Source organism: Herminiimonas sp. GW821-FHT09C12, from assembly GCF_059416385.1.
In genome coordinates this window covers 1,095,759-1,326,444 of sequence record NZ_JBWKPC010000001.1, presented here as the reverse complement: position 1 = coordinate 1,326,444, position 230,686 = coordinate 1,095,759, and the positions used below count along the sequence as shown (strand labels likewise).

The following is a 230,686-nucleotide window of genomic DNA, read 5'->3' as shown; positions in this document are numbered from 1 at the left end:
TGGCGCGCAATCTGGCCAGCCAGAACGGCTTTTTCCATTTCATTGCGAGTGTCCGACGATGTACCAAGCGATGCCGCCGACAAGCCGTCGATCAACTTCAAACCCAGCGCCAAATGGCCGATAGTTTCCGTGCCCAATACGATCACTGCTTTTGAAACCGTGTTGATGCCCTGGCCAAATGCTGAATACATGGCGCTGTTCGCCAAGCGCAGCACACGCTGCGTCAATGCCGGATCGGACAAGACCGTTTTGGTCATATTGAATTCACGATCATCTTCGCCTTGCATGGCGCCGACTATCGCTGTTACGACCTTGGAGAAACCAGGTAAATCACCGCGTTGCCGGACACGCGTCCATAGCAAATCCAATGTTTTCTCAGGATTAATCGATGGGCTAATTTGTTTCATCATGAATCAGTATCTTGTGTCTTGGCGGGTTAATTTTGCAGAGCCAAGGCATCTGCTTTCAGAATATCGATCAAGGCATCCGGCAATAATGGATAGCCGGTATGGAAACCTTGAATCAGAGAACAACCCTGTGCAGATAAAAATTCCATTTGTCGCTCGTTCTCTACGCCTTCCGCCACCGTCAACAGACTCAGGTGATTGGCAAGACTGAGAACAACATTACAGATCGCTGCATCCTTGATGGAGTCAGGCAAATCCTTGATAAAAGCACGATCTATCTTGAGCGCCGCAATCGGGAATCGCTTCAAATAAACCAGCGACGAATAACCGGTACCGAAATCATCAATCGCAATACGCACGCCGCGCGATGCAATTTTCGTCAGCAAGGCTTCTGCATGCTCCGGATCCGACATCAGAATGCCTTCGGTGATTTCCAGCAGCAGTTGACTGCCTTCCAGGCCTGACAATTTGATCGCATCATCCATCATGCTGAGAAATTGGTCGCTGCGGAATTGGCGCGGGCTGACATTGACCGATACATAGAGTTTCCGGCCGGCGGCTTCTTCAAATCGTTTTAATTGCACGCATGCCGATTTCAGCGCCCATGCACCGAGCAAGTTGATCAAGCCATTGTTTTCCGCCATGGGAATGAATTGATTCGGCGGAACCAGGCCGACATCAGGGCGCATCCAGCGCATCAAGGCCTCAAAACCCATGATTTGGCGCGTGCGTGCATCGACGATGGGTTGATAGTGCAGCAGGAATTCGCCATTTCTGACGGCTTCAAACATCGCCGCTTCCATCGTCACATCATGCTCAACCTGATTGAAATTCAGGTGGTTATAGATAATGCAGCGTGCCTTGCCGGTTTCCTTCGCGCGATACATTGCCGTATCGGCGTGCGCCAGCAGCTTGACCTCTGTCTCGCCGTGTGCGGGATAAATCGCGACGCCTATGGATGTACTGACATACAGCGCGTTGCCATCGATTTCAAACGGCAACTGCATCGCGGCAATCATGCGGCGCGCCACGTTCTGGATTTCCACTTCATCCACAGCGCCGTGCAGCACTGCGACAAATTCATCGCCACCAACGCGCGCCAAGGTATCGACATCGCGCAAGGTCTCGCGCAAACGAACCGCGGCGACACGCAACAGAGCATCACCAACCGGATGCCCTAAGGCATCGTTCACCTTCTTGAAGCCATCAAGATCCAGCGCAACGACCGCGAAACCACGTTCAGTGCGACGCGACTGCGCAATCGCCATGCGCAAACGGTCCGCCAATAAAGAGCGATTCGGTAAACCGGTTAATTCGTCGTGCGTGGCCATGTGGCGCAAACGTTCTTCGGTCGCTTGTTGGCCAGAAATATCGTGACCGACAACCAGCACTTCTATGCCGTCATCGCCTTCATAGGCACTCAATTGCAGCTCAAACCAACGCAACACCGCGCGCGTTGCCATTTGGACGCTGACACGTGTCACTTCAAGGGAGGCGATAGCTTGCCGCAACGAAGCTTCGATCGCGTGGCGATCGGATAAACGCACTAACTCAAACAGCTTCATGCCTACCATCGACGAGCCATGACCGAACACATCGTTGGTACGCTTACTGACGTGCAGGATCTTGCCGGCAGTGTTGAGTCGCAACACGAGCTCACCAGCAATTTCCATCAAGCTAGACAACTGGTTATCGGATGAATCGTTACGCTTTAAGGGCATGCTTAAACGGCTAGAGTATTAATCGGATCGAGGCAACCGGCTTGTGCAGCCATTCGCCAGTTATTTTTATGACAAGAGTACAGCAAGCCATGCCAGAGCAAATGATAAATCTCAAGCATGGAAATGTAAAAATATGAAAACGTAACTCTCAAATCTTAATGCACGCAAAACGAAAAGAATAGAAAAGATTGCACCATAAAAACAAAATCCCGCATTTAACGGATTTCTGAAGTTCCTGTGCTTGTTTTAAGTTAAACAAAAGACAAAGAAAAAATTTCTCACAGCACTGAAAACGCTGATTTGCCGCTCTTTTACATGCAATTAGCGAACACATCGCACAAATAGAAAAGTGTGTCACTCAATACTACGCAGTACCTGCCTGACAACACTTTCGGCCTTGGCCATCAAACACAAGCTCATTTCTGCTGACAGATTGATCCGGCAATCACATCAGTCTTCGTTTAATGCTTGAAAATGCTCTGCGAGATGATCTATCAATGCCCGAACCGATGGCAACACACCGCGTCGTGAAGGAAACACTGCATGAACAATCTCACGTCGCGGCGCCCAGCCCGGCAACAAAGGGATTAACTTACCCAAGGCCAGCTGCTCTCTAATCATCATCGTCGGCAATTGCACGATGCCAACACCAGACAAAGCAGCATCACTCAACGCCATCATGTCACCAGTCACAAAGCGCGGACTGTGATGCAACGAAGCATGCGCACCATCAGGCCCGAATAAATTCCAGACATGACTTTGCTGCGGCGTACCCAAAGCCAAACTCGGCCAATCAGCCAAATCAGCAGGAACTGCTGGAATCACACGCCCATCAAAGAGCGATGGACTTGCAACCAGACACTGGCTACGTTCTGCCAGCACACGCATGACCAAATCACTGTCTTGAATGGGTGGCGGTCGAACCCGAATCGCAATATCAATCGCCTCTGCCACCAAATCAACACGCCGATTCGTCGCCTCCAACTGCACCGTCACATGCGGATGACGTACCATGAAGTCAGCCAGCATCGCGCTTACATGCGCGTGCAACAAGGCAATCGGACAAGACAATCGCACAACGCCACGTGGTTCGGCGCGCGTCGCTTCAATCGCATCTTGTGCCGCCTCAGCTTCTATCAACATTGCTTTGCAATGCTCGTAATAAGTCTGCCCAACTTCCGTCACCGAAAACTGCCGCGTCGTACGTTGGATCAAGCGCACGCCAAGTCGCTCTTCCAACAAGGCAATCCGGCGACTGAGCTTGGATTTAGGTACGCCCAATGCACGTCCTGCTGGCGCAAAACCGCCGTGATCCACAACCTGGACAAAGTAATAAAGATCGTTCAAATCCTGCATCACAGCCTCATCGCTCCGCTTTATCGTTCACCAAATAGAACACTCATGGCCGATTTTACCCTCTACCCAGCTCATCGTCCCTGCTCTATCCTTAATCATGTTACATACATTGTTATTCCCGAAAGGAAACAAGCATGAAAAAGATTATTGGTGTCTATAGCGCTCCTCGCCCACATTGGGTGGGTGATGGTTTTCCCGTACGCTCGATGTTTTCCTATCAGAGCCACGGCAAACAACTGAGCCCATTCTTGCTGCTGGATTACGCCGGCCCGGCTGAATTCAGCCCGGCATCACGTCCTCCTGGCGTTGGTTCGCACCCGCATCGCGGCTTCGAAACCGTCACCATTGTTTATAAAGGTGAGGTTGAGCATCGCGATTCCACTGGCCAAGGCGGCGTGATTGGTCCCGGCGATGTTCAATGGATGACGGCCGGTGCCGGCATTCTGCATGAGGAATTTCATTCCGAAGCCTTCACCCGTTCCGGCGGTACGCTGGAAATGGTGCAACTGTGGGTCAACCTGCCAGCCAAGGACAAGATGACGGCGCCTGGTTATCAAGCCATCGTCGATCGCGACATCCCAACCGTCGCGTTACCAAATGACGCCGGCTCGATACGCGTCATTGCAGGTGACTATCAGGGCAATGCCGGACCGGCGCGCACCTTTACGCCTATGCAGGTGTGGGATATGCGTCTGAATCAAGGCAGCGTCAGCGAATTGAATCTGCCTGAAGGCTGGAATTCGGCATTGATCGTGTTACGCGGTACCGTTCTGGTTAATGGTGATGCGGTTGCACGTGAAGCACAAATGGTTTTGCTGGATCGTACTGGCAGCAGCATTTCCATCGAAGCCAACAGCGATGCTGTCGTGTTACTGATCAGCGGCGAACCTATCGATGAACCTATCGTGGGTCACGGTCCGTTTGTAATGAATAGTCAGGAAGAAATCATCCAAGCCATAGACGACTTCAACAGTGGACGCTTCGCGCAAATACCGCGCTAAACAAAAGCCACATTAAAAAGCCATGTCGGTTCGCCGACATGGCTTTTTTTCAAGGCTCTACTTCGCCAGGCTCCGGATCACCATCAATGATCTGGAATTTACGCATTTTTTCCCACAGCACCTTGCGACTCATTTTCAAATGGTTCGCCGTATCTTGCCTGCGCCAGTTATGCGCATCCAGCGCCTCAATAATACGATTGCGATCAGCGGCATCCCATTTTTTTCGCGTACCAGCCTGATCTTCGTTATCGCATTCCACCTTCAATTCCTGCAAGGCCAAAAACACGCGATCAATCGCAGCTCTATCCCAATCACCAAGCTGACGATGAATAATCGTGATGCGCTCTGCAATATTGCGCAACTCCCTGACATTGCCGCGGAAACGCGTGTTGGCAACCATGCGCAACAACCAATCCGGAATCTCCGGCAACGGTGAAGAATCACGCGCACCATTTTTAAATATCTGCATCACGATGCCGCGGAAGATAGCGATCTTGTCGATCTCACCGCGCTCTTCCAAACTAGGTACACGCAATTCGATCACGGCCATGCGGTAATATAAATCCGAGCGAAACATTTCTTGCCTGACCAATTCGCGTAAATTCCGATTGGTTGCCGCCACTAATCGGAACTCAATATCGATCTCCGTCGTCGAACCTAAGCGCGTTACCTTGCTCTGTTCCAGCACACGCAACAATTTGACTTGCTGATACAAAGGAAGATCGCCGATCTCATCCAGAAAAAGTGTGCCGTTGTCAGCTTGTTCGAAATAGCCTTTATGCGCCAGCATCGCACCGGTAAATGCGCCCTTCGCATGACCGAAAAAATGCGACTCAAACAAACCATCGGGAATCGCACCGCAGTTGACCGCAACAAAGGGACCATTTCCATAGCGACTATGATTCTCGTGTAGCAGTCGCGCGATACGTTCCTTACCCACACCGGTTTCACCCGCGATCAACACATTCGAATCACAATCAGCAAAGGCCGTCGTCTCTTTCAACAAAGTACGCATGATTTCTGATTCTGCAATCAGTGGATCGCGCTCCTGCGCCGCCTTCGTATTGCTATGCAATTCACCCGCCAAACCAAACACCAAACGACGCAATTCCGCGCACGTAAAATCCAGCATCAAAATATGCGAATACTCCGGCGGATAAACACGTGAATCATAAGCACGTGGTGCTTCTGCTACCCAGATCACCGGCATGCCATGCGCCTTTTGCCAATCATCAGCATTGAAGCGCCCGCCATCAATCATCGTGACAGAAATAATCGCAATGGATGGCGACACCTTCGCCTGATCCTGTACCAGATCCATGCTGTCTGCCCGAATAACATCCACCTCGGAGCTAATCAGGCAGCGAACGATGCGATCGAAAATATCGGATTTACCTTCCCACACATAAATGTCGATATTTTCTTGAGGCGATTTGTTTTTTAGCATTCTGTTTGTACAAAGCTTCCGTCAGTCGTTTTTCAAAACACGCACGCTTGGTATTTTTTGATAAGCATCCACCCTTGCCTGTCGATGCGATAACAGGTTACGAATCTCCACCAGTCTTGCGTAAATATTGAACGCAAGGATTAGCATCTCGCACAGCAAGCGCCAGATCAATAGAGACAGCACCGTCGCACCTATCGCCAGCAGCACGCCAGAGATACCCTTATCAGGCATTTCAAAAGTCGCGAAGAAGCCGCCTATGCCCGCACTCAAAATAAGGATCACCCCGCCCCAATAAATCACTTTGATCAAGAGCGGCGCAATCAAATGATCGAAGCCGAGATAGCCAAACCATTTACTAAAGGATGTTTTGTTTTTCATGGGCAAATGTCGAGAGTCGTTATAGGACATTTTTAATAAACCAATCTGACGTTGTCACCGCCACCACATTTCAAGTCGATCAAAGTCACGTCGACTTGCCCCAAACTTATGCCAAGTAAATTATTAAGCTGTGTTGCTAAGGCCTGACCCAAACTATCTAAAAGCGGTTCCAAAAGTTGAGTTACCAAACCCAAAATAGTCAGCAATACTTTACTGATTGAGGCGGAACCATTCGTTTGGTTTCCCTCTAATTGCATCGCCAAATTGCATTGATTTATTTTTTCAGGTGTAAATAGATTTGTGGCTGCACATAGCGTCTGTCCAAGCAAGTTACCCACGACATTAAGCAAGCCGCCTACCAAATTACCAATAGAACTTAATAAGTTCATCAACAAAGCTCCAAGAGACGCGACGAGATCTGGATTTGCATTTACACTATTAACAAATGTTTTGAGCGCTCCCAATGCCCCCTCCACCGTATTCAATGCTGTGTTTAGTACATTACCCGTTGCACCCAGAAGCGCGCCTGCAAGCGTACTATTGGTGATAGTCCCTTGCCCATTCCCTGCCCCACCCACAATCGCATTTAATAGTTTGGCGAGTAAACCATCTACCAAATTCGATACCAGCGTACCGAGTGGCAAACTATTGCCGGGGAATGTATATGCTTCCCCCTTAACAAAAGTGTGGCTACCTGTGTTTGCCAATCCCGAGATGGCGAGACTTGTATTAATCACCGCCCCTCCTTTAAGCACGTCGAGAAGAGGGTAAGGCGGCAAGCTCGCATCACATGCTGGCGCTGCTGTTGAAAAAGCATTAGCAGCGGTCAGCGCACCAACACAAAGTTGAAGAATCGGAGCGCTGATTGAAATTGTCGCCGTATCTTTCCCGTTACTTTTCACCTGACACATCGCATCAATATTTGCCCACCCATTGACCACATCAATGGCTATCGGCAAATCAGCACTAAGTACATTCAAGCCCAAAAGATTGCTTTTTATATGAGTAAATATTCTGACCTGCGAAGTATAAGCCTTCGTATTTACACCACCGATACCGATTGACGGCGGCTCAACAATACCGACTTTTGTTTCTGATTGAAGAATGCCTGCGGGAAGATTCGCCCCCAAATTCAACTCAGCAGCATTGTGGCCATTTGCAACACCAATCGCGGTTGTTATCAAATCCAAAGCATTGATGTCCGTACTTAAGGCTGAATTCCCATTTGCAGCATCGACCAATGCAAATATGCCGCCACGTCCATTCGCATTAGAAAAAATTTGAACCGGCAGTTTAAGTTGTGCGGTGCTAATTCCCAGAAGGCTAATGAAATCTTGCTGGCCTACCACAGTTGTCATTGCCCCTAACAAGGTTTCCAAGGTACATACACCGTTACTACAGCCGGCTGTATTCAAATCCAAAACACTTTTTTTGATAGTCCCCACATCAGCATTAAGAGGTATCTGGGCGCCTAGAGCCCTCAACAAACCACTAGACTTTATCGATACATTTGCCAAACCATTGTAGGACGCAATATCAACGCCATTCATTCCCACGCCCAGTTTGGTTAAGAGCCCAGGAACAACACCACCGTTAATTCTCAATAGCCTAGAGCCGACTGAAAAAACAGCAATCGGCGCATCCGCCGTAGCAATCGCAACTGCACTCACAGCCCTACTCGCCCAAGCACCAAAAAAACTAGAAAATGACTTACTCACCAATACGCTAACGGCATTCGGTGTCGCCCCATTTAGATCCACCGAGTAGTGTGGCGCTGTCTTCACAACCGCAGGGTCCCATCTTCCGCAAGTTACAGTAGGTGCCTCAGTAAAACCCTGTGCATTCGCATTAGCCGCAGCGATAGAAGGCACTGAGAGACATGGATCGTTAGATGCCAACGATCGTCCCAATTGCTGCGCACCAGCCAGCGCCGCCAGATCTGCCACTTTCTGCAATTCACGCTTCTGAAAAAACAGATAACCAATATCTATCGACGCCAACAAGATCACCATCGTTGAAATGCCGATTGCAGCCATCACAACAATCGAACCACGCTGACGCGAGCTCACCCACATGCAATGCAATGCATGTGTATAGGCGATGCTGGAGCCGAACATGATTTTCATATTCAATCGTCAGTTGAATTATTATTGCCCGTCGCTCTTCCTGATAGCGCGTTCAAAATTTTCAGGGATTTTGTATTTAAAACTATCCTTATAGCGCTCCCAACTCAGCGCGCTTGTTGCACCTAGCATGGGCAATCCAGGCCCCGCAGCACTGCCATTTACCTGCATAGTTAACAAGGCCGAAGTGACTTCACCGATCTGGCGTGCCTTGGGTTTGCTCTTCACAAACGACGTATCGGATTCGCCATCAACTGCTTGTGCATTACAAATCGGAATAGCCCCAAATAACAATGCAGCACATCCGCAGATCGATACTAAAGATGCACGCAGCGATATTGCGTGACGCTTGGATGAAATGAATTGCGACATAAGTCCCCCTGATATCCGGATAAAAGTACGCATGTGACGCAGCTATTCGCTACGGCTGCGCGGTATTACATTCGGCTGTAACAATTGCAGTTGCAGTTGTAATTGCATGCCGTTACCACTGGCAATAGTTGGCAAGGTACGATTCTGGATATCAGCATCGCTAACGATCTTCGCCGTTGGCTGCGTACCTCGCGCTGTGATGGCATCCTTGCGCTTGCGAATTTCGGCCCTTACATCAGGTGGGATGTTCGCATCCTTCATCAGGGATTCTGCTTTCTCTTTTTCATCTGAAAGTAAAAAGAACAGAGCTAGATTACTGATGACCTTACGATTGTCCGGAGCCAATTCAACCGCCTGCATTAAAGGCGAACGTGCAGCAGCGCGATCACCGTCATACAGCAAGGCATAACTTAAGTCGCTCAACACCATCGCATTAGTTGGATCACGTCGATTGGATTCGCGTAGATGCGCAATTGCATTGCTAGAATCACCTCTTTGTGCCGCCAGCAAACCCAGGCCATGCCAAGCAGCGGCCGCCTCTGTTGTTGCCAGCAATTGTCGGTATTGTTTTTCTGCGGCTTCTTGCTGCCCGGTTGCACGTAAAGCATCGGCATACAAGCGCTGTATTTCCGGCGATGATCCATAATTTTTTTGATACGCATCGATGTGTGCAATCGAAGCAAAATACAAGGAGCGATCCTGCATCTTCTTGATCATATCCAGATATACCTGCTTATTATCCAAAGCAGGCTTATCCAGCTCGGCCTGCTGACGTTGCAATGCCGCCTCACTTCGAGCCGCATAATCACTCGCCGAAGAATTGAAGTTGGCGCAACCACTACAGAGTGCAAGAATCGAGAATGCTGTAATAACATTGCTCTTGGTATGTGCTTGCATGGTCAGCCCTCTATAACTTAGAAAGTGCTCGGATAATTGCCAGGAAGCCAGCACCACCCGTGATAATCAACAAAGCCGGCAGCAACGCCAAGACCATGACACCTGTCATCTTGACTGTGAGTTTCCCAACCTTTGCCTTCATGTCCAACTTGCGCTGCTCGCGCACACGGTCACTGAACTGTTGCAGTGGCTGCTGCACTGCACCACCGTAATGATCGACTTGCACAATCAGGCGAGCAATAGCACTCATGTCTTCATTGTCGAAGACGGTGGAAAAACGTCGCAACGATTGCTCACGAGTACGCCCATTCAAATATTGTTGTGCCGCAATCTGCAATTCCTTGCTCAGGATGGGCAAGGAACTAGAGAATTCGTTTTCCACAACATTCAGACTTTGGTCAATTGACAGGCCGACACCTTGCAGCAAACGCAAGAGATCAATCAGCAATGGCAATTCTTCAGCAGCTTGACGGCGACGCTCTTTGGCCTTGATCTGCATCACCCATTTCGGTGCCATGTAGCCGATCGAGAAACCAAAAAATCCTATGATCAACAAAACAAGCAACGATCGATCTGGCGTCATGCCCCATGCCAATACAGGCAAGCCAATACCAAGTAATACGCGCGTGGCAAAGAACAGTGTTTTTCCTCGAATATCATTCACACCACATTGATCGAGCAATACTCGATCTTCTTCAGCGACCAATTGTTTCCCAAGCGGTGTATCAACCCAGTGCGCCATATACGCGATAAAACTATCCAGCCCTCGACGCCACAAAGGTCCTTGTGCCCGCACTACTTCTTCGACCGGATGTTCTTGTGTATCAATGCGACGATTTAATATTTTTTCACTGCGCATGAATTGCCACGCCTGGCGTAACAAACCGCTGCCAAGTACCAGTGCAGCAGCAGCCAGCAGTAGTATTGAAAAAACAAGCAAGATATGTGGCGTCATATCGTCCTCACAGCGATTTGGCCATGCGATATAAGAAGTAAGCGCCGACAACCTCCAGCACGGCAGCAGCAATCAACAAGTTTTTCCCGATTGGATCTTCCAGCATCGTGACAAACATGTTGTTATTGAAAATGATCATGAAAATACCCATACCGATAGGCAACATACCCAGAATCCATGCCGACAATCTGGTTTCTGCAGACAAGGCACTCAATTCATTTTGTGCGTGTTCATGATCGCGCATGAAGGCCGCCATACGTTCCAACACGGTGTCAGCACGACCACCAAAACGCAGAGCAACGCCAATGACGGCAGCGATCAACTCCAATTCCACCAAATGAAAAACACGCGCTTGCTGAAGCAGTGCATGTTCAAGATCCATGCCTGCCTGCACCAGACGATTACTGCGCTCCAGTACATCGCGCATCGGCTCTTCTGTCGTCAACACGGCAACCTGAAATGCAGACTCCAGACTGTTGCCAACGATGGTCAAACGGACCATCGTATCGAGGAAGGCAGGCAACTGACGCACCATCTTTTGGTGCCGGCGCGTGGCTTTCCACCACAAACGGAAATACAGCAACGTCACATACAGGAACAAGGTACCGATGACAGACAAGACGCCACCGAATATCGCTGCCAATAAGGTGAACAACAAACCAGGAATGATCAGGAACGCATAGAAAATCGGCGTCGGAACAATGCCCGCGCGCAAATAGAAGCGCCTCCAGATATTTGATTCAAGTCGTGGCTGCGACAAGATGCCCTGTTCAAACTCATCGCCTGTCGCCAGATTCTGTGTAGACACCGCACTGCGGATTTGCTTATCAACAAAAACTGAAGTTGCATATTGCCGCAAATGAAGTTGCGCGTTTTGCCACAACAGGATGCCGCATGCGAGCAGCAAGATCGCACCGGACGTCAACCATAATGTCAGCGCTGTCATCAGTTTCTCTTTTGTGGATTACCGCCATTAGGCTGCACTTGCCGTTTTTTCAATTTTGGCGAATGCGGTTGAATACCGAGCGATACCCAGCGATCTTTTTCCTCACCGTCAGGGCCGCTGAAACTTTCGTGGCGATAGAGTTCCTGCGTTGTAATGATGTTATCGCCAACGCCGGTAATTTCAGTGATTGATACGATACGTCGTCGCCCATTGGACAATCGTCCGATCTGAACGATGAAATCCAACGCACCCGCAATCTGGCGACGCAGACTAGACTCGCTTCCCTGGAAGCCCGCAAAGCCAGCCAACATCTCGATCCGATGCAAACATTCACGCGGCGTATTGGCATGAATAGTCGCCATTGAGCCATCGTGACCTGTATTCATCGCTTGCAACATTTCCAGTACTTCCGCACCGCGCACTTCCCCGACGATGATGCGATCTGGCCGCATACGTAAGCTATTTCGTATCAGATCCCGAATCGTGACAACGCCTGTTCCTTCGAAGCTACCAACACGTGACTCAAGACGCACAACATGTGGATGATTTAATGACAGTTCTGCCGTATCTTCGACAGTAACCACGCGTTCATTTTCCGGAAGGAAGAAAGCCAACGCATTGAGTAACGAGGTTTTTCCGGAACTGGTACCACCGGAAATCAAGATATTGCAACGCGCCTTTACCGCACTTTCCAGCAAAGAAAATAACTCGTCATTAAGTGTTCCCAGTTGCTGCAGATCACTAGGTTTAAGCGGATCTTTACGAAATTTTCGGATCGAGACCATCGGCCCATCGACTGCCAGCGGCTCAATCACGACATTCAAGCGACCACCATCTGGCAAGCGCGCATCGACCATCGGATTTGACTCATCCAGTCGACGTCCGAGCGGCGCAAGTATGCGTCGCACTATGCGCAACAAATGATTGTTATCAGTAAAGCGCAAAGTCTCACGTTGCAACACACCATGACGTGAAACAAATACATCGTTGTAACCGTTGATCAGAATATCTTCCACATCGCCATCGGCCAGCAGATCTTCCAACGGCCCCAATCCGGCCAGCTCCTTGGTCAATGCATCGGCAATCAGACGCACTTCATTTTCATTCAGAGGGATACGACGCAAGCGCACAAAACCATCAACATCTAGATTGACGAACTGTTGTATTGCCGACCGCGACCAGCGACCAAACTCAGCACCCAACTCCTCAATACGCGTCAAAAGATTGTCGTATGCAGCAGTTTTTATGTCCTGAAATCTTTGTGTATTCACAAAGATTTCATCTTCTTTTGTAAGTACTATTTGATCGTTCATCTCGCCTGCCTTTATCTCGGCCCTTGCCGTCGTTTATCGTTATGGCTTGAGAAAACTTGGGACCCAGCTCGATAGCTTGCTGGCATGCTTGTCCGAATGCGGATTCAATAATTTTTCTGCTAAATCGTGAACCGCTCGCACGTATGGATCGTGCTTGGCGATTTCATGTAACAACTTCCCCTGATTGGCACTACTCATCAAGCGCAATGTACATTCCGGCATGACTGCTGCCAGCGGCAAACTAAAACGTTCTGCAATCTGTTGTGCACTCATACCGTATCGAATGTCATAACGATTGACGACTAACTGCAAGCGACTGGCATCACCACCATGTTTCTCACACTCTTTCAACATGCTTGAAAGCGAAACCAGCGAGCCCGGACTTTGATCGGTCACCAGCAATGTCTGGTCTGATGCATTGACCATGCTTTCAACAAACGGCATATCGGAGAAACCGCCCAAATCCATAATCAATACATCGAAGTAAAGGCGCAGCTGTGACAACAAAGAACGCACATCTGTACTGGATATATCTGCGATTTCTGCCAATGAACGCGGCAAAGAAATCACTTTGATGCCACTATGACTCGTCGCCAAAGCAGTTTGGATCAAGGTCCGGTCGAGGCGATGCCGATTACGCACCGTATCGCTGAAATTGAAATTCCCTGTGACGTTGAGATAAAGCTGCCCATCACAAGCAGGCAAACCAAGATCAAGCAGTCCTATTTGATAATCTTTGTGCTGAACCGATTTTTCTTGTTGCAGGATATCGGCCAGATGAACAGCCAATGTCGTTGTACCGACACCAGCGCGCGCGCCAAGCAAGGTAATCAATGCTCCTTCAACCGATACGGTGGGGCTGGATACGGCAGAAACCAATTTGTAGATAACGTCGTGTGCCTCATCCACCGGTGCCGTCATGTCGATGAAATGATGAACTCCAGCACGTAGTGCCGCAACAGCTCCTTCTGGATAATCCATGGTACCGACAGCAACCACCGGCACATCCGGTAGCTTGCCCTTCATCATCTGCGCTAACGCGATCATGTCTGCAGTACAGTTTGCCGTGCTGTCGCCGCAATTACCGGAAAAATCGAGCAATATCAGTCTGGGTCTACACTCCGCAACACGTGAAATAAGGAGAGCGGTCGCAGCCAGCTCCTGCTGTATCACATGCCACTCGCTTAGCGCATGAGCGAGCCAACGCAGATGCGCCCCATTAGACGAGCAAAAGACGAATCGATTGCTGTCATTGGGGGCAATTTCGCGCTGCCGACCTTTTTCCATGAGCTGTTCCAACGGTTTTTTCTCCACTTTGTTTATTTGGAAAATCCAGGTAGATCATCGCGTCCAGCAACACCCATGATGTAGCTACCCCATGCATTCCCCGGTGTATCACGTCTTTCCTTATCACCACCTGGCAAGGCTAGCTCCACACCTTTTGCTATTGGCTTTACCAAATGTGGGGTCACGATGATGACCAATTCTTTTTCATCCTGGCTGTATTTCATGCTGCGAAAGAATGGCCCGAGAATAGGTAGGTCACCTAAAAAAGGAATTTTGTCGATGCTAGATTTCGTAGTGCGCGATACCAGTCCACCAATGACAAAACTTTCTCCATCGCCTAGTTCCAACGTGGTTTCTGTACGTCGAGTGGAAATCGCCGGGATCGTCAAACCAGCGGCAACAATCGCGTTTGCATAATCGAGATCACTGGCCTCTGGTGCCACTTTGAGTGCGATACGGTTGGCTGCCAAAACGGTAGGTGTCACCGTTAAGCCGATACCGAAAGGTTTGAAAACAATAGTCGTGGTTCCTAACCCCCCCGCTTGAGGAACAGGCAATTCACCTCCGGCAAGAAAGCTGGCACTTTGTCCTGACAAAGCAATTAATGATGGCTGTGCCAAGACGCGCGCCAATCCATTCTGCTCTATCAGTTTTACACGAGTATTGACACTACCACTACCAGCGCCAAGCAAGTTGAAAGCTTGTGATATCGGCGTTTGCGATTGTGCCGATAAAATGCTGGAAAAATTATTCAAACCAAAACTGAACGTTGCTCCTCTGCTTTGATTGAACAAGAAATCGAAACCGGCTTCTTTGAGAATATTTCTACTGAACTCAACTATCTTCACATCAATCTGCACTACACCACTAGTTGCTATAGTCGATTTATCCAGTACTTTTTCCTGTCCGACGGCCAGCACGGCCAATGCATTGGTATTAGTATGCGAAAGCAAGGACGGTGCTTGACCACGTATGCTGGCGCTGTCGCTATTGATCTGTAAATCGGCTCCCTCTTCTGACAGTTGACCTTGCAACTGACTTTGCACCTTGACGTTCCACACCTTGGTGGCACCATTGCGCGGCCATGCAGTCACCACCGTAGTGCCCGGCTTCTTGCCGACCAGAAGGACGCTGCCTTCGCGCTTGTTCGAACCGCGCAATACCACTACATCTGCAACTTCAGGATCCTCTACCGCAATCCGTTCCAGATTGATTGGTGTCTTCAGCGTACGTTGCTCGCGCACATTCAAAGTCAAAGTAGACTCATCTGCTGTTACCGGCATCGCAAGCAACAATCCCATCATCATCGCTGTAGCATTGAGTATTTTCATTTTTCAGATATCCGCTTCAGATAATCGATAAAGAAATGTCGGCATTTAAAAACTGACGTTTTCCCGCTGCGTTCCTTTGATGACTTCCAATGTGTTCGATGCTTTTGTTGATGATCTGGATATTGTCTTGTTCGCTGTATTAGTCTTGCCACTCGCCCAACTGGAAAAATCTACGCCGGAATACGCTTGGTTATCGCCTGTTTTCAAGGCGACCTTGTCTTCCGTTGATAAGCCGGATTTTTCTTTCAACACGCGATTGGGCTCAGGGAACAAAGCAATGTCAGCGGCGCTGGCATCTCCAGGATGACGCAATACCAGCGTCAACTTCCCATTCTGGGCTGCCAGTAAAAGTTGATTGACCTGATCAACAGGCGTAGCGAGTACCGCTGTGCGCGCTTGTACAGGCTGGGAATTCTGATTATTTGCAGCCTGAGTGGGCGCTGGCGATGCTTCGCCCAGCGTGTTTGCACCATAAGTCAGCACACGTTGACGCGATGCCAGCAAGCGCGATTGACTGACATCTATATCATTCCCTTTTTTTAAAGTGAAAAACACATCGACATAATCACCAGCCACTATCCGATTACCGACACCAACCACTTCATCCACAGGGATTGCCACTGCACGTTCGCCATCAGCCAACTTCAATGCCAAGCCTCGCACCAATTGATCTTCTGTGATCATCTTGTCAGCCGCAATATCACTTGCTGGAATCTTGCCTATGACTTCCGTTGAGTCGACATACGTACCGTTTGTGATCATCGGCAAATTAATCAACTTCACACCATCCGCAGTGATCGCCTTACCTTTCTCTAGATTTTTGGCAGCCACCACAACTGAATACGTTACCTTGGCTGGCATGGCGACACTTACGCCAGGAGCTGGAACAGGCGCTTGATGCCCCATCCACCATGCGAGCGCAGCCAGACACACTGCCAGCAATACCAGAATCACAGCGATGATTTTTGTCAGTTTATTCATGGCGTCATCATTTTTCTAAAGTAGTAATGCATGGTCAATCAAGCTGAATAATTGCCCTACTTGATAATTGCGCTGGCACTACCACACCCATCAAGGGGCCGAGTATCAATGGCGTCAACGGGTTCTGCGAATAATTAGGATAGGTAACTGTGACTTGATAACAGCGGATTCCCGATGTCCCGTACGGGCAGCTCGCAAGCAAAGTGCCATTAAAAGTAATGCGTGTCCCCAACCAGGCGGCTGCGCTACTAGTGCCGACGGAAGCCGCGCGGGCATTGGATTCACGAATAGTATCGGTAGCTGCGTAACGCAAAGCTGCGCGCGCACCTTCTGCCGCAGCCAAAGTAATCGATTGCTGCGCGACGAAAATCAAACCGTAAGTGATGATCCCGTAAAAAATAAGGAAAAAAATCGGGAAGACAAAAGCGAATTCAATCGCAGAAGCACCATGCTGTTTTTGAGATGCTTGCGCAATATTTTTTCTGATCACAGGTCGTGACTTCATTTTGCATAAACATAATTTCTGTAATAACGAAAATGATTCCACCTTGGCATGGCATTGAATTGAATTTTTCATTGCCCCCTCCATGTCGTCACCAAAAAATAAATAGCTGCAACTGCCAAATACGCTGCGTAGGGAATACCTTTTCTTCCTTCTCTCGCATTCAACATTCGCTGGTACATGGCGTTACCTGTCATCTGTTGCATCACGCGAAGCACACTTGGCGGCATCGATACGTCCCATGTTTGCGACCAGTAAAAGATAACTGCATGCATACCAGCCAAAAGACTACCGACCAACCACGCCACTACTAATCCCTTCAATCCCAATACCGCACCCAGCACGACTAGAAACTTGACATCACCCGCGCCCATCACGCGCCATGCATACAAGGGAATAAATACGATCAATGCAAGCACGCCGCTGCTGAATGATTGCCATGCATCGATTCCAGCAATACCACCCCCTGTTGCTATCAAGTACCCGGTATGTACCAACAGCGCCAACAACAAAACGCCATTTGGCACACGCCGGAACAAGACGTCGTAGGCCACAACTACGATACAAAGACAAAAAAACAGAATTTCCATTAATTTTTCAATACATAAAAACAAATCGGAAACACTCTGCCTCCATATGTACGATTTTCTGGTTCATGCACATCCAATTTCCTACACGACCGTGGCAAGTTTGGTCACAATCAAGTTGAAAATACGACTTAAATCAGTGCCAATAGAAGTAACGGCGACCAGAATCGCAATGCTGATTAAACCTGCAATCAATCCGTACTCAATCGCCGTAGCACCTTCTTCATCTTTGATAAAACGGTTAATTTGGCTTTTCATTTTTAACTCCTGTTTTACTAGCCAGACCAACTTGCCCAATGTGTACCAACAGCACTAACAACTATCTGCATTTGGCACACATCTAGGCAAGATGTCATGGGAAGCAATGGCAATACACAAACAGGAAAACAAAGGAGCTATTAGTTTCTTAATTCACAAACATTAGAAACCTTCAGCCTCTATGTTTACCTTCTTGATGTATTCACCACATCCAATTTCCTACACGACCGTAGCAAGTTTGGTCACAATCAAGTTGAAAATACGACTTAGATTGCTACCAATAGAAGTAACCGCAACCAGAATGGCAATGCTGATCAAACCGGCAATCAAGCCGTACTCAATCGCTGTTGCACCTTCTTCGTCTTTGATAAAACGGATAATTTGGCTTTTCATTTTGTGCTCCTGTTTCTCTATCAATATAAATTTTTACTATTCAGGCGGCGCTCATTACTGGCGACCAACCCTGTCTTTTTAGTCATGTCGTTGATTCGTTCTCGATGTCGTACTCCTTTCTTCAAACGCAGCCTGTACAGTTAAAAAGGAAATCTCCCCATGCGACCATTTCGATTCTTTTAATGGTCTTTCTTGTTCTTTCAATCCATCTGGAATGAATACGCAAAATTCAATCGTGGTGCGCGTCGGCTGGCATTGATGGGTATTTCGCCAACTGGTTGCGCGATGGATAAATCCAGTGAGTAATAACGTTGATCGGTAAAGCGTACGCCAAAACCGGCGGATGCAATTTGACTGTGAGTCAACGTGCCTGAGTTTGAATACACTCTCGCAGAGTCAGCCAAGATGTAAGGTTGAATTCTTTTGAGGTAGGTGCCGTTATAGGGAAATGCCCGATTGAATTCGAGTGAGAGCCCCCAGCCTTGATCGCCTGCGATTTCACCTGCTGGATAGGCAAGGCCAAATAGTCTTGCGCCGAAACCAATCTGCTCTGATAGCGGAAGAATGCTGTTGCTGTATTGCCCGCTGCCGCTGAACGTAGCACCATATCCATCAGAGAACTGTCTGCTGTGTGAGAAGCCACCTTTGATGCGCAGGAAATCGAGATCGATATTGCCGTTGATCTGATCTGCACCCAATGCGTTGAGGCCTTGATACACACCCAGCGACCATTGTGTGCTGCTTCTGTCTGACAGTTCCGCCGAAGACAGCTCCAAACTCAGCGCGCGAATGTCGGAACTCAATTCAATACTTGGCGCTGGTGCTGCCACATTCAACGTGTAACGCGTGGCATTCTTAACGGCGTAGATGCCGCCAGAAATGGTCAGATTACGGCTAGGCTTCAAGATCAGCGGATAGCTGACGTTGGCACTTACACGTTGCGTCTTTGTTTCATAAGTTGATTGCAATTGCTGTGCAAGCAAAGCCTGATTCTGCGGTTGTCCCTTGTAGTCCGACAGCGTGACCTGCAGCAACATGCCTTGATGACGTATCGGTTGCGTGTAGTTCACGCCGACATATTTTTCATGCAGTGGCCCAGGCGGTGCGAGTGCACTCACCGTGAGTTGCTCACCTAATGGCGTCAATCCGTTTGTCGTTGCACTGAATATGCCGCGCAGATGCGAGGTTGCAGTATCCAGACTGAATGCGGTCGTGATCGGTTTGCGACTCACGTTCAATATCATTTCTGCCGCACCATCCGTATTCACAGGTGGGCTCACTGTCGCCTTGATGCTCATGCCGGGTTGCAAACCAAGTACGCCGGTGATGCGTTCGAAAGTTGCGCGACGGAGTGGGCGATCTTCCTTGAGTTGTTCGGCAATCTCTTTCAGGCGTTCTTCTGATGCGCCGGGATTACCTTCGATCTTGACCGTACTGACATAACCTTCCACCACATTGATGACGACAATATTGTTTTTGAAGTCTTGGGCGGGAACAAAAGCGAATGAGAGTGGATAGCCTGCTTGTTGATATAGCTGCGTAACTTTTTGTGCCGCTTGCAGCAACTCGGCAACGGTTACTTCGCGATTGGTGAGTGGGGCGAATTCCGCGGCAACAAGCTCAAAGGGAAGTGTTTCTACACCAGCGATCTGGAAGCGCGATGGCACGATGCGGCTGGCAAGCAAACGCTGCATCGCTGGATCTTGTGCTTGCGGTTGAATATCAACGCTGACTGGCTGAGCTGGACTCTGCTCCAGTTTAGGCAAGCTATCGAGAGGATTACCCAAGCCCGGGCTGCGTGCATCCGCGGCACTGGCACATGGCATCAAAGCCAATTGCCCCAGTGCGCTCGTCAGGCAGACGGCAACCACTCTTTCTATGAATCTTTGCATACAGTCCCTTTTGTCAGCATGTTGCTTACATGCCTCCTTCCAGTACTACATATCCCGATGTCACAGCGCCTTATACACAAAGTGCATATGGGGCTTTAACCTTAGTTGATTTTTGGCAAGAGTCAAATTACCAATTTATGCTGACATCTTTTGTAAGTGCTTACTGACGGCCTTGCACTTTAAACAAGTGACCTTCGAGCAATGTCAATAAAAGACGCGCAAATTGTTAATCAAGTGAAGTTGCTTCAAAGAATGAGCTTGTCAGGCCAGTCTGAACATCCCATAAATGCGGTATTTTTGGATAAAAACGACAAACAATGTTTCTAAGAATCAATAATTTAGAATTCGAAGCTGATAACTTGGACAAGCTTTGTTTACGCTTGTGAAAATCACATTACTAAGAATTCATATTTATCTAAAACCGACATGCATTATTGACATCTTTGTTCTTGGTGCACTGTTTGTCAGCCTAGTACGCACTTATGTAGAAGACATTGGATGACAACCCAACTTCTACTATTGCCATTGCTCGAAAATCTCTTCGGTACTACATGCCATCAACTGCTCGTCCATTCGTACAAAATCCCGACCGTGAAGATCGGGATTTTGCTGATGGAAAGAATGACGCTCTTATTTTTTACCGAGCAATCCGTTCACCAAAGCGCTAACGGTATTGGTCACAGGCGACAGAACATTGTTAGTGCCATTAGTGCTTCCACTGTTACCGCTAGCCGTATTACCAGCGATTAATGGAGCAACGATAGGGTTGATGATATTGGTGACTGGCGACAACAAGTTTGTCGTACCGGCACCGCTAGCCAAACCGCCGCCAAGCAATGGATTAATGATGTTCGTCACTGGTGTCAACAAGTTCGTTGTCCCTGTGCCGCCAGCTAAACCACCACCGAGCAATGGATTGAGCAAACCTGTAACAGGTGCCAACAAGTTACCTGTACCGCTACCACCGGCCAGACCACCGCCAAGCAATGGGTTGATGATATTGGTCACTGGCGACAACAAGTTCGTGGTACCGGCACCACCAGCCAAGCCACCACCAAGCAATGGATTGAGCAAGCCTGTAATCGGTGTCAACAGATTGCCGACATTGCCGCTACCTGGTGTGCCGCCCAAGCTGCCACCCAACAACGGATCCAGGATGGCGACTACTGGTGTCAAGATATTGGTGGTACCACCAGTACCGCCACCTATGCCACCCACACCACCAAGCAGTGGATTCACGATGTTGAAAACTGGCGACAAGATGTTGGTCGTACCACCAGTACCACCCAAGCCGCCAAGCAATGGATCGACGATGTTGAAGACTGGAGCGAGGATGTTGGTCGTACCGCCAATTCCACCGATACCGCCCAAACCGCCACCCAACAATGGATTCACGATGGCGATGACTGGCGACAGGATATTAGTCGTGCCACCGATTCCGCCTATACCACCGATGCCACCCAAGCCACCACCGAACAGTGGATTAACGATAGGCGACAACAACGCGAGCAAGTCACCACTTCCAGAAACATTAGAAGGGTTCGCAAGGTTACCCAGATTCGTGAACAAGATGCCCAATCCAAGCGATTGTGAATCTTTTTCGTGAACCAGAATGCCAGTCGATGTCACCACATTGCCGAGCGCAACGACTACGCCACCCAGATTATTGACGACAGGTACGCCGCTTTTTGTCAGAGTGCCGCCGACGTTACCGAGAACGTTGCCGCCCACAGTGCCGACGATGTTATTGACTGGCACACCAAGGCCGGTCGTTTTACCCACAGCTTGCGTCAAGGTTGTGACGTTGTTAGTGAGTGGGACGATGGTATGGCTGAGCGTCTGTGTAATTCTTTCGACAGGGCCGGTAGCAAGCAAGGTTGTCAACGGTACAGAAATATTGGAAACAGTCTGACCGACATTGGTGACCAAGCCACCGACAGGTGTAGTCACAGGCTCCAGCACAGCCAGTTCACCATGACCAAGATTCGTCACCAAATTACCTGCGCTGCGCACAGTCACCCCGGTTTGATCAACGACATTGCCGGTATTGGTCAACGTCACGCCGACTGGATTGTCGATCAAGCCCATCTGACCCAGACCACTGCTGATGCCATTGCCGAGTACGGTAACGATGCCACCGCCGTCAACGACCACCTTGCCCAAATCTGTTTGCGTTTGTTTGGGAACAATTGGCAGATTCAAGTTTCCAACTGTTGTACCGACGCCGGATACGGCACCGCCGACAGCCGAAACCAGATTGCCGGTCTTGTCGACGATAGTCCCTGTTGTCGTTACTTTGGCAGGTGTGCTGTTATCACCTGCACTGGTAGAGCCGCTACCAACCGTTTTAGTGGTGGTGCAACCGCTCATCAACACAATGGCTGAAAGGAGCGCGGTGCTCATCATTGTTTTCTGTAAGTTGTTCATCCTCGTTCCCCTCGTTTTAATTCAAATATGAAGACCCGTACTTTCCAAGTGGCAAATTGCATGCCAATCGGGAAAACGCGTTTTACATTTTTTTTGTTTTTAAAAAACCACTTAAAAATCAAATACTTGAATTGAAAATTAGAGGAATGTCATCGCTATTCTTAGGGGCTTAAATAGCGTGTTCCGTGTTACTTGTAACGTAACGTTCGGAACAAAATGTTCTGTATTTCAAGATTTATGCTGTCTTGAACTTTCTTTGGAAAAGAACTGTCACCTGTAATTGGTACTTATTTTTTTGTAGCCGCTGCATTCAAAAATCAGACAGCTATGCATGACGTGTTGAAGCACATCACGCCAGATTTTCCGCAACACGCGCTGAAGAAATCACGACAATGACGAACTACGTATTAGTAGAAAAGGAATAGAGCGAAGGAGGTATTGGACGGAGAAGCAAACGTTGAGTGATGGAGGTGAATGACTATCGAGACTCACATAGATGCGCGCATGGACGCATTAAGAAGCATGGAACATTCAGGCGATAAGCCCTGCTCTCAACACTGCAGAACAAAAGTCCGTTACACACAAATCATGCAACGGACTCAGTAATTAGATTTTCATTTCAAAATAAGTGTAGAGGTAATTCGAACCACCATTGACGCTACCAAGCAAGCGGGATGAACCGAAGATACCTGATCGATGCGACACGCCGACGCCAACATACGCATCTTTCAATGCTCGTGAGCCGATCAAGTCACCCAGACTTACATCTATCGTCGGGTCCAGATAATTCAACAAGCGCGATGTAGGTCGATCACGCGCGGCCTGACTACTCGCTTCGGTGTACGGCACACGATTAGCGAATGAAGCGCCTAATCCAAAACCGAGACGTGTCTTGACTCTATCGTTCCACGGCAAGCCGTAGTAATAGGCCTTCATGAATAGATCGACCTGCACGCCATTCGCCTGCAAGTTTCTATCGTCGTGATACACCACACCGGCATAACCGACAAAATCAAGCGGCCAGCCATTGAGTTTTTCGATAAACGGTTTACCGATGTGCACACCCATGATGCTGGTTGGATTCGTCTTATCCAAGTCGGCGCATTTGAAGGTCAGGATTTTCGCCAAGTGGCAGCTATCGGCTCCAGCTCGGCCATACAGGACACGCACATACGTCGGCGTTTTCTCATCTGCCCACAATTTCTTGTAGCTACCAAAATCGTAAGCAGCACCGATGAAGAATGATGGTTGCAGACCTTTGCGCACAATTGGACTATCTTTTATATCGCTGCTTAATGATGTAAGCGACACACCTGCCAACAAACGCCAGCGTTCGGTCACATCGTAAGAGCTATACAAATTCAGCGAAACATTGGTGCCCGCACCCGACTTATAAGCGGGCCTGCTGGCAGTCGCTTCACTCGCTAGCACACCGTAGTAATAGTTATTGAGCTTGGAGTCGCGCATGGAAATACCAATGCTAGGGCGCAAGGTCAATCGACCCGAACGCCAATCGTAAGCATATTCAAGCTCCAGTTCAGTACCATTCGAAGTGCCACTGACATCATGCAAGAGAGACGCATAGAGCGTCCCCCACGGTTGTTGATAACGATAAGTAAATCCCAGATCAACGCCGGTGCTACGCGCCGCCATCCCGCTCAAGACAGGGATTTTTCCATCTTCAGGAAATCCTTCCAGACGCCGGCGAAAGAAAACGTCAAAGCGCTGTTCTGCATCTGGAACGTATTTGATACCGATGCGATTAGCCTGTACGGAAACATGCTCACCCTCATATAGATAAAGCGGCAGCAAGTCTCGTCGCACGCCACCACCGATATAAGGAGATTTTTCCATGCGCATGACAGCGCCCAGTCCAGCACCACCAGGCTCTGTAATCAAATCACTGAAAGGACTGGATGCCGTCTGCGCATGTGCCGTCACTGCAGTAGACAATGCAAAAACCGACAGTGCGATTTTGCGAGTGACTTTATTACGTTGAAATAAGGATATTGCCATCAAGAGTTCTCTTTTTTAAATTGTTCTTATAGGAAGACTGAAGCGTCTTGTTTGGACACCGGATAAAGAATCATGCACGCATTACTAGCTCATGGCAATTTTGCATCAACATAGCTGACTTAATCTGTGCGGTAACAAACATGCGAGCACCTATTTATTGCCGTGCAATCTCGCCTTACTCAAAGTTATCCACGACATTGCCAAGGCCACCAATGAACAAACTGCGATACCCACCACCATAGGCCTAGCGCTACCGTCTACGAATAAACCAACGAATGCCATAACCAAGGCACCGGTCACGAATTGCAGCGTGCCCATCAGCGCCGAAGCCGTGCCTGCGATGGCACCGTGCTCCTCCAATGCAAGTACCGATGTTGTTGGCACCACCAAGCCAAGGAAACCATAACCGACAAATAGCATCACCAGCATCACATCCAAACGATCTATGCCTATCAGATTGATTGCCAGAAGCAAGCTCATCACCAACGCATAGCCGACCACCGCTACCTTTACCACCGGCACCAAGCCAAAGCGCGCACTTAGTCGCCCGGTAAATTGCGACACACCGATAAAGGCCGCGGCATTGGCAGCAAAGGCAATGCTGTATTGCCGTGGCGTCAGGCCATAGTGATCAATCAATACAAACGATGAATTGGCCAGATAAGCAAAGAAGCTGGAAATGCCAAAAGCACCGATGAATACCAAACCCAAAAAGTGGCGATCACGCAGTAGCAAGCCATAACCCTGAATCGCGCTACGCACACTGCTATCTACACGCTCCTCGGGTGGGCGCGTCTCTTCTTGACTGGTGGCGAGCAAAACCAAGGCCATCACAGCAGCCACCGTCACAGCCCAAAACACACTACGCCAACCAGCCCATTCAATCAAAAAACTACCGGCGAGCGGCGCAAGAATAGGCGACACGCTAAACACCAGCATCAACAACGACATTAATCGCGCCGCATCATGACCCGTATGTAAATCACGCACTACCGCACGCGGAATCACCATGCCCGCACTCGCGCCCAATCCTTGCAGGAAGCGCAAAACGATCAAGGTTTGAATATCCGGTGCCAGCGCGCAGCCCACACTGCAAACAGCAAAAAGTATCAGGCCAAAATAAAGCGGCAACTTGCGTCCCATCATGTCCGAAATCGGACCATAGATGATTTGACCGATACCTAACGAGATGAAAAACGCCATCAGACTTGCCTGCACGCCACTCGTGGACGCACCCAAGGTTTGCCCTATCGACGGCAAAGCAGGCAAATACATATCAATGGCAAAAGGGCCGATGGCGGACAGCAAGCCCAGCACCAACGCATTTTTCAGGAAAGGTGTATTCATTGAATGATCTTATTCAGGAAACAGCATCATGCAAGCCATGATCTTTTGAGCTACAGCACATCAGCGTCGATACGCCAGCGATCAGAGCGAATGATAGAAAAGCTGAGGCAAGTATGATTTGCCTACACGCAACTATCGTTCCGTAATGAAAAATGGAGCCTACATAGGCTCCTTAGAGGTCTTTGCAAAAAGCAGGCAATCGTCACCAAGTGTCGTTAGGTGAGATTTTACGGGATTTAAGTTGATGCCGATGCAAAATGCTGTCGAGCGAATGCAATCAAACAATATTGGCAACATCGCGCGCAGTTTTCGGTAACGCGCTCCGCCAAATGTTTGCAGAATACTGGGGCCAAGCATTACTTCATCAGGGCAGAATATGTGAACTGCCCTGATGAATACATTAGAAGCGCTGACGTATGCCCACGCCAAAACTGATTCCACTGGATTGCTCTGTCAGCTTGTCGTAACTGACCACGCTATACACATCAGTACGTTTGGAGAAAAAGTAGTCATATCCCAGCGAGGCCGTATTGCGAATGATCGACGACTTTACGCCCGAGTTACCCAACACGGCACTGAAGTTGCCATCGGCCTTTACATTGGTTCGCGCCCAGGAAAACAACACCGAACCTTTACCCACAGGCACGCTGGTACCCAATTGCACCGTATTCGACTTCAGATCGTATTGGCTGTCGTCCGCCGCTCCAATCAAGCGGGTCGTCCCATAGTTCAGTGTGCCAAAGAGCTTCATGAATTGCAGGTCATAGGCACCACCGACAAACCAGGTGTCATTCTTGGACGCCGCCAGAGTATAGGTCGCGCCGGTCACCTGGTTGTATGGAGTAAACGTGAAAACCTGAGAGGCCCCATTGGTGACAGGATCGAGCGGATTGTTGACCTTTACCGATTGAAAGTAGGCACCGAAAGAAAGTGGCCCACTCTCATACATCGTATTCGCGCCGTAGTTGTTCTTGCCCGAATTTCCTGCCTGCTCGCCAAATTGAAAGAACAGGCTGGTGGTAAATCCGCCGAGTTTTGGCGTGACATACATGATCTGGTTACTCCACCCCGTATCGCCGGACACGGTTGGCGACCAGGCTTGACCACGATAGCGACCTGAGGGCATCTGCGTATGCAGCTCAAGTGGTGAGAATGCGAATGAACCGCCGAATGGGCTGAAGCTCAAGGTAGGAATGAAGTTGGGTGCCACATCTCGCCCCAGAGACACGCGCCCAAATGAACCGGAAAGTCCCACATTGGCATCCCGCGAGAACGCCGAGTCAGAATTGAAGCGCCCCAGAGCACCGACATCAGGCCGCAAGAAACCGGTCAGCGCAAAATGCGCCCGCAAACCGCCACCCAACTCTTCCGTTCCCTTGACACCCCACCATGAGGTTTCCATGCCGCTGCTGTTCACGCCCGATGTGCTCCGCGCATCACCACTATTTTTGGTGGCCCCAGCATAGACATCGAGCATGCCGCTTACCTGCACAGAGCTCTGTGCAAAGACGCTCATTGAAAATACCGACGCGGCAAAGCCTAGTACGCTACCTATGGCAGCATGCTTTACCAACTTTATTGAACACTCTTTCTTTAAAGTAAATTGCGCAACTTCCTTCATAGTCTCTCCTCCGATATTTTTATCTCTACGTGCTTGAACACACGACTAAACAAACCAGAATGTGCGTCACTGATTTGATTTAGCGATACTAGGAGAGAAGAGTGATGCGATCTTGTTCAACAACGAACAACTCATTGTCGAAATCAGTATTTGAAAAACACGAACTGTTCTTCACGATAAGCCCCGCTCTGATCAAGCAAGCTCAAGACGCATGCGGGCGACGCGTGATGAGCCACGAACTGGAAGATTATTTTTGACGGTCCAAACAAAAAATGCGAAGCCTCAGAGAGAGCTTCGCATTTTTATTGATACATTTAGTGCGGGCAGATATTAAAACGGTAGTTTCACATACGCGGCTATTCAGAGAATCCCTTCAGCATTCGATCACATTGACCGCAAGGCCGCCGCGTGATGTTTCCTTGTACTTCGTTTTCATGTCTGCGCCGGTCTCGCGCATCGTTTTAATCACATTATCAAGCGACACAAAATGGCGCCCGTCGCCGTGCAAGGACATGCGCACTGCATTGATGGCTTTGACCGAGCCCATTGCGTTACGCTCGATACATGGCACCTGCACCAGTCCGCCAATCGGATCGCAGGTCAGGCCGAGGTTGTGCTCCATACCGATTTCGGCAGCGTTCTCAACTTGCTCGGGTGTACCGCCCATTACTTCCGCCAAGCCTCCTGCAGCCATCGAGCATGCCACCCCGACCTCGCCCTGGCAGCCGACTTCCGCCCCGGAGATCGAAGCGTTCTCTTTGTACAGAATGCCAATCGCTGCTGCGGTCAGCAAAAAACGTACGATGCCATCGTCGTTCGCTCCCGGCACAAAACGGTGGTAGTAGTGCAGCACCGCTGGAATGATGCCAGCCGCTCCGTTGGTCGGCGCGGTGACAACACGGCCGCCCGTGGCGTTTTCTTCATTCACCGCGAGTGCGTATAGATTGACCCAATCAAGAGTAGTCAGAGGATCACTCAAACCACTTTCCGCCTGCGTCAGCAACCTCTGATGCAAAGCAGCTGCACGACGTCGAACCTGCATCGGCCCAGGCAAGACACCTTCCTGCTCGCAACCGCGCGTGACGCAATCCTGCATCACATGCCAAATGTTTAGCAGGCCGCTGCGAATCTCTTCTTCGGAACGCCAAACTTTTTCGTTCTCCATCATCAGTTGGCTGATCGAGATTTTGTTGGCTTCGCACAGCCGCAACAGGTCTGCGCCGCTATGAAATGGATAAGGCTGATTCGTGCTGTCTGGCACCAGGCGGTCTTGTGCGGCCGCGTTTTCATTGACGACAAAGCCGCCACCGATCGAGTAATACACTTTGCTGACAAGTTCAGCCTGATTCGCATCGTAGGCAGTGAAACACATGCCGTTGGTGTGATACGGCAATATGCGCCGCCGGTAGAACAGCAAGTGTTCTTTTTCAATGAAAGCGACTTCTCGCTCTCCCAGCAGCTTGATACTGCCGCTGTTGCGGATCTGGGCAAGCTTGGCCGCGATCGTGTCTATCTCGACTAGATCAGGAGCTTCACCCATCAGTCCGAGCAGCACCGCCTTGTCACTACCATGACCTTTTCCGGTCGCACCCAGTGAGCCAAACAACTCAGCCTTAATACTGTGCGTGGAATCCAGCAGGCCGTTCTCTTTCAAACCGTTGGCAAAGGTGGCTGCCGCCCGCATTGGTCCCACAGTATGAGAGCTGGAGGGACCAATACCAATCTTGAACAGTTCGAATACGCTGATCGCCATGCTGTTTCCGTCTCAAGTAAAGTAATTACGCGGCAACTGCAGCTGTTACGCTGGCATCGGCGGTCGTGCCCATCACATCGCGCACCAGTTCGATCCAGAACGATGCCCCGAGTTCGATAGTATCGTCATTGAAATCATAATGCGGATTGTGCAAAGGGATCGTTGCGTCGCGATCGACACCCATCCATATATAAGCACCTGGCTTGCAATTGAGCATAAAAGAAAAGTCTTCCGACGCCATCGACGGTACACAATCCCAATCGACTTTATCCTTTCCAACCACCGCGCTCGCAGCACGAATGGCGATATCGGTCTCGTTATGAGAGTTAATCGTCGCTGGATAGGCATAACGGTAAGACACCGTTGCGCTTGCACCGTTGGATTGCGCGATGCCGCTGCTAATCTCTGTCAGCAGATCATGAATACGCTGCTGAGTACCCGCAGAAAAACAACGTACAGTGCCGCGGATGACTGCCGTGTCGGGCAATACATTCCAGGCTTCACCACCATGAATTTGCGTGACACTAACAACCGCAGTCTCCTGAGGTGGCAAGCGACGGCTAACAATGGTTTGCAGAGCCAGCACCAACTGGCTGGCACAAACCAGCGAATCGATACTGCGCTCCGGCATCGCGGCATGGCTGCCGACACCCTGAATGGTGATTTCAAACGTATCGAAAGATGCCATCATCGGCCCGTGATTGATGGCGAAACGTCCCATCGGCACGCCAGGCCAGTTATGCATACCAAACACCATGTCGCATGGGAAACGTTCAAACAAGCCGTCTTCGATCATGACCCGGCCGCCGCCAGCAGCTTCTTCGGCCGGTTGGAAGATGAAGTTAATCGTGCCAGTCCACTCGGTATTTTTGCTGAGTGCCACTGCAGCACCGAGCAACATTGCAGTATGACCGTCATGACCACAGGCGTGCATCTTCCCTTCGTGCTGGGATTTGTGGGCAAAGTCGTTTTTTTCCGAGAGCGGAAGCGCATCCATGTCAGCCCGCAAGCCAATTGTTGGTCCCTCACCACGTTTCAGCGTTCCAACTACGCCAGTACGACCGACACCTTCTTCAACAGCAATACCATTTTCACGTAAAACCGAGGCAACCAGCTTGGCAGTTGAAAGCTCTTCGAAAGCCAATTCCGGAGAGGCATGAAAAGTGTGTCGCCACTTGATCATGTCTGCGATGAGATTCTTATCCAGAGACATTTTTTACCTTTTCTTCAATCTATTAATAGATGTGTTCAGTGGTGGAAGAACTGCGCGATTACCGTGGCACCGAGGAAGGTTCCTGCATTCGCCGCGAAGGACACCACGACGATGCGCCAACCGAGACGACGAAACGCCGGAATATCCTTTGCGATGGAAAGGCCAGCAAAAGTCAGCATCGGTGTGATGAATGCGAGGAAGCTAATTTTGCCGGTCAACTCTGCAATCTGCTGCGCCCACGGACAGATCGGAGCCGTCAGAAGCATGGCGATCAGCGACACCCAGCACACGGCGGGGATTTTCTTACCGAAAGATTTATTCGCTAACACTCCGACCATCACTGCAAATAAAACAATCAACATCCCAGGCAACGCTGCAATCGGATTACTGCCATGGGCGATCCAGTCGCCTATCAAGGTCAAGCCGCCAGACAGCGCCCAAGCGAAACAGATACCGACAGGACCAAGCACGCCGCCGTGATCTACAACATGCTCAACGGCAGTTTCTTTTTGCGTAACGGATGCTGTCGTGGTGCGACCAAGTATCGGCTCCAGCACGCGATATCCCCACACTGCCAGTGGCAGCGAGATGAACAGTGTGAAGTAAGTACCGATGGTGGTAGTGATGAGATTGCTGGCTGCAGCAAAGGTCATGACTTGCTTGGCCATCTCAGGTGTTTGTTGCGCGGCGATAGCACCCGACGCGGCCGCCATCATGCTGCCAGAACCGACGCCGGAACCCATTGCCAGGGCAACCGGATGAAAGATATTCAAACTGGCGATGAAACCCGCCAACACTGCAATGAACAGCGCGCCAAACACTGTACCGGTCAGATATTCTGCCAATACCCCGCGCCCCTCTGGAGAATCCATACCGTACTTCTCACCGATGATGGCCAGACTCGGTTCACGCCCGACGGAAAACGTCGCGCCGATAGCCTCGCGCTTGATGCCCAGCAGCAAAGCCAGGGGCAAACCAATCAGTATCGTGCCGACAAAATGTCCGAACTCCTGAAACACCAAAGCCCAGCCCGATTCCACGATCTGCGGCAAGGATGAGCCAACCAACAAACCGAGCTTGGCAACAAACAGCAACAGCGCCGGCTGCAGAATTTTGGCCGCGTCAAATTGCATCACGGTATCGATACGCAAGGGAGCCGGAAGTACGTTTTTGGACAGCCCCAATATGGCGCCGATCAGCAAGGCCCAAATCATAGGCAACAAGACCACCTTACCGGGGCCAATATTGAACGTAAAAGAACCGATCAACTCGGCAATGACCAAAATAATGGCCGCGCAAACATACAATTTCACAAAGCGAGGAAGACTGTTGCCGCCTGGCATTCCACCTACTTCAATTGCTTTTTCCATCGTCTCGCCTCTTAATTTTTTCTAAAAAAGATTGCATCAGCCGCTCTGAGCAGGCGCTGATTATGCCGAGATTCTGATCTATAATGAATCGCAATGGATCATGAAATCCATTCTAATTATTAGAATGCGGAAGTCGCCAGTATGTACGAAACACTCAATGAAGCACGTCTAGTTTATCTGTTCGAATCGATCCAGCGCGGCACCATGCGTGCGGCCGCAGATGCACTCAACATAGCGCCCTCGGCAGTCAGTCGGCAAGTGGCACTGCTCGAAGAGGAGCTAGGGATAGCCCTCATTGAACGTCACACAAGAGGCATCAAGCCGACTGAAGCGGGCAAGCTCTTGTCGCAATATTTTCGCGAACAGCACTCTCACAAAGCGGATGTCCTGGCGGAACTGCAAGAACTCCGGGGCCTGCGCAAGGGCACTATCCGCATCGTTCTCGGAGAAGGATTTGTGTCCGATATGATGGCTGGGCCACTGGCAAAATTTGGTGCGGACTACAAGGATATTTCGGTAGTACTCGATGTCGGAGGCACCAACGAAATCATGCGCAGAGTCAGCGAGGATGAGGCGGATATGGGCCTGATCATGAATCCTCCGCCTGATAGCAAGATCGTTTCACGCAAGTACAGCAGGCAACCCATCTACGCCGTGGTCGGCCCCGACTTCCCTCTATTGCACAAGCCAGGCCCGTTTGAAATCAAGGACTTCCTGCCGTATCCGATGGCGCTCAACCATACGACCTTCGGCCTGCGCCAGATCCTGCAACTGGTCGAACAAACGGAGAAAATCCGCCTCAAGCCGAACCTGACCACCAATTCCTTCTACATTTTGCGGCAGTTTGTCCGCCTGCAAATGGGCGTGACATTTTTACCATCCTTCGTCGTCGCCAGTGAACTTGCCGCCGGTGAATTATTCCTTATTCCGGTCAAGCACCCCATCATGGAAAATGCCGAAGCGCATTTGATTACACGTAGCGGCCGCAAGCTATCAAGCGCCGCAAATAAAATGTTGCAATACATGTCGGCGCGATTAACTTCGATGCAGTGAGCGGAGAAAAAAAGCGCCAGCAATGAACACTGACGCTTTCGTGAGGCCAGTAAAAAGCCCCTGTCAGATATGAGTCTGACAGGGGCTTTTTACTTTACAGAACCAGGTATCGATTAGAACGGAATGTCGTCATCCATATCGTTGAAATTGGATGCGGCTGGCTTAGCAGCTGGACGTGGTGCGCTGCTGCCACCGCCCGAACTCTGACGCGGCGCTGGTGCGCTGCTACCGTAATCATCATCCATCGGAGCGCCACCGCCGCCACCTGCGCCTGGACGACCGCCCAGCATTTGCATCGTGTCAGCAATGATTTCTGTTGTGTAACGCTCAACGCCGTCTTTATCTGTCCACTTGCGTGTTTGCAAACGGCCTTCGATATAGACCGACGAACCTTTTTTCAGGTATTGACCGGCGATTTCTGCCAGTTTGCGATAGAAGGTGATGCGATGCCATTCGGTAATTTCTTTTTTGTCACCGCTGTTTTTGTCTTTCCAGCTTTCTGTCGTCGCCACGGCCACGTTGGTCACCGCTTCGCCGTTAGGCATATAGCGTGTTTCAGGATCGCGACCCAGATTGCCGACGATGATGACTTTGTTGACTGATGCCATTAGATATTTCTCCGATTAAACTACGGCAGCCTGAACCTGGCTGCGGCGCGGTACGTTTTTCATATTGGCAGCAATTATAAGCCACGCCACCGTTAATACTGAACCCAAAACAAAGACAGATGCACCGCTAACATGTTGCGTCAGCCAGCCACCCAATGCGCCACCGCAAAACAAACCGAGTGCCTGCAAGGTGTTATAGACGCCCAATGCAGCGCCCTTGCTGCCTGGCGGCGCGATGCGCGATACCAAAGAAGGCTGGCTCGCCTCCAGAATGTTGAATGCGATAAAAAAGGCCAGCAACAAGCCTATCAGCCATGTCCAATGTGCCTGTGTTTGTGACAACACCAGCCACATGCCGATTTGAACCATTAATAATAAAGCAATCGCGCCGACAAACACTTGCTTGGACTTGCCGCGTTTTTCACCAATAAAGATAGGTGGCAACATCAAGATGAAAGAAACCAGCACCACCGGCAAATAGATTTTCCAGTGTTCGGCAAGCGGCAGATGGCCGAAGCGGATCAAGGCTGACGGCATCACGACAAACATCGCCATTTGCGTCAGATGCAAGGCAAACACACCGTAGTTCAAGCGCATCAACTCGCCATTTGCCAAAATCTCGCGTATTGACACACGATTCGGCGGCAAAGCTGGCGCGGCAGGAACTATATATAGAACGACAAAAATCGCCAGCACCGATAAACCACCCGTCAGCGCGAAAATACCCCCCATGCCGATAGCCTGATAAAGCAGAGGTGAAATCACCAGAGAACCAGCGAAGGTCAGCCCGATCGAGCCACCAACCATCGCCATCGCCTTGGTGCGATGTTCTTCTCTGGTCGAATCGGCAATAAATGCAGTGACCGCAGCGGAGATCGCTCCCGCGCCCTGCACCGCGCGTCCGATGATGACCCAGACGATATTGTCGGCCGCAGCAGCAATGAAAGAACCCAGCGCAAACAGGACCAACCCGATGACGATAATACGCTTGCGGCCGTATTTATCAGAAGCAATGCCAAACGGAATTTGCCCGAAAGACTGCGTCAAGCCGTAAATCCCCATTGCCAAACCGACCAGAGTCGCGCTCTCTCCGCCCGGCAAGCTTTTTGCATGAACGGAAAAGACCGGCAGGATCAGGAACAGCCCCAGCATCCGCAACGCAAAAATCGACGCAAGCGAGGTGCTGGCGCGGATTTCGGTGCGAGTCATACCGGAACTGACGTCGTTTGATGAATTGGATGACATGTAAGCAGGGAAATAGAACAAGAAGCGGTTTAACGGCCCGCTTTAAAACCCGCTATAGTAGCAGGTTGACCCGTTTTAACCCGCTCCCGACCTTCAAAAAAGGCCGGAATCTGTCGGAAAAGCCTAGCTGAAAGAGTGAATGGACGAGATTCGTATCCGAGGTGCGCGTACGCACAACCTCAAGAACATCAATCTGGATTTGCCGCGCAACAAACTGATCGTGATCACCGGCTTGTCCGGCTCCGGCAAGTCGTCGCTCGCGTTCGATACGCTGTACGCCGAAGGTCAGCGTCGTTACGTTGAATCGCTGTCTTCGTATGCGCGCCAGTTCTTGCAACTGATGGAAAAACCCGATGTCGATTTGATCGAAGGCTTGTCGCCGGCGATTTCCATCGAGCAAAAAGCCACCTCGCACAATCCGCGTTCCACCGTCGGCACCGTCACCGAGATCCACGATTATCTGCGTCTGCTGTACGCACGCGTCGGCACACCATATTGCCCCGACCATCCAGAGAATCCGCTAGCCGCACAATCAGTTTCGCAAATGGTCGATGCAGTACTGGCGATGCCGGAAGACACCAAGCTGATGATCATGGCGCCTGTCGTCGCCAATCGCAAAGGTGAGCACGTCGATCTGTTCGAGCAAATGCAGGCGCAAGGTTTTGTCCGATTCCGCGTGCAGAGCGGCACCGCAGCGGCAAAAACTTACGACGTCGATGATCTGCCTAAGCTGAAGAAGGCGGAGAAACACACGATTGATGTCGTCATCGACCGCATCAAGGTCAAAGCCGATATCAAGCAACGTCTGGCAGAAAGTTTCGAGACCGCATTGCGCCTGGCCGAAGGCCGCGCACTGGTATTGGAAATGGATACCGGCGTCGAGCATCTGTATTCAAACAAATTCGCCTGCCCGATTTGCGGCTACGCGTTGCAAGAGCTTGAACCGCGCCTGTTCTCGTTCAACAATCCTATGGGCGCGTGCCCGGAGTGCGACGGTCTCGGCCACATTGAATTCTTCGATCCGAAACGTATCGTTGCCTTCCCTAACCTGTCGCTCGCTAGTGGCGCGGTAAAAGGTTGGGATAGACGCAATCAGTTCTACTTCCAGATGTTGTCGAATCTGGCGGAGTTCTACAAATTCGATATCGACGTACCGTTTGAAAAACTGCCGGAAGCAGCACAGCAAGCTGTGTTGTTCGGCTCAGGCAAACAAAAGATTCCGTTCACCTACGTCAACGAAAAAGGCCGCACCGTTATTCGTGAACATGAGTTCGAAGGCGTCGTGAACAATCTGCAACGTCGTTATCGCGAAACCGATTCGATGGCCGTAAAAGAAGAGCTGGCCAAGTTCATCAATGAAAAAGAATGCCCAAGCTGCAACGGCGCGCGCCTGCGCGTCGAAGCACGCAATGTTCTGGTCGGCAATGGCGCACAGAAGCGCGCCATCTATGAAGTCGCGGCTACACCTTTGCGTCAGACCCTGGAATTCTTTGAAACACTGACACTGACCGGCGCGAAGAAAGAAATCGCTGATCGTATCGTCAAGGAAATCGTTTCGCGCCTGAAGTTCCTCAACAACGTCGGTCTCGATTATCTGTCACTGGAACGCAGCGCCGATACGCTGTCCGGCGGTGAAGCGCAGCGTATTCGTCTCGCCTCGCAAATCGGCTCCGGCCTGACTGGCGTTATGTACGTACTCGATGAACCGTCCATCGGTTTGCATCAGCGCGACAACGACAGACTGATCGAAACACTCAAGCATTTGCGCGACATTGGCAATAGCGTATTGGTCGTCGAACACGATGAAGATGCAATTCGTTGTGCCGATTACGTCGTCGATATGGGTATAGGCGCAGGCGTGCACGGCGGTGAAGTCATAGCCGAAGGCACACTGAAAGACATCCTCAAAAGCAAGACATCACTGACCGCGCAATATCTGAACGGCACGCTCGGCATTGCTGTGCCGAAGAAACGTACACCGATCAATCCGAAGAAGCAGTTTGTGATTACCGGCGCAACCGGCAACAACCTGAAAAACGTCACACTGGAATTGCCGGTCGGCTTGCTGACTTGCGTCACTGGTGTATCCGGTTCCGGCAAATCGACACTGGTCAACGACACGCTGTATCACGCGGCATCGCGCCATCTGTACGGTTCGCAAGCAGAACCGGCAGCACATGAATCGATCAGCGGTTTTGAACATTTCGACAAAGTCATCTCCGTCGATCAAGCGCCTATCGGCCGTACGCCACGCTCGAACCCTGCAACCTACACCGGTCTGTTCACACCTATCCGCGATTTGTTTGCGACGGTTCCAACATCGAAAGAGCGCGGCTATTCAGCCGGACGTTTCTCCTTCAACGTCAAAGGCGGTCGTTGCGAAGCATGTCAAGGCGATGGCGTGATCAAGGTTGAGATGCACTTCTTGCCGGACGTTTATGTGCCCTGCGATGTCTGCCACGGCAATCGCTACAACCGCGAGACGCTGGAGATTCAATACAAAGGAAAGAGCATCACCGAAGTGCTGAGCATGACGGTGGAAGAAGCGCACGTCTTCTTCAAACCTGTGCCGGTTATTGCGCGCAAACTGCAAACCCTGCTGGACGTGGGCCTCGGTTATATTCGCCTCGGCCAAAGCGCAACCACCTTGTCCGGCGGCGAAGCACAACGCGTCAAACTGTCGCTGGAATTATCCAAACGCGACACCGGCCGTACGCTCTACATTTTGGACGAGCCAACCACTGGTTTGCATTTCCACGATATCGATTTGCTGCTAAAAGTGATCCATCGTTTGCGCGACCAAGGCAATACTGTCGTGATCATCGAACACAATCTGGATGTGATCAAAACAGCTGACTGGTTGATCGATATGGGACCGGAAGGCGGCGCAGGCGGCGGTCAGGTGATCGGCACCGGCACACCGGAAGATCTGGCGAAAAATCCAGCCAGCTTTACCGGCAAATATCTAGCGCCGTTGTTGAAGCAGAAAAAAACAACGACCTAGTCGTTAGTACCTCCCCAAAAAAAGCGAACTTCAGTTCGCTTTTTTTTCGCCCCGACATCGGCGCCCGACGTGGCATCCGCGGATAACGGTCATCCATCTACTGTATTTGTAGTATTTACATCCGCCATCCTTTCGAGGAAGATGCCTGTCTTTTGTGCGGCCAGTGCAGCGTGCAAACACCTATTTCGGGAATGGAGAACACCACATGAACCGCTGCTACCGCTCCATCTTCAATCGCAGCCTGGGCGTCTGGCAGGTGGCATCCGAACATACGCGCAGCAGGAGCAAATCCGGCAGCGCCAAGGCAGCCACCTGCCTCGTCGTGCTGATGTCGGCAATACCGCTGGCGCCGGGCTGGGCCGCCAATAATCTGCCCATCAACGGCACGTGGTTGATAGGCAGCGGCAATGCCCAGCCCCAACTAACCGACTTGCTCATCAATGTCACGACGCCCGGCGCCGCGGCCACGGCGATACAGTGGGCATCCTTTGACGTCGCCCAAGGCTACTCGCTGAATATCCGTCAGCCGACCGCCGGCTCCTTGCTGTTGAATACGGTGGGAGGTGCCCAAGCCAGCGCCCTTGCAGGAACGATCCAGGGCAGCGCCCTGCTGGCCGTATCCAACGTGTACGGGCTGCAAGTGCAGTCCACCGGCACCATCATAGGGGCCCAGGCCGTCCTGTTGACCAGCCTGGGGCTGATGGCGCCCCCTGGCGCGATACTGCAATTGACCGATGGGCAAAGCCAGGGAGGGGTCAGCAACGCGGGCACTATTTCGGCGTCGGGCAGCGTCGACCTGTCCGGGCCGACGGTCTCGAATGAGACGAGCGGCCAGATCACCGCGAACCGCATCACCCTGATCAGCGGCTCCAGACTGATCGCCGACTCCACCGGCTCCTCGCCGTCCGCCTTCTCGATCACTGCGCCCCTGGCCGACACCACTGGCGCGGCTGGCGCCACGCCCAAGGTCCTGAACGCCGGCACGCTGACCGCGACCAACGGCACCGTTCTGCTGCAGGCCAGCACGGTACGCACGCAGGCCTCGCTGACCACGCCCGTGATCAGCAATACGGGCACCATCACCGCTCAGAACATTGCCCTGACCGCACAAGGCGGCAGCATCGCGTCCAGCGGCACGCTGGACGCGGCCAGTGGCACCCTGTCGCTGCAATCCGATATGGATATCCGCGTCACGGGCCAACTGAGCGCCAATGCGCTGACCGCCTCGTCGACGGGGGATCTTGCTTTGACGGGCAACAACCAGATCAACCTATTGAATGCGATTCAGGTAGGAGGCAATTTGTCGCTGAGCAACCAGAGGTCCTTGTTCCAGCTCGGCGCAATGCAGGTAACCGGCACAACGGCCATCGACGCCAGCTCCGGCAACTTATTCCTTACCAACGCCGGCAACAGCTTCGGCGGCGCGGTTTCCCTGACGGGCTACAACGTGCAGGTGCAATCGTCGGGCGCACTGACGGTCGCTCGGCTGGACGCAACTAACGACGCCAGCCTGACCGCCGCGGGAGCCCTCACGATCAGCGGCAATGTGGATGCGGCTTCCCTCACGCTGTCCGCGGACAACGATATCCTGGTCACCGGCGATGTCGCCGTGACCAATAACGTCTCCACCAGCCTGGGCATCTTGAACATCGGCGCGGGCGGTACAACCGGATCGGTCCGCGGCAACATCGTCAACAACACCAGCGTCGTTTTCAACCGCAGCGACGCCGTGACCTACGCCGGGGTCATCTCTGGCAATGGCGCGGTGGCCAAGGATGGGGCGGGCGTATTGACGCTCAACGGCGTCAATACCTACGGTGGCACCACCGACGTACGGGCCGGCACGCTGCTGGTCGGTGGCACGCTGGCCAATGCGTCGGCCAAGCTTGCCAGCGGGGTGCAAGTCCGCAACGGCGCCCGGCTGGGCGGCTATGGCACGGTGGGCACCACCACCATCCAAGCCGGCGGCACGCTCGTCTCGGGAGGCGCGAACGGCGCCACCGGTCCTTTGACCATCGATGGCGACCTGGCCATGCAGACAGGCAGTACGTTACAAGTCGGCCTGGGCACCCCCCAAAACGCCGCCAGCGCACTGCGAGTCACCGGCAACGCGTCCTTTGGCGGCGCGACAGTACGCATCACCGATGCGGGCGGTTATGCTTCCGGGTTGTACACACTGGTCGAATATGGCTCACTGGGAAGCTTTCTCAACCCTCAGGTGTCATTGCCCGCGGGCCAGGCAACCCTGTTCGACAGCTCCGCTGACCGGCGAATCTATATGAGCGTCCAGGGGGTGAATCCCTTGAATTACTGGAACGCCAACGGCTTGGCCGCCCCAGGCCAGTTCGGCGGCGGCTCGGGTGTCTGGTCCACGACCTCGCCGGTCTGGGCTGACATAAACGGCACAACCACCGGCGCGATGTTCCCGCAACCCGGCATGGCCGTTTTTGCCGGCACGCCAGGTACCGTCACTATCGACAGCGGGCAGGGCACCGTGCAGGCCACCGCCCTGCAATTCACCAGCGACGGCTATCACCTGGTGGGGGACGTGCTGACATTGACTCCCGGCGCCGCCCCGGCCGGCCCGGTGGAAGTGCGCGTGGGCGACATCGGCAGCAGCAGTGCGAGCTACACCGCCACCGTCGACAACACGTTGGCGGGTGTCAACGGCCTGGCCAAGACCGGCGCCGGCACGCTGGTGCTGAACGGCACCAACATCTATTCCGGCGGCACCTGGGTCCAGGGCGGCACCCTGTCGGTCAGCGCCGACGCCAATCTGGGCGCGGTCGGCCAGGCCGTGACGCTGGACGGCGGCGCGCTACGCATTACCGGCACCAGCCTGCAGGTCCTGCCCCGCGCCATCGTGCTGGGCGCCTCGGGTGGCGGCCTGGACATCGCCGACGCCGGCAATGTCTTCCGGGTGGGCGATGCCCTGACCGGTCCGGGCAGCTTGGCCAAGCTGGGCGCCGGCACGCTGGTGCTGAACGGCGCCAACAACTATACGGGCGGCACGTCCATCGAAGCCGGCACGCTGGTGGCGGGGCACGACGGGGCGCTGGGCTCGGGGCCGGTAAACAACGCTGCCACCTTGGTGTTCCAGAACGACGCATCCGCCGCCGCACTGGCGATCAGCAATAGCGGTACCGTCGACTTCTCGGACAGTGGCGGCCCCGCGGGCGATGATCGCCTGAGCGCCGGCTCCATCGCCGGCAGTGGCCGCTATGCGCTGGGCGGCAATACGCTCACCGTGGGTGCCAATAACGCCAGCACCGAAGTCTCCGGCATCATCGCCGATGGTGGCCTGGCCGGCGGCACAGGCGCGGCACTGATCAAGCAAGGCACCGGCACCCTGACGCTATCGGGCATCAACACCTACACCGGCGCGACTACGGTCGCCGCCGGCACGCTCTCGGTCAACGGCGCACTCGCCTCTGCCACCACCGTTCTCGACGGTGCCACGCTGGGCGGCAGCGGTATGGTGGGAAGCGTCAACGTGGAGAGCGGCGGTACGCTAGCACCGGGCAATTCCATCGGCACGCTAAGAGTGAATGGCGACCTGACCTTTGCGCCCGGTGCCGTCTATCGCGTAGAAACCGATGCCGCCGGCAACAGCGATCGCGTCTACGTATCGGGGACAGCGCGGCTCAATGGTGGCGTCATGGCGTTGCCGGTCACCGGCAACTATTCCACCAGTACGCGCTATACCATCCTCAACGCGGCCGGCGGGTTCGACGGGACGCGCTTTTCCGAGGTGTCTTCCACGCTGGCGTTCCTGACACCTACCCTTTCCTACGATACGAACAACGTCACCCTGAGCCTGACGCGCAACGACTTGGGGTATGCCGACGTGGCGCGCACCCGCAACCAGCGGGCGGCAGCCACTGCCTTGCAACTGGCCGCCGGCGATGCTGCGGGCGACATGAGTACCGCGCTCGATGCGATCAACAATCTGTCTGCCGCGCAGGCGCCGGCCGCCTATGACCGCATCGGCGGCGCCGGTCTGGTCGCGCTGCGCCGGGCCGGAGCATCCTTCTCAACCGGACTGGGCAATCAGGTGCAGTCGCGCTTGAATGCAGTCGGGGTGGCAGCGTCGGCGCAATCGGTCAACGGCATGCAACTGGCAGCCAATGATCGCATTGGCGATCTGATGCCCCAACTGGCTCAGGCAGGGAGCGGGAAATTTACTCTGGCGGGCGGCATTCCGGTGGAGAACACTCAGCACGGCTTCTGGCTGCGCGGCTATGGGACAGATCAGAATACTGATAGCGATGGCAATGCTGCGGGTACCCGTATCAAAGAAGCTGGTATCAGTGCCGGCTTCGACATGCGGGTAAGGGATGATCTGGTGGTCGGTGCCGCGCTCAGTCACGGCAATGCCGATGTGCGCACCACTTTGGAAGAAACCGGTAAGTCACGCGGCAATGCCGCCGCCATCTATGCAAGTTACTCGAACGGACCTTGGAGCGTCAACGGCAACCTGACGCTGGCACACAATGCCAACAACATGCAGCGCCGCATTCAGATCGGAGCGCTGGATCGCACTGCAAATTCGCGCTTCGACAGCAGGACCGTTGCCGCCTATGGCGAACTCACTTATGACCTGCCGCAAGCGACATGGACGCTGCAGCCATTGGCAGGTCTTGCTCTTACGTATAGCAAGGCCGATGGCTTCACCGAGACCGGCGCGGGTGCATTGAATCTGCAAGCAGAGGCGCAAGGCACGACGTCGACCAAAACATTGTTCGGCGCCAAGGCACTCTTCGATCTGAACGGGATCAGTCTGCAACCGCGCGCAATCTGGTCACATGAGTTCGGCGATATCAACAAGGGTATGTCGGTGCAACTACAGGGGTCGCCAGCGGCTACCTTCACAACCTATGGCGTGGACCTGCCGCGCGATGCGCTGATTGCGGGGCTAACGATCGCTGGTAAACCGAGCGAGCGACTGGCGCTCTTTGCCGATGTACAAGGTGAGTTCAACTCGAAACAGACCAATCTGGGATTACTCGTCGGATTACGGGCAAGCTGGTAAGGCAAGCTGCAACATAAAAGCGAACTCCGGTTCGCTTTTATGTTGCAGCGCCGTCGCCCTACTTCGGCAGCCCCATCCACAAGCCGATCGGTACAAAGACCAATGCCGCCAGATTACCCAGCAAGACTATCGATGCCACCTTATCCGGCTCCTGCTTGTATTGTTCCGCCACCATGAAGCAAAACACAGCTGGCGGCAACGAAGCGAACAAGAACATTTGTCCGCGTTGCTCTGGATTCAAAGTGAACACGTGATCCAATACCCACGCGATGACCAAACCGGCAATCGGACAAACTGCAGCACCGACCAGGCCGATATGCCAGCTCTTGAAGCTAACGTCCATCATGCGCACACCGAGCGCAAACAACATCAGCGGTATGCATGAATCGCCCAACATCTTCATCGCGATGAACAAGGGTGCAGGCAAAGGCACATGCACAATCGCAAACGCCATACCGATAATCATTGAAATCATCATCGGATTGGCGAGGAATTTCCACGGCGAGACGCGCACCCCATTATGATCGCCACGACCACTTTCTATGATCTTGATGCCGATTGAAAAATACACCAGATTGCAGGCCATGAATAAAGCGACGGCAGAGCCAAGCGCTGATGCACCAAACGCCAGCACCGCCAAAGGCAAACCCATATTGCCGCAATTGTTGTACATCATCGGCGGTACAAAGCTGCGTACGTCATAACCGAACATGCGCGCCACCGGCCACGCCAGCAAACCCGAGCCCAATGAAATCAGGGCACCCGCCAGAATCAAGGTGCCGTTATGTGCCAGATCGAAATCCTTGGCCGCCAATGCAGTGAAAACCAATAGCGGGCACAAGACATCCATGCTGACGCGATTAACCGCCGTCATGTCGGAGCGAACCGAGTCACCACGCAAACGGGCATAGCCGTAACCAAGCGCAATGATGATAAAGACCGGCAAAATAATGCCGAGTATGCGTTCAAAGATTTCCATTTTTTCCAACTGTCCTGATCATCATGAAAAATGCCGGAAGGGATTGCTCCGACTCCGGCAACATCATCTAAAGCTTACTGCAAAATCTATTTTTCTTGTCTTGCATACTTTTCACGTCGGCCATCCGACTTGACGAACTGCTCGACATTATCCAGCAACGGTGCAAGACCGCGTAAAGGCCAAGCCATTGTTGCGATCAAGCTGGCGTGACTCGTTTTATCAAAATACAACTCCGTCACAACATCACCTGAGGCGCGCAATTTATTCGCCATCCCGGCCGTATTACGCAACGGATTAACAATCTTGTCGTCGTGTGATGCAATCAATAATGCTGGTGGTGCATTGGCAGTCACATGATTAATCGGCTGTGACTCAGGCGGCGTTTCTGGATAAAAGAAGACTGGCCGCACATCCGGATTTTCGATAGGAATAAAATCGTACGGCCCGGCCAATCCGATCCAGCCGCGCAATTCATTGGTTTTCAAATCAAGCTTGCCCAACCAGCGTGGGTCCAAGGCAACCATGGCCGCGTTGTAAGCGCCAGCACTATGTCCCATGACGAATATCCGTTTGGGGTCACCGCCAAAACGATTGATATCCTTGATTGTCCACGCGACGGCAAGTGCAGCGTCATCGATGAAATCTGGATAGCGCACTTGCGGATACAAACGGTAATCGGCGACCACTGCCACGATGCCACGCGATGCCAAGGCTTCACCGACAAACGCATAGTCGCCACGATTGCCCGAATTCCAACTTCCGCCGTAGAAAAACACGACAACCGGGGCCAGTCCGCTTAGATTGTGCGGCGTATAAACATCAAGCCGCTGACGTGAATCACTACCAAAGGCAATGTCGGCCTTCTTGTCGTAGCTGCTCGAGGTAGTCAGCGCATTGATGACCGTCAACGGAGCGCATCCTATCAACCCGCCCAATAAGGTCGTCGCAACAAGAAAAGCCAGTGTCCTTTTTTTCATAGTCACCAGCCTTCGTTGAGTTCAGTAAAAACTGCGAGAACGACTACCTGCGCACATCAAAAATTACTTAGGTCTAGGCAAATCGTAACGCTCGAGGAAACCACATCCGTAGACCGGCAAGAATGACGGTATCCGATAATATTTATCAGCAACCGTCTTCAAGATACGTTCACGATACACCTCATAGTTGAAATCCTTGCCATCTGCATACCAGAAGGTCACGCCATCCACCTGCATCGTATGCACAGTCACGGATGAAAAATACGGCGCCAGATCATCTGGATTAATCGCACGGCGATCAAAAATACGAATAGTCTTACCCGCATATTCCTTGAAGTCGACATGCAAATCGTCTTGGCGTGCGTGGAACTTACCCTGACCAAATGTCGGCAAGTATTCTCCTGCGTGATAAGACAGCAAGGCCGCTGGTGTGTAAGCACGCGTCATGATGAGACCACCAGCTGGCAAGTCCTTGCGCAAAGTGGCGACTATCGCTTTTGCTTCCTTGTGAAACACGATGTCGTCATGCAAGGCGTAATCTTTCCACATTGTGATCGGCAGCAGAATGATCGCTGCCAGAAACAAAAAGTGCGGCACCGAGAACCAGGCAGTCCACTTGGCATACTTACGCAAATCTTCCGCGTTGCTGCTGGTGCCGATGAACAAAAACAGGAAAGGCATAAAGCCTAGTACCCAATGCAAGCCTATGGTTTTTTCCATAGACAGCAACAGGAACAAAGCGAAAGGTACCAGGAACAACACGACAATCGCACCACGCTGCGCCATCATCCCGGCCGAGCGCAACAGCTTGATGAAGACCCAAGGCGTGATCAGATAAACCATCATCAACAGATATTGACCTACCGTATACAGCGACCACTCTGCATTCTCGTTGCGATTGATCATATTGAACATCACATTGGACCAGCAGTTATGCGCATTGAATACCACGGTGATGGCAAACAATGGTGCTGAACACAAGGCGATGATGATCAGGTTAACCCAGCCACGACGCGAGCGACACAGATAAACAAAGTAGGCAATTGCCAGCAAGCCTGCAAAGTATTTGGACAGTAACGCACAACCAAGGAAGATACCGGTCGCGACATACCACCAGGTTTTGCCAGACAAATTGCCGCGTATGAAGCAATAGCCGGACAGGAACATAAAGAAAATCAGTGGCGTATCGGTCGTAACAATATTCAGCAACAGCGTGAATGGCAGCAGCAGGAATAAAGTGCCCAGCCAGTACGCAGCACCTTCCTGATACGGCGAGATACGGCGCAACAGATCAACCATGCCCAAGGCGATCAAACTCCACAGCAAGACCGTGAAAAAACGCAGCGATAAAGGATGATCAGAAAAACTGTTCAATACAAACAGCAACCAGCCCACCATAGGTGGATGATCTGAATAACCCCAATCAGGAAATACACCCCACTGATAGAAAAACGCCTCATCACCCGTCATCGGGAAATAGGCAGCCAACCACAGCTTGATCAACAAGGTGATGACAAATGTCCATCGAAAGACTTGCCGCGCACGTACCGGATCAGCGCCGGCGTATAGCGAACGCGTTGAGTTCAAATTCATTCCAGATTCCTTAGTTCTTTACCGACAGGATGAGTACACCTGTAATGATCAAGGCCACGCCCAGCACTTTATAAATGCTAACCGACTCACCCAATATGAAGATTCCTGCCACTGTGGTCAGTACCACGCCAAGCGAAATCAAAGGGTAAGCCATACTGACTTCCAGCTTACCCAGCACCAGCAACCACAATCCTGCACTCGCGCCGAAACACAGCATACCGCCCCAGATCAGCGGACTGCTCAATGCCAGCCAAAAGACAGAACGCATATCACTCGCCATTGCCTGCTGTATTGCGGACGAAGACATGCCCATCTTCAACAGCACTTGCGCCAATGCGGTTAAACATACGCAAAAAAATGCGAGTCCCAATGCGCCAACCTGACTCATGCAATTCCCTTCAGTGTCGCCGCCCAGGCAATACAACCAATGATGATGGCAACCGCCCAACTGGTGCGGTCAGTAATCGCAAACAGCAGTGGATCGTCATGAATTTCCTTGCGCGAGATTTTCAGCCACAAACGCATGATCCAGAACAGCACGACCGGCAAGATCAACCATAGCAACTCGACATGCAGATACATCGCGTCGCCAATCTGGCTATCTATATACAAAGCCAGCAACATCACCGCCACAAAACCACTGGCGACACCCATCGCCATCAAATACGGCAAATCGCTGGTGCGATAACCGCGCCCAGCCAATGAGACATGTCCATCGCCACTCATGAACTCCAACTCGGCACAGCGTTTGACCAAAGCCAGACTGAGAAACATGAACAAGGAAACCGCCAACAACCAGTTGGAAATCATGACCGCGCTGACCACACCACCCGCCAGAATACGATGCGTATACAGCAAGGCCAGCACCAACACATCCACAATCGCCACCTGCTTCAGGCGCGCGGAATACAGCAGCGTTACCACCACATACAGCACCATCAAACTAAAGAAGAGCAGGGAAATTTCAGCCGCCAGCCACAAAGAAAGCGGCAACAGGACTGCAATCAACACGATACCGAATGGTATCGACAAGGTTGCCGCTGCAAAAGGCCGTGCCCGCTTGCGCGGATGCGCACGATCCGATGCCAAATCGAATAAATCGTTGACGATATAAGTCGCCGATGCGCACATGCCAAAGGCTATGAATGCCAATAAAGTGGACAACCACCATGCGCCGATAAAATCATGCGCAGCCAGCAAAGGAATGAACAGCAAGACATTCTTGGCCCATTGATGCAGGCGCAGCGCCTTGACCAACAGACGCCATTTGAAAGGTCGCGCCGGAATGATGAGTGATGGCGCTTTCAATTGCTCGGCACGACGCACTATGCTAGACGGTGCATTGACGACGATCACTTCCGTTGCGCGTGCCCAGACTGCCAGATCGGCAGAACTGTTACCTGCGTAAGCAAAACCCTGTTCCCCGGCATCTTCTTCAATGGCACGCAGCTTGGCAGCAGATTTCAGATTAGTCGTTTCATCACTGCCCAATACCGCATCGAAGATGCCGAGATAATCAGCCACCTGTTGCACCAAACTGCGATCGGATGCGCTGGCCAGAATCAAGCGCCGGCCGGCGACGTGTTGCTGCTGCAAATAGGCGAGCAATGTGTCGTTATATGGCAACAGCGATACATCAAGCTTGATGCGTTGGGCGATTTGCGCTTTCAGATAGCCGCGCCCTTGCAGCAACCAAACCACGCAGAGTAAGAGATAAAGAGGATTGCGCTTGATTAACAGCAGCACCGATTCAAACAATAAATCGGTATAAGTCAGTGTGCCGTCAAGATCGACATACAGTGGGAGAGCATTGGCAACAGGCACGCTCGCAGAATCGCGCACGGAATCGGGCGAATCAAATAAGGAACGGGAGGAATTACCTAGGGAAACGCTCAAATCACCACCTGAAAACAAGAGAAATATTCAATCTCGGGAAAACCACATATTGCCGGATCAGCATCACTCTGTCCGCCCACGACCATCAAGGCGCATTGCGGGTTGGCAATTTTCCGTCTTCACATGCAGACCGTCAACCACAACCGGCGCTCTTCAAGATTTCAAGAGGCGGCTTTCAGCCCGTGCCAGCTCTTCTACGGCACCGCGCAAGACGATGGTGTCACCTGCCATCAGGACCATTTCTGGCGTTACATTCACGCGATCTTTGCCGCGTCGCACGGCAGTCACTTCGACATCCAGCTCTTCCAACTTCAGATCAGCGAGCATTTTACCTACTGCCTTGACGCTGTCAGTCAGTGCCACCGAATGCAGACGTACCTGCAAATGCTCAGCCGCGTCCGACACATCGCTGCTGCCGTGGAAGAAGCCGCGCAAAGTTGCGTAGCGCTCACTCCGCGCCGCTTGCACGCGATGCACCACACGACGCAAAGGTACGCCCAGCGTCAGCATCGCATGTGAAGCCAGCATCAAGCTGCCTTCCAACGCCTCTGGCACTACTTCCGTCGCGCCTGCCGCACGCAATTTATCCAGATCCGTATCGTCGTAGCTACGCACAATCACCGGCAAGTTCGGCGCCAAATCATGCATGTGATGCAATACTTTTAACGCGGATGGTGTACTGGCATAAGTCACCACTAATGCTGCGGCACGATTGATACCGGCCGCCACCAGACTTTCGCGCCGACCAGCATCGCCGTAAGACACATTGGCACCAGCCGCCTGCGCTTCGCTCACACGATCGGGATCGAGATCCAGCGCCTGATAAGTAATGCCCTCGGCTTCCAGCAATTTGGCCAGGCTTTGGCCGCTGCGACCGAAACCGGCAATGATCACATGCTGCTGCGTTGCCATCGTACGGGTTGCAATCTGCGTCAATGCCAGAGACTGCACCATCCATTCATTGGCGGACAGCTTCATCACGATCGCATCGGATTTAGCGATGATGATGGGCGCTGCCAGCATCGATAACACCATGGAAGCCAGTATCAACTGAATAATCAGCGGCTCCACCAGATCCAAACCTCCGACCTGATTCAGCAAGACAAATCCAAATTCACCTGCCTGCGCCAAGATCAAACCCGTCCGTAGCGCCACACCAACCGGCGCGCCAAAGCATCGGGCCAGCAAGGCAATCAGACCGAATTTCAACAATACTGCGCCACTCAGCAAGAGCAGCACCAGCCACCAATACTCAATTACCAGGCGCACATTCAACAGCATGCCTATAGTAATAAAGAACAAACCCAGCAACACATCGCGGAAGGATTTGATGTCTTCTTCCACCTGATGCTTGTATTCAGTTTCGGAAATCAACATGCCGGCGACAAATGCACCCAAGGCCAGCGACAAACCAGCCATTTCGGTAATCCACGCAGCACCCAGCGTAATCAGCAGCAGATTCAGCATGAACAGTTCTTGCGAGCGACGTTTGACCACGATACGGAACCAGCTGCGTATCAATTTATGACCAATAAACAACAGCAGGAACAAGACAATTCCCGCTTTTAACGTCGCCCACAGCAAGGTGGTCATCAAGTCGCCTTGCGGATTGGCCAGCGCCGGAATCAGGATCAGCAAAGGCACGACCGCCAAATCCTGAAACAGCAAGATACCGATAATGCGCCGCCCATGCTGGCTTTCCAGCTCCAGCCGCTCGGTCAACAATTTGGACACTATCGCCGTGGACGACATCGCCAGCGCGCCGCCTATTGCCAGCGCCGCCTGCCAGCTAATGCCGCTCAGGCGTGCCGATAGATGGGCCACCAGCCAGCCAAATACCATGGTCGCTGCAATCGTCAGCAGCACTTGCGCCATGCCAAGGCCGAACACCGTACGTCGCATCGATAAGAGTTTGGGCAGAGAAAACTCCAGCCCGATGGAGAACATCAAGAACACGACGCCGAATTCACCCAAGGCATGCGTGGTGGCATTATCTTCCGCCCACCCAAGCGTGTGCGGCCCGATCACGATGCCGACGACCAGATAACCCAGCATGGGTGGCAGGTGCATCATGCGGAAGGCAACCACGCCCAATACCGCAGCCGCAAGCAAGAGGAGCGTAAGTTCTAAAGGGGACAGCATTCTGTGGAGTCGGCCGAAGTAAGGTGGTAAAGCAACGAAGAACTATCAAACCACATTTTTGTTACGTCTGGCAGGTTTTTTGCTTTGCGAATTCGTTTATACTTTCGGCATGAGTGTATCCCATGCCCCAAACCCGCCTGCAACTTTTGATGCCCAAATCACTGCGCGCGCCTTGCAATTTGCATGCGACACGCTGCAAATCGAAGCGGACGCCATCCTTGCACTAAAAGAGCGCATCACCAGCAAGACCAGCGCACAGTTCATTCAGGCATTGACTCTGTTGCTGAACTGCAAAGGTAGAGTGGTGGTATCCGGCATCGGTAAATCCGGCCATATCGCACGCAAGATTGCATCAACGCTGGCCTCGACCGGCACACCCGCTTTTTTCGTTCATGCGGCAGAAGCTTCGCACGGCGACCTCGGCATGATTACCGCCGATGATGTCCTGATAGGGATTTCTTATTCCGGCGAAGCTGGCGAATTGCTCGGCATCGTGCCCACGATCAAACGCATGGGTGCACACCTGATCACCATCACCGGCAATGACGCATCCAATCTGGCGATACAAGCTGATGTGCATTTGAACGTCCATATCGACAAAGAAGCCTGCCCGCTGAACCTCGCCCCTACCGCCAGCACGACGGCGACTCTTGCACTGGGCGACGCCCTCGCAGTCGCCTTGCTGGATGCTCGCGGCTTTGGCGAAGAAGACTTTGCCCGCTCGCATCCAGGTGGCGCATTGGGTCGCCGCCTGTTGACGCACGTACGCGATGTGATGCGCACCGGCGACGCAGTACCTACCGTCGCAGCCGACGCTACTCTCTATGCAGCCCTGTTGGAAAGCAGCAAAAAGGGGATGGCGATGACTGCCGTAGTAGATAAAGACGGCCACGCTATCGGCGTCTTCACCGATGGCGACTTGCGCCGCCTGATCGAAACCCAGCAGGATTTCTCGAAATTATCGATAGCAGAAGTCATGCATGCCCATCCGCGCAGCGTCCATCCAGAACAGCTCGCAGTAGATGCGGTCGATATGATGGAAGAATTCCGCATCAATCAATTGCTGGTGACCGATGCCAACGGCAAGCTGGTCGGCGCATTGCACATTCACGATCTGACCCGCGCGAAAGTAATCTGATGACAGCGCCCGCAGATACCGTCGCTGACTCTAGCACTTCAGCATCCGCCACAGCCCGCGCAGCAAATGTGCGGCTGATGATTTTTGATGTCGATGGCATTCTGACCGACGGCAGTCTGCATTTCGGCCCCGAAGGCGAAGTCACCAAAACATTCAATGTGCTCGATGGCCACGGCATCAAACTGCTGCAGCAATCTGGTGTAGCAACCGCCATCATCAGCGCGCGCCAATCGCCCATCGTATTGCGACGTGCCACCGATCTCGGCATACATCATGTATTCCAGGGCATACACGACAAACGCAGCGCATTCGAACAACTGCTGGCTCAAACCAAAATGACTGCAGATGCTTGCGGCTTTATCGGCGACGATGTGATCGACCTGCCGATTTTGTTGCGTGTTGGCTTTGCCGCCAGCGTACCGAATGCGCATGCTGAAGTACGCTCCCGCGTGCACTACGTCACACAAGCCAGTGGCGGCCGCGGTGCAGCACGCGAACTGTGCGACTTTATCCTGCGCGCGCAAGGCAACTACGAGGCGGCGCTCGCACCGTATCTTGCATGAGACGCCCCACCAATAGCGTACGCATCATCGTGTTGCTTGCACTCAGCGCTGCATTAGCGCTGGGCAGCTTTTGGTTAGTGGAAGTCATGCGTAGACAAACCGAAGATACGCTACCGACCAAACCACGTAGCGATCCGGATTTTTATGTCGAGAAATTCAATTTCGTGCAAATGGGCAAAGACGGAGAAGCTCGCTACAACCTGACCGGAAGCGAGATGAAGCATTACCCTCTCGACGATTCCTATCAGATACAAAATCCGATCATGCACAGCTTCAGCAAAGACAAGCCTGCAATGGTCAGCCGTTCGCTGCGCGCAACCCTGCTCAATGCAAGCAATGAAGTACACATGTACGATAACGTACTCATTGATCGTCCGGCATCTGCCACCGCACAACATTTTCAACTCAAGACTTCGTATTTGTTATTGCTGCCGGACGAAGACATCATGAAAACACCGAAACCGGTAGAGCTAAAACTCGGCACCTCAGTCCTGACTGGCACTGGCATGTTTGTCAATAATGCAACCGGCGAGTTTCGTTTATCCAGTAACGTAAATGGTTTGTATCAGGCAGCAACGCGCCACAATTGAGCGCGACTCAGCCTTTACTCGACGCATTCTTTTAGAGAATTCTCATGAAACGATTACTATCAGCACTGCTGCTTATCGCTGGCGTCAGCACCGCACTCGGTGCCCACGCCGAAAAAGCTGATGCGACCAAGCCGACCAACGTCGAAGCCAATCAAATGGAATACGACGACGTCAAGCAGATCAATACCTTCACCGGCAACGTCGTCCTGACGCGCGGCACCATCTTGATGAAGGCCAATAAAATGGTCGTGAAACAAGATCCTGCCGGCTATCAGTTCATCACGCTGTACGCCCCACCCGGCGGCTTGGCAACCTTTCGCCAAAAGCGCGACGGTGGCCCTGATCAATGGATAGATGGCCAAGCCGAACGCATCGAGTATGACGACAAGGCCGAGATCATGAAGCTGTTTTCCAAAGCGCGCATGCGGCGCCTTGAAAATGGCAAACCGACTGACGAAGTCGAAGGCGAATTCATTTCCTACGACACACGCGCTGAATTCTTTACCGTCAACAACACTGCATCCGGCGACAGCAAACAAGGCGCCGGACGCATCAAGGCCGTGATTCAGCCACGCGCCGCTGATACAAAGGCAAAATAAGATGTCGAGCAAGCTGATCGTTAACGGACTGCAAAAAAGCTACGGCGCACGCCAGGTTGTGCGCGACGTCGCCTTGCAAGTTGAAAGCGGCGAAGTCGTTGGTCTACTCGGCCCGAATGGCGCCGGCAAAACCACATCGTTTTACATGATCGTCGGATTGGTGCCATCGGATGCCGGCCGTATTGAACTGGATGGCGTCGACATCTCGCGCCTGCCTATTCATAAACGCGCTCTGCTCGGCTTGTCCTATCTGCCACAGGAAGCATCGGTGTTCCGCAAGTTGAGCGTAGAAGACAATATTCGCGCCGTACTTGAATTACAGCGCGTCAATGGCAAAGCATTAAACAGCTCGCAAATTGAAGAACGACTCGACACACTGCTGGCCGATCTGCAAATTGAAAAGCTGCGCGAAAATCAAGCACTCTCCTTATCTGGTGGTGAGCGTCGTCGCGTCGAAATCGCACGCGCACTCGCAACCAATCCGCGCTTCGTGTTGCTTGATGAACCGTTTGCCGGTGTCGATCCAATTGCCGTGATTGAAATTCAACGCATCGTGCGCTTCCTGAAGGAACGTGGCATCGGCGTACTTATCACCGATCACAATGTGCGCGAAACGCTGGGTATCTGCGATCGCGCTTACATCATCAACCAGGGCGCAGTATTGGCCAGTGGACGACCTGACGACATCATTGCCAACGAATCGGTGCGTCGCGTCTACCTGGGCGAACACTTCCGCATGTAAGCGCGGAAGAGAAAAAAGTCTATGAAGCAATCCCTGCAATTACGAGTCTCGCAACATCTGGCCTTAACGCCACAACTGCAACAATCGATACGCTTGTTGCAGTTGTCGACTCTTGAATTGCATCAGGAACTGGAACAAATCCTGGCTGACAATCCGATGCTGGAACGTACCGATGATCCTCTCGATCATGCGATACGCTTGCTGGCTGATGGTGCCATCGGTGCAAACGGAACCACACCTGAAGGCGCCAGCGTCGAAGCCAACGCGCAAACACCAGAGAGTGAAACAACATTCGACGCACCCGATTTGCCGGAAGCTTCCAGTGCTGAAAGCGAATGGAGCTTTGACGATGTCGCACGCACCTCCAAGGCACCGGAAGATGACGATGCCCGTCCGCAACTGGAAGCGCACGAGACCACACTGCGCGAACACTTGCTGGAACAGATGCGCGTCACCGTGCGCGAACGACGTGACCGCGCCTTGCTCGAACTCATCATCGATGCATTAAACGACAACGGCTACCTGGAAGAAGAGCTGGAAGAAATTCATGCTCGTCTGCCGGAAGAACTCGAAATCGAACTGGAAGAATTGCAGATCGCCTTGAATCTGCTGCAAAGCTTCGACCCAGCCGGCGTCGGTGCGCGCAATGCTTCTGAATGTCTTGCATTGCAAATCAAGCGTTTCCCGAAAGTAGCGATGGTGACACGTCGCATGGCACTCGCCATTGTGGAAAACCATCTCCCCCTATTTGCTCAACGCGACTTCAACAAGCTACGCAAGGCGCTCGATTGTGACGACGAAGATCTGCGCGAAGCACAAGTCATCATCAAGCAATGCAATCCGCATCCAGGCTCCATCTTCGCCACCGATACATCGGATTATGTTGTGCCGGACGTCATCGTCAAACGCACCCGCAATGGCTGGCAAGTCATGCTCAATCACGACGTCATGCCACGCCTGCGCGTTAATAGCATGTATGCCAACATTTTGAAGCAAAGCAAGGGCGAAGGGTCGCTTGGTTCCCAGCTGCAAGAGGCTAAATGGCTGATCAAAAACATGCGCCAACGCTTCGACACCATCCTTCGTGTCGCACAGGCAATTGTAGAGCGGCAAAAAAACTTTTTTTCACATGGTGCAGTTGCCATGCGACCGCTTGTTTTACGTGAAATAGCTGATACACTGGGTTTACACGAGAGTACTATTTCACGTGTAACCACCCAGAAGTACATGCTCACCCCACACGGGATGTTCGAATTGAAATATTTTTTCGGCAGCCATGTCGCAACAGAAGCTGGTGGCGAAGCGTCATCAACTGCGATACGGGCACTGATCAAACAATTGATAGGAGCCGAAGACCCGAAAATTCCATTCTCTGATAGCAAGATTGCCGACATGCTGGCAGAACAAGGCATGGTGGTAGCAAGACGGACCGTCGCAAAATATCGTGAAGCCTTGAAGATTCCACCGGTCAATCTGCGCAAGTCGTTGTAGATATCGTCCTTAATAGTTTTTTGTTGTTATACGTTGCTGTGTTCAGCGTAGTCAGATAACAAGACGCGCACGAACCTCCAGTGATCTGCCATAGGAGCACTGTATGAATCTCACAATCAGTGGACATCACCTCGAATTAACCCCCGCCATCCGCGAATATGTACAAGGTAAATTGGAGCGCATCAAACGTCATTTTGATCACGTTATCGATATCGCAGTCATCCTGACTGTAGACAATCTTCCCGAAAAAGAAAAACGCCAAAAAGCAGAAATAAACTTGCGCGTGAGAGGCAAGGATCTGCACGCGGAAAGCATCGCAGATAATTTATATGCTGCCATCGATACGCTGATCGATAAACTCGATCGCCAAGTGATCAAATATAAAACCAAGCAACAAGACCATCAACACGAAGCGATCAAACGATTGCCGGATGAGTCCGATGTTGTTGCACCCTCAGGTGCATAGATAGACCGAGCAAATCGGTCAGATGAAATGAAGGGCGCAGATTGCGCCCTTTTTTAATTGGTATTCCTTTAGATTCGATCGGATTTAATCCGCATTCTTCTTTATTCGTTCAACTACCACACCTTCCAAAACGACCTCGATTTTGAGCTGGCTTTTAACAGCAAGTCCCGCAACCTTCCCAGGACTGAATTTCGTTTTCGAGAATGCATCTTTCATCAGCTGCTGCGCCGGCTCTGACAAGGATGAATTTTCCATTACAACCTCATCAATATTCCCATCCTCATTGATTAACAAGCGCAGTATCGCCAATTGCGACAATCCATTTGTGAAAATAGAATTCAAGTCAGCGGAAACATCGAGTAGAACGGCAGGCTGCTCCGTTAACTCATTGGGCTGAAAATAGTAAGGTTTGGGTAGCGCAACGGCATTAAAAGCGGAAGCAGTGTCTTCTATTTCCAATCGACTCTTTTGCAGTAGAACTTCCGGGCGGTTCATTAATTCGGCAGCATTTTTTTCGACTTCAGTTATAGACTGCTCACCTTGAGGATAAACCTTGGCATCCTCTTTTCTGCTATCTACAAGAGCCGTTTCACTAAGTCCGGTCGCACTACTCGGAACATTTACCAAGTTCACCAGCACCGTCTCTGATTCTACTTGAGATGAAATCGCACCAACACCGCCATATCCTGTATGGGAAAATGCCAGACCTATGCCACAGTGGACAAGCAGTGACAACAGCATGGCTAACTGCTCAGAAGCTGACTTCTGTTGAATGAGAGAAAAAATCTTCATACAGGAATTGTGACGGGATGATGCATCGCTCATCATCCCACCAAGTCTTACGGTATATTCAAAACGCGCCAAGACACGCGCCGTGTCCCACTCGCTGAAGGAGGATTGATCGGTGGCGTGATGACAATAGTGCCGCCTAGATCGCTACCACTGGCAACCCCACTTGATGTCCGAATCAAGGCTCTGACAGTACCATCCGCCTGCAAGATCATGACCGGACGTGTGACCAAACCAGAACCCAAGCTAATACCGCTAACACCATTTGCACCAGTAACAGCCCCACCTGTCAGATAATCCAACGCATAAACAAAACTGGCAGCAGTCCCAGTGCTTGGCCCACACGCACTGACCGTCGAAACTTGCGGGGTAATCGTCGTAAACAGAAGCGTTCCTAGAGAAAGTTGAGGATCTGTACTAACGCGCTCTCCTCCAGTCAGGAAGTCGACATACCAACCATTCTTGGTATTCCAATCAACCAAATTACTGCTGCTGGTTCGCACTTCCTGCTGCGCAATACAGACTGTCGATGGCGTACCTTCAGGACAAACTCCACTGGTCAATGTCTGTGCGACAAAATTGCTACTCGCCGTACGTGGATTTCCAAGTGTCAGTGCATCGAGATTGTCCTTGATCGCATAAAACGACTGTGTACTGTTATCCGCCACATCCGTTGTACCCAAATAACGACCTGCACCAACAAAAATCACAGGCTTACCACTGATAGTCGCTTGCACTGGTTTGACTGTAACCGGCTGCGCTTTATCGCTCGCGTCCTTCAGACTAACCAGCAACTGCGCGTCATAGCCCGATGCACCTATGTCATTGTTGATATCAAAACGCCATACATTTCCCTGATTATCACCGCCATACGCAGCAATGGAAGTATTGTCGGTTGATGATTGAAGGACATGTGCACTAACACGAGAAAGCCCACTCGGCGTTGTGGCATTACCGACACTGGTAGCGATATCTCGAATAACAGCACCAGTAGCGGCATTCAACACATACAAGCGTCCTTTGCCTACGTCTGCGCTTACTGCACCATCTACATTGTTATATCCAGAACTGACCAGCACTACCCAGGTACCATCCTTCAATTTCGTAATAGTTGGGTTGCCATAGGTATAACCAAGATTCTGATCGGTAAACTCCCATAACAATACCGGTGCCGCAGGATTAGTAATATCCAGCGCGTAATAGCCTTTGCCGCCGCGATTCAAACCACCAACAAGAATAGTTTTCCACTCCCCAGCCGTACAAGGCGAAGTAGGTTCGGTTGGGCAGATATCGCCCGTTTCAGGAGAGTTGTCGACATAGAATTGATGTTTCGTCGCATCAGTCGCATAGTTTTTATCTGCAAGCTTATAGAGATTAGGCAAAACCATGCTTGGAATGTAAGCCCATAGCTCCTGCCCGGTTATGGCATCAAAAGCATGCAACATTCCATCATTGGCCCCCACATATACCGCTCCGGTGCGACTCGTTTTTGCAGTTTTAAACGCGGTGTAATTTAAATCCGTGTAGTTATACAAAGGCGTTTGCACATAGCGCGCCTCAGAAGAAACGATATCACCCAGCACATGGGTACGTTGACGGTAATAACTTCCTTCGTAGCTTCTATCCCCACGCAGGAAATTGACCAGTGCTTCACCCGCGGCACCGCCGCTGGCAATCGTATTATTGGTTTGTAAGGCATTACTCAAACAGGTTCCACCCGCTGGCGAACAGAACTGCGACAAACCAGCACTAGCAGAAGCATAAGTAATAGCTGGTGCAGTGAAATAGGATCTCTGCGTACTTGATAAATTGCCCCATTCAAACGAGATCAAACTGGTAGAGCCTTTGGTATAAATGGTCCGACTCGTAAGGGGGATAATCGGCTGCTTCGTTGTGGCGGTTTCATCAATATTAACGACCGAAGTATTAGCGCCTTCGATACCCGCGACATCGAAGGTAGCTCCTGATACATAGGCATTATTAACGGTGTAACAGCGATTTCCCTGCCGAAATGCACTCCCAAGGACATAGCTGGTAGAGGCAGTCCACACGGTAGTAGCACAATCAAGCAAGCGCATAGCCGACCAGTTTTGTGCCGTCAATGCGCCTTCCGGCGTAATTTGCTGACGAATAAGTTCGCCATACCATTCCACTGATTTGTATGAAGAACTGAACACATAATTGTCACTTGCACTCACGTTAGGATTACTGCTGGCTGCCGCTGCCGCCGTGCCAGGTCTAGGCGTATTGACGATGGTTGTCAGCGCACTGACCAAGCTGCTCGACAATGAAGCTGGATCGGAGGCACTGAAGTAAGCGCCATGTCCATTGATAGCCGCATGCCATAAATCATCAATATTCGCGTTCGAATCCGCAGCAGGAATAGGCCAGGTACATGCTCCACTGCTTTGCCAGGAACAAATCCCGTTCGTCGGATTAGCAGTGGTACCGTTCTTGATGTCGTAAAAATCTCCACTGGTGTCGTTCCAGTAATCCTTACCGTCATTTGGCGCATAAGTCATCTGCCCCTGCGCTCCCAAGCCCAGAGTAAATGTGGTCATATGCTGCGTTGTCGCAACATCCCGACCATTGGCAGGAACATTGTCGTCGCATAAATTATTTGCGGTTGTGCTGGGTGCAATCACCGGTCCTGTACATGTTCCCGTCGCGTCAACACCCGCCGCACTAGAACTACGCAAGTCCGTGTTGTAGTAATAGGCTGCGACATCAGCCAAAGTATCCGAGGTTCCGCCGCTACTAGATATTGTCCGGCATGACCTTGCCGTAGCGACTGTGTAGGTAGGCGAGACTGATTTCGCGACAGGAGTACACGAACTCGCCGTGGCCCACGAACCATCCACATATTGGCAATCAGTTCCATTGCTTACAGTCCAGCTACCACTTCCAGAACTATAGTTAAGCGTACAACTGGCTGCATTTGTCCATGAGCCCCAATTGTATTGACATTGGGTGTTGGTATTAGACGAGCATGTAGTGGCGTTGTTCCAGGCGCCCCATGACGAAAAACTATTTGATCTCACTCTTATTTGGAGAGATCCTGTGCGCTGCTGCAAGGTACTGGTTTGGCTTTGCAACTGTGGCGTACCACCGTCGGAATAAGGCGCACCTAAGCCAACGTCTTGATTACCAACACTCGTAGCGCCGTCCAGTTTAGAACCCGCACTACCATTCCAGAAACCATCCGTAGATAAAATCGTATAGTTTTGCTGGCAGGAATACTGCATGGGATCAGTGACTGTACTACCGCGGTAACTCGTGTTGTTCAGTTTGCCGGCATAGAGACGTCCAGCCGTTGAAAGGGTCGTTCGCAAACCCGTCCCATTACTAGGATTCGCACTGATAAGTTTGTTATACCAGTTATATTTTTGGGTACCAGCGAACTCACCCAGATTCAAATAATCGCTGGAGGTATTGTTATTGATGCTCATGTAGCCAAGACGGAAACGAGAAACACTATTTGCAATATCAGTCGCCGCATCTATCGTCGCAAAAGCATTGCTGGCTGCCGTTTTCATCATTTGCATACGCGTTCTGTAATACGTCCACCAATTCGCGTAATTGCTCATTTCCTCGTTATAAGTACAGGTTGTGCCAGCACAATCTGTACGAGCAGCAGCCTTCGTCGTACTACCCGGATACGGGTAACTGGTGATTTCCGAGGTAAGTGTAATACGTCTATTTTCGCCAAGAATAGTAGTACTAGGAACTGCAAAAGCAGTGGCACTTAGCGTCATTCCGGTCTTGGTAATGGATGGCGTAGCAGTTGTAGCCGCCGGCGCGAGGATCGTGACAACCGAGCCGGATCTTGACGCGCTGTAACCGATCACTGTGCACTGTGTACCGGTCGGTTTGCTAACGGTACAAAGATTGATGTTAGTAACAATCGCTTGTGCAACAGTATTCGCATTGCTCGAACTCGCTGTATGAGCAGACAGTATCTCCGAACCTCCGACCACAATACTGGTCACGATCGTACTCGATGAACCAGAAACCGAGATGGTCGCACTTGGTGGCGATGGAGCCCTGACCCACGCGTAACCGGTGCCAAACGTCGCACGACACGTAGCCAATGTACTACTGGTACACCAACGCACAGTTGCAGGATAGGGATAGGTGGTCGTAGGTGCAGTAGCAGTAATGCATGTCTTCAGATTAGGAGAAGTGCAATACTCTCCTGGCACCATCGTATAAAAATACGGAGGCGTTGTTGTGTTCGTTTGCAGATCTGTTGTTCCTGTACTTTGCACACCATACGCATCATTTTTAACAGCGGCCCAATTAGGTGCTGTAGCGGAGGCACTCGCGTTGCCGCCAGTTGCAACAGACACACCCGTTTGACTTAAATAGGTTGTGGTATTGATCGCGCCTGTAGCACCTACCGCGACAGGAGGGATGTATTTGACAGCCGGGTTGTAATACATGCCGTTATAAGCGGCATTTTTAAACCAGTATTCCATGCGTGCCGAAGAAGGATCCTGTCCGGCACTGTTACATGAACTGGTACTGGTTGAGTAAGTCCCTGAGCAAGCCCAATCTGGCATGAAGTCCCAATCCATACTCCCTGAATCATCCAGGATGAAAAAGACATTCGGTTTTACGTCCGTAGATGTTGGAGCCGAGTATGTGTTCAAAGGTGTTGTGGAGATATCCGTTACAGCGGCATGTACAGGATTGAAGAAGAACAAAGCCATCAGCAAAGCACTGACTTCTTTGAATGATGGATGCATCGTCATGGAAATCCCCTGAATTTGAAACACGTCTTTTAGCGCGAATGAATATTGATTTGATCGAATTGATGCAGCTCATCCATCTACATGGAAACCATTGCCTGCACATAGCTGACGGTATTTTTAGGTCCTGTCACACGCACCGTAATTCTGTAATACACAACTGACGGAGCATTGAGTTGAATCTCGGGGCCTTCATTATTTCCGGTTGCTGCAGTAACCACTGGCGAGGCCGTGCAAGAAGCTCCCGATGTTTTACCACCTGCGTTGTTACACATGCGGTCAATAACATAGGAAATAACGTTACCAGCCGCATCAGCCGTACCATTATTCAAAGTCATTTTTCTGTTTTCCAGATTCGCCATCCAGTAGACATCCCATGATTGCCCGGCTGTCGGATTCAGTGTTGCAGCACTACCATTGGCAGCATAGCCATTGCCTGCACTATCCGTTTCCAGCGTCGCGCTTGATGCACCCTGCAGAAAGGTAATCGCCGCTTCGACACCGGCATCTCCTGAACGGGTTGCCGCCTGCTGGAAAGCCAGATTACCGGCAATAAGATTGGTGGTATCAACGGATCGCATCAAGGCAATACCGGCCAAGGTCATTGCCACCAATACAATGAGTGCGATAATCAAAACGACACCGCGTTGCCTCGTCTGTTGCACAGGATTAAAAGTAACTTGGCTCAGCATCCTGTCGGCACTCCCATCCATGCCACATTACGAATCGGCACTACCGTCTGAAATACTTTGTATCTGTAGTGCTTCCACGGTTCGTCAGCTGTGACATTCGGCCCCAGGTCACCTGTATTTGCGACGATAGGATCGGTATCATTGCCCGCCCAGGTAGGAGCATTCACTGGACTACCGGCATTGATTGACGTGGTCGTCACGAGCTCTTTCTCATACTGGCTGCTGCGTGCGACTATTGCTAAACGTATGGCAGAAATGCGCGCCCAACCGCAGCCTGTGCTGGGTGTCGTTTGGTCATATACATCCGGGATGGCATCCATGGTTCCGCTGGTATCGCGTGCATATTGCGCTTTCATACTCGCGATATTGCTGGCGATAGGCACCCAAATCGAGGCATTAGCCTTATTCGCATCCAAACCGCAATCATTCAGCATGTAATCACATACCGTCAGATTGCCGCCACGAACTGCATAAGCCAGCACCGTTGGCGCCGGCCCAAGATTGTAAAGAGCAGCGCCTGCAGCCCCCGTCGCAACCGTCACAGTCGTGGTCGAAACAGCTGTCACCCGATCAATAATCAAGGAACCACACGCAGCGGGCGAAGCAATGACTTTGTCACCGACACCTTCGGCACCTGGTGTAAATGAACTTGGCATTTGCACCGTATATACCGGTGCCGCTTGTGCCGTAATAAGGTTGCCTTGTGGTTGTCCGTTCGGATTTCCATACAAAACCAATATAGTGTCTGTATTCAAATCGCCAGTCGGGATAATTGCCGCACCAGGATTTATGGTTACCGGTGCCAAAGGGATGGCGGTGGCGATGTTGCCCCCCGATGCTACTGGCCAGCTTAGGTTGCAGTTCATCAAATTAGCTGCAGCGACACCATATCCGGCCTGACCGATATCGTGCTGCAACTGATACAACATTAAGGCCCCATTGCTTTGCGCATCCCCGCCACTAGTGGCAGTACGTTTACGTCCTTCGGATAATGCAAACACTTGCAAAATAATAATGACAGCCAACATCCCGATAGCAAGACCCACCATGATCTCTACCAAGCTGAAGCCGGTGACACGCAGCGAAAATTTCAACTTCCCGGACAATTGATTCTCCTCACCTGATCTGCGCGACGGTGACATATTTATGTGTAGTAGATGACGAGTCATCACCCGGAACACGCCAAAAAATGGTCAGCGTAACCGTTCCATCGTTGGCGGTTCCCAGTGAAGTCACGTCTACCGTTGGCTGATTTACATCGTCTGTAATTCCTGGCAATGTCGCCGCCACCGCTGTTTTCCAATTAGCTAATTCTGTCGAGGCCCCCGCCGCAGTATCGAAACTGGCTTTCAAGGCAGATGGCGTGCGATTGCCAACCCACATCGTGCCTATCAACTGACTTGCCAGCAGACTGGCATCTGAGCGATATTTCGCATCTGTGACTTGCTTGACGGCGGCAGCCTGCATGCCAACTAGCGCCAAAATACCCAAAGAGAAAATAAGAATGGCAATCAATCCTTCCAGCAACATCATGCCGGTCTGCTTGTTTGAAGTTTTTGACTGCATGTGAGCCCGCCTTAACATGCTTGAGGGTCCGTCGGACGCGAGATTGTGAGTGCTGGATCGCACATGCGCACCTGTCCACCTGGCGTCACGACAACTCGTAAGCACCGCACAGAGCCACTTACTGCTGCACAGGTACCACCATTTGGATTTACGACATCAAAAGTAGCGTTATGCCCGACGGGCAGAGTGGCGTTTGTTACTCGTCCCAGACTATTGAAACTCAGTGTGGAGTCAAAGACCGGAGTGGTGGCCACCAAGCCGGTCGTCGCGACTACTTCAGAGGTAACTACACCAATGTTTGATGATCCGTCCGCGCCAACTCTGGCTTGGATACTGGCAGGACAATCATTTGTCACGGTCTGGCAGCCAATCACCCAAGAGGCACCCGTCCCTAAAGCAAACTGGACATTAGTGTTGCGACGTACAGCCTCTACCCTCGCCAAACTAAGGCCATTTTGAATTGCCTCTGCAGAAGTACGAATTTTGCTGTTTTGTATGAAGGTACTGAAATTAGGAATCGCAATGCCAAGCAGAATGGCAAAAACCGCCAGTCCGACCATGAGTTCGATCAGACTCACGCCACCTTGCTGATGGGGCTGATTCAGCACACGCCACCTTTTTTTGTGACCCAACAACTTGTACTACCGGTCCAGCCTGATGGCGCGCCAGTTGTCATCGTAGTCGCCTTGGCATTGTTCTGGTCTATCGTGTAGACAAAACCGCGCATCGAACCAGTACCTACTGCCTCGATCGTATATGCGGTAGCAGTTCCGGCCACGCCATACGTGCCGCTGCAATCAAAAGTAAAGTATTTGCTTGAGCTGCTATCAGAAGCGCAAGCTGGGGCATTTGCATAAGTATGGTTATCTTGGAAAAACTGCTCCATCTGCACCCGTTTTGTCGCTAAATTGGAAGTCGCGTCCGGGACTTTCCCTCGCGTCACATAGTCTGAATAATTAGGAATCGCCACCGCAGCCAAAATCCCGATAATGGCAACCGTCACCATCAGCTCGATCAAAGTAAAACCTTTGGAAATAGGCAGCTTCGGCAAAAATATATGTTTCATGGCATCTTTCCTGTAATTAACATTAATTTAAAGCAATCAATCAGTAGAGCCAGCCCCATCCGACAAACGGTGCAATTCAGGTTCTGAGTGGTTGAGCCAACTGTGGTGCTTGGCACAACATAAGTCGATAGAATGAGCGGACCTTATTCATACAACCTTACTCACTCATTTCACGCATCATGCCCGAACACATACGCAGCACACTCGACAATGGCTTAGGCAACTTGATACTGGACCGCCCGCAAGCGATGAACTCACTCTCGCTGCCCATGGTTCGTACACTGATGCAAAGCTTGGCGGCATGGCAAACAAATCCAGATGTGCGGGCAGTTGTCATCCGCAGCAGTCTTCCCAAAGCATTTTGCGCCGGCGGCGACATTCGCTTTTTCCACGAAGTTGCACATGGCGGTCTGACTGGCGGTAGCGCATTGCTGGAGGATTTTTTTACTGAGGAATATGCATTGAATCATTTGATTCATCACTACCCAAAACCTTACATCGCAGTCATGGATGGCATCGTGATGGGTGGTGGCATGGGGATTGCGCAAAGTAGCGCTGCTGCCAGCATACGCATCGTGACTGAGCGCACACGCATGGCGATGCCTGAAGTGAATATCGGCTTGTTCCCCGATGTGGGCGGCGGTTATTTCTTGTCGCGCCTGCAAGGGGAAATCGGCACCTATCTCGGATTAACTGGAGAAATCGTCGGCGCAGCCGATGCGCTGTATGCAAATCTCGCCGATGCGTTTGTACCGCGCACAGAATTGCCCGCATTGTTAAGTCTGCTCGAATCGGTCAAAGGTAGCCAGTACCGTCAAGCCATCGAAGAATTTGCTGCGCCATTCGCCACGCAAATCAATCCCGGGAATAGCCTGCTTGCGCAACAGCGTAACTTGATCGATCGCCATTTCACCCATAACGAGGTGGCGACCATCATTGCATCCTTACAGCAAGATGCTGATCCCTTCGCACAGAAAACTTTGGAGATATTGCTGAAGCGTTCGCCCTTGATGGTACACGTATCGTTGGAGCAAATTCGACGTTCAGCGAAATTGGAACTCGCTGATTGCTTGCGCTTGGAACGCACGATGGTGCGTCGTTGTTTTGAACATGGGGAAACAGTAGAAGGAATTCGTGCGCTCGCTATCGACAAAGATAATGCGCCGCAGTGGCGACCAGCATTATTTGAAGAAGTGACGCCAGAAATGATCGCGCCGTTCTTTGAATCGGCTTGGCCAGACTACGCACATCCGCTACGTGAGCTGAGTTGAAGCGAATAACGAGCGATTCTTTATCAAAAAATGAGCGGCATTACCCGCCGCTCACATCTCTTCAATCATGAACAAGCGTCTATGCTCGCGTATCGCATAGCGATCCGTCATCCCGGCAATGTAATCGGCAATGTCGCGCGCTTGCGCTGCCACAGCCTGCGGGGCGTCGCTTGGCGCTCGTTGATAATCTGGCGGCAATAGATTCGGTTCGCGCATGAAGGCATCAAACAATTCCGTCACGATGCGTCGCGCCTTGCTTGTCATACGATTGACTTGGAAATGCCGATACAAATTCTCGCGCAAGAAACGTTTAAGCAACGCAGCTTCCGCACGCATATTGTCGGAGAATGTAATCAAGGCATGCGCGTTACGCACATCATCTATCGTTTTTAACTGCGCGGCTTGTATGCGTTGTTGCGAAGCTTCAATGACATCGACAATCAATGCATTAATCATGCGACGTATCGTTTCATTGATGGCGCGTCGCCCATTTATGCCAGGGAACGCTAGCCCGACTTGATGACGATGCCGTGCATAAAAATCGACGTCATCCAACTGTGCCGTCGTAAGCAAACCGGAACGTAAGCCGTCATCGATATCATGATTGTTGTAGGCGATTTCATCGGCCAGATTCGCCAGCTGTGCTTCCAACGTCGGCTGTTTTTTATCGATGAAGCGCTGCCCTATTGCATCCAATTTTTTTGCATTCGACAGTGAACAATGTTTGAGTATGCCTTCACGCGTTTCGAACATAAGATTCAAACCATCGAACGCACCGTAGCGCTGCTCCAGCGTATCAACCACGCGCAGACTTTGTAGATTGTGTTCGAAGCCGCCGTAATCACTCATGCAAAGATTCAAGGCATCCTGACCGGCATGACCGAATGGCGTGTGGCCGAGATCGTGCGCGAGCGAAATCGCTTCGACCAAATCTTCATTTAAATGTAAATTACGGGCGATCGAGCGGGCGATCTGTGCAACTTCAATACTGTGCGTCAAGCGTGTGCGGAATAAATCACCTTCGTGATTGACGAACACTTGTGTCTTGTATTCGAGACGACGAAAAGCAGCCGAGTGAATGATGCGATCACGATCGCGTTGGAACTCAGTGCGGGATGAGGTAGAAGGCTCATTGAAGCGACGGCCCGTCGATGTATCGGAGCGGGCCGCATATGGCGCCAAATGAGCTTCTATATTCATGTCAGCCTATGCTTGGACATGCGATGAGCAGATGGTTGCTCAGGAAATGCATGCGTTCAATGTTTGCAACAACACTTCTTGCGGCACGGTCATGATGACCGATGTACCCAAAGGTTTAAGCAAGATGAATTTGATTTGGCCGCCTTCATTTTTCTTGTCGACTTCCATCAGTTCCAACCAGCGCTCAGTACCAAGATCAGGGGCGACTGTCGGCAAACCCGCAGCTTTGACAACTGCTGTAATGCGCTCTTTTGACACCGCATCGATGAAGCCCAGACGATGTGACAAATCCGCCGCCATCACTATGCCGCAGCCAACGGCTTCACCATGCAACCAAACGCCATAGCCCATACCTGCTTCAATCGCATGACCAAAGGTGTGGCCAAAGTTCAGAATCGCGCGCAAGCCGCCTTCGCGTTCATCCTGGCGCACTACATCTGCCTTGATCTCGCATGAACGCTTGATCGCATAAGCCAAGGCATCAGCATCTTTTGCCACCAACTTGCTCATGTTGGCTTCTATCCAATCGAAGAATGGTGCATCAATGATGGCACCATGCTTGATCACTTCCGACAAACCGGCAGACAGTTCGCGTGCTGGCAATGTATTCAGTGTTGAGGTATCGGCAATCACGGCTTGCGGTTGATAAAACGCACCGATCATATTTTTACCGAGCGGATGATTAATCCCTGTCTTGCCGCCAACGGAAGAGTCAACTTGCGATAACAATGTTGTCGGCACCTGGATGAACGGCACGCCGCGCATATACGCTGCCGCGGCAAAACCTGTCATGTCGCCGATCACGCCACCGCCTAGTGCTACCAAGGTCGTTTTGCGGTCACATTTTTCAGCAAGCAAGACGTCAAACACCTTCATCAGATTCGCCCAGTTTTTTTCTTCTTCACCGTCAGGCAACACGATCTGCGTTACCTGCTTGCCGGCAGCAGTCAGTGTTTTACTCACTTGCTCGAGATACAAGGGCGCAACCACTGTATTAGTCACGATGGCAACACGCGAACCAACAATATGCGCGGCAAGTACAGCCGGATCACTAAGCAAGGATTGCCCAATCGTGATCGGGTAGCTGCGCGTACCGAGATCAACGTGCAAGGTATCGGAAGTAGAAGAGAGCTGAGACGTCATGGAATACTTTGATAAAGATTGATGATCCTGTTGCAACGATGCATGTGCCTCCGTCGGCACATGCTCCGGCCCAAGCTGAGACAAAATGGACTGCATCAAGAATTGTACGTTAGGTCGTCCGGTGTCGATGACGATGTGCGCAATTTCATTATAGAAAGGTTCGCGCGCCCGGGATAATTCTTCTATGGTTTTGCGCGGGTCTGCTGTTTGCAGCAGTGGACGATTCTTGTCGTGGCTGGTGCGCTGCAAAATGCTATTGACGCTGGCACGCAGATAAATCACCGTACCGCGCTCTTTGAGGAAAGTTCGACTTTCCGGGTTCAATACTGCACCACCACCCGTTGCCAAAACAATATCTTGTTGTGCGGTCAAGTCGCGGATAACTTCCGCTTCCCGCTGACGAAAGCTTGCTTCGCCTTCGATTTCAAAAATCAAGGGAATGGACGCACCGGTCCGCTCTTCGATTTCATGGTCGGAATCGATAAACCGTTTGTTTAGCCTTTTTGCCAGCGCACGACCGACTGTCGTTTTGCCGGCACCCATCAAGCCGACCAGAAAAATATTTCCACCCACTACAAACTCTCTCTAATCAGGCGCAGCAGCCAACATGGCTCTGCCTATAACCGGCATCCTACCTGATTGAAACCTTGTCGTTGAGAATTTTAGGTGTCAGGAAAATAAGTAATTCGGTTTTATCGTTAGTACGGCCTGTCGTTTTGAACAAATTACCAAGAACTGGGATATCGCCAAAGAACGGTACTTTAGACACCGAATCGCGTTCGGTTTGCTGAAAAATACCACCAATCACGACCGTACCGCCGTTATCGATCAATACCTGTGTCTTCACGTGCTTGGTATCGATCGCAAAACCAGAGCGGGTTTCTACGCCCACAGTATCCTTAGTGACATCAACGTCCAAGATCACATTGCCATCCGGCGTGATTTGCGGCGTGACTTCCAGCTTCAAATTAGCTTTGCGGAAAGATACGCTGGTTGCACCGCTGCTTGTCGCTTGCTGATAAGGCAATTCTGTACCTTGTTCGATCAAGGCTTTCAACTGATCGGCGGTAATGACACGTGGACTGGAAATGACTTTGCCTTTACCGTCAGCTTCCAGCGCCGATAACTCCAAACCGATAAATCGGGTGGCTGCGGCATTAAACAGTGTCAAGGCAACCGAGCCCGGAGTATTACTGTTGATTGTACTGGCAGGCAAATTGACTGCGCTGCTACCCAAGGTCGGCGCGCCGGCCGCGGTAGTGGTACTCGTTTGTTTACCGCCAAGTTCGAAGTTGCCTTGATTTTGTACCCCAAACGACAACTTGGCCCCCAAACTACTACTAAATTTATCATCCGCCTCAACAATACGCGCCTCGATCATAACCTGGCGTGTTGCGATATCCGTCTTCTTCACCAAGGCACGAATTTCTTCCAACTTAGAAACGATATCGGTGATAAACAATTGATTCGTACGTGGATCAACCACTGCACTACCGCGCTTGGTCAAAATGCTACGACTACCACCATCAATGCCGAAAATCTGTTTGAACGATTCCGCTTTTTGATAATTCAACTGGAAGGTTTCCGTCTTAATCGGTTCCAACTCGGCGATTTGTGCACGCTGCTCCAACTCCAACTTTTCCTTCGTCAACAATTCGTCACGTGGTGCAATCCACAGTACCGAACCATTCTTACGCATATCGAGACCCTTGGCTTGCATCACGATATCGAGCGCTTGATCCCAAGGCACATCCTTCAGACGCAAGGTCAAATTGCCACTTACCGTATCGCTGGTGATGATGTTCAAACCGGTGAAATCAGCAATCACCTGCAGTACCGCACGCACTTCAACGTTCTGAAAATTCAATGACAGCTTCTCGCCACGATAATCACGTACACCTTGCCCAAGCTTGTTCGGTTCCTCCTTCAGCGGCTTGACCTCGATCACCAATTGCGTATCGCTTTGATAGGCACTGTGCTCCCATAAACCTTTAGGCTCAATGGTCATACGCACATTGTCGCCTTGCTGCTGGGTCGTCACGATATTGACCGGCGTACCGAAATCAGCAACATCGAGACGACGGCGCAAAACATCCGGCACCGTCGTTTTCATGAAATCGACTTCTATCTTTTTACCTTGCTGACGTACGTCCACTGCGACTTGATTGTTCGGCAAATCGACGACAATGCGACCTTCACCATTATTACCACGGCGAAAATCAATATCGCGTAAGGCTTGTCGCCCACTACTTACCTGCGTACCAGGAACCGGCAGACCGGCAGCATTAACCGGCATCGCCACAGCACCAGTACCATCGATGGTGACAATCACAGTATTGCCATCTATCGTCGTGGCGTAGTTCAATGAACGCGTCAAATTGAATACCAAACGCGAACGATCACCTACCTGCACAATATTCGCGTTCCGCACATCGCCCAAGCCGATATCCTGCAAACCTTTGCCAGTTGCATTCACCGTATTCGCAAAATCAAGGGCAATACGTGCCGGGCTGCTGATAGAAAATCCGACCGGCGGTTTGACCAACGGATTTTTCAATGCCACCTTCACGACGACATTAGAGCCTTGCTGATTGGCCGTAATGGATTGAATTGCGTTTTCCTGTGCTGCCGCTACACCACCGATCGATAAGAGACCGACAAACGCAAATAGTCGCCACATTTTTTGCACCATCCCTTGAGAGCTTTTGAATTTTTTTTGTAACGCGATCATTTTTGCGACTCCTGCAACTCCAGCTTGGCTTCACGTTCGACCCAATCGCCGGCCGCATCTTGAACGACTTCTTTCAACGCTACTTCTGTATCGGTAATTCTGGTCACCATGCCAAGATTCTGCCCGATGTAATTTCCTACCTTGACTTGGTATATCGATTTATCTACCTGCAGCAAAGCGTAGGTCAAACCCGGTTTAGTCAATGTTCCGACCATCACCAAGGTATCTAGCGGATAACTTTCCAATGCTTCGCGGCGCCTATCCAGATTGGGGCGGATCGAACCACCATCTTTACGTGCCTTAGCCAATGCCACTGCCAGTTTGTTTGGACTGTAAGGATCTTCTCTATCCTTGGCGTCATAAGTAAACGGCGTGAATTTTTTCGGCTCGGACAAAGGCTTGATGGACACCCGCGTTTGCTGCCGGACTTCCTTCATCCACTGACTGACATCATCGGTTCCGCTATTACCACAACCAAACAAGCCGAATGCCAGCATGACCGGAGTAGCGCGCTTCATGAATTGAATGAGCATCATCACTTGCCACCTTTTTTCTTGCCGGCAGCGGCTTTGCGTTGTGCAGCAACTTCTTCGTCATCCAAATAACGGAAAGTCTTGGCAACCGCATCCAGCGTCAAGGTATTGCCCTTGGCGACAACCAGATTCATATTATTCAAGGTCACGATACGCGGCAGATTCGCTATGTCACTGGAAAATGCACCGACGTCGTGGTAACTCCCCGTCACCTTGATCGCAATTGGCAATTCCGCGTAGTAATCCCGTACGACAACCTGGCCCGGCTTGAACAGTTCGAATTGCAAGCCACGTCCCAAGCCAGCCTGATTGATGTCAGATAAAAGCGCATCCATCTCCGCCTTGCTTGGTAATTGCTTTTCCAGCGTGGAGACGTATTCATTGACCTGCTCTTTTTGCTTGCGCAAACCGACCAGATTGATCGCCTGCTGCACTTTGGATTTGTACGCATCTTTCAGCGTCAATTCTTCTGCAGCCGTACGATCAAGCTCATCCAACTGCTCGCTCCAGTACAAATACCAGCCCACACCAAGCACAGCCACCAGCACGCCAAGCGCACACAACATGCGCGGAACGACCGGCCACTGACCAGGATGCAAGCCATTCAGATCGCGGAACTGTGCGCTGATCGATTCGCCGATATTTTTCAGATCTGCCATGATGCCTGTCTCATATCAAGGTTTCAGTGGAGTCGCGACGGACGCAACTCCCTTTGCATCTACAGCCGCAGGATCTTGGTCCCGCGGACGCTTGATGCCGGCATTGATGGTGAATTCAAATACTTTCTTTGCATCCTTGCCCGAACCGATACCGGTAGAACGGATTTCAATCAAATCCGGACGCTCCAACCAAGGCGAATGATTACCAAGATTGCGCAACAATTCAGAAACCCGCTCATTTGATTGCGCATAGCCATTCAACAGCACACGTTGCCCATCCTGCTTAAAGGATTTGAGATACACGCCTTCCGGAACTTGCTGCGCCAATTCATCCATCAGATAAACCGGTTGATTGCGATCGCTTTGCAAATCCTCTACCGCTTGCTGACGCGCTTTCAAGGCTTCGATTTCCTGCTTCAGATTTGCCACTTCCTTGATTTCACCATCGAGTCGCGCATTTTCATTTTTAATGAAAGTATTGCGCTGCTCTTGGTCAGACAGTTGACTAGCAAAGAATGCGCCTACAGCAATCACAATCAAGGCGCCGAAGATCCCGCTCAACAACATCAGAGCGACGAAATCTTTTTTACGCTGCTTACGCTTTTCTTCCCGGTGCGGAAGTAAATTGATACGGATCATCAGTCAAACCTCCGCATCGCCAATCCGCATGCAACCAAATAAGCCGGCGCTTCTATGCGTAACTGTTTTTCTCGTACGTTTGGACTCAGTTGCATCCCTTTGAAAGGGCTAACGACAGAAGTCGATAATTTGGTGCGATTGGCAACCATCTCCACCATGCCCGGAATAATGGCGCAGCCGCCGGCCAAAAATAATTGGTCGACGCGTGTATAAGGAGTTGAGGTAAAGAAGAATTGAATCGCGCGCGTTACTTCAAGCGCAGCGCTTTCTAAAAATGGTTCCAGTATTTCTGTCTGATAGCCATCCGGCAAATCGTTGTTTTTCTTTTTGATTTCCGCTTCTTCATACGACAAGCCGTAGGTGCGCGTGATCTCTTGCGTCAATTGATGGCCACCGAACGGCTGTTCGCGCTCATAAATCAATTGGCCATCCAGTAATATCGAGACGTGTGTGACTTGCGAGCCTATCTGGAACAAACCCATGATCTGGCCTTGTCCTGCATTCGGCAATTGCTGGGTGATGCGATCGATGGCTGCGCGTGCCGCATAGGATTCAATATCCATGATAGTCGGCGTCAAACCAGCTGCTTCAGCGACAGCCACACGATCTTCTACTTTTTCCTTGCGGGTTGCGGCCAGCATGACTTCAACGTCGTCCGGCGAATTCTCAACCAGGCCGATCACATCAAAATCGAGCCGTACTTCGTCCAACGCAAAGGGAATGTATTGGCTGGCCTCGGTTTCGACCTGCAATTCCAGCCCTTCCTCGGACAAACCGCTGGGAAGTATGATCTTTTTAGTAATAACTGAAGCAGGCGGCATGCCCATCGCCACAAACTTGGCGCGCGTCCCACTCTTTTTCCAGACACGTTGGATAGCATCCGATACCAGATCGATATTTTCGATGTTGCCGTCCACTACTGCACCACGCGGCAGCGGTTCCGAGGCAAAACACTCAAGACGTAATTCGCTTTTTCCTACTTCAGACAATTCAACGAGTTTCACCCCGGAACTACTAATGTCTAAACCAATCAGCGGCGGATTCTTTTTGCCAAACAAGGAGCCAAAATCTAAAGCCAAGGGCAGTTCTCCCTAGAAACGTTATTTAGTATGTGAACGCGACGCCGTTTAGCTTGTCCAAACTCGAACTAATATAAAAGCGATGTTTTTTCGATAAAATTCGTTTAAAAACGTATATTTAGAGCACATTGATAAAACGTTACATTAAATCGTAGCAACAAGCCTCCAAAAGTGTAAAGCAATTTCCACAAAGTAATTTGCAATTCCGTTGCCAAAAATCCACGTAGCAAATGGGATGTTGTAATTAGCCCTATTTGTTACTGTTTATTGGTCACAATTAAGTCACAATCTCGCCCCTTCACAGCAGCCAGCTATAATGGCCCGAATATCGATCTCTCACTTTTCCTCTCTGCATGGCTTCCAAACAATCACCGTCCGGCAGTACCGAACCAAAATCACCTAAACGCGCACCCAATCTGGCATTACGAATCAGCCTAGGAGTGATCGGCTTGATCGCAGGCTTGGGCGTCATAGGCGCACTGATACTGTTTTTTGCGCTGGCGATGGCTTATCCCAATTTGCCGGCACTGGACTCGCTCACTGATTATCGGCCGAAGATTCCGCTGCGAATTTTCTCCGCAGATAACGTATTAATTGGTGAATTCGGCGAAGAACGCCGAAATTTGGTTCATATCAAAGAAATTCCGGACATTATGAAGAAAGCCGTACTGGCGATCGAAGATGACCGCTTCTTTGAACATGGCGGCGTGGATTACGTCGGGATCGTGCGCGCAGCCGTACACAATCTGAGCGGAGGTACACGTCAAGGCGCCTCCACGATTACTCAGCAAGTCGCACGAAACTTCTTCCTGTCCAGCGAACAAACGCTCAAACGCAAGATTTACGAAGTCCTGTTAGCCTGGAAAATCGAGAAAAACCTGTCGAAAGACCAGATTCTTGAGGTCTATATGAACCAGATTTATCTGGGGCAGCGCGCTTACGGCTTCTCGTCCGCCGCTCAGATCTATTACGGCAAGAAACTACAAGACATCACGATCGCCGAAGCAGCCATGTTGGCCGGCTTGCCGAAAGCACCTTCTGCCTACAACCCGGTCGTCAATCCAAAACGCGCCAAATCACGTCAACAATACATCCTGCAACGGATGTACCAGTTGGGCTATATCACAGACGCGGAATATAACCAAGCCAAAGACGAAGAGCTCAAGATCAAGACAAATAGCAGCGAGTTCGGCGTACATGCCGAGTATGTCGCGGAGATGACGCGTCAGCTGGTCTATGAACAATTCAAGGAAGAAACTTATACCCGCGGTCTAAATGTCTTCACGACTATTACCAAGGCAGACCAAGACGCGGCCTATCTCGCGGTGCGCCGCGGTGTAATGGACTATGAAAAACGCCACGGCTATCGCGGACCGGAAAGCTATATCGAAATTCCGACTAATAAGGAAGAAGCCGAAGCTGCCATTGAAGTCGAACTGGCAAATCACCCAGATAGTGACGATCTGGTCGCAGCCGTCGTACTCGAAGCCACGCCTAAGCTGGTGCGTGCCGTATTGGTATCCGGCGAAGAAATCCAGATTGAAGGCCCAGGCCTGACATTTGCCGCCAATCTGTTGAGCGAAAAATCGCCACCAAACAAGCGCGTCAAACGCGGCGCTGTCATTCGCGTCATGCAGGAAGGAAAAACCTGGAGCATTATCCAGATGCCGGAAGTGCAATCAGCCTTCGTCGCCGCCAATACCAATGACGGCGCAATTCGTGCCTTGGTCGGCGGTTTCGACTTCAATCGCAATAAATTCAATCACGTTACGCAGGCATGGCGCCAGCCTGGCTCGTCCTTCAAGCCCTTCATTTATTCCGCTTCGCTGGAAAAAGGCTTGTCGCCGTCGACCATCATCAACGATGCACCCATCAGTTTCGATGCTGGGCAAACTGGTGGGCAACCGTGGGAACCCAAGAACTACGACGGCAAATACGAAGGTCCGATGACGATGCGCAAGGGCCTGGCGAAATCGAAGAACATGATTTCCATCCGCATCCTGCATAAAATCGGCGCGAAATATGGGCAGGAATACATCACCCGCTTCGGCTTTGACGCAGACAAAAATCCTCCGTATCTGACCTTGGCGCTAGGTGCTGGCTCGGTGACGCCACTGCAAATGGCCGCCGCCTACTCGGTTTTTGCCAACGGTGGCTATAAAGTAAGTCCTTATCTGATTTCCAAAATCAGCGATGCCAATGGCAAGTTGTTATCCGAAGTCAAACCCGACAAAGCCGGCGATGAAGCCAATCGTGCCATCGATGCGCGCAATGCATTCTTGATGGATAACATGCTGAAAGGCGTTGTTACCTCTGGTACGGCGATCAAGGCGATGTCCTTGAAACGTACCGATCTGGCCGGCAAAACAGGTACCACCAATGACTCCTTCGATGCCTGGTTTGCCGGATATCAACCGAATATAGTCGGTATTGCATGGATAGGCTTCGATCAACCGAAAAATCTGGGCAATCGCGAAACCGGCGGTGGACTGGCCTTGCCGATCTGGATCAACTACATGCAAAAGGCGCTGAAGGATGTGCCTATGGTAGAGCGCACCGTGCCGGAAGGCATCATCACTGTCAATGGCGACTACTATTACGCTGAAAGTCCACCAGGATTAGGTGTGCGAAATCTGGATGCAGGCGATGCAGCGACACCGTCGAATGCACCAACCAAGGATGAGGTAAAGAACGAATTGTTCTAATTTTGACAAGAAGCAGTAATACAAAAAGCGGGAAGCCTGTAAGGCCTTCCCGCTTTTTTATTGAATACAAGGCAATTAATGCTTGTCGTGCAAGGTCACTGCTATACCGCCCTGCTTGCTGACCATTTCCGACAAAGCCGCAAACAACTCCGCGCCATCGCGCGTATTCACCCATTGCGTGCCATTGCCCTTGAAATGAAAACCGCCAGATTTTGCCGCCACCCACAATTCCTGCATCGGCGCCTGGCTATTGACGATGATTTTCGAGCCGTTATCGATGAATTCGATCTCCAGCACATTGCCGCTGCGCGTGCATTCAACATCCAGATCGCTGGTATTAGCCAGATCTTCCAGCGTCGCCTCAATTTGGTCCAACGTTGCTTCTGCTTGCTTCAGGAATTCTGATTCGGTCATGCTACACTCCAACTCGTTTCGTTAAACAGTGATTCTAATCGTGAAGTCTCATTCTGGCTTATCGCGCTTCGTCGCGTTTCTTTACACTCTTGCCGGCATAGCCTGCATCAGTCTGCTCGCCGGCTGCGGTCAGCAAGGTCCACTCTACATGCCCGGCAGCAAACCGCCATCTGGCCAATCCCGCAAGGCAACCCCTGTCCTGCCACCGGCAACGACAACCAAGACCACACCTACATCGGCTGATACTACGTCATCTGATACCACGTCATCTGATACCAAGTAAAACCCATCATGTCGCATTTTTCATATCAAGACGGCGTACTCTGCGCGGAGGATACACCTCTGACGCAAATCGCCCAACAATTCGGTTCGCCAACCTACATTTATTCCAAAGCAGCGCTGGTTGAAAACTTCTCTTCCTACGCCGATGCCTGCAAAAAGCATGGCCGCAATGGTGATACTGCTTTGGTGTGTTATTCGGTTAAATCGAACTCCAATTTGGCGGTACTGAATCTGCTCAGCGAACTCGGCTCCGGTTTCGACATCGTCTCCGGCGGCGAATTATTACGCGTATTGGCTGCTGGCGGTTCGCCACGCAAAGTCATTTTTTCCGGCGTAGGTAAATCGCGCGAAGAAATGCAGCTAGCCTTGTCACACGACATTCTATGCTTCAACGTTGAATCGATTCCTGAATTACATCGCCTCAATGCAGTCGCTGCAGAAATGGGCAAGCAAGCCTCCGTTTCCTTGCGCGTCAATCCCAACGTCGACGCAAAGACGCATCCGTATATTTCAACCGGATTGAAAGACAACAAATTCGGTATCGCTTACGAAGATACGTTGACGACTTACCGCGTCGCCGCTGCCTTGCCTAATATCAATGTCGTCGGCATCGATTGCCACATCGGTTCGCAATTGCTGGACGATGCGCCTTTGCTGGAAGCCGTCGACAAGTTGATCGAATTGATCGATACCTTGGCGAGCGAAGGAATAGCCATCCATCATCTGGATATCGGTGGCGGCATAGGCATCAATTACGACAACGACAAACCAGTTGCAGTTGGTGATTATCTATCGCGCCTGTTTGCCAAAATCGATGCATGGCGCAACAGCAAACACGGCGGCGCACCTATCAAGGTATTGTTCGAACCAGGTCGCTCCATCGTCGGCAATGCCGGCATCTTGCTAACGGAAGTGCAGTACATCAAGCATGGCGAGACCAAGAATTTTGCGATCGTTGATGCGGCAATGAACGACTTGATGCGCCCAGCCATGTATGAAGCATGGCATGGCGTACAACCTGTCGTGCAACGCGATTCAACAGCACAAACCTACGATGTAGTTGGTCCGGTATGCGAATCAGGTGATTGGCTCGCACGTTCGCGCGAACTGGCAATAGCAGAAGGTGATCTGCTGGCCATCATGTCGGCCGGTGCTTACGGCATGACCATGTCATCCAACTACAACACGCGTGGTCGTGCGGCAGAAATCATGGTGGATGGTGCAACACCACACCTGATACGCAAACGCGAATTGGCGAGCGATCTGTTTGCACTGGAATCTTTATTACCTTGATTGTATGAGACGAATCGGATGAGCACGCCTTATCCGATTCGCTTGATCAGATAGCTCTACCTGCGACCGCAGGCGCTTTCACTCGCTTCTGCCACCACCAAAAAATTCGCAGCAACAACAAGACGCCGACTATCGATCCGAAAATGATCGGTTGTTCGAAATCGTGCTTCCCAGCCTTCATCCACCAAAAATGCAAGATGCCCAGCATGGCAATCGCATAAACCAAGCGATGCAACCATTGCCAGCGCTTGCTACCTAAACGTTTCACCATACCGTTGGTACTGGTCACCGCAAGTGGAATCAATAATACGAATGCAGAAAAACCAACCGTGATAAACGGACGCTTCAGCACATCTTTCCACATCTCACTTAGATCAAAGAAATGATCGAACCAGAAGAAAGTCATGAAGTGCAAACAAGCATAAAAGAAGGCGAACAAACCTATCATGCGACGTAATTTGAGCAGCCAGTTCCATTTACTAAAACGCCGCAAAGGCGTAACCGCCAAAGTCATACACAAAAAATACAAGGTCCAGTCACCCGTGTTACGCGTGATGAATTCGATCGGATTTGCACCCAACTGATCCGTCACGGTAAATAGCACCAGTCGGGCAAACGGCAGCAAGGCCAGCGCAAACAAGACACCCTTCAGTATCGTGAATTGGCGTGGGGATGGATTAAGCGTCAGCATGATGAGCTATTGATAGCTACGAAAATGACCTTGATCAAAAAGTACTCAGTCAGCATCAGAAAAACTTCTTCAAATCCATACCCGCATACAGTGGCGCAACCTGACTATATCCATTGAACATTAAAGTCGGGCGTTTCTTGGTAAACAAACCGTCTTCGCCGATACGGCGTTCACTCGCTTGCGACCAACGTGGATGATCAACTTGCGGATTCACATTTGAATAAAAACCGTATTCGCGTGGCGCTGCCAGATTCCAGGCCGTACGCGGCTGGTCCTTGGTGAAGCGTATCTTGACGATAGACTTCGCCGATTTAAAACCATATTTCCACGGCGTCACTATGCGTACAGGCGCGCCATTTTGATTCGGCAATACTTCGCCATACATGCCTAGCGTTAGCAGCGTCAGTGGATGATTTGCTTCATCGATGCGCAGACCTTCTACATACGGCCAATCGAGCACGGCACGATTCAAACCCGGCATCGTTTCCTTGTCTGCCACCGTCACGAATTCAACATACTTTGCATTGGAATTCGGTTCGACCTTCTTGACCAACTCCGACAATGAATAACCTATCCACGGAATCACCATCGACCAGCCTTCCACGCAACGCAATCGATAGACGCGCTCTTCCAGTGGCGCCAGTTTCAGCAGGCTATCAATATCCAGCGTCATCGGCTTTTTGATTTCGCCTTCTATAGCAATAGTCCACGGACGCGTCTTCAGCGTGGAGGCGTAACGCGCGGGATCGCTCTTGTCGGTACCGAATTCGTAAAAATTATTGTAGGTCGTCGCGTCTTTGTAGGATGTTTGCTTATCCATCACGACATAAGCCGGATTCAGCTTGGCTGCGAGTTTTTGTGCAGTGGCGGATTGTGCGGCAAATGCTTCGCGCGTTGCCATTTCAAGCAATGCGCCACCGGCAATGGAGCCGACTGCAAGTTTTTGTATGAAAGCACGTCGCGCCTCAAATACTGCACGAGGTGTGATTTCAGAGGCGTATGGAAGATCTATTCCATCCGAATTACGTTTGATTAACATGGCAGCTCCGTATAAGGCTTGTGCTCATTAGTCTATTCAGACTCGCCAACCTTACAGGAGTTTCAAAATAGAAAGGGGAAACCACAAATTCAGTTTCCCCTTGCCCGTTCTTTTCAGAATTGTGTATTCGACGCGATGCCGATCTTACAGCTCACCGTAGGAATGCAAGCCCGAGAGGAACATATTGACACCCAGGAAAGCGAAAGTTGTTACCAGCAAGCCAATTACAGCCCACCATGCAGCAACCTTGCCGCGCAAACCCTTCATCAAACGCATGTGCAACCACGATGCATAGTTGAGCCAGACGATCAGCGCCCAGGTTTCCTTCGGATCCCACGACCAGTAACCGCCCCACGCTTCTGCCGCCCACAATGCCCCGAGGATAGTTGCGATAGTGAAGAACGCGAAACCAACCGCGATCGCCTTGTACATCACATCATCCAGCACTTCCAGCGCAGGCAGACGATCAACAAAAATACCGTGCGACTTCAACAGGTAAGCGACGGCTACCATCGCTGCCAATGAAAACGTTCCGTAACCGATAAAGTTGGCCGGCACATGTATCTTCATCCACCAGCTTTGCAAGGCAGGAACCAGCGGCTGAATTTCCGCCGCATCACGGCTGACCGTGTACCAGAGTAAGAAACCAACTGCCGCCGAAATTACCAGCAACACGAATGGACCCAACTGACGCGTCGCATAAACCTGTTCGTAGTACAAATAAAACAATGCTGTGATCATGCAGAACAAGATGAACACTTCATACAGATTCGATACCGGAATATGACCAACATCTGCACCGATCAAATACGACTCATACCAACGCACCAGCATGCCGGTGAAACCCATGATCACAGCAGCCCAGCACAGCTTGCTGCCGAGTGAAGCGCCGGTAGGTGAACGCGCGATCAATCCACCCCAGTAAAACACCGTTGATAAAAGGAAGAGCGTACTCATCCACAGAATCGCCGATTGGCTGGAGAGCAAATACTTCAGGAAGAATTTCTGATCGGCCATCGCCAACGCACCGCCGTACATCGAAATCGCAGAGAGCGATAACACCGCCAACAAAGCAATCAGCCAACGCACCGATTTCCAGTGCCAACCCAACCATGCGAATGTAGGCGCGGCCAATACGAGGATCGCTTCCTCGTAGATATCCATGTGATGGCCAAAGTGATTCAGCGCAAATAACGACGCTGCCAACAGGGCTGCGCCGTATAACCAGTCCAGCATCGACAGGCGCTTGAAGAAACCCGGTGGCTGCGTATAAATTTGATCTTGTACTGCGTCCATTGCTATCTCCGTAATGATTACTACCGACTTGCAATATGGCTTTTCACCTAGATAAAGCCGTACAAAGTTCAGTGTAAATTCTTGATCTGCATATCCTGCAAAGGCGAAACCGATAAGGGCAGCTCAGTATAGTTGAGTCTGCCCGTTAATTCAGTTTGTTACTTCTGCTCCGGCCCCGATTGCAGCAGTTGCTTTTTAAATATCTCAAACTCTTTTTCGAAGTCGAGTGTCTTGCGTTGTGAACTCATTGCCATGATTGCGCGCGCGCCGCCATCTTCCGATTTGATCCAAATCCAGAGTCGACGTTCACGTATATAGAACATCGAGAACACACCGAGCACGAGCAACAAACAACCGAAATAAACTATATTCTTGCCCGGCGAACGCGTCACTTGTAATACCGATGCCTTGATCTCGTCAAAGCCTTGCAACTGCAGATAAACCGGCGCGCCGTAAAAGAATGAATCTGAAAATGCATTCGTTGCCAATTGCAAAAAGCGACCATGCTTTTCATCCAGTTCAATCGGTTTTAAACCTTCTTTTGCACGTGCAATTTGCCACAAATCCCACATGCTGCCATTCATGATTTTCATGAAAATATCAGCAGCCTTTTCCTGATCTTGTGGCGGAATCCGCTCCAGAAATTTCGACACGGCAATATAACCAGCGTCCTGCCCGTCTCCGGCAAAAATCGTCAAGCCTTTCAATGCAGAAGCCTGCAATTGCGCACGCAATGCACTGACGCCTTCACGCGATTCAGGCAATGCGCGTTGCGCATAACGCTGCGCCGCCAACAAGCGCAAATCAGGATTCAAAATCGCGGCACGCAGACGCATCCACTCTTCCACCGTATCGTTATCATCTGCTGGAATACGCAGGAAGCGGAACGGATCGGCCGGCGATTCACGCATGCCAGCAAGGAACACATACGCGCCATCTACCAGCACAGGCTGCATGTAGTTATGGTATTCACGCGCCTGGCCATTCTTGTCGCGCAATTTATATTGCACGCTTGGACCGACGTTTTTCAAATCCTTGTTATTAGCGTTCTTCGCTGCGGAGCCCAGGTGTTTATCGAAACTGGATGACAAACCCTGATTCGGATTAACGGCACGTACATCCTGCCCGTTCTTTGCCATATTCTCGACGTTGAATGCGCGGAAGCCTGACCATTCAACCGTGTAATCACCACCTTTGGCGGATTCAAGCGGTGTCGTACCACCGACCTCACCCTGCAAGGAAAATGCCGTGTGTCCAATGCCCTGCATCGGATAACCAGCCAGCTTCAACTTGCTGCCACCATCTTCAAAACTTGACTGATACACCGCTACGCCACGATAGATCAGTGGTTCGTTCACCTTGATGGTGGCGGGAAATACTTTGCCGTTTTCATGATCAGTCACCACTACTTCGCTGGCAAACAACTTGGGCATGCCGGTCGAGTAGTAATCGATGATGAATTTTTTGAGCTGTATCGTGAAAGGCAAATCCTGAATCAGTACGCCGTCTTGCTGCGCAATAATAGCGGTACTACTGCTGCTGCCTTCCGGGATCAGCGTATTGCCACGAAAGGTTGGATTGCCCAAACCCAGACGGTGCTGCGCTGGAATTTCTGCGATGACACCACTGCCGGAGAACGGTGTTTTATCGAACAATAATTTTTGTATGCGTATCGGTAACTCGGAGTCGAGCAAACCACCAATACAAATAATCACTATCGAGCTGTGCGCAAAAATATAGCCCCACTTATTGGCCGCACCTTGTTTGGCGGCAATCAGCGTGGCATTTTCTTTTTCAACGACTTTGGTTTTGTAACCGTTGGCAGCAACGCGCTCCAACATTTGCGAGGTCAAAGCAGCACGTGAGATATTGACCTGCCACTCCGCCTTGTGATGAAAGTTACGCAGTGACTGCTCACGCACATTCTCGCGCCAGCTGCGCATGTCCTTCAACATCTTGGGCGCATTACGCAACAAGCAAAGCGAAGTCGAGGTCACGAGGAAGGCCATGATTAGCAAGAACCACCAGGTCGAGTACACGGCATACAGGTTCAGCTTGCCGAATACTTCAAACCAGAAAGGCCCGAACTGATTGACGTAATTCGTCATCGGTTCGTTTTGCTTTAGTACGGTACCGATAATCGATGCAATCGAAATCAATGTCAGCAAGCTGATCGCGAAGCGCATTGAAGACAACAATTCGACGGTATCCGCCAACCAACGGCGGCTGGTTTTTAATTCCCATCCACCCGTATTTGTTTCTGTTTCGCTTGTCATTCCGTCATCCTAAAACCGCTACTAAAACATAAGCCGACCGTCAGTGTAGATGGTATCCGGCGCATCTTCGCGGTGTCTCCGTAAAAAGAAAAAAGGGGTAGCCTTAGCCACCCCTTTTTTTATTCATCTTCTGGCAATTATTTTTTTATTTCAAGCCAGCGACGTAATCTGATACTGCTTGAATTTCCTCATCCGACATACGCTTGGCAATGGTTGTCATCGGCTCGCTGTTTTTACGCGCACCGGTGCGGAAAGCGATCAGTTGTGCCGCTGTGTAATCTTGATGCTGACCAGCCAATCGTGGGTACTGCGCAGGAATACCTACGCCGTTTGCGCTATGGCAAGCCGCGCAAGCCGGGATGCTCTTTTCAGCGATGCCGCCACGGTAGATTTTTTTGCCCAGTTCAACCGTATCTTTATTCTTGGCTGCGCCTGGGGATGGCTTTTGCTTGGCAAGATAGGCGATCACGTTTTGAATATCGTCTTCTGTCATGCCTTTGGCAATCGAAGTCATGATCGCGTTGTTACGCGCAGGGCCTTTGAAATCAACCAGTTGCTTATGAATATAAGCACCGTGCTGACCTGCAAGCTTGGGGTTTTGTGAGATCGTCGAGTTACCTGCTGCACCGTGGCAAGCGATACAAGCGGTGACATTGCGTGTAGCGTCGCCCGTGTTGTAAAGCGCTTCGCCTTTGGCTGGATCAGCTTTAACGGTTTTTTTATCTTCAGAAGCGTTGGCGATAGAGGCAATTGCCAACAATGCAACGAACAAGGATTTTACGATTGGAGAACAAACACGATTCATTCAAACACCCTGGAGACTTAATTATTAAAATTTTGCCCTAATGGCGACGATTTACGGCCACTTAGACACGAGTTCTCTTCTGCGGCGCAACAATGCGTAACCCCTTATTGTACAATAGCTTTCCGGCATTTTTGCCACCCTTCAAGCATTTTCTGCTCATCCTATGTCCCTACTTTGGCAAGCCCGCTTCTTTACCACGGTCAATCATCTCCGTGACCTGCCAAATACGCAAGTCCCTGAAATCGCATTCGCCGGTCGCTCTAACGCAGGTAAATCTACCGCAATTAACATCCTGTGCAACCAGAAAAAACTGGCTTTTGCATCCAAAACACCGGGCCGCACACAGCACATCAACTATTTCTCCATTGGTGGCGCGCATGTCGGCCAACATCGTAAAGATGAAACCAAGGTAGATGAAATCCGCGGCTTGCTGGTGGATTTGCCAGGCTATGGCTATGCACAGGTGTCAGGCTCGGCCAAGCTGCACTGGCAAGAATTGTTGGGCGATTACGTACAACGTCGCGAACAACTCGCCGCTTTGGTATTGATTATTGATTCACGTCGTCCGTTTACCGATCTTGATATCCAGATGCTGGAATGGTTTGCACCAACCGGCAAGCCGATACACTGCCTGCTGACGAAATCCGACAAACTCAACCGCAACGACTCGGCCAATGCCTTGCGTACCGCGCGCACCATCCTCGGCAGCTATGTGGATGAAAACGGCGAACCGTTTCCATTTACGGCACAATTATTTTCTGCGCTCAAACGCAGCGGCCTCGATGAAGCCAACGACAAGATTGTGGAATTATTGGGATTGAATGTCGAACCGCCAGAAGTAGCGAACGACACAGATACAAATGATGTCTGACGAATAAGCACACGCCGGGCAAAAAAAGGCCCTGGAGAAAGGGGAGTATCTCCAGGGCAATAATGCCATATCGCGCTTGTGCGACCTGGCCCCGCTCAGGGAGGAGAAGCGGGAGATGCAAAGCACCCGCTACTAGGATGAGCATACGGTAAAAAAGTTTCATTTATTTTTCCCGTTTTTTTAACAACCCTCATTTTGTTGAATGACCGCCATGTCCAAACTTTTATCCAATGCACAATTTCCCGCGGTACGGATGCGCCGTATGCGCAAGGACGCCTTCTCGCGCGCGATGATGCGCGAGAACGTGGTCACGCCGGCCGATCTGATTTATCCGGTGTTTATTACCGAAGGTGAAAACCAGCGTGAAAAAGTGTCATCCATGCCGGGCGTGGAACGTCTTTCCGTTGATTTATTATTAAGCGTCGCAGAAGAATGCGTAGAACTGCACATTCCAGTCTTGGCATTATTCCCCGTCATTCAAGCGTCGTTGAAAACACCTGATGGTATTGAGGCAACCAACCCGAACGGCCTGATCCCACGCGCCGTACGCGAGTTGAAAAAACGCTTCCCTGAATTGGGCATTCTGACCGACGTCGCGCTCGACCCTTACACCAGCCACGGCCAGGACGGCGTGCTCGACGCACATGGCTACGTACTCAACGATGAAACCTGCGCCATCCTCACCAAACAAGCGCTGGCACAAGCTGAAGCCGGTGTCGATATCGTTGCACCATCTGACATGATGGATGGCCGCATCGGTGCCATCCGCTCCGCACTGGAATCGCACCACCACATTTACACGCGCATCATGGCCTACTCAGCCAAATACGCATCAGCGTTTTACGGCCCATTCCGCGATGCAGTCGGCTCTTCAGCGACGCTGGGTAAAAGCAACAAGTCCACTTATCAAATGGATCCAGCCAACAGCGACGAAGCCTTGCGTGAAGTTGCCTTGGATCTGGCTGAAGGTGCCGACATGGTGATGGTCAAACCTGGCATGCCGTACCTGGACATCGTGCGTCGCGTCAAAGACGAATTCAAGGTACCGACCTTTGCCTATCAAGTCAGTGGCGAATACGCGATGATCAAGGCCGCAGCGCAAAATGGCTGGCTAGATCACGACAAGACCATGATGGAATCCATGATCGCATTCAAACGTGCCGGCGCCGATGGCGTGCTGACTTACTTTGCACGCGATATCGCGCGACGCCTGAAACTGGGCTGATCACTGAGTACGAAATAAGCAGAAAAACAAAAAGCGTCCAAATGGACGCTTTTTTATTTGCGGCAATGCCGATTACTTATTTGGTTGTGGTGTCAGTCGCAGATAAGGACGCTCAGCCTTGTAACCCTTAGGATACTTTTGCTTGATGACGGCTTCATCCTGTATCGTCAGCGGAATGATCACGTCATCGCCATCACGCCAGTTGCCCGGCGTTGCAACGGTGTAGCCATCAGTCAGTTGCAAGGCATCGATCACGCGCAGTACTTCATCGAAGTTACGGCCGGTGCTCATAGGGTAAGTAATCGTCAGGCGGATTTTCTTTTGTGGATCAATCACGAACAGCGAACGTACGGTAGCCGTCGCCGATTGGTTCGGATGAATCATGTCGTACAAGGTAGAAACCGATTTGTCGGCATCTGCAACGATAGGGAAACCAACCACAGTTTTTTGCGTCGCTTCGATATCCTTGATCCACTCGACATGTTTTTCTGCAGGATCAACCGACAGTGCAATCGCTTTCACATTGCGTTTGTCGAATTCAGGTTTCAGCTTGGCAGTCAGGCCCAGCTCGGTAGTGCAGACCGGCGTGAAGTCAGCTGGATGCGAAAATAAAACAACCCAGGAATCGCCTGCCCATTCGTGAAATTTTATTTTGCCGATCGACGAATCTTGCGTGAAATCGGGGGCAGTATCGCCTAAACGTAAAGTCATTGCTTTCTCCTTAACACTGTAATCATCAAAGTCTGACTATAGCCCGGCCAGACAACTTTCCCAACGACAAATAACAACTATACAAATAACGGGAAGCTATGATCATAGCGCAAGCTGCGCCGCACTTAAAATTGCTTGATCAGTGCCAACGATTGCGTGAACTTGTCTGCGTTCTGAAAACCAATCACACGTCCGCCTTGAATTTCCTGACCGGCCTTATCAAAGAAAATAATGCCCGGCGGTCCGAATAAATTGAAGCGGCGTAACATGGCTTTGTCTTCCGCATCGTTCGCCGTTACATCGACCTGCAGCAACACCATTTCAGCGAAGTAGGTACGCACACGCTGATCGGTGAAAGTCAATTTTTCCATCTCGATACAAGAGACACACCAATCCGCATAGAAATCCAGCATCACATGTTTGCCTTTGGCCTGTGCCAAAGCAGCATCCAGATCCGCTACCGTTTTAACACGCTTGAACGTCACCTTCTCTTGGCGCTCACCTTGCAAATGCTCAAGCGGCGCCAATGCATCACGGCCACCCGTTGCAACGCCGACCAATTGCAGCATGCCGAGTACCACGCAAATCAAACCGACCGCCTTCGAGAACCAACCACCTTTTGCGCCCCACAGCAAATAAGCGCCATAACCAACCAGCAGCGCAGTCCAACCCAGCATTTGCGCGACGGCAGGAATCACCGGCGACACCATCCACAAGGCGACAGCCAACATCAGCACACCGAAGAAACGCTTGACCGCATCCATCCACATCCCGGCACGCGGCAACAAAGCACCTGCGGACAAACCGACTAGCAGTAAAGGCACACTCATACCGATCGCCATCGTAAACAGAGCGCTGCCACCTATCATCACATCACGAGTCTGGCTGATATAAACCAAGGCACCTGCCAAAGGCGCGGCCACGCAAGGACCGACGATCAGTGCCGACAAAGCACCCATGATGAACACGCCGATTAGCTTGCCGGCAGACTGCTTCTCCGACGCCTGCGTCAATTTGGTTTGTATTGCTGCAGGCATCTGCAATTGATAAACATCAAACATCGACAAGGCCAGTACAACCATCAAAATAGCGAAGGTGCCCAAGACCCATGGATTCTGCAGTGCCGCTGCCAAGCCTTCACCGATCAAGCCTGCTGCCGTGCCGAGCAAGGTATAGACAATCGCCATCCCCAACGAATACACCAACGCCAATACAAAGCCACGACTGCGCTTTACTTGTGTGCCCTCGCCCACAATGATGCTGGAAAGGATAGGCACCATAGGCAAGACACAAGGCGTAAACGCCAGCCCCAAGCCCAGTAAAAAGAAGAGCGGCAGTATGGTCAGCAACTTCCCGCTTTTCAGTGAACGTTCTATCTGCCCCATTTCAGATTCAGGCAAGGCATTGCCTGCCTGCGCAGTGAAAGCCGACGATGACAATATCTCCGCAGTACCACCAGCAACCGACAAACGCGCCTCGGAATCCATAGGCGAATAACACAAGCCTTTATCTGAACAACCCTGGCTGGTCGCTATCAATGTGAATGGAGCAGAAGCTTCTACCGGGATGCGTATCGTCACGCTATTGCGATACGTTTCAACATCCTTCTGAAACGTTTCATCGAATTTGATTTTTCCATCAGGGATAATCGGCTCACCCAATGTCGCGCCAGCGGCCTTGAATGCAAAACGTTCGCGGTACATGTAATAACCGTCAGCGATCGCGTAAGTGACTGCTATTGTTTTTGCATCGTCCATGCGCGCAGAAAATTTGAACGCCACTTCAGGGTTCAAAAACTCTTCATCGGCATGCACAAGCGGCACCAAGCCGCACAATACAATTGCCAGAAAAAAACCGCGCAGCATCAACATCCAATTCTTAAACATCACTATCCTTATTTGTTTCCTGCCTCACCCAATCGAGATAGGCAGACAAACCTTCAACAACGGGAACTGCAATAATTTCCGGCACATCGTATGGATGTGCGGCTTTGATCGCGGCTTCCAATTCGGCGTAACGCGCTTGTGTCGTTTTAATATGCAGCGTTACTTCACTTGCCTCTTCAATCACGCCTTGCCAGCGATAAACAGATTGCACTGCAGGCAAGATATTCACGCACGCAGCCAAACGTTGTTCAAGCAAGTGCTGCGCTAACTTCTTTGCGCTTTCTATATTGGGCACATTGCTGCACACCAACAATACTTGGCCTGTTATCGACATGCGTATTCAACCTTCGTTCAATTCAACAGACGTTTGCGCGTCAATACGACCGCAACATAAAATCCTGCGACGCAATATGTAAGCAATATGCCTATATCCAGCACTGGCGTTGGCGGCCAAGTGCCCAGAATCAGTGGACGCACCAGATTCACCGCAGCACCCAGCGGCAATATACTTGAGATCACTTGCAACCACGATGGCAATTGCGCAATCGGATAATACACACCCGACAGAAAGATCATCGGCGTCAATACCAGCGTGAAATAGTAGGTGAAGAAATCGTAGCCTTTGGCTAGTGCGTTAATCACCAAGCCCATGGATGCGAACATCATGCCGATCAAGAACAACAAAGGCACGACCAGGATCGTATGCCAATGCAAACCTATGCCCAGCGCGAAGATCACACACAAGATTGCCACACCCGAGATCAATGCCTTGGTCGCTGCCCACAGCATCTCCGCCAGCACCACATCATCCAGCGATAGCGGAGCATTCAATAACGCTTCCCACGTCTTTTGCACATGCATACGCGAGAAAGCGGAATACAGCGTCTCAAACGAGGTCACCATCATAATGGACATGCATATCGAGCCGGACGCCAGATATTGAATATACGGAATGCCATTCACGTGCGTCAGCAAGCTGCCAAGGCCATAACCGAAAGCGACCAGAGTAATCAATGGATCGGCAATATTGCCCAGCACGCTGGCACCAGCCAGTTTTTTCCACACCAGAAAATTGCGTTGCCAGACAGGAAAGGCGCGCAGCGAAAAAGTAGGCAAAGCAAACATGGTCGATTTCAATCTCGCATCTCCCTGCCAGTCAATTTCAAAAACACATCTTCCAGATTGGCTGGACGGTGAACGTAGCGCAGATTTGGCGTTTTATCCAAGCCATCGAGCAAGGCTTGCGCATCGTTGGTGTAGCAAAAGATCGTTTCACCGCTGACTTCATAACGCGCTGATTTTGCCCTCCCTTCCGCTGCGCCCCATGCTGCTGCCGCATCACCATAGACTTCGACCACCTGCGCCTCAATATGTTGCGCAATCAAATCGCGTGGCGAACCTTCTACAATTAATTTGCCATGATCCATCACCGCGAGACGGTCGCACAGGCGCTCGGCCTCATCCATGAAGTGCGTGGTCAGGAATATCGTTTTGCCACGTGCCAGCAACGCTTTCAGACGTTCCCAGATCATATGACGCGCTTGCGGATCAAGACCGGTAGTCGGCTCATCCATGAAGATCAGATCAGGATCGTTAACCAAGGCACGCGCCAAGGTTAAGCGGCGCCGCATACCACCGGACAACTCACCAATATGCGCATCTTTTTTATTCGTCAGATTGGCGAATTCCAGCAGTGATGGGATGCGCGCCAGTATTGTTTTGTCATCGATACCAAAGTAACGACCAAAGACCAGCAGGTTCTCCGATACGGTGAAATCCGGATCCAGATTATCGCCTTGCGGCACCACACCGACACGCGCACGTGCTTCGCGCGCATATTGTGGAATCACGTGATCAACCAGCGTAATCGAGCCACTGTCAGGCGTAGTCAAACCTAGGCACAAACGCAGCGTCGTTGTTTTACCCGCGCCATTTGGCCCCAACAGTCCATAACATTCGCCGCGCCGCAACGCGAATGACAAACCATCAATCACCTTGCTGCTTGCAGCATCGCGGCCAAACGATTTATGCAGATCGACGACGGAGAGGATGGAAGAATCGGGCATGAGTAACCGCTCTTTATTAAGAGTGTCCATCTTGCCACAAACATCTTTGTCGTTCTGAAAAAGCAAAAGCCAGGCATAGCCTGGCTTTTGTCATTTATGCAAACCGCTTGCGCGGTCGCTTACTTATTCGCCGCTGTTGTCTTCAACAGCTTCAGTTGTGTCTGGACGATCAACCAATTCGATAAATGCCATTGGTGCGTTGTCGCCAACACGGAAACCCATTTTCAAGATACGCAGGTAGCCGCCGTTGCGGTTTGCGTAACGTGGGCCGAGTTCAGCAAACAGTTTGACAACCATTTCGCGATCGCGCAGGCGATTGAAGGCGAGACGTTTGTTTGCCAGGCTGTCGGTTTTGCCGAGAGTCAGGATTGGTTCAATAACGCGACGCAGTTCTTTTGCTTTTGGCAATGTTGTTTTGATTGCTTCGTGACGCAGCAAGGAAACAGTCATGTTGCGCAACATAGCAAGACGGTGCGAAGAAGTACGATTTAATTTACGAAGGCCGTGACGGTGACGCATGGTAATTCCTTTCTAGTTTGAGTTTAAATCCAGTTCTTCTATCGACACTGCATAGTGCAATGACGCGGACCGGTATCTATAAATTTTACGACGACGGATTCTACTACAAAAACCATTGGGGCAGAGTCGCCTCTACCCCAACTTAAATTACTTCTCCAAACCAGCTGGCGGCCAGTTTTCGAGTTTCATGCCCAACGTCAAACCGCGGGATGCCAATACTTCCTTGATTTCATTCAAGGACTTACGGCCGAGGTTAGGCGTTTTCAACAATTCATTTTCGCTACGTTGGATCAAATCACCAATGTAGTAAATGTTTTCTGCTTTGAGGCAGTTAGCCGAACGTACTGTCAGTTCCAGATCATCGACTGGGCGCAACAGGATAGGATCGACTGCAGGTGCACGTGAAGGTGCGTCTGCTGGCGCTTCTGTGCCTTCCAGAGCAGCGAATACATTCAGTTGATCAACCAGAACGCGCGCCGATTGGCGAATCGCTTCTTCTGGCGAGATCACGCCGTTTGTTTCGATGTTGATGACCAGCTTGTCCAGATCCGTACGTTGTTCAACACGAGCCGACTCAACTGCGTACGACACGCGACGAACTGGCGAGAACGAAGCGTCCAGAATAATGCGGCCGATAGTCTTGTTGGTATCTTCCGACAAGCGACGAACGTTACCTGGTACATAGCCACGGCCTTTTTCGACTTTGATCTGCATGTCGAGTTTGCCGCCAGCGGTCAAGTGAGCAATCACGTGATCCGGGTTGATCAGCTCAACGTCGTGTGGCAATTCGATATCGGATGCCAACACTGGGCCTTCGCCGTCTTTCTTCAGGATCAGGGTGACGTCGTCACGGTTGTGCAACTTGAACACAACGCCCTTCAGATTCAACAACAGATCAACAACGTCTTCCTGCACGCCGTCGAGTGACGAGTATTCGTGAACTACACCAGCGATAGTGACTTCTGTTGGCGCGTAGCCAACCATCGAAGACAACAGAACGCGACGCAGCGCGTTACCCAAGGTGTGGCCATAACCACGTTCGAACGGTTCCATCACGACTTTAGCGTGACCGGCACCGAGCACTTCAACTTCAATAATACGTGGCTTCAACAAACTGTTTTGCATGAAATGTCCTTTTCAATACCCTCGGCTCATTACACCGATAAGGCTGATGGCATTACGAGAAAAGCCCACCAGAAGGTGGGCCGGGGATTCAGTATTAACGGGAATACAATTCGACGATCAACGATTCGTTGACGTCGTTAGCGATTTCGCTACGATCAGGAGAGGACTTGAAAGTACCTTCCATTTTCTTAGCATCAACCGATACCCATGATGGCATACCGATTTGTTCAGCCAAGGACAAAGCCTCAACGATACGCACTTGTTTTTTCGATTTTTCACGAACAGCGATGACGTCGCCTGGTTTAACTTGGTACGAAGCGATGTTGACAACGATACCGTTGACGGTGAACGCTTTGTGCGAGACCAACTGACGGCCTTCAGCACGTGTCGAACCGAAGCCCATGCGATACACGACGTTGTCGAGACGCGCTTCGAGCAATTTCAACAATGTTTCGCCGGTGTTGCCTTTACGACGGTCGGCTTCTGCGAAGTAGCGGCGGAACTGACGTTCCAAAATGCCGTACATACGTTTAACTTTTTGCTTCTCACGCAATTGATTGCCGTAGTCAGAGGTACGAGCACCGGAAGTGCGACCATGTTGACCAGGTTTCGAATCAAGTTTGCATTTCGAGTCCAGCGAACGACGTGCGCTTTTCAGGAAAAGGTCGGTACCTTCACGACGGGAGAGTTTTGCTTTAGGTCCAATATAACGTGCCACGAGAATTTCCTTTAGATAATGACGCCCCGAATGAATCTTCTTGCGAAAACCAATTCACTGAGCGCTAGTCTGACAAACCTGCAATCAGACAGTGGGCTTACTTAAGAACAAAACCCGCCAAGGTCTTTGGCGGGCGAATTACGGCACAACAAACTACCGTTGATACAACAAATGCTTAGATACGACGACGCTTTGGTGGGCGGCAACCGTTATGTGGCACTGGTGTAACGTCTTGAATCTGGGTAATTTTGATACCGAGATTGTTCAACGCACGCACAGCCGATTCACGGCCTGGGCCTGGGCCCTTGATGCGAACTTCCAGATTCTTGATGCCACATTCAATCGCGACCTTGCCAGCTGCTTCTGCTGCAACCTGCGCTGCAAACGGAGTCGATTTACGCGAGCCCTTGAAGCCAGCACCGCCAGACGTTGCCCATGACAGCGCATTGCCTTGACGATCTGTGATCGTGATGATGGTGTTGTTGAAAGACGCGTGTACGTGCGCGATGCCTTCAGCAACGTTCTTTTTAACTTTCTTACGCACACGTGCTGCTGCGGCGTTATTAGGTGCTTTTGCCATTATTCTTTCCTTGAATCCGACGTCTAATCGAACTACTTACTTGAATTATTTCTTCAGCGATTGTGCTGCTTTACGCGGACCCTTGCGAGTACGTGCATTCGTACGTGTACGCTGACCACGGCAAGGCAAACCTTTGCGATGACGCATACCACGATAGCAACCCAAGTCCATCAGGCGCTTGATGTTCATCGAGATTTCGCGGCGCAGATCGCCTTCGACGATGAATTTTGCAATCTCATCGCGCAGCTTTTCGAGCTCGTTGTCGTCCAGATCTTTGACCTTTTTAGTGGTCAGAACACCGGCTGTGTCGCAAATTTTTTGCGAACGTGGGCGGCCAATACCATAAATAGCGGTCAGACCGATTACAGTATGTTGATGGTTGGGTACGTTTACCCCTGCGATACGTGCCATTCGTTATTCCTCAATCAATAACGTTAAATTAACCTTGGCGCTGCTTATGACGCGGTTCGATGCAAATTACTCGAACGACGCCCTTGCGCTTGATGATCTTACAGTTGCGGCAGATCCGCTTGACTGATGCGAGCACTTTCATTTTTGCCCTCTTTCTTACAGTTCTTGATTCGTTTTTAAAGTTACTTAGTACGGAACACAATACGTGCCCTACTTAAGTCATAAGGTGTCAATTCTACCGTCACCTTGTCGCCAGGCAAAATGCGAATATAGTTCATGCGCATTTTTCCTGAAATATGACCAAGCACTACGTGCCCATTTTCCAACTTAACTCGAAATGTTGCGTTTGGAAGATTCTCTAGAATCTCCCCCTGCATTTGGATTACGTCGTCTTTTGCCATTCGTTTGCCCGTTTTCCTTCGCGCTTAGCGCGTTGGAATCCCGCCCTTGAAATTCGCTTTGCGGAGCAACGATTCATATTGCTGCGACATCACGTAGTTTTGCACCTGTGCCATGAAGTCCATCGTTACCACCACAATAATCAGAAGTGATGTTCCACCGAAGTAGAACGGTACCTTCCAACGAGCGATCAAGAATTCAGGCAGCAAACACACCAGCGTAATATAGACCGCGCCAGCCAATGTCAACCGAGTCAAAATCTTATCAATATACCGAGCGGTTTGATCACCAGGACGAATACCTGGAACAAACGCACCACTCTTCTTCAAATTATCGGCTGTCTCTTTGCTGTTGAATACCAAAGCGGTATAGAAGAAGCAGAAGAAAACAATCGCAGCAGCATACAGCAAAGCATGAATCGGCTCACCTGGCGCCATCGACGCTGCAAGATCCTTCAAGAACAGGACAAACTTGCTTGTCGTTTCACCCGATGTGAACCAGCTCGTAATCGTCGCCGGAAACAAAATGATCGACGAAGCGAAAATCGGAGGAATCACACCAGCCATATTCAACTTCAATGGCAAATGACTGCTTTGACCACCGTAAATCTTGTTACCCACTTGACGCTTGGCATAGTTCACCAAGATCTTGCGTTGGCCACGTTCAATGAACACAACCAGATACGTTACAGCGGCAACCACCAGACAGATCAGAATTGCTGACAGTGCATTCATCGAACCGGTACGAACCAATTCAAACAAACCTGCAACTGCACTTGGCAAACCTGCCGCGATACCAGCGAAAATGATGATCGAGATGCCGTTACCTAAACCACGTTCGGTAATCTGCTCACCCAACCACATCAAGAACATTGTGCCGGTTACCAGCGTAATCACTGTCGTGAGGCGGAACGCCATGCCTGGATCAATGACCAGGCCAATTTGCGATTCCAGCGCCACTGCGATACCCAAACCTTGAAAGGTCGCCAACAATAACGTGCCGTAGCGTGTGTATTGTGTGATCTTACGACGGCCGGATTCGCCTTCTTTTTTCAACGCTTCCAACTGCGGAGACACTACCGACATTAATTGCATGATGATCGATGCAGAAATGTACGGCATGATACCGAGCGCAAAAATCGTAAAGCGGGACAACGCGCCACCCGAGAACATGTTGAACATGCCCAAGATACCGCCTTGATTTTGCTTAAACAACTGCGCTAACTGTTCCGGATCAATTCCTGGGACAGGAATGTGTGCACCGATACGAAATACAACCAATGCACCGAGCAAGAACCAGAGGCGACCCCATGGAAATCCACTTGTCGCACCCTTAGCAAGCTGAGGAGTAGTCGCCAATGTTTACTCCGTTATCAGACTACAAACTTACGCAACCGAACCACCAGCGGCTTCGATCGCTGCTTTTGCGCCTTTTGTCGCGATCAAGCCTTTGAGCGTCACTTTTTTAGTGATCGAACCGGACAGGATAACGCGAACAACACGTGCGAGCTCACCAATAACGCCGGCTTGTTTCAATGCCAGGATATCGACTTCCGTCACTGGCAATGCTTCCAGATCGGACAAGCGAACTTCTGCTTTGTATGGCGTTGCCAGCGATTTGAAACCACGCTTAGGCAAACGACGTTGCAAAGGCATTTGACCGCCTTCGAAACCGACTTTATGGAAACCGCCTGAACGGGATTTTTGACCTTTGTGACCACGGCCCGATGTCTTACCCAGACCGGAACCGATACCACGGCCGACGCGTCGCTTGTAGTGCTTAGCGCCGTCTGCTGGTTGAATGCTATTCAATTCCATGATTTTCTCCGTGCGTAAGCCGAGGCTTACGACACTACTTTCACGAGATACGATACTTTGTTAATCATGCCGCGAACTGCCGGTGTGTCTTCCAACTCGGATACCGAATTGATACCGCGCAAGCCCAGGCCGCGAACGGTAGCGCGATGTGTTTCGCGGGTACCGATCAAACCTTTGACCAATGTAACTTTAACTGTCTTTGCCATTGTGCTCACCTTAGCCCAGAATTTCTTCAACAGACTTGCCGCGCTTAGCTGCAATTTCCGAAGCAGTGTTCATTTTTGCCAAGCCATCCAGTGTTGCACGAACCATGTTGTAAGGATTGGTCGAACCAGTGGATTTCGCCACAACGTTCGTTACACCCATTACTTCAAAAATTGCGCGCATTGGACCGCCAGCAATTACACCAGTACCGTCTTTAGCTGGCAGCATCAAAACTGATGACGCGCCGTGCTTGCCGGTTACCATGTGCTGCAAAGTACCGTTTTTCAACGTGACTTTGATCATTTTGCGGCGAGCTTCTTCCATTGCTTTTTGCACTGCGACCGGCACTTCTTTCGATTTGCCTTTGCCCATACCGATGCGGCCATCGCCATCACCGACTACAGCCAATGCTGCGAAACCCATGATACGACCACCCTTGACCACTTTGGTCACACGGTTGACCGCGATCATTTTTTCGCGCATGCCATCATCCGGCTTATCGCTTTGCATTTTGGATTGCATTTTTGCCATGACGATTCTTCCTTAGAACTTCAGACCAGCTTCACGCGCAGCTTCAGCAACTGCTTTGACGCGGCCGTGATAACGGAAACCGGAGCGATCGAACGCAACTTCGGCGATTCCTGCTTTCAGTGCTTTTTCTGCAACGCGCTTGCCTACCAGTGCAGCAGCGGCAGTATTACCACCTTTACCGGACTGACCAGCCAACTCTTGGCGCACTTCAGCTTCTAATGTCGATGCTGAGGCCAAAATTTTGGCATCTGGTCCGATGATGCTAGCGTAGATGTGCAAGTTGGTGCGATGCACTGCCAGGCGAATCACCTTTAACTCAGCGATCTTTGCTCGAGTTTGGCGTCCGCGGCGCAGACGTGATTGTTTCTTATCCATCGTCAACCCTTACTTCTTCTTGGTTTCTTTAATCACAACCACTTCGTCCGAATAACGAACGCCTTTGCCTTTGTAAGGCTCAGGACTGCGGTATGCGCGGACTTCAGCAGCCACTTGACCAACTTGCTGGCGGTTGATGCCTTTGATCAGGATCTCGGTTTGCGTCGGTGTTTCCACTTTCACGCCGGCTGGCATTTGGTGTACTACAGGATGCGAGAAACCCAACGAAAGATTCAGCTTGTCACCTTGCGCTGCCGCACGATAACCAACGCCAACCAACGTCAATTTCTTTTCAAAGCCTTTAGTTACGCCATTGACCATGTTATTGACCAATGCGCGCAATGTACCCGACATCGCATTTGCTTCGCGGCTGTCGTTAGCGGCTTTAAAATTCAGCGTACCGTTAGTGTTTTCTACCTGCACCAAGCCATTCAATGACTGGGACAAAGTACCCAACGGGCCTTTTACTGTGATTTGCGCTGCAGTAATGGTCGCTTCCGCGCCACTAGGCAGTGCAATCGGCATTTTACCTACACGAGACATCTTGCACTCCTTAGGCGACGTAGCAAATAACTTCGCCACCGACACCGGTTGCGCGCGCTTTGCGGTCAGTCATAACGCCTTTTGGTGTTGACACGATAGCCACACCCAAACCGTTCATGACGTTTGGAATATCATCCTTGCCCTTGTAGATACGCAGCCCTGGACGGGATACGCGCTCCAAGCGCTCAATAACTGGACGACCTGCATAATATTTCAAACCGATTTTCAGCTCTGCTTTACCAGCAGCCTCTGTCACGGCGAAGTCTTCAATGTAACCCTCGTCCTTGAGGACGTTGGCAATCGCAATTTTGACCTTCGACGACGGCATTGCTACCGAAGTCTTTTGAACCACTTGCGCATTGCGGATACGGGTCAGCATATCGGCGATAGGATCGCTCATACTCATTGCTTATTCTCCTATTACCAGCTGGCTTTAGTCATACCCGGGATTTCGCCACGCATGGCGACTTCACGGAGCTTAATACGGCCCAAACCGAACTTACGGAAAGTGCCACGGGGGCGACCAGTCAAAGCGCAACGGTTACGTTGACGAGTAGGAGCCGAGTTACGTGGCAACGCCTGCAATTTCAGGCGCGCTTCGTAGCGCTCTTCTTCCGACTTCGATTGGTCATCAATGATCGCCTTCAACTCAGCGCGTTTGCCGGCATATTTCTTTACCAGGTCTGCACGCTTTTGTTCACGGTTAATCAGTGCCAGTTTTGCCATGGCAACCTCAGTTTCTGAACGGAAATTTAAATGCGGCGAGAAGCGCTTTTGCTTCATCGTCGGTCTTTGCAGTTGTCGTGATACTGATATTCATACCACGCAATGCATCAATCTTGTCGTACTCAATTTCGGGGAAAATGATCTGCTCTTTCACACCGATATTGTAATTACCACGCCCGTCGAACGCCTTGCCGGAGATACCACGGAAGTCGCGCACACGTGGCAACGCAACAGTGATAAAACGATCAAGGAACTCATACATGTGAGCGCCACGCAAAGTCACCATACAACCGATTGGATAACCTTCGCGAATTTTAAAACCAGCAATCGCCTTGCGCGCTTTGGTAACTACTGGCTTTTGGCCAGCAATCTTAGTCAAATCGCCAACTGCGTGTTCGATGATTTTCTTGTCCGCAACAGCTTCCGACAAACCCATGTTCAGGGTGATCTTCAGAATGCGCGGAACTTCCATTACCGATTTGTATGCAAATTTTGCAGTCAAATCGCCAACGACTTTTTCTTTATAGAATTCTTGGAGACGGGCCATGATCTCTTAAACCTTCACTGCTTCGCCGCTTGACTTATAAACGCGGACTTTTTTACCGTCCACATCTTTAAAGCCAGCACGATCTGCCTTGCCGGTTGCAGCGTTAAACAACGCAACATTCGACACATGAATTGGCATCAACTTATCGACGATGCCGCCAGTTGCACCTGTCATTGGGTTAGGCTTGGTCGCTTTTTTAGCAACGTTGACACCCTCGACAACTACGTAGTTAGCATCAACACGGCGTTGAACAACACCACGTTTGCCTTTGTCTTTGCCAGTCAGCACAATGACTTCGTCGCTTTTACGAATCTTATCCATCACGACTCCTTACAGAACTTCAGGCGCAAGAGAAACGATTTTCATGAAGCGCTCAGTGCGCAATTCACGTGTAACCGGTCCAAAAATACGCGTGCCAATTGGCTCCAGCTTTGCGTTGAGCAAAACTGCTGCATTGCTGTCGAACTTAACCAGGGAGCCATCTTGACGACGAACACCTTTGGCAGTACGCACAACAACAGCGTTATAAATTTCGCCTTTTTTCACACGACCACGTGGCGCTGCAACTTTGACGGTGACCTTGATCACATCGCCAATACCTGCGTAACGGCGTTTTGAACCGCCCAGCACCTTGATGCACATTACTTCGCGAGCACCAGTGTTGTCGGCTACTTCGAGCCGGCTTTCAGTTTGAATCATAGTATTTTCTTTCCCAACTTAACCCGATCACTGCGCACAATGCACACTCACGGTCAGTCTTGGTCCCGGCAGCCCGCCGAAAGCAGACTGATGAGGTGGACGATTTCAAAAACCTTTGATTAGCACAACTACTTGGTGCTAACTCTTTTTACTGCCTTGCAACAGAAACATTACAAGAACGAAGCCCGCTATTATTACATCGAAATAGCGGGTCCGCAACAACTAATTAAACTATTTGCGCTGCTTGTACAACACGTGTCACGGTCCAAGCTTTAGTTTTGGAGATAGGACGACCTTCTTGAATCTCGACCGTATCACCAGCTTTTGCCTGATTACCTTCATTATGCGCATGATACTTGCTCGAACGCATGATGATTTTGCCGTACAACGGATGCTTGACGTGACGCTCGATCAGCACGGTTACGGTCTTGTCCATCTTGTCAGACACGACTTTGCCAATCAACGTACGCTTAAGCGCTTGTTTTACTTGATCGTTCATTATTTGGCGTCCTTCTGATTCAAGACCGTTTTCACACGTGCTATATCGCGACGTACTTTTTTCAGCTGCGATGTGTTGTTCAGCTGTTGTGTTGCAATCTGCATACGCAGACCGAACTGAGCTTTCAACAAATCGTTCAGTTCTTTGGTCAAAGCCGCTTGGTCTTTGCCTTGGAGTTCAGATGTTTTCATGTTCATCCCTATCATTGGCCGACTTGACGGACGACGAACTTAGTCAATAACGGCAGTTTAGCTGCAGCCAAGCGGAACGCTTCGCGAGCCAGAGTTTCGTCAACGCCATCCATCTCGTACAACATTTTGCCTGGCTGAATTTCAGCCACGTAGTATTCCGGATTACCCTTACCGTTACCCATACGGACTTCAGCAGGTTTTTGCGAAATTGGCTTGTCTGGGAAAATACGAATCCAGATACGGCCACCACGTTTGATGTGACGCGTCATTGCACGACGTGCCGCTTCAATTTGGCGAGCAGTAATACGACCACGACCAATTGCTTTCAGACCGAATTCACCGAACGACACGGCTGTGCCGCGCGAGTGGGAAATACCGGTATTACGGCCTTTTTGCTCTTTACGATATTTTCTGCGTGCTGGTTGCAGCATGATTATTCTCCTGCTTTCTCAGCCGACACAGCCGCATCAACAGCGCCATCCGGCTTTTTCGCACGAACACGCTTAGCTGCCGGTGCGGCGCCTGGTGCAGCAGCACCTGGTTGACCTTCTGGGCGAGCAGTACGTGGACGGCTGCTTGGTTTGCCATCGTCACGGCGTGGGCCACGACGTTTGGTGTCATCTTCTTTTGTCAGGTCAACTGGCAGTTCGCCACTAGGCAAACGATCGCCTTTGTAAACCCAAACTTTAATACCGATGATGCCGTAAGTTGTTTCCGCTTCGCCGAAACCGTAGTCGATATCTGCGCGCAGTGTGTGGAGTGGTACGCGACCTTCGCGATACCATTCTTTACGTGCGATCTCGATACCGTTCAAACGACCGGACGACATGATCTTGATACCTTGTGCACCGAGGCGCATTGCATTTTGCATTGCACGCTTCATTGCACGACGGAACATGATGCGTTTTTCCAATTGCTGTGCAATCGAATCAGCGATCAGTTGTGCGTCGGTTTCTGGCTTACGAATTTCTTCGATATTCACATGAACCGGCACACCCATCATTTTGGTCAGTGCGGATTTCAACACTTCAATGTCTTCACCTTTTTTACCGATCACGACACCAGGACGTGAGCTGTAAATGGTGATACGAGCATTTTTAGCTGGACGCTCGATAACGACGCGACCAACTGAAGCGTTCTTCAGTTTTGTTTTCAGGTATGCACGAACTTTGAGATCTTCGTTGAGCATGGTGGCAAAATTGCTATTGCCAGCATACCAACGCGATGCCCAATTACGCGATACCGCAAGGCGGAAACCGGTTGGATGTATCTTCTGTCCCATCGTGACTCCTTAATTACCGACAGTCACATAAATGTGACAGGATTGTTTAGAGATACGATCACCACGGCCTTTTGCACGCGCTGTGAAGCGCTTCAAGACCGAACCTTTTTCAACATAAATTGTTGTAACTTTCAATTCGTCGATATCCGCACCATCATTGTGCTCGGCGTTCGCAATTGCGGACTCCAACACACGTTTGATGATCGCAGCACCTTTTTTAGGGCTGAATTGCAAGATATTGAGCGCTTGATCCACTTTTTTGCCGCGGATCTGGTCTGCAACGAGACGGCCCTTTTGAGCCGACAGGCGCACACCACGGAGGGTAGCTTTAGTTTCCATCATCGGACCTTATTTCTTAGCCTTCTTATCAGCAGCATGACCTTTGAACGTGCGGGTCAGCGCGAATTCGCCGAGCTTGTGACCAACCATGTTCTCGGATACGTAAACCGGCACGTGTTGCTTACCGTTATGCACTGCGATCGTCAAGCCGATGAAGTCAGGCATGATTGTCGAACGGCGCGACCAAGTTTTGATTGGCTTTTTGTCTTTGATCGCTTGCGCGGTCTCAACTTTTTTCACCAGATGGGCGTCACAGAACGGCCCTTTTTTTAATGAACGTGTCATGTCTTATCCTTATTTCTTGCCGCGGCGCGAGACGATCATAGAAGTCGTGCGCTTGTTGCGACGCGTCTTCTTGCCTTTTGTCTGCTGGCCCCATGGCGACACTGGATGACGACCTGCTGCCGTTTTACCTTCACCACCACCGTGTGGGTGATCGACCGGGTTCATGACCACACCGCGAACGGTAGGACGAACACCACGCCAGCGCATCGCACCTGCTTTACCGATTTTGCGCAGGCTATGCTCAGCATTGCCAACTTCGCCAACGGTTGCACGGCATTCGATATGCACGCGGCGAACTTCACCGGAGCGCAAACGAACTTGAGCGTATGTACCATCACGTGCCATCAACACAACGCCAGCACCAGCGGTACGCGCCATTTGAGCGCCTTTACCTGGCAACATTTCAACGCAATGCATGATGGTGCCGACTGGGATGTTGCGGATCGGCAGGCAGTTACCTGATTTGATCGGCGCTTCCGAGCCATTCATCAATTGATCACCGATCGCCATACCTTTGGTTGCGATGATGTATTGACGCTCACCATCCGCGTACAAGACCAACGCGATGTTAGCCGTGCGGTTTGGATCGTATTCGATACGTTCCACTTTCGCAGGGATACCATCTTTAGTGCGTTTGAAGTCGATAACGCGATAGTGCTGCTTATGACCACCGCCGATGTGGCGAGTAGTGATGTGACCGTTGTTATTACGGCCAGCAGTTTTCGATTTCTTTTCGAGCAAGCCTGCGAATGGACGGCCTTTGTACAGGTCGGCATTAACGACCTTGACCATGCCACGACGACCAGGCGAGGTCGGCTTGACTTTAACGAGTGCCATTATTTAGCCTCCTCGGTGAAGTTGATTTCTTGACCTGGCTTCAGGCACACAAACGCACGACGTGTGTGGTTGCGGCGACCATTGAAGCGGCCCGAACGTTTTTGTTTACCTTGACGGTTGGCAACTTGAACAGATTCAACTTGAACCTTGAACAGCAACTCAACTGCAGCCTTGATTTCTGGCTTGGTAGCATCTGGCATTACGAGGAAAACAACTTGTTCGTTCTTTTCAGCAACGAAAGTAGCTTTCTCGGAAATGACCGGCGCCAACAACACTTTCATCAAGCGTTCTTCGCTATATTTCTGAATCGCGCTCATGCCAGCATCTCCTCAATCTTGGCCAATGCCAATTTCGTGATCAGGATCTTTTTATAGAACACCAACGAAACTGGATCAGCGTGACGTGGCTCACAAATCAGCACGTTAGGCAGATTACGCGACGCCAACAACAGATTTTCGTCCAGGCTATCAGTAATGACGAGCACTGAATCCAAACCCATATCTTTCAATTTTTGCGACAAGAGCTTGGTCTTTGGCGCTTCAACTGACAGGTTTTCGATTACGGAGAGACGACCTTCGCGAGCCAACTGGGAGAGGATCGAGCAAACACCTGCGCGATACATCTTCTTGTTAACTTTGTGTGAGAAATTTTCATCAGGCGAGTTCGGGAAAATCCGACCACCGCCACGCCACAAAGGCGACGACGACATACCAGCACGAGCGCGGCCCGTACCTTTTTGACGCCATGGCTTTTTAGTCGTGTGATGAACTTCTTCACGATCTTTTTGCTTGCGATTACCACTGCGCGCGTTGGCTTGATAGGCAACGACGACTTGGTGAATCAGCGCTTCGTTGTAATCGCGACCGAAAATAGTATCCGGTGCAGCAACGTTCGAAGACGATTGACCTTGGTCATTCAGGAGCTTGAGTTCCATAGATTAAGCCCCCTTCTTTGCTTTGACTTTAACAGCAGGCGAAACAATCACCTGACCGTTTTTTGCACCAGGAACAGCACCTTTAACCAGCAACAACTGGCGATCAGCATCAATACGAGCGATCTCAAGGTTTTGTATGGTGCGAGTAACGTCACCCAAGTGACCGGTCATGCGCTTACCAGGGAAAACACGACCTGGATCTTGCGCCATACCGATGGAGCCTGGAACATTATGCGAACGGGAGTTACCGTGGGTAGCGCGACCGGAACCAAAGTGGTAACGCTTGATAACACCAGCGTAACCCTTACCGATCGACACACCTTGCACGTCTACTTTTTGACCGACCTCGAACAAGCTAGCAGCGATAACATCGCCAACTTTCAGTTCGGAAGCAGCAGTAGCGGCAATGCGGAATTCTTTGAGCACTGAGCCAGCTTCAACACCAGCCTTGGCGAAATGGCCAGCAGATGCTTTGTTGACACGGGAAGCACGACGGCTACCGAAGGCGACCTGAACAGCCGAATAACCATCGACTTCAGACGTTTTGATTTGCGTCACACGATTGTTAGACACGTCCAACACGGTCACAGGAATTGAATCCCCGTCATCCGTGAAGATGCGCATCATACCAACCTTGCGACCAAGCAGGCCTTGGCCTTTATCTTGGTTTTGGTTCATTTTTTCTCCATTCCCACCTACGATTGGGCGGGGCTGATATTTGAAACTACGAGTACCACAAGGATTCCAAAGCGGAATCCTTAGCGAAGCCCGAGATTATAACTGGTGTACAGCACTTCCACAACACCTAAATGTGTGAATTGTTGTTCCCAGCCTTCAATTGCCGGGCCGGAACATCATGATTCGAGCCCAACCCAGCAATCTTTACAATTATTGCAACTTGATTTCTACGTCAACGCCAGCCGGCAGATCCAGTTTCATCAATGCATCAACTGTTTTGTCCGTTGGATCAACGATGTCCATCAGACGAACGTGAGTACGGATTTCGAATTGATCGCGCGATGTTTTGTTGACGTGCGGCGAACGCAAAACGTCAAAACGTTGAATGCGAGTTGGCAGTGGCACTGGGCCCTTGACGACTGCGCCGGTACGTTTCGCTGTATCAACGATTTCGAGTGCCGACTGATCGATCAAACGATAGTCGAATGCTTTCAGACGAATACGGATCTTTTGGTTTGGAGCTGATTTCGGTGCTGTTGACATTTTGTTTCCTTAAAAGAGCGAGCCGCGAGCGGGTGAGCACTCGCGGCGATATTTAAGTGACAGTTACCTGTCACTTAGTCGGTTTATTACTCAATAATTTTAGCGACGACACCAGCGCCGACGGTACGACCGCCTTCACGGATAGCGAAACGCAGACCTTCTTCCATCGCGATCGGGTTGATCAACATGACTGTGATCGACACGTTGTCGCCTGGCATTACCATTTCTTTATCCTTCGGCAACTCGATCGAACCAGTTACGTCCGTTGTACGGAAGTAGAACTGTGGACGGTAGTTGTTGAAGAATGGTGTGTGACGACCGCCTTCGTCTTTCGACAGAACGTAGATTTCGCCTGTGAAATGTTTGTGTGGCTTGATCGAACCTGGCTTCGCCAAAACTTGACCACGTTCCACGTCTTCACGCTTGGTACCACGCAGCAATACGCCAACGTTGTCGCCTGCTTGACCTTGGTCGAGCAATTTGCGGAACATTTCAACACCAGTACAGGTGGTGACTTGGGTGTCACGGATACCAACGATTTCGAGGGCTTCGCCAACTTTGACGATACCGCGTTCGATACGACCGGTAACAACTGTACCGCGACCGGAGATCGAGAATACGTCTTCTACTGGCAACAGGAATGCGCCGTCAACTGCGCGTTCTGGTGTTGGGATGTAGCTGTCGAGGGCTTCTGCGAGCGCCAGGATTGCTTGTTCGCCCAATGGACCTGTGTCGCCTTCAAGTGCCAACTTGGCGGAACCTTTGATGATCGGCAGGTCGTCGCCTGGGAATTCGTATTTGGAGAGGAGCTCGCGCACTTCCATTTCGACCAATTCCAGCAATTCTGCGTCATCGACCATGTCTGCTTTGTTCAAGAAGACGATGATGTATGGAACGCCAACTTGACGCGACAACAGGATGTGTTCGCGGGTTTGTGGCATTGGGCCGTCTGCTGCGGAGCAAACCAGGATCGCGCCGTCCATCTGTGCAGCGCCAGTAATCATGTTTTTAACATAATCAGCATGGCCTGGGCAGTCAACGTGGGCGTAGTGACGGTTTGCTGTTTCGTATTCGACGTGTGCGGTGTTGATCGTGATGCCGCGCGCTTTTTCTTCTGGCGCTGCGTCAATTTGATCGTACGCTTTTGCTTCGCCGCCAAATTTCTTCGACAACACGGTCGCAATCGCTGCCGTCAATGTGGTTTTACCATGATCGACGTGACCAATTGTGCCCACATTCACGTGCGGCTTGGTCCGCTCGAATTTGCCTTTTGCCATTTTATTCTTCCTTCAAAAAGAACGATTTATTTACAGTAGGACATCCCTCATGGGAGGCCCATCAACATTTACTTGCTATCGACCAAGGAGCTTTGCAAAACTGCTCTGCCCGCTTGGTCTTTTTTCAACGAATAATTACTTAGGCGCCTTCGATGTGACGATTGCATCGATCACGTTCTTAGGTGCTTCAGAGTAGTGCTTGAATTCCATCGAGTAGGTTGCGCGACCTTGTGTTGCGGAACGCAACGATGTCGAGTAACCAAACATTTCGGACAAAGGTACTTCGGCTTTAATGATCTTGCCGCCACCGCCCGCGATTTCATCCATACCTTGAACCATACCGCGACGTGAGGACAAATCGCCCATCACGGTACCAGCGTAGTCTTCAGGTGTTTCAACTTCAACAGCCATCATAGGTTCCAGAATGACTGGACTGGCTTTACGGCAACCGTCTTTGAACGCCATCGATGCTGCCATACGGAACGCGTTTTCATTCGAATCGACGTCATGGTATGAACCGAAGAACAGGGTGACTTTAACGTCAACCACTGGGTAGCCCGCGAGGACACCTGAGGTCAATGTTTCACGTACACCTTTTTCAACTGCAGGGATGTATTCGCGAGGAACCGTACCGCCTTTAATTGCGTCGATGAATTCGAAGCCTTTGCCTGGTTCTTGCGGTTCAATTTTCAGAACCACGTGACCGTACTGACCACGACCACCGGATTGCTTGACGAATTTACCTTCGATTTCTTCGCAAACTTTACGGATGGTTTCGCGGTATGCAACTTGCGGCTTACCAACAGTCGCTTCCACGCCGAATTCGCGCTTCATACGATCAACGATAATGTCCAGATGCAATTCGCCCATACCAGCGATGATGGTCTGACCTGATTCTTCATCGGTACGCACGCGGAACGATGGATCTTCAGCTGCCAAACGGTTCAAAGCCAAGCCCATTTTCTCTTGGTCAGCCTTGGTTTTAGGCTCAACAGCTTGAGAAATAACCGGCTCAGGGAAAATCATGCGCTCGAGCACAACGATCGCTTTGTCGTCGCACAGGGTGTCGCCTGTTGTTGTATCTTTCAAGCCAACGATCGCAGCGATGTCGCCTGCCAACATTTCCTTGATTTCTTCGCGTTGATTCGCGTGCATCTGAACGATACGGCCGATACGTTCTTTCTTCTCTTTAACAGAGTTGAAAACGGTATCACCGGAATTCAAAGTACCCGAGTAGCAACGGATAAAGCACAATTGACCAACAAACGGATCGGTTGCGATCTTGAATGCCAGCGCCGAGAATTTCTCGGTATCTTCTGCTTTACGCACAACTGGTTCGTCATCTTCGTTCAGGCCTGGCACTGGTGGAATATCCACCGGCGATGGCAAGTACTCAACAACGCCGTCCAACATAGCTTGCACGCCTTTGTTTTTAAACGCAGTGCCGCACATCATTGGAACGATTTCGCTGGCGATAGTACGTTGACGAATCGCTGCCTTGATTTCAGCTTCTGACAAGTCGCCTTCTTCCAGGTACTTGTTCATCAGTTCTTCTGATGCTTCAGCGGCGGCTTCAACCATGTTTTCACGCCATTTTTTCGCTTCAGCCAACAGATGCTCAGGGATGTCGCCGTATTCAAACTTCATACCTTGCGAAGCGTCGTCCCAGATGATTGCTTTCATCTTGACCAGATCGATCACGCCTTCGAACGAATCTTCAGCACCGATAGGCACTTGCATAGGCACAGGATTAGCCTTCAAACGCGCACGCATTTGATCGTAGACTTTGAAGAAGTTTGCGCCGGTACGGTCCATCTTGTTGACGAATGCCAAACGTGGGACCTTGTACTTGTTAGCTTGACGCCAAACTGTTTCGGATTGCGGCTGCACACCACCTACTGCACAGTAAACCATGCAGGCGCCATCAAGTACGCGCATCGAGCGTTCAACTTCAATTGTGAAGTCGACGTGGCCCGGGGTATCAATGATGTTGATGTGATGCGCTGGGAAGTTACCTGCCATACCCTTCCAGAAGCAAGTGGTAGCAGCGGAAGTAATCGTGATACCGCGCTCTTGCTCTTGTTCCATCCAGTCCATGGTGGCTGCGCCATCATGCACTTCACCCAGCTTGTGGTTAACGCCTGTGTAGAACAGAACGCGCTCGGTAGTCGTCGTTTTACCAGCATCAATGTGAGCCGAGATACCGATATTGCGGTAACGCTCAATGGGGGTCTTGCGGGCCATAATTAGTCCTAATTCTTTTTAATGAACAAAACCGAGCGCCATTTTTTCCAAAATGTGCCCGGCCTCGAACAAATTACACATGTGGCGAACTGCATCTGCATATACAGACCAGCCCACCAATCTATTAGAAGCGGAAGTGCGAGAACGCCTTGTTCGCTTCTGCCATGCGGTGAACTTCATCGCGCTTTTTCATTGCGCCGCCACGGCTTTCAGCCGCTTCGAGCAATTCGCCAGCGAGACGTTGTGGCATCGATTTTTCGCTGCGTTTGTTTGCAGCTTCGCGCAACCAACGCATGGACAAAGCCATACGACGAACTGGACGCACTTCAACCGGCACCTGGTAGTTAGCACCACCAACACGACGGGATTTCACTTCAACCAGTGGTTTGCAGTTCGCGATTGCGGCTGTAAACACTTCCAGCGGATCTTTGCCGGATTTAGTTTGGATGTGTTCAAACGCACCGTAAATGATGTTTTCTGCGACCGATTTCTTACCGGACAACATCAAAACGTTAACGAATTTAGCAACATCAACATTGCCGAACTTCGGATCTGGCAGGATTTCCCGTTTGGGAACTTCACGACGACGTGGCATTTCGATTCCTTTCAATCTTCAGTTGAGGTGCAAACAACAAATTTGCTGCACACTCGCGGAGGTCATCATAACCATCCACTTACTCGGCCCATTGGGGACCGACACTCATTTCGCAGAGACTGCGAAAAACTTTTAATTACTTCTTGCCAGCTTTTGCACGCTTGGTACCGTACTTCGAACGTGCTTGCTTACGGTCTTTAACACCTTGGGTATCCAACGCGCCGCGAACCATGTGATAACGCACACCCGGCAAATCTTTTACACGACCGCCGCGCAACAGCACGACGCTATGTTCTTGCAGGTTATGGCCTTCACCGCCGATATACGAAATTACTTCGAAACCGTTGGTCAAACGCACTTTGGCAACTTTACGCAGAGCCGAGTTAGGCTTCTTTGGAGTTGTGGTGTAAACGCGGGTACATACGCCGCGTTTTTGCGGGCTGTTTTCCAGCGCCGGCGATTTGCTCTTGACGCGTGCAGAAACACGCGGCTGGCGAATCAGTTGATTGATGGTTGGCATCGCTCTCTATCCAGCTAATACAACATTAATAATACGAACCCGAAAACGGTTGTCCGGGGACTAAAGAATCATTGCGGAAGAATTAAATCAACGCGCGGCTCGATTAACCATGAAGGAAAAAGCGCGCAGGAATTGCCAGGAAGGAACTACAACACGGCAGATCAAAGAACGCTTAAGCCCAGCAGAGCTTAAAATCGAGAACTCGCGAGTATATTCCCCAAATTATCAAGGGTCAAGGATAGTTTTCATCCGCCGCCGCACACGATGCTTAATTACTACGCGTGCGGCGGCACAATCCTTAAGGCAAACGTGCCAAACCAGCAACTATGTCACGCCAAACTTTGGTTTCTTCCTTGCCTTGATCGCGACGGGAAAAAAAGTTAACAACTTGCTCACCTTTGCTGTCATAGAATTCCACCGAAGTAATCGCTCCACTCTTGGCCGGGCGACGCACCACCCACCCATGATCGACGCCCGACTGGCGCAAGTGCAAGTCGAAGTCCGGATCCAGCACATTGAACCAGCCGTCCTTGGCTACGGTTTTCTCGATCAGGCCACTGTAGATCTGAACCATGCCGGAGTTGCTCACGAATACCATGATCGGCTGTTCGCGCTTGGACGCCGTCTCCAGCAGGGTTTCCACCGATTTGCCGGTTATTTTGTACGCCGCGTCAGTACCGATCAGCTCAAACGCACGCTCACGTGAAATACCGAAGTCATTGATCAGGCGCTGGAATTCGTGCACGTCGGTCATTTCGTACCAGGCGCTGCGCAGTTCCTTGATATGCATGTCGGTCAAAGGCTTGGCCGGCTTAGTGACAGCAACAGTCCAGTTCGGCTTTTGATCGGCGGCCTTAAACTCGGCCACCAGCTTGTCAAACGCCGGTACGCCTTTTTCATCATTCAGGTAAACCTTATGGATAGCCTCACCATTCTTGTCAAAGAATTGCAAGCTGCGGCTGGTTCTGCCGCCAGCGCGAGGCGCAACCACTGCAAATGCATAACCCCAGCTATCCATCTTGAAGCGCAGGTCAATCTCGGTGCCGACGAAACCGCTACCCGGCATCACGCGCCCCTTATCATCCAGCTTGGGCGGCAACGCGACTGCAGTACGTTCGATGACGCCATTCTCGTTGCGCGTAATTGCCTTGATTCGACCCAGTTCGTGCATGCGATTAAACAAGGCTTTGTATGTAGTTACATCTGAACGCAGCAGCGTCGCACCACGACCGATATCAGCAGCCAGCAATTTCGCTTCGCTGACACCGAGTTTTTGCGCGATGTCTCTTGCAAACAGACCTGGCTGCTCAGCCTGCAAAGCTGCTTGCTTTGCCTTGAGCGCATCTGCGTCGGCATCCGCCATTGTGTTTCCGGACAGCGCCAACATTGCCAGCAAAGCACCCATTAGTTTTGTGTATCTCATTTATTTTCTCTTTCTATAAAAAATAAGCGACGACCCGCTTCTACACGAGTCGCCGCAATGACGCGATTAATACTCGATCTTCATGCTCACATTGAAACTGCGGCCAGGCGAGGTATAGGCATCCAGATTGGTAGCCGTACTCGCCAGACCCAAACCACGTATGTCGTTCCATACCCAGTATTTACGATCAAACAGATTGCGGATGCCTGCGTTGAAGCTGACGTTTTTGTTCACGCGATAGCCGCTGAAAACGTCAAGGATCGCAAATGAAGACGGTGTAAATGCGGGCTGCGTGCCGACGTTAGGATTCGCAAGGTCGCTACGTTTTTTAGCGGCGGCGTACACCAGATCCCCTTGTACGAACCAGATCTGATTCGGCTCATAACGCAGGCCTGTCACCACCGACAGCGGTGCAACTGAGTCCAGTCCAGTTTTGACGCCATTACGATTAATGCTGTCGCCCTGTGTATAAGCAAAACCACCACGCAATGTCCAACCGGCATTCCAGCGCCAGTCAACGCGCGCTTCCACACCATGAATGTTGGCGCGTGAAGAATTGATGTATTGATTAATGGCAGGAGTCGCAACCTGGAAGTTGCCGCCAATTTGGACCAGTTCGATAAAGTTTTTGTAGCGCCCCGCAAATGCAGCCGCGCTATAGCGCACACGACTATCTGCCAGATCCACCTTACCGCGCAAACCGATCTCATACGAGTTGCTGGTTTCCGCTTTGAGGTTCGGATTAGCAATCTGCATATACGATCCACCAGGAACACCAACGTTATTGAAGTAAGAGTTCACTTCTTGTGGCGACGGCGCACGGAATCCGCGCGCATATTGCGCATACGGCACAAACGCAGGCGTTACTTCATAGAGGAATGCCAGTCGCGGCGACAGTGCATTATCTTTGCTGCGTGCAGCCGGCTGTCCATTTGCGTTGGCTTGCGCGTCATAACGTGCGCTCGCCTTGGGATCGAGCTCATAGGAGTCATAGCGCAAGCCCGGAATGACACTTAACCTCCCTATGCGTATGTCATCCTGCACGTAAGCGCCGAAAATCGAGTAATTCGTTTTGGGAAACAGTTCGCAATATTGCGTTCCGGTACATGTAGTCCAACCCGTTCCGGTCGCTTGTTGGCTTAACTGGCTTCTGCTGACATCCAGTCCATACACCAGCTGGTTCTTGATACTACCGACATTAAAACTGCTTTCGGCCATCACTCCGCCGCCAACAGCCTGATCTTTGTAGGTCACGTCACGGAAACGCGGACGCGTGGCACCGGTACCGCTTTCAAACGTATATTGATTTGTGTTGGCATCGCGATAGAACACATTGGCACGGATCTTTTGCACTATCGGGTTATCTGCATCGTCACGCTCATAAGCAAAGGTAAGGCGATCACTTTGCACCTTGCTCGTGGTTTGGTATCCGGTAACCTGGGTGTTTCCAGCGGCAGGCCCAATCGCTGACGGACTGCTGCCGGAGGTTTTATTCTCTGTCGTTGCCAACGTCAACTTAAAGACATCATTTGCAGTCGCGCGGAATACAACCCGACCCAGCGCTGATTGCGTGTCATAGGTCAGCGGGTCTGGTGCAGTGCGATTAGTTCCGGTGATGTCGCGATCACCTTTGTTGTCAGTCTCTTTGCCATGGCGCGCGTTCAGCAATACCATGCCCTGCCAACGTTCACCGCCTATGGCCAGAGTACCGCTAGTCCCGAAACTGTTATCGACTGAATCGTAAGATGGACGAACCGAGAAGTAAGTGCTCTTATTGAAGATGTTCAGATAATCCTGCGGATCCTTGATGACGAAGTTGACTGCCCCGGTCAAGCCATCACTGCCGTACATGGAAGAAGCCGGACCACGCAAGACTTCGATGCGCTGATACAAATCCGTATTCAGGTAACTTCCGCGTCCGGCACTGAGAGTGCCGACGCTGAAAGCACGTGGTACAGGAACACCATCTTCCAACAAGAGCACACGATTGCCATCCAGTCCGCGAATAGTAATGCCCTCATTTCCGCCACGTCCGGCGGTTGCGCTAGCACCACTGATGCCACTGGTTCGGGAGACGGAACGCCGCACCTCGACGCCCGGTTCATAGCGCAATGCGTCCTTTATATCCTTGGCATTCTGCTGCTCGATTTCTTCTGCTGTGACCACTGATACCGTCGCTGCGGCACGGTTGATATCGCCGCCGAGTCCGCGCGTCGAGGTAACCGTGATTTCGTCGAGTTTGGCGATCTGTTGCGCACCAGCCTGATGCACCGGCCATTGCTGAAGGACCAACACGGTAGCCAGGGCGAGTTTGTTTTTGCATAGTTTCATAACAACCCTTCCTTGTATTTTTGGATAGGTTGCTAGCGAAAGTAATGCTGGCTGCCGTAGTTTTTAGTATTTGCGCGCGATGCTTATGCGTATAAGTTCCGCGATGAGATTAGTAATGATGCCTGTCGGCACACATCAGGAAGCAGATCATAGCTCAATACTCAAATGATAATCATTATTATTTGAGATGTTTTTGCAAAACTCTGAAAAACGATGCATAAGCGCAACAAAGTATCGGCGGTACTCTGGCCTCATAGCGATAGCAGCCACAAATAAAAAACGGCACCAGGATTTCTCCTGATGCCGTTAGATGCTTGAACTACAGCTTGAATTACGAAGCGTCGGTATCGCTATCCGGGGTGCTTGAAACGTCAGCAAATTGCGCTTCCGCTTCCGCTGCGCGAGCAGCTTTCTCGGATTGCAACAGAGCTGTACGCTCTTCTGCTTCCCACGATTCTTTTTCCTTGCGAGCACGGTGGAATGCCAAACCGGTACCAGCAGGGATCAAACGACCAACGATCACGTTTTCTTTCAAGCCACGCAGACCATCGCGTTTGCCCATGATCGCAGCTTCGGTAAGGACACGAGTTGTTTCCTGGAACGAAGCAGCCGAGATGAAGGAATCGGTCGACAACGATGCTTTGGTAATACCCAGCAATACGTTTTCGTAGGTTGCAGGAATCTTGCCCGCTGCAATCACGCGATCGTTTTCATCCAACAGTTCCGAACGTTCAACTTGTTCGCCCACGATGTAATTTGCATCGCCAGCATCAACCACTTGAACACGACGCAACATCTGACGCACGATGACTTCGATGTGCTTGTCGTTGATCTTCACGCCTTGCAAACGGTACACGTCTTGAACTTCGTCGACGATGTAACGTGCCAGCGCTTCGATACCCAACAAACGCAGAATGTCTTGTGGATCAGCTGGGCCGTCAACAATCATCTCGCCTTTGTTCACAACCTGGCCGTCATGTACCAGCACTTGCTTGTCCTTGGTGATCAAGAACTCGTGCTTGTTGCCGTCCATGTCTGTGATTTCCAGACGTTGCTTACCTTTGGTTTCTTTACCGAACGCAACCGTACCGGTGACTTCTGCCAGCATGCCGGCATCTTTCGGCGAACGCGCTTCGAACAATTCGGCAACACGCGGCAGACCACCGGTGATGTCACGTGTTTTTTGCGATTCGGTCGGGATACGTGCCAATACTTCGCCGACGGTAACTTGCTGGCCGTCTTTAACAGTAATCAGCGCACCGACTTGGAAGCCGATCGTCACTGCGTGCTCGGTACCGGCGATTTTCACTTCTTCGCCTTGTTCGTTCAACAGTTTGACCTGTGGACGCAACGTTTTGGTAACCGAACCACGACGTTTTGCATCGATAACAACCAGAGTCGACAGACCGGTAACTTCATCGATCTGACGTGCAACGGTCGAACCTTCTTCGACGTTCTCGAATTTCACCACACCGGTATATTCGGTAATGATCGGACGGGTCAACGGATCCCATGTTGCCAATGCAGTACCGGCTTTGATGACCAGACCGTCTTTGACAATCAGAGTCGCACCGTACGGTACTTTATGGCGCTCACGCTCACGACCGTAGTCATCAGTAATCAGCACTTCGCCCGAACGGGAAATGACGATCTGACCGCCTTTACCGTTGGTGACGTAACGCATCGTTGCTGTGAAGCGAACTGTACCGTTCGATTTGGCTTCCACCGACGAAGCAACTGCCGCACGCGACGCTGCACCACCAATGTGGAAGGTACGCATCGTCAACTGAGTACCTGGCTCACCGATCGATTGTGCAGCGATAACACCCACTGCTTCACCGGCATTGACCATCGAACCGCGACCCAAGTCACGGCCATAGCACATTGCGCACAGGCCGAAGCGTGTATCGCAAGTCAATGGTGTACGTACTTTTACTTCATCGATGCCAAGGCGTTCGATTTCTTCAACCATGTCTTCGTCGAGCAATGTGCCAGCCGCGTACAGGGTTGCTTGTGTTTCAGGATTAACGATGTCGTTAGTCGCTACGCGGCCGAGGATACGGTCACGCAAGGCTTCAATAACTTCACCACCCTCAACCAGCGCTTTCATCGATGCGCCGTTTGTCGTACCGCAATCATCCTCAATCACAACCAGATCTTGCGTTACGTCAACCAGACGACGTGTCAGGTAACCCGAGTTCGCTGTTTTCAGAGCGGTATCGGCCAGACCTTTACGTGCACCGTGAGTCGAGATGAAGTACTGCAAAACGTTCAGACCTTCGCGGAAGTTCGCGGTGATCGGCGTTTCAATAATGGAACCATCCGGTTTCGCCATCAGACCACGCATACCGGCCAGCTGACGAATCTGTGCTGCGGAACCGCGCGCACCGGAATCGGCCATCATGTAAATCGCGTTGAACGATTCTTGTGTAGTTTTGGTGCCGTCGCGTTTGGTGACGTCTTCAACTTTGAGTTGATCCATCATGGCCTTGCCGACGTCATCGCCTGCTTTGCCCCAGATATCAACCACTTTGTTGTAACGTTCGCCAGCAGTAACCAGACCGGACGAGTATTGCTGTTCGATCTGTTTAACTTCACCTTCAGCCGTCGCAATGATGTTGACTTTTTCTTTCGGTACTAGCATGTCATCGACGCAAATCGAGATACCGGCACGTGTCGCCAAGCGGAAACCTGATTGCAACAATTGATCAGCAAACACGACCGTTGCGCGCAGACCGCACTTACGGAAGGACAAGTTGATCAGACGCGAAATTTCTTTCTTCTTCAGCGCGCGGTTCAGAACAGAGAACGGCAGGCCTTTAGGCAGAATTTCGGACAGAATTGCACGACCGACTGTGGTTTCGTAACGAGTAACTGTTTTTTCGAATTCGCCGGTTTCCACATTTTTTGGATACTCGGTGATACGAACAGTAATACGCGTTGCCAGCTCAACCATTTTGTTGTCGTAGGCGCGGATGACTTCGGACACGTCCGGGAAGATCATGCCTTCGCCTTTGGCGTTGATCGCTTCGCGACTCGCGTAGTACAGACCCAACACGATATCTTGCGAAGGAACGATCGATGGTTCGCCGTTCGATGGGAACAAGATGTTGTTCGAAGACAGCATCAATGTGCGTGCTTCCATCTGTGCTTCGATCGACAATGGAACGTGAACCGCCATTTGATCGCCGTCAAAGTCGGCGTTAAATGCGGCACAAACCAGCGGGTGCAATTGAATTGCTTTACCTTCGATCAGGACTGGTTCAAACGCTTGGATACCCAAACGGTGCAAGGTAGGCGCACGGTTCAACATGACCGGATGTTCACGAATCACGTCTTCCAGGATGTCCCACACGACTGGTTCTTGGATCTCAACCAGTTTTTTCGCAGCCTTGATCGTTGTCGCCAAGCCCATTAATTCAAGCTTGTTGAAAATGAATGGTTTGAACAGTTCCAACGCCATCAATTTTGGCAAGCCGCATTGATGCAATTTCAGTTGTGGGCCCACGACGATAACGGAACGACCCGAGTAATCGACGCGTTTGCCCAGCAAGTTTTGACGGAAACGACCGCCCTTGCCTTTGATCATTTCTGCCAGCGATTTCAGCGGACGCTTGTTGGCGCCAGTCATCGCTTTACCGCGACGGCCGTTGTCCAGCAGCGAATCGACCGCTTCTTGCAACATACGTTTTTCGTTGCGGGTGATGATTTCCGGCGCGCGGAGTTCCATCAGACGCTTCAAACGGTTGTTACGGTTGATAACGCGGCGATACAGATCGTTCAGATCGGAAGTTGCGAAGCGACCACCATCCAGCGGCACCAATGGGCGCAGTTCTGGCGGCAATACTGGCAACACTTCCATGATCATCCAGTCAGGCTTGATGCCCGAACGTTGGAACGCTTCCAGCACTTTCAGGCGCTTAGCGTATTTTTTGATCTTGGCTTCGGATTTGGAATCTTTCAATTCCTGGCGCAGCATTTCAGCATCGCGATCGATGTCGATAGCGCGCAGCAATTCACGGATACCTTCGGCACCCATGAATGCGGTGAAGTCGTCGCCGAATTCTTCATATTTAGCTGCGTAGTCGTCTTCCGACATGATCTGGCATTTTTTCAGCGGAGTCATGCCTGGATCGGTCACAACGTAGGCTTCGAAATACAATACGCGTTCGATATCCCGTAAGGTCATATCGAGCACCATACCCAGACGGGATGGCAGCGATTTCAGGAACCAGATGTGCGCGGTTGGCGATGCCAACTCGATGTGGCCCATGCGTTCACGACGCACTTTAGCCAGCGTAACTTCAACGCCGCACTTTTCGCAGATAACGCCGCGATGTTTCAGGCGTTTGTATTTACCGCAAAGGCATTCGTAATCTTTGATAGGGCCAAAGATTTTTGCGCAAAACAAGCCATCACGTTCAGGCTTGAAAGTACGATAGTTGATGGTTTCCGGCTTTTTTACTTCGCCGTAGGACCACGAACGGATTTTTTCAGGAGACGCCAGACCAATTTTGATCGCGTCGAATTGTTCATTTTGCTGAACTTGCTTGAATAGATCGAGCAGTGCTTTCATGTATCACTCCAGTTGGCGTGAAAAAACGCTTGATGATGAGACGGTTGTGCCGGCGCTGCTTTAAACCCTGTTCGCATGGGCGGGAGAGCTAAGCTTCGCGAGCTAAGTTCCGCGCATACCGGGACAGACGACACTTCCAAAAACTGCTATTTTCGTTCTTACTATTTTTTACTGACTACTTTTACTTCAATACTAAATTTCAAGCGGCAAAGGGAGAAAGGACGCCATGCCCTTCCTCCCTTGCTTTACATCAGTCGCGTTCCAGGTCGATATCGATACCCAGTGAGCGGATTTCCTTGACGAGAACGTTAAAGGATTCCGGCATGCCAGCGTCGATGACGTGGTCGCCCTTGACGAGATTTTCGTACACTTTGGTACGACCATTCACGTCATCGGACTTGACGGTCAACATCTCTTGCAAGACGTAAGACGCGCCGTATGCTTCCAGTGCCCAGACTTCCATCTCACCGAAACGCTGGCCACCGAACTGAGCTTTACCGCCCAGTGGTTGCTGCGTAACCAGCGAGTAAGGACCGGTCGAACGAGCATGCATCTTGTCATCAACCAAGTGATGCAGTTTGAGGTAGTGCATGTAACCGACGGTTACTGAACGCTCAAACGCTTCACCGGTACGACCGTCATACATCGTGACCTGGTTCTTGGAAGCGGTCATGCCCAATTGCTTCGCAATGTGATCTGGGTAAGCCAGATCCAGCATGCGACGGGTTTCGGATTCATCCGCACCGTCAAACACTGGTGTTGCGAACGGCACGCCGTTTTTCAGGTTACCCGCCAATTCCAGGATTTCTGCATCGCTGAAACTATCGAGGTCTTCCGTTTTGCCGGACTCGTTATAAATCGCAGCCAGGAATTTGCGCAGTTCAGCAATTTGTACTTGTGCAGTCAGCATTTCGCCAATACGCAAGCCCAGACCTTTAGCTGCCCAGCCCAAGTGAACTTCCAACACCTGACCAACGTTCATACGCGATGGAACACCCAATGGGTTCAGCACGACGTCTGCTGGTGTACCGTCAGCCATGTGCGGCATGTCTTCGATAGGCAAGATGCGTGAAACCACACCTTTGTTACCGTGACGACCCGCCATCTTGTCGCCAGGTTGCAGGCGACGTTTGACTGCCAGATACACTTTGACCATCTTCTGTACGCCTGGCGGCAATTCGTCGCCTTGCGTCAGTTTCTTGCGTTTTTCTTCAAATGCCAGATCGAACTGGTGGCGTTTTTCAGCGATGGATTCCTTGATGGCTTCCAAAGCATTTGCCGATGTGTCGTCTGCAGGGCGAATATCGAACCAGTGGTATTTGTCCAGATCGTCCAAATACTCTTTAGTGATTTTCGCGCCTTTAGCGATTTTCTTAGGACCGCCGTTGACGACTTTGCCGATCAACATTTTTTCCAGACGCTGGAATGCATCGCCTTCAACGATACGCAGCTGATCGTTCAAATCCAAACGATAGCGTTGCAGTTCGTCGTCGATAATCTGTTGTGCACGTTTGTCGCGTGGAATACCTTCACGCGTAAACACTTGCACGTCGATTACGGTGCCGACCATGCCGGACGGTACACGCAACGATGTATCTTTTACGTCGGATGCTTTTTCGCCGAAAATCGCGCGCAGCAGTTTTTCTTCCGGGGTCAGTTGTGTTTCGCCTTTAGGCGTTACTTTACCGACCAATGTGTCGCCAGCGGTCACTTCTGCACCGATGTAGACGATACCGGATTCATCCAGACGCGCCAGTTGGTTCTCAGCCAGGTTCGAGATATCACGTGTGATTTCTTCGGCACCCAGCTTGGTGTCACGTGCAACAACCGACAACTCTTCGATGTGAATCGAGGTGTAACGGTCATCAGCCACAACTTTTTCAGAGATCAGAATCGAATCTTCGAAGTTGTAACCGTTCCATGGCATAAACGCGATCAGCATGTTTTGACCCAGAGCGAGTTCGCCCAAGTCAGTCGATGCGCCGTCGGCGATAACGTCATGTTTAGCAACGCGATCGCCAACTTGCACGATAGGACGTTGATTGATGTTCGTGTTTTGGTTCGAACGGGTGTACTTGATCAGGTTGTAGATATCAACACCGACTTCACCAGCTTGTGCTTCGTCGTCATTGACGCGAATTACGACGCGGCCTGCATCGATGTAATCAACGATACCGCCACGCAATGCCTGAACAGTTGTACCCGAATCGACTGCAACCGTACGTTCGATACCAGTACCAACCAATGCTTTTTCTGGACGCAGGCAAGGAACAGCCTGACGTTGCATGTTGGCACCCATCAATGCGCGGTTCGCATCATCGTGTTCGAGGAACGGAATCAGCGAAGCAGCGACCGAAACAACCTGCCCTGTTGCCACGTCCATGTACTGGACACGTTCTGGCGATACCAGAATCGTTTCACCAGCTTCACGTGCGGAAACCAGCTCATCGGACAACATACCCGCTTTGTCGATCGTCGCATTCGCCTGAGCGATGATGTAACGGCCTTCTTCAATTGCGGACAAATAGTCGATCTGAGTCGTGACTTTGCTGCCTTCAACTTTACGATATGGGGTTTCGAGGAAACCGTATTCGTTCAAGCGAGCATACATAGCCAGCGAGTTGATCAAACCAATGTTCGGACCTTCCGGTGTTTCGATTGGGCACACACGACCGTAGTGAGTCGGATGTACGTCACGAACCTCAAAGCCGGCACGTTCACGTGTCAAACCACCAGGTCCAAGTGCAGAAATACGACGTTTGTGCGTGATTTCCGACAATGGATTGGTTTGATCCATAAACTGCGACAACTGCGACGAACCGAAGAATTCACGGATCGCAGCCGAAATCGGCTTGGAGTTGATCAAGTCATGCGGCATCAGGTTGTCGGCTTCGGCTTGGCCGAGACGTTCTTTGACAGCGCGCTCAACACGAACCAAACCAGCACGGAACTGGTTCTCAGCCAATTCACCGACGCAACGTACGCGACGGTTACCCAAGTGATCGATATCATCGACTTCGCCGCGACCATTGCGCAACTCAACCAGAATCTTGATCACAGCCAACACGTCTTCGTTCGACAGTGTCATGGTGCCGGTCAATTCATCACGACCGATACGACGGTTGAATTTCATACGGCCGACAGCCGACAAATCGTAACGATCTGCGTTGTAGAACAAGCCGTTGAACAATGCTTCAACTGAATCTTCGGTTGGCGGTTCGCCTGGACGCATCATGCGATAGATAGCGACTTTTGCCGCCATCTGATCGTTGGTGTCATCCATACGCAGCGTTTGCGAGATGTAGCCGCCTTGATCCAGATCGTTGGTGTACAACGTTTGGATGTTGGTAACTTTACCTTCGCGCAGGCGCGCCAACAGGTCTTCTGTCAATTCATCGTTGGCGCTGGCAATGACTTCGCCAGTTTCTTTATCAACGATGTTTTTCGCCAGAATACGGCCCAGCAGATAGTCTTCCGGAACCGAAATATTCTTGATACCAGCAGCTTCCACGTCGCGGACGTGCTTGCTGTTAATACGTTTGTCTTTTGCGACCAATACTTTACCGGCTTTGTCAGTGATGTCGAAACGAGCGACTTCACCGCGCAGGCGTTCTGGCACGAATGCCATCTCGGCACCATCCGAATGCAATGCGAAATCATCGAAAACGAAGAAGTTTTCGAGGATTTGTTCCGGCGTCATGCCGATAGCCTTCAACAGGATCGTGACAGGCATCTTGCGGCGACGATCGACGCGGAAGAACAGGATGTCTTTCGGATCGAATTCGTAGTCCAGCCATGAACCGCGGTAAGGAATGATACGTGCGGAGAACAGCAATTTACCGGACGAGTGTGTCTTGCCGCGATCATGTTCAAAGAACACGCCTGGCGAACGATGCAACTGCGACACGATAACGCGCTCTGTACCGTTAATCACGAAAGAACCAGTCGAGGTCATCAAAGGCAATTCGCCCATGTAGACTTCTTGTTCTTTCATTTCTTTAACGACAGGCTTGGTTGGCGATTCCTTATCCAGGATCACCAGACGAACTTTGGCACGCAGAGGTGACGCGTAGGTCAATCCACGTTGTTGGCATTCTTTAATGTTGAACGGCGGATCGCCGAGCACATATGACAAGAATTCGAGGCGCGCAAAACCATTGTGCGAAACGATAGGGAAAATCGACGTAAAGGCAGATTGCAAGCCTTCGTTTTTGCGTTGGGACGGTATTCTGTCTTCTTGCAAAAAGCCGTGGTAAGACTCGAGCTGGGTCGCCAGCAGGAACGGAACGTTGTGAACGTTAGCGCGTTTCGCGAATGATTTGCGAATGCGCTTTTTCTCAGTAAATGAGTAGTGCATGGACACTCCGTGAGTGACAGGGAAGGATAGAGAATTCAGGATTCAGGCTGCATTGCCGAATTGCAACAACACAATTCGAAACATTGAAACCTCAAGTCTCTGCCCTTTAACAACCAAATGCTGACAAGATTACATGAAGTCAACCAAGCCTGCCTTTAGCTACATAAAATCAAGAACGACAAAGGAGCCAAAGCCGAACCGCCCTTTCGGGAGGTTTCGTGCTTTGACTCGAGCGCTGTAAAGTAGCGCGGGCAAATCGAAATTACTTGATTTCTGCTTTTGCGCCAGCTTCTTCCAGTTTTTTCTTCGCTGCTTCTGCATCCGCTTTCGAAACGCCTTCTTTCAAAGGTTTCGGTGCGCCATCAACCAGATCTTTAGCTTCTTTCAAGCCCAGACCGGTGATTTCACGAACTGCTTTAATTACGCCAACTTTGTTCGCGCCGAAATCAGCCAGGATAACTGTGAATTCGGTTTGCTCTTCAGCTGCAGCGCCACCAGCTGCGCCGCCAGCTGCTGGAGCAGCCATTGCAGCAGCGGATACGCCGAATTTTTCTTCGAATGCTTTAACCAAGTCATTCAATTCCAAAACTGTCAGGTTGCCTACGGCTTCCAGGATGTCGTCTTTGCTAATTGCCATTTGAAACTCCTAAATTTTTTTCAATAATTACATCTGATTGGTACTGACGCGAAACGTCGAAACAAGAGCGCAGGGCCGCATCTCTGCGGCAACCTATTATTCCGCTGCTGCTTCGGTCGCTTCGGCAGCTGGTTCTGCTGCAGCTGCAGGCGCTTGGCCTTCAGCTTTTTGTGCAGCAAGAGCAGCCAGACCACGCGTAAAGCTCGCAACCGGAACCAGCATCATGCCCAAGACTTGGGCCAGCAGGACTTCACGGCTAGGAATATTTGCCAACGCTGCAACAGCCGCTTTATCAAGCGACTTGCCTGCGTAGTTACCTGCTTTAACAACCAATTTGTCGTTGGTTTTAGCAAAGTCATTGATGACTTTTGCTGCTGCAACGGCATCATCCGAGATCGAATAGATCAACGGACCGGTCATTGCTGAAGCGAGGTCGGCAAATGCGGTACCTTCAACAGCGCGACGTGCCAGCGTATTTTTCAATACGCGCAAGTACACACCTTGGTCCCGCGCTTTGGCGCGCAGTTGTGTCAAGTGACCAACCTGGATGCCACGGTATTCGGCCACGACGATGGTCTGTGCCGATGCAACTTTGGCAGAGATTTCGGCGACTACGGCCTTTTTGTCATTCAGATTGAGACTCAAGATCAACCTCCAAAAATGATGTTCAGCACATACACAATCGTCATTGATTGCTTGCCTCACATCGGTTCGAACACGGCGTCCGAAGTTAGGAGTTCAGTACTGGCAAGCCAGCGAGAGACTACAAAACTTGTTCGGGTTCACCATCTGCGTTGGGTATGAGATCGTTGCCGATTCCACATTTAACTTTGCACACAACTTACATGCACGCCGCCCAACGGTCTTTGATTGCCTGAACCTTCTTCAATACTGCCGAATCAGGTCCAGCCCAAAGATGCGCCCACCGCCAAATTGGCGATGGGACTTAATTCAATAACTTAAGCAGCCAGAGTCGTTTGATCGACGCGCACACCAGCGCCCATCGTTGACGACAGCGAAACTTTACGCAGGTAAACACCTTTGCTGGTCGCTGGCTTAGCTTTGGTCAACGCATCAATCAAAGCCAACAAGTTGGATTTGAGTGCTTCGTCGGTAAATGATTTACGACCGATGGTTGCGTGGATAATGCCAGCCTTGTCGGTACGGTATTGCACTTGACCAGCTTTTGCATTTTTAACTGCAGTCGCTACGTCAGGTGTAACAGTGCCAACTTTAGGGTTAGGCATCATGCCGCGTGGGCCGAGGATTTGACCCAAGGTACCAACAATACGCATGGTATCTGGCGATGCGATGACGATGTCGAAAGGCATGTTGCCGGCTTTGATTTGCTCAGCCAGATCTTCCATACCAACGATATCAGCACCAGCTGCTTTCGCTTGCTCTGCTTTTTCGCCAGTTGCAAATACTGCAACGCGGACCGATTTACCGGTACCAGCTGGCAAAACTACGGAACCACGAACAACTTGGTCGGATTTCTTGGCATCAACACCCAATTGAACCGATACGTCGATCGATTCGTTAAATTTGGCGGATGCGCATTCTTTGATCAAAGCCAGTGCATTGTCGAATGGGTACGCTTTGGTACGGTCAACTTTTGCTTTAAATGCTTTAACGCGTTTCGATAACTTAGCCATTACAGACCCTCCACCGTGATGCCCATGGAACGTGCGGAACCGGCGATAGTACGCACAGCTGCATCCATGTCGGCAGCCGTCAAATCCGGCCGTTTAGTTGTAGCGATTTCTTCAGCTTGTGCACGTGTGATCTTGCCGACTTTGTCGGTATGTGGCTTAGCCGAACCTTTGGTCAGGTTTGCTGCTTTTTTGATCAGGTACGTTGCTGGAGGAGTCTTCATCACGAAAGTGAAAGACTTGTCCGCAAACGCGGTGATCACAACCGGAATTGGCATACCTGGCTCAACACCTTGAGTCTGCGCGTTAAACGCTTTGCAGAATTCCATGATGTTCAGACCACGTTGACCCAAAGCAGGTCCGATTGGTGGGGATGGGTTTGCTTTACCAGCTGGAACTTGCAGCTTGATAAAACCAATGATTTTCTTTGCCATGATGGCTCCTACATTGATTGAGTGGTAGCGCCTGTTCACTTGCCTTGCGGCTTATTACTGTGGCTCCTCTTTTTACTGCTTCCGAATTCCTGAAACTTGACGTCTCAGACGCTTCGGAGTGCGTTAATGCTTTACAGAATCAGACTTTTTCGACTTGACCGAATTCCAGCTCTACCGGTGTAGCACGACCGAAGATCGTTACCGATACGCGAACCTTGGACTTCTCGTAATTGACTTCTTCGACATTGCCGTTGAAATCGGTGAACGGACCATCCTTGATACGCACCAGCTCGCCCACTTCGTACAATACTTTTGGACGCGGTTTTTCGACGCCATCCTGCATTTGCTGCATGATCTTGTCGACTTCGTGCGGCGGAATCGGAGTTGGCTTGTTTGACTTGCCACCGATAAAACCGGTTACTTTGTTCGTATTCTTGACCAGATGCCATGTTTCGTCGGTCATTTCCATTTCGACGAGAACATAACCCGGGAAAAAGCGGCGCTCACTAACCGATTTTTGACCGTTTTTGACTTCGATCACTTCTTCGGTAGGCACCAGAATTTGCCCAAACTTGTCTTCCATGCCGGCGCGCGTTGCACGCTCTATTAACGCACGTTGCACGCTCTTTTCCATACCGGAATAGGCGTGCACGACATACCAACGTTTCTTACTAGTGGAAGCTGCTGCAGCGGCGGCACTTGGCGCACCGTCTTGCGCATCATCCTGAATATTGTCGCTCATTATCTTTTCCAGCCCAAAATCAGGTCGTACAGCACAACTTCGAGTAACTTATCCGTACCCCACAGGAAAAGCGCCATGACCAAAACGAAACCAAAAACAATTGCGGTCATCTGCAATGCTTCTTTACGTGTTGGCCAAACTACTTTTTTGGTCTCGCGAACTGCTTCTTTTGAAAAATTGAGGAAGTCGCGACCCGATGCAGATGTCCATGCAATCGCAATTGCCACAAGCAAACCACCAACCAATGCTGCAACACGAACTGTCGTTGCCTTATCCGACAAAAAATAGAATCCGACTACGCCCGCGATCGCGGCAAGAATCGCCAAAACGATCTTGATCTTATCGCCTGACGCGCCAACAGTTTCTACGGGTTGATTAGCCATTACACTTTACTTTCGATGCCCTGCACCAGAATCGGTGGCAGGGGCGGAGGGCCTCGAACCCCCAACCTTCGGTTTTGGAGACCGACACTCTGCCAATTGAGCTACGCCCCTACGGTTTTTACACTACCACTACCTGAACCACTAACGGCGATCTCAACATCGAGATCGCCGCAGCATTCATTTATTACTCAATAATTTTAGCGACGACACCAGCGCCGACGGTACGACCGCCTTCACGGATAGCGAAACGCAGACCTTCTTCCATCGCGATCGGGTTGATCAACATGACTGTGATCGACACGTTGTCGCCTGGCATTACCATTTCTTTATCCTTCGGCAACTCGATCGAACCAGTTACGTCCGTTGTACGGAAGTAGAACTGTGGACGGTAGTTGTTGAAGAATGGTGTGTGACGACCGCCTTCGTCTTTCGACAGAACGTAGATTTCGCCTGTGAAATGTTTGTGTGGCTTGATCGAACCTGGCTTCGCCAAAACTTGACCACGTTCCACGTCTTCACGCTTGGTACCACGCAGCAATACGCCAACGTTGTCGCCTGCTTGACCTTGGTCGAGCAATTTGCGGAACATTTCAACACCAGTACAGGTGGTGACTTGGGTGTCACGGATACCAACGATTTCGAGGGCTTCGCCAACTTTGACGATACCGCGTTCGATACGACCGGTAACAACTGTACCGCGACCGGAGATCGAGAATACGTCTTCTACTGGCAACAGGAATGCGCCGTCAACTGCGCGTTCTGGTGTTGGGATGTAGCTGTCGAGGGCTTCTGCGAGCGCCAGGATTGCTTGTTCGCCCAATGGACCTGTGTCGCCTTCAAGTGCCAACTTGGCGGAACCTTTGATGATCGGCAGGTCGTCGCCTGGGAATTCGTATTTGGAGAGGAGCTCGCGCACTTCCATTTCGACCAATTCCAGCAATTCTGCGTCATCGACCATGTCTGCTTTGTTCAAGAAGACGATGATGTATGGAACGCCAACTTGACGCGACAACAGGATGTGTTCGCGGGTTTGTGGCATTGGGCCGTCTGCTGCGGAGCAAACCAGGATCGCGCCGTCCATCTGTGCAGCGCCAGTAATCATGTTTTTAACATAATCAGCATGGCCTGGGCAGTCAACGTGGGCGTAGTGACGGTTTGCTGTTTCGTATTCGACGTGTGCGGTGTTGATCGTGATGCCGCGCGCTTTTTCTTCTGGCGCTGCGTCAATTTGATCGTACGCTTTTGCTTCGCCGCCAAATTTCTTCGACAACACGGTCGCAATCGCTGCCGTCAATGTGGTTTTACCATGATCGACGTGACCAATTGTGCCCACATTCACGTGCGGCTTGGTCCGCTCGAATTTGCCTTTTGCCATCTTAGACTCCTAACAATTTTGATGAGAATGTTCAGGCAAACGCCCGACCGACTTACCGATAAAAATGAACAACAGAATTCTTTGGTGCCCTTTACGTGGATTGAACACGTGGCCTCTCCCTTACCAAGGGAGTGCTCTACCACTGAGCTAAAAGGGCAAACTAGCCGTCCGATACCAACCACTGCGGCACGTCCAACCTTTAAAAACTGGAGCGGGTGAAGGGAATCGAACCCTCGTCATAAGCTTGGAAGGCTTCAGCTCTACCATTGAGCTACACCCGCGAGGGTCACCACTACACAACTCACTTCTTTTGTTCTTGTACTGCTAAAAACTTGGTGGAGGGGGCTGGATTCGAACCAGCGTATTCGTAAGAAGGCAGATTTACAGTCTGCTGCCATTAACCACTCGGCCACCCCTCCGCGGGGAACCCCAAACTATAGGGGAGTCGACCTCCCTTGTCAACAACTTGCAACGATTCTTCGACTAATTTTTTCAAATTATTCGTTCTTTTTTCATGCCGAATACACAAAACGAAGATTAGAAGCGCGTTTCTCGCGCCGCGCGGAGGAAATTATCGAGTATCGGTGTGCAATCGAGCAGCTCCGAACCACCTGCACGATGGAATTCCGGATGCCATTGCAAACCCATGACAAAGCGGGCTTTCGTATAACGTACCGCTTCGACAATATTGTCAGTCGCCGATGTCGCCTCGATCATCAGATCGCGCCCCAAATCACGCACGGCTTGATGATGAATCGAGTTAACCAAAGGCGCAGTCTGCCCCTGGAAAAGAGACGCCAACGAAGATCCGGGTGGAAACTGGATGGCATGGCGATGACTATCGTACAAGTCGTTAACGTGCGGCATTGCAGTCGGCACATCGGTTGCGATGTCTTGGTACAAGGTACCGCCAAAGGCAACATTGATTAACTGGCAACCACGGCATATGCCCAATACTGGCTTACCCGCTTCAATGAATTCGTGCAGCAACTCCAATTCATACATATCCCGCGAACTGTCACCACTCCACTCCGGACGTGTCGCCGTTTGGGAGTAAGTCTGCGGCGCAACGTCAGCCCCGCCTTGCAACACCAAGCCATCCAGATGCTTGGCGTAATCGCGCAAGCGAATTTTGCTTGGATGCAAAAGACCGTTCGTATTGACGGTTGGGATCATCAACACCAAGACATCGCGCGACATCACCCATTGTGCAATCGACTCTTCAAGGTATTGCAAGGTTTTTCCCTGCAAACCCTTGGCGCCACTTTCCGGATGAAAAATACGCGCAGAGACACCGATCTTCAGCGTGCGTTGCGTCAAACGCCGCCCTACTTGCTCGGACAAACTTTGCAGACGCGCCTGGAAAATACGCCAGGTTTGCTTCCACGGCGTATCGTCAGGCATTTGATAAGCAGGCGTACTGTGCTTGCCAAAATCCGGCTTGGTAGCGAAATTAATGGCAGGAGGCAGAGGCGCTATTTGCGGCTCGACAGCAGGCGTTGTCGGCGGAGAAGCTGGATCTGGTGCAACTGGATCTAATGCAGCGTCGGAAGATGGAGGTTTAACAGGTGGCAAGTTGCTATCGGAGTTGTCAGACATGGCATCACTTTAGTATCGAGAAGAAGTAGACAGCGCGCATCAGCAAATTATCCACGCTCAATCCGAATTGATGAAAAATACACAAAAAATCGCTGAACATCCGTCAAATTAACATTAAACCCAAGCATCACATCACGAATTATAAGTAGATCTCTTGCAGCACAAGCAAAGAAGACTGCGAAGTTCGCCATGCGCACCACTGAATTGCCCTGAAAACGGGATAATGCAAGCTATTGCTTTACCCATTCACTTTTTGAATTCAAACACCATGCTCATCATTTATCACAATCCACGTTGCTCGAAATCGCGTGGCGCATTGGAACTGGCGCAGCAATTTGCGACACAACATGGCCTGACTTTAGATGTCATTGATTATCAAAAAACGCCGCTGACGCAGACTCAATTAACGGAGCTGCATCACATTCTGCAATCAGAACAAGCCGTTAGCGTACGCGACATGGTGCGCGACAATGAAGATGAATTTACAAGCCTGCAATTAGAAAATGCTGACGATGCGAGCTTGCTGCACGCACTAGCAACGCATCCGAAATTATTGCAACGCCCGATAGTGCGGTTTAATCAACGCGCGGTAATCGCACGTCCACCAGAATTGGTGCATGCAATTCTGATTGCACCCTAAGCAGCTTATTTATTGTTTTTCAGTCTGCGCGACGTTGCTGACAGCCTTGGCCGGTAGTACGCCATATGCACGCTCCATCGCGTACTTTTTCAGAATGTCGCGATACATACTGGCGAGCAAGGAGAGTCGCGGATTGCGCGGATCAAGGCGACGCGCATTGCTAATATAAGTACGCGCCTGCTCGCCCAATTGCTCATCCCAACCGAGGCTATCCAGGCATTTCAGCACCGCAACCGCTGCGTTGAAAACCACTTGCGGGTTTTCCGGCAATTTATCCGCCGCTTCCGACATCAAGGCAACTGCGCCGTGATAATCGCCAAGACGCGCCTTCTCGGCACCGGCCGATACCAGATCGACCACCTGGCTTTTACTTTCGCGCGTAACGCGCTTGCCCAAATCTTCGCGCCCGGCTTCTCTGAACAAACGCATAGCCCTCGTCATCGCCACGTTGGTTGAAGCGTTGCCGACCACCGAAGTCATGACCTCCACGGCATCTTGCTCCATGCCACTTTCCAGGCAATTCAGCGCCAAGGTCATTTTGGTATCGTTCGATAAACCTATCGGCTCCTTGCAAGCAAGGACGGCAGCGCCCAACTCTTCTACCGCAAGCTCCGTATCGCCATTATGTTTATGCAGCATGGCGGCGGCCAAAGCGCGACAGGCTGGGGTTTTCTTGATGTTGGCCAAGGATTTTGCGAGATCGCGAATGATGGAAGAAACGAGTTTGACTTCACCTTTGGCAATCGAGGTTTTGACCAAATGCACATGGTCTTCCGGCTCGCGGAATTCAGAGAACTTGGCTTTGTTGATGACTTGCTGAAAAACCCGATGCGCAGTATCGGTATCGCCGGTTTCCAGTGCGACATTGCCCAGTTTGCGCAAGCGCTGCAAGGCATGCGGAGAACGCGTGACCGCATGTTCCAGCGTGGTTTGCGCTTGTTGCATTTGCCCCCGGGCTTCCTGCGTTTTGGCCAGCCAATCGTAGGCTTCCAGAAACTGTTTTTTCTCGGCGACCAGTGAAGTCAGCATCTCTTCCGCTTCTTCGAAGCGGTCTTGCATGTACAAGCTGGTTGCCAAACCCAGACGCGCCCATGCGATAGAGCGCTTGGCGAAAAGCTCGGAATAGATCGCTTCCGCTTCCGTCAATTCGCCCAAGGTGATGTGTAGTTCGGCGCGCAGACGTATGAATTCCGCCTGATAGCGCGCATGCGTGCGCTCACTTGCAACACAGGCATTGATCGCCTCACTCAAATTGCCATGCTCGATCAACTGGTAAATCGGTATGAAGGCATTGCGCTTTTCTATGGCTTTGGCGATCCGATCCATCAGCGTTTCTGCCGTGAACGGTTTCAGCACATAATCGTTCAGCGCCAATTCCGCCGCGCTCACCACTTTTTCATGATTACGCTCGGCCGTGACCATGATGAATACCGTGGATGGCGGAATAATCTTGTGATGCCGCAAGTCCTCCAGCAATTGCTGACCATCCTGGCCTTCGCCCAGATCGTATTCGCAGATCACCAGATCGAACATTTTGTGTTTCAGGGGACGGATGGCGCTACCTGAGCTGGCCGCATACTCAATCTTGCTGATGCCGCCTATGCTCAGCATGTTGTGAATACTGGCCCGCATACCCGCATGCGGCTCAATAATCAGTGCGGTTAGTCCGGCGAGTTCTTGCATGGTGTTTCAAAGCCAAAGAGTGCGCCGAGGTAGCAGCGCGAGTGCAGAATAAAAGTTTCCATACAACAATATTACATTTGTTAAACGATGTCATCGCAATTTGATAAATACAGCGTCATCGGACGACACAATTTCGTCCTGACGTGCAATACAGACAAGAAATAAGTAGCGCCTCAGGTTCATCAGGCTGAAATCGAATCAGGCCACCGCGCTATCCGCAGTCGGCTCCTCGACTACCACTTGATTACGGCCACCCTGCTTGGCCATATACATGGCGGTATCGGTACGCGAGAATAAATCCAGCACGGATTCGCCTGGAATGTGTTGTGTCAGGCCGATGGACACGGTGACACGATGGCGCAGTTTTCCATTCCAATCGTGTTGTTCGACCTGTTCGCGTATGCGTTCGGCGATATTCAATGCTGCCAACAAGGATGTTTCGGGCAGAACCAGCAAGAATTCTTCACCGCCATAACGTCCGAACACATCGTGCTGACGCACATTCTTTTCTGCAATGCGTGCAAAGGTACGCAAAACTTCATCGCCGCCCAGATGGCCAGCTTCATCATTCACACGCTTGAAATGATCCAAATCGATCACGGCCAAACATAAGGGTGAGCCGGTTTCATCCGACATACGCTTTTGCTGCTCCAGTGCAGCGACGATGTAACGGCGATTAAAGCAGCCGAGCAAGGCATCGCGTCGTGCATCTTCTTCAATATCCTTGATTTTTCTCGTCGCCTTGAACAAGGCGTTGTGCAATTCCTGCATCCGGCTGGCGAGCACGACAAAGCCCGGCAAGGTCAGCAACAAGCCAAGGAACAAAGCGCCTTCCAGCTTCAGCATGGACCAATCGTCGTACTGATAATAATGCGAGGCAATTACCGCCATATAACCAAGCAATGTCGACATCGTCAGCAGCAACATTGTTTTGGGTGAAACGCGGTGCATGACGAAGGCCATCGTCAAGAACAGAAAAGGCGTGAAGAGAATTTGTGTAGCCGGTGCCAGATACGTCATCAGCAACATGATGCCGATCGCACATAGCGTGATCGGCACGCGCAGATTCTTCTCTCTGGTCTTGTTGTTCCAACCCAGTGCGAAGCAAGCGTAAAACACGACGAGTACAGCAACGCTTAAGCTGGTAGCAACGATCAATGCCATGTGATCGACCAAGCCATGCAGGTAAAACACGCCCACACCGATCAGATAAAACAGGGCGAATACGCCTATCAGCAGCAGGCGTTTGATGCGCGCATTTTGGCGATTTTTGTGATGCAGCTGGGTTTGGCGACGTGCGCGAACAACATGGATTTTTGCAGATTTGGCCGCGCCACGAACAGGCGCCCGCAGCTCCGATGCAGTCGCATTTGGCGACGCATCGTCGGCACCCGGCACAGCGTTGTGTTCACTGATTTGTCGCATGCACATCCGTCCAAGAAAGTTCAGCCAACGAGGTTGACGCACACTATCCGACCGAAATAACTTGCTGCTAAGTTCTATTTTTTCTGTTTCTTACTAGACCATATCCATCAGCAGAATACACGCACTATTATTGCTTTGTAACTATAAGTCACAATCCCGTCATATTATTTTGATTGTCTTTTTGCAATGGCTTTTCGCGCATATACCAGGCCGCAATGACAGCCACCGCGCACAAGACGGCAACCAGTAAAAATGTTTCATTAAAAGCATTGCGATGGTTGTCTATACCTAATGCCTGACGCGATTGATGCAGCGTGATCCGCCACTCCAGCACGACACCAACCATGCTGACACCGATGGCACCGCCAAGCTGGCGTACGAAATTGATGGCACTGGCGCCTTGCGCTATCAAACTGTTATCTACGCCGCGCATCGCGCCCAAACTAAGCGCCGGCAATACAAAGCCCAAACCTATGCGTCCTATCACCGCCCACGCCATCAACAACCAATAACTGGTTGCCGGTGAACCGTTTGCCATCAAGGCGAACGACGACGCCAGTAAAAACAAACCGATAGCCACCAGCACATTCGGCGGATAACTGTCGGCCAGACGCCCGGCCAGCGGTATCGTCACCGCCAACACGATCCCGGCTGGCAACAACACCAAACCCGCCTGCGATGGCGCGTAATTCATGGCCATCTGCATATAGATAGGCAACAGATAAGTCGAACCGTACAAGCCCATGCCATAAATGAACGCCACCAATGCACCCATCGTAAATTGGCGATAGTGGAATAACTTCATATTCATCAACGGTTCTGCCTTGGTACGCATTTGATAAATGATGAAGGCAATCAAGGTCGTCACACCCAGCGCCAACAAAATGACCGCCTGCGACATATCGCCGCGCAATTCGACCACGCCATTGAGCAGACTGATAATGCTGACACCGATTAACAGTAAACCTTTCCAGTCGAGCGGTTTGGCATGTTCCAGCGTCGGCGTATATGAAGCGAGAAAACGCTGAATCAGGAAAAGTACCAGCAAGCACGGCGGCACCACCACGAAAAATATCGAGCGCCAGCCAAACAACTCCACCAGAAAACCGCCCACGCTAGGTCCTATTGCCGGTGCCAGCACCACGCCGAAGCCGAATATCCCCATGGCCTTGCCCTGCTCGTGCTGTTCGAATGCGCGCAAAATCACAATCGCCGGTATCGGCTGCATCACGCCGGCTGCCAATCCCTCCAGCACACGCATAGATAACAACATCTGATAATTGATACTGAAGCCGCCGACCACGCCACCAATCAGCAACAAGACAATCGCACCGCCGTATGTACGGCGCAGACCAAAACGCAGCAATAGCCATGGCGTCATCAGCATAGACAAAGTCATCGCCAGCATGAAACCTGTAGAAACCCATTGCGCACGCTCTTGCCCGAGCGCGAAGTAGCGACTCAGATCAGGGATTGCCACATTGACGATGGTGGAAGAAAGAATCGCCGCGACGCTGCCTATCATGCAAGTCAACAAGACCAGCCATTTATAACGCTCGCCATAGCGGCCGCGCAGTTCTTCCAAAGTGAGTGCTTGCATATTGGATTTGCCTAGCTTCAATACGAATAAGTATATAACCGTGGCTGTTGTGACAGCCGCAACTTGCTTGTGAGAACACAAGCTTGAAAATGAATTACTTTTTGAATACGTGTATCAGCTGCAGATAAAAAAACGGGCCGGAGAAATTCCGGCCCGTTTTTATTTGGTAACTCTGTTTACTCAACCCGCATCATCAGCTGGCATATCATCCGGCGACGGATCGAGTTTGGTAATCAGTAGGCGATCGATACGATTGCGATCCATATCGACCACTTCAATCCGGTAACCTTCCCACTCGAAATGATCCGACATTTGCGGGATGTGACCAAGGAAGGTCATCACGAAACCAGCCAGCGTGTGATACGTACCGGATGCTTCTTCCGGGAAACGCACTTCGGTTTCCAGCAATTCGCGGAAGCGATCAAACGATACACCACCATCAATCAGCCATGAACCATCTTCGCGACGCACACCGTCGACTTCATGATGTTCATCGATCACCGACACATCACCAACCAGCGCGCCCAAGACGTCACTCAAGGTAACGATGCCTTCGATCTCGCCGTACTCATCGATCACCAATGCCAGTTCGGCACGATTTTTCTTCAAGGTTTCCAGCAACTGCATCGCGCTAATGGTTTCCGGCACGAACAATGGTGGACGCGTGGCAGCTGCGATATCGACAGTCGCGATAGATTTTCCGCGGATGGCCTGTTCAAACAAACTACCCGCGTGCACGATACCAATCACATGCGAGATATCACCCTTGCAGACTGGAAAGCGGTTGTACGAACTATCAGCAATCTTGGCCAGATTCACTTCTATTGAATCTTCCAGATCAATAAAGTGCACATCCAGGCGCGGCGTCATCAAACCGGCGACGCGCTGGTCATCCAGGCGCAAGGCACGCGATACGATATCGTGCTCGGTTTTTTCAAACAGACCGGCATCCGCACCTTCGCGGAACAAGCCAGCGATTTCCTCTTCCGTAACAGAATCGTCCTTCTTGTGTTGCATGCCGAGTATGCGCAAGATGAATTCGGTCGTCACAGTCAGAATTTTGACAAACGGCCCCATCAGACGCGACAGCCACAACATCGGTGCAGCAACCAGAGAAGCGACGACTTCCGGATATTGCATCGCGATGCGCTTAGGCACCAACTCACCAAGGATCAGGGAACCAAAGGTAATACCGACCACGACCACGGCCAGCGCAATTTCGCGCGCATAGGAAGCGACGAAAGGAATCATGGCGACTTCAGGCGTCAGACGCTCGACCAGCGAAGCTTCACCGAACGCACCGTTGAAAATGCCGATCAGTGTGATACCTACCTGTATCGTGGAGAGGAAGCGACTAGGACTATCCGACAGATCAAGTGCCGCTTGTGCACCCCTGCTGCCGTTTTCAGATAATTTTTGGAGACGAATACGTTTGGAGGTAACGATCGCAATTTCAGACATGGCAAAAATGCCATTGACCAGGATCAAACCCAGGATAATTAATATGTCCACTACTAAGGGAACTCGCAGTTTCTACCCGCTAGCCCTACTGTTGATAAGTCGTGAATCATATCATTAGCGTGCGCCACAGCATCAAAATGGCCAAATTCTTGGCCTGAAATGCACATTTCGCCAGGCTCAGCAGAACAGACAGGTGCGCTTCACGATCTCGGCAATCAGGAAAGCTACGGCCGACCACAGCACGGTAGAACCGAAGGGCAGGACGAACATGCGGCCAAAAAGCTTGAAACGTACATCGCCAATAATGCGGCCGACGCCCAGTTTTTCGATAATCCATGGGATCAACGCGTAAAAAACCGTCAAACCGATAAAAATCACTGCGACCCAACGAATCATTCCTACTCCCCCGTTAAATGGACATGCCAGAGGTCAACCTTAAAACAGGCGCGCCAGCAAAAAAACCGCCAGCGATAACAAGACCGTCGAAGCAAACGGCAAAAAGATGGTTTTGCCAAACAAGGTAAAGCGCACATCACCCGGCAATCTGCCGACACCAAATTTTTCCAGCCACGGCAAGGCAGCGGAAAACACGATCACGGCAATAAAGATGACAAGGAACCAGCGCAGCATGGGCAACTTTCATGACACGCTGACAAACTTTGCCAGCGTCTGGTCTCGATATTAAAGTCGGCGGCTTTGATCCGCGCGATCGAACTGGTCTGGCAACTGTACGCCTTTGCCGACTACCAGCACTTTGAACAACTCGCCCATTTCCGCTGGCGAGGTCAATTTTTGTACCGCATTCGCTTTTGGCAGATACGCCATATGATCGTCCGGCGCAGTGACCAGCAAGCGATCACCCAAACCAGCCGCCAGCAGGAAACCCGCCTGGCTCATATAGCCAACCATCTCCAAACCGTTACGTACCGCTGCATACGCCATCGCAGTGAAATCAACGTGCGCCGTAATATCTTGCAAACCCGGCACGTAAAACGGATCGGGATGCGAATGATGACGATAGTGGCACATCAAGGTGCCTTCGACCCGCTGATCCAGATAGTATTCGCTCGCCGGGAAGCCATAATCGATCAGTATCGCCGCCCCGCCCTTGCCTGATTGCTCAAAGCCCGCCGTCAGCATGGTCGCCAACGAACCCATAAAGCCAACTGCAATCGGGTGCACTTCGGTCAGATAACCGATAGGCAACTCTTCCGCATCCGGTATTTGCGCCACTAACTCCTGGTCGCATGGGCGATCAGCAAAAACAAAACGTCCATCCTCGAAGCCAACGCCACGTTCCAGCCAGGCGCTTTCCTCTTTGACAACCAGCGACACCGGCATCGCGTCCAGCACTTCATTGCCGAGCACAACGCCGGAAAATGCCGGCGGGAAGTCGTCCAGCCAGGTCACTTGCGGGAAGCCGGCTAGGGTTTGTTGTTGTCGAGCACGCAACTCGCCAGACAATTCAACGATGGAATAACGTTCCAGCGGAATACCGGCAACCGCGCATTCAGTCAGGATATCCAGTGCCAATTTACCGGTACCAGCCCCGAATTCCAGGATTTGCGGTGTACTTTGCGTCATCAGGTCGCCAGCCGCGTGGGCCAGCGTTTCACCAAAAAGCGACGTAATTTCGGGCGCGGTTGTAAAATCACCGTCTTTGCCAAGTTTTGCAGCACCGCCGCTGTAATAACCGACATCCGGCGCATACAGCGCCAGCTCCATATAACGGGCGAAAGAAATCCAGCCATCATGACGGCGAATTTCGTCAACGATCAGGTGCTGAAGCGCGTGTGACGCAGATAATGCGTCTGAAGAAGGTTCTGGGAGTTGCAGTTGCATGGCGGTATTGTAGAGAAATCAGCGAAACACACAACCATTCATGTCCACAGATAAACAAACGTCATTGAAAAAGACCGCACTTGTGACCGGTGCCGCCAAGCGCATCGGCCGCACGATCGCGCTCGCCTTGGCGCAACGTGGCTGGGATGTGGTGGTGCATTACTCGCGTTCAGAAGCCGAGGCGCAAGCCACCGTTGCCGAGATTGAGGCCATGGGTCGACGCGCCATCACCCTGCATTGCGACTTGAATGATGAAGCTATGGTCAAAACGCTGGTACGCCGCGCCTCGACTGTGCTCGGTCCTATTTCCTGCGTGGTGAATAACGCCTCGCTATTTGATTACGACAACGCGGCCGATTTTTCCGGCGCGACGCTGGACGCGCACATGCATACCAATCTGGTCGCGCCGGTTTTATTGGCGCAAGCCTTGTACGAAGCCACGCCGGATGGCACGCAAGCCGTCGTCGTTAATCTGCTCGATCAAAAGCTGTTTAATCTGAACCCTGATTTTTTGTCGTACACGCTATCAAAAGCCGCGCTGCACAGCGCCACTACCATGCTGGCGCAAGCGCTCGCACCTAAAGTACGCGTGGTTGGCGTTGCACCTGGCATCACGCTGGTATCTGGCGACCAAAGCGAAGCTGGATTTACTCGCGCACATAAAGTGACGCCACTGGGTCGCTCCAGCACACCGGACGATATCGCCAATGCAGTCTGCTTCGTCGCTGAAGCGCAAGCGATGACTGGCACCACATTGGTCGTCGATGGCGGCCAACACCTTATTCCATTACAACGCGATGTGATGTTTGTCGCATCCTGATTCTTTAAGATTTTTCACCTGCAGTACAACCGGTTTACAACTATGAATTCGTTTTTGTTCCATCCACAACTCGCTGATTGCCGCCGCCTATTCCTGCGTAATTACGAAGTACAAATCAACATCGGCGTGCACGACTTTGAAAAAAAAGGCGAGCAGCGCGTATTGATCAACGTTGATCTTTTCATTCCATTGAAGGAATCGACGCCGACCGCTGATCATCTGGATGAAGTCGTCGATTACGACTATATGCGCAGCACGATCGCCAAGCGCATGGCGCAAGGTCATATCCATTTGCAGGAAACCCTGTGCGATGACGTAGTCAAAGCCATGCTGGCACACCCGAAAGTCCGCGCTGCACGCGTTTCAACCGAAAAGCCTGACGTCTATCCCGATTGTGAATCGGTAGGCGTCGAGGTCTTCCAGATCAAGGGGAATTAAGGTGTCGCGATCCGTGATGAACGCCGCGCCGGAAACGGATGCAGCGCTGAGTTTCAAACAGAACGAGAAGATCGTTTACGAAAACAACAAGCTGCACAAACGTCTGTGCCGCCAGGTTGGTCAAGCCATCGGCGACTTCAACATGATAGAAGACGGCGACAAGGTCATGGTCTGTCTGTCCGGTGGTAAAGATAGTTATGCGCTGCTGGATATCCTGATGACGCTGCGCGAGCGCGCGCCTATCAAGTTCGACATCATCGCAGTCAACCTCGACCAGAAGCAGCCGAACTTCCCCGACCACATCCTGCCGGCTTACCTGAAGCAACTAGATATTCCGTTCCATATCGAGAACCAGGATACCTACAGCATCGTCAAGCGCTTGATCCCGGAAGGCAAGACCACTTGCTCGCTATGCTCACGCCTGCGTCGCGGCATTCTGTATCGTGTCGCCGATGAATTGGGCGCCAACAAGATCGCGCTCGGCCATCACCGCGACGACATCATGGAAACCTTTTTCCTGAATATGTTCTTCGGTGCAAAGATCAAAGGCATGCCGCCGAAATTGCAATCCGATGACGGCAAGCACATCGTGATTCGCCCATTGGCGTATGTGAAAGAAGCCGATACCGAGCGCTATGCACAGGTAAAAAACTTCCCTATCATTCCTTGCGATTTGTGCGGCAGCCAGGAAAACCTGCAACGCAAACAAATCAAAGGCATGTTGCGCGAATGGGAAAAGAAATTTCCCGGCCGCGTCGACAATATTTTCTCTTCACTCTCGACCGTCGTGCCTTCGCATTTGATGGACAAGGACTTGTTTGGCTTTGCTGACTTGAAAGCAACCGGCGAGGCGATGGCGAATGGCGATATCGCGTTTGATGAAGAACCATGTTCGACCGGAACTACCAGCATTTCCAGCATCATTCCTCTGCGCTCAGATTCAGATGATTGAGTAACTATGTAATTAGTTTAAAAAAGGCTCCGAGATTCGGAGCCTTTTTTATTTCCATCGCAGCATTTGTTTATCATGCAGATTCAGACAGCAATTTTTCTGGCTGTAAAAAACGCTGCATCGATATAAAACGAATAATCGTCCTGCACCTCGAAATAAGCACGGGTTTCTTCCGGTGCTGAATCGAGCAGACTGCGTATCGCCGTCACACGTTCAGACGGCGTACGCATGCGTGCTATCCATTCGTCGAACACCATTTTCAACTTCCAGCCATTGACGTACTCATGCGCAAAACCAGCACCTGCAAACATCGACGACCATTCCGACACTCGGTAATCGCGCACATGCGAAGCATCACGCAGCAACTCCACCGCTTGCAAAGTCGTGTCGTGCAAGGCGATTTCCGATGCGACGATATCGATGACGATCACGATGCCGTTCGGACGCAGCACGCGATGCATTTCGCGCAAGCCGGTCGGCACGTGCAACCAGTGATGCGCCGAAAAACGCGTGATCACGATATCGAAAGAAGCATCGGCGAATGGCAGTTTCTCGGCCTGCGCCTCCTCGGTTTCGATATTCGTCAAATTACGTTGCGCGGCTGATGCAGCAACTACTGCCAACATTTGATCCGATAAATCGCACGCGGTGACCTTTGCCGCAAATGGTGCCACCGCAAAACTGATATGACCGCCACCGCAACCCAGATCCAGCACTGTCGGCGCTTTGAAGCTGCGCGCAATCTCTTTCACCGCATCCAGATCGGCACCTTGTGCATGTACCGTACTGGTCAAATACGCTGCTGCCGTATTGCCGAATTGTTCTGCTACCACTGCTGCCTGTTTCATTTTCCACCTCCACATGATTGGGTAGATGTACGATAGGCGATGATTTATTCTGTAACAAGATAACACTTTATACTGGTATATTTTCTGCCAGAATGACACGCAAGATAGCGACTATGCATAACAAACTCGGCGACTTCATCCGCTTGCACCGCGAACAAATCAAACCGCAGGATGTTGGGCTGCGCGCCGACGGACGACGTCGCACGCCGGGTTTGCGCCGCGAAGAATTGGCGCAACTGTGTGACGTCAGCCCAACCTGGCTCACGTGGCTGGAACAGGGGCGGCCGGTATCAGCATCAGCCAAGGTCTTGAGCAAGCTGGCAGAAGTAATGCATCTGACCACCGCCGAGCGGACGTATTTATTCCGATTGGCAGACAAACTCGATCCGATGCTGGAAGTCAGCAACGACAGCCCGAGCAGCAATCTCGACGCCATCGTCAAAGCCATCACGGCACCGGCCTACATACTGAATCGGCAATGGGATGCGATCGCATGGAATCGCCCGGCTAAAGATTTGTTCAGCGGTTGGCTGGATGCGAGCAAGAAGAAATCCGCCACGACAACCCAAGCCAATCTCTTGCACTTCATGTTCAAGGAAGAAAAAGCACACGCCTTGATTGCCGATTGGCCGGATCGTGCGCAACGCCTGGTCGCGGAATTCCGCGCCGATTGCGGCAAGTATGCGGATGAAGAACCGCTGGCAAGTCTGATCAATGACTTGATGCGGGCAAGTGAGGACTTCAAGAAGCTGTGGAATTCGCAACACGTCGTCGGACGTGACGGCGGCACACGACGCTTTATGCACCCGATTAAAGGCGCACTGACGTTTGAACAAGTGACCTTGAATTTGGCCGCAGGACGTGGCTACAAACTAGTGATGCTGCTGCCGGAATAAACTCGTTTAGCCGAGAAAACTTGCAATCAAGCCGCAGCCGCCAGCTTGTTGAAATCATTTACCCAGTCCTGCAAACTTTGCACAAAATACTGTTTTTGCTTGGGCGTCGCAGCATGCATGATGCCGACTATCATATTGGCATTCGCATCATTTAACGACTCGAAGAATTTCTGATGCTGCAGATTGCCAAAGCGCTCATCCATCGCAGTCACAAATTTTTTCAGCATGGCCGTTGTGGCTTCTTTGCTCGGCTTTTCATTGTGTATTTTTTTCAGCAGCTCGATCAACTCTTGCTGTCTGTGCACACGCTCGGCCATCAGCAATTCATTATTCAATGGACGCGCATCTGATAAGGCGCGTATTTTTACTTCCTGCTCCTTGCTGAAGCTGCCGAACCAAAACTGCGCCTGCTGCAAAGCTTTTCTATAACGGAATTCCTGACGTTCTTCAGCGCTGCCAACCAGATACTCCTTGCGGAAGGTGTCATTGGATTTGGCGAATTTCTTTTCAATATTGACTATCTGTTCTGGCTTCAACGATAAAGCCAGCTCGGCAAAGTCCGGCACTGCCCTGTCTGCGATCTGTAATAACTGCGTTTTTACATCGTGATAATCATTCAGCAAATCTGCCTGCGTCACCGTGGCGAAATCGCGATGCTGCATACGTCCCATCAAATGCACGTATTCTTTCAGTTGCGTTTTGCGATGCCAGACGAAGATCGCATCGATACGATGCTTGACCCACTGTTTTTGGCTGCTGTCGAAATCGACATAGCTGTTGAGCCACCAGTAAGAAATGGTTTCGCCATTGCTGTAGCCCAGGCGTGCCGCGCTGCATCCGAGCAACAATATCGCCATGCCGCAGATCACTGCTTTTTTTGCAAAAGTATAAAAGGGACGCGTGATAAAATTTTGCATTCTTTTAACTGGCTTCCTATGAATATCGTCATTCTTGCTGCAGGTATGGGAAAGCGCATGCAATCCGCGCTGCCGAAAGTATTACATCCTCTGGCGGGTAAGCCGCTGCTGTCACACGTGATCGATACCGCGCGGCAATTATCGCCATCGACACTCTGCGTCATCTATGGCCACGGCGGCGAGCAAGTACCGCAATTGCTGCAAGCCAAGGATCTGTCATTCGCCAAGCAGGAACCGCAACTGGGCACCGGTCATGCTGTCATGCAAGCAGTGCCGCAGTTGGATGATCATACGCCGACGCTGATTTTGTATGGCGATGTGCCTTTAACGACTGCCGCGTCGCTGCAGCGTTTGTTGGACATCGCGGGTAACGATAAGTTGGGCATTTTGACCGTCGATCTCGATAACCCGACCGGATATGGCCGCATAGTTAGAGAAAACGGCGCTAAAGATGCTGCCATTAAGCGCATCGTCGAACAAAAAGATGCCAATGCCGATGAACGCGCAATACGCGAAGTCAACACCGGCATCATCGTTGCCCCAACGGCTTTGCTGAAAAAATGGCTGGCCAAGTTGTCCAACAACAATGCGCAAGGCGAGTATTACCTGACCGATATCGTCGCCAGCGCAGTCGCCGATGGCGTGGCAGTCGTCTCAGCCCAACCAGATCACGTGTGGGAAACCCACGGCGTCAACAGCAAGGTACAACTGGCTGAACTGGAACGCATACACCAAGGCAATATCGCACATGCATTGCTGGAACAAGGTGTGACGCTCGCTGATCCGGCACGCATAGATATACGCGGTACATTGACTTGCGGACGCGATGTGACCATCGATGTCGGCTGCGTATTTGAAGGCGATGTGACGCTAGCTGATGGCGTACGCATCGATGCGAACTGCGTAATTCATAATTCCACTATCGGCGCGCGCACACATGTACGTCCTTACAGCCATTTTGAAAATGCCGTAGTCGGTGCCGACTGCATCATCGGACCTTATGCGCGTCTGCGCCCAGGTACTGTGCTGGCAGAAGACGTACACATCGGCAATTTTGTCGAAGTGAAAAATAGCGAGATCGCGGCGCACAGCAAGGCCAATCATTTGACTTACGTAGGCGATTCCACCGTCGGCTCGAACGTCAACATCGGCGCTGGCACCATCACCTGCAATTACGATGGCGTGAACAAATCACGCACCATCATCGAAGACGACGTTTTTGTTGGCAGTGCGACGCAATTGATTGCGCCGATACGCGTCGGCAAAGGTGCGACTATCGGCGCGGGTACCACGCTGACCAAAGATGCGCCAGCAGACAAGCTGACCGTTTCACGCGCGAAGCAAATCACGGTCAATGGCTGGCAGCGTCCGGTCAAGATCAAAAAGTAATACGATGCATCAATATAAAAATCGGGCCGCGGCCCGATTTTTTATTTAACTCATCATCTGCACAGCCGCATAACGTTTGCCGTAATATAACTGCACGCCTATCGCCAGCAACGACAAGGCAAGACCCATCGTACAGACACCGGGCCAGCCCCAATGACTCCAGGCCATATTGCCGACCACTGAACCGATACCACCACCGAGAAAACGCGTCACGTTATACACCGTATTCAAACGACCCAGCGCTTCACTTTTCAATGCAAAGTTGCGCGTCATATTGGATACGTGACCGGATTGCATCCCAAGATCAAGCAGCACGACACCAATCGCAAGGCCAACCAGATCGTAACCGAACGTAGCGAACACCCGATACGCGACAACAAATGCAATACTGCTCAGCATCACGGTCAAACGCGGGCTGTTGCGATCCGATAGTTTGCCTGCATACGGCGCAGCCATTGCGCCAATCACACCAACAATACCAAACATGCCTGCAACATCGCTGCCATAAGCCTCCGGCAAACTGTGCACTTGAAATACCAGCGTGGTCCAGAACGCGCTGAAAGCGGCGAATTGCAGTGCTGCGACCAGCGATGTTTCGCGCAATACAGGCTGTGTACGGATCAATTCCAGCATCGATTGCATCAACGATTTATAACTACCGTGAAAAGTCGGCGGCCCTTTTGGCAAGGTGCGTCCCAAGACAAAAAACAGCGCGATCATCAGTGCGGCAGCGATCCAGTACATGGTTTGCCAACTAAAGTGCGCACCGACAAAACCAGCAATCGTGCGCGACAGCAAAATGCCGGTCAGCAAGCCGCCCATCACGATGCCGACCACACTTCCGCGCTCCTTCGGTTCCGCCAATTGCGCCGCAAAAGGTGTGATCAGTTGCGGCACGATGCTGGTAAAGCCAACAGCAAACCCGGCAGCAATCAACCAGTACATGGATGGTGCCAGCGCAGTGGCGACCAAGGCACAGGTCGATGCCAGCAACATCAGTCGAATCAGCTTGCGCCTTTCCAACATGTCGCTCAGAGGAAGGAACAACAACATGCCGAACGCATAGCCAAACTGCGTCAATGCCGCCACGGCCCCGGCCGATTTTTCTGTCACACCAAAGGTGCGCGCAAACTCGATCAGCAAAGGTTGGTTGTAATAATTATTGGCAACGACGACACCGCCGGTAATTGCCATGATCCAGACTGTTGATTTGCGCAGCATGATGTTTTCCTTGAGTTTCAGTAACTGAAAAACAGTCTATGCGCGCATCAATCATAAGGAAAATACTGTATTTATTCCTCATTCATACCTATAAAATATAAGTAGATCTGATTCTGAAAGCTTGCAATGGATATCCGGCAACTCAAATACTTCATGGCCATCGTCGAAGAAGGCCAAATCAGCCGCGCCGCCAAACGACTGCACATGGCGCAGCCACCGCTCAGCCTGCAATTGAAAATGCTGGAAGAAAATCTCGGTGTGCAACTGATAGAGCGCAATACCAAAAGTCTGCGCCTGACCGAAGCCGGCCACGCGCTGTATCAGCGCGCCGAACAAATCGTCGGTCTGGTCGAGACAACAACGAAGGAAATCCGAGAGTTCGATCAAGGCTTGCGCGGCACACTGGCGATAGGCAGTCCGCCCGGCATCGGTCATCTGTACATGCCCTCACGCATCGCCGACTTCCACGCAAACTATCCTGAAGTTAATTTTCAGTGGCGCGAAGGCAATACCTACCGCGTGCTGGAATTGTTGAGCTCACGCGTGATCGAGGTTGGCATCGTGCGTCTGCCAATTGATGACAACAGTTACGAAATCAAACCACTGGTAAGCGAACCGTGGGTCGCCGTCATACGCCTCAACAAAGAGCAAGGGCAAGTACGACTACCGACCATCACACTCCCGGAACTGGCACGAGAACCGCTATTGCTGATGCAACGTCAGCAAGGCATTCTCTGTCACGACATGGTGTTGGATGCGTTACGCGCAGCAAAGATAGAGCCCACCATATTCTGTGAAAGCGACAATGTCACGGCGCTATTAACGCTGGTGGAATTGGGATTGGGTGCTGCGATTGTTCCGCGCTCAGCAGCCGCGCTCAAAATCAGCGATGAACTGCACATTATGGATATCACCGATTGCAAACTGGAATCGAACGTTGCCATCACTTGGCTCAAGGGCCAACGCTTATCGGCAGCGGCAAAACAGTTTTTGGAAATGTTCTAGCACCGCACAAATTGCCGCAACCCTGAATATATCTCAACGCTTTTTGCGCACAGCGCGTCGTGTCGCAGCAACTGGTTTTGATAATTCCATAATCAGTTGACCGAATTCCAGCGCCGCCGGCGTCTTGCCATTGGCGCTCCAGATCAAGGTGAAATTAGCCTTCGGTAGTGGAGGTAAACCATACTGACCATCAACAATGCGCATGCCCGGCTCCATGTCTTCTTCAGGCAGCACCGTGATCGCCAGACCGGACAAAATCGCAGCGCTGATACCCTGCTGGCTAGGTGACGTGAACACGACATGCCAATCCATATTGGTATCGTTCAGCGCATTAACGCCGATACTGCGATTGATGCACGGTGGCGGAAAAAAGGCCAAGGGCAAGGACGACGCGCCGGATGCAACTTCAAACGATTCCGACGCCACCCACACCAATTGGGTTTGCCGCATCACCGTCCCTTCCTTGCTGTCGCCCGGCGTCATGATGACAGCCAGATCCAGTTCGCCATCATTGATCAGCGAGCGCAAATCCAGTTGCATATTGACCCGCACGTCCAATCGCACTGCGGGGAAAGCGTGCGCAAACTGGCATAACAGTGTCGGCAAGCGATCCCCAACAAAGGTTTCCGGCGCACCGAAGCGCACTTCTCCCGATATCGGCGACGGCTGAAAACGGCGGCTCAAGGCATCCATCGCACCCAGTATCTGTTCCGCGTGACGCACCAGATCTTCGCCATCTTCGGTCAAGGTCAGGCTGCGCGTCGTACGGCGCAATAGAGGTTGGCCGAGTTGCTCTTCCAAACGACGTATCTGGTGACTGATCGCCGACTGGGTCAGGTGCAGTCGTTCGGCTGCACGCGTAAAGCTGCCGGTTTCTTTCACTGCGACGAAGGCGCGCAAGAGGTTAGGGTCGAAGTCCATGGCAATAGATGACGGTTATTAATAAATTCCACAAATTTAAATCATTTGCATCACTAATGAGCTTAACCGAAAATCGCATCCTCCACTGGAATGGCGTGCAAAAGCGTCGTTTCAGCCCGAAATACCCTATTGATGTGAAAGCTCAAGATGTCTCTCTTCCAATCCAGAAAAGATACCTACGCACTGGCCTCAGTCTGCCTTGCTGCCTTGATGTTCGCCCTGGAAATATCCAGCGTGCCGGTCATTTTGTCTACGCTAGAAAAAGTCCTGCATGGCGATTTGAAAGACATGCAATGGATCATGAATGCCTACACCATCGCCTGCACCACCGTGCTGATGGCGGCTGGCACGCTGGCCGATCGCTACGGCCGCAAGCGCATGTTCATCATTTGCCTGCTGTGCTTCGGCATCACTTCACTGATCTGCGGCCTGGCGACATCGATGCCGACGCTAATCGTCGCCCGCTTCCTGCAAGGCATGAGCGGCGGTGCCATGACTATCTGTCTGATGGCGATACTGTCACATCAGTTTCAGGATCGTGCCATGCGCAGCCGAGCCTTCGGCGCGTTCGGCATCATGCTGGGAGTCGGGCTGGGATTTGGCCCCTTGATCGGCGGCGCGATTGTGGCGCTGTTGAACTGGCAATGGGTATTCCTTGTGCATGTTCCGCTGACGGCGCTGACCGTGCTCCTGGCCTACCAAGGCGTAAAAGAATCACGTGATCCGCACGCGAAAAAACTCGATCTGCTGGGCATCATTACGTTGTCGCTCTCCGTGTTCGGACTGACTTACTTCATCACGCAAGGTGCAGATCTCGGCTTCAGTAGCTTGCCTGCGTTGATCATCATTGCGGTAACAGTCTGCAGCTTTGTCGCCTTCATCATCGTGGAGAAGAGTCGTTCGCATCCGATGTTCGACTTCTCTGTTTTCAAGAGTCGTAATTTCTCGGGCGCGATCATGGGTTCCATCGGCATGAACTTCAGCTTCTGGCCTTTCATCATTTATCTGCCGCTGTATTTTCAAAGTGCGCTCGGCTATGACGCTATCCACGCCGGACTGGCCTTGCTGGCTTACACGCTGCCAACGCTGATCGTGCCGCCGTTCGCCGAACGTTTGTCGCTGCGCTACCAGCCGCGCCTGGTGATTCCCGCCGGTTTATTCATGATCGGACTCGGCTTCATGCTGATGCGTTATGCGAGCGGCTTGCCAGACGCAAGCTGGCTGACCATGTTGCCGGGCTCCTTGCTGGCGGGCATAGGATTGGGATTGACGAATACGCCGGTGACCAACACCGCGACCGCTTCTGTCTCCAGCAGTCGCGCCGGCATGGCGTCGGGTATCGATATGAGCGCGCGTCTGATCACGCTGGCCATAAATATTGCGTTGATGGGTTTCATACTGCTGGAGAGCGTGCTGGCTTCCTTGAAGAATAGCGTAGTCGGCATTCTGCCTGACACGCAGTTGCGTCTCGCCGCCGAAATGGTCGCGGCCGGCAATGTGACCGGACTCGCACAACGCATACCGGAAATCGTGCGGTTGAATGATGCGGAAGCGCTATTGCATACGGCACTGGTACATGGATTCGGCACAGTGATGCTGTATGGCGGCATCGGCGTGTGGATATTAGCGGCGCTTAGTTATGTGATCTTCGGCCCGAGGATGGCACATCAGGCTGCGCCGGCGGAAGTTGGCAAGCCACTTTAATTTTGTAGAAGCTTTGCCTATCAGTTGCTCTTTATAGCGTTAGACTTATCAGTCATTCGCGAGAAGCAAGGCACTGATAGGCAAAATCAGACATCGATACGCGTTTCAAACTTGCTGCGATTAATCGAGAAAAAACTGCGCACATTGCGCACATTTGCATGTGCCGCAAACAGGCGATGCGCCAATGCATTGTAGGCAGGCATATCCGCCACCTGTACCACCAACACAAAATCCGGCCCCGGCGAGACGCGATAGCATTGCAGCACTGCGCTTTCTTTCGCCACCAATTCCTCAAATTCCACTTGTCGCTCGGCAGCTTGATTATCCAGCGTGATCTCGACTATCGAGGTCAAACGGGCTCCCACCATATCCGGCGCGACGATGGCGACCTGCCGCTCGATCACACCAGCATCGACCAAACGCTTCACGCGGCGCAGGCAAGTCGGCGGCGAAGCATGCACGGCAGCCGCCAGATCGTTGTTGGTTTGCGACGCATCCGTCTGTAATGCATTCAGGATGCGGCGATCCAATTCATCTAGCGCGATAGCTTCTTTGTCCATTTATTAAAAATAAGTAGATTATTTGAATTTATATTTCATCATTAAGTACAAGTGAAATAATAAACCACTTATAACTAAATTTAGGAATCTTATTTCATACCCGTTCCACTAGTATTGTTCAATTCATTCCAAATACAACGAGGTTTTCATGTGCGGTATCGTCGGTGCAGTCGCTCAACGTAACATCACCCCTATCCTGGTCGAAGGACTCAAGCGTCTTGAGTATCGCGGTTACGACTCCTGCGGCGTGGCCTTGCATGTAGACGGTAAATTGCAGCGCGCACGCAGTACCGCACGCGTGGCCGAACTCGAAAAGCAAATCGAGCACACCCACCTCGCCGGCTTTACCGGTATTGCGCACACACGCTGGGCGACACACGGCGCACCGGCATCGCACAATGCGCATCCGCATTTTTCCCGCGACCGTATTGCACTCGTGCATAACGGCATCATCGAAAACCACGATGAACTGCGCGAAGAACTGCAAGCGCTCGGCTATGTGTTCGAAAGCCAAACCGATACAGAAGTGATCGCGCATCTGGTCGATCATCTATATACAGGCGATCTGTTTGAAACCGTCCAATTGGCGACCAAGCGTCTGACTGGTGCTTTCGCAATTGCAGTATTCAGCCGTGACGAACCGCATCGCGTCGTCGGCGCACGTCGCGGCTCGCCGCTGATCGTCGGCGTCGGCAATGGCGAGAACTTCCTCGCATCCGATGCTTTAGCATTGGCCGGCACCACCGATCAAATCATCTATCTGGAAGAAGGCGACGTCGTTGATCTGCAATTGCAACGCGTGTGGATCGTTGATGCAAACGGCAAGCAGGTAGAGCGCGAAGTCAAAACCGTACACGCCCACACCGGCGCAGTCGAGCTTGGCCCGTATCGTCATTACATGCAAAAAGAAATCTTCGAACAACCGCGCGCCATCGCCGACACGCTCGAAGGCATCAGCAGCATCACGCCAGATATTTTCGGCGACAAGGCATTCAGCATTTTCAAGAAGATCGATTCGGTATTGATCCTCGCTTGCGGTACCAGCTACTACTCCGGCATGACAGCCAAGTATTGGATAGAAGCCGTCGCCGGCGTGACCTGCAATGTAGAAATCGCCAGCGAATACCGCTATCGCGATAGCGTGCCGAATCCAAATGCACTGGTTGTCACTATTTCGCAAAGTGGTGAAACCGCAGATACCCTGGCCGCACTGCGCCATGCGCAATTGCAAGGCATGTTGCACACACTGACCATCTGCAATGCAGCAACCAGCGCGATGGTGCGCGAATGCGAACTCGCCTACATCACACGCGCAGGCGTGGAAGTCGGCGTCGCCTCGACCAAGGCCTTCACCACGCAACTCGCCGCATTGTTCTTGCTGACACTCACACTGGCGCAAGTAAAAGGTCGTTTGAGTGAAGAAAAAGAAGCTGCCTTCCTGAAAGAAATGCGCCATCTGCCAGTCGCGATCAGCTCCGTGCTGGCGCTGGAACCGCAAATCATCGCGTGGGCAGAAGCCTTCGCTCGCAAGGAAAACGCACTCTTCCTCGGTCGCGGTATCCACTATCCGATCGCACTCGAAGGCGCGCTCAAGCTCAAGGAAATTTCATACATCCACGCTGAAGCGTATCCAGCCGGTGAACTCAAGCACGGTCCACTCGCACTCGTCACAGAAGAGATGCCAGTTGTTACCGTCGCGCCTAACGATTCGATGATCGAGAAGTTGAAATCGAATATGCAAGAAGTGCGCGCACGTGGCGGTGAACTCTACGTCTTCGCCGATGGCGATTCGCGCATCACTTCAGACAAAGGCGTGCACGTGATTCGCCTGCCGGAACATTACGGTTTGCTGTCGCCGATCTTGCATGTGATACCGCTGCAATTGCTGGCATATCACACGGCGCTGGCACGCGGCACTGACGTTGATAAGCCACGCAATCTGGCTAAGTCAGTGACGGTTGAATAAGCTGACACGCGTGAACACAACAAGTGTTCACGACAATTAAAGCTTGAGACAACATTAAAGTCTGGAACAAAGCAAAAGAGGCTAGAACAATAATTGTTCTAGCCTCTTTCTTTTTATCGGCACCTCAACCAAAGCCCACTCTTCTTACGAATACTTTTAAACGACTGTCATCGACCCAAAGCTGACGTTAAGTAAAGCAACTTATCAGGCTGCAATAACTGACTATATGAGCGATGACACTATTGAGTTCCGATAGAGTGGAAAACGGTTGCCACCGTCCACAATACTGTGCGCTGGTCAATCAAGGCGTGCACCGGACTATCCGGCAATTCATCCATCAGTCTGTGCATGGCCGACTCAGCATCATCGGCAGAGGCCCAAAGAAGCATATCGACGATGGTGCCATCGTTACGCTGAGCGATCCTCCGCGATCTGAAGCCTGGTTGGCCTGCTAACCAACTATCAACGTCATGGTTACCCAAAACGAACTCGTCACAGGTACAGCCTTTAACCAGTTTGAAAGTCGTAATTTCAATTGCTTCTGTCATTTCGTTCTTTCTTATGTAAATTCGATTTCGATATGATCAACTAGATGTTGTAGCCGCCGGCAACTTCAATCGTCTGCGCGTTAATCCAGCCATTATCCTCGGATAGAAGACTGGCGATCACCCGCCCCACATCGTCGGCCTCGCCGATTTTTCCGAGTGCGGTTTGGCCGGCAAGCATGGTTTCGAATTCGGGAGTTTGATTGAATGCCTCGCTGGTCATATCGGTGCGGATGGCTCCCGGCGAGATCGCATTCGCACGAATTTTGCGCGGACCGAATTCCTTTGCCATATAGCGTGTCAGCACTTCCAGACCGCCTTTGAATGCAGCATAAGGTGCGACACCCGGCGTCGCGACACGGATCGTTGCACTCGTCATGTTGATGATGTGCCCACCTTCAGCCATCAGTGGCAGCAATGCTTGAGTCAGGAAGAATGGTCCTTTCAGATGCACATTCAACAAGCCGTCAAACTCTGCCTCTGTTACAGCGTCGATCGCATTGAAGTTGCCATAGCCAGCATTGTTGACCAGGCCGTCGAATCGATCACGACCCCACGTTGTCTTCAACGCTACGCCCACATTATCTCGAAACCACGTAAATGATGCGACGTTCGAGACATCGAGTGACAACGCCACGGCCTTTCCGCCCGCAGCTTTTATCGCATGCACAACGGCCTCGGCGCCTGTTGGATGACTGTTGTAGGTCAGGATGACGCCCATTCCCCGCTTTGCGCATTCAATTGCAGTGCTAGCTCCAATACCTCGGCTACCGCCGGTAATAACGATGATGCTCATGTGTGATTCCATTCAAAGAGGTAGTTAAGGGTATGAATGGATCATAGGCGGCAGACGCAACACGAGCGTGCTCGTTTTTGCCAAAAACATGCCTATTTCTGCTTTCTGCTTTCTGCTTGCGACATTCGTTACATTGCGATTAGATATCATCCATGGACAATCAATTGAATGAACTGAGAGCTTTAGCAGCGAGAGCAGAAAATCGTCGCACAGAGACGGGGATTCCGCGCGTGACAATGGTTCAAGGCGCAATTCCAGAGCACGAGCTGTCAGCTGTCTATGAGCCCATGATCAACCTGATTTTGCAAGGCAGCAAGTCGATGACGGTCGGTGACCGCATCCTGCATTATTGCCCTGCCAACTACTTCGTCATGTCTATCGACCTGCCTGCGGTCGGTACCGTATCGCCGGCAACTTCTGGAGAACCCTACCTCGCTGTAGCGTTGACATTGAACCCCACAATCATTACGAACCTACTCGCTGACTTGCCTGAACCTATCCAACGTGAAAGCAGGAATACAGGCTTTTCCGTGGCAGCGGTGACGGACGAATTGATGGATGCGTGGGTACGCATGCTGCGTTTAATGGACAAGCCGACTGACATCCCGGCGTTGGCACCAGTGTATGAACGGGAGATTCTGTTCAGGGTACTGCAGGGGCCACATGGCGGCATGCTGCGTGACATCGCAACGCCGGACACAGCAATGGCACGAGTGAATAAAGCCATCCAGTTAATACGGAGTGATTTCGCTGAACCCTTGCGAGTTGAGATGCTGGCAGAAAAAGCGATGATGAGCGTATCGGCATTCCATCGCCACTTCAAGGCCGTCACCGCAATGAGTCCGCTGCAGTACCAGAAACACATTCGTCTGTTACAGGCACGCACGCTTCTCATCACTGGGGGCAAAAACGTAACTTCTGCCGCCTTCGAAGTGGGCTACGAAAGCCCGACTCAATTCAGTCGCGAATATACCCGCACGTTTGGTCTTTCACCTGCACGTGATTCGTCACGAATCGTCGCTGATATGCGACGTATCGCTGCGGGCTCACAGAATTGATTTACGCTAGTTCGAATGATCACGAGAGGCCGTACGGCATCAGAAGTATCAACCGCGCCGCGCCGCCTCGATTGCAGCGATGTCGATCTTAGTCATCTCCATCATGGCTTCGAATGCGCGCTTGGCCGCAGCTGGATCAGGATCGGTGATCGCGGCAGTCAGGGCGCGTGGTGTGATCTGCCACGACAATCCCCATTTATCCTTGCACCAGCCACATGCACTTTCCTGGCCATCGTTTTCGACTATCGCATTCCACAGGCGATCCGTTTCAGCCTGGTTATCTGTCGCTATCTGAAACGAGAAAGCCTCGCTGTGTTTGAACATCGGACCGCCGTTCAAGCCGAGACAAGGAATACCCCCCACCGTAAACTCAACCGTCAACACATCACCCTCCTTGCCTGAGGGATAGTCACCGGGCGCGCGATGAACAGCATCTACTGTGCTGTCAGGGAATGTTTCAGCGTAGAACTTTGCAGCCTCCAACGCGGTACCGTCGTACCAGAGACAAATCGTGTTTTTTCTCATCATCTTGATTCTCCTGAATTGAGACAGGCAACCGAGTTGCCATTCGCCAATCAAGCTTTAACGCTGAGATGTGCTACCGGATAAATTCGATTAGCTTTTTTGAAATGGGTGCCGCAAGAATTCGCAGTACTCGCTAATTCTATGTCAGCTACTGGCGAATGTAAGAAGCTGATTGCCGAAATTATTTAACTATGGGATATTGAACGCCATGAAATATTTCCACCCACACACTTCAGCGATTATTTGCACCATTCAAAGCATGGTGGGATAGCGTTTGTGTTGAAGTAGCTAAAGAACCCGCCCCAAGAGGCGGTTTTTTTTCGACTGCTTTTGAGGGAATTTACCAAGTAGTCATCGGAGATATCCATGGAAACAAGCACGCAAGAGCTACCTACACTGCATCTGGTATGCGGAAAAATTGCCTCTGGCAAATCGACATTGACCCAACGGCTCGCGGCAGAACCGAAAACAGTCCTGATCAGCGAGGATGAATGGTTGGGCCAGCTTTTCCCGGGTGAAATAAACACCCTGCAGGACTATGTGCGCTGTACCACCAGGCTGCGTAGCATCATGGGCGTGCATGTCGAACACTTGCTGCGCGCTGGGATTTCGGTCGTACTGGATTTTCCGGCGAATACATTAGATAGTCGCAAATGGATGCGTAGTATTTTTGAGCATGCCAGTTCGGCCCATAGCCTGCACTATCTGGATGTCTCCGATGAAGAGTGCAAGGCGAGACTACGACGTAGAAATAGTGACGGCTCGCATCAATTCACGACCAGTGAAGCAGAGTTCGATGCGATCACTCGCTATTTTGTAGCACCATCTTTTGTGGAAGGTTTTAACGTCGTTAAGGAATAAATGCGGCCCCGATGAATAGCTGCTTGAAGTAGAAAACCATCAGCCCGTTAACGGCCAGAAGCAGTCTTTAAATATTTTGAAGCTTGATTTGATATGACTATTGATGATTTTCCCCTCACTTTTTGCTGGATATGCATGGCGCTATTTGGAGCGTCGATTATTGCAAGGCAACTAATTCGAGAAAAACTGTTTCATCTGGTTTTGGCAAGACGTAGTTTTACACTTGATTGTTCATGGTATGCAATCACACAGCATGGGATTGGAACGTCACTTCGGACGAAGTATGTATGGGGGAAAACTTCACGTGAGATGTTAAAAGACATTGAATTAAGGAATCTCATCATTCTTGCCAGAGTAGCATCTGTCGGTCTGTATTTAGGCTGTGCTGGCGTATGCCTCACATTCATTTGGTGGGCTTTGGGTTAAAAAAAGAAGTCCTGATTATGTCCGCAATCAGCTAGCTGCAAGCATTCAAGAGAACTTGCAGCTATAAAGACCATTCATCTCGACGTTTCAAAAATCTACACTTCTTTAAGACAAAGTCATGCCGCGACCGGCGACATGTCAACATCATGCTTCTGCTTGTTGCTCGCCACGTCGAGATCCGCGCGCTGCACACCGTTCTTGGCCGCGACGACTTCCGCCATGATGCTGATGGCGATTTCGGATGGTGTCTTGCTGCCGATGTAAATGCCGACCGGGCCGTGCAATCTTGCCAAGCGTTCGTCGCTTAGTTCGAAATGTTCGGCAAGTCGCATTCTGCGTGCGGTATTGTTGCGTCGACTACCGATGGCACCCACATAAAACGCGGAACTCGCCAGCGCCTCTATCAGCGCCATATCATCGAGCTTGGGATCATGCGTTAATGCGACGACACAACTACGTTGGTCCAGCTTCATCGCTATCACGGCATCGTCCGGCATGCCTTCGATGAAACGGACATTCGGTACTGACCAGCCACGTCGATATTCTTCACGCGGATCACAGACTGTCACTGCGAAACCGCTGAACACTGCCATCGTCGCCAGATATTCTGTGAGCTGCCCCGCGCCTATCAAGAGCATGCGATAGCCCGGGCCGAAGACAGCTTTTACTTCATGTTTGGTGACGGTCAATGCAGATGGGCGCTCTGCCGGAGTCAAAGTGACGCGCCCACTGGCAAGATCGATGCTGCGTTGTACCAATGCACCACCTTCCAATTGCTGGACCAGTTGATCGAGCACAGCCGCATCTGCATTGAACTCCAACAGCAGCTCCAGCGTACCGCCACAAGGCAGCCCGAATCGATGCGCCTCATCGGCGGACAGACCGTAACAATCCCATTGCGGACGGCGCGCGCTTCCTTCCTCAGTGACAAACTTCTCCCAAGTTGCGAAGCGCGCAATCAAGTCATCCTCGATGCAACCGCCGGAAACCGACCCAACCACGCTGCCCGTTTCGCACAGAGCCATCAGCGAACCCACCGGTCGCGGTGATGCGCCCCAGGTTCGCGTTACGGTTGCGAGTACGGCGTTCTTTCCTTGCCGACGCCAGTCACGCAAGGTTCGCAGCACGATCAGATCGAGGTTTTCCATCAGAACTCCTTATCCGCCCAGATAGGCGCGACGAATTTCCGGATTGGCACGCATTTCTGCAGAGGTACCTTGTGTCACGATCTGACCGTTTTCCAGCAGATAGCCACGGTCGGACATGGCGAGCGCAGCATAGGCATTCTGTTCCACGATCAGCACCGTCGTTCCTTCGCTGCGTATCTCCTTGATCAAGCTGAAGATCTGCTCGACGATATTCGGTGCCAGCCCCAGCGATGGTTCATCAAACATCACCAGTCTGGGACGTGACATCAATGCGCGTGCAATCGCCAGCATTTGTTGTTCGCCGCCAGACAGCGTTCCTGCAACCTGCTGTACGCGTTCACGCAAGCGTGGGAACTTGTCGAACATACGCTCCATATCATCGCGCACGCTCGTCTTGTCCTTGCGCCTATACGCACCCATCTCCATGTTTTCACGAACCGTCAGTTGCGGGAAAACACGGCGTCCTTCTGGGCAATGTGAAATGCCATGGTCGATGATCTGTGCCGGCGAAGCACCTGAGACGAGATGACCATTCATGCGGATACTGCCGTGTGCCAGCGGCTCCAGTCCATTGATGGCGCGCAGCGTAGTCGACTTGCCTGCGCCGTTGGCACCGATCAGGGTAACGATTTCGCCTTCATTCACTTCCAGCGAAATCTTGTTAACACCAGTGGTGGCTCCGTAGCGTACGGTGATTTCTTCAAGCTTCAGCATGTTCAATCCCCGATCCAAGATAGGCGCGAATGACTTCAGGGTCATTCTGAATTTCCGATGGCGAACCAGTGGCGATCAAGCGTCCATAGTTCAACACCACAATGTGATCCGAAATCGACATCACCATGTGCATGTCATGTTCAACCAACAGCACGGTGACACCGCTGTGGCCTATGCGTCTAACCATTTCCTTGAAGGCTTCTGTCTCTGAAGGATTCAAACCTGCAGCCGGCTCATCCAGCAATAGCACCTTGGGCTTGGCGGCAAGTGCAAGGCCCACACCCAGTAGACGCTGTTCGCCATAAGACAAATTGGATGCCAGGGTATTGGCTCTTGCCCCCAATCCCAGAAAAGCCAGCAAGTCATTCGCCTGCGACTTCAAGTCATCTTCTTCACGGCGAAACTTCTGCGTACGCAACAAGGCATGCAGTACGCCGCACTCACCCTTCAAATGCAAGGCAGTGAGTATATTTTCCGCTACGGTACATGCCGAGAAGATGCTGGTGCGCTGAAAGCTACGCACCAGACCAAGCTGCGAGATTTGTTCCGGAGCCAGACCGGTAATGTCATGACCGAACAATTTGACGCGGCCGGAAGTCGGTTTCATATAGCCGGAAATAACGTTATAGGTCGTCGTCTTGCCTGCACCGTTAGGGCCGATCAAACTGACGATCTTGCCGGCTGGCACGGAGAAGCTGGCGTTATCCACCGCCGTCAAACCGGCGATACGCATGGTCACGCCTTCGAGTTCCAGCGCGGGAGTAGTGTTCATTTGGCTCATGCTGTTTTCCTCCGCACGACAGGTGCCTGCTCTTTCAATGCTTTTGAAGAAAAGCGACGCAGCAGATTACCGGCCGATGGCACCACACCTTTAGGCATGTAGACCAGTACGGCGATCATCAATACACCGTAAATCATCCATTGGATTTCAGGCGAGACCACACCGCGCAATACTTCAGGCAGCAGACCAAACAGCAAGCCGCCAACCACCGGCCCTGCCAGCGTGCCCTTGCCACCGACGATGACCATGATGACCATCATGATGGTGAACATAAACATGAAGACATCCGGATCAATAATCCGAACCGTATGCGCATACAGTCCGCCAGCTGCGCCGGCAATACCAGCGGCAAAGATGGTAGCGATGCCGAGATAGTGCGTCACGCGTATGCCAACCGAACGTGCCAGCACTTCGTTTTCACGCAAGGCGATCATGGCGCGACCGACGCGGCTGTGGACGATGGCAGCAACCAGCAGATATGACAGCACACCTATGCCCAGCACCAACCAGTAAGTCGACGCCTTGCTGACCAAATCGATCACGCCTTCACCCGGCACCCACATCGTCAGCGCCGGTATGCTGTTCAATGCCATCGGACCTTCTGTCAGATCAACCCAGTTAAGCGCGACCATACGCGTGACTTGGGCAAAGCTGATCGTGACAATCACGAAGTAAGCACCGCGCACACGGAACGCCAGCTTGCCCAGCAACCAACCGCAGATGGCAGCAACCGCAATGCCGCAGATGAAGGAGAGCCAGACTGGTTTGGGATCGACCACCAGCGGCGTAGTCATACCCCACAAGGTGACATCAAAGCCCAGCGACATGAGTGAAGTCGTGTACGCACCCAAACCGAAGAAGGCCACATGCCCAAGACTCAGTTGCCCGGTAAAACCAAGCAACAGATTCAGACTGATGGCAGCGATGATGAAGATACCTGCCGAGGCCACGACCGACAGCAAGTATGGATCAGGCCATACCAATGGCAAAAGAGCCAGTGCCAACACAGAGACAAGAAAAGTGATTTTCTTTTTCATGATCAACCTACCCTTTCCCGGACGGTAAACAAACCTTGTGGGCGGAAAATCATGACCCCAAGAATGACAAGAAAGCCCAGTGCATCGCGATAGGCAGTGGAGATATAACCGGCGCCAAACTCTTCAACGATAGCCAGGACGAAGCCGCCCAAAGCTGCACCGGGTAGATTGCCCAGTCCGCCGAGAATAACGATGGCAAATGCCTTCAGACTCGCGAGATCACCCATGGTCGGCGTCACTACGAATACCGGAGCCAGCAAGGCACCCGCTACCGAAGCGAGACAGGAACCCAGCGCAAAGGTCAGCGTGTACATATGTGACACATTCACGCCGACGATCTTCGCTGCATCCTTGTCCTGAAAAGTGGCACGCATCGCCAGACCAAGACGCGAACGCTCGATCAACAGATAGAAAATCACCAGTAAGGCCACCGCTGTCGCCAGCACGAACAGGCGTATCGGGGAAACAGAAATTGCGCCCCACACGATAGGTTCCTGACTGAATGGTGAAGGCACAGATTTAGCGACACCGCCCCACATCAGCAATTCCGCGTTCTGCATGATGATCATCACGCCGATCATGATCAGCATGACTTCATCAATCGCCTTCAGATCACGACGGCGCAGCAGGAAGTACTCAATCGCCGAACCCAACAAGAAGCCGACGATAGCCGCCACTATCAGCGAGCCGAAAAAATTCATGCCGAACATGGCAACCACGCCATAAGCGACATACGCACCCAGTGCATATAACTCGCCGTGCGCGAAGTTCACTACCCGCATGATCCCGAAGATCAATGTCAGGCCGATCCCGAGCAAGGCGTACGTCGAGCCCAGCACGAGAGCGTTGAGCATATGCTGTAATAATTGGTCCACAGGATTCCTCCTGCAGGCGGTGCGATCAATCAGGTATCCGCACTACCCACGTGTAGGTGAGAGAGAGCGAAGTCGCAACACGCGACCCCGCACGCTATGCATTACTTGACCGTAACTTGGCCGTCTTTCAGTTCGACGACGTAGACATTCGGTGCAGCCTGACCACTCTCTTTACCGGCAGGACCTTCCTTGCTGAAGGCAACGTCACCGTTAGCGCCTTGGACTTGTACCTTCCACAGCGCATCACGGATGGCAGCAGGTTCTGCCTTGCCGGCAATCTTGATCGCTTCGGCAATTGTCAGAATCGCGTCAAAGCCACGGAAGCCTTCGGTCTGACCAGCGAATTCCAAACCACGTGCTTTCCAGCCATCCATAAATGCCTTGGCAATTGCCGGATGCTTGGCACGTTCAGGTGCCCACGGTGCGAAGAACAACAGATGTTGACTGACATAGCCTTTCGGGCCAGGTGTCTTCAACAATGGTTCTGGAAACGAACCGCCGGTTGTAATGATGCGTTGTGGCAGACGTTGTTCGCCGGCTTGGCGAATCGCGAGCGTCAACTGTTCGATACCCGAAGTCACGATCACGGTGTCGGAACCGCTACCCTTCAACGAAGCCAGCTGTGCCGAAAGATCGGTCATGTCTGGTGTCATGGTTTCGGTACGACCGATGGCGATGCCTTTGGCTTCCAGCATTTTCTTGAACTCAGCTGCAGCGCCCAGGCCCCAGTCATTGTTCACTGCCAGGAAATCGACCTTCTTGATCGCCGGGCTGTAACCATCGATCAGTTTGGCAAATGCTTTTGCTTCCATCGCAGAGGTCGGGCTGGTGCGGAATACCCATGGATTACCTGCGGTCGTGATCTTGCTCGACGATGCGGTTTCTACTACCAGCGGTACGCCGTACTCGGTCAGCTTAGGCATGATCGCGAGCGTGAAGGTGGAACTCCATGCACCCATCAGGACAGGCACCTTATCTTTCAAAATCAATTTCTCTACCGAGTTGACGGCTTCGCGCGGATTGGACTTGTTGTCTTCGATGACAAGCTGGATCTTCTTGCCCAGCACGCCGCCGTTTTGATTAATGTAATCAGCTGCAATACGTGCGCCGTTGGTGACATAGGTACCGGATGCTGCGACAGGTCCAGTCAATGGTTCAGTCACGCCGATTTTGATGGTCTCTTGCGCATAAGCGGAAGTCGCTGCAAACATGGCCAAACCGATGGCCGCCAGAGATTTTGAAATTTGCCAATTCATGATGAGTATCCTTTGTGTCCGAAGTGAAGGAGTAAATAAATGATTAATTAAGTGTGTTTAATTTCGACGACTGGAAAACAAGCCGGACAACCAGGCCTTGAGTAAAGTCCAGAGGTCTATCGAAGAGGTGTCTCTCTGTGCGGGACGAGGTGCGACAGGTTTAGCCGATGCCATATCGGATACACCACTGCCATGCACATCGCCCGCTGTAGCAGGCTGAGGCAAACGTGCCTGCAAGTTCTCCGCAAACTGTTTGGTCAATTGTTCAGCCAGTGCGCGCACGATGCCTTCGCGACTGAACTGCGCGAGCGAACCTGTGATGGTGTGATCGACCTTGACCTGCACATTGGTGCCACCATCTGGTGCTGCGGTGACTAAAAAATGTGCCTCACCTTTTACGCGACTATTGCTGCGCGCATCGACTGCGGTGCCGACTATCGCGCCGCTATTCGATGCCTCGTCCAGATTCAATCGTCCTTGTCCGGCAAAGCCGGCTGCGATAGGGCCCAACTTGACCTTGAACAGCAGGGGAATTGCACCCTCTTCGCTGGCCGTCGCAGCAGTATTAATCGAAGCTCCAGGTAAACAATCCACCAGCAACTCAATATCGTGAAAAGCTTTCCAGACAACGTCAGTCGATGCTGCGATGTGAAACGATTGTTCAAGCTGCATGAATGTTCTCCTGTGGTGAAACGGATGGTGCACGTACACGCAACACACTTAAGATGGCGCGGACAATGCCGAAGTAACCGGTACAGCGGCACAGATTGCCCGCCAATTCTTCGCATACCCGTGCCTCATCGGCTTGGGGCAAACGCGTGACGATGTCGCGTGCCGTCATCAACATGCCCGGCGTGCAATAACCACACTGCAACGCATGTTCAGCCGAGAATGCAGCACGCAGTTGCGCCATGACGGGATCGTTGTCGAAAGCTTCCAGCGTACGAATTTGTTTACCTTCGAAACGCTTGGCTGATTGCAGGCAGCTACGTTGCGGCGCGCCATCAACTTCGATAGTGCAAGCGCCGCACACGCCTTGCTCGCAGCCAACATGTGTAGCCGTCAATCCGCAGTGATCACGCAAGGCATCGGCGAGATGAGTGCGTGGCTGCAGTTTCAGTTGGTAGCAGCGATCATTGATATTCAGCTGTACGTCGGTAATTTCTACCGCTGGGAATTCAATTGGTAATGCGCTCATCGTGTTTTCCCCATATCCAATGCCACCAACCTCAACATCTCCATCAGAGACTGGCGGCGATCAAGTTCAAGATCAGGTGCAGCCTGCATCACGATCTGTTCACGTACTGCTGCTTGCAACAAATCCGTCATCAGACCCGGGCGTTCGACAACTTGCGGCGCGCCATCCAGCGCACCCAGCACCACGCGTTCCGTACCGTCGCTGGCATCGCGCATGCCTGATGCCATTGCATGTGCCAGTTCACCGGTCTTGCGACATAGCTTGTGATACGACCATTGCATGCCGCTCATGCGCTTCGACACGCTGACGGCGATCAATATTTCGCCATCTATCAGTTGTGTTTCATAAGCAGAGGTCATGAAATCGCGCGCTGCGATATCGCGCTGGCCAGAAGGGCCAAGTACATGGAGTGTTGCGCCCAGCAAAGGCATGGTGCTGATCCAGTCGGCCGCAGGATCGGCATGACAAAGACTGCCTCCCAGCGTGCCGCGATTGCGCACCGCACGATAGGCAATGCCGCGTGCGACAAACGGCATCAAGCCCTGGCTAGGATCGAGTACGCGCTTGTCTTCGATGGAAGCATGCGTCGTCATCGCACCGAAGCGGATCGCATTACCGGTATCGCTGACTGCGCGCAAAGATTCAAATGCATCGAGATCGAGCAGCGTGTCCGGTTGCGCCAGACGCAAATTCAACATCGCGCCAAGTGACTGACAACCTGCTACAGGCTTGCTGCCCCAGCCACCTTCGGCCAGCAGCGCAGTCGCTTGAGCAAGATCATCTGTTCTGGTCAAACTGTAGGCAGAAGGTTTCATGCGTGTACCTCCTTCTTGGCAGCCGCAAGTGCTTCCAGCACGCGACGCGGATTGGCAGGACATTGCGTCAGCTCTGCGCCCAGTGCGTACAGTGCATCGTTGATGCCGTTGATGATGGCAGCCGGTGGTGCGATTGCACCGCCTTCGCCGATTCCTTTTTGTCCGTACTTGCTGTTCGGACTTGGGGTTTCCATGTGCAGCAATCTGGTCGGCGGCATTTCGCCGGCACCTGGCAACAGATAATCTTGCAGGGTCGATGCCAGCGGCTGACCTTCGCTGTCGAATGGCATCTCTTCGTACAGTGCGGTACCGATACCCTGTGCCAAGCCGCCATAGATCTGGCCATCGACGATCATCGGGTTCAGCAAGACACCACCATCTTCACAAATGACGTAATCAAGGATTGCGACATGACCAGTGGCGGTATCGACTTCGATCACGCAGGTATGACAGGCATAACTGAAAGTGCCTGCATCCGGCATCATCTTGTAACCTGCGACGACTTCCAGTCCGCCTGGATCGACTGAGCCGACAGGCAGTTTTTGTGGCGCGCGATACCAGGTGTGCGCAATCTCGGCCAGGGACACACGCTTGATGCTGTCTTGCACGCCGACTGTACCGTCTTTCAAGCTAACCAAGCTGGCATCGGTATCGAGTAGAACACCGGCGATCGCTTTGATGCGCTCGGCCAGTTGTTCACAAGCGGTGCCGACCGCGCCGCCTGCCATCACCGCACAACGTGAGCCCCAGGTTCCTGTGGAATATGGCGTCATGCCGGTATCGCCGTGGATCACGCGCACTTTTGCGATATCAATACCCAGCACCGTATGCGCGACTTGCGCCATCGATGTTTCCAGGCCTTGTCCGTGCGAATGCACGCCAATACGTAATTCGAGAATGCCATCAGGTGTAAAGCGCGCCGTGCATTGTTCGTAACCCGGCACCATCGGTATGCCCCAGCCGTGATAAACGGAGGTGCCGTGTGCGCCTTGTTCGCAGAACACTGCCATGCCGAGGCCGAGGCGCTTCTGCGCTGCGTCATCGCCATTCGCGGCATGACGTTCTTTTTGACGTGCACGCCAACCGTCCCAGTCGATCGCTGCCACTGCCTTGTTCATGCAGGTCGTGTAATCGCCGGAGTCGAACAATTTGTTGGTGATATTGCAGTAGGGCATGGCTGATGCCGGCACCAAACTCTTGGCGCGCAATACATATGGCTCTATACCAAGTTCGCGTGCCGCGATATCCAGCATTACTTCAAGAGCAAAGCAGACACCAGTACGTGCTACGCCGCGATACGGCAAGATAGGTGGTTTGTTGGTAGCAGCCGAGCGTGTACGACAAACAAAGCTGTCCATTACATACGGTCCCGGCAGGATGGAGCCGATCTGCGCGCCTTCCAGACAAGCACTGAATGGATAAGACGAGTAAGCGCCCGAATCGACCACCGCATCGCAACGTATGCCAGCCAGTCTTCCTTCATGCGTTACATCGACTGCTATGTCATAGCCGTGTTCGCGGCAGTTCGCATTGGCACTCAACTGCTCGCGTCTGTCTTCCAGCCAGCGCACCGGACGCTTCAGGTATATCGCCAGCCAAGCGCAGCAAATTTCTTCTGGCAGCAGAATGCCCTTGTAACCAAAGCCGCCGCCGACGTCTGGCGAGATGACGCGTATCTGTCCTTCATCCAAACCCAGACATTCGGCCAGACCGGTACGATTGATATGCGGCACTTGCGCGGCTGTGTACATGATCAACTGATCTACGCGGGTATCCCACCAGCACAGAACCGCACGACCTTCCATCGGTGCCATGCATTGGCGTGCCATGCGCAATTTGCGACTGACACTGTGCACTGCTTCCTCAGTTGCGCTCACACGGCGATCAACATTGGTTTCTGCAAAGACGTTTTCGCTCCAGTCGTCATGCACACGCGCATCGCTGTCCAAGGTGCCGTACATATCGGCCAGAACAGGCAATTCCTGATAATCGACCACCACACTTGCGGCGACATCTTCAGCGCAGGCGCGGTCAGTACCGATACAGGCAGCGACCAATTCGCCGACATGGCGCACCTTGTCTTGTGCGAGTGGGTATTGGGAGGAACGTTTGAAACCGGGTAAAGAAGATGTAGCCACGATAGGACGTACGTCCTTCATGTCTGCCATCGTGTAGACCAGATGCGCCATACCTTCAGGCTTCTCGATCTGGCCGAGGCGTGCATGCGCAACCGGCGAGCGGACAAACGCCACTTCAACCATATCGGGCATACGCATATCGCCGACATATTTACCTTGCCCCAACAGCAGTCGCTTGTCTTCCTTGCGCAATACCTCGCGACCAATTCCTTGATCGGCACCGGCTTGTATCAGCAACTCGGGCATCACCAGATCATTCATCAATTTCTCCTGAACATTGCCGGAAGTTGAAATTAGAATTCAACTTTTCCGCGTCTCTAATAATTATGTGGCATACCACATTTATATAGCCATGTGTCATTCATTTTTGCATTACGAGCATGAATTATTTTTCACCTCCTTTGCGCTGTACTACGATTTTATTTGCAAGTGTTCTTCCTGATAGAACACTGTGCAAAGCCGCGATACTGAATACTGCACATCAACTTCAAAATGCGTTTTTTATGCTACGTCCACATACATAGAACTCACGAAATACCTTTAGCAATGACCATGCCAACCTTGCAGACATGTCAGATATTACGCTACACAAGTCATTGATTACAATATAAATTATTGCTTTTCAATATATGTGGTACAGCACATTTATTAGACTTTTATCAAACAATGTTCTTGAATGAAGACCGATATTTGTTGTTGTACATGAAAATCACAGCATTTGCATCAAATTGGAAAAATTTTGTCTCAAAAAAGTGCAAAATTATTTTTATGTACGCACTATTTTTGCTCGCAACGAAATCCTAACAAGACATCTCATCGCGCACAGCAAGCTGCCATGCGCATGTACAACAAACGCGATGAATCATCTCAAAGTGAATGAGAAAATGCACGCTGCACTGCAATGCGGCGAAATTTAAAAAGGAAAGAAAAGTTTTAGCGCGCTTTGAGTAAAGGCACGCGATCTGTGGCCTCGGAATCGACCAACCTCACCATCAGAAGAATGAACAGCTGGCGCTCTTCCGGCGAAAGATTTTCGATAGTGCGGTCATGTGCCTTCTGTACGGCAGGACGCATTTTTTTGACCAGCGCACGCCCCTTGCGGGATAGCTTGACGTATTTGACGCGCTTGTCGTGCTCAGACTGGCTACGCGCGATCAACTCTCGTTGCTCCAGGCGCGGCAATACTTCCGCCACGCTGGTGCGTTCCAGACCGATATGGTGCGCGAGTGAGTTCTGATCCAACTCGCCATACTCTTCCAGCGCCGTCAGTAGACTGTATTGCACCGGCGTGATGTTGTATTCCTCAGTCTCTTCCATGAACAATGCGCTGTGGATCTGATGTAACCGACGAATCAGGAATCCAGGACGTGTCAGTAACAGGGATCGTGCCTGTACTGACTCCATTTCACTCGTCAGAAAGGGAAAAGCTGCTTCTTCAATCATGTTCATGGATGGTCAAGGTATATAAAAGAACTGGATGGAATCCGGTCTGCCGCAAACCAGAAGTATATGTGAATCCGCTTTAGAGCCAATAATATAAATAGATTATAAATGTGGTGCACCACATTTATTTAAAGTTAGCATAGAATATGAGGTGCACCACATATTATCTCAACCAGGAAGGATAGCCATGAATCATATTATTCTCAAAGGTGGCCGCGTCATCGATCCAGCAGCCAATCGTGACGGTATTTTTGATGTATTGATCAAGGATGGCACCATCGCCGCAGTAGACCGTGACATCACACCACCAGATAGCAATACGACCATCGTCGACTGTCGTGACAAGCTGGTATTGCCTGGTCTGATCGATACACATGGCCATGTTTATCAAGGTGTCACTGGCCGTTTCGGCCTCAATGCCGATATGTGTGGCGTGTATTCCGGCGTGACAACCTTGGTTGATCAGGGCGGCGCCAGCTGCATCACCCTGCCCGGTTTCCGCCAATACGTAATCGAACCTTCGAAGACACGTGTGCTGTCATATATGTCGGCGTATCTGGTGGGCGGTCTGGAAGGACATTACTATCCTGAACTCTATCGCCCGGATTGCCTGAACGTAGAGGCGACTGTTACCGCCGCCAAAAAGAACCGCGATATTGTGTGCGGTCTGAAGGCACACGCGGAAATTGGTGGTTTTGCGCGCTGGGGCGTGGATGTCATGCGCATCGCCGCACAGATCGGACGCGAGGCAGCGCTACCTGTCTATATACACTTCGGCCAACTCTGGCCGAAACCGGAAGACGGCGGATCACCCGTCAATCCCGACAATATTTTCAATCAAGTGGTCGACATGCTCAAACCAGGTGACGTCCTGGCACATCCATTCAGTCGTCACCCGGGCGGCTTCGTTGAGCTCAATGGCAAGCTCCATCCGATGGTCAAGGAAGCAATTGCACGCGGCCTGAAAATCGACGTAGGTCATGGTTCGCACTTCAGCTTCAAAACTGCGCGCATCGTATTGGACGCCGGCGTCATGCCAGATACCTTGGGTGCCGACATGCATGGCTACAACACCATCGTGCCACCACCACCCGGCACACCATCCTGGCATCCGGATGAAAGCGTGCATATCTTCAAGGGCAATGAACGCTTCAGCCTGGTATCTGCCATGAGCAGCATGCTGGCACTCGGCATTCCACTCAATCATGTCGTCGCGATGGCAACCAGCAATGCCGCCAAGCTGGCAGGTATGGAAGGCGAAATCGGCACGCTCAAGGTCGGCAGCGTGGCAGACGTCAGCGTGCTCGAAGACCTGCGCGGACGTTGGGCGATGCATGACAATGAAGGCACGCAAGTCATTACCGAGCGCATGTTGCATCCTGCGTTCTGTTATCGCAATGGCGAACGTTTCGATGCAACTGCCACCATACTTCCGGTCGCCAAGGCTGCATGATGAAAATCAATCAGCCTCCCACCCTGCAAGAAGTTGAACAGGTCTTCGACGCCTACGAGCAAGCGCTGGTAGGCAATGATGTGACCAAGCTCGACGAGCTGTTCTGGAACAACGCTGCCACCTTGCGTTATGGTGCCGGCGAAAATCTGGTCGGCTTTGATGCGATACAAGCATTTCGCTTGCAGCGCCCATCCGCCAATCTGGCACGCACCGTCACCAGCCGACACATCACTACCTTCGGTACGGATTGCGCTGTCGCCAACATCACTTTTACCAAGGCAGGTGAATCGCGCATCGGCAGACAAACCCAAACCTGGGTGAAATTTCCCGATGGCTGGCATGTCGTCGCCGCGCACGTGAGTTGGATGGAAAGAAAATGAACACGCCATTGAGCAATCAGTTACAACCGAATACCGGCGGCGCTTTTCTGGCTGAAGCCTTTGGCCATTCTTTGCAAGCGCATCGTCCGCTGGGCAACAAGTTGAAAAACCTGCGCTTTGCAGTCAAGGATGTATTCGACATCGCCGGCACGCGCACCGGCGCAGGTAATCCGGTCTGGCTGTCCGGCAATCCCGTGGCAAAAAAACATGCCGCAGCAGTAGAGCGGCTCTTGTCTGACGGTGCCACCTTCGTGGGCAAAACGCTGACCGACGAACTCACCTACAGCCTGGCCGGCATCAACGCGCATTACGGTGTGCCACGCAATCCGGCCAGTCCGGATCGTCTACCGGGTGGTTCATCATCCGGTTCGGTAGCAGCCGTCGCTGCCGGCCTGGCTGATATCGCACTGGGCACAGATTGCGGCGGCTCGATCCGATTGCCGGCAAGCTATTGCGGCGTATGGGGTATGCGACCTACGCATGGCCGCCTGTCCGGACATGGTTGTCTCACACTTGCGCACAGCTTTGATACGGTCGGTTGGTTTGCCAATACGCTGGAACACCTTGAGCAAACCTTCTGCGCCTTGGCACATGCAGATGCCACCAGCATGCCAGCGACATTTTTGACTCTCAACGACGATGGCATCAACAGCTTGCTGGATCCCGCCGTACTCAATGCCTTTAGTGCGCTGAAAAACCAACAAACAGATTTTGTCGCAGTAACAAGCGCATTGGATCTGACCGCTTGGGCTGCAGCCTTCCGCATACTGCAAGCATCCGAAGCGTGGATGGAACATGGCCTGTGGGTTACGCAACATGCAAATGAATTGGGTCTCGATATCCGTCAGCGCTTCGACATTGCTGCCAGCGTGACGACAGCGCAAGTGCGCGCGGCGCAGGAAATCAGAATCGCGGCCATCAGCGCACTGAACCAGATTCTTGATGACCAGCACAAGGTCATCGTCATTCCAACCGTGCCCACACCAGCTCCGCTACTCACTGCAGACAGCGCGCAGGTCAACGATATACGCATGCGTTCACAACAGTTTCTCTGCATTGCCGGACTGGTGGGCCTGCCGCAACTCAGCATGCCGTGGATCCAGATCAATGGCGCACCAGTTGGCCTATCCATCATCGGTGGTCGCGGTTGCGATGAAATCGTTCTGCACGCAGCGCGTAAGTTACATACGCACATCACGAATTGATCACTCACGGAGAACAAGCATGAACACAGCCAGTCTCGACGATGAAATCGCACTGATCGCAAACCGCTTTCACGACATACTCTGGACGGATGTTGTGTTGCGCTCCCAGGCGCTACCTGATTTGCCCGCCGATGTACTGCTGCATGCCGGTCCGCCGCTGGTAGGTGAAATGCCTGCATCGATCAAACAAGCTGCGATGGAAGCCTTGTTGTTTGAAGGACTGGCAGAACATCATGAAGCAGCAGCGCAATTACTTGATCAGGGCAAGGTCAGACTAATGCCTGCGCAGGATCACGGAGTCGTCACGCCATTGGCGCAAGTAGTGTCTGCCTCGATGCCGCTATTCGTCGTCAAGAACAAGGGCGCAACGCGTTATGCGCCTATGGTTGAAGGCACTGCGCCTGCCCTGCGTTTTGGCAAACCGAGTGCCAGTTCACGTGCGCACTTGCAGCTACTTTCACAATTTGGCATGCATGTATTAAAGCCGATAGTGAAACACCAGGCCATCACCTTATCCACGCCGATACACTACGCCTTGCTCGGTGGGGAAGAATGTCATGCACTCACAGCGCGCGCCAATGTTGCGCTGACAGCACAGCTCCATGCACTAGACGCCAAGGATCGCCAGGTCATACTGGCCAATCCGGGCTTCGTGCTGCCGATACTGATGGCAGCATGCGCATTGCGTCTGGAACAGACCGGACACATCGTGGCTGCAGGCGGCAATGGACAGGTTTTCGGTTATCGTCTGCGCGATACAGATGGTTGGCAGACTATCGCCGCGACGCCACCTCAAGGCACGCGATTCAAGGGATATGAAAAAACGGTGGCGCTTGGTGCGATAGGCGACAGCGCCGTCATCGATTTCTGCGGATTGGGCGCACAGGCACTGGCTTACGTGCCGACTCTGGCAAACGACTGGAAAGAATTTTTACCCAGCGATCTGCACGCGCATCGAAGCCAGGTATTGAATGCCCGCAGCGGAATGGTGGATTTAAAAAATATACTGGGCAGAGATTGCTCGCCCATGGTCAACCTCGCCATTCTCGATCAAGCCGCAGAGATAGGCCTGATCGGGCGCGGTGTTTTCAAAGTGCCTACGCAGTTGTTTGCAGATCCGAGTGAAGTCACTTTAAGGTACTCATGCGCTGAGTCCTGAAACGTCTTGTGACAGCGGTACAGTCAAACGCCCAAATAAGCGCGCTGTACCGCTGGATCATCGATCAGTACTTTGGCCAAACCTTCATGCACGATACGACCGGTTTCCATCACGTAGCCGCGATCGGCTCCAGACAAGGCGAGTTGTACATCCTGCTCAACCAGTAACACGGTCACGCCGTCTTGCTGTATCGCCGCCAATATCTCCATCAGCTGATCCACCACGACCGGCGCCAGGCCCAGACTCATTTCGTCTATCATCATCAACATCGGCTTGGCCATCAAGGCACGCGCCATCGCACACATCTGCTGTTCGCCACCCGACATATTGCCGGCCAGTTGCCGTCGCCTTTCTGCCAAACGCGGGAACAAGGTGTACATGCGCTCCAGATCACGCATCAACTCCGCCTTATCGCGCCGCTTGTAACTCCCCATCAACAGATTATCTTGCACCGACATGCGATCAAATAACTGACGTCCTTCCGGCACTTGCACCAAACCGAGAGAAAACACCTGATCCGGCGTCATGTTCACCAGCTCATGTCCATTCAACTGAATACTGCCGCTACAGGACAGCATGCGTGACAGCGCGCGCAGCAAGGTCGTCTTGCCAGCACCATTGCTACCAACCAGAGCAACCATTTCTGCCGGATAAATTTCCAGGGCAATGTCATGCAGCACCGGCATTTCGCCATAGCCGGCGGACAGTCCTGCCACTTTCAGCAAGGGCGCGCGAGGCTGCATAGCGCGCGGCTCTTGCAATCCATCTTGCAGCACGCTGCTCATACGCGCTTCCTTCCCAAATACGCCTGAATCACTGCCGGATTCGACAGCACGACATCCGGCGTACCTTCGGCAATTTTTTCACCGTGATGCAATACCAGCAAACGATCAGACAGACTTTTGATCGCCTTGATCACATGTTCGATTACCAGAATGCTGATGCCTTGCGACCGCACCTTGCGGATGACCTCGATCACTTCTTCAATTTCGACATGATTCAAGCCAGCCATCACTTCATCACACAATAAGATTTTCGGCTGCATCGCCAAGGCTTTCGCCAACTCCAAACGTTTGCGACCCGGGCCACCAAGTTCATCTGCGCGCTGATCGACATTGCGCCCCAAACCGACGAAATCGAGACAGGCGCGCGCCTGCTCACGCGCTAATCCCAATTTGGCTTGGCCGCCATCGCGCCCAAACAAGGCACCCACTGCCACATTGTCCAGCACCGACAAACCTGGAAACGGCCGCATGATTTGAAAGGTGCGACCTATACCTAATCGCGCCCGACGATATGCAGGCACCGTAGTAATCGACTCACCTTGAAACAGTACGTCGCCGGAACTCGGGGCCAACGTGCCGCTGATCAGACTGACCAGCGTGGTCTTGCCGGCACCGTTGGGACCAATCAAGCCCAGAATCTCACCTTGCGCCAAGGAGAAATCAACGTCGTTGACGGCAATCAGACCGGCAAAGCGTCTGGTGACATGGCGAACTTCCAGTAGCGTGCTCATAGTCGATGCGATCGAATGTTTTCAATGAAATAGCGCCAGCCGACCTTGCGGAATCGGCGCAACATGTCGGCCAGACCACGCGGCATCAACACCACCGCGACCACTATCACTATGCCGAAGAACAAACCTGCAATGCTGGTTACTTCACTCGATAGGATTTCTGAAATGGCAGACAGCGACAAGGCACCGACGATAGGCCCGAATATTGTTCCTGCGCCACCGAACACTGCCATGATGATCATCTTGACGTTGAGGCTGATGTCGAAGGCGCTCACCGGATCGAGGAAGGTGATCCAGTAAGTATGTATGCCGCCAGCCAGCGCACTGAATACACCAGACAGCGCGAATGCTAATACTTTGTACAAAGTGGTGTTGACACCCATCACGGCGGCACCTTCTTCGTTTTCACGTATTGCGATCAAGCCAAAGCCGAAGCGACTGCGCGTCAGCCAGAATATCGTCAAGGTCGCGACCACCAGCAAACCTAGCGACAATTCGTAAAACAAGGGATCGTTATTCAGCGGCGGTAACACCAGACCGATATTCTGGCCAGCCACACCGATATTGGAGACGATAGCCGTCATCACCTGCGACAAAGCCAACGTCGCAATCGCGAAATAGTGGCCACGTAAACGCAGCACCGGCAAACCCAGCAGTACCGCAAAGATCACCGCCAGCACCACACCAAACACCATGCCAACGCCGAACGGTAGATGCCATTGCACCATCGCAATCGCCACGCCATAACTACCCAGACCGAAGAACACGGAATTGCCGAACGAGGCGTAACCGGCATAGCCGCCGATGATGTTCCAGCCTTGTGCCAATACCGCCAGCAACAAGGCGTTGATGCCAAACTGCACCAACACATCTGAACCGTACCAAGGCACGCCGGCCAGAATCACCAGTGCCACCAGGATCAGCCCTATGCGTAATCCTTTCACGCGGCTCTCCCCAACAAACCGCTAGGACGCAGTATCAGCACCAGCACCAAAATGCCGAAACTGGCGACATCGGAATAAGTAGGACCTATGTAAAGCGCAGTCAACGATTCCACGATCCCCAGAAACAAACCACCAACCAATACCCCAAGCGGATTGTCGAGACCACCGATAATCGCAATCGCAAATGATTTGGCAGTCAGCGTCGCACCGATATATGGATTGATCTGCGACACGGTGCCATACAATCCGCCGGCAGCGCCAGCCAAGGCAAGGCCGAGCGCAAACGTGGTCGCATATAGATGGCGTGGCTCGACGCCATACAGTCGCGCCGCCAGCAGGTTTTGCGCAGTAGCACGTATCGCCAGTCCGAGCCGCGTATGCAGCAAGAACAGCCACATGCCCACCGTCAATATAATCGCAGCGCCAAAAGCGGCCAGACGCACCACTGGCACCACAACCGGTCCCCATTGCAGACTGTTACCGGCATAGCTAGGATTGATAGTGCGGAAATCTGCCGAGAACATGATTTGCGCCAGATAGGTCAACACGACTTCCAGCCCGAAGGTGATCAGCAAGGTGTTGAACATCGGCGCGCGTATAACCAGATTCAACAGACCACGTTGCAATACATAGCCGAACCCGAACATGATCAATGCCGTGAGTGGCAAGCCGACGAATGGATCGATATGCAGATAAGTGTAGAGATACCAGGAAGCGTAAGCGCCCAGCATGATGAATGCGCCGTGTGCCAAATTAACGATATTCAGCACACCCCACACCAGCGCCAGACCAAGCGCCATCACAGCATACAGTCCGCCTAACAGTACCCCGTTGACGAGGATTTGCGCGAGCAGGTCCATGGCAGGCCGCCCTTACTTACGCGCATTCCAGGCCGGCATCGGATATTTCGGTTGCTTGACGAAACCTTTCGCGTTGTAGACTTCGACCAGCTCATTGCCCTGAACTTGAATGACTACCTGCGGCAAATCTATCTGTCCATTTTGATTGAAGGCAATCGGGCCATACAGGCTATCGAACTTCACCTTCGCGAGTGCATCACGCACTTTCTGCGGATCCATGCTGTTGGCATCTTCCATCGCCTGTACCAGTGCTTCTACATCAGCGACACCAGACGCTGCATGGTAATCAGGGTCGTAACCATATTTGGCTTTGTACTCTTTTGCGAATTTTTCAGCATCACCAAACCAGCGATCTTTAAGCGATGCCGATGGCAACCACGCTGTCATGCCGAATGCGTAATCAGCATCTGCGCCGAGTGCCTTGCGGAAGTCTTCACTAGGTACACCGACTGTAAATGAGTAGATCTTCGGTGCCACAGCCAGACTCTTGGCTTGTCGTACGAAATTCAGGATTTCAGTTTCGTGTCCGGCAACCAAAACAACTTCAACATTTTTGCTTTTAATTTGTGACAACAGTGAATTGAAATCCGTGGCATTCGTGCTGTAGCGTTCATCCATCACTATATTAAAACCGGCCTGTTTCAGCTTCGGCCGCGTGCCCTCCGCCACCGATACATCGAAAGCATCATCGGCATACAGCAGCGCCACGGTTTTCGGCACTGGCTTCAGCGCTCTCAACATGTCTATCGTGCTGCCGAAGTAATTACTGGCGGGTGCCAGTGTGCCGAATATGTATTTGAATTGCCGCGTGAAGATCTGATCGGAAGCGCCGCCACCCTGCACCATAGGCACTTTATATTTTTCCGATACGGCAGAATCGGCCAGTGCGAAATTGCTGGCGAATGGTCCGAGTAGAAGATTGACTTTGTCCTGTGTGATCAATTGCGTGTACTGGCGCACACTCAGATTGACGTCGGACTGATTGTCATACAGCTTCAGAGCTAGTCGATGTTGCTGACCGGCGATTTTGACACCGCCTGCTGCATTGATTTTGTCGATCGCGAGTTGATAAGCATCGCGGTAGTAACGTCCGGTATTGGCAACCGGTCCAGTCAGCTGTACCGATGCGCCGAGCACCACATCCTGCGCCAAGGCAGTGACGGGAGTCGCGAAGAGTAAGGAAATCAGTAGCGCTGAGAATAAACGAAAAGATGTGAGTAACATGGGGTTACCTCTTTCTTATGCAATTCAGACACTTCACACTGCAAGGAAAATCAGACTATTCCTACCTACCTCATCCGTCAATACAGCTTGCACAAGCTGCCTGAGATGGCAAACCAAACACTATGCGCACACTGATGCATCCTCGCTTTAAGTTGCCAGAAATACATAAATGATGACGCCATCTATTTGAGTAAGAACGCTTCCAGTAGTTTTAGTTCCTAATTACAAGAAACCGTCACTCAAAATCGCGATCATCACTTGGTGATGACATTGGTAAAATCATGCCTCAGTTATTTCTATGGGAAGTACACATCGTGGAAAATGTTAATCAGACTAATCATGCTGATTTAGTCGAGCGCTTAACAAATCTGGAATATGCGATCAGGCAGTCAATGACGGTGCGAGAAGACCAGGATGAGGCCGCCGATCAGCAACACAAGGATGAAGCTGAACGTTACGGAATCGTTATAGAAGATGCGACGACAAAAGGCGATCTGCTCAATGCAGTGCAAACCCTGGTTCGTACAACGCAGAAAAAGATGGCAGCAGAGTCCCTCGGCACCACACCGAAAAAATAAACCAAGAAGAGATTTCGTCTTAGTTCATTCCCAGCATACGCGCCAAACTGTTTTCCGATTTTTCATTCATCAGTTCTATGCGTTCTTCCAGCACCAAGAGATGCGCCTGCATCGCTTGCGTCGCACCCTCAACATCGCCACGCTCTATGCATTCAACGATCAATGTATGTTCGTCATGTTCGCAGGATGCGTGACCGCCCGGTTCGTGCAATGCCACAATCAGCGAGCAACGCGATACTAGTTCGCTTAGATAGCGTTGCAACAAAGGGTTGTGCGACAACTCGGCAACGCGCAAATGAAAGTTGGACGCCAATCGCGCCCAATCCACCTGCTTGTAGGTGTGCATGACTTTGTGCTCTTCATCCAGCATGCCACGCAACTTAGCGATGTCTGCCTTGGTCGCGTTTTTCACGGCGAGCGGAAGCATCGCTGTTTCCAGTGCGCGACGTGCTTCAAAAATCTGTCGCGTTTCTTCCTTGGTTGGCATCGCCACCACCGCCCCACGATTCGGACGCAGTTCGACGATATGGTCATGCGCCAGCTTTTGCAGTGCTTTTTGAATTGTCGTTCTACCGACATTGAACAATTCGCATAGCGCTGCTTCCGGCAACTTGGTGCCGGGCTTCAGGCGTTGACCCATGACGCTGTCAAATACCGTTTGATAAATACGGAGTACCAGCGCATCGCCGCTATCCGTACGATCAGCTTCTGCAACTATGCCCGGAATTGGGGCAGGTGATTTCGCCATCTTTTGCTCGTCGTTTCTCACAAGATTGTTGTTATAACTGCTGCCATAGTGCCACCGCAAGCTTTATCAAAGCACGATCGCTGCCAGCCGATCCTATCAACGATATTCCTATCGGCAAGCCAGATGCAGAGTTGAATGGCAAGCTGACTTGCGGCAATCCGGCCAGACCGGCAACGCAGGTAATACGGAAGGTACGGCTACGCAGATTATCTACCTCCGCGCCGGAAGCCGTCAGCAGTGGCGCAACACCGGCTGCAGATGGAATCACTGCCACACCGTCGGTACCCAGCATATCTCTGATAGATGCACGGATTTTTGCCTGTCTGGCAACCGCAGCATCAGCAGCAACTTGGCTGGTATTGCGCGCCATATCCCAACGCGCAGCGACTGCGGCACCGAAGATGGGTTGATGTTTTTCTATCCACTCGCCATGCACTTGCCAGGCTTCACGTGCCGATGCGCTAATGTATGTTAAACGCCACTCGTCCAGTTCTTCGCTGGTTCCGTTTGTTGTCACCCGTGTACGGAATGTCTCCAGATTTTGTCCCAGTGCAGCGTAGACTTGTTCAGCCTTTTCATGAAACACATCATCGGCCTGCGCCAGCACATCATCGAACAACATCGCGCGGCGGAAATTGGATGTCGGTGATTCCGGCAACAACACATCGGCGACGCGCATGAAAGTATCTGCATCATGTGCCAACCAAGTCGGCGTATCGAAGCTCGGATTCAGCGGCACCATGCCTGCACTCGGCAACAAACCGTGCGTAGTGCGCAAACCCCACAAGCCGCAATAACTGGCCGGTACGCGCGTCGAACCGCCGGTATCGGTGCCTAACGCAAAATCACAAAGGCGCGCAGCCACTGCCGCCGCCGATCCGCTGGACGAGCCGCCCGGCACGCGTCCTATCGCCAAGGTATTCAGCGGTGTGCCGTAATGCGCATTGTCACCGTTGATGCTGTACGCCAATTCATCGGTCAATGTCTTGCCCATCAAGGTCGCACCAGAATTCAACAATGCTTCAATGATGGGACTGCTCTTGCTTGGGATCTGATGCGTGGCCAGCCAAGTTGGATTGCCAGCACCAGTGGGATGACCAGCCACATCGAACAGATCCTTGGCGGCGAAAGTCAAACCCGCCAGCGGTCCGCTCGACGCACCATTAACGACGAAGCGACCATGCGGCACCCATGCACCTATGGTGTCTAGAATCGGGAAGTTGGCATCAGCCTTGATGGCGTCAGTATTTAAGTTCATGCAAATGCTCCGCTCTATATATGTTGAATAAGTTGTTCGTTGGTTTTGAGTACGTCCAGGGTATCGACGTAGTCGCAGATCGCGCCCGGCGTGGTAAACCAGACTTGATCTCGAGCGCGCGTGAGATGCGTCAGTGCCGCGCGCAAATGGCGCAGACGATATGGCTGACCAACCAGATAAGGATGCAGCGCGATGCCCATGACTAGAGGTTGATGCCTGGATTGCTCCAGCATTTCATCGAAGTTGTCGACAATCAGTTGCGCGAAATCCTTGCCGTCCATTTGGCGCGCAATGATCATCGGGATGTCATTCACCTCTTGCGGATACGGCAGTGACCACAGCGACTTGCCACTGCGCGTCGTCATTCGTATCGGTTGATCGTCATGACACCAGTTCAAGGTGTAGCGATAACCGGCTTCTGCCAACAGATCCGGCGTCACCAGACTTTCTGAAATCCACGGTGACAACCAGCCGGCTGGCGCGCTACCGCTTTCAGCCAGCATGCGTTCGCGACAATGTTCCAGCAGCAAGCGTTCTTCCTGTTCAGGTAACGTGCCCTGCTGCCGCGCATTCGTATGTCCGTGTCCTATCAGTTCATCACCTCTCGCAACAAAGGCAGCGATCAATTCCGGGCAGTGATCATAAAGAGCGGTATTCGCCAGCACGCCGGCCGGCAAGCCAAGCGCATCAAACAATTCCAGACAGCGCCATGCGCCGACCCGATTACCGTATTCGCGCCAGGCGTAATTCAATACATCTGGTTCCGGGCAAGCCGGGCCTAGTTTTGCACCCATGCCTTCGCCGAAAGCAAAGTGTTCAATATTGAAACCTATATAGACAGCCAAGCCCGCACCGTTCGGCCAGCGATACTGTGGTCGCTGCGTGATCGCCGAATAGGGAAAACGCTGGTGCGTATTTAATGGCGCAAACGCATTCATGATGGTGGAATCGCGCGTCGTCATAGCACCGCCAAACCTGCGCGCACCAGCAACCATTCCGCGCTGTCGTTCCAGACATCCATTTGCACGATCAAACCATCGCGCACGACATAGCGATCCACATAACGGTTGCCTTCAAATGTGCTGCCGTCTGGCCACGCACCATACAAAGTCCCGTAGCTGTAAACAATCGTGTGCTGCGGCGATCCGCCGACAACGACTTCCGTGCTCTCGATACGTTTCTTGACCCAGCTATAACGCGCGGCATTGAAGCGCGCACATTCTGCTGGCTCCTGCATCAATCGTCCGCCGGTAAAGCGAATCACCAAATCAGGTGTCGTCAAACGACGCGCGGCTTCGGGATTCGGAATCATCAGCAGGCGCAGATATTCATCTACAACTGCTGCTGCCTCGTTGGGCTGTGCTTGCGTGCTGCCTAGTGGTGCGTGTTGCATCATTTTCTCCAGTGTTCGCACAGTTCTTGTGCGCTGCTTAAACAGATCAAATCGCTTTTTCTGCAAATTGTCGGCAATACAGTCGATAAATTGCCAATGAAATGAACATCATTTTGTTGCGATGGCATGCACCTTGCATAAGTCGTGCCGGGCATTCCATTTCCTTAATCTCACCGAGAGGAACCATCATGATTAGATTTACTCGCCGCACTTTCGCCGCCGCCTGCACGCTAGTTGCATGCAGCGCTTTCATACCGACCGCATTCGCCGCCGACCCAATCAAGATCGGTCTGGTCACCGCTTTGTCGGGACAATCAGCGCAAGCAGGCGAAGCAATTGCACGCGGGCTCAGCGTGGCTATCGACGAGATCAATGCCAAAGGCGGTCTGTTGGGAGGACGCAAGATCGAGCTGGTACGTCGCGATGACGAAGGCAATCCGGCCAAAGGCGTGATCGCTGCACGCGAACTGATCTACAAGGAAAAAGTCTCCGTGATCTTCGGTGGACTGGACACGCCGGTATCGATGGCGATGGTGCCCTTGGTGAATCAGGAAAAAGTACCGTTCATGGGTCCGTGGGCTGCAGGCACCGGCATTACCAAGAATGGCGCAAGCCCGAATTACGTATTCCGCGTATCCGCAGTGGATGAGATTGTCGACAAAGCGATGGTGCAATATGCGCAAAAAACCTTCAAATCCAGCAAGGCAGGTTTGATCCTGATCAACAACCCTTGGGGCGAATCCAATGAAAAAGGTTTGGTCGCAGCACTCGCTGAAAAAGGCACCAAGCCAGTCGGTATTGAAAAATTCGAAGGCAGCGACATCGACGTCGTACCGCAACTCAATCGCTTGAAAGCCGCCGGTGCCGACACGCTTTATATGGTCGGCAATGTCGGACCATCCGCACAAGTCGTCAAATCGCTGGATCGCATGGGCTGGAAAGTGCCGGTCGTTTCACACTGGGGTCCGGCTGGTGGACGCTTCACTGAACTGGCAGGTCCGAATGCAAAGAATGTGCACTTCGTACAAACCTACAGCTTCTTCGGCAAGCAATCACCAGTGGGTGAAAAAGTCATCAATGCGCTCAAAGCCAAATATCCAAATATCAAAGGCCCGGACGACATCACACCAGCAGTCGGCGTAGCGAATGCGTATGACGGCATGCAACTGGTCGCACTGGCAATCACCAAAAAAGGTTCCAGCGATAGAGAAGCAATTCGTGAAGGACTCGAGAGCATCGACCGTTACGAAGGCTTGATCAAAACCTACACCAAGCCATACAGCCCGACCAACCATGACGCACTCAACGAGAACGATTATGTGTGGGCGCAATTCATCGACAACCGCATCCTGCCTGTCGGCTTGGCGAAATAAATACATACGCAAGGCAGCAGTACATCACTTGATGTCTGCTCGCTTTGCAGATGGCACGACTCGGAGAATGACAAATGTTGTTATCAGCACTGATTAGCGGTATCGGTTTGGGAAGCATGTACGGCTTGCTGGCATTGGGCTTCTACATCACATACGCCGTGTCCGGCACAGTCAATTTTGCGCAAGGCAGTTCGATGATGCTGGGTGCAGTACTGTGCTTTTGTTTTACGCAAACCCTGGGCTTGCCGATGTGGCTGTCCATCGTGTTGGCACTGGCCTTGTGTGCAGCTTATGGCTTGCTGGTGGAGTTGCTGGCGGTGCGTCCGTTTGCCAGCCGCGGCTCCAATGCCTGGCTGATGTCCACCGTCGCACTCGGCATCGTTCTCGATAATCTGGTGATGCATACATTTGGCAAAGAACCACGCAGTCTGCCTTCCGACCTGGCCATGACGCCGATAGAAATCGGCGGCATTGGTCTGGGCGTCTATCCGCTGCAATTACTGATTCCTGTATTGGGATTGGCCTTGGCAGCATTGCTGCACACGATCTCGCGCCGCACGCGTTGGGGTATTGCGATGCTGGCGGTAGTACAGAATCGTCAGGCCGCGCAACTGATGGGTATACCGATCAAGCGCACCATCGCCGCCGCATTTGCACTCTCCGCTTTACTCGCCGGCGTTGCCGGCATCTTGATCGCACCACTGTTTAACGTGAATGCCGATATGGGCACGCTGTTCGGCCTAAAGGCATTTGCCGTTGCCATCCTCGGCGGCATCACCAGCGCATGGGGTGTGATGCTGGCTGGTTTGTTGTTCGGCATCGTCGAAGCGCTGGTGACTTCGTCGCTGGGTTCCGGTTACACCCAGATCATTACATTCGCGCTGGTCATCGTGGTACTGGCTGTGCGGCCCAACGGCCTGTTTGGGCAAAACGAGGTTAAAAAAGTATGAAGCAATTTTCTTTTCCATCGCAGCTTGCGCTCACTCTGGTCTTTCTTGCCGCGGCCTGCGGTCTTGCTCTTGGACTGAATGGCTACTATGTCTTCGTGCTGGCCAGCATCGCACTGACGGCGATCGTCGGTATCGGCTTGAATGTCTTGCTCGGCCTCACCGGACAAGTCTCGTTCGGCCATGTCGGCTTCTATGCCATCGGTGCTTATGCGGTCGCCATATTGACGACCAGCATGGGTTGGAGTTTCTGGCTCGCATGGCCGGTCGCTGCAGTGATATCCGGTGTCTTCGGCTTGTTGCTCGCCTTGCCGGCATTGCGTGTCAAAGGTCCGTATCTGGCGATGATCACCATCGCGTTCAGCTTTATCGTACAGCACGGCATAGTGGAAATGCGCGGACTGACTGGCGGACAGAACGGCATCATGGGTATTGCAGCGCCCAGCTTTGGCGGCCTCGTCGCTGGTGAAACCGGTATCGCATTACTTGCATTAGTCACTGCAGCCGTTCTCTTCATTGCCTTTTCCTGTCTTGCACACGGTACCTGGGGCGCAGCCATGCGTGCAGTAAAGGATAGTGAAACTGCAGCAGAATCCATCGGCCTCAATCCACTCACGATCAAGACGGCTGCGTTTGTTGTCTCGGCCATGCTGGCCGGATTGGCTGGCGGATTGTTCGCACCTTTATCTGCATTCGTCACGCCAGATAGTTTCGGCTTCATGCAATCGATTTTGTTCGTATTGATCGTAGTTGTCGGCGGTGCCGGTTCCGTTGCCGGGCCACTAGTCGGTGCACTGATCGTCGGTCTGCTGCCTGAGTTGTTGTCTGGCTTGGCAGAATATCGTTTGCTGTTCTTCGGCACATTGTTGCTGCTGGTGCTGTGGGTCGCGCCGGATGGCGTAGTCGGCGCATTGCGTCAACTCGGCAAACCACGTCGCACACAAAAACAAACTTCTGCGAGTCATGCAAATGCAGCGGACATGGCACTCACCTCCCGTCCGCGTCGCACACTGCGCACCGATGCACTCAGCATGGTATTCGGCGGCGTGCGCGCGGTCACCGATCTGAGTTTTGAAGTCAAACCTGCAGCCATCACCGGCTTGATTGGTCCGAACGGTGCGGGTAAAACCACCGCGCTGAATATGCTCAGCGGTTTCTACCAACCGACCAAGGGTGGCTTCAGTCTGGATGGCGCAGCCTTGCAGGGTAAAAATGCTTACGTAATTGCCCGAAAAGGTATTGCACGCACGTATCAAACTTCAGAGTTATTCGGCACGCTCAGCGTCGAGGACAATGTGGCGCTGGCGACAAGTCGCGGCAAGCTGGGACACCTGCTCGACACGACACGCTTCAATGCATCCGGCGTGCGCAATCTGAGTCAACAGTTGCTGGCTTACTGCGGCTACTTCGGCGCGACCGATACGCCCGCGGCAGATCTCGCGCATGTCGATAGACGCTTGGTCGAAATCGCACGCGCACTCGCTACCGATCCGGATGTTCTGTTGCTGGATGAACCGGCAGCTGGCCTCTCGACCGAAGACAAAGTACAACTTGCCGCGCTGTTGCGACGCATAGCGGCAGCAGGCATCAGTGTCGTCGTGGTCGAACACGATATGACGTTGGTGATGGATATCTGCGACCAGATCGTGGTGCTGGATGCCGGCAAACGATTGGCGGTAGGAACACCAACCGATATCCAGAACGATCCTGCCGTGCGTCAGGCTTATCTGGGCGACGCCAATATGGATAGCAACGACATTTCCAAGCGCGAGCACAGAGAAGTTAAAGGAGAAGAAGTCCTCGGCGTCGGCGATCTGGTAACCGGCTACGGCGCAGAACCGGTGCTGCAAGGCATCAACATCCAGGTCAAACGCGGCGAAATGGTGGCGTTACTCGGTGCCAACGGTGCCGGCAAATCAACCTTGATGCGCGCCCTCGCCGGCTTGCATAGACCAGTCAGCGGTGGCATTCACTTCGAAGGCACAGAGCTAAGCAAGTTGTCGGCAGATGCCATCGTCGCCAAAGGTTTGGTACTGGTGCCGGAAGGACGACAAGTATTTAAAGATTTGTCGGTATTGGATAACATTCGACTGGGTGCCTTCCTGTATCCGCAAGATATGAACACGCGCGTCGAAGAAATGCTGACACGCTTTCCTAGATTGCGCGAGCGCTTGCATCAACGCGCCGGTCTGCTTTCCGGCGGCGAGCAACAGATGCTGGCAGTGGCGCGTGGACTGATGTCGCGTCCACGTATTCTGCTGCTGGATGAACCATCGCTTGGTCTGGCACCCAAGATAATCGCCGAATTGTTTGCTGCATTGGATAGACTACGTGCGGAGAACATGACGATATTGCTGGTGGATCAAATGGCCGCTCTCGCACTGGCACTGGCCGACCGTGCTTATGTAATCGAAGGCGGCCGCGTTGCGGCACAAGGAACGGCAGCAGAAATCGCCAGCAATGATGGATTGGCCAAGGCTTATCTTGGCGGACACTAATGAATATAAAAAGGGACTAGCAAGATGGAACACGAAATCAATTTGCCGGAAGTCGTTGCCGAAGTGACGGCTGCATTCATGCGTTATGAAGCAGCGCTAACCGGCAATGATGTCGCCGTACTCGATGAACTGTTCTGGAACAGTCCGCACACGCTGCGCTACGGCGTTGGAGAAAATTTGCTGGGCTACGACGCGATCCAGGCATTTCGCCTTGCGCGTCCATCCAAAGGACTGGAGCGCGACCTGGTCAACACCGTCATCACGACTTACGGTCGCGACTACGCCACTGCCAATACCGAGTTCACCCGCAAAGGTGAAGCACGCGTTGGCCGCCAGAGTCACACCTGGCTGCGTCTACCGCAAGGCTGGCGCATCGTGGCGGCGCATGTGTCCTTGATGTCTGCATAGACTACAAAAATTTTCTTCAATGGCACCGATTGCGCTCAGCTTCGGTGCCATTTTTTCACCACCTAATCCTTAGCACCTGATCTCCGCATCATCTCACTCGGCGTCATTCCCATGATCTGTCGAAACGCATGACCGAAGGCAGCAACGCTACTGAATCCCAGCTGCGCCGATATCTGTTTGATCGACATGCCGCCACGCCCCAAGGCTTCCACTGCAGCCATGATGCGTGCACGTTGTCGCCACTCCTTGAACGTCAAATTGGTTTCCGCCGGAAACAGTCGCGTGATTGTGCGCGCTGATGCGCCGGCAGTGTGCGCAAGAATTTCCAGTTCGCGATCGTTGGCTGGATCGGCAAGTATCATTTCGGCCACGCGTCGCGCGCGTGCATCAGTTGGCAAAGGCATGAAGGTCGCCGCGTCTTCATCCTCCGCGAGTTCAAACAAGGCTAGCTCTACCAATAAATCAATACGCTTGGGATGCGAGCCTTGCTTGAACGCGGCGAGTATCGTTTCACGCAGCAAAGGGCCGACGGCAACGACGAATTCTCGATTCAATCGTGGCGCTTCTGGATGTGTGGCCAACCAATCCGCAGGCACCAGCAAGGCACGCATTTGAATATCGGCCAGCACATCGACCGCGTGCTCTATCCCCGGCGGCAACCAAACCGCGCGCGCCGGCGGCACCAGCCAGCGACCTTTGGGTGTCGTCACTTGCATGATGCCGCTGGATGCAAACAGCAATTGCGCCTCGCGATGCACGTGCAAACCCAGGTGCGTGCCGCGTGCATAAGCAGTAGCCCCAACTATCATTTCTTCCTCTCAAGCTCAAAAAGCACCGAAGAATTGGCGTGTAAGCGATGTTAGTTGTCGCCCCGTCGATGAACAGTCAGATTAACCTAGCTAGACTTTTTTAGAAAGGATAAGGCCTGTTAACAATGAACAATCCCCGCACCGTCATCCTCTACATGAACATCGCTCACTTCATCGATCACTACGCGATGCTGGTCTTCGCCGCAGCGGTCATCGTCATGGCACCAGTCTTCGGCATGTCTTATGCCGACTTGCTGCCTTATGCGACGCCCGGCTTTATCGCTTTCGGCGCGGGTTCGCTACTGACCGGATGGCTGGGTGATCGCTGGAGTCGGCGGCACATGATGGTGATCTTTTTTATCGGCATTGGTCTGGCCATGATGTCCGTTGGTTTGACACAGTCGCCACAACAATTGAGCATCGCCTTGCTGGCCGTCGGTCTGTTCGCTGCGATCTATCATCCGGTCGGCACCGCCATGCTGGTTGCGCATGCCGACAAGCTCGGTCGTGAAGTCGGCGTCAATGGTGTGTGGGGCAATCTCGGCGTTGCATTGTCGGCACTCATCACGGGCGTAGTCTGCCAATACATAGGCTGGCGCTGGGCGTTTGTGTTGCCGGGCTTCGCTGCAGTAGTCGCTGGCATCCTCTTCGCGAGCAAGGTCAAACACGAAGCGCGCGGCAGTCGCAAGGCCGCCAGTACGACGACGGCACGCGTATCAAAAGATGCCATGTGGCGTGTGATCGTCGCACTCATCATCACCATCATTGCCAGCTCCACCACGTTCAATGCACTCACAGTGGCATTGCCCAAGCTGTTCACGGAACGCTTGTCCGACCTGACCAGCAATACCGCGCTGATCGGTGTCATCGCTGCGGGTACCTATGTGTTCGGTGCATTTGCGCAATATGCGATCGGACATTTACTCGACAAGCATTCGCTCAAAACCTTGTTCCTGCCATTGGCTCTGATACTTGCACCGCTACTTTTCCTCGGCGCATCCTTGTCCGGCATCCCGCTGGTTCTGGTCTGCATTGGCATCATCATCGGCATCTTCGGCCAGATCACCGTCAACGACGCAATGATAGGCAAGTACACCAGCGACGAATGGCGCTCACGCGCCTACTCGGTACGTTACTTCCTGGGATTTACCGCAGCGGGCGCTTCGGTCGGATTGGTTGCGATGCTGCATGAACGCGGCGGCTTCACGCTGATGTTGCAGGCATTGGGCGCGCTGTGTGTGTTGATCATCGTTGCGGCGATTGCTTTTCCAAATGAAGAACGATCGAATGCTTAAGCCGGCATTGAATTGAGCGACGGACTGTAAATCCGTCGCACTCTGATTCAAAAGGGTTATGTGCAAACGTAACCCTTTTTGTTTAAGCGCTGATCTCGACGCAAATAGAAAGACGCATCGCAACCGCTTGCAACATGAGTAGCACATAGACTAGGCTGGCAAAAACATGAATAGATTGTCCTTGTCGGAGACAAACCTAATGACCGTAAACCTCGGCACCATCAGCAAGGCCGACGCAGCTGATCTAGACGGCATACTCAAACTGCAAGCCGCCAATCAAATAGAGCAAGGCGGTACCTTGTCCGCCAATCTTTCACGACCACGCGTGGCGGCGATGATGGACGATATGCCGCTGATCGTTGCGCGTCGTAATGGGAAAGTGGTCGGATTTCTGATGACGACCACGCGCGAGATGAATGCCGATCTGGCGATAGTCAAAGCGATGTTTGCGGTATACCAGGGATCGACGAATGCTTATGTATATGGCCCGATCTGCGTAGATGCAAATGAACGCGGCAAGGGCTTGGCGCAAGCCATGTTTGCGGAATTGCGCCGCCTGGAATCAGGGCGCGAAGGCATACTCTTTATACGGCGCGATAACGAAGCATCGATACGCGCACATGCACGCATGGGCATGCGCGAGGTTGGGGAATTTCAATTCAATGGCGGTGACTTTGCGGTTTTATCCTATATCGGATAAAGCATTCAAGCTTTTATCTGCGACGATCAGCAAGAGCACACATCGTCGCAGCATCTCTCACTCACTTCTCGGCTAGACAACTCAAGCGTACTTGATGGCCGAATTCCTTGCCTCTGGAATTTGCATAAGCTTTATCAAAATAAACCGTCTGTATTGCATCCTTCTTCACCTGTAACGGTATCCCTTTGACGCCAATGATCATATCGAGCGTATGTTCAGGCTTTGCGCCTTGATCGCGCCATGCGGCGATGGATGTGAACATTGCACCGTAGCTGGCGCAATAAGATTGTCTATCCATGTTGGCGTCAGCATGTGCGAACGCGGAAGAAATGCTCAGTAATAAAGTGACGGTGATTTTTTTCATGAATACCTTGAGTCGATCACGCACTATACAGACTATGCCTGCCGCACTTGCGAACTATGCATGCCACGGTGATGAAACAAGTCGATGGAGGTGGAAACAGGCGTTCACGTCACTGACTCAATAAGCATCGTCAGCATCACTGCAAGATAAGACATCCGGACGTTATCAAGGATGCAAGGAAGAAGTTGCAATCACGCGGAATGGCTCCACTGATGTGAGCGCCAACTATCGGCGGAGAGCGCTCATTTTATTTTGTTGATCTTGTTGAGATAGCGTTTCTTCAGGTCGTCGGCGATTTCCACACCGAGATACAAACCCGCGAACAGCCAGAGCGGCAGGATGATACAGAACAAAGCGTAAAGTAAGGCGTTCATCATTACCTCGCAATCGATTGCCGATTCCCGATAATAGCGCAGGTTTGGGCGCGGTGGCACTTTTGAAGATGGCACCAGCAGATTGCATCAAATCAGCAACAGAACAGCACGAACATGCAGCCACAAAGACAAGGACAAAAAAAAGAGGACGAAATGTATCGTCCTCTTTTTAACTCTGTGCACCTGCGATCAAACGCAAGCGATTAGAAGTCATTACTCAGATCATCACTTGCGATTCAACTTCACCTTAGGCTTGGTCGGATCAAAAGGACGGCTAGGCGCGCCAGCTGTTCTTTTCGATGGCGCTTTGGTATTGCGCGCTTTTTCCGCTACGCGACGGTCGCCGCCTTTGTTCGGAGCAGCCAGAGTGACGCGCTTGTCGAGAGACGGCTCCTCCGTTGGACGCACACCGGAATGGCTGATGCGCAACTTGTGCTGACCTATCGCGACCGTCTTCAGTTGGTCGAATACTTCTGTCGGCATGCCGGCAGGCAGATCCAGCAAGCTGTAGTTATCAAAGATCTCGATGCGACCGATATATTTGGCTTCGAGTCCCGCTTCATTCGCGATGGCACCGACGATGTTGGCTGGCTTGATGCCGTGCGTATGACCAACTTCGATACGGAAAGCCTCCATCTCAACCGCGCCTGCTTTTTTCTGTGCAGTGCGTTCTTTCTTTTGCGCGCCCGGCTCTTTCACCGCTGGCACATCACTCTCAAAATGTTCTTTCGGAGCTGGTGCTGCAGCTGCCGGCGCTGGTCGTTCAGCACGTGCCGGACGTTCTTTGCTTTCAGAAAAATCTTTGTCCTTACGCACAGGCTTGTCGAACGAAGCTTCTTTTCTCGGCGCAGCCTTCGGTGCTGGCGCGAATGATGCAGCTTCGCCATCGCGGCTAATATTCAATTGTTGTCCAGCCACCCACACCGCTTTGAGGTGATTGAATTGTTCCGGCGACAGACTCTCAGGCAAATCGAGCGTGCTGTAATCGTCGTAGATTTCGATGCGACCGATGTACTTGGAATCAAGGTTCGCTTCATTCGCAATCGCGCCGACGATGTTGCCCGGCTTGACGCCGTGCGCATGGCCGACTTCGATGCGGAAGGTTTGCATGCCTTCATCCGGCGCACGCGGGACGCGCTCCTTGCGTGGCGCAGCCGAGCGCTCGCTACGTTCAGGACGCTCAAATCTTTCCGAACGCTCTGGTCGGTCATTCCGCTCAAAACGTTCTGAGCGTTCAAAGCGACCGCCGGATACCGGCTTGTCGCTGCCCCACGATTCACGTGGTGCTGGCTTGTTTTTATCGATCAGCAGCGGCACATCGCCGCGCGCCATTTTTGCCAGTGCGGCAGCGATTTCCACTGCAGGTACATTGTGTTCGCGCTCGTAATCTTCGATCAGCGAATGGAATACATCCAAACCACCAGCTGCGATGGTTTCTGCAATCTGTTCCTTAAACTTGGAGATACGCACATCGTTGACCGCTTCCACGCTAGGCAATTCCAGCACAGAGATAGGCTGACGCGTAGCGCGCTCAATCGCCTTCAACAAATTGCGTTCACGCGGCGCGATAAACAGAATCGCTTCACCGCTACGGCCAGCACGGCCGGTACGACCGATACGATGGGTATAGCTTTCCGGATCGTGCGGTACGTCGTAATTGATAACATGGCTGATGCGCTCAACGTCCAGACCGCGCGCGGCAACGTCGGTCGCAACCAGAATGTCGATCTTGCCATCCTTCAGTTGCTGAATCGTGCGCTCGCGTTGTTGCTGTTGAATATCGCCGTTAATTGCCGCAGCGGAGAAACCGCGCGCCTGCAATTTGCTCGCCAATTCTTCGGTACCCAACTTGGTACGCGCGAAGATGATCATGCCATCGAAAGTTTCCGCTTCCAGAATACGCGTGAGCGCTTCCAGCTTCTGCATGCCGCTGACCAGCCAGTAACGCTGACGGATATTGTCAGCAGTGCCGGTTTTGGCAGCGACAGTAATCAGATCAGGGTCGCGCAAGTAAGTCGTGGCGATACGCTTGATCGCGGAAGGCATGGTCGCGGAGAACAATGCGGTCTGACGCGATTCCGGTGTTTTTTGCAGGATGGTTTCCACATCATCGATAAAGCCCATGCGCAGCATCTCATCGGCTTCATCCAGCACCATCGTCTTGATCTTCGACAGATCGAGCGAGCCTTTTTCCAGATGATCGATCACGCGACCTGGCGTACCGACAACCACATGCACGCCACGGCGCAATGCGCTCAGTTGCGAGCCATAGCTCTGGCCACCATAAATCGGCAACACATGAAAACCGGGAATATAAGTCGCATAACGCTGAAAAGCCTCCGCCACCTGGATCGCCAGTTCACGCGTAGGTGCCAGCACCAAGGCTTGCGGCGTGGTCTGTTTGATATCAATACGCGCCAAGATCGGCAAAGCGAAAGCCGCTGTTTTACCGGTACCGGTTTGCGCTTGCCCAAGCACGTCGCGGTTATTCATCAGCAGCGGGATCGTGGCTGCCTGAATCGGCGACGGCGACTCATAACCCAATTCCTGCAGCACGCGCAGGATAGGCTCGCTCAGGTTAAGGTCAGCAAATAGGGGGAAGGATGCTTCAGACATAGTTACTCACAAGAATGTTCGTATCGCGAAGTGCGAAAGATGGGACGGAGTTTACTCTCTTGTAGAAGCAAAATTCAGGTAAAGCGCTTCTCCGAACCATATTCCACTTGAACAAAACCATAATCCAAACCATGAATATGTCTTTTAGGCAATATATGCTAGCGTGCGTAATGCACTTTTGTCTGGTGCTGCTATTCGCGACTAGCTCACAAATTCTGCTCGATAACAGATTAACTTGAGGCGAGATACCCATGCATGCAACATTAGAGACTATTAAAACTGAACTGGCGCAAATTGAGGCCGATGTAAAAAACACCATCCCAAACAATGAACCGTTCAATATCGTGCATGGAAACTGGTCTTTCCCTGGAATCACACGCGATGAACTGGCAGACGCTGCTACAACGCTAATAGCCCTTATCGACCTTCATTCAGAAGATAAGATAGACGCAGACACATCTCTTTTAGTTGACTACGTAAGACGTCTGACATTTTTGCGTACTCAAACTATCGCCCAAATTTGGGGAAATCCAGGCGCTGCTGTTTCTGCCTACAGAACTACGCTAGACGGATTAAAACATGCTTTAACAGCGGTGTTTGAGAACAAAGATGTAAAGAGCCTAGACGTAGAACGCGTCGAAGCGCTTAGAAAAATGAAGGCACTCCATACAACGTTAAGAACGGTAGAAGCCCGAGTACAAACCTTAGACAGCAGGTCCGAAAATCTTGACGAAAAAGTTGAACGGATTGAACAAGCGCACGAAGCTGCTGATCAACTACCTACAGATTTAGAAACATTAAAGGAATCGCAAAAGACACTTGATGATCTGCTTCATGATTCCACTCTAGATCGATCCGAAATAACAAAAATTCTGTCAGACATCACCGAAATTCGGACGCAATTAGAAAAAAGCGAAAAGGAAGCAACTGCGATTGTAGAACGTTGTGATGCAGCCTATAGAGCAACCACGAGTGAAGGATTAGCATCCGCTTTTGCGGAACGATCAAGATCTCTTAGCCGCTCAATGTGGATATGGGTATTCGGTCTTATCGTAGCTCTTACTTTAGGCGCTATTTTTGGTGGGATGCAACTTCATAATTTGAGTGAAGCACTCAAAACTACAACTACTACTGAAAAGAAAAATATTGAGATTTTTGTTAACTTATTTTTATCTCTATTTTCAGTCGCCGCTCCTGTTTGGTTTGCTTGGATATCAACCAAACAAATTGGTCAACGATTTCGCTTAGCCGAAGATTACGGTTACAAAGCATCAATCTCAAAAGCATACGAAGGCTATCGCCGAGAAGCAGCTTTACTTGACCCTGATTTTCAAGCGCGACTATTTTCTTCTGCCCTTAATCGTCTAGATGAAATACCACTTAGACTAGTAGAAACAGAAACTCACGGAAGTCCTTGGCATGAACTAGCATCCTCAGAATCAGTAAAGAAAGCGGTGGCTACCATCCCAGGATTTAGCGAAAAAGTTTCTGATCTTGCACAACAGGCTTTAGCAGTCATATCTCAGAAGCCAAATCCTAAAGATATAGAACCAGAAAAAAAGAAAACCTCAGATAAAGATGAATAGGCACCAACAAAGGCTTCCTCGACGTTACGAGCACTAATCTCAAAGTTGAATTGAAGTGAAGTGAGCGACAATGTTCGATAAGCAATAGAACAGAGTGATCAAACCCTGTATAAAGAAACTTCGGCAATCGTTGTCACGACGGATGCCATCCTTGCCAACTCACACAGGAGTTCGTCATGCAAAAACTGTCACTCGCACTATTGAGCATCGTCGTTATTACCGGTTGTGCATCAATGTCAGGCTCCGGCCCTATAGCGGTCGCCAACATGGCACCCACGCAAGGCAACAAGGCGCACGGCACTGTGTCCTTTATCAAAAAAGGCGATCAGTTATTGGTGGATGCACGTCTGAGCGGTTTGCCGCCTGGCCCGCACGGCTTCCATATTCATGAAAAAGGCGATTGCAGCGCGCCTGATGCGATGAGCGCCGGCGGCCACTTCAACCCGACGGGCAAGCCGCATGGTGACCCTATGCATGGTGAACATCACGGCGGCGATCTGGGCAATATTGTTGCCGACGCCAACGGCAAGGCTGAATTGCAGTTGAGCATCCCGCTCAGTGAAGTCAATGTCAGCAAGATGAGCCCATCGAGCATCGTGGGTAAAGGCTTGATCGTCCACGCTGATCCTGATGATTACAAAACGCAACCGACCGGCAATTCAGGTAAACGTCTGGCATGCGGCGTCATCAATTTGACCTAAGTCACGGTACGGATACAGCAAATGCTCACGAACTGTCGCCGAAGTGCGACAGTTCGCTCAAGTCACCCAGCTACAACACCGGACTGAACAAGCGCGCCACGTGTATGGCGACTCTATATAGATAAGGCAAGTGTACGTAGTCATTGCCGCCGATCTCGACAGCTTGCTCAAAATCCTTGCGCAGCATCGCCTCTACCTCTCCCGCAAAAGTCTCATCGACGTTAAGCGCACTGATCTCGAAGTTGAGCCGCAGTGAGCGGTTATCCAGATTCATGCTGCCGACTACGGCAGTATCGTCATCGATCAGCATGACCTTTTGATGCACAAAGCCGGGCTGATAGCGGAATACGCGTATCCCGGCGCGCACCGATTCATGCGCGTACAAGGTCGACGCCATATATACAGTGCGATGATCGGGACGCGAAGGAATCAGGATGCGAACATCGACGCCACGGAACACTGCCAATTGCAATGCGGCGTTCAAGGCGGAATCCGGCACTAGATAAGGTGTGCTCAGCCAGATGCGCTCACGCGCAGCGTGTATCAGTTGCACGAAGAATAGCGAACAAGTCTCTTGCTCATCGGCCGGGCCGGTTGCGGCAATCAGGCTGGTCGCCGGACCGTCGGTGACGCGTGGTGCCAACAGTTGCAATTGTTCGCCAGTGATCCAGTGCCAGTTCTCATCGAATGCCATTTGCAGATCGGCGACTGCCGGGCCTTGCAACTCCATGTGCGTATCGCGCCATGGCGACAGCGGTGGTTTTTTGCCGAGATATTCATCACCGACATTCAAGCCACCGACAAAGCCGCGCCAGCCATCGACGACCACGACCTTGCGATGATTGCGGAAGTTGAGTTGCAAACGATTCTTCCAGCGCCGTGTTGCGAAGGGATGCACTTGCACGCCGCCGGCACGCAAGATGGCGGCATAGCTGTTGGGCAGCGCGTGACTGCCGACGCCGTCATACAGCAGATAAACACGTACACCTGCCGCAGCACGTTCAAGCAACGCCGCTTGCAGTCGGCGACCAAGCTCATCGTCGTGTATGACAAAGAATTGCACCAACACGTAATGTTCCGCTGCAGCGATGGCCTCAAAAATCGCATCAAAGGTAGTCGCGCCATTGATCAGCAGACGCAAGTGATGACCGCTCAGGAAAGGAACGCCGAGCATGGCGCTAATCGCCGCGTAACGTTGTGCATCCGGATGCGGTGGATACTGCGCGCTCCGTGCCTGACAATTTGCATCGGCCAAAGTGCGCTTGCGTGCTTGTCGTGATTGATGCAGTTCGGCGTAGCCGGAAAAATGTTTACTGCCGAGGAAGAGGTAAGGCAGCAAGGTGAAGTACGGCAGCAGTATCAAGCCGAAAACCCAGGCGACTGCACCTTGCGGAGTGCGCGTATGCATCAAGGCATGTGCGGCAGCGAGGATGCCGGCCGCATGCAAGAAGAGGATGACTATGGAAATCAGGCCAAGCGGTACATGCGACATGCAGTCATCTCCCGTGTTGGTATGAATCCATTTTAACCAATAAGCCTGGCCTTCAATACAAACTCTTGGCGAGCTAAAGATTGCGCAGATGTGTTTTTCTTTATCTAGCGACGTCGGACAACAGACAAAACGCAGGCCATCGCAATAAAATCTGCCTAAACGATGAAAACCGGCGTAATGTTTTCAACCGAACACACCATTTCCAGCAATACCGCAGACGTATCATCAATACCGACCATCACTTGACGCATCAATCAGATCGAACAAGGAGGCACATTGAGTCGTGCAAAAGTCCTTATCATTGCGACGCTGCTGGCGGTGATCGGCGTTCTGATCCCTATCTCTGCCACGCTTTATCTGTCCTGGGTACGCGCCTCCAATCTTGAGCAGGAGCGCTTGCTCTCCTTTGCCCAACGCGGACTTGAGCGCGCCCGCATTTCCTTTAGCGATGCCCGCAAAGCACTGGATGCGGGCGAGCTTCTGACTGCCGCACCCTGTTCGGAACAGCATATCCGGCAAATGCGGATTATTGCCATGAATACCCGCAGCATTGAAATCCTGGGATATTTTGAAGATGGCTTGTTGAAGTGCGCTACCGGTGGCGTCGTAAAAAACAAAGTGCCGCAACCGCCAGCCGACTTTATTACCCATGATGGCATCGAGCTTAGTTTGAACGTAGTCCCTGCGATCAGTGGCGGCAAGGGTATGGTTGGACTGTCATACAAATCGTATAAGGTACTGATCGATCCTGCGCGTTTTGCCGACATCATTCTCGATCCCAGTATTCAATTGGCGGTCACGACCGCGGATGGGAAAATATTAGGCACGCTGCACGATCCCGATCCGGCGCAAGTCCATTCCCTGCTGCAAACGAAGAAGCAGAACAAGGATTACCTCGCCACCGTATTGCCCAATGCAGATCTGATTGCAGTGGTGATAGAGCCTGAGGGCAATATCGCCGCAAGCCTGCAGAGCGAGATCAAGGTGTTGCTACCACTAGGCGTTTTAATGGCGGCCTTTATCGTCGGCTTGGTGGTCTGGTTTTCACGCAGGCGTTTGTCGCCGCTGGGTGAATTGAAGATCGCAGTGGAGAAACGCGAGTTCATCGTGCATTACCAACCGATCATGGAACTCAAGACCGGGCTATGCATCGGTGCGGAAGCGCTGGTGCGCTGGCAGCGGCCGGATGGTCAGATGACGCGACCGGATTTATTCATTCCATTGGCGGAAGAAAGTGGCGTGATTCTGCCGATCACAGATCAAGTCATTGATGCCGTAATCCACGACATGCAAGCAGTATTGGTGGCGGATCGTGATCTGCACATCGCTATTAATATAAGTGCGCAGGATATTCGAACCGGGCGCGTTCTGGATGTGATGCAACACGCGCTATCCAAGACCGACATTCAAACGCAGCAAATCTGGCTGGAGGCAACCGAGCGCGGCTTCATGGATATTGATGCTGCACGTGCGACTATCGATCAGGCGCGCAAGATGGGACACGCGGTGGCGATAGATGACTTTGGCACCGGCTATTCCAGTCTGTCTTATTTGCAGGGCTTCCCGCTGGATGCCTTGAAAATTGATAAATCGTTTGTCGATACCATCGATACCAACTCGGCGACCAGCAGCGTGACCTCGCACATCATCGATATGGCCAAGACACTGAAGCTGAAAATTGTGGCGGAAGGTATAGAGACGCAAGCGCAAGCGGATTATCTACTGGCGCGCGAAGTTGATTATGGTCAGGGCTGGTTGTTTGCCAAAGCGTTGCCGGCGGAGGCTTTCATCGCCTTCTATAAAGAGAACATCCTGCAAGGCAAGCGCTTGAATTGAAACGCTTTGTATTGCTGACTTACTTGTTCTGGATGACTTGATAGCCATCCCAATCGCCGCGCACGCTCTTGTCTATCTTGGCGCAGAAACGTATTTCCTGCTCCACTTCGCAGGTAATCACGTCGGCATTGGCACCGCTCTGCCGTAGCTTGGCGATATCTTTGGTCAGCTTGGCTTTTTCTTCCCGCATGTCTTGTATCGAGAATGGGCTGGGTACGTATAACCATAGCCCTATCGCCATGGCGATTGCCGGAATAAGCAGCCAGCGCATGTAGCCCTTGGTGACTTCCTGCTCTTTGGTCGATGTGCGTTTTGCGTTGCCGTTTAATTCTTCGATCCGCTGATTAAGCGTAACGATGGCATTGTTCATTGCCTTCCGGTCGCGCGCGATATCTTCCAGCAAGGTATTGATCACAGCAGGCTGCGGTTCCTCTTTCATGTCGCGGCTTTCTTTTCTTGCCATAAAAAAAATAGGCTCCCGAAGGAGCCTAGAAAGTTGAGATCGTTTTACTACTAGGGGAAACTAGTACTTAAGCGTGTGCAGCTGATGTACCGTTGGCGGCAGCTGCAGCATTCTCATTCGCCAGCTTCTCCTTGGACAACGCGACGTGTTTTGCCAGCGTTGGTCGGAGGGCTACGATAGCGAGAATCGCGGCAGTGATATCCATACATGCAACCGTGTACAGAACGGTAGACCATGTGCCTGTTGCTTCCATCATCAAGTTACCGACTGGAACGAACAGAGCGCCGATACCTTTAGCGGTGTACAACACGCCGTAGATCTTACCGATGTGCTTGGTGCCGAATGCATCGCCAGCCAGAGCCGAGAACAGGGAGTAAACTTCGCCCCATGCCAGGAACACGACGCCGGACAAGATCAAGAACGCCCATGGGTTGTGACCGAAGTAGCCCAGAGCAATAATGCCGAAGCCTTCCAGTGTGAACGCGATAACCATGGTTTTTTCACGGCCGATGTTGTCTGAGATCCAGCCAAACAATGGACGGGAGATACCGTTCATGATGCGATCGAGCATCAGTGCTAGTGGCAACGCAGCCATGACAAAGAAGTGCAAGTCGACTTCGAACTCTTTAACACCCAGATCGCTAGCGATAACGCCGAGCTGAGCAACAGCCATCATGCCGCCGGTAACTACGCAGATGAACATGAAGAACATGAGCCAGAACAGTTTGGTGTTCAGTGCTTCTTTCAACGTGTAATCGCGAGTTGCTTGCGCCAATTTGCTCGATGCGCTGACTTCACCTTTAGCTGGCGAACGCAGGAACCATGCAGCGATAAATGCCAGGCCGCCTTGCAAGATACCGAAGAACAGGAAGGTTTCTTGGAAACCCGACGATTCGATCATTGCTGCGATAGGCAGAATCGTTGCTGCAGAACCAGCACCGTAACCACCAGCGGTCAAGCCAACTGCCAGACCACGACGGTCCGGGAACCATTTCAACGCGTTGTTGATACAGGTTGCGTAGATCGAACCGACGCCGATACCACCGAACACTGCGCCGACGTAGAAGCCGGTCAGGGAGGTAGCTTGCGAGTTCAAGTACCAAGCAAAACCGATGAACAATGCACCGAATGCGACCATCAGGCGTGGGCCTAATTTGTCGATGAAGTAACCTTCAATTGGTGCGAGCCAGGTTTGTACCAGAACGAAAATGGTAAATGTGATTTGAATTTCTGCGCGTTTCCAGCCGAATTCTTGTTGAATTTCTGGAACGAACAATGTCCATGCGTACTGAATGTTCGCAGTTGCGATCATACATACGACGCCGACGACCAACTGCCACCAACGCTTGTTGGAGACTGGTTTGTCTAATGCTAATGCTGGTCCGCCGCTCATTTGGATACTCCTGAATTAAAAAATGCCTTCATTTTTCTTCCTCATGTTCGCCACTGTTTGTATTTTTTACAAAACAGACAACGATTGATAAATTTATGTGTTCGCATACTGCTGCAAAGACACGCGCAGAATGTTGTTTTTAAGGCAGTCATTTTATGAATCGGTCGTAGTGCCGTTCCGCCTTCTGCTCTCGCAATCCTTATCGAATCACCAAAGCAGTTTTCTTAACTTAATTCTCACCTTCACTTTCGTGAAACAAACCATTTTCTGAGCTGATGGCCCAGCCTTTCCTAAACTTTGCCGCAGTGCGTTCCACCTATGAGCGGGGAACATTTCGACTGCCGGATAGGTTGGCAAATGTCGACGCGGAGCAGTTTAGGGAAGATGAGAAAGGCTGGTTGCCCATCTCAGCATAGGGTGAAGCTAACGTTAAGATTTCGTGACGATACGTAGTTACCATTGGCCGAACAATACGTACTTATACGTAGCTGTAATACGTGATTACCCTTAAAAAATCGACTTTTTTGGCCTTCTGCTGCGTTGCGATGAATGCCTGATATTCATAAAATTTATAATGCAAATCGCCCGCCAAGCCGCGTCATTTATAGGAAAAACCGAATTCGCAATTACGCAAAAAATCGCCCATCTTGAAAATTTTCCGGACGCACATTTACACGCAATTGCTGCGTCGCAGCATGGCGATTTTTTTCTAAATTTATTCAGTGAGTTGTAAATATGGAATGTCTTTTTACGGGATTTGTTGTGCCATCCAAACAGTCATGACGCAAACACCGACCAACAAAACAGTGATTGCAGTGCAGCATCACGATTTCTTTGTAATCACATCGGAATTTATGATTGGCTCTTAATTTTTGCCCTCGTTATAGTCCGGACAGAACAGCTACGCGCTGTCCATACACGAGGAGACACAATGAAATTTACAGCACGTCATACGGTGCTTGCATCGCTTCTATCGCTGGCATTCGCCGGCGCTCACGCGGCACCTATCACCATCATCACGTCCTTCCCGAAAGAAATCACCGAGACCTACAAGAAGGCTTTCGAGAAGAAATACCCGGACATCAAGGTCGAAGTCCTGAACAAGAACACCAATGCTTCATTGGCATTCATCAAGGAAGTCTCGCCAGGACAACGTCCTGACATCTTCTGGGCGTCCGCGCCTGACGCGTTTGAAGTGCTGTCGCATGACAAGCTGCTGGAAAAAGCGCCTGAAGTAAAAAATCCAAACGCGCCTACCAAGATCGGCAACTATCCACTGAACGATCCGGATGGCATGTACTACGGCCAGGCCTTGTCGGGCTACGGCATCATGTGGAACACGCGCTATCTGGCTGCGAACAAATTGCCTGTGCCTAAGGAATGGAGCGATCTGACCAAACCGGCTTACTTCGGTCACGTTGCATTCAGCGCGCCATCGCGCTCCGGCACTTCGCATCTGACGGTCGAAACCATCTTGCAAGGCGAAGGCTGGGATAAGGGTTGGGCACAGATGCTGGAGATTTCCGGCAATTGCGCGCAAATCACGGAACGCTCCTTCGGCGTACCGGACGGCGTCAACAGCGGTCAATTCGGTGTGGGTCTGGTGATCGACTTCTTTGGTCTGGCCGGCAAATACAGCGGCTTCCCGGTCGACTTCGTGTATCCAAGTGTCACGGCAGTGGTACCGGCCAGCATTGCACTGGTAGCCGGTGCGAAGAATCCAACCGATGCGAAAAAGTTCATGGCCTTTGCCTTGTCGAACGAAGGACAGGAAGTATTGCTCGATCCAAAAATCTCGCGCATGCCTATCGTCCCTTACGACAAGCTGAAAACCAAAGTGCCGCCAGGCTATCCGGATATCTTTGCAGTCGCGAAGAAGTCCAAGGTGCAATTTGATTCCATGAAGGCACAAGCGCGTTATCACGTCGTGACGTCGATGTTCGATCAAACGATCACCTTCCGTCTTAAAGAATTGCAAGCTGCAACCAAGGCAATTCAAGAAGCCGAGAAAAAACTGGCAGCGAAACCATCGCCACAAGCAGCCGCACTGATCAAGCAAGCGCGTACGCTGGCTTATTCACCGCAGGTTGATGTGCAACTGGTAGAGCAACCGGCCTTCCTCGAACTGTTCTCCAAAACCTTGTCGAAAAAAGGCAGCGGCGATGCCAACAATCGTCAGGTATCTGCATTGGAAGAACAATGGAGTTCCAAAGCCAAGGCTAATTACCAAAAGGCAGCGGAACTGGCGCAACAAGCATCAGCGGCGATCAAGTAATCAACTAGCGCAGCGTTGCGCTAGCGAACGGGACGAGTCCACTGGTTCACCATGGATTCGTCCCTCATCCATCAGCTATTCCGTACAGACATTCTCAGTGCACAGGCACCGAGAAGGACACCACTATGAGATTTCGATATCCAATTGCGCCAACCCTGATCGCGATCATCATCGCCGCGATACTGTTGACGTTCCTGATTCTGCCGGTCGGCACTGTCATCCTTTCTGCCTTCGGCACGGATGGCAACTTCACGCTGCATCACTTTGTCACCTTCTTCGAGCAATCGCTGTTGCGCGAATCCTTTATCAACAGCTTGAGCGTTTCCTTGCTGTCGGTATTGTTTGCCTCGATGATCGCGATCCCGCTCGCTTATCTGACGGTACGCTTTGAATTCCGCGGCGCCATTCTGATCCAGACCTTGGGCGTGCTGCCACTGATCATGCCGCCCTTCGTCGGTGCGGTCGCATTGCAATTGATCTTCGGTACCAATGGCAGCATCAACTTGCTGCTGAGTGAATGGTTCGACTTCAAGATTCCGATCATGGATGGGCTGAGCGCCATCGTGTTTGTGGAAAGTATTCATTACTTCCCATTCATCTTGATGAATCTGATCGTGTCCCTGCGCAACATCGACGGTGCGATGGAAGAAAGCGCATTGAATCTGGGCGCAAAAGGTTTCCGTCTGTTCCGCCGTGTGATTTTCCCATTGGCGATGCCTGGCTTTATCGCTGGCGCGGCGCTGGTCTTCGTCAAGGTCTTCGATGATCTGGGTACGCCGCTGGTGTTGGGTACGACCAATATGCTGGCACCGCAAGCTTACTTGCGCATCACTTCAGTCGGCCTCGACGATCCGCTCGGCTACGTGATCTCTTTCATCATGATCGGCTTCTCCATCCTCGCATTGTGGATGTCGGCGCGCGTACTCAAGGGCAAGGATTACTCGACTACGCAAAAAGGCGGCAGCGCCATTCAACGTCGCAAGCTGAGCAAATGGCAATCCTTCATGGCGTATGGCTGGATCGCCATCGTGTTGCTGGTGGTCTTGTCACCGCACCTCGGCATCTTGCTGTTGTCGCTGGCTAGCGTCTGGAGCTTCTCGGTATTACCGGATGCATACACGCTGCAACATTACACAACGGTGGTATCGAACTCCGGCAGCATGATCAGCAACACCTTGCTGTATTGCGGCTTGGCAGCCTTGATCGACGTGGTGCTCGGTACTGCTATCGCGTATCTGATTTTGCGTACCAAGATGGTTGGTCGCCAATGGCTGGATTATGCAGCCAGCGCTGCGATGGCTATTCCTGGCGTCGTGCTCGCGATCGGTTATCTGCGTTTGTTCAAGGACGTGATGATTCCTTTCACCGATACGCTGTTCACTCAGACCTGGGTGTTGATCATGATTGCGTATGCCATCCGCCGTCTGCCATATGCGCTGCGCTCTTGCATGGCAGCACTGCAGCAAATCAACGTCAGTCTGGAAGAAGCCGCAGAAAGTCTGGGCGCATCCAAGGCCAGCACGATCAAACGCATCGTGATTCCGCTGATGGCGGGCGGCATCTTGGCTGGTTTCGTCACCAGCTTCATCACTGCTGCGGTTGAATTGTCGGCCACCATCTTGCTGACTTCCTCCGAATCGCAAGCGCCTATGAGCTACGGCATCTATCTATATATGCAAAGTATTGCGGGTCGTGGACCTGGTGCAGCACTAGGCGTGTTGGCCGTCATCATCGTCGCGCTCGGCACTTATGCATCGCATGTGGTCGTCGAACGGACCTCGGCGCTGACCAGATCAAAGCGCATTGAAGACGAAGAGCTGCCGCCACTGGCGAACCTCACACCAGGCCTGCCGACAGGCACGATAGCAACTAATGAAGTGAAAGCGACATCATGAAACAACTCAAAAAAATCGCAGTCGAGTGCAAAAACATCGGCCTGTCTTATGACGGTGGCAAAACAGAAGTATTGAAAGACATCAGTCTGCGCATAGAGCCGGGCGAATTCTTCGCGCTACTGGGTCCATCCGGTTCCGGCAAATCCACGCTGTTGCGTTTGATCGCCGGCTTCAATCAACATCAACGCGGCCAATTGCTGGTTGATGGCAAAGACATCACCGGCGTGCCACCGCATGCGCGCAATATCGGTATGGTGTTCCAAAGCTATGCACTGTGGCCGCACATGACGGTGTGGGACAACGTCGCTTTCGGTTTGGTTGAGCGCCGTATGGACAAAGCCACCATCAAGCAAAAGGTAGGCGCAGTACTGGAATTAGTCAGCTTGTCGCAATTCGCTAATCGTCGTCCAAACCAACTTTCCGGCGGTCAGCAACAACGCGTGGCCTTGGCGCGCACTGTCGTGATCGAGCCGCAAGTATTGCTGCTGGATGAACCTTTATCGAATCTGGATAAAAAATTGCGCGTGCAAATGCGTGAAGAATTATTGTCGCTGCAACGTAAGCTCGGCATCACCACCGTCTTCGTCACGCACGATCAGGAAGAAGCAATGACGACCGCCGACCGCATGGCGGTGATGGATAAAGGCATCGTGCAGCAACTTGGCACACCGGCCGCGCTGTTCGATTACCCGGCCAATCCTTTTGTCGCGAATTTTGTCGGCACCACTAATCTGTTGTCCGGCGAGATCGATCACATCAGCGGCGACACTTTGCGCTTCCGTGCACCCGGCATCGGTGACATCACCTTGCCGAAACATCCATCGGCACGCGCCGGTCGCGTGGCGATCAGCTTCCGTCCGCACACGATCAAGATGATCGTCGGCGATGCGGTGCATGACGGCGCTTACATCTGGCTCAACGGTGCGGTCGAGCACAGCGAGTTCCTCGGTGAGTTCACACGTTATCGCGTGCGCGTCGGTGAAGCCATCATCACGGCTGATCAGGCGCATTTCTCCGGCATGGCGCAGTTCGCAGATTCAGCATCGGTGCGTTTGGGCATCGATGCATCGCAGATACGCTATTTGCCAGCTTGATCAAATCGTTTAGCGAGGGCGTGAGAGCAATCAGTTCACGCCTTCGTAACGCTATCGATTTGTTGCCGATTCCCCGCGTCGCCGTCTACACTGCATGCAAGACCATTTGCCTCGCGTACTTGCGTGGCGCGAGAATTTTGCAGAACAAGACCGGCCGTTCGCGATGAACACAACAATACCGTTCGGCACACCGGGCTCAAGCAGACTGATGCAAATCGGCTGGATGTAAAAAGGGAGCGCACGCCGCCTATGGAAATTTATCAACTTCGAACCTTTGTGACAGTTGCCAAGCTTGGGCACATCACCAAGGCTGCGGAAACGTTGCACGTCACACAACCGGCAGTGACCGGGCATATCAAGGCCTTGGAGCAGGAACTCGGCATAGCCTTATTCGACCGCAGTCATGGCCGCATCGCATTGTCCAAAGATGGTGAGCTATTGCTGCCGGAAGTGGAACGCACGCTCAGCGCCTTCAATGCCACGCTCGCCAAAGCCAAGGAAATCAAGGGTGAAATCACCGGCCGCGTATTGATAGGTACTTTGGGTGACCCAGATTTTTTACGCTTGGGTAGTTTTCTCAACGGCTTGATGGCCGCCTTGCCGCTACTGGAAATCAAAACGCGCTCTGTATTGGCGGGCGCTATTCTGGAAGGCGTCGCCAGTGGCGAAATCGCTGCCGGCTTCTATATCGGTACCGTCAACAATCGCGATGTCGCCAGCCTGCCCTTACGCGGTGTGCGCTATCGCGTGGTCGCTCCTATCAGTTATGCGAAGCAGCTTTCTACTTGCGGCTGGAAAGATATCGCGGCGATGCCGTGGATAGGCGCGCCGGATAAAAGTCATGTCCATCAATTATTAGTTGCGATGTTCGGCCGTCAGGGCTTGCAAGCCAACATCGTGATGGAAACCGACGAGCTGACCTCACCACACAGCTTGGTGCGCGCCGGCGTCGGCCTGGCGCTGATGCGAGAAGATCTGGCGCTGGTAGCTGCGGAGAAAGCGGAAATCGTGATCTGGAGCCATGCGACCGTCGAGACCCAACTGTCCTTCCTGTATCCAGTCGCTGCCGAGTTCGAACCGGTGATCGTCGGCATGCTGTCTATCTTGCGCGATGCCTGGGGCGCAACGGTTTAGTCACTCAACTATCAGGCAATCACGGCAAGCCCAGCTCGGCGCGCAATTCTGCGCGGGCTGCCGCATAGTCGTTTTGAAACGCCGGATTCTGCTGGATCAAGACCGCAATCATCGTCGCCAAACGCTGCCCTGCTGCCACGTCGCTCGGATAATGCACACCACCGATAACGCGATTCTCGCCAAATGCACGGGCACGCGCAAAAATCTGCTCGCTCTTCTCCGGCACCATGTCTGCCAAAACGATGCCGGACAGGTAACTGAAAGTGGCATGGCCGCTAGGATAAGAACCGCTGGAAGAATATTTGGTGACCGGATGAATACGCGCATCGGCTAGCGGTGGACGCACACGCTTCCACTTCTTCTTACCTTGTTTATCCAGGCCGTTGCCGGTCTTGTACAAGTTCGCAAACAATCTGGCCGTCTTGGGCAAAAATTCCTTTTCGAACTTGTCACCCATCACATCGGCAAAACGGAAAACGCTTTGATCCAGATCGGCAGCCGCCATCTTGGCTTGCTCCCGCGTACGATGTTTTTGCAGTGACAACATGTATGCAATCTCGCGTTTGGTGGCAGCCTCATCCGGCGGCGGCCCCAGGAAACGCGTGGTATCGATCTGCTCAGGACTGAGGTAAACCTGCTGTTCCGGCGCGGCAATTGCCTTTTCATTGGCAAGCGGTGCACTGGCGGACAACGGTGCTTGCGTCGCACATGCGGTAAGGAAAACAACAAGAAGCAAGCCGTAGAATTTGCTGATCATGTGCATGAAAGGTCTCCAGCCGTTTTTATAAAATTGGGCTATCTTGCTCCTGCTCAAGCCTGTTCCGCAAGCAGCATAAAATGACAGATGCACAAGCTTGCATGCCAGAAAAACCTGGAAAGCTCCTCTCAGCCACAAGCGTGACCAACACATAATTATTAAATTGCACTTAAAACAGCGCCGCCATGCGCAAATTCTGCGAATAACTTTACAAAAGATCAGTCAAACAAAAATCCTCAGCACGTTCATAATGGCAGCAGTTTCCATTTGCTGTAGAACATGAAGTCCAACCCGACTCTAGCCAACAAGCGCGCTCGCACTGCCATCGGCATCGGGCTCTCACTGCTGATACATGCTCTGATCCTGCTCTATGCGCTGGATCGCCCAACCGTGCGCGTTGCAGAATCAGGTGATTCGCCGACTGCGCCGCTGACGGTCAACTTGATTGCACAAGCACCCGCGTCCAAACCGGCAGCAGCATCCGCAATTACACCACCAGCATCGCAAATAAAAAAATCCGGGCAACCGAACGAGACCAAACAGGCAAAGTCCAGCCCACAGAAAAAATCTTCACCTAGCAAGACGAATGAGGTGGCCAAGGCCAAGCCGCCACCTATCGCGCCAAAATCGACCAGCACCGCGCCTTTGCCGCCAGACATGTCCGACATGATCCAGGCGGCACGTGAGCGTCGCCGTGCCGCCGGCATCATGGAGCCGGATTCCAGCGACAGGCAGCCAGCACAAGATGACAACGCGATTGCGCGCGCCAATATTGCCGAGATGATGCAAAGACAATCGCGCGGTCGCAATGAGTCCGGTGGCGTGTTTCAAATCACGTTCAAGGGTGTGCGCACGGCGGAATTTTTATTCCGTGGCTGGGATGTACGCCGCAGAACCACTTCGCGTCAGTTGATTACCGTTGATGCCGGACCTACCCTCGACATTGATACTGCCATCGTGCGGCGGATGATCGAATTGATACGTATCTACGAAAAAGGCGATTTCAGCTGGAATTCGCCACGGCTAGGTCGCGTCGTTATTTTGTCAGCACGTGTGCAAGACAGTGCCGAGCTGGAAGAGTTTTTGAAACGGGATTTCTTCGAAGTCACCCGTTAGGCGATTCTTATTTACAGGACTGCACCGGAATACAAGCATGTACTCCGGCGCCGTTCCCTCACTGATGGCGCTGCCGCCACAAAGTCACACCCACCATCACCGTCGTCGTCATCAAGATAGTCACGACACTCATGGCCATGCCCTGCCCGACCGAACCTTGTTCAAACTGACGCCAGATAAACAGCGATGTGGTTTGAATACCGGTTGGGGCTAACAGCAACGATGCCACCAACTCGCGTGACGCCACCGCAAACACCAGCAACATCGCCGCCAGCAAACTCGGGAACACCAGCGGCAATAAAATCTTCAGCAAAGTTTGACGCAGACTCGCACCGTGCACGCGTGCCGCTGCTTCCATATTGTCACCAATCTGCGCGAAGGCAGCACTCGCATAGCGCACCGGATACGGCAACAGCAAGCAGCAATACGCCAGCAACAGAATCACCCAACTGTTATACGGCGTCACTGGCCAGAACGATTGATTCCACGCCAGGATCAAACCGACTGCCACCACGATGCCGGGCAAAGTATTCGGCATGACAGACAAGGCATCCAGCAATACGCGTCCTCGCATCGAAGTTTTCACCACGCAGTAAGCAGCCAGTAAACCCAACAAGCCCGTCAACAATGCAGTTGCAACACCCAATGCCGCACTCGTACCCAATGCTTGCAAGGCTGCATTACCACTAGTAAAGATCGCGTCGAAATGCGTGAACGATAAATTGTCGCGCTGTAATCCGCCCGACAAGGTGCGCATGCATGCCGTGATCACGATGGAAAACAAAGGTGCGCAAGTTGCAACCAATGCCACCGCTGCGAACAAGATAGTCACCGGCCAACGCCAGATGCCCAAAGGACGCAGCGACATATCGCTCGGTTTGCCGTTCAACGTTTCAAATACCTGCTTACCCTGTATGCGACGCTGCAACCAGAATGCCAGCATCGCCAATATCACCAACACCACTGACAAAGTGGCAGCGCCTGGCAAATCAATCGGCCAATCAGAGAAGCGACGTTCAATCCCGGTAACCAGTACAAAGAAACCAGCGTTGGCCGCCAGCGCTGCCGGCGTACCGTATTCCTCTATCGCCATCGCAAAGACCAACAACAGACTAGCTGCAATACCGGGAGTCGCCAGCGGCAGCGTGATGCGGAAAAAACATTGCCATGGCGAGCCGCCACAAACACGACCGACATCCGCCAAACGCGAACCGGAACTGGCGATGCTGCGCGACACGGCAAAATACACGACAGGAAAAACATTCAGCGTCATCACGAAGACCACGCCACCGAATGAAAACAGAAACGAAGCAGCGTGTATTCCAACTAACTGTTCAACATATCCATTCGGCTGCAGCATCATGATCCAGCCTAGCGCCGCGATGTAAGGCGGAATCATGAAAGGCACCAGGAATAGCAAATCCCACAAACCGGCGAACGGTAATTTGAACAAACCGCGCAAAGCACCCAATGGAATACCAATTGCAGCGCTCAGTAAAACGACGCAGACACCCAGCCGCAAAGTATTGAAGGTCAGGCCGAGCAAAGCCGGATCGCTGAAGATGACGGCCAGATGCGATAAAGGTGCCAGCAGCGAACCATTGGCCAGCTCAGGAAAAATCGCCTGCAACAAAACAAAGGCCAGCGGCAATGCCACCACTATCAATAAAGCCGCCGTCGTACCGCCTATGATCAGCGGCGTGCCATTCACTCCACGCATGACTTACTTGCGACCAAACAAAGTCGAGAAGCGATGCAGCAGTGCAGCACGTGATGCGTAGTTGGCATCGCCTTCGGCATCCGGCAACAACTTGATCTCTTTCAGAGTCTGGCGTTTGGCTGCAATGTCCGCACGCGCCGGAATCAGGTAAGCCTCTGCCACACGCGCCTGACCTTGTGGCGACAAGACAAAGTCGATGAACTTGCGTGCATCATCCTGCGCCTTCGACGATTTCAAAATCATCATCGGACGCGGTGCAACGACGGTGCCGCTTTTCGGGAAGATCACTTCTATGCTTTCGCCTTTGGCCTGGCTACCCAAGGCAACATAATCAACCGCGCCGAAGACTGCAGCCTTCGCACCTTGCAAGACTGGATTCATCGCCTGCGCATTCGGACCAGAAATGACCATGCCGTTGGCTTTCAATGCAGAAAACAATTGCCAGGCTTTTTCGCTTTGACGACTTTGCAGACCTGACAGCAAATCCAGCGACGCGCCAGATTGTGATGGATCAGGCATGGTGACCTTGTCCTTGAATGGTGCTTGCGTCAAATCAGTCCAGTCCGTTGGACGTGGCGTACCGCTCTTGGTATTCCATACGATGGACAACACCGATAAACCTTGTGCCACATACGCTGGCTGCTTGAAGCGGGCCGGCACTTGCTGCGCGTTCGGGCTTTGATAGTTCAGCAACCAACCGCGTTTATCCAGATCCTGCGCGCTATCCCACGATGCCGAGATGACGACGTCGGCACGCGGATTGGAAGCTTCGGCCTGCAAGCGTGCCATGACTTTGCCGGTATCGGCCTGGAATACATCGACCGTGACGCCGGTGCTTGCCTTGAAATCTGCGGCTAACGTTTCGATCAACTTGCCGGGACCTGCGCTATAAACGGTTAACGCCGATGCGTGAGGTGCAGCAAATACTGCTGCCAGCGACAGGCAAGCGACGGTGTATGGCATTAATTTTTTCATGAGTGTCCTATTACTTATTCAATGATGGGCCGCAAGCGGCCGTTGTACTTGCGAGGTTCAGGCAGCTTGTGGCAACCAGCGCAGACGCTGCCAGTCCACCGTCAGATCTATGATTTGACCGTGCGATAAACGCGTATCGGTGGTCAAGACCAAACCCTTGGGTGCGTCGGCAGTACGTATTTCAGTAATGAAGCGTCCATTGCGATAGCGCTGCATCAAGACTTCACCGCGAAATGCGTGTGTTGTATCCGATGCCAGCGACAATGCCGATTGCGGTATGAATAGATGCTGTGCGTCTACTGCAGAATTTTGTGCAAAACGTGGATGCCAGGAATGCGGAACTTCCTTTGCGTGCAGCAAGGTGCCCAGCTTCAGGAATTCAGCAATCAAGGTATTGGCCGGTTCAGTGACCAGCATGTCCGGCGTGGCCAACTGACGTATCCGCCCGCCCTGCATCACGGCCACCACATCTGCCAGAGCAAACGCTTCTTCCTGATCATGCGTAACGTAGACGGCTGTCGTGCCCATCTCGCGCAACAGACCGCCGATTTCATGACACAAGCTTTCGCGCAAATCTCTATCCAGATTCGATAAAGGCTCATCGAACAACAAGACTTGCGGCTCGGCCACAATCGCACGTGCCAATGCCACGCGCTGCTGCTGCCCACCAGACAAACTGGAAGGATTACGATCTTCGTGATTCTTCAAGCCGACGATTTCCAGCGCACGCGCTACACGCGGATCGCGCTGCTTCTTCGGCATGCCGCGCATTTCAAGCGCGAAGGCAACGTTCTTGCCGACGCTCATGTGCGGCCACAATGCGTAATCCTGAAACACCATGCCCAGACCACGCGCTTCAGGCGGCAAAAAGTGACCGTCACCGGCCACCAGTTTGTCGCCAAAGAGTATGCGTCCGTGTCCAGCTGCGACTGGCAACAACCCTGCCAGCAACTTCAGCAAGGTCGTCTTGCCGCAACCGGATGGGCCGAGCAAAGCCAGTACCTGGCCGGGTTCGAGATGTATATCGATCCGATCAAGTACCGGGTTTTGCGCAAAGCGATGGGTCAGGCCATCGATGGTGATCGATGTGCCTGCCTTCTTTTTGACTAGACTCTCTGTCATTGCTTACACATCAGAATGTGTGGCGAATGCCAGCCATCGTGCCGAACTGATTCTCACCAGCGGCGATATCCTTGGCAAAACCGTTGACACCGAGGTTCGAGCCATTCTTGTTCATCGCATAGGAGTTGATCAGATACAAATCAGTACGCTTGGACAAGGAATACTTGACCATGGTGATGATGGACGATGGATCTTTGTTGGAATTTTTAACGTCGGTTTTGTAATACGAACCGCTCAGTTGCAAAGCACCCGTCACTTGATAAGTCATACCGATCCAGGACATATTGGTACGCACGTCTGCTGTGCCTACGGTTTCTTGCTTGCGTTGCAGATAACCGCCCAATACTTCAGCCGAACCAAACTTGTAACGCGCACCGAAGGTCATGTGCTTGTCGGTATTGTTTTCCAGTACTGCGGTCTGGCCATTTTTTTGGTCATAGACGACAGCGGCGCGTAAATCGCCGCCGTTATATTGCAGACCGCCGCCAACTTGACGACCGGCTTTGCTATGACCAGCAACTTCGCCACCTTTAGTCGAGTCGTAACCAGTGCTGTAATAAGCGGAAGCATCGAACGCGCCGAATTTACCGATGTATTTAACGGAGTTGTCCATACGATCCGAGAATGACTCGTCATGCACTTTGGACGACCATGTCGCGTTATCCATGGTGTTGTACTTGCTCATCCATTCCAGCATCAAGCTGTTCTGACGACCCAACAACAAGCTGCCCCAGGAACCTTGCAAGCCAACAAAAGCCTGACGTCCGAATGCGCGACTACCTTGCAGGAATGCGCCGGTGTCATAAGAAATACCGCTTTCCAGAACGAAGACTGCTTTCAAGCCATTACCCATATCTTCCGTACCACGGAAGCCAAGACGCGAACCGGACAGATTGCCCGAGCTCAAGCGTGTCAGGTTCGAATTGGAACCAGTAGTTGCATGGTTGATGACTTCCATACCAGCATCAGCGATACCATAAATTTCTACGTTGCTTTGTGCTGCGGCGCTACCGGCCAGCAACAATGATGCGACAGCGGCGCTGATCGCGACGCTGAGTGTTTTTGACTGCATTGAATTCCCCTGGTGTAAAAAAGAAGTCGCTCTGTTAGTGACAGAACGAAGCCATGCGCCGTTATCGCAACGCCGTGCGATTCGATAGGTGAGTAATCCCTGTATGTTTCAACCCAACAGCGACGTGAAGAATAAGAGGGAAATATTTCGTGTTGATGACAGTTGTGTGACGTGTATTGTTTGTTCCGAAAAACAGACAGCGACAACGCACGATGATCAGCGAGTACCAGCTTGCGTCAAACACAAAGTAATTGGCATGCGGAAAATATTTTTTGTTCGACAAATTAAATTCGCATGTCGAAACAATTCCTTACACTTCAGCCGTAATCCTTGTCAGCAAAGATGCTGCGCGCACGTTGATGTACAGGTGGTGACATACAAACCGCAACAACTCAATTAACGCTCAAGGAGTACATCATGCTGAACACAAAGAATCTGCGTAAAACCTTTGCCTTGATCGGCGTCGTCGGCATGCTTGCCGCTGTTACCGGCAATTCATTTGCGGCAACTGAATTCCAAAAAGATCATCCACGTCGCGCAGAAGTGAACCATCGCCTGGAAAATCAGGACAAACGTATACACAATGAAGTAAAGACCGGAAAAATCTCCAAGGCGCAGGCAAAACAGCTGCACCATGAAGATCACCAAATCCGTAAAGAAGAACACGCGATGGCGAGCCAGAACGGCGGCCATATCACCAAGCAAGAACAACGAACCTTGAATCAGCAAGAAAATGGCGTCAGCAAACAAATCGGTCACTAATCATCTACATCGATTCGAGATAATTGTTATCGTGTCTTGATGGTGGATCAATGAAAAAGCCTGCATAGGCTTTTTCATTTTTTAACAGCCAGCAATATTGTGATTGCAGCAAGAAAGTATCTTCCGCTGCAATAAGGAATACAGTTCTTATTCGCTCATCCTGTCTGGAGACATGACGTGCACTTCCCCACTCGCTTTGCCGCTCTGTTCATCGTCGCACTGTGCACATTCAATGGGCATGCAGCGAATGTCTCGCAAGATCAGCAAGTATTGCTGGTGCTAAACAGATTGGGCTACGGCCCCAAACCTGGTGATATAGAGCGCGTCAAACAAATCGGGATCACGCGCTACATCGATCAGCAATTGCATCCTGAAAACATTCCCTTGCCGGCAACGTTGGTCGCGCGACTCGATGCGCTGGATACCGTCAATCAGGCCGATGGCATCCTCCTCGGCGACTTCTTGTCCTTGCGTAAAGCCGCGACAGTGCAAAAGGATGAAGATGCCAAACAGCAGCAACGTGCATTTGTCACGCGATTGACGGATCAAACTGCTGAAGCGCGCTTTGCACAAGCCATCGATAGTCCGCGTCAGTTGCAGGAAGTGATGGTTGATTTTTGGCTCAACCATTTCAATGTATTTTCCGGCAAAGGTCTGGATCGCGCACTGGTCGGCAGTTACGAGCGCGATGCGATACGTCCTTACGCACTGGGATCGTTCCGCGATCTGCTAGGTGCGACGGCCAAACATCCGGCCATGTTGTTCTATCTGGATAACTGGTTATCTACTTCTGCCGAATATCAGGCGCGCAGAAAGAATGCGCAGAATTCCGGCTTGAATGAAAACTACGCGCGCGAATTGATGGAGTTACATACGCTGGGCGTGGATGGTGGCTATAGCCAGAGCGATGTCACCGAACTGGCGCGCATCTTCACCGGCTGGACTTTCGATCAGCGCGATATGGTGATGAATAACCGTACCTTCCGCTTCGACCCGCAACGTCATGACAATGGTGACAAGCAATGGATGGGACAGCACATCGCGGCGCAAGGTCAGCAGGAAGGTGAAAGAGCGCTAGACATACTCGCCATGCATCCTGCCACTGCGCGCCACCTGAGTTATCAGCTGGCGCAATATTTTGTGCAGGATCAACCACCGCCTGCATTGGTGGAACGTCTGTCGCGTCGCTATCTGGAAACCGGCGGCAATATCCGCGAAGTCTTGCGTACCTTGTTCAACAGCCGCGAGTTCATGGCGCAGGCAGGCACTGGCAGCAAGTTCAAGACGCCATATCAATTCATCGTCTCTGCCGCACGTGCCGGACAAGTGCAATTTACTAATGTACGTCCGTTTCTCAACGCATTGAATCAACTCGGCATGCCACTCTACGGTTGCCAAACACCAGACGGTTATAAAAATACCGAAAGCGCCTGGCTGAATCCGGATGCACTGACACGTCGCATCGCATTTGCCAATGCGTTGGCAGGCGGTCGCCTACCTTTGAACAAGATCAACGACGATGCACAGGCGATGAATCCGCCCGCGATGCAAAGCCCACCGCCACTGAATACCGATGCCTTGCTCGATACCTTGGGCCCTGGTATCTCGGCCCAGACGCGTACGACGATAGACAACAATCCGGCCAATTTGCGCAGTGCGATGGTGCTGGGCAGTCCGGATTTCATGCAGCAGTAAGCCAAATTTATTGGGGCGCACCATGCAACGCAGAGATTTTTTACACATGATGACGGCCGCCGGATTGATGATCCCGGTTGGTCAATCGGCCTGGGCCGCAGTCGGCGGCGACAATCAAAACACCAATCGCAAATTGATAGTCGTCATGCTGCGCGGCGCAGTGGATGGCTTGAATGTGGTCGCGCCTTATGGTGATGCCGACTATGCACGACTACGCCCGACCATCGCGCTGGCACGGCCGGGACAAGAAAACGGCGTGCTCGATCTGGACGGCTACTTCGGCCTGCATCCAGCATTGGCACCACTGCAAACGCTGTGGGAAGAAAAGAAACTGGCCTTTGTCCATGCCAGTGGCTCGCCCGATCCAACACGCTCGCACTTCGACGCGCAAGACTATATGGAGTCCGGTACGCCGGGCAGAAAGTCCACGCAAGATGGTTGGCTCAATCGCATGTTGACGGTATTGCCAGGCAACGCATCGCCAACCCGCGCCGTCAGCATAGGTCCGGTGATGCCGCGCATACTCAGTGGACGTGCTTCTGCCACCAATCTGGCCTCTGGCGATGCAGACACCAAAGCCAATCTGCTGGATAAACCGCAAGTCGGCACGGCCTTCGATCAGCTGTATCAAGACAGTGCACGATTTTCTCGCACCTATCAGGATGCAAAGGATGCGCACAAGGAAGTCATGAGTGCGTCGCTGGAAAATGAAATGCAGATGGCCAACAATGGCGCGCCTTTGCCGAATGGCTTCCCTAAAGATGCAGCACGCTTGGCGACCTTGATGCGCAACGATTCTAAGATACAGATCGCTTTTTTCGCGCTCGGCGGTTGGGATACGCATGCAAATCAAGGCGCAGGCACAGGACAACTCGCCGGTCGGCTTGCACCGCTGGGGCAAGGTTTGGCAACGCTGGCGCAGCAACTCGGTCCGATGTTTAAAGACACGACCGTCATCGTGATGTCCGAATTCGGTCGCACGGCACGCCAGAACGGCAACGGCGGCACCGATCACGGTCACGGCAATGTGATGTGGTTGCTGGGCGGTGATATCGCCGGCGGCAAAGTGTATGGCGACTGGAAAGGTTTATCGTCAGCCGGTTTGCATGAGGATCGCGATGTGCCGGTGACAACGGACTTCCGTTCGGTATTGGCGCAGATTGCAGAGCGTCATTTGTATTTGAATGATCGTCAGTTGACGCAACTGTTCCCGTCTGCGCCATCAATGGAGAGTCGGATCAACTTCATGCGTACCTGATCTAATACAACGCTATAAAAAAAGCCGCTGAGTGAGCGGCTTTTTTTATCAGGCAATTAAAGTATCGCGGATACCGCCGGATGCGGGATATGCGTCATCGAGCTTCTTTCCAGCACGCGCAAATCGCTATCGAGCTTGTACACCAGCGGCACGCTATTTGGCACGTCAAAGCGAGCGACTTCTTCATCCGGCATGTCTTCCAGCAATTTGACCAAGGCGCGCTGACTATTGCCGTGCGATGAAATGATCACGTCCTTGCCTTGTCGCAAGACCGGCGCAATCATGCCGTCCCACAATACCCGAACACGTTCCACCGTATCTTCCAGCGACTCACCCAATGGCAGCAATTCGCGTGACACATCGTCATAACGTGCTTCCTGCTGCGGTGCCCGCGCATCGTTGGCATCCATCAAAGGCGGACGGCTGGCGAAACCACGACGCCAAGCCCACACTTGTTCTTCACCAAATTTCTCTATCATTTCGGCACGGCTGTGACCGGTCAATGCGCCGTAATGCCGTTCATTTAGACGCCAATGACTGATGATGGGCGTAAACATCGCATCCATTTCATCCAGTATCAGCCATTGCGAACGGATCGTTCTTTTCAGCATCGAGGTAATCGCAAGATCAAAACGGAAACCGGCTTGCGCCAGTGCACGGCCAGCGCAGCGCGCCTGCTCTATGCCATTGGCTGTCAGGTCGATATCTGCCCAGCCGGTAAAGCGGTTTTCCCTGTTCCACTGTGACTCGCCATGGCGAACAATCACCAGATTACCCATTGCTTTTCTCATATTGAAGCGACAAAGCATGAAGATTAACTGAGTTTCGTCTAGGCGGCATGGACTTCATCGGTTTCTGAGTGATTTTTCCTGCCGGATTTATTGCCATTCCTATATGCCTGCAGATAAAAAATTGCCGCCCGGTTTTAAGCAGGCGGCAATAAAGAGCAACGTCAAATCATCGTTGCACCGTGCAGAACACGGTGCAAGCGTCTTACTTAAAACGAATAACGTGCGGTCAACTCTACACTGCGCGGTGCGCCAGGCAAGATGCCGACATCGTTATTAGCCGAAATGTAATAACGCTTGTCGAAAATATTCTTGAGGTTAAGCGCAAGACTTAAACCTTTAGGCGTAGGACGGTAATACGCGGCCAGATCGACGGTCGTAAATGCAGGCAGCTTGATCGCATTATCAATAGCAGCATAGTTGCCACCACGATAGGTCACACCGCCACCAACTTGCACGCCCGGCATCCACTGCTCGATAGATTTCAAGGTCCACAAACTGGCAGTATGACGCGGTGTCAATGCCAATGTTTTCCCTTGAAGCGGTGACGCTACTGCACCCGGCAATGGTGCAGTCGTCGTCCCCACTGCCTTGGTAACCTTGCCATCCATGTAGGAATAACTTGCGATCATCTGCCAACCACGCGCAACCTCACCGTTCATGCTCAACTCCAAACCTTTGGTTTGTTGTTCGCCTATCGGAATCAAAAGAGCAGTGTTATTCGGATCGGTGATTTTGACGTCGCTGCGTGTCAATTGATACACCGCTGCGTTGAAACTGGCAGCACCGTTAAACAAATCTATCTTGGTACCAACTTCCAGGTTCTGCGTTTTTTCCGGTGCAAGCTGCGCGTTGTTGGCAGCGACTGCGCCACCTTCACCCGAAGGCTGGAAGGATTTGGAAACCGTCGCGTAATAACTTTGTGTCGTCGTTGGCTGCCAGACTATGCCCGCACGCGGTGAGAACGCATTGTCGGTACGATCCAGGCTTGCGCCTATCTGATTGTCATAACGCTGGCCGAAGCGATCGAAGCGCAAACCTAGCAAGGTCTTGATCTGCGGCGTCCACGTAATCAAATCCTGTATGTAGGCAGCTTGCGTACTCAGGATCGCGGTTCCCTTATTTTGCGGTGCGGTTGTCACCGTAAACGGCAAGTTTTGCGGTAATACCGGATTGAACAACGAGGTCTGATAGTAATTTGCAGCAAGAGCATTGTTAACGTACTGGTATTTGTTTTGCTCGCCGAACTCCACACCGGTCAACAATTGATGCTTGGTATTACCCCACGTCAGATCATGTGTGAATTCCGATTGATTGAACCAGCCATATTCATGACGCGTGATATTGCCGCGCTGGAAGTTCAACAGCGGATTGGCCACAGTACCGGTGATGCTGATCACACGCGTGTGATTACGATCCAGCGTGTAGTCAAAGTAACGAAAAGTATTGGTGAATGAAGTCGTATCCGAAATCTTTTGCTTGTATTGCGCAGTCGTCGACTTCACTTCCGATTCGGTATAATCATTCGGGTAAGCATTACTTGCGCCATAGTACGTAGATGGGGCAACGTTAAGTGGCGAACCATTAAAGCCAGGAATACCAAAATCGATAGAACGCTTTTGATGCTGGTAATCAAACTGCAGCAACAAACTCTGTGCGCCATCTTTCCACACCAAGCTAGGCGAAATATCCTTGTTTTGTACATAGCCCTGATCGCGATAGCTGCCCGAATCTTCATACGCGCCATCCAGACGAATCGCCACGGTGTCGCTGACCGGACGATTAACGTTGAAGTCAGTACGACGCAAATCGAAGGAACCTACCGTGACGCCTATCTCTGCCGATGGTGTAAAGCTAGGCTTCTTGGTAATGCGATTGATCAAACCGCCAGATGAGCCGCGCCCGTACAATACAGCTGCCGGCCCTTTGAGTACTTCGATGCGGTCGATGTTGTACAGATCGCGGAAATATTGCGAATCGTCGCGCACGCCATCAAGCAAAATATCGTACAGCGCAGTAAAGCCGCGAATCACGAAAGCATCACGTTGACCGTCGCCAGTCGCCAGACCGATGCCGGGAACGTTCTTGAGTACATCGGATAATGTACGTGCACCCTGATCGCGTATGACTTCCGACGTGATCACGTTGATGGTTTGCGGCACATCTTTTTGCTGCGCATGAATTTTGAGTGCGGTACTGGTATCGGTCGGTGCGTAATTCTCGCCATGTTCGTGTGGCGCGATGACTTCGATTTCCGGTAATCGATCATCTGCGTATGCAGCCTGCATAGGTAAACCGTTGACGATGGCAAAGGCCGCGACCGCAATAGTGCGTAATCGCAATGAGTGATTCATAAATCCTTGGGGCGTGGATAGTTTGCTGCGGGCTGGCTAGGCAACAAATTTTGGCTGGCTGGCAGATTCTCGGAATGAGAATGGTTATTATATTTATCCTGCCAAAATTACCCGGCTCCGCAGCTCTTAAATTTGCATCTTGTCGTGGTCGGGCAACACGTTTCTATAAAGAAATTGGCAGGATGAAAACTTAAGCGAGCAACATCTAAGACTAGCGTTAAGCAAGTGTTAGGTAGTCGTTAATCGATGCAACATACTATGCATGACGTCACACAGGCCGTATTTTTATAGAAACATGAAAATAGGAATCTTTGACGAATTGGACTGTCCATTGAAGGCATGTCGCGCGGTACATGCAAAACGGAATAAAAAGGAAGTAGTCATATTTATGCGATCAAGCTTACGTGTCCTGTTGCTGTCAGGACTTCTTGCTGTCATCGCCGGTTGTGCGGGGAGCAAACCAGGTGTCTATCAGGCAGAAAAATTCGACTCCACCGATACGTTCACGCGCCGCTTCCCGGTTTCGTCCGAGGTCGCATGCGAGGCAGTGCGTCGCACCTTGCTTAGTCAAGGCTATGTCATCAGCGCGGCCAGCAATAATCAGATCGATGGTCGCAAGAGCTTTCAGCCACAGAGTGATGTACACGTGCAAATCGCATTTCGTGTAGTGTGCGCGACCGATGCCGCGGACGGTGCAATGGCATCGGTCTTTGTGAATGCGCTGGAAGATAGATACGCACTCAAGAAGACCAATAACTCGGCCAGTCTTGGTGTCGGCGCGCTCGGTTCGCTCTCGCTGCCGTTTTCATCCAGCGATGATTCACTGGTGAAAGTCGCCAGCGAAACGATTTCATCCGAGAAGTTCTACACGCGCTTCTTTCAATTGGTAGAACGCTATCTGGTCAATGAAGATGAGCCAACATCGGAAATCATGGAGATGCCGGAGAAATCATTCCGTACTCAGGCTAAGTCGGTGATGGGCAACTAGATTGCAAGGCGCAGAGTGTTGCGACACTCTGCTTCCTGAATAGATCTGGCAATCGTCTTCTATGCCAGGCTCTTGAAATTCACGTTTTTAATTCTCTTTTTTACCCTCTACTGCATTTTCCCCGCCAGCAGCCTGCAATCTGCGCCACAAAGTCGTGCGACTGATCCCCAGATAATTCGCCGCTGCCTCACGATTGCCGTGATGGCGCTGCAATACTTGCTGCAGCGTTTCGACTGGTCTTGCCTCCTCGCTCTCCGCCAGCAACAACGTGCCGCCAGATATAGCAAGTTCAGGCGCAACGCTTTTCAAAAACGCCGGCGTCAACGCCTGCAATGGTGCTGCTGCCAAGAACAACGCGAGTCGCTCCATCAAATTACGCAACTCGCGCACATTGCCCGGCCATGTATAGGATGTCAGCAAAGGCATGCAGCCTAGTATCTCTGCATGCAGATTGGCAGATGGACGTATATCCAGCGAGGCCAAGGCATTCTTCAAGCACCATTCAGCCAGCGGCAGCAAATCTTCAGGTCTGTCGCGCAAAGTCGGCAAGCTCAAGCGCAATACGCTCAAGCGATAAAACAGATCGGCGCGGAAGCGCCCTTCTTTGACGCGCGCATCCAGATCGCAATGCGTTGCGCTGATGATGCGTACGCTAATCGGAATCGGTCGCGTGCCACCGACGCGCACTACTTCGCGCTCTTCCAGTACGCGCAGCAAGCGCGTTTGCAAAGACAAAGGCATCTCGCCGATTTCATCCAAAAACAAAGTGCCGCGATGCGCTGCTTCAAATAAACCAGCGCGTCCGCCACGGCGTGATCCGGTGAACGCACCCTCTTCGTAACCGAACAATTCGGACTCCAATAAAGACTCCGCCAAAGCGCCGCAATTGACTGCGACGAATGGATGACCTGCTTGTGTCTTGCCTTGCATCAGCGGATGCGCGCGGTGCATGGCCTGCGCTACCAATTCCTTACCTGTGCCGGTTTCTCCCTGTATCAAAACGGTAGCGGGCGATTTGGCGAATAACGTGACTGACTGACGCACGCTTTCCATCGCAGCAGAGTCTCCGCGCAAATCCTTGATGTGATGTTTGGCGCGCAAGGTATCGGCCACCGGGAAGCTACGGCCGCGCGTCGCTTCCAGTTGCGTCAGGCGTGCCAGCTCCAGCGCATCTTCAAATGCCTGGCGTATCGATGCGGATGAATAAACGAAGACGCCGGTCAGACCAGCCTCTTCCGCCAGATCGGTGATCAAGCCCGCACCGACGATAGCTTTGATGCCGGAGGTTTTCAGTTCATTGATTTGTGCACGCGCATCTTCTTCCGTCACGTAAGTGCGTTGCGCGATATTCAGGCCGAAGGTGGTTTGGAACTCGGCCAGCGCCGGCATGGTTTCCTGATAGGTGATCAAGCCGATGTCGGGTGTGATCTTGCGCGCACGCGCCAATGCCTGCATCACATCGAAGCCGCTGGCCTTGGCGATGATGACGGGCACGGACAAACGGCTTTTTAAATATGCACCATTCGAGCCGGCGGCAATCACGGCATCGCAACGCTCGGTCGCCAGACGTTCGCGGATATGACGCACCGCATCTTCGAAGCCCAGATTGATCGGTTCTATGTCGGCTTGATCGTCAAATTCCAGAGTGATATCGCGGAATAACTCAAACAAACGTGAGATCGAGACAGTCCAGATGACCGGCTTGTCGGCATTATCGCGGAAAGGAGAGGACGAACGTTTCATGTTTCACCTTAGCGTTTCAAACGTTTCAAATGTAACACGGCCTTTCGGCATTGCGCAGATTCTGTCTAGCTCTGCCACAAACGATAAAAGTTCCCAAGCATTTGATTTGTAATGAATTTATTCATTTCCTTAGACATATACCATCAGCCCGATATGCGTCCGCCACGGCATGGCACGCGCATTGCCATTATGAAGAGCAGGCATCTTCATGAAACACCTAGTCAAAAGGGTTATTCGATGAGCAGTCAGTCCAAGAGCAGCAAGCAGGTTTTGCGTGACAAGGTATATGCCCGCCGTGGCCTGCTGGTACCGGGTGCCTTCAATGCCTTGTCGGCCCGCGTGATTGCCGACCTTGGTTTCGAAGCGCTGTATATCACCGGTGCTGGCGTGACTAATATGTACTTCGGTTTGCCAGATCAAGGCTTCATAGGCTTGAATGAACTGGCCGACCACACCGCACGCATACGCGATGTGGTCGATATTCCCATCATCGTCGATGCCGATACCGGTTTCGGCAATGCCTTGAATGTACACCAGACGATACGCACGCTGGAACGCGCCGGTGCCGATGCGGTACAACTGGAAGATCAGGTTTCCCCTAAACGCTGTGGTCACTTCAACGGCAAGGAAGTCATTTCCTGCGCCGAGATGGTCGGCAAAATCCACGCCGCCGTCGATGCCCGCAGTGATGAAGGCATGCTCATCATGGCGCGTACCGATGCGCGTAGCGTGCATGGCTTTGAAGATGCACTGGAACGCGCGGCACGTTATAGCGAAGCCGGTGCTGACATTCTGTTTGTCGAAGCAACCGAAACTGCAGAAGAAATCCGCCGTCTTCCGCAAGCACTGGACAAGCCGCAACTGGTCAACCTCGTCATCGGCGGCAAGACACCTATTTTCAGCGCCGATGAATTGGCCGAACTCGGCTACGGCATCGTGCTGTACGCAAATGCAGCGCTGCAAGGCGCAGTGGCTGGCATGCAAAAAGCGCTGACCGTCTTACGCGACACGCATAGGCTCGACGAAGATCCAAATCTGGTCGCGCTATTTGCCGAGCGCCAGCGTCTGGTCAACAAACCTCTATTCGATCAATTAGAAAAGAAATACGCCGACAAGTAATCCCGTGATGGTCCCGAATACATAAGGAGACAGACATGAGTGAACAAGTAGCAGGTTTCAAACCGAAAAAATCCGTCGCACTATCCGGTGTGACCGCCGGCAATACCGCACTCTGCACCGTCGGCAAAACCGGCAACGACTTGCACTATCGCGGTTACGACATACTGGATATCGCTGATAGCTGCGAGTTTGAAGAAATTGCTTATCTGTTGGTACACGGAAAATTGCCAACAGTGGCAGAACTGAAGGCCTACAAAACCAAATTGAAGTCTATGCGCGGCTTGCCTGCCAACGTCAAGGCAGCGCTGGAATGGCTGCCGGCAGCATCGCATCCGATGGACGTAATGCGCACTGGTGTCTCGGTACTCGGTTGCATGCTGCCGGAAAAAGACGATCACAATGCACCGGACGCACGCGACATCGCCGACAGGTTGATGGCATCGCTGGGTTCGATCTTGTTGTACTGGTATCACTACAGTAATCACGGCAAGCGTATCGAAGTCGAAACCGACGACGACTCGATAGGCGCGCACTTCCTGCACTTGCTGCACGGCGAAAAGCCATCCGCGTTATGGGAAAAAGCGATGCACACCTCGCTGATTCTGTATGCCGAACACGAATTCAACGCCTCCACCTTCACCGCTCGCGTGATTGCCGGCACTGGTTCCGATATGTATTCCGCCATCACCGGCGCAATCGGTGCCCTGCGCGGACCCAAGCATGGCGGCGCCAATGAGTTCGCATTTGAAATTCAAAAACGTTATGAGAGTCCAGACGAAGCAGAAGCCGACATCAAACGCCGTGTTGAAAACAAGGAAGTCGTGATCGGCTTCGGCCATCCGGTGTACACGATCGCCGATCCGCGCAACAAAATGATCAAGGAAGTCGCACGCACGCTATCCAATGATGCAGATTCGATGAAGATGTTCGACATCGCCGAACGTTTGGAAACAGTGATGTGGGACGCCAAGAAAATGTTCCCCAATCTGGATTGGTTCTCAGCTGTGTCGTATCACATGATGGGTGTACCGACTGCGATGTTCACGCCGCTGTTCGTGATCGCGCGTACTTCCGGCTGGGCTGCGCACATCATCGAACAACGCATAGACAACAAGATCATTCGCCCATCCGCACATTATGTCGGGCCGGAAGATTTGGCTTTCGTTCCGCTAGCCAAGCGCAAGTAAGAGCCATACCGCGCCTATCGCTGCTATCCACATTAACTACGATCACGGGAATTCCATGTCTGCTCATATTTCAAACGTCCGCCCAAAACACGACAAGGTATTGGTCGATATCGTTGATTACGTCACCAAGTACAAGATTTCTTCCAAGCTTGCTTACGACACCGCGCGCAACTGCCTGATCGACACATTGGGTTGCGGCCTGGAAGCGTTGGAATATCCAGCGTGTAAAAAATTGATGGGACCGATAGTGCCCGGCACAATAGTACCGAATGGCGCGAAAGTGCCCGGCACGCAATTCCAGCTCGATCCGGTACAAGCCGCATTCAACATCGGCATGATGATCCGCTGGCTGGATTTCAACGACACCTGGCTGGCAGCGGAATGGGGTCATCCATCCGATAATCTCGGAGGCATACTCGCCACCGCAGATTGGTTGTCACGTGTAGCGGTCGCTGGTGGCAAGAAGCCACTGACGATGCGCGACGTGCTGACCGGCATGATCAAGGCGCATGAAATTCAAGGCTGCATCGCGCTGGAGAATTCATTCAATAAGGTTGGCCTCGATCACGTGGTGCTGGTCAAGGTGGCTTCGACTGCGGTCGTTGCAGAGATGCTCGGTCTGACGCGTGATGAAATTTTGAATGCAGTGTCGCTGGCATGGGTAGATGGTCAATCGCTGCGCACTTATCGCCACTCACCGAATACCGGTTCGCGCAAATCATGGGCCGCCGGCGATGCAACTTCACGCGCAGTGCGACTCGCGCTGATGGCCCAGACCGGCGAGATGGGCTATCCATCGGTGTTGACCGCGAAGACCTGGGGTTTCTACGATGTGCTGTTCAAAGGTCAGCCCTTCAAATTCCAGCGCAAGTACGCATCCTATGTAATGGAAAACGTGCTGTTCAAAATTTCCTTCCCGGCCGAGTTTCATTCACAAACTGCAGTGGAAGCAGCGATGACCTTGCACCAAGAGTTGGTCAAGTCAGGCAAGAAAGTCGAAGACATCAAGAAGATCACCATACGCACGCACGAAGCCTGCATACGCATCATCGATAAAAAAGGACCGCTGGATAATCCCGCGGATCGCGATCACTGCATTCAATACATGCTCGCCGTGCCGCTGATTTTCGGTCGCCTGACTGCATCTGATTATGAAGACGACGTCGCCAGCGACAAACGTATCGATGTGCTGCGTGACAAGATCGTTTGCGTGGAAGACGCGTCCTTCACCAAGGATTATCACGATCCTAAGAAGCGATCGATTGCGAATGCGTTGACGGTTGAATTCAAGGATGGCAAAAAGCTCAAGGAAATCGTCGTCGAATATCCGGTCGGTCATGCACGTCGCCGTAAAGAAGGTATTCCGCTGTTGGAAGCCAAATTCAAGATCAATTTGGCGCGCCAATTCCCGGTCAAACAACAGCAGAAAATTCTCGACGTATCACTGGATCAGAAAAAGCTGGAAGCCATGCCTGTCCATGAATACGTGGATATGTATGTGATCTAGCCCAGCTATACCGCCTTTGTTGACATCAAGATCGACAAAGGTAGTTTCACTATAAGAACGATATAACAGACATAGCTTTATCTGGCCGGAGGAGACTTATGAGTTTCGATGCCGCAGCATACGACGCGTTTTACCGTCTATCAGTTGATGACCCGCACACCTTTTGGGCGACGCAAGCCAAGCGCATAGATTGGCATAAGCCATTCACGCGCACACTGGACTACGACAAACCACCGTTCGCCAAATGGTTTGTCGGCGGCGAAACCAATCTCTGTTACAACGCGGTAGATCGTCATCTGGCAACGCGCGCTGATCAGCCTGCATTGGTCGCAATCTCTACCGAGACCGACACGGAGACCACGTATACCTACGCGCAATTGTATGCAGAGGTGAATCGCAGCGCCGCCATGATGCAGGCACTAGGCGTCAAGCAAGGTGATCGCGTACTGATATACATGCCGATGGTGGCCGAAGCCGCGTTCGCGATGTTGGCGTGTGCACGCATAGGCGCGGTGCATTCGGTGGTGTTCGGCGGATTTGCATCGAACAGCCTGGCAACCCGCATCGATGATGCGACACCAGTCTTGATCATCTCTGCCGATGCCGGTTCACGCGGTTGTCACGTCACGCCATACAAGTCCTTGCTTGATGAAGCCATCGCGCTGGCGCAGCACAAACCAAAACATGTATTGATGGTTAATCGCGGCCTTGCACCCATGAAGATGGTGCCTGAGCGTGACATCGACTACTCCACGCTACGCGAAAAACATTTGCATGCAGTCGTGCCGATCGTATGGCTGGAATCGAATGCGCCGTCTTATATTCTCTACACCTCAGGTACCACCGGCAAACCGAAAGGCGTATTACGCGACGTCGGTGGTTATGCAGTGGCACTGGCCACATCGATGGATTTGATCTTTTGCAGCAAGGTGGGTGAAACTTTTTTCTGCACTTCAGATATCGGCTGGGTAGTCGGCCACTCTTACATCATCTACGGCCCTTTGCTGGCAGGCATGACGACCATATTGTATGAAGGCCTGCCGATACGACCGGATGCGTCGATATGGTGGAGCATCGTGGAGAAATACAAAGTCACACGCATGTCGTCAGCACCAACAGCAATTCGTGTACTGAAAAAACAACCGCTGGAACTATTGCAGAAACACGATCTATCCTCGCTCAAGACACTCTATCTGGCAGGCGAACCATTGGATCAAACCACTTCCGATTGGATCTCCGGTGTGCTTGGCGTACCTGTCATCGACAATTTCTGGCAGACAGAAACCGGCTGGCCGACCATCTCGATCGCCAAAGGCGTAGGCGACAAACCCGCACGCTCAGGCAGCCCCGGTCAGCCACTGTATGGCTTCAAGGGCAAGATCATTAATGAAGAGACAGGTGAAGAATGTGCGCCTAATGAAAAAGGTGTGGTCGTCATCGAAGGGCCGCTGCCGCCCGGTTGCCTGCAAACTCTGTACGGCGATGACGAACGCTTCGTCAATACCTACTGGCGCAATTTCAAACGCGAAGCGTATTCGACCTTCGACTGGGGCATACGCGATGCCGATGGTTATTACTTCATCCTCGGCCGCACCGATGATGTCATCAATGTCGCAGGGCACAGACTAGGCACACGCGAAATCGAAGAGAGTATTTCCAGCCATCCCAATGTGTCGGAAGTCGCGGTGGTCGGTGTCGAAAATCCGATCAAGGGCCAGTGTGCGGTTGCCTTTGTCATTCTTAAGAATGCGGCTGCTGCAACTCCTGAAGATGCACACAAGCTGGAAGCAGAAATCATGAAGGTGGTGGATAAGCGACTCGGGCCGATAGGTCGACCATCGCATGTGTACTTTGTGACTGCATTGCCGAAGACGCGCTCTGGCAAGTTGCTGCGGCGCTCGATACAAGCGATTTGTGAAGGACGCGATCCGGGCGATTTATCGGTGATCGAAGACCCGGCGGCCTTGCAACAAATACGGGCCGTGCTGATACCTGCGTAAAAACAATGCTGCGAATGGAATGGCCTATGCCGGATGTCGCGTTATCTATCTCCGGATAATATATTGTCGACTTCTGGCATAGTTACTTGTGTACTTGAGTCAGCAAGCTGATCTGCGGCAGCACGTACAAAATACATGGCTTGCGGCTGATTCACCAGCACGCATTGCTTGCCGGTGCGCTTGCAATGATCATGCACTCGCCAGTACGCGTTATGGCTGATGCAACCAGTTTGGCAAATCACCAAATCGGCAGCAAGCAGACTCGCCTCCAGCGCAGCATCATCTCCGCCATCCAGTCCATCGTGATGCAGGAAATAACCACCGGCTTTTTCAACTTCCAGTTGGGCGACCGTCGTACTTGATTCATGCTTGCCTATGCACAGCACGGATTTTTTTCGCAAATCTGCAGGTATGACCGGATGGACAGCACGTTGCTCAAATCTTGCAGGCTTGGCCCGCCATTGCCAACCTAGACGCTCACGCATCAGACTGTGTAGATGCTCAGTCAAGGATTCGACACGACGCGCCAAAGTCACACGAGTAGGCAAGCCGGGAATAGCCGCTTCCAACGCTGCCATATCTTCACGCGCATACGCCAACTCTGTATCGCGCACGATCACTTCTGCCCGCAAGCGCACTACTTCTGCCTGCGCACGCGCAAGCTCAGCCTGCAAGGCTTCAATTTGATCGACCTGTCGCGCCACCAATTCGCTGCAACGGTTTTGCACGCGGCCGTATTGATTGATCAGCACGCGATGCTCACGCGCCATATCGTCCAAATCCTTGGGAGAAATACTCATGATCTATCCTTCACCTTAATCAGCGGCGGCGTATCACACACTTCAGAAACGGCGCACCGCAAGACGCGTGCTCAGTAACAATGACCTTGGTTTCCTACTAATAACAACCCCTCAAACTTGAGGAATTGGCTTATTATAAATGAGAATCATTATTATTTGAAGAAATCAATACTAATGGTCTGATGGCAATATCGACCAGCTCCTGATCAAGGAAAGGAATAGCGCCAAGAAGGGACGAGGTATTCAGTTCCAAGTTCGGCGGCTATCTGGAAAGCATGTATTCTTGCTTATCTTCGCAAAGAATCCGAGAGCACCATGGCCGATACGCCTCAAGCAGCCATACACATTTATCATTTGCTTTCATGACTCAAAGCATCGCACCTAGCAATCAAACCAAGCCCTTATCCCGCTTGGCCAAAATACTATATGGACTAGTCGGCGGCTTGGCGCTGCTGCTGGGCATTATCGGCATCTTTCTGCCAGGCTTGCCAACCACGCCTTTCGTTTTGTTGGCCGCGGCTTGCTTCGCGAAAGCGTCGCCGCGCGTGCATCTATGGATGTTGCAGCACAAGTTAATAGGCCCGATGCTGCGCAACTGGGAAGAGCATCGCAGTCTCACGCGTCGCACCAAATGTGTAGCAATAGGATCGATGTCTCTGATGATGGCGCTTTCTATCTGGAGCTTCTCCGGCCAGCCATGGATACAAATCAGCTTGTTGGTTCTGAGCGGAATCGGTGCAGCGACGGTGTTGCGCATACCGACACGAGCACCCTCTTCTACATCAGTGCTACCGAACAAAAGCGACACGCCACAATGACAAAAGCGCATCGTACCGGGTAGGCACCATGCGCTTTCGTTATCTACTGCTGTTCAATTTGCGTTTGATTGCAGACGCACAGCGCCGCAATCGATAACAAACTTATTTTTGCATATCGCGGATGCGTTCGATCAACAAATCGCCGTATTTGGAGGTCGATACGGTACCGCCCAAATCCACGGTACGGCCACTTTCTGTACTCAATACGGAATCGATGGCATCGCGTAAAAGCTTGGCCTGTTTGTCCAATCCTTTGTGCTCCAGCATCAATGCAGCTGCCAGCAAGAGTGCTGTTGGATTGGCCATGCCTTTGCCTGCGATATCTGGCGCAGAACCATGTACTGCTTCAAAAATAGCAGCACGTTCACCGATATTCGCGCCTGGTGCCATGCCCAAGCCACCGACCAAACCT

At 51.8% G+C, this 230,686-nt stretch carries 212 protein-coding genes and 4 tRNA genes (2 of these 216 only partly in view); 56 read left to right on the top strand and 160 right to left on the bottom strand.

The window, feature by feature from the left end:
- The 3 genes from AC07N2_RS06260 to AC07N2_RS06250 all read right to left on the bottom strand — a co-directional run.
- Positions 1–410: the start of an HDOD domain-containing protein gene (locus tag AC07N2_RS06260; protein ID WP_494777473.1), read on the bottom strand. Its footprint begins 1,108 nt before the window's first position; 410 of the gene's 1,518 nt are visible here — the first part of the coding sequence; its start codon is at positions 408–410; its stop codon lies beyond the left edge, outside the window.
- Positions 411–436: 26 nt separating this feature from the next.
- A complete protein-coding gene (locus AC07N2_RS06255; RefSeq protein ID WP_494777472.1) occupies positions 437–2,128 on the bottom strand; it encodes a sensor domain-containing protein in 1,692 nt (563 codons plus the stop codon).
- 450 nt (positions 2,129–2,578) lie between these two features.
- Positions 2,579–3,484 carry a LysR family transcriptional regulator gene (locus AC07N2_RS06250; protein ID WP_494777471.1) on the bottom strand — a complete coding sequence of 302 codons (906 nt, stop codon included), beginning with the start codon at positions 3,482–3,484 and terminating at the stop codon, positions 2,579–2,581.
- A 134-nt stretch (positions 3,485–3,618) separates the two neighbouring features.
- Between AC07N2_RS06250 and AC07N2_RS06245 the strand changes: the two genes are divergently transcribed.
- A complete protein-coding gene (locus tag AC07N2_RS06245) occupies positions 3,619–4,485 on the top strand; it encodes a pirin family protein (RefSeq protein ID WP_494777470.1) in 867 nt (288 codons plus the stop codon).
- Between the two features lie 49 nt (positions 4,486–4,534).
- Here AC07N2_RS06245 and AC07N2_RS06240 read toward each other — a convergent pair whose 3' ends face one another.
- The 23 genes from AC07N2_RS06240 to AC07N2_RS06130 form a co-directional block, all read right to left on the bottom strand.
- Positions 4,535–5,932, bottom strand: a complete 1,398-nt coding sequence (locus AC07N2_RS06240; protein ID WP_494777469.1) for a sigma 54-interacting transcriptional regulator — start codon at positions 5,930–5,932, stop codon at positions 4,535–4,537.
- A gap of 21 nt (positions 5,933–5,953) precedes the next feature.
- Complete coding sequence (locus tag AC07N2_RS06235) at positions 5,954–6,310, bottom strand: DUF4282 domain-containing protein (RefSeq protein WP_494777468.1); 357 nt, start codon at positions 6,308–6,310, stop codon at positions 5,954–5,956.
- Between the two features lie 32 nt (positions 6,311–6,342).
- Positions 6,343–8,436 (bottom strand): pilus assembly protein TadG-related protein, encoded by a 2,094-nt coding sequence (locus tag AC07N2_RS06230; protein WP_494778123.1) that lies wholly within the window; start codon positions 8,434–8,436, stop codon positions 6,343–6,345.
- A 21-nt stretch (positions 8,437–8,457) separates the two neighbouring features.
- Positions 8,458–8,805, bottom strand: a complete 348-nt coding sequence (locus AC07N2_RS06225; protein ID WP_494777467.1) for a DUF3613 domain-containing protein — start codon at positions 8,803–8,805, stop codon at positions 8,458–8,460.
- Between the two features lie 42 nt (positions 8,806–8,847).
- Positions 8,848–9,702 (bottom strand): pilus assembly protein, encoded by an 855-nt coding sequence (locus AC07N2_RS06220; protein ID WP_494777466.1) that lies wholly within the window; start codon positions 9,700–9,702, stop codon positions 8,848–8,850.
- Between the two features lie 10 nt (positions 9,703–9,712).
- Positions 9,713–10,657 carry a type II secretion system F family protein gene (locus AC07N2_RS06215; RefSeq protein WP_494777465.1) on the bottom strand — a complete coding sequence of 315 codons (945 nt, stop codon included), beginning with the start codon at positions 10,655–10,657 and terminating at the stop codon, positions 9,713–9,715.
- A 7-nt stretch (positions 10,658–10,664) separates the two neighbouring features.
- Positions 10,665–11,603: a type II secretion system F family protein gene (locus tag AC07N2_RS06210; protein ID WP_494777464.1), complete on the bottom strand. Its 939-nt coding sequence runs from the start codon at positions 11,601–11,603 to the stop codon at positions 10,665–10,667.
- Positions 11,603–12,916, bottom strand: coding sequence for a TadA family conjugal transfer-associated ATPase (locus AC07N2_RS06205; protein WP_494777463.1), 1,314 nt, complete (start codon positions 12,914–12,916; stop codon positions 11,603–11,605). The genes AC07N2_RS06210 and AC07N2_RS06205 overlap by 1 nt, the downstream gene beginning before the upstream one ends.
- A 39-nt stretch (positions 12,917–12,955) precedes the next feature.
- Positions 12,956–13,963: a CpaE/TadZ family protein gene (locus tag AC07N2_RS06200; RefSeq protein WP_494777462.1), complete on the bottom strand. Its 1,008-nt coding sequence runs from the start codon at positions 13,961–13,963 to the stop codon at positions 12,956–12,958.
- 272 nt (positions 13,964–14,235) lie between these two features.
- Positions 14,236–15,534, bottom strand: a complete 1,299-nt coding sequence (locus tag AC07N2_RS06195) for a type II and III secretion system protein family protein (protein ID WP_494777461.1) — start codon at positions 15,532–15,534, stop codon at positions 14,236–14,238.
- Positions 15,535–15,579: 45 nt separating this feature from the next.
- Complete coding sequence (gene cpaB, locus AC07N2_RS06190) at positions 15,580–16,515, bottom strand: Flp pilus assembly protein CpaB (protein WP_494777460.1); 936 nt, start codon at positions 16,513–16,515, stop codon at positions 15,580–15,582.
- Between the two features lie 34 nt (positions 16,516–16,549).
- Positions 16,550–17,020 (bottom strand): TadE/TadG family type IV pilus assembly protein, encoded by a 471-nt coding sequence (locus tag AC07N2_RS06185; protein WP_494777459.1) that lies wholly within the window; start codon positions 17,018–17,020, stop codon positions 16,550–16,552.
- A 68-nt stretch (positions 17,021–17,088) separates the two neighbouring features.
- On the bottom strand, positions 17,089–17,607 hold the full coding sequence (locus tag AC07N2_RS06180; RefSeq protein ID WP_494777458.1) for an A24 family peptidase: 519 nt from the start codon (positions 17,605–17,607) through the stop codon (positions 17,089–17,091).
- Between the two features lie 81 nt (positions 17,608–17,688).
- Positions 17,689–17,862: a Flp family type IVb pilin gene (locus AC07N2_RS06175; RefSeq protein ID WP_494777457.1), complete on the bottom strand. Its 174-nt coding sequence runs from the start codon at positions 17,860–17,862 to the stop codon at positions 17,689–17,691.
- A 219-nt stretch (positions 17,863–18,081) separates the two neighbouring features.
- Entirely contained in the window at positions 18,082–18,255 is a 174-nt protein-coding gene (locus tag AC07N2_RS06170; protein ID WP_494777456.1) for a Flp family type IVb pilin, read from the bottom strand.
- Between the two features lie 200 nt (positions 18,256–18,455).
- Complete coding sequence (locus AC07N2_RS06165; protein WP_494777455.1) at positions 18,456–20,147, bottom strand: ShlB/FhaC/HecB family hemolysin secretion/activation protein; 1,692 nt, start codon at positions 20,145–20,147, stop codon at positions 18,456–18,458.
- A 630-nt stretch (positions 20,148–20,777) separates the two neighbouring features.
- Positions 20,778–22,574 carry a collagen-like triple helix repeat-containing protein gene (locus AC07N2_RS06160; protein WP_494777454.1) on the bottom strand — a complete coding sequence of 599 codons (1,797 nt, stop codon included), beginning with the start codon at positions 22,572–22,574 and terminating at the stop codon, positions 20,778–20,780.
- Positions 22,575–23,180: 606 nt separating this feature from the next.
- The gene (locus tag AC07N2_RS06155; protein WP_494777453.1) at positions 23,181–24,590 is read right to left on the bottom strand and encodes a MipA/OmpV family protein; all 1,410 of its coding nucleotides are present in this window, start codon (positions 24,588–24,590) and stop codon (positions 23,181–23,183) included.
- A gap of 150 nt (positions 24,591–24,740) precedes the next feature.
- Positions 24,741–25,937, bottom strand: coding sequence for a multidrug effflux MFS transporter (locus AC07N2_RS06150; RefSeq protein ID WP_494777452.1), 1,197 nt, complete (start codon positions 25,935–25,937; stop codon positions 24,741–24,743).
- Between the two features lie 400 nt (positions 25,938–26,337).
- A complete protein-coding gene (locus AC07N2_RS06145) occupies positions 26,338–27,558 on the bottom strand; it encodes a porin (protein ID WP_494777451.1) in 1,221 nt (406 codons plus the stop codon).
- Between the two features lie 373 nt (positions 27,559–27,931).
- Complete coding sequence (locus AC07N2_RS06140) at positions 27,932–29,311, bottom strand: L-serine ammonia-lyase (protein ID WP_494777450.1); 1,380 nt, start codon at positions 29,309–29,311, stop codon at positions 27,932–27,934.
- Positions 29,312–29,336: 25 nt separating this feature from the next.
- On the bottom strand, positions 29,337–30,524 hold the full coding sequence (locus tag AC07N2_RS06135) for a M20 aminoacylase family protein (RefSeq protein WP_494777449.1): 1,188 nt from the start codon (positions 30,522–30,524) through the stop codon (positions 29,337–29,339).
- Positions 30,525–30,559: 35 nt separating this feature from the next.
- Positions 30,560–31,894 carry a DUF3100 domain-containing protein gene (locus AC07N2_RS06130; RefSeq protein WP_494777448.1) on the bottom strand — a complete coding sequence of 445 codons (1,335 nt, stop codon included), beginning with the start codon at positions 31,892–31,894 and terminating at the stop codon, positions 30,560–30,562.
- Positions 31,895–32,035: 141 nt separating this feature from the next.
- Here AC07N2_RS06130 and AC07N2_RS06125 point away from each other — a divergent pair, with 141 nt between their 5' ends.
- Positions 32,036–32,947: a LysR family transcriptional regulator gene (locus AC07N2_RS06125; RefSeq protein WP_494777447.1), complete on the top strand. Its 912-nt coding sequence runs from the start codon at positions 32,036–32,038 to the stop codon at positions 32,945–32,947.
- 113 nt (positions 32,948–33,060) lie between these two features.
- Here AC07N2_RS06125 and ssb read toward each other — a convergent pair whose 3' ends face one another.
- Together ssb and AC07N2_RS06115 are read right to left on the bottom strand one after the other, a co-directional pair.
- Complete coding sequence (ssb, locus tag AC07N2_RS06120; protein ID WP_076593092.1) at positions 33,061–33,555, bottom strand: single-stranded DNA-binding protein; 495 nt, start codon at positions 33,553–33,555, stop codon at positions 33,061–33,063.
- A gap of 15 nt (positions 33,556–33,570) precedes the next feature.
- Positions 33,571–34,764 (bottom strand): MFS transporter, encoded by a 1,194-nt coding sequence (locus AC07N2_RS06115; protein ID WP_494777446.1) that lies wholly within the window; start codon positions 34,762–34,764, stop codon positions 33,571–33,573.
- A gap of 175 nt (positions 34,765–34,939) precedes the next feature.
- On the opposite strand from AC07N2_RS06115, the gene uvrA reads away from it, so the two are divergent.
- The gene (gene uvrA / locus AC07N2_RS06110) at positions 34,940–37,804 is read left to right on the top strand and encodes an excinuclease ABC subunit UvrA (protein WP_494777445.1); all 2,865 of its coding nucleotides are present in this window, start codon (positions 34,940–34,942) and stop codon (positions 37,802–37,804) included.
- Between the two features lie 205 nt (positions 37,805–38,009).
- The gene (locus AC07N2_RS06105; protein ID WP_494777444.1) at positions 38,010–42,836 is read left to right on the top strand and encodes an autotransporter domain-containing protein; all 4,827 of its coding nucleotides are present in this window, start codon (positions 38,010–38,012) and stop codon (positions 42,834–42,836) included.
- A gap of 58 nt (positions 42,837–42,894) precedes the next feature.
- Here AC07N2_RS06105 and AC07N2_RS06100 read toward each other — a convergent pair whose 3' ends face one another.
- From AC07N2_RS06100 to AC07N2_RS06075, 6 genes are all read right to left on the bottom strand, one after another.
- On the bottom strand, positions 42,895–43,815 hold the full coding sequence (locus tag AC07N2_RS06100) for an AEC family transporter (RefSeq protein ID WP_494777443.1): 921 nt from the start codon (positions 43,813–43,815) through the stop codon (positions 42,895–42,897).
- 86 nt (positions 43,816–43,901) lie between these two features.
- Entirely contained in the window at positions 43,902–44,792 is an 891-nt protein-coding gene (locus AC07N2_RS06095) for an alpha/beta hydrolase (RefSeq protein WP_494777442.1), read from the bottom strand.
- 63 nt (positions 44,793–44,855) lie between these two features.
- On the bottom strand, positions 44,856–46,385 hold the full coding sequence (locus AC07N2_RS06090) for an ArnT family glycosyltransferase (RefSeq protein WP_494777441.1): 1,530 nt from the start codon (positions 46,383–46,385) through the stop codon (positions 44,856–44,858).
- 10 nt (positions 46,386–46,395) lie between these two features.
- Complete coding sequence (locus AC07N2_RS06085) at positions 46,396–46,773, bottom strand: EamA family transporter (RefSeq protein WP_494777440.1); 378 nt, start codon at positions 46,771–46,773, stop codon at positions 46,396–46,398.
- On the bottom strand, positions 46,770–48,281 hold the full coding sequence (locus AC07N2_RS06080) for a UbiA family prenyltransferase (protein ID WP_494777439.1): 1,512 nt from the start codon (positions 48,279–48,281) through the stop codon (positions 46,770–46,772). The genes AC07N2_RS06085 and AC07N2_RS06080 overlap by 4 nt, the downstream gene beginning before the upstream one ends.
- 153 nt (positions 48,282–48,434) lie before the next feature.
- Positions 48,435–50,423, bottom strand: coding sequence for a cation:proton antiporter domain-containing protein (locus tag AC07N2_RS06075; protein WP_494777438.1), 1,989 nt, complete (start codon positions 50,421–50,423; stop codon positions 48,435–48,437).
- A gap of 109 nt (positions 50,424–50,532) precedes the next feature.
- Here AC07N2_RS06075 and AC07N2_RS06070 point away from each other — a divergent pair, with 109 nt between their 5' ends.
- The 7 genes from AC07N2_RS06070 to hpf all read left to right on the top strand — a co-directional run bounded on the left by AC07N2_RS06070 (position 50,533) and on the right by hpf (position 56,012).
- Entirely contained in the window at positions 50,533–51,561 is a 1,029-nt protein-coding gene (locus tag AC07N2_RS06070) for a KpsF/GutQ family sugar-phosphate isomerase (RefSeq protein WP_494777437.1), read from the top strand.
- Positions 51,561–52,124 carry a KdsC family phosphatase gene (locus AC07N2_RS06065; protein ID WP_494777436.1) on the top strand — a complete coding sequence of 188 codons (564 nt, stop codon included), beginning with the start codon at positions 51,561–51,563 and terminating at the stop codon, positions 52,122–52,124. Before AC07N2_RS06070 ends, AC07N2_RS06065 begins: the two co-directional genes overlap by 1 nt.
- A complete protein-coding gene (gene lptC / locus AC07N2_RS06060; protein WP_494777435.1) occupies positions 52,121–52,714 on the top strand; it encodes an LPS export ABC transporter periplasmic protein LptC in 594 nt (197 codons plus the stop codon). Before AC07N2_RS06065 ends, lptC begins: the two co-directional genes overlap by 4 nt.
- A gap of 44 nt (positions 52,715–52,758) precedes the next feature.
- A complete protein-coding gene (gene lptA / locus AC07N2_RS06055) occupies positions 52,759–53,313 on the top strand; it encodes a lipopolysaccharide transport periplasmic protein LptA (RefSeq protein ID WP_494777434.1) in 555 nt (184 codons plus the stop codon).
- 1 nt (position 53,314) lies between these two features.
- Positions 53,315–54,055: an LPS export ABC transporter ATP-binding protein gene (gene lptB / locus AC07N2_RS06050; protein ID WP_494777433.1), complete on the top strand. Its 741-nt coding sequence runs from the start codon at positions 53,315–53,317 to the stop codon at positions 54,053–54,055.
- Between the two features lie 21 nt (positions 54,056–54,076).
- Positions 54,077–55,546 (top strand): RNA polymerase factor sigma-54, encoded by a 1,470-nt coding sequence (locus AC07N2_RS06045; protein WP_076593080.1) that lies wholly within the window; start codon positions 54,077–54,079, stop codon positions 55,544–55,546.
- Positions 55,547–55,649: 103 nt separating this feature from the next.
- Positions 55,650–56,012 carry a ribosome hibernation-promoting factor, HPF/YfiA family gene (gene hpf, locus AC07N2_RS06040; protein WP_076593079.1) on the top strand — a complete coding sequence of 121 codons (363 nt, stop codon included), beginning with the start codon at positions 55,650–55,652 and terminating at the stop codon, positions 56,010–56,012.
- 84 nt (positions 56,013–56,096) lie between these two features.
- Here the strand turns inward: hpf and AC07N2_RS06035 are convergent, their stop codons facing one another.
- The 7 genes from AC07N2_RS06035 to AC07N2_RS06005 form a co-directional block, all read right to left on the bottom strand.
- Complete coding sequence (locus tag AC07N2_RS06035; protein ID WP_494777432.1) at positions 56,097–56,876, bottom strand: energy transducer TonB; 780 nt, start codon at positions 56,874–56,876, stop codon at positions 56,097–56,099.
- Positions 56,852–61,555 carry a PilC/PilY family type IV pilus protein gene (locus tag AC07N2_RS06030; RefSeq protein ID WP_494777431.1) on the bottom strand — a complete coding sequence of 1,568 codons (4,704 nt, stop codon included), beginning with the start codon at positions 61,553–61,555 and terminating at the stop codon, positions 56,852–56,854. The genes AC07N2_RS06035 and AC07N2_RS06030 overlap by 25 nt, the downstream gene beginning before the upstream one ends.
- 77 nt (positions 61,556–61,632) lie before the next feature.
- Entirely contained in the window at positions 61,633–62,217 is a 585-nt protein-coding gene (locus AC07N2_RS06025; protein ID WP_494777430.1) for a pilus assembly PilX family protein, read from the bottom strand.
- Positions 62,218–62,237: 20 nt separating this feature from the next.
- Positions 62,238–63,350 (bottom strand): PilW family protein, encoded by a 1,113-nt coding sequence (locus AC07N2_RS06020; protein WP_494777429.1) that lies wholly within the window; start codon positions 63,348–63,350, stop codon positions 62,238–62,240.
- A 10-nt stretch (positions 63,351–63,360) separates the two neighbouring features.
- Positions 63,361–63,810, bottom strand: coding sequence for a hypothetical protein (locus tag AC07N2_RS06015; protein ID WP_494777428.1), 450 nt, complete (start codon positions 63,808–63,810; stop codon positions 63,361–63,363).
- Between the two features lie 11 nt (positions 63,811–63,821).
- Entirely contained in the window at positions 63,822–64,418 is a 597-nt protein-coding gene (locus tag AC07N2_RS06010; protein WP_494777427.1) for a GspH/FimT family pseudopilin, read from the bottom strand.
- On the bottom strand, positions 64,412–64,876 hold the full coding sequence (locus AC07N2_RS06005; protein ID WP_494777426.1) for a type IV pilin protein: 465 nt from the start codon (positions 64,874–64,876) through the stop codon (positions 64,412–64,414). Before AC07N2_RS06005 ends, AC07N2_RS06010 begins: the two co-directional genes overlap by 7 nt.
- A gap of 179 nt (positions 64,877–65,055) precedes the next feature.
- Here AC07N2_RS06005 and AC07N2_RS06000 point away from each other — a divergent pair, with 179 nt between their 5' ends.
- Positions 65,056–66,147 (top strand): enoyl-CoA hydratase/isomerase family protein, encoded by a 1,092-nt coding sequence (locus tag AC07N2_RS06000; protein ID WP_494777425.1) that lies wholly within the window; start codon positions 65,056–65,058, stop codon positions 66,145–66,147.
- 51 nt (positions 66,148–66,198) lie between these two features.
- Here AC07N2_RS06000 and AC07N2_RS05995 read toward each other — a convergent pair whose 3' ends face one another.
- Genes AC07N2_RS05995 through AC07N2_RS05965 form a run of 7 tightly spaced genes read right to left on the bottom strand, consistent with a single transcriptional unit; the run spans position 66,199 to position 74,131 of the window.
- Positions 66,199–67,347, bottom strand: coding sequence for a deoxyguanosinetriphosphate triphosphohydrolase (locus AC07N2_RS05995; protein ID WP_494777424.1), 1,149 nt, complete (start codon positions 67,345–67,347; stop codon positions 66,199–66,201).
- Positions 67,348–67,386: 39 nt separating this feature from the next.
- Positions 67,387–69,063, bottom strand: a complete 1,677-nt coding sequence (aroKB, locus tag AC07N2_RS05990; protein WP_494777423.1) for a bifunctional shikimate kinase/3-dehydroquinate synthase AroKB — start codon at positions 69,061–69,063, stop codon at positions 67,387–67,389.
- Between the two features lie 58 nt (positions 69,064–69,121).
- A complete protein-coding gene (locus AC07N2_RS05985) occupies positions 69,122–71,170 on the bottom strand; it encodes a type IV pilus secretin PilQ (protein WP_494777422.1) in 2,049 nt (682 codons plus the stop codon).
- 47 nt (positions 71,171–71,217) lie between these two features.
- A complete protein-coding gene (locus AC07N2_RS05980) occupies positions 71,218–71,757 on the bottom strand; it encodes a pilus assembly protein PilP (RefSeq protein ID WP_494777421.1) in 540 nt (179 codons plus the stop codon).
- The gene (locus AC07N2_RS05975; RefSeq protein WP_076593068.1) at positions 71,757–72,413 is read right to left on the bottom strand and encodes a type IV pilus inner membrane component PilO; all 657 of its coding nucleotides are present in this window, start codon (positions 72,411–72,413) and stop codon (positions 71,757–71,759) included. The genes AC07N2_RS05980 and AC07N2_RS05975 overlap by 1 nt, the downstream gene beginning before the upstream one ends.
- Positions 72,414–72,428: 15 nt before the next feature.
- Positions 72,429–73,052 (bottom strand): PilN domain-containing protein, encoded by a 624-nt coding sequence (locus AC07N2_RS05970; RefSeq protein WP_494777420.1) that lies wholly within the window; start codon positions 73,050–73,052, stop codon positions 72,429–72,431.
- Positions 73,052–74,131, bottom strand: a complete 1,080-nt coding sequence (locus AC07N2_RS05965) for a pilus assembly protein PilM (RefSeq protein WP_494777419.1) — start codon at positions 74,129–74,131, stop codon at positions 73,052–73,054. The genes AC07N2_RS05970 and AC07N2_RS05965 overlap by 1 nt, the downstream gene beginning before the upstream one ends.
- 353 nt (positions 74,132–74,484) lie before the next feature.
- Between AC07N2_RS05965 and AC07N2_RS05960 the strand changes: the two genes are divergently transcribed.
- Complete coding sequence (locus tag AC07N2_RS05960; protein ID WP_494777418.1) at positions 74,485–76,836, top strand: penicillin-binding protein 1A; 2,352 nt, start codon at positions 74,485–74,487, stop codon at positions 76,834–76,836.
- 75 nt (positions 76,837–76,911) lie between these two features.
- Here AC07N2_RS05960 and cyaY read toward each other — a convergent pair whose 3' ends face one another.
- Entirely contained in the window at positions 76,912–77,250 is a 339-nt protein-coding gene (cyaY, locus tag AC07N2_RS05955) for an iron donor protein CyaY (RefSeq protein ID WP_076593064.1), read from the bottom strand.
- Between the two features lie 40 nt (positions 77,251–77,290).
- Between cyaY and lptM the strand changes: the two genes are divergently transcribed.
- Entirely contained in the window at positions 77,291–77,533 is a 243-nt protein-coding gene (gene lptM / locus AC07N2_RS05950; protein WP_494777417.1) for an LPS translocon maturation chaperone LptM, read from the top strand.
- Between the two features lie 8 nt (positions 77,534–77,541).
- Positions 77,542–78,825, top strand: a complete 1,284-nt coding sequence (gene lysA, locus AC07N2_RS05945) for a diaminopimelate decarboxylase (protein ID WP_494777416.1) — start codon at positions 77,542–77,544, stop codon at positions 78,823–78,825.
- 46 nt (positions 78,826–78,871) lie between these two features.
- On the opposite strand, the gene msrQ is transcribed toward lysA, so the two are convergent.
- From msrQ to AC07N2_RS05920, 5 genes are all read right to left on the bottom strand, one after another.
- Entirely contained in the window at positions 78,872–79,516 is a 645-nt protein-coding gene (gene msrQ, locus AC07N2_RS05940; RefSeq protein WP_494777415.1) for a protein-methionine-sulfoxide reductase heme-binding subunit MsrQ, read from the bottom strand.
- Between the two features lie 55 nt (positions 79,517–79,571).
- Entirely contained in the window at positions 79,572–80,555 is a 984-nt protein-coding gene (gene msrP / locus AC07N2_RS05935; RefSeq protein ID WP_494777414.1) for a protein-methionine-sulfoxide reductase catalytic subunit MsrP, read from the bottom strand.
- 144 nt (positions 80,556–80,699) lie between these two features.
- A complete protein-coding gene (gene ccsB, locus AC07N2_RS05930) occupies positions 80,700–81,851 on the bottom strand; it encodes a c-type cytochrome biogenesis protein CcsB (RefSeq protein ID WP_494777413.1) in 1,152 nt (383 codons plus the stop codon).
- A 158-nt stretch (positions 81,852–82,009) separates the two neighbouring features.
- Positions 82,010–84,127 carry a cytochrome c biogenesis protein ResB gene (locus AC07N2_RS05925; protein WP_494777412.1) on the bottom strand — a complete coding sequence of 706 codons (2,118 nt, stop codon included), beginning with the start codon at positions 84,125–84,127 and terminating at the stop codon, positions 82,010–82,012.
- 145 nt (positions 84,128–84,272) lie between these two features.
- A complete protein-coding gene (locus tag AC07N2_RS05920; RefSeq protein WP_494777411.1) occupies positions 84,273–84,932 on the bottom strand; it encodes a c-type cytochrome in 660 nt (219 codons plus the stop codon).
- Positions 84,933–85,095: 163 nt separating this feature from the next.
- Here AC07N2_RS05920 and yihA point away from each other — a divergent pair, with 163 nt between their 5' ends.
- Both yihA and hemB read left to right on the top strand, forming a co-directional pair.
- Positions 85,096–85,803, top strand: coding sequence for a ribosome biogenesis GTP-binding protein YihA/YsxC (gene yihA / locus AC07N2_RS05915; RefSeq protein ID WP_494777410.1), 708 nt, complete (start codon positions 85,096–85,098; stop codon positions 85,801–85,803).
- 211 nt (positions 85,804–86,014) lie between these two features.
- Positions 86,015–87,028 (top strand): porphobilinogen synthase, encoded by a 1,014-nt coding sequence (gene hemB / locus AC07N2_RS05910; RefSeq protein WP_494777409.1) that lies wholly within the window; start codon positions 86,015–86,017, stop codon positions 87,026–87,028.
- A gap of 72 nt (positions 87,029–87,100) precedes the next feature.
- Here hemB and AC07N2_RS05905 read toward each other — a convergent pair whose 3' ends face one another.
- The 54 genes from AC07N2_RS05905 to AC07N2_RS05640 form a co-directional block, all read right to left on the bottom strand.
- On the bottom strand, positions 87,101–87,739 hold the full coding sequence (locus AC07N2_RS05905) for a peroxiredoxin (RefSeq protein WP_494777408.1): 639 nt from the start codon (positions 87,737–87,739) through the stop codon (positions 87,101–87,103).
- A 125-nt stretch (positions 87,740–87,864) separates the two neighbouring features.
- Entirely contained in the window at positions 87,865–89,625 is a 1,761-nt protein-coding gene (gene dsbD, locus AC07N2_RS05900) for a protein-disulfide reductase DsbD (RefSeq protein ID WP_494777407.1), read from the bottom strand.
- Positions 89,618–89,959 (bottom strand): divalent-cation tolerance protein CutA, encoded by a 342-nt coding sequence (cutA, locus tag AC07N2_RS05895; RefSeq protein ID WP_494777406.1) that lies wholly within the window; start codon positions 89,957–89,959, stop codon positions 89,618–89,620. The genes dsbD and cutA overlap by 8 nt, the downstream gene beginning before the upstream one ends.
- 17 nt (positions 89,960–89,976) lie before the next feature.
- The gene (locus tag AC07N2_RS05890; RefSeq protein WP_494777405.1) at positions 89,977–90,750 is read right to left on the bottom strand and encodes an ABC transporter permease; all 774 of its coding nucleotides are present in this window, start codon (positions 90,748–90,750) and stop codon (positions 89,977–89,979) included.
- An 8-nt stretch (positions 90,751–90,758) separates the two neighbouring features.
- Entirely contained in the window at positions 90,759–91,691 is a 933-nt protein-coding gene (locus AC07N2_RS05885) for an ATP-binding cassette domain-containing protein (protein WP_494777404.1), read from the bottom strand.
- Positions 91,692–91,814: 123 nt separating this feature from the next.
- Positions 91,815–92,210: a 50S ribosomal protein L17 gene (gene rplQ, locus AC07N2_RS05880; protein WP_494777403.1), complete on the bottom strand. Its 396-nt coding sequence runs from the start codon at positions 92,208–92,210 to the stop codon at positions 91,815–91,817.
- A 147-nt stretch (positions 92,211–92,357) separates the two neighbouring features.
- On the bottom strand, positions 92,358–93,335 hold the full coding sequence (locus AC07N2_RS05875; protein WP_076593048.1) for a DNA-directed RNA polymerase subunit alpha: 978 nt from the start codon (positions 93,333–93,335) through the stop codon (positions 92,358–92,360).
- A gap of 94 nt (positions 93,336–93,429) precedes the next feature.
- On the bottom strand, positions 93,430–94,053 hold the full coding sequence (gene rpsD, locus AC07N2_RS05870) for a 30S ribosomal protein S4 (protein ID WP_076593047.1): 624 nt from the start codon (positions 94,051–94,053) through the stop codon (positions 93,430–93,432).
- Positions 94,054–94,228: 175 nt separating this feature from the next.
- Positions 94,229–94,633, bottom strand: coding sequence for a 30S ribosomal protein S11 (gene rpsK / locus AC07N2_RS05865; protein ID WP_007875349.1), 405 nt, complete (start codon positions 94,631–94,633; stop codon positions 94,229–94,231).
- 45 nt (positions 94,634–94,678) lie between these two features.
- Positions 94,679–95,044, bottom strand: a complete 366-nt coding sequence (gene rpsM, locus AC07N2_RS05860; protein WP_076593046.1) for a 30S ribosomal protein S13 — start codon at positions 95,042–95,044, stop codon at positions 94,679–94,681.
- Positions 95,045–95,072: 28 nt separating this feature from the next.
- Positions 95,073–95,186 carry a 50S ribosomal protein L36 gene (rpmJ, locus tag AC07N2_RS05855; protein WP_012081231.1) on the bottom strand — a complete coding sequence of 38 codons (114 nt, stop codon included), beginning with the start codon at positions 95,184–95,186 and terminating at the stop codon, positions 95,073–95,075.
- Between the two features lie 40 nt (positions 95,187–95,226).
- On the bottom strand, positions 95,227–95,445 hold the full coding sequence (gene infA, locus AC07N2_RS05850) for a translation initiation factor IF-1 (RefSeq protein ID WP_005663428.1): 219 nt from the start codon (positions 95,443–95,445) through the stop codon (positions 95,227–95,229).
- Positions 95,446–95,469: 24 nt separating this feature from the next.
- Positions 95,470–96,801: a preprotein translocase subunit SecY gene (gene secY / locus AC07N2_RS05845; protein ID WP_076593045.1), complete on the bottom strand. Its 1,332-nt coding sequence runs from the start codon at positions 96,799–96,801 to the stop codon at positions 95,470–95,472.
- Between the two features lie 27 nt (positions 96,802–96,828).
- A complete protein-coding gene (rplO, locus tag AC07N2_RS05840) occupies positions 96,829–97,260 on the bottom strand; it encodes a 50S ribosomal protein L15 (RefSeq protein WP_076593044.1) in 432 nt (143 codons plus the stop codon).
- A gap of 26 nt (positions 97,261–97,286) precedes the next feature.
- Entirely contained in the window at positions 97,287–97,466 is a 180-nt protein-coding gene (gene rpmD, locus AC07N2_RS05835) for a 50S ribosomal protein L30 (RefSeq protein ID WP_206604447.1), read from the bottom strand.
- Between the two features lie 10 nt (positions 97,467–97,476).
- Positions 97,477–97,995 (bottom strand): 30S ribosomal protein S5, encoded by a 519-nt coding sequence (rpsE, locus tag AC07N2_RS05830; protein ID WP_076593042.1) that lies wholly within the window; start codon positions 97,993–97,995, stop codon positions 97,477–97,479.
- 12 nt (positions 97,996–98,007) lie between these two features.
- Positions 98,008–98,370: a 50S ribosomal protein L18 gene (gene rplR / locus AC07N2_RS05825; protein WP_076593041.1), complete on the bottom strand. Its 363-nt coding sequence runs from the start codon at positions 98,368–98,370 to the stop codon at positions 98,008–98,010.
- A 9-nt stretch (positions 98,371–98,379) separates the two neighbouring features.
- Entirely contained in the window at positions 98,380–98,913 is a 534-nt protein-coding gene (gene rplF / locus AC07N2_RS05820; RefSeq protein ID WP_076593040.1) for a 50S ribosomal protein L6, read from the bottom strand.
- A 10-nt stretch (positions 98,914–98,923) separates the two neighbouring features.
- On the bottom strand, positions 98,924–99,319 hold the full coding sequence (gene rpsH / locus AC07N2_RS05815) for a 30S ribosomal protein S8 (protein WP_012081237.1): 396 nt from the start codon (positions 99,317–99,319) through the stop codon (positions 98,924–98,926).
- Positions 99,320–99,333: 14 nt separating this feature from the next.
- Entirely contained in the window at positions 99,334–99,639 is a 306-nt protein-coding gene (rpsN, locus tag AC07N2_RS05810; RefSeq protein ID WP_076593039.1) for a 30S ribosomal protein S14, read from the bottom strand.
- A gap of 7 nt (positions 99,640–99,646) precedes the next feature.
- A complete protein-coding gene (rplE, locus tag AC07N2_RS05805; protein ID WP_494777402.1) occupies positions 99,647–100,186 on the bottom strand; it encodes a 50S ribosomal protein L5 in 540 nt (179 codons plus the stop codon).
- 6 nt (positions 100,187–100,192) lie between these two features.
- Positions 100,193–100,507, bottom strand: coding sequence for a 50S ribosomal protein L24 (gene rplX / locus AC07N2_RS05800; protein ID WP_012081240.1), 315 nt, complete (start codon positions 100,505–100,507; stop codon positions 100,193–100,195).
- Positions 100,508–100,516: 9 nt separating this feature from the next.
- A complete protein-coding gene (gene rplN, locus AC07N2_RS05795) occupies positions 100,517–100,885 on the bottom strand; it encodes a 50S ribosomal protein L14 (RefSeq protein ID WP_011872519.1) in 369 nt (122 codons plus the stop codon).
- A gap of 226 nt (positions 100,886–101,111) precedes the next feature.
- Entirely contained in the window at positions 101,112–101,384 is a 273-nt protein-coding gene (rpsQ, locus tag AC07N2_RS05790) for a 30S ribosomal protein S17 (RefSeq protein WP_012081242.1), read from the bottom strand.
- Positions 101,384–101,575 carry a 50S ribosomal protein L29 gene (gene rpmC / locus AC07N2_RS05785; protein ID WP_076594129.1) on the bottom strand — a complete coding sequence of 64 codons (192 nt, stop codon included), beginning with the start codon at positions 101,573–101,575 and terminating at the stop codon, positions 101,384–101,386. The genes rpsQ and rpmC overlap by 1 nt, the downstream gene beginning before the upstream one ends.
- Positions 101,576–101,586: 11 nt before the next feature.
- Positions 101,587–102,006 carry a 50S ribosomal protein L16 gene (rplP, locus tag AC07N2_RS05780; protein WP_076593037.1) on the bottom strand — a complete coding sequence of 140 codons (420 nt, stop codon included), beginning with the start codon at positions 102,004–102,006 and terminating at the stop codon, positions 101,587–101,589.
- 2 nt (positions 102,007–102,008) lie between these two features.
- Positions 102,009–102,857, bottom strand: a complete 849-nt coding sequence (gene rpsC / locus AC07N2_RS05775; protein ID WP_076593036.1) for a 30S ribosomal protein S3 — start codon at positions 102,855–102,857, stop codon at positions 102,009–102,011.
- Positions 102,858–102,866: 9 nt separating this feature from the next.
- Positions 102,867–103,199, bottom strand: coding sequence for a 50S ribosomal protein L22 (rplV, locus tag AC07N2_RS05770; protein WP_012081245.1), 333 nt, complete (start codon positions 103,197–103,199; stop codon positions 102,867–102,869).
- Positions 103,200–103,205: 6 nt separating this feature from the next.
- Positions 103,206–103,481 carry a 30S ribosomal protein S19 gene (gene rpsS, locus AC07N2_RS05765; protein ID WP_008113170.1) on the bottom strand — a complete coding sequence of 92 codons (276 nt, stop codon included), beginning with the start codon at positions 103,479–103,481 and terminating at the stop codon, positions 103,206–103,208.
- 9 nt (positions 103,482–103,490) lie between these two features.
- Positions 103,491–104,318 carry a 50S ribosomal protein L2 gene (gene rplB, locus AC07N2_RS05760; protein WP_494777401.1) on the bottom strand — a complete coding sequence of 276 codons (828 nt, stop codon included), beginning with the start codon at positions 104,316–104,318 and terminating at the stop codon, positions 103,491–103,493.
- The gene (gene rplW, locus AC07N2_RS05755; protein WP_076593034.1) at positions 104,318–104,635 is read right to left on the bottom strand and encodes a 50S ribosomal protein L23; all 318 of its coding nucleotides are present in this window, start codon (positions 104,633–104,635) and stop codon (positions 104,318–104,320) included. Before rplW ends, rplB begins: the two co-directional genes overlap by 1 nt.
- Complete coding sequence (rplD, locus tag AC07N2_RS05750; RefSeq protein WP_076593033.1) at positions 104,632–105,252, bottom strand: 50S ribosomal protein L4; 621 nt, start codon at positions 105,250–105,252, stop codon at positions 104,632–104,634. Before rplD ends, rplW begins: the two co-directional genes overlap by 4 nt.
- A gap of 3 nt (positions 105,253–105,255) precedes the next feature.
- Complete coding sequence (gene rplC, locus AC07N2_RS05745) at positions 105,256–105,930, bottom strand: 50S ribosomal protein L3 (protein WP_076593032.1); 675 nt, start codon at positions 105,928–105,930, stop codon at positions 105,256–105,258.
- A 210-nt stretch (positions 105,931–106,140) separates the two neighbouring features.
- Entirely contained in the window at positions 106,141–106,473 is a 333-nt protein-coding gene (gene rpsJ / locus AC07N2_RS05740; RefSeq protein ID WP_012081250.1) for a 30S ribosomal protein S10, read from the bottom strand.
- A gap of 86 nt (positions 106,474–106,559) precedes the next feature.
- Positions 106,560–107,750 carry an elongation factor Tu gene (gene tuf / locus AC07N2_RS05735; protein ID WP_076593020.1) on the bottom strand — a complete coding sequence of 397 codons (1,191 nt, stop codon included), beginning with the start codon at positions 107,748–107,750 and terminating at the stop codon, positions 106,560–106,562.
- Positions 107,751–107,885: 135 nt separating this feature from the next.
- Positions 107,886–109,994 carry an elongation factor G gene (fusA, locus tag AC07N2_RS05730; protein WP_076593031.1) on the bottom strand — a complete coding sequence of 703 codons (2,109 nt, stop codon included), beginning with the start codon at positions 109,992–109,994 and terminating at the stop codon, positions 107,886–107,888.
- A gap of 124 nt (positions 109,995–110,118) precedes the next feature.
- Positions 110,119–110,589 (bottom strand): 30S ribosomal protein S7, encoded by a 471-nt coding sequence (rpsG, locus tag AC07N2_RS05725; protein ID WP_012081253.1) that lies wholly within the window; start codon positions 110,587–110,589, stop codon positions 110,119–110,121.
- A gap of 136 nt (positions 110,590–110,725) precedes the next feature.
- Positions 110,726–111,109, bottom strand: coding sequence for a 30S ribosomal protein S12 (rpsL, locus tag AC07N2_RS05720; protein WP_011872533.1), 384 nt, complete (start codon positions 111,107–111,109; stop codon positions 110,726–110,728).
- A 298-nt stretch (positions 111,110–111,407) separates the two neighbouring features.
- Positions 111,408–112,532 (bottom strand): hemin-degrading factor, encoded by a 1,125-nt coding sequence (locus AC07N2_RS05715; protein ID WP_494777400.1) that lies wholly within the window; start codon positions 112,530–112,532, stop codon positions 111,408–111,410.
- 66 nt (positions 112,533–112,598) lie between these two features.
- A complete protein-coding gene (locus AC07N2_RS05710; RefSeq protein ID WP_494777399.1) occupies positions 112,599–114,863 on the bottom strand; it encodes a TonB-dependent hemoglobin/transferrin/lactoferrin family receptor in 2,265 nt (754 codons plus the stop codon).
- Between the two features lie 331 nt (positions 114,864–115,194).
- Positions 115,195–119,439, bottom strand: a complete 4,245-nt coding sequence (rpoC, locus tag AC07N2_RS05705; RefSeq protein WP_494777398.1) for a DNA-directed RNA polymerase subunit beta' — start codon at positions 119,437–119,439, stop codon at positions 115,195–115,197.
- 250 nt (positions 119,440–119,689) lie between these two features.
- Positions 119,690–123,796 (bottom strand): DNA-directed RNA polymerase subunit beta, encoded by a 4,107-nt coding sequence (rpoB, locus tag AC07N2_RS05700; RefSeq protein ID WP_494777397.1) that lies wholly within the window; start codon positions 123,794–123,796, stop codon positions 119,690–119,692.
- 262 nt (positions 123,797–124,058) lie between these two features.
- Positions 124,059–124,433 carry a 50S ribosomal protein L7/L12 gene (gene rplL, locus AC07N2_RS05695; RefSeq protein ID WP_076593026.1) on the bottom strand — a complete coding sequence of 125 codons (375 nt, stop codon included), beginning with the start codon at positions 124,431–124,433 and terminating at the stop codon, positions 124,059–124,061.
- A gap of 96 nt (positions 124,434–124,529) precedes the next feature.
- Complete coding sequence (rplJ, locus tag AC07N2_RS05690; protein WP_076593025.1) at positions 124,530–125,078, bottom strand: 50S ribosomal protein L10; 549 nt, start codon at positions 125,076–125,078, stop codon at positions 124,530–124,532.
- 314 nt (positions 125,079–125,392) lie between these two features.
- Positions 125,393–126,088 (bottom strand): 50S ribosomal protein L1, encoded by a 696-nt coding sequence (gene rplA / locus AC07N2_RS05685; RefSeq protein WP_076593024.1) that lies wholly within the window; start codon positions 126,086–126,088, stop codon positions 125,393–125,395.
- On the bottom strand, positions 126,088–126,519 hold the full coding sequence (gene rplK, locus AC07N2_RS05680; protein WP_076593023.1) for a 50S ribosomal protein L11: 432 nt from the start codon (positions 126,517–126,519) through the stop codon (positions 126,088–126,090). The genes rplA and rplK overlap by 1 nt, the downstream gene beginning before the upstream one ends.
- 139 nt (positions 126,520–126,658) lie before the next feature.
- Positions 126,659–127,261 carry a transcription termination/antitermination protein NusG gene (gene nusG / locus AC07N2_RS05675; RefSeq protein WP_076593022.1) on the bottom strand — a complete coding sequence of 201 codons (603 nt, stop codon included), beginning with the start codon at positions 127,259–127,261 and terminating at the stop codon, positions 126,659–126,661.
- The gene (secE, locus tag AC07N2_RS05670; protein WP_494777396.1) at positions 127,261–127,644 is read right to left on the bottom strand and encodes a preprotein translocase subunit SecE; all 384 of its coding nucleotides are present in this window, start codon (positions 127,642–127,644) and stop codon (positions 127,261–127,263) included. Before secE ends, nusG begins: the two co-directional genes overlap by 1 nt.
- Before the next feature lie 35 nt (positions 127,645–127,679).
- A tRNA-Trp gene (locus AC07N2_RS05665) sits at positions 127,680–127,755 on the bottom strand.
- A 73-nt stretch (positions 127,756–127,828) separates the two neighbouring features.
- Positions 127,829–129,019, bottom strand: coding sequence for an elongation factor Tu (tuf, locus tag AC07N2_RS05660; protein ID WP_076593020.1), 1,191 nt, complete (start codon positions 129,017–129,019; stop codon positions 127,829–127,831).
- 82 nt (positions 129,020–129,101) lie between these two features.
- Positions 129,102–129,176 (bottom strand) — tRNA-Thr (locus AC07N2_RS05655).
- A gap of 50 nt (positions 129,177–129,226) precedes the next feature.
- Positions 129,227–129,300, bottom strand: a tRNA-Gly gene (locus AC07N2_RS05650).
- A gap of 52 nt (positions 129,301–129,352) precedes the next feature.
- Positions 129,353–129,438, bottom strand: a tRNA-Tyr gene (locus AC07N2_RS05645).
- A 118-nt stretch (positions 129,439–129,556) separates the two neighbouring features.
- A complete protein-coding gene (locus AC07N2_RS05640; RefSeq protein ID WP_494777395.1) occupies positions 129,557–130,618 on the bottom strand; it encodes a gamma-glutamyl-gamma-aminobutyrate hydrolase family protein in 1,062 nt (353 codons plus the stop codon).
- Positions 130,619–130,886: 268 nt separating this feature from the next.
- Here AC07N2_RS05640 and AC07N2_RS05635 point away from each other — a divergent pair, with 268 nt between their 5' ends.
- Complete coding sequence (locus AC07N2_RS05635) at positions 130,887–131,258, top strand: ArsC/Spx/MgsR family protein (protein ID WP_494777394.1); 372 nt, start codon at positions 130,887–130,889, stop codon at positions 131,256–131,258.
- Between the two features lie 9 nt (positions 131,259–131,267).
- Here AC07N2_RS05635 and AC07N2_RS05630 read toward each other — a convergent pair whose 3' ends face one another.
- The 7 genes from AC07N2_RS05630 to AC07N2_RS05600 form a co-directional block, all read right to left on the bottom strand.
- Entirely contained in the window at positions 131,268–132,941 is a 1,674-nt protein-coding gene (locus AC07N2_RS05630) for a response regulator (RefSeq protein ID WP_494777393.1), read from the bottom strand.
- 198 nt (positions 132,942–133,139) lie between these two features.
- Entirely contained in the window at positions 133,140–134,366 is a 1,227-nt protein-coding gene (locus AC07N2_RS05625; protein ID WP_494777392.1) for a GGDEF domain-containing protein, read from the bottom strand.
- A 148-nt stretch (positions 134,367–134,514) separates the two neighbouring features.
- The gene (locus tag AC07N2_RS05620; RefSeq protein WP_494777391.1) at positions 134,515–135,966 is read right to left on the bottom strand and encodes an MDR family MFS transporter; all 1,452 of its coding nucleotides are present in this window, start codon (positions 135,964–135,966) and stop codon (positions 134,515–134,517) included.
- Between the two features lie 180 nt (positions 135,967–136,146).
- A complete protein-coding gene (locus tag AC07N2_RS05615) occupies positions 136,147–137,478 on the bottom strand; it encodes a hemolysin family protein (RefSeq protein WP_083664465.1) in 1,332 nt (443 codons plus the stop codon).
- Positions 137,479–137,604: 126 nt separating this feature from the next.
- Positions 137,605–137,823 (bottom strand): DUF2905 domain-containing protein, encoded by a 219-nt coding sequence (locus tag AC07N2_RS05610; RefSeq protein ID WP_076593014.1) that lies wholly within the window; start codon positions 137,821–137,823, stop codon positions 137,605–137,607.
- Between the two features lie 39 nt (positions 137,824–137,862).
- Positions 137,863–138,057, bottom strand: coding sequence for a DUF2905 domain-containing protein (locus AC07N2_RS05605; protein WP_494777390.1), 195 nt, complete (start codon positions 138,055–138,057; stop codon positions 137,863–137,865).
- Between the two features lie 51 nt (positions 138,058–138,108).
- A complete protein-coding gene (locus AC07N2_RS05600; protein WP_494777389.1) occupies positions 138,109–139,269 on the bottom strand; it encodes a class I SAM-dependent methyltransferase in 1,161 nt (386 codons plus the stop codon).
- Positions 139,270–139,309: 40 nt separating this feature from the next.
- Between AC07N2_RS05600 and AC07N2_RS05595 the strand changes: the two genes are divergently transcribed.
- Genes AC07N2_RS05595 through ttcA form a run of 3 tightly spaced genes read left to right on the top strand, consistent with a single transcriptional unit; the run spans position 139,310 to position 141,479 of the window.
- The gene (locus tag AC07N2_RS05595; protein WP_494777388.1) at positions 139,310–140,089 is read left to right on the top strand and encodes an SDR family oxidoreductase; all 780 of its coding nucleotides are present in this window, start codon (positions 139,310–139,312) and stop codon (positions 140,087–140,089) included.
- 42 nt (positions 140,090–140,131) lie between these two features.
- Positions 140,132–140,527 (top strand): dihydroneopterin aldolase, encoded by a 396-nt coding sequence (locus tag AC07N2_RS05590; protein WP_076593011.1) that lies wholly within the window; start codon positions 140,132–140,134, stop codon positions 140,525–140,527.
- A 16-nt stretch (positions 140,528–140,543) separates the two neighbouring features.
- Positions 140,544–141,479 carry a tRNA 2-thiocytidine(32) synthetase TtcA gene (ttcA, locus tag AC07N2_RS05585; protein WP_494778122.1) on the top strand — a complete coding sequence of 312 codons (936 nt, stop codon included), beginning with the start codon at positions 140,544–140,546 and terminating at the stop codon, positions 141,477–141,479.
- Positions 141,480–141,562: 83 nt separating this feature from the next.
- Here the strand turns inward: ttcA and AC07N2_RS05580 are convergent, their stop codons facing one another.
- On the bottom strand, positions 141,563–142,327 hold the full coding sequence (locus tag AC07N2_RS05580) for a class I SAM-dependent methyltransferase (RefSeq protein ID WP_494777387.1): 765 nt from the start codon (positions 142,325–142,327) through the stop codon (positions 141,563–141,565).
- Between the two features lie 113 nt (positions 142,328–142,440).
- On the opposite strand from AC07N2_RS05580, the gene AC07N2_RS05575 reads away from it, so the two are divergent.
- Positions 142,441–143,223 (top strand): helix-turn-helix transcriptional regulator, encoded by a 783-nt coding sequence (locus AC07N2_RS05575; RefSeq protein ID WP_494777386.1) that lies wholly within the window; start codon positions 142,441–142,443, stop codon positions 143,221–143,223.
- A 26-nt stretch (positions 143,224–143,249) separates the two neighbouring features.
- On the opposite strand, the gene AC07N2_RS05570 is transcribed toward AC07N2_RS05575, so the two are convergent.
- Positions 143,250–144,080: a DUF6279 family lipoprotein gene (locus AC07N2_RS05570; RefSeq protein WP_494777385.1), complete on the bottom strand. Its 831-nt coding sequence runs from the start codon at positions 144,078–144,080 to the stop codon at positions 143,250–143,252.
- Between the two features lie 78 nt (positions 144,081–144,158).
- On the opposite strand from AC07N2_RS05570, the gene glmU reads away from it, so the two are divergent.
- Positions 144,159–145,529 carry a bifunctional UDP-N-acetylglucosamine diphosphorylase/glucosamine-1-phosphate N-acetyltransferase GlmU gene (gene glmU, locus AC07N2_RS05565; protein ID WP_494777384.1) on the top strand — a complete coding sequence of 457 codons (1,371 nt, stop codon included), beginning with the start codon at positions 144,159–144,161 and terminating at the stop codon, positions 145,527–145,529.
- A gap of 45 nt (positions 145,530–145,574) precedes the next feature.
- Here the strand turns inward: glmU and AC07N2_RS05560 are convergent, their stop codons facing one another.
- Complete coding sequence (locus AC07N2_RS05560; RefSeq protein WP_494777383.1) at positions 145,575–146,750, bottom strand: MFS transporter; 1,176 nt, start codon at positions 146,748–146,750, stop codon at positions 145,575–145,577.
- A gap of 126 nt (positions 146,751–146,876) precedes the next feature.
- Here AC07N2_RS05560 and AC07N2_RS05555 point away from each other — a divergent pair, with 126 nt between their 5' ends.
- Positions 146,877–147,755 carry a LysR family transcriptional regulator gene (locus tag AC07N2_RS05555; RefSeq protein WP_494777382.1) on the top strand — a complete coding sequence of 293 codons (879 nt, stop codon included), beginning with the start codon at positions 146,877–146,879 and terminating at the stop codon, positions 147,753–147,755.
- Between the two features lie 33 nt (positions 147,756–147,788).
- On the opposite strand, the gene AC07N2_RS05550 is transcribed toward AC07N2_RS05555, so the two are convergent.
- Positions 147,789–148,676: a LysR family transcriptional regulator gene (locus tag AC07N2_RS05550; protein WP_494777381.1), complete on the bottom strand. Its 888-nt coding sequence runs from the start codon at positions 148,674–148,676 to the stop codon at positions 147,789–147,791.
- A 147-nt stretch (positions 148,677–148,823) separates the two neighbouring features.
- On the opposite strand from AC07N2_RS05550, the gene AC07N2_RS05545 reads away from it, so the two are divergent.
- The gene (locus AC07N2_RS05545; RefSeq protein ID WP_494777380.1) at positions 148,824–150,380 is read left to right on the top strand and encodes an MFS transporter; all 1,557 of its coding nucleotides are present in this window, start codon (positions 148,824–148,826) and stop codon (positions 150,378–150,380) included.
- A gap of 86 nt (positions 150,381–150,466) precedes the next feature.
- Here AC07N2_RS05545 and AC07N2_RS05540 read toward each other — a convergent pair whose 3' ends face one another.
- Complete coding sequence (locus AC07N2_RS05540; RefSeq protein ID WP_494777379.1) at positions 150,467–150,940, bottom strand: Lrp/AsnC family transcriptional regulator; 474 nt, start codon at positions 150,938–150,940, stop codon at positions 150,467–150,469.
- A 148-nt stretch (positions 150,941–151,088) separates the two neighbouring features.
- Between AC07N2_RS05540 and glmS the strand changes: the two genes are divergently transcribed.
- Positions 151,089–152,906, top strand: a complete 1,818-nt coding sequence (gene glmS, locus AC07N2_RS05535; RefSeq protein WP_494777378.1) for a glutamine--fructose-6-phosphate transaminase (isomerizing) — start codon at positions 151,089–151,091, stop codon at positions 152,904–152,906.
- 239 nt (positions 152,907–153,145) lie between these two features.
- Here the strand turns inward: glmS and AC07N2_RS05530 are convergent, their stop codons facing one another.
- Together AC07N2_RS05530 and AC07N2_RS05525 are read right to left on the bottom strand one after the other, a co-directional pair.
- Positions 153,146–153,454, bottom strand: coding sequence for a hypothetical protein (locus AC07N2_RS05530; protein WP_494777377.1), 309 nt, complete (start codon positions 153,452–153,454; stop codon positions 153,146–153,148).
- Positions 153,455–153,494: 40 nt separating this feature from the next.
- Entirely contained in the window at positions 153,495–154,247 is a 753-nt protein-coding gene (locus AC07N2_RS05525) for an SDR family NAD(P)-dependent oxidoreductase (protein ID WP_494777376.1), read from the bottom strand.
- A gap of 152 nt (positions 154,248–154,399) precedes the next feature.
- Between AC07N2_RS05525 and AC07N2_RS05520 the strand changes: the two genes are divergently transcribed.
- On the top strand, positions 154,400–155,305 hold the full coding sequence (locus tag AC07N2_RS05520) for an AraC family transcriptional regulator (protein ID WP_494777375.1): 906 nt from the start codon (positions 154,400–154,402) through the stop codon (positions 155,303–155,305).
- A 48-nt stretch (positions 155,306–155,353) separates the two neighbouring features.
- Here AC07N2_RS05520 and AC07N2_RS05515 read toward each other — a convergent pair whose 3' ends face one another.
- The gene (locus tag AC07N2_RS05515) at positions 155,354–155,833 is read right to left on the bottom strand and encodes a VOC family protein (protein ID WP_494777374.1); all 480 of its coding nucleotides are present in this window, start codon (positions 155,831–155,833) and stop codon (positions 155,354–155,356) included.
- Positions 155,834–156,196: 363 nt separating this feature from the next.
- Between AC07N2_RS05515 and AC07N2_RS05510 the strand changes: the two genes are divergently transcribed.
- The gene (locus AC07N2_RS05510; protein ID WP_494777373.1) at positions 156,197–156,691 is read left to right on the top strand and encodes a P-loop nucleotide/nucleoside kinase family protein; all 495 of its coding nucleotides are present in this window, start codon (positions 156,197–156,199) and stop codon (positions 156,689–156,691) included.
- A 542-nt stretch (positions 156,692–157,233) separates the two neighbouring features.
- Here the strand turns inward: AC07N2_RS05510 and AC07N2_RS05505 are convergent.
- From AC07N2_RS05505 to AC07N2_RS05455, 11 genes are all read right to left on the bottom strand, one after another.
- On the bottom strand, positions 157,234–158,265 hold the full coding sequence (locus AC07N2_RS05505; protein WP_494777372.1) for an XdhC family protein: 1,032 nt from the start codon (positions 158,263–158,265) through the stop codon (positions 157,234–157,236).
- Between the two features lie 9 nt (positions 158,266–158,274).
- Complete coding sequence (locus AC07N2_RS05500; RefSeq protein WP_494777371.1) at positions 158,275–158,979, bottom strand: ABC transporter ATP-binding protein; 705 nt, start codon at positions 158,977–158,979, stop codon at positions 158,275–158,277.
- Positions 158,966–159,760, bottom strand: a complete 795-nt coding sequence (locus tag AC07N2_RS05495; RefSeq protein ID WP_494777370.1) for an ABC transporter ATP-binding protein — start codon at positions 159,758–159,760, stop codon at positions 158,966–158,968. The genes AC07N2_RS05500 and AC07N2_RS05495 overlap by 14 nt, the downstream gene beginning before the upstream one ends.
- Complete coding sequence (locus AC07N2_RS05490) at positions 159,757–160,797, bottom strand: branched-chain amino acid ABC transporter permease (RefSeq protein WP_494777369.1); 1,041 nt, start codon at positions 160,795–160,797, stop codon at positions 159,757–159,759. The genes AC07N2_RS05495 and AC07N2_RS05490 overlap by 4 nt, the downstream gene beginning before the upstream one ends.
- Before the next feature lie 2 nt (positions 160,798–160,799).
- Positions 160,800–161,672, bottom strand: a complete 873-nt coding sequence (locus AC07N2_RS05485; protein ID WP_494777368.1) for a branched-chain amino acid ABC transporter permease — start codon at positions 161,670–161,672, stop codon at positions 160,800–160,802.
- 101 nt (positions 161,673–161,773) lie between these two features.
- Entirely contained in the window at positions 161,774–162,928 is a 1,155-nt protein-coding gene (locus tag AC07N2_RS05480; RefSeq protein ID WP_494777367.1) for an ABC transporter substrate-binding protein, read from the bottom strand.
- A 57-nt stretch (positions 162,929–162,985) separates the two neighbouring features.
- Entirely contained in the window at positions 162,986–163,600 is a 615-nt protein-coding gene (locus AC07N2_RS05475) for an SRPBCC family protein (protein ID WP_494777366.1), read from the bottom strand.
- The gene (locus AC07N2_RS05470) at positions 163,590–164,126 is read right to left on the bottom strand and encodes a (2Fe-2S)-binding protein (RefSeq protein ID WP_494777365.1); all 537 of its coding nucleotides are present in this window, start codon (positions 164,124–164,126) and stop codon (positions 163,590–163,592) included. The genes AC07N2_RS05475 and AC07N2_RS05470 overlap by 11 nt, the downstream gene beginning before the upstream one ends.
- Positions 164,123–164,941, bottom strand: coding sequence for an FAD binding domain-containing protein (locus AC07N2_RS05465; protein ID WP_494777364.1), 819 nt, complete (start codon positions 164,939–164,941; stop codon positions 164,123–164,125). The genes AC07N2_RS05470 and AC07N2_RS05465 overlap by 4 nt, the downstream gene beginning before the upstream one ends.
- Positions 164,938–167,340 carry a xanthine dehydrogenase family protein molybdopterin-binding subunit gene (locus AC07N2_RS05460; RefSeq protein WP_494777363.1) on the bottom strand — a complete coding sequence of 801 codons (2,403 nt, stop codon included), beginning with the start codon at positions 167,338–167,340 and terminating at the stop codon, positions 164,938–164,940. Before AC07N2_RS05460 ends, AC07N2_RS05465 begins: the two co-directional genes overlap by 4 nt.
- A gap of 672 nt (positions 167,341–168,012) precedes the next feature.
- The gene (locus AC07N2_RS05455) at positions 168,013–168,528 is read right to left on the bottom strand and encodes a MarR family winged helix-turn-helix transcriptional regulator (RefSeq protein ID WP_157889164.1); all 516 of its coding nucleotides are present in this window, start codon (positions 168,526–168,528) and stop codon (positions 168,013–168,015) included.
- A 181-nt stretch (positions 168,529–168,709) separates the two neighbouring features.
- On the opposite strand from AC07N2_RS05455, the gene AC07N2_RS05450 reads away from it, so the two are divergent.
- From AC07N2_RS05450 to AC07N2_RS05435, 4 genes are read left to right on the top strand one after another with little or no spacing between them, the layout of a single operon-like run.
- Positions 168,710–169,975 (top strand): amidohydrolase/deacetylase family metallohydrolase, encoded by a 1,266-nt coding sequence (locus AC07N2_RS05450; protein WP_494777362.1) that lies wholly within the window; start codon positions 168,710–168,712, stop codon positions 169,973–169,975.
- Positions 169,975–170,355, top strand: coding sequence for an oxalurate catabolism protein HpxZ (gene hpxZ / locus AC07N2_RS05445; RefSeq protein ID WP_494778121.1), 381 nt, complete (start codon positions 169,975–169,977; stop codon positions 170,353–170,355). Before AC07N2_RS05450 ends, hpxZ (AC07N2_RS05445) begins: the two co-directional genes overlap by 1 nt.
- Positions 170,352–171,560, top strand: coding sequence for an amidase (locus AC07N2_RS05440; protein ID WP_494777361.1), 1,209 nt, complete (start codon positions 170,352–170,354; stop codon positions 171,558–171,560). The genes hpxZ (AC07N2_RS05445) and AC07N2_RS05440 overlap by 4 nt, the downstream gene beginning before the upstream one ends.
- A gap of 19 nt (positions 171,561–171,579) precedes the next feature.
- Positions 171,580–172,719, top strand: a complete 1,140-nt coding sequence (locus AC07N2_RS05435) for an oxamate carbamoyltransferase subunit AllG family protein (RefSeq protein ID WP_494777360.1) — start codon at positions 171,580–171,582, stop codon at positions 172,717–172,719.
- A 23-nt stretch (positions 172,720–172,742) separates the two neighbouring features.
- Here the strand turns inward: AC07N2_RS05435 and AC07N2_RS05430 are convergent, their stop codons facing one another.
- Genes AC07N2_RS05430 through AC07N2_RS05410 form a run of 5 tightly spaced genes read right to left on the bottom strand, consistent with a single transcriptional unit; the run spans position 172,743 to position 177,263 of the window.
- The gene (locus AC07N2_RS05430) at positions 172,743–173,504 is read right to left on the bottom strand and encodes an ABC transporter ATP-binding protein (protein WP_494777359.1); all 762 of its coding nucleotides are present in this window, start codon (positions 173,502–173,504) and stop codon (positions 172,743–172,745) included.
- Positions 173,501–174,235 carry an ABC transporter ATP-binding protein gene (locus AC07N2_RS05425; RefSeq protein WP_494777358.1) on the bottom strand — a complete coding sequence of 245 codons (735 nt, stop codon included), beginning with the start codon at positions 174,233–174,235 and terminating at the stop codon, positions 173,501–173,503. Before AC07N2_RS05425 ends, AC07N2_RS05430 begins: the two co-directional genes overlap by 4 nt.
- Positions 174,232–175,179, bottom strand: a complete 948-nt coding sequence (locus AC07N2_RS05420; protein ID WP_076592984.1) for a branched-chain amino acid ABC transporter permease — start codon at positions 175,177–175,179, stop codon at positions 174,232–174,234. The genes AC07N2_RS05425 and AC07N2_RS05420 overlap by 4 nt, the downstream gene beginning before the upstream one ends.
- The gene (locus AC07N2_RS05415; RefSeq protein WP_494777357.1) at positions 175,176–176,039 is read right to left on the bottom strand and encodes a branched-chain amino acid ABC transporter permease; all 864 of its coding nucleotides are present in this window, start codon (positions 176,037–176,039) and stop codon (positions 175,176–175,178) included. Before AC07N2_RS05415 ends, AC07N2_RS05420 begins: the two co-directional genes overlap by 4 nt.
- Before the next feature lie 12 nt (positions 176,040–176,051).
- Complete coding sequence (locus AC07N2_RS05410) at positions 176,052–177,263, bottom strand: amino acid ABC transporter substrate-binding protein (RefSeq protein WP_494777356.1); 1,212 nt, start codon at positions 177,261–177,263, stop codon at positions 176,052–176,054.
- A 281-nt stretch (positions 177,264–177,544) separates the two neighbouring features.
- On the opposite strand from AC07N2_RS05410, the gene AC07N2_RS05405 reads away from it, so the two are divergent.
- Entirely contained in the window at positions 177,545–177,841 is a 297-nt protein-coding gene (locus AC07N2_RS05405; protein WP_494777355.1) for a hypothetical protein, read from the top strand.
- Positions 177,842–177,860: 19 nt separating this feature from the next.
- Here AC07N2_RS05405 and AC07N2_RS05400 read toward each other — a convergent pair whose 3' ends face one another.
- The 4 genes from AC07N2_RS05400 to AC07N2_RS05385 are packed head-to-tail and all read right to left on the bottom strand — an operon-like array spanning position 177,861 to position 181,243.
- A complete protein-coding gene (locus tag AC07N2_RS05400; RefSeq protein ID WP_494777354.1) occupies positions 177,861–178,589 on the bottom strand; it encodes a GntR family transcriptional regulator in 729 nt (242 codons plus the stop codon).
- A 31-nt stretch (positions 178,590–178,620) separates the two neighbouring features.
- Complete coding sequence (locus AC07N2_RS05395) at positions 178,621–179,847, bottom strand: amidase (RefSeq protein WP_494777353.1); 1,227 nt, start codon at positions 179,845–179,847, stop codon at positions 178,621–178,623.
- Between the two features lie 14 nt (positions 179,848–179,861).
- Positions 179,862–180,809 (bottom strand): polysaccharide deacetylase family protein, encoded by a 948-nt coding sequence (locus tag AC07N2_RS05390; RefSeq protein WP_494777352.1) that lies wholly within the window; start codon positions 180,807–180,809, stop codon positions 179,862–179,864.
- On the bottom strand, positions 180,806–181,243 hold the full coding sequence (locus tag AC07N2_RS05385) for a nuclear transport factor 2-like protein (protein ID WP_494777351.1): 438 nt from the start codon (positions 181,241–181,243) through the stop codon (positions 180,806–180,808). The genes AC07N2_RS05390 and AC07N2_RS05385 overlap by 4 nt, the downstream gene beginning before the upstream one ends.
- Positions 181,244–181,428: 185 nt before the next feature.
- Between AC07N2_RS05385 and AC07N2_RS05380 the strand changes: the two genes are divergently transcribed.
- The 4 genes from AC07N2_RS05380 (at position 181,429) to hpxZ (AC07N2_RS05365) (ending at position 186,466) form a co-directional block, all read left to right on the top strand.
- Complete coding sequence (locus AC07N2_RS05380) at positions 181,429–182,613, top strand: ABC transporter substrate-binding protein (RefSeq protein ID WP_494777350.1); 1,185 nt, start codon at positions 181,429–181,431, stop codon at positions 182,611–182,613.
- Positions 182,614–182,687: 74 nt separating this feature from the next.
- Positions 182,688–183,563: a branched-chain amino acid ABC transporter permease gene (locus tag AC07N2_RS05375; protein WP_494777349.1), complete on the top strand. Its 876-nt coding sequence runs from the start codon at positions 182,688–182,690 to the stop codon at positions 183,561–183,563.
- Positions 183,560–186,058 carry a branched-chain amino acid ABC transporter ATP-binding protein/permease gene (locus AC07N2_RS05370; RefSeq protein ID WP_494777348.1) on the top strand — a complete coding sequence of 833 codons (2,499 nt, stop codon included), beginning with the start codon at positions 183,560–183,562 and terminating at the stop codon, positions 186,056–186,058. Before AC07N2_RS05375 ends, AC07N2_RS05370 begins: the two co-directional genes overlap by 4 nt.
- Positions 186,059–186,082: 24 nt before the next feature.
- Positions 186,083–186,466 carry an oxalurate catabolism protein HpxZ gene (gene hpxZ / locus AC07N2_RS05365; RefSeq protein ID WP_494777347.1) on the top strand — a complete coding sequence of 128 codons (384 nt, stop codon included), beginning with the start codon at positions 186,083–186,085 and terminating at the stop codon, positions 186,464–186,466.
- A gap of 62 nt (positions 186,467–186,528) precedes the next feature.
- On the opposite strand, the gene AC07N2_RS05360 is transcribed toward hpxZ (AC07N2_RS05365), so the two are convergent.
- The gene (locus tag AC07N2_RS05360) at positions 186,529–187,275 is read right to left on the bottom strand and encodes an AraC family transcriptional regulator (RefSeq protein WP_494777346.1); all 747 of its coding nucleotides are present in this window, start codon (positions 187,273–187,275) and stop codon (positions 186,529–186,531) included.
- Between the two features lie 125 nt (positions 187,276–187,400).
- Between AC07N2_RS05360 and AC07N2_RS05355 the strand changes: the two genes are divergently transcribed.
- Both AC07N2_RS05355 and AC07N2_RS05350 read left to right on the top strand, forming a co-directional pair.
- On the top strand, positions 187,401–188,570 hold the full coding sequence (locus tag AC07N2_RS05355; RefSeq protein ID WP_494777345.1) for an MFS transporter: 1,170 nt from the start codon (positions 187,401–187,403) through the stop codon (positions 188,568–188,570).
- A 199-nt stretch (positions 188,571–188,769) separates the two neighbouring features.
- On the top strand, positions 188,770–189,270 hold the full coding sequence (locus AC07N2_RS05350; RefSeq protein WP_494777344.1) for a GNAT family N-acetyltransferase: 501 nt from the start codon (positions 188,770–188,772) through the stop codon (positions 189,268–189,270).
- A gap of 61 nt (positions 189,271–189,331) precedes the next feature.
- Here the strand turns inward: AC07N2_RS05350 and AC07N2_RS05345 are convergent, their stop codons facing one another.
- The 3 genes from AC07N2_RS05345 to AC07N2_RS05335 all read right to left on the bottom strand — a co-directional run bounded on the left by AC07N2_RS05345 (position 189,332) and on the right by AC07N2_RS05335 (position 192,624).
- Positions 189,332–189,634, bottom strand: coding sequence for a hypothetical protein (locus AC07N2_RS05345; protein ID WP_494777343.1), 303 nt, complete (start codon positions 189,632–189,634; stop codon positions 189,332–189,334).
- 242 nt (positions 189,635–189,876) lie between these two features.
- Entirely contained in the window at positions 189,877–190,011 is a 135-nt protein-coding gene (locus AC07N2_RS05340; RefSeq protein ID WP_494777342.1) for a hypothetical protein, read from the bottom strand.
- Positions 190,012–190,233: 222 nt separating this feature from the next.
- Positions 190,234–192,624: a DEAD/DEAH box helicase gene (locus AC07N2_RS05335; protein ID WP_494777341.1), complete on the bottom strand. Its 2,391-nt coding sequence runs from the start codon at positions 192,622–192,624 to the stop codon at positions 190,234–190,236.
- Positions 192,625–192,875: 251 nt separating this feature from the next.
- Here AC07N2_RS05335 and AC07N2_RS05330 point away from each other — a divergent pair, with 251 nt between their 5' ends.
- Both AC07N2_RS05330 and AC07N2_RS05325 read left to right on the top strand, forming a co-directional pair.
- On the top strand, positions 192,876–194,210 hold the full coding sequence (locus AC07N2_RS05330; protein ID WP_494777340.1) for a hypothetical protein: 1,335 nt from the start codon (positions 192,876–192,878) through the stop codon (positions 194,208–194,210).
- A 176-nt stretch (positions 194,211–194,386) separates the two neighbouring features.
- Positions 194,387–194,911 (top strand): superoxide dismutase family protein, encoded by a 525-nt coding sequence (locus AC07N2_RS05325; RefSeq protein ID WP_494777339.1) that lies wholly within the window; start codon positions 194,387–194,389, stop codon positions 194,909–194,911.
- 70 nt (positions 194,912–194,981) lie between these two features.
- Here AC07N2_RS05325 and cls read toward each other — a convergent pair whose 3' ends face one another.
- Positions 194,982–196,403, bottom strand: coding sequence for a cardiolipin synthase (cls, locus tag AC07N2_RS05320; protein ID WP_494777338.1), 1,422 nt, complete (start codon positions 196,401–196,403; stop codon positions 194,982–194,984).
- Between the two features lie 276 nt (positions 196,404–196,679).
- On the opposite strand from cls, the gene AC07N2_RS05315 reads away from it, so the two are divergent.
- Positions 196,680–198,239 carry an EAL domain-containing protein gene (locus AC07N2_RS05315; RefSeq protein WP_494777337.1) on the top strand — a complete coding sequence of 520 codons (1,560 nt, stop codon included), beginning with the start codon at positions 196,680–196,682 and terminating at the stop codon, positions 198,237–198,239.
- 19 nt (positions 198,240–198,258) lie between these two features.
- Here the strand turns inward: AC07N2_RS05315 and AC07N2_RS05310 are convergent, their stop codons facing one another.
- Both AC07N2_RS05310 and oxlT read right to left on the bottom strand, forming a co-directional pair.
- Positions 198,259–198,678: a hypothetical protein gene (locus tag AC07N2_RS05310; RefSeq protein ID WP_494777336.1), complete on the bottom strand. Its 420-nt coding sequence runs from the start codon at positions 198,676–198,678 to the stop codon at positions 198,259–198,261.
- A gap of 91 nt (positions 198,679–198,769) precedes the next feature.
- Positions 198,770–200,095 (bottom strand): oxalate/formate MFS antiporter, encoded by a 1,326-nt coding sequence (gene oxlT / locus AC07N2_RS05305; RefSeq protein ID WP_494777335.1) that lies wholly within the window; start codon positions 200,093–200,095, stop codon positions 198,770–198,772.
- Positions 200,096–201,026: 931 nt separating this feature from the next.
- Between oxlT and AC07N2_RS05300 the strand changes: the two genes are divergently transcribed.
- The 4 genes from AC07N2_RS05300 (at position 201,027) to AC07N2_RS05285 (ending at position 206,493) form a co-directional block, all read left to right on the top strand.
- Positions 201,027–202,370 (top strand): ABC transporter substrate-binding protein, encoded by a 1,344-nt coding sequence (locus AC07N2_RS05300; protein WP_494777334.1) that lies wholly within the window; start codon positions 201,027–201,029, stop codon positions 202,368–202,370.
- 125 nt (positions 202,371–202,495) lie between these two features.
- Entirely contained in the window at positions 202,496–204,265 is a 1,770-nt protein-coding gene (locus AC07N2_RS05295; protein ID WP_494777333.1) for an ABC transporter permease, read from the top strand.
- The gene (locus AC07N2_RS05290) at positions 204,262–205,359 is read left to right on the top strand and encodes an ABC transporter ATP-binding protein (RefSeq protein ID WP_076592959.1); all 1,098 of its coding nucleotides are present in this window, start codon (positions 204,262–204,264) and stop codon (positions 205,357–205,359) included. The genes AC07N2_RS05295 and AC07N2_RS05290 overlap by 4 nt, the downstream gene beginning before the upstream one ends.
- A 249-nt stretch (positions 205,360–205,608) precedes the next feature.
- Positions 205,609–206,493: a LysR family transcriptional regulator gene (locus AC07N2_RS05285; RefSeq protein WP_494777332.1), complete on the top strand. Its 885-nt coding sequence runs from the start codon at positions 205,609–205,611 to the stop codon at positions 206,491–206,493.
- 19 nt (positions 206,494–206,512) lie between these two features.
- Here the strand turns inward: AC07N2_RS05285 and AC07N2_RS05280 are convergent, their stop codons facing one another.
- Positions 206,513–207,256 carry a phosphatase PAP2 family protein gene (locus tag AC07N2_RS05280; protein ID WP_494777331.1) on the bottom strand — a complete coding sequence of 248 codons (744 nt, stop codon included), beginning with the start codon at positions 207,254–207,256 and terminating at the stop codon, positions 206,513–206,515.
- Positions 207,257–207,529: 273 nt separating this feature from the next.
- Here AC07N2_RS05280 and AC07N2_RS05275 point away from each other — a divergent pair, with 273 nt between their 5' ends.
- A complete protein-coding gene (locus tag AC07N2_RS05275) occupies positions 207,530–208,366 on the top strand; it encodes a hypothetical protein (protein WP_494777330.1) in 837 nt (278 codons plus the stop codon).
- 58 nt (positions 208,367–208,424) lie between these two features.
- On the opposite strand, the gene AC07N2_RS05270 is transcribed toward AC07N2_RS05275, so the two are convergent.
- Genes AC07N2_RS05270 through AC07N2_RS05255 form a run of 4 tightly spaced genes read right to left on the bottom strand, consistent with a single transcriptional unit; the run spans position 208,425 to position 213,255 of the window.
- Entirely contained in the window at positions 208,425–210,086 is a 1,662-nt protein-coding gene (locus AC07N2_RS05270; protein WP_494777329.1) for an ABC transporter permease, read from the bottom strand.
- 3 nt (positions 210,087–210,089) lie between these two features.
- On the bottom strand, positions 210,090–211,061 hold the full coding sequence (locus AC07N2_RS05265; protein WP_494777328.1) for an ABC transporter substrate-binding protein: 972 nt from the start codon (positions 211,059–211,061) through the stop codon (positions 210,090–210,092).
- Between the two features lie 57 nt (positions 211,062–211,118).
- Entirely contained in the window at positions 211,119–212,183 is a 1,065-nt protein-coding gene (locus AC07N2_RS05260; protein WP_494777327.1) for an ABC transporter ATP-binding protein, read from the bottom strand.
- 10 nt (positions 212,184–212,193) lie between these two features.
- Positions 212,194–213,255, bottom strand: coding sequence for a porin (locus AC07N2_RS05255; RefSeq protein ID WP_494777326.1), 1,062 nt, complete (start codon positions 213,253–213,255; stop codon positions 212,194–212,196).
- 471 nt (positions 213,256–213,726) lie between these two features.
- On the opposite strand from AC07N2_RS05255, the gene AC07N2_RS05250 reads away from it, so the two are divergent.
- The 3 genes from AC07N2_RS05250 to AC07N2_RS05240 all read left to right on the top strand — a co-directional run bounded on the left by AC07N2_RS05250 (position 213,727) and on the right by AC07N2_RS05240 (position 216,970).
- Entirely contained in the window at positions 213,727–214,017 is a 291-nt protein-coding gene (locus AC07N2_RS05250; protein WP_494778120.1) for a hypothetical protein, read from the top strand.
- 177 nt (positions 214,018–214,194) lie between these two features.
- Positions 214,195–215,712 carry a DUF1800 domain-containing protein gene (locus tag AC07N2_RS05245; RefSeq protein ID WP_494777325.1) on the top strand — a complete coding sequence of 506 codons (1,518 nt, stop codon included), beginning with the start codon at positions 214,195–214,197 and terminating at the stop codon, positions 215,710–215,712.
- A 22-nt stretch (positions 215,713–215,734) separates the two neighbouring features.
- Entirely contained in the window at positions 215,735–216,970 is a 1,236-nt protein-coding gene (locus AC07N2_RS05240) for a DUF1501 domain-containing protein (protein ID WP_494777324.1), read from the top strand.
- A gap of 56 nt (positions 216,971–217,026) precedes the next feature.
- Here AC07N2_RS05240 and gpmA read toward each other — a convergent pair whose 3' ends face one another.
- Positions 217,027–217,749 carry a 2,3-diphosphoglycerate-dependent phosphoglycerate mutase gene (gene gpmA / locus AC07N2_RS05235; protein WP_494777323.1) on the bottom strand — a complete coding sequence of 241 codons (723 nt, stop codon included), beginning with the start codon at positions 217,747–217,749 and terminating at the stop codon, positions 217,027–217,029.
- 218 nt (positions 217,750–217,967) lie between these two features.
- A complete protein-coding gene (locus tag AC07N2_RS05230; RefSeq protein ID WP_494777322.1) occupies positions 217,968–220,112 on the bottom strand; it encodes a TonB-dependent receptor in 2,145 nt (714 codons plus the stop codon).
- Between the two features lie 388 nt (positions 220,113–220,500).
- Here AC07N2_RS05230 and AC07N2_RS05225 point away from each other — a divergent pair, with 388 nt between their 5' ends.
- Entirely contained in the window at positions 220,501–221,100 is a 600-nt protein-coding gene (locus tag AC07N2_RS05225) for a DUF2242 domain-containing protein (RefSeq protein ID WP_494777321.1), read from the top strand.
- An 87-nt stretch (positions 221,101–221,187) separates the two neighbouring features.
- Here the strand turns inward: AC07N2_RS05225 and prpR are convergent, their stop codons facing one another.
- Positions 221,188–222,843 (bottom strand): propionate catabolism operon regulatory protein PrpR, encoded by a 1,656-nt coding sequence (gene prpR / locus AC07N2_RS05220; protein ID WP_494777320.1) that lies wholly within the window; start codon positions 222,841–222,843, stop codon positions 221,188–221,190.
- Positions 222,844–223,080: 237 nt separating this feature from the next.
- Between prpR and AC07N2_RS05215 the strand changes: the two genes are divergently transcribed.
- The 4 genes from AC07N2_RS05215 (at position 223,081) to AC07N2_RS05200 (ending at position 228,656) form a co-directional block, all read left to right on the top strand.
- On the top strand, positions 223,081–223,962 hold the full coding sequence (locus AC07N2_RS05215) for an isocitrate lyase/PEP mutase family protein (RefSeq protein ID WP_494777319.1): 882 nt from the start codon (positions 223,081–223,083) through the stop codon (positions 223,960–223,962).
- A gap of 35 nt (positions 223,963–223,997) precedes the next feature.
- Entirely contained in the window at positions 223,998–225,149 is a 1,152-nt protein-coding gene (gene prpC / locus AC07N2_RS05210; protein ID WP_494777318.1) for a bifunctional 2-methylcitrate synthase/citrate synthase, read from the top strand.
- Between the two features lie 55 nt (positions 225,150–225,204).
- Positions 225,205–226,656: a bifunctional 2-methylcitrate dehydratase/aconitate hydratase gene (locus AC07N2_RS05205; RefSeq protein ID WP_494777317.1), complete on the top strand. Its 1,452-nt coding sequence runs from the start codon at positions 225,205–225,207 to the stop codon at positions 226,654–226,656.
- Between the two features lie 98 nt (positions 226,657–226,754).
- Positions 226,755–228,656, top strand: coding sequence for a propionate--CoA ligase (locus AC07N2_RS05200; protein WP_494777316.1), 1,902 nt, complete (start codon positions 226,755–226,757; stop codon positions 228,654–228,656).
- Positions 228,657–228,697: 41 nt separating this feature from the next.
- Here the strand turns inward: AC07N2_RS05200 and AC07N2_RS05195 are convergent, their stop codons facing one another.
- Positions 228,698–229,456, bottom strand: a complete 759-nt coding sequence (locus AC07N2_RS05195) for a DUF2325 domain-containing protein (RefSeq protein WP_494777315.1) — start codon at positions 229,454–229,456, stop codon at positions 228,698–228,700.
- 362 nt (positions 229,457–229,818) lie between these two features.
- Between AC07N2_RS05195 and AC07N2_RS05190 the strand changes: the two genes are divergently transcribed.
- Complete coding sequence (locus AC07N2_RS05190; protein ID WP_494777314.1) at positions 229,819–230,274, top strand: YbaN family protein; 456 nt, start codon at positions 229,819–229,821, stop codon at positions 230,272–230,274.
- 102 nt (positions 230,275–230,376) lie between these two features.
- Here the strand turns inward: AC07N2_RS05190 and AC07N2_RS05185 are convergent, their stop codons facing one another.
- Positions 230,377–230,686, bottom strand: the 3' end of a protein-coding gene (locus AC07N2_RS05185) for an isocitrate/isopropylmalate dehydrogenase family protein (protein WP_494777313.1). 737 nt of this gene lie beyond the right edge of the window; 310 of the gene's 1,047 nt are visible here — the last part of the coding sequence; its start codon lies beyond the right edge, outside the window — the gene reads right to left on this strand; the stop codon is at positions 230,377–230,379.

Coding starts and splice junctions, on each gene's coding strand:
- AC07N2_RS05250 (WP_494778120.1), top strand. CDS start 213,727: ATGCTTGCCGCTGTTACCGGCAATTCATTTGCGGCAACTGAATTCCAA.
- AC07N2_RS06130 (WP_494777448.1), bottom strand. CDS start 31,894: ATGGAAAAAGCAATTGAAGTAGGTGGAATGCCAGGCGGCAACAGTCTT.
- AC07N2_RS05920 (WP_494777411.1), bottom strand. CDS start 84,932: ATGAATCGTGTTTGTTCTCCAATCGTAAAATCCTTGTTCGTTGCATTG.
- AC07N2_RS05490 (WP_494777369.1), bottom strand. CDS start 160,797: ATGAAAAAGAAAATCACTTTTCTTGTCTCTGTGTTGGCACTGGCTCTT.
- AC07N2_RS05225 (WP_494777321.1), top strand. CDS start 220,501: ATGCGATCAAGCTTACGTGTCCTGTTGCTGTCAGGACTTCTTGCTGTC.
- AC07N2_RS06150 (WP_494777452.1), bottom strand. CDS start 25,937: ATGAATACACCTTTCCTGAAAAATGCGTTGGTGCTGGGCTTGCTGTCC.
- AC07N2_RS05360 (WP_494777346.1), bottom strand. CDS start 187,275: ATGATAGTTGGGGCTACTGCTTATGCACGCGGCACGCACCTGGGTTTG.
- AC07N2_RS06045 (WP_076593080.1), top strand. CDS start 54,077: ATGAAGCAATCCCTGCAATTACGAGTCTCGCAACATCTGGCCTTAACG.
- AC07N2_RS05270 (WP_494777329.1), bottom strand. CDS start 210,086: ATGCGTGGAGTGAATGGCACGCCGCTGATCATAGGCGGTACGACGGCG.
- AC07N2_RS06005 (WP_494777426.1), bottom strand. CDS start 64,876: ATGAAACATATATTTTTGCCGAAGCTGCCTATTTCCAAAGGTTTTACT.
- rplE (WP_494777402.1), bottom strand. CDS start 100,186: ATGGCCCGTCTCCAAGAATTCTATAAAGAAAAAGTCGTTGGCGATTTG.
- AC07N2_RS05530 (WP_494777377.1), bottom strand. CDS start 153,454: ATGACAGAAGCAATTGAAATTACGACTTTCAAACTGGTTAAAGGCTGT.
- AC07N2_RS05410 (WP_494777356.1), bottom strand. CDS start 177,263: ATGTTACTCACATCTTTTCGTTTATTCTCAGCGCTACTGATTTCCTTA.
- AC07N2_RS05425 (WP_494777358.1), bottom strand. CDS start 174,235: ATGAGCACGCTACTGGAAGTTCGCCATGTCACCAGACGCTTTGCCGGT.
- rpmJ (WP_012081231.1), bottom strand. CDS start 95,186: ATGAAAGTGCTCGCATCAGTCAAGCGGATCTGCCGCAACTGTAAGATC.
- prpR (WP_494777320.1), bottom strand. CDS start 222,843: ATGAAACGTTCGTCCTCTCCTTTCCGCGATAATGCCGACAAGCCGGTC.
- hpf (WP_076593079.1), top strand. CDS start 55,650: ATGAATCTCACAATCAGTGGACATCACCTCGAATTAACCCCCGCCATC.
- AC07N2_RS05600 (WP_494777389.1), bottom strand. CDS start 139,269: ATGCAACTGCAACTCCCAGAACCTTCTTCAGACGCATTATCTGCGTCA.
- AC07N2_RS05885 (WP_494777404.1), bottom strand. CDS start 91,691: ATGCCCGATTCTTCCATCCTCTCCGTCGTCGATCTGCATAAATCGTTT.
- AC07N2_RS05595 (WP_494777388.1), top strand. CDS start 139,310: ATGTCCACAGATAAACAAACGTCATTGAAAAAGACCGCACTTGTGACC.
- AC07N2_RS05975 (WP_076593068.1), bottom strand. CDS start 72,413: ATGGCAGATCTGAAAAATATCGGCGAATCGATCAGCGCACAGTTCCGC.
- AC07N2_RS05570 (WP_494777385.1), bottom strand. CDS start 144,080: ATGGCGATATTGTTGCTCGGATGCAGCGCGGCACGCCTGGGCTACAGC.
- AC07N2_RS05415 (WP_494777357.1), bottom strand. CDS start 176,039: ATGGACCTGCTCGCGCAAATCCTCGTCAACGGGGTACTGTTAGGCGGA.
- AC07N2_RS06175 (WP_494777457.1), bottom strand. CDS start 17,862: ATGAAAAGCCAAATTAACCGTTTTATCAAAGATGAAGAAGGTGCTACG.
- hpxZ (WP_494777347.1), top strand. CDS start 186,083: ATGGAACACGAAATCAATTTGCCGGAAGTCGTTGCCGAAGTGACGGCT.
- cyaY (WP_076593064.1), bottom strand. CDS start 77,250: ATGACCGAATCAGAATTCCTGAAGCAAGCAGAAGCAACGTTGGACCAA.
- yihA (WP_494777410.1), top strand. CDS start 85,096: ATGTCCCTACTTTGGCAAGCCCGCTTCTTTACCACGGTCAATCATCTC.
- AC07N2_RS05635 (WP_494777394.1), top strand. CDS start 130,887: ATGCTCATCATTTATCACAATCCACGTTGCTCGAAATCGCGTGGCGCA.
- AC07N2_RS06125 (WP_494777447.1), top strand. CDS start 32,036: ATGTACGAAACACTCAATGAAGCACGTCTAGTTTATCTGTTCGAATCG.
- glmS (WP_494777378.1), top strand. CDS start 151,089: ATGTGCGGTATCGTCGGTGCAGTCGCTCAACGTAACATCACCCCTATC.
- AC07N2_RS05215 (WP_494777319.1), top strand. CDS start 223,081: ATGAGCAGTCAGTCCAAGAGCAGCAAGCAGGTTTTGCGTGACAAGGTA.
- rpsK (WP_007875349.1), bottom strand. CDS start 94,633: ATGGCAAAAGCACCTAATAACGCCGCAGCAGCACGTGTGCGTAAGAAA.
- hemB (WP_494777409.1), top strand. CDS start 86,015: ATGTCCAAACTTTTATCCAATGCACAATTTCCCGCGGTACGGATGCGC.
- AC07N2_RS05630 (WP_494777393.1), bottom strand. CDS start 132,941: ATGCAAGAACTCGCCGGACTAACCGCACTGATTATTGAGCCGCATGCG.
- AC07N2_RS06140 (WP_494777450.1), bottom strand. CDS start 29,311: ATGGCGATCAGCGTATTCGAACTGTTCAAGATTGGTATTGGTCCCTCC.
- ccsB (WP_494777413.1), bottom strand. CDS start 81,851: ATGGACGCAGTACAAGATCAAATTTATACGCAGCCACCGGGTTTCTTC.
- ssb (WP_076593092.1), bottom strand. CDS start 33,555: ATGGCATCAGTCAACAAAGTCATCATCGTCGGCAATCTGGGTCGCGAT.
- AC07N2_RS05465 (WP_494777364.1), bottom strand. CDS start 164,941: ATGAAACCTTCTGCCTACAGTTTGACCAGAACAGATGATCTTGCTCAA.
- rpoC (WP_494777398.1), bottom strand. CDS start 119,439: ATGAAAGCACTGCTCGATCTATTCAAGCAAGTTCAGCAAAATGAACAA.
- AC07N2_RS05970 (WP_494777420.1), bottom strand. CDS start 73,052: ATGATCCGTATCAATTTACTTCCGCACCGGGAAGAAAAGCGTAAGCAG.
- rpsJ (WP_012081250.1), bottom strand. CDS start 106,473: ATGTCAACAGCACCGAAATCAGCTCCAAACCAAAAGATCCGTATTCGT.
- rpsL (WP_011872533.1), bottom strand. CDS start 111,109: ATGCCAACCATCAATCAACTGATTCGCCAGCCGCGTGTTTCTGCACGC.
- AC07N2_RS05890 (WP_494777405.1), bottom strand. CDS start 90,750: ATGTTTGCTTTGCCTACTTTTTCGCTGCGCGCCTTTCCTGTCTGGCAA.
- AC07N2_RS05195 (WP_494777315.1), bottom strand. CDS start 229,456: ATGAGTATTTCTCCCAAGGATTTGGACGATATGGCGCGTGAGCATCGC.
- uvrA (WP_494777445.1), top strand. CDS start 34,940: ATGGACGAGATTCGTATCCGAGGTGCGCGTACGCACAACCTCAAGAAC.
- infA (WP_005663428.1), bottom strand. CDS start 95,445: ATGGCAAAAGACGACGTAATCCAAATGCAGGGGGAGATTCTAGAGAAT.
- AC07N2_RS05190 (WP_494777314.1), top strand. CDS start 229,819: ATGACTCAAAGCATCGCACCTAGCAATCAAACCAAGCCCTTATCCCGC.
- rplD (WP_076593033.1), bottom strand. CDS start 105,252: ATGGAACTCAAGCTCCTGAATGACCAAGGTCAATCGTCTTCGAACGTT.
- lptB (WP_494777433.1), top strand. CDS start 53,315: ATGTCGAGCAAGCTGATCGTTAACGGACTGCAAAAAAGCTACGGCGCA.
- lptA (WP_494777434.1), top strand. CDS start 52,759: ATGAAACGATTACTATCAGCACTGCTGCTTATCGCTGGCGTCAGCACC.
- AC07N2_RS05500 (WP_494777371.1), bottom strand. CDS start 158,979: ATGCTGAAGCTTGAAGAAATCACCGTACGCTACGGAGCCACCACTGGT.
- AC07N2_RS06215 (WP_494777465.1), bottom strand. CDS start 10,657: ATGACGCCACATATCTTGCTTGTTTTTTCAATACTACTGCTGGCTGCT.
- AC07N2_RS06170 (WP_494777456.1), bottom strand. CDS start 18,255: ATGAAAAGCCAAATTATCCGTTTTATCAAAGACGAAGAAGGTGCAACA.
- AC07N2_RS05340 (WP_494777342.1), bottom strand. CDS start 190,011: ATGATGAACGCCTTACTTTACGCTTTGTTCTGTATCATCCTGCCGCTC.
- secE (WP_494777396.1), bottom strand. CDS start 127,644: ATGGCTAATCAACCCGTAGAAACTGTTGGCGCGTCAGGCGATAAGATC.
- AC07N2_RS05510 (WP_494777373.1), top strand. CDS start 156,197: ATGGAAACAAGCACGCAAGAGCTACCTACACTGCATCTGGTATGCGGA.
- AC07N2_RS06165 (WP_494777455.1), bottom strand. CDS start 20,147: ATGCAAAGATTCATAGAAAGAGTGGTTGCCGTCTGCCTGACGAGCGCA.
- AC07N2_RS05580 (WP_494777387.1), bottom strand. CDS start 142,327: ATGAAACAGGCAGCAGTGGTAGCAGAACAATTCGGCAATACGGCAGCA.
- AC07N2_RS06115 (WP_494777446.1), bottom strand. CDS start 34,764: ATGACTCGCACCGAAATCCGCGCCAGCACCTCGCTTGCGTCGATTTTT.
- AC07N2_RS06230 (WP_494778123.1), bottom strand. CDS start 8,436: ATGAAAATCATGTTCGGCTCCAGCATCGCCTATACACATGCATTGCAT.
- AC07N2_RS06245 (WP_494777470.1), top strand. CDS start 3,619: ATGAAAAAGATTATTGGTGTCTATAGCGCTCCTCGCCCACATTGGGTG.
- AC07N2_RS06185 (WP_494777459.1), bottom strand. CDS start 17,020: ATGAAGTCACGACCTGTGATCAGAAAAAATATTGCGCAAGCATCTCAA.
- AC07N2_RS05525 (WP_494777376.1), bottom strand. CDS start 154,247: ATGAGCATCATCGTTATTACCGGCGGTAGCCGAGGTATTGGAGCTAGC.
- AC07N2_RS05960 (WP_494777418.1), top strand. CDS start 74,485: ATGGCTTCCAAACAATCACCGTCCGGCAGTACCGAACCAAAATCACCT.
- AC07N2_RS05430 (WP_494777359.1), bottom strand. CDS start 173,504: ATGAGCAGCGTGCTGCAAGATGGATTGCAAGAGCCGCGCGCTATGCAG.
- AC07N2_RS05300 (WP_494777334.1), top strand. CDS start 201,027: ATGAAATTTACAGCACGTCATACGGTGCTTGCATCGCTTCTATCGCTG.
- AC07N2_RS05905 (WP_494777408.1), bottom strand. CDS start 87,739: ATGACTTTACGTTTAGGCGATACTGCCCCCGATTTCACGCAAGATTCG.
- AC07N2_RS06205 (WP_494777463.1), bottom strand. CDS start 12,916: ATGAACGATCAAATAGTACTTACAAAAGAAGATGAAATCTTTGTGAAT.
- AC07N2_RS05335 (WP_494777341.1), bottom strand. CDS start 192,624: ATGTCTGAAGCATCCTTCCCCCTATTTGCTGACCTTAACCTGAGCGAG.
- prpC (WP_494777318.1), top strand. CDS start 223,998: ATGAGTGAACAAGTAGCAGGTTTCAAACCGAAAAAATCCGTCGCACTA.
- AC07N2_RS06105 (WP_494777444.1), top strand. CDS start 38,010: ATGAACCGCTGCTACCGCTCCATCTTCAATCGCAGCCTGGGCGTCTGG.
- AC07N2_RS06065 (WP_494777436.1), top strand. CDS start 51,561: ATGACAGCGCCCGCAGATACCGTCGCTGACTCTAGCACTTCAGCATCC.
- AC07N2_RS05995 (WP_494777424.1), bottom strand. CDS start 67,347: ATGAATATAGAAGCTCATTTGGCGCCATATGCGGCCCGCTCCGATACA.
- rplK (WP_076593023.1), bottom strand. CDS start 126,519: ATGGCAAAGAAAATCATTGGTTTTATCAAGCTGCAAGTTCCAGCTGGT.
- AC07N2_RS06100 (WP_494777443.1), bottom strand. CDS start 43,815: ATGGAAATCTTTGAACGCATACTCGGCATTATTTTGCCGGTCTTTATC.
- cutA (WP_494777406.1), bottom strand. CDS start 89,959: ATGTCGATAACAGGCCAAGTATTGTTGGTGTGCAGCAATGTGCCCAAT.
- AC07N2_RS05455 (WP_157889164.1), bottom strand. CDS start 168,528: ATGAACATGATTGAAGAAGCAGCTTTTCCCTTTCTGACGAGTGAAATG.
- AC07N2_RS05985 (WP_494777422.1), bottom strand. CDS start 71,170: ATGTGGCGACTATTTGCGTTTGTCGGTCTCTTATCGATCGGTGGTGTA.
- AC07N2_RS05470 (WP_494777365.1), bottom strand. CDS start 164,126: ATGAGCGCATTACCAATTGAATTCCCAGCGGTAGAAATTACCGACGTA.
- AC07N2_RS05605 (WP_494777390.1), bottom strand. CDS start 138,057: ATGCTGCGCTGGTTCCTTGTCATCTTTATTGCCGTGATCGTGTTTTCC.
- AC07N2_RS05395 (WP_494777353.1), bottom strand. CDS start 179,847: ATGAACTTAAATACTGACGCCATCAAGGCTGATGCCAACTTCCCGATT.
- AC07N2_RS05285 (WP_494777332.1), top strand. CDS start 205,609: ATGGAAATTTATCAACTTCGAACCTTTGTGACAGTTGCCAAGCTTGGG.
- AC07N2_RS05620 (WP_494777391.1), bottom strand. CDS start 135,966: ATGCAAGCACTCACTTTGGAAGAACTGCGCGGCCGCTATGGCGAGCGT.
- hpxZ (WP_494778121.1), top strand. CDS start 169,975: ATGAAAATCAATCAGCCTCCCACCCTGCAAGAAGTTGAACAGGTCTTC.
- AC07N2_RS05590 (WP_076593011.1), top strand. CDS start 140,132: ATGAATTCGTTTTTGTTCCATCCACAACTCGCTGATTGCCGCCGCCTA.
- AC07N2_RS05560 (WP_494777383.1), bottom strand. CDS start 146,750: ATGCTGCGCAAATCAACAGTCTGGATCATGGCAATTACCGGCGGTGTC.
- rplQ (WP_494777403.1), bottom strand. CDS start 92,210: ATGCGTCACCGTCACGGCCTTCGTAAATTAAATCGTACTTCTTCGCAC.
- rplW (WP_076593034.1), bottom strand. CDS start 104,635: ATGAGCGCGATTCAGAAATATAGCGAAGAACGCTTGATGAAAGTGTTG.
- AC07N2_RS05435 (WP_494777360.1), top strand. CDS start 171,580: ATGAACACAGCCAGTCTCGACGATGAAATCGCACTGATCGCAAACCGC.
- rpmC (WP_076594129.1), bottom strand. CDS start 101,575: ATGAAAACATCTGAACTCCAAGGCAAAGACCAAGCGGCTTTGACCAAA.
- AC07N2_RS05625 (WP_494777392.1), bottom strand. CDS start 134,366: ATGCGACAAATCAGTGAACACAACGCTGTGCCGGGTGCCGACGATGCG.
- AC07N2_RS05575 (WP_494777386.1), top strand. CDS start 142,441: ATGCATAACAAACTCGGCGACTTCATCCGCTTGCACCGCGAACAAATC.
- AC07N2_RS06180 (WP_494777458.1), bottom strand. CDS start 17,607: ATGGAAATTCTGTTTTTTTGTCTTTGTATCGTAGTTGTGGCCTACGAC.
- rplF (WP_076593040.1), bottom strand. CDS start 98,913: ATGTCTCGTGTAGGTAAAATGCCGATTGCACTGCCTAGTGGCGCGGAA.
- AC07N2_RS05505 (WP_494777372.1), bottom strand. CDS start 158,265: ATGGAAAACCTCGATCTGATCGTGCTGCGAACCTTGCGTGACTGGCGT.
- rpoB (WP_494777397.1), bottom strand. CDS start 123,796: ATGCACTACTCATTTACTGAGAAAAAGCGCATTCGCAAATCATTCGCG.
- AC07N2_RS05495 (WP_494777370.1), bottom strand. CDS start 159,760: ATGAGCCAAATGAACACTACTCCCGCGCTGGAACTCGAAGGCGTGACC.
- rplL (WP_076593026.1), bottom strand. CDS start 124,433: ATGGCAATTAGCAAAGACGACATCCTGGAAGCCGTAGGCAACCTGACA.
- rpsE (WP_076593042.1), bottom strand. CDS start 97,995: ATGGCAAAAATGCAATCCAAAATGCAAAGCGATAAGCCGGATGATGGC.
- AC07N2_RS05370 (WP_494777348.1), top strand. CDS start 183,560: ATGAAGCAATTTTCTTTTCCATCGCAGCTTGCGCTCACTCTGGTCTTT.
- AC07N2_RS05925 (WP_494777412.1), bottom strand. CDS start 84,127: ATGACAAGCGAAACAGAAACAAATACGGGTGGATGGGAATTAAAAACC.
- AC07N2_RS05440 (WP_494777361.1), top strand. CDS start 170,352: ATGAACACGCCATTGAGCAATCAGTTACAACCGAATACCGGCGGCGCT.
- AC07N2_RS05610 (WP_076593014.1), bottom strand. CDS start 137,823: ATGATTCGTTGGGTCGCAGTGATTTTTATCGGTTTGACGGTTTTTTAC.
- rplX (WP_012081240.1), bottom strand. CDS start 100,507: ATGGATAAGATTCGTAAAAGCGACGAAGTCATTGTGCTGACTGGCAAA.
- AC07N2_RS05240 (WP_494777324.1), top strand. CDS start 215,735: ATGCAACGCAGAGATTTTTTACACATGATGACGGCCGCCGGATTGATG.
- oxlT (WP_494777335.1), bottom strand. CDS start 200,095: ATGAGCGGCGGACCAGCATTAGCATTAGACAAACCAGTCTCCAACAAG.
- AC07N2_RS05200 (WP_494777316.1), top strand. CDS start 226,755: ATGAGTTTCGATGCCGCAGCATACGACGCGTTTTACCGTCTATCAGTT.
- AC07N2_RS06135 (WP_494777449.1), bottom strand. CDS start 30,524: ATGTCTCTGGATAAGAATCTCATCGCAGACATGATCAAGTGGCGACAC.
- rpsM (WP_076593046.1), bottom strand. CDS start 95,044: ATGGCACGTATCGCAGGGGTAAACGTACCCAACCATCAACATACTGTA.
- glmU (WP_494777384.1), top strand. CDS start 144,159: ATGAATATCGTCATTCTTGCTGCAGGTATGGGAAAGCGCATGCAATCC.
- nusG (WP_076593022.1), bottom strand. CDS start 127,261: ATGAGCGACAATATTCAGGATGATGCGCAAGACGGTGCGCCAAGTGCC.
- AC07N2_RS06255 (WP_494777472.1), bottom strand. CDS start 2,128: ATGCCCTTAAAGCGTAACGATTCATCCGATAACCAGTTGTCTAGCTTG.
- cls (WP_494777338.1), bottom strand. CDS start 196,403: ATGTCGCATGTACCGCTTGGCCTGATTTCCATAGTCATCCTCTTCTTG.
- AC07N2_RS06085 (WP_494777440.1), bottom strand. CDS start 46,773: ATGAGTCAGGTTGGCGCATTGGGACTCGCATTTTTTTGCGTATGTTTA.
- AC07N2_RS05980 (WP_494777421.1), bottom strand. CDS start 71,757: ATGATGCTCATTCAATTCATGAAGCGCGCTACTCCGGTCATGCTGGCA.
- AC07N2_RS05280 (WP_494777331.1), bottom strand. CDS start 207,256: ATGCACATGATCAGCAAATTCTACGGCTTGCTTCTTGTTGTTTTCCTT.
- AC07N2_RS05515 (WP_494777374.1), bottom strand. CDS start 155,833: ATGATGAGAAAAAACACGATTTGTCTCTGGTACGACGGTACCGCGTTG.
- rpsG (WP_012081253.1), bottom strand. CDS start 110,589: ATGCCACGTCGTCGTGAAGTTCCCAAACGGGAAATCCTGCCAGATCCG.
- AC07N2_RS05290 (WP_076592959.1), top strand. CDS start 204,262: ATGAAACAACTCAAAAAAATCGCAGTCGAGTGCAAAAACATCGGCCTG.
- AC07N2_RS05480 (WP_494777367.1), bottom strand. CDS start 162,928: ATGAATTGGCAAATTTCAAAATCTCTGGCGGCCATCGGTTTGGCCATG.
- AC07N2_RS05265 (WP_494777328.1), bottom strand. CDS start 211,061: ATGAAAAAATTAATGCCATACACCGTCGCTTGCCTGTCGCTGGCAGCA.
- rpsS (WP_008113170.1), bottom strand. CDS start 103,481: ATGACACGTTCATTAAAAAAAGGGCCGTTCTGTGACGCCCATCTGGTG.
- AC07N2_RS05520 (WP_494777375.1), top strand. CDS start 154,400: ATGGACAATCAATTGAATGAACTGAGAGCTTTAGCAGCGAGAGCAGAA.
- AC07N2_RS05555 (WP_494777382.1), top strand. CDS start 146,877: ATGGATATCCGGCAACTCAAATACTTCATGGCCATCGTCGAAGAAGGC.
- dsbD (WP_494777407.1), bottom strand. CDS start 89,625: ATGTTTAAGAATTGGATGTTGATGCTGCGCGGTTTTTTTCTGGCAATT.
- AC07N2_RS05875 (WP_076593048.1), bottom strand. CDS start 93,335: ATGCAAAACAGTTTGTTGAAGCCACGTATTATTGAAGTTGAAGTGCTC.
- rplP (WP_076593037.1), bottom strand. CDS start 102,006: ATGCTGCAACCAGCACGCAGAAAATATCGTAAAGAGCAAAAAGGCCGT.
- msrQ (WP_494777415.1), bottom strand. CDS start 79,516: ATGCTGACGCTTAATCCATCCCCACGCCAATTCACGATACTGAAGGGT.
- rplN (WP_011872519.1), bottom strand. CDS start 100,885: ATGATTCAAACTGAAAGCCGGCTCGAAGTAGCCGACAACACTGGTGCT.
- AC07N2_RS05385 (WP_494777351.1), bottom strand. CDS start 181,243: ATGATGCAACACGCACCACTAGGCAGCACGCAAGCACAGCCCAACGAG.
- AC07N2_RS06155 (WP_494777453.1), bottom strand. CDS start 24,590: ATGGCAATATCCTTATTTCAACGTAATAAAGTCACTCGCAAAATCGCA.
- AC07N2_RS05450 (WP_494777362.1), top strand. CDS start 168,710: ATGAATCATATTATTCTCAAAGGTGGCCGCGTCATCGATCCAGCAGCC.
- lysA (WP_494777416.1), top strand. CDS start 77,542: ATGTCGCATTTTTCATATCAAGACGGCGTACTCTGCGCGGAGGATACA.
- AC07N2_RS05330 (WP_494777340.1), top strand. CDS start 192,876: ATGCATGCAACATTAGAGACTATTAAAACTGAACTGGCGCAAATTGAG.
- AC07N2_RS05545 (WP_494777380.1), top strand. CDS start 148,824: ATGTCTCTCTTCCAATCCAGAAAAGATACCTACGCACTGGCCTCAGTC.
- AC07N2_RS05540 (WP_494777379.1), bottom strand. CDS start 150,940: ATGGACAAAGAAGCTATCGCGCTAGATGAATTGGATCGCCGCATCCTG.
- AC07N2_RS06235 (WP_494777468.1), bottom strand. CDS start 6,310: ATGAAAAACAAAACATCCTTTAGTAAATGGTTTGGCTATCTCGGCTTC.
- AC07N2_RS05295 (WP_494777333.1), top strand. CDS start 202,496: ATGAGATTTCGATATCCAATTGCGCCAACCCTGATCGCGATCATCATC.
- rplB (WP_494777401.1), bottom strand. CDS start 104,318: ATGGCACTCGTTAAAGTCAAGCCGACCTCGCCTGGTCGTCGTGGCATG.
- AC07N2_RS05390 (WP_494777352.1), bottom strand. CDS start 180,809: ATGACGACGCGCGATTCCACCATCATGAATGCGTTTGCGCCATTAAAT.
- fusA (WP_076593031.1), bottom strand. CDS start 109,994: ATGGCCCGCAAGACCCCCATTGAGCGTTACCGCAATATCGGTATCTCG.
- AC07N2_RS06095 (WP_494777442.1), bottom strand. CDS start 44,792: ATGAAAAAAAGGACACTGGCTTTTCTTGTTGCGACGACCTTATTGGGC.
- tuf (WP_076593020.1), bottom strand. CDS start 129,019: ATGGCAAAAGGCAAATTCGAGCGGACCAAGCCGCACGTGAATGTGGGC.
- AC07N2_RS06000 (WP_494777425.1), top strand. CDS start 65,056: ATGCCCGAACACATACGCAGCACACTCGACAATGGCTTAGGCAACTTG.
- AC07N2_RS06195 (WP_494777461.1), bottom strand. CDS start 15,534: ATGAAAATACTCAATGCTACAGCGATGATGATGGGATTGTTGCTTGCG.
- AC07N2_RS05230 (WP_494777322.1), bottom strand. CDS start 220,112: ATGAATCACTCATTGCGATTACGCACTATTGCGGTCGCGGCCTTTGCC.
- AC07N2_RS05460 (WP_494777363.1), bottom strand. CDS start 167,340: ATGAATGATCTGGTGATGCCCGAGTTGCTGATACAAGCCGGTGCCGAT.
- AC07N2_RS05355 (WP_494777345.1), top strand. CDS start 187,401: ATGAACAATCCCCGCACCGTCATCCTCTACATGAACATCGCTCACTTC.
- AC07N2_RS05275 (WP_494777330.1), top strand. CDS start 207,530: ATGAAGTCCAACCCGACTCTAGCCAACAAGCGCGCTCGCACTGCCATC.
- AC07N2_RS06070 (WP_494777437.1), top strand. CDS start 50,533: ATGAGTGTATCCCATGCCCCAAACCCGCCTGCAACTTTTGATGCCCAA.
- AC07N2_RS05205 (WP_494777317.1), top strand. CDS start 225,205: ATGTCTGCTCATATTTCAAACGTCCGCCCAAAACACGACAAGGTATTG.
- AC07N2_RS05475 (WP_494777366.1), bottom strand. CDS start 163,600: ATGCAGCTTGAACAATCGTTTCACATCGCAGCATCGACTGACGTTGTC.
- AC07N2_RS05310 (WP_494777336.1), bottom strand. CDS start 198,678: ATGAAAGAGGAACCGCAGCCTGCTGTGATCAATACCTTGCTGGAAGAT.
- AC07N2_RS05380 (WP_494777350.1), top strand. CDS start 181,429: ATGATTAGATTTACTCGCCGCACTTTCGCCGCCGCCTGCACGCTAGTT.
- AC07N2_RS06090 (WP_494777441.1), bottom strand. CDS start 46,385: ATGAATTTGAACTCAACGCGTTCGCTATACGCCGGCGCTGATCCGGTA.
- AC07N2_RS06030 (WP_494777431.1), bottom strand. CDS start 61,555: ATGACGATGCATCCATCATTCAAAGAAGTCAGTGCTTTGCTGATGGCT.
- rplA (WP_076593024.1), bottom strand. CDS start 126,088: ATGGCTAAGTTATCGAAACGCGTTAAAGCATTTAAAGCAAAAGTTGAC.
- rplR (WP_076593041.1), bottom strand. CDS start 98,370: ATGGATAAGAAACAATCACGTCTGCGCCGCGGACGCCAAACTCGAGCA.
- rplO (WP_076593044.1), bottom strand. CDS start 97,260: ATGGAATTGAATAGCATTCAACCAGCAGACGGCGCTAAGCACTACAAG.
- AC07N2_RS06075 (WP_494777438.1), bottom strand. CDS start 50,423: ATGCTGTCCCCTTTAGAACTTACGCTCCTCTTGCTTGCGGCTGCGGTA.
- AC07N2_RS05710 (WP_494777399.1), bottom strand. CDS start 114,863: ATGAAACTATGCAAAAACAAACTCGCCCTGGCTACCGTGTTGGTCCTT.
- rpmD (WP_206604447.1), bottom strand. CDS start 97,466: ATGGCAAAGACAGTTAAAGTTACATTGGTCAAAGGTTTGATCGGTACC.
- AC07N2_RS06015 (WP_494777428.1), bottom strand. CDS start 63,810: ATGCAGTCAAAAACTTCAAACAAGCAGACCGGCATGATGTTGCTGGAA.
- rpsN (WP_076593039.1), bottom strand. CDS start 99,639: ATGGCAAAACTGGCACTGATTAACCGTGAACAAAAGCGTGCAGACCTG.
- AC07N2_RS05325 (WP_494777339.1), top strand. CDS start 194,387: ATGCAAAAACTGTCACTCGCACTATTGAGCATCGTCGTTATTACCGGT.
- AC07N2_RS06200 (WP_494777462.1), bottom strand. CDS start 13,963: ATGATCGCGTTAGCGCAGATGATGAAGGGCAAGCTACCGGATGTGCCG.
- AC07N2_RS05640 (WP_494777395.1), bottom strand. CDS start 130,618: ATGTCTGACAACTCCGATAGCAACTTGCCACCTGTTAAACCTCCATCT.
- AC07N2_RS05400 (WP_494777354.1), bottom strand. CDS start 178,589: ATGGCGAAATCACCTGCCCCAATTCCGGGCATAGTTGCAGAAGCTGAT.
- AC07N2_RS05350 (WP_494777344.1), top strand. CDS start 188,770: ATGACCGTAAACCTCGGCACCATCAGCAAGGCCGACGCAGCTGATCTA.
- AC07N2_RS06220 (WP_494777466.1), bottom strand. CDS start 9,702: ATGCAAGCACATACCAAGAGCAATGTTATTACAGCATTCTCGATTCTT.
- AC07N2_RS06250 (WP_494777471.1), bottom strand. CDS start 3,484: ATGCAGGATTTGAACGATCTTTATTACTTTGTCCAGGTTGTGGATCAC.
- lptC (WP_494777435.1), top strand. CDS start 52,121: ATGAGACGCCCCACCAATAGCGTACGCATCATCGTGTTGCTTGCACTC.
- AC07N2_RS05345 (WP_494777343.1), bottom strand. CDS start 189,634: ATGAAAAAAATCACCGTCACTTTATTACTGAGCATTTCTTCCGCGTTC.
- AC07N2_RS06210 (WP_494777464.1), bottom strand. CDS start 11,603: ATGACAGCGCTGACATTATGGTTGACGTCCGGTGCGATCTTGCTGCTC.
- AC07N2_RS05255 (WP_494777326.1), bottom strand. CDS start 213,255: ATGCAGTCAAAAACACTCAGCGTCGCGATCAGCGCCGCTGTCGCATCA.
- tuf (WP_076593020.1), bottom strand. CDS start 107,750: ATGGCAAAAGGCAAATTCGAGCGGACCAAGCCGCACGTGAATGTGGGC.
- AC07N2_RS05715 (WP_494777400.1), bottom strand. CDS start 112,532: ATGAGATACACAAAACTAATGGGTGCTTTGCTGGCAATGTTGGCGCTG.
- AC07N2_RS05375 (WP_494777349.1), top strand. CDS start 182,688: ATGTTGTTATCAGCACTGATTAGCGGTATCGGTTTGGGAAGCATGTAC.
- cpaB (WP_494777460.1), bottom strand. CDS start 16,515: ATGAATAAACTGACAAAAATCATCGCTGTGATTCTGGTATTGCTGGCA.
- AC07N2_RS05260 (WP_494777327.1), bottom strand. CDS start 212,183: ATGACAGAGAGTCTAGTCAAAAAGAAGGCAGGCACATCGATCACCATC.
- AC07N2_RS06145 (WP_494777451.1), bottom strand. CDS start 27,558: ATGAAGGAAGTTGCGCAATTTACTTTAAAGAAAGAGTGTTCAATAAAG.
- rplV (WP_012081245.1), bottom strand. CDS start 103,199: ATGATGGAAACTAAAGCTACCCTCCGTGGTGTGCGCCTGTCGGCTCAA.
- rpsQ (WP_012081242.1), bottom strand. CDS start 101,384: ATGAACGATCAAGTAAAACAAGCGCTTAAGCGTACGTTGATTGGCAAA.
- rplC (WP_076593032.1), bottom strand. CDS start 105,930: ATGAACCAAAACCAAGATAAAGGCCAAGGCCTGCTTGGTCGCAAGGTT.
- AC07N2_RS06240 (WP_494777469.1), bottom strand. CDS start 5,932: ATGCTAAAAAACAAATCGCCTCAAGAAAATATCGACATTTATGTGTGG.
- rpsC (WP_076593036.1), bottom strand. CDS start 102,857: ATGGGACAGAAGATACATCCAACCGGTTTCCGCCTTGCGGTATCGCGT.
- AC07N2_RS05405 (WP_494777355.1), top strand. CDS start 177,545: ATGCCTCAGTTATTTCTATGGGAAGTACACATCGTGGAAAATGTTAAT.
- AC07N2_RS06225 (WP_494777467.1), bottom strand. CDS start 8,805: ATGTCGCAATTCATTTCATCCAAGCGTCACGCAATATCGCTGCGTGCA.
- gpmA (WP_494777323.1), bottom strand. CDS start 217,749: ATGGGTAATCTGGTGATTGTTCGCCATGGCGAGTCACAGTGGAACAGG.
- ttcA (WP_494778122.1), top strand. CDS start 140,544: ATGAACGCCGCGCCGGAAACGGATGCAGCGCTGAGTTTCAAACAGAAC.
- msrP (WP_494777414.1), bottom strand. CDS start 80,555: ATGTTAATCAAACGTAATTCGGATGGAATAGATCTTCCATACGCCTCT.
- AC07N2_RS06160 (WP_494777454.1), bottom strand. CDS start 22,574: ATGAACAACTTACAGAAAACAATGATGAGCACCGCGCTCCTTTCAGCC.
- AC07N2_RS05550 (WP_494777381.1), bottom strand. CDS start 148,676: ATGGACTTCGACCCTAACCTCTTGCGCGCCTTCGTCGCAGTGAAAGAA.
- rpsH (WP_012081237.1), bottom strand. CDS start 99,319: ATGAGTATGAGCGATCCTATCGCCGATATGCTGACCCGTATCCGCAAT.